General features: G+C 70.1%; 216 protein-coding genes, 6 tRNA genes and 1 pseudogene (2 of these 223 cut by a window edge). 94 read left to right on the top strand and 129 right to left on the bottom strand.

All coding sequences use genetic code 11. The annotated features are described in order from the left end of the window. From Q7X29_RS10110 to Q7X29_RS10095, 4 genes are all read right to left on the bottom strand, one after another. On the bottom strand, positions 1-658 hold the 5' portion of the coding sequence (locus Q7X29_RS10110) for an aquaporin (RefSeq protein WP_218721358.1). The gene continues 119 nt to the left of window position 1, outside the view; the window shows 658 of its 777 coding nt (coding positions 1-658); its start codon is at positions 656-658; its stop codon lies off the left edge, out of view. A 68-nt stretch (positions 659-726) separates the two neighbouring features. Continuing rightward, positions 727-1,569, bottom strand: a complete 843-nt coding sequence (locus tag Q7X29_RS10105) for a transglutaminase family protein (protein ID WP_218721359.1) — start codon at positions 1,567-1,569, stop codon at positions 727-729. Then, positions 1,566-2,543, bottom strand: coding sequence for an alpha-E domain-containing protein (locus tag Q7X29_RS10100; protein WP_218721360.1), 978 nt, complete (start codon positions 2,541-2,543; stop codon positions 1,566-1,568). The genes Q7X29_RS10105 and Q7X29_RS10100 overlap by 4 nt, the downstream gene beginning before the upstream one ends. A 5-nt stretch (positions 2,544-2,548) precedes the next feature. Next, positions 2,549-4,084, bottom strand: coding sequence for a circularly permuted type 2 ATP-grasp protein (locus tag Q7X29_RS10095; RefSeq protein ID WP_255588616.1), 1,536 nt, complete (start codon positions 4,082-4,084; stop codon positions 2,549-2,551). Between the two features lie 396 nt (positions 4,085-4,480). Here Q7X29_RS10095 and rpsT point away from each other — a divergent pair, with 396 nt between their 5' ends. After that, complete coding sequence (gene rpsT, locus Q7X29_RS10090; protein WP_019045815.1) at positions 4,481-4,741, top strand: 30S ribosomal protein S20; 261 nt, start codon at positions 4,481-4,483, stop codon at positions 4,739-4,741. Between the two features lie 97 nt (positions 4,742-4,838). After that, the gene (locus tag Q7X29_RS10085; protein WP_218721361.1) at positions 4,839-5,081 is read left to right on the top strand and encodes a hypothetical protein; all 243 of its coding nucleotides are present in this window, start codon (positions 4,839-4,841) and stop codon (positions 5,079-5,081) included. Here Q7X29_RS10085 and Q7X29_RS10080 read toward each other — a convergent pair whose 3' ends face one another. From Q7X29_RS10080 to Q7X29_RS10060, 5 genes are all read right to left on the bottom strand, one after another. Beyond that, positions 5,082-6,374: an LCP family protein gene (locus tag Q7X29_RS10080; protein WP_316573890.1), complete on the bottom strand. Its 1,293-nt coding sequence runs from the start codon at positions 6,372-6,374 to the stop codon at positions 5,082-5,084. It lies immediately after the preceding gene. Positions 6,375-6,455: 81 nt separating this feature from the next. After that, positions 6,456-6,866 carry a bleomycin resistance protein gene (locus Q7X29_RS10075; protein WP_316573889.1) on the bottom strand — a complete coding sequence of 137 codons (411 nt, stop codon included), beginning with the start codon at positions 6,864-6,866 and terminating at the stop codon, positions 6,456-6,458. A gap of 16 nt (positions 6,867-6,882) precedes the next feature. Beyond that, positions 6,883-7,854 (bottom strand): DNA polymerase III subunit delta, encoded by a 972-nt coding sequence (gene holA / locus Q7X29_RS10070; protein WP_218721364.1) that lies wholly within the window; start codon positions 7,852-7,854, stop codon positions 6,883-6,885. Positions 7,855-7,951: 97 nt separating this feature from the next. Continuing rightward, positions 7,952-10,726, bottom strand: a complete 2,775-nt coding sequence (locus Q7X29_RS10065) for a ComEC/Rec2 family competence protein (RefSeq protein ID WP_316573888.1) — start codon at positions 10,724-10,726, stop codon at positions 7,952-7,954. Positions 10,727-11,033: 307 nt separating this feature from the next. After that, positions 11,034-11,993, bottom strand: a complete 960-nt coding sequence (locus Q7X29_RS10060) for a ComEA family DNA-binding protein (protein ID WP_316573887.1) — start codon at positions 11,991-11,993, stop codon at positions 11,034-11,036. A gap of 179 nt (positions 11,994-12,172) precedes the next feature. Between Q7X29_RS10060 and Q7X29_RS10055 the strand changes: the two genes are divergently transcribed. Continuing rightward, positions 12,173-13,135, top strand: coding sequence for a DUF2332 domain-containing protein (locus Q7X29_RS10055; protein WP_316573886.1), 963 nt, complete (start codon positions 12,173-12,175; stop codon positions 13,133-13,135). Between the two features lie 11 nt (positions 13,136-13,146). Here Q7X29_RS10055 and lexA read toward each other — a convergent pair whose 3' ends face one another. From lexA to Q7X29_RS10000, 11 genes are all read right to left on the bottom strand, one after another. Then, positions 13,147-13,797, bottom strand: a complete 651-nt coding sequence (lexA, locus tag Q7X29_RS10050; protein ID WP_218721442.1) for a transcriptional repressor LexA — start codon at positions 13,795-13,797, stop codon at positions 13,147-13,149. An 81-nt stretch (positions 13,798-13,878) separates the two neighbouring features. Continuing rightward, positions 13,879-14,721: a DegV family protein gene (locus Q7X29_RS10045; protein WP_316573885.1), complete on the bottom strand. Its 843-nt coding sequence runs from the start codon at positions 14,719-14,721 to the stop codon at positions 13,879-13,881. Between the two features lie 3 nt (positions 14,722-14,724). Beyond that, complete coding sequence (gene octT / locus Q7X29_RS10040; protein ID WP_316573884.1) at positions 14,725-16,188, bottom strand: diglucosylglycerate octanoyltransferase; 1,464 nt, start codon at positions 16,186-16,188, stop codon at positions 14,725-14,727. Continuing rightward, a complete protein-coding gene (locus Q7X29_RS10035; protein WP_218721444.1) occupies positions 16,178-16,837 on the bottom strand; it encodes a histidine phosphatase family protein in 660 nt (219 codons plus the stop codon). The genes octT and Q7X29_RS10035 overlap by 11 nt, the downstream gene beginning before the upstream one ends. Next, entirely contained in the window at positions 16,834-17,247 is a 414-nt protein-coding gene (gene rsfS, locus Q7X29_RS10030; RefSeq protein ID WP_316573883.1) for a ribosome silencing factor, read from the bottom strand. Before rsfS ends, Q7X29_RS10035 begins: the two co-directional genes overlap by 4 nt. A 28-nt stretch (positions 17,248-17,275) precedes the next feature. Then, positions 17,276-17,917, bottom strand: coding sequence for a nicotinate-nucleotide adenylyltransferase (gene nadD, locus Q7X29_RS10025; protein ID WP_218721446.1), 642 nt, complete (start codon positions 17,915-17,917; stop codon positions 17,276-17,278). A gap of 11 nt (positions 17,918-17,928) precedes the next feature. Continuing rightward, positions 17,929-18,918: a hypothetical protein gene (locus tag Q7X29_RS10020; RefSeq protein WP_316573882.1), complete on the bottom strand. Its 990-nt coding sequence runs from the start codon at positions 18,916-18,918 to the stop codon at positions 17,929-17,931. A 152-nt stretch (positions 18,919-19,070) separates the two neighbouring features. Continuing rightward, on the bottom strand, positions 19,071-19,412 hold the full coding sequence (locus Q7X29_RS10015) for an MmcQ/YjbR family DNA-binding protein (RefSeq protein WP_218721448.1): 342 nt from the start codon (positions 19,410-19,412) through the stop codon (positions 19,071-19,073). Positions 19,413-19,423: 11 nt separating this feature from the next. Beyond that, positions 19,424-20,815 (bottom strand): vWA domain-containing protein, encoded by a 1,392-nt coding sequence (locus Q7X29_RS10010; RefSeq protein ID WP_316573881.1) that lies wholly within the window; start codon positions 20,813-20,815, stop codon positions 19,424-19,426. Position 20,816: 1 nt separating this feature from the next. Beyond that, the gene (locus tag Q7X29_RS10005) at positions 20,817-21,695 is read right to left on the bottom strand and encodes an AAA family ATPase (protein WP_218721450.1); all 879 of its coding nucleotides are present in this window, start codon (positions 21,693-21,695) and stop codon (positions 20,817-20,819) included. Next, positions 21,692-22,957: a glutamate-5-semialdehyde dehydrogenase gene (locus Q7X29_RS10000; protein WP_218721451.1), complete on the bottom strand. Its 1,266-nt coding sequence runs from the start codon at positions 22,955-22,957 to the stop codon at positions 21,692-21,694. The genes Q7X29_RS10005 and Q7X29_RS10000 overlap by 4 nt, the downstream gene beginning before the upstream one ends. 193 nt (positions 22,958-23,150) lie before the next feature. On the opposite strand from Q7X29_RS10000, the gene Q7X29_RS09995 reads away from it, so the two are divergent. Both Q7X29_RS09995 and Q7X29_RS09990 read left to right on the top strand, forming a co-directional pair. Beyond that, on the top strand, positions 23,151-24,026 hold the full coding sequence (locus Q7X29_RS09995; protein ID WP_316573880.1) for a ribokinase: 876 nt from the start codon (positions 23,151-23,153) through the stop codon (positions 24,024-24,026). A 99-nt stretch (positions 24,027-24,125) separates the two neighbouring features. Continuing rightward, entirely contained in the window at positions 24,126-25,337 is a 1,212-nt protein-coding gene (locus Q7X29_RS09990; RefSeq protein ID WP_218721453.1) for an RtcB family protein, read from the top strand. A gap of 1 nt (position 25,338) precedes the next feature. On the opposite strand, the gene Q7X29_RS09985 is transcribed toward Q7X29_RS09990, so the two are convergent. Next, a complete protein-coding gene (locus tag Q7X29_RS09985) occupies positions 25,339-25,821 on the bottom strand; it encodes a hypothetical protein (RefSeq protein ID WP_218721454.1) in 483 nt (160 codons plus the stop codon). 276 nt (positions 25,822-26,097) lie between these two features. Between Q7X29_RS09985 and Q7X29_RS09980 the strand changes: the two genes are divergently transcribed. The 7 genes from Q7X29_RS09980 (at position 26,098) to Q7X29_RS09950 (ending at position 34,846) form a co-directional block, all read left to right on the top strand. After that, positions 26,098-28,218: a RecQ family ATP-dependent DNA helicase gene (locus Q7X29_RS09980; protein WP_316573879.1), complete on the top strand. Its 2,121-nt coding sequence runs from the start codon at positions 26,098-26,100 to the stop codon at positions 28,216-28,218. A 106-nt stretch (positions 28,219-28,324) separates the two neighbouring features. Then, complete coding sequence (locus tag Q7X29_RS09975; RefSeq protein ID WP_316573878.1) at positions 28,325-29,428, top strand: methyltransferase; 1,104 nt, start codon at positions 28,325-28,327, stop codon at positions 29,426-29,428. Positions 29,429-29,492: 64 nt separating this feature from the next. Continuing rightward, entirely contained in the window at positions 29,493-29,882 is a 390-nt protein-coding gene (locus Q7X29_RS09970; protein ID WP_255588603.1) for a hypothetical protein, read from the top strand. Positions 29,883-30,097: 215 nt separating this feature from the next. Then, complete coding sequence (locus tag Q7X29_RS09965; RefSeq protein WP_316573877.1) at positions 30,098-30,556, top strand: EXLDI protein; 459 nt, start codon at positions 30,098-30,100, stop codon at positions 30,554-30,556. A gap of 28 nt (positions 30,557-30,584) precedes the next feature. Continuing rightward, positions 30,585-32,753 (top strand): MMPL family transporter, encoded by a 2,169-nt coding sequence (locus Q7X29_RS09960; protein WP_316573876.1) that lies wholly within the window; start codon positions 30,585-30,587, stop codon positions 32,751-32,753. 63 nt (positions 32,754-32,816) lie between these two features. Beyond that, the gene (gene ligD / locus Q7X29_RS09955; protein WP_218721457.1) at positions 32,817-33,776 is read left to right on the top strand and encodes a non-homologous end-joining DNA ligase; all 960 of its coding nucleotides are present in this window, start codon (positions 32,817-32,819) and stop codon (positions 33,774-33,776) included. Between the two features lie 119 nt (positions 33,777-33,895). After that, positions 33,896-34,846 (top strand): D-isomer specific 2-hydroxyacid dehydrogenase family protein, encoded by a 951-nt coding sequence (locus Q7X29_RS09950; protein WP_218721458.1) that lies wholly within the window; start codon positions 33,896-33,898, stop codon positions 34,844-34,846. Here the strand turns inward: Q7X29_RS09950 and Q7X29_RS09945 are convergent. Genes Q7X29_RS09945 through Q7X29_RS09935 form a run of 3 tightly spaced genes read right to left on the bottom strand, consistent with a single transcriptional unit; the run spans position 34,840 to position 38,722 of the window. Continuing rightward, positions 34,840-37,581: an ATP-binding protein gene (locus Q7X29_RS09945; protein WP_316573875.1), complete on the bottom strand. Its 2,742-nt coding sequence runs from the start codon at positions 37,579-37,581 to the stop codon at positions 34,840-34,842. The two genes, Q7X29_RS09950 and Q7X29_RS09945, sit on opposite strands and share 7 nt — an antisense overlap. 53 nt (positions 37,582-37,634) lie before the next feature. Then, positions 37,635-38,432, bottom strand: a complete 798-nt coding sequence (locus Q7X29_RS09940; protein WP_316573874.1) for a DUF5602 domain-containing protein — start codon at positions 38,430-38,432, stop codon at positions 37,635-37,637. Between the two features lie 5 nt (positions 38,433-38,437). Continuing rightward, positions 38,438-38,722 carry a hypothetical protein gene (locus tag Q7X29_RS09935; RefSeq protein WP_316573873.1) on the bottom strand — a complete coding sequence of 95 codons (285 nt, stop codon included), beginning with the start codon at positions 38,720-38,722 and terminating at the stop codon, positions 38,438-38,440. Between the two features lie 183 nt (positions 38,723-38,905). Between Q7X29_RS09935 and Q7X29_RS09930 the strand changes: the two genes are divergently transcribed. From Q7X29_RS09930 to Q7X29_RS09920, 3 genes are read left to right on the top strand one after another with little or no spacing between them, the layout of a single operon-like run. Then, positions 38,906-39,640: an ESX secretion-associated protein EspG gene (locus tag Q7X29_RS09930; RefSeq protein ID WP_316573872.1), complete on the top strand. Its 735-nt coding sequence runs from the start codon at positions 38,906-38,908 to the stop codon at positions 39,638-39,640. Between the two features lie 36 nt (positions 39,641-39,676). Further along, positions 39,677-40,048, top strand: coding sequence for a hypothetical protein (locus tag Q7X29_RS09925; RefSeq protein ID WP_218721463.1), 372 nt, complete (start codon positions 39,677-39,679; stop codon positions 40,046-40,048). Continuing rightward, positions 40,048-41,493, top strand: a complete 1,446-nt coding sequence (locus Q7X29_RS09920) for a hypothetical protein (protein ID WP_316573871.1) — start codon at positions 40,048-40,050, stop codon at positions 41,491-41,493. Before Q7X29_RS09925 ends, Q7X29_RS09920 begins: the two co-directional genes overlap by 1 nt. Positions 41,494-41,822: 329 nt before the next feature. Here Q7X29_RS09920 and proB read toward each other — a convergent pair whose 3' ends face one another. From proB to Q7X29_RS09875, 9 genes are all read right to left on the bottom strand, one after another. Then, positions 41,823-42,938, bottom strand: coding sequence for a glutamate 5-kinase (gene proB, locus Q7X29_RS09915; protein ID WP_449411940.1), 1,116 nt, complete (start codon positions 42,936-42,938; stop codon positions 41,823-41,825). A gap of 129 nt (positions 42,939-43,067) precedes the next feature. Beyond that, complete coding sequence (gene obgE / locus Q7X29_RS09910) at positions 43,068-44,522, bottom strand: GTPase ObgE (RefSeq protein WP_218721465.1); 1,455 nt, start codon at positions 44,520-44,522, stop codon at positions 43,068-43,070. Positions 44,523-44,643: 121 nt separating this feature from the next. Then, complete coding sequence (rpmA, locus tag Q7X29_RS09905; protein WP_067486232.1) at positions 44,644-44,910, bottom strand: 50S ribosomal protein L27; 267 nt, start codon at positions 44,908-44,910, stop codon at positions 44,644-44,646. A gap of 22 nt (positions 44,911-44,932) precedes the next feature. Beyond that, on the bottom strand, positions 44,933-45,244 hold the full coding sequence (rplU, locus tag Q7X29_RS09900; protein WP_110039506.1) for a 50S ribosomal protein L21: 312 nt from the start codon (positions 45,242-45,244) through the stop codon (positions 44,933-44,935). A 265-nt stretch (positions 45,245-45,509) separates the two neighbouring features. Beyond that, positions 45,510-48,659, bottom strand: a complete 3,150-nt coding sequence (locus tag Q7X29_RS09895) for a translation initiation factor IF-2 N-terminal domain-containing protein (protein WP_316573870.1) — start codon at positions 48,657-48,659, stop codon at positions 45,510-45,512. 566 nt (positions 48,660-49,225) lie between these two features. Then, positions 49,226-49,642 carry a nucleoside-diphosphate kinase gene (ndk, locus tag Q7X29_RS09890; RefSeq protein ID WP_218721467.1) on the bottom strand — a complete coding sequence of 139 codons (417 nt, stop codon included), beginning with the start codon at positions 49,640-49,642 and terminating at the stop codon, positions 49,226-49,228. 9 nt (positions 49,643-49,651) lie between these two features. Continuing rightward, a complete protein-coding gene (locus Q7X29_RS09885) occupies positions 49,652-50,089 on the bottom strand; it encodes a DUF4233 domain-containing protein (RefSeq protein ID WP_218721468.1) in 438 nt (145 codons plus the stop codon). Then, positions 50,086-51,546, bottom strand: coding sequence for a bifunctional tetrahydrofolate synthase/dihydrofolate synthase (gene folC, locus Q7X29_RS09880; RefSeq protein WP_449411939.1), 1,461 nt, complete (start codon positions 51,544-51,546; stop codon positions 50,086-50,088). The genes Q7X29_RS09885 and folC overlap by 4 nt, the downstream gene beginning before the upstream one ends. Beyond that, a complete protein-coding gene (locus tag Q7X29_RS09875; RefSeq protein WP_218721469.1) occupies positions 51,543-54,221 on the bottom strand; it encodes a valine--tRNA ligase in 2,679 nt (892 codons plus the stop codon). Before Q7X29_RS09875 ends, folC begins: the two co-directional genes overlap by 4 nt. 311 nt (positions 54,222-54,532) lie before the next feature. On the opposite strand from Q7X29_RS09875, the gene Q7X29_RS09870 reads away from it, so the two are divergent. After that, entirely contained in the window at positions 54,533-55,234 is a 702-nt protein-coding gene (locus tag Q7X29_RS09870; protein WP_308248662.1) for an AAA family ATPase, read from the top strand. Positions 55,235-55,411: 177 nt separating this feature from the next. Here Q7X29_RS09870 and Q7X29_RS09865 read toward each other — a convergent pair whose 3' ends face one another. Both Q7X29_RS09865 and Q7X29_RS09860 read right to left on the bottom strand, forming a co-directional pair. After that, positions 55,412-56,362, bottom strand: a complete 951-nt coding sequence (locus Q7X29_RS09865) for a YegS/Rv2252/BmrU family lipid kinase (RefSeq protein ID WP_316573869.1) — start codon at positions 56,360-56,362, stop codon at positions 55,412-55,414. A 55-nt stretch (positions 56,363-56,417) separates the two neighbouring features. Then, positions 56,418-58,046: an FAD-binding oxidoreductase gene (locus Q7X29_RS09860; protein WP_218721470.1), complete on the bottom strand. Its 1,629-nt coding sequence runs from the start codon at positions 58,044-58,046 to the stop codon at positions 56,418-56,420. 193 nt (positions 58,047-58,239) lie between these two features. Here Q7X29_RS09860 and Q7X29_RS09855 point away from each other — a divergent pair, with 193 nt between their 5' ends. Together Q7X29_RS09855 and Q7X29_RS09850 are read left to right on the top strand one after the other, a co-directional pair. Continuing rightward, on the top strand, positions 58,240-58,860 hold the full coding sequence (locus tag Q7X29_RS09855) for a TetR/AcrR family transcriptional regulator (protein WP_316573868.1): 621 nt from the start codon (positions 58,240-58,242) through the stop codon (positions 58,858-58,860). Next, on the top strand, positions 58,850-60,397 hold the full coding sequence (locus Q7X29_RS09850) for a glycerol-3-phosphate dehydrogenase/oxidase (RefSeq protein WP_316573867.1): 1,548 nt from the start codon (positions 58,850-58,852) through the stop codon (positions 60,395-60,397). The genes Q7X29_RS09855 and Q7X29_RS09850 overlap by 11 nt, the downstream gene beginning before the upstream one ends. 43 nt (positions 60,398-60,440) lie before the next feature. On the opposite strand, the gene Q7X29_RS09845 is transcribed toward Q7X29_RS09850, so the two are convergent. Next, entirely contained in the window at positions 60,441-61,016 is a 576-nt protein-coding gene (locus tag Q7X29_RS09845; protein ID WP_218721473.1) for a GNAT family N-acetyltransferase, read from the bottom strand. Then, positions 61,013-61,690, bottom strand: a complete 678-nt coding sequence (locus Q7X29_RS09840) for a TetR/AcrR family transcriptional regulator (RefSeq protein WP_316573866.1) — start codon at positions 61,688-61,690, stop codon at positions 61,013-61,015. The genes Q7X29_RS09845 and Q7X29_RS09840 overlap by 4 nt, the downstream gene beginning before the upstream one ends. A gap of 278 nt (positions 61,691-61,968) precedes the next feature. Here Q7X29_RS09840 and Q7X29_RS09835 point away from each other — a divergent pair, with 278 nt between their 5' ends. Continuing rightward, positions 61,969-63,165 (top strand): FHA domain-containing protein, encoded by a 1,197-nt coding sequence (locus Q7X29_RS09835; RefSeq protein WP_218721475.1) that lies wholly within the window; start codon positions 61,969-61,971, stop codon positions 63,163-63,165. Positions 63,166-63,244: 79 nt separating this feature from the next. On the opposite strand, the gene mihF is transcribed toward Q7X29_RS09835, so the two are convergent. Next, positions 63,245-63,559 carry an integration host factor, actinobacterial type gene (gene mihF / locus Q7X29_RS09830; RefSeq protein ID WP_019045768.1) on the bottom strand — a complete coding sequence of 105 codons (315 nt, stop codon included), beginning with the start codon at positions 63,557-63,559 and terminating at the stop codon, positions 63,245-63,247. A gap of 179 nt (positions 63,560-63,738) precedes the next feature. On the opposite strand from mihF, the gene Q7X29_RS09825 reads away from it, so the two are divergent. After that, positions 63,739-64,353 carry a dihydrofolate reductase family protein gene (locus Q7X29_RS09825; protein WP_316573865.1) on the top strand — a complete coding sequence of 205 codons (615 nt, stop codon included), beginning with the start codon at positions 63,739-63,741 and terminating at the stop codon, positions 64,351-64,353. Positions 64,354-64,641: 288 nt separating this feature from the next. Next, a complete protein-coding gene (locus Q7X29_RS09820; protein ID WP_218721477.1) occupies positions 64,642-65,451 on the top strand; it encodes a hypothetical protein in 810 nt (269 codons plus the stop codon). A 69-nt stretch (positions 65,452-65,520) separates the two neighbouring features. Here the strand turns inward: Q7X29_RS09820 and clpX are convergent, their stop codons facing one another. From clpX to Q7X29_RS09795, 5 genes are all read right to left on the bottom strand, one after another. Beyond that, entirely contained in the window at positions 65,521-66,801 is a 1,281-nt protein-coding gene (gene clpX / locus Q7X29_RS09815; protein WP_218721478.1) for an ATP-dependent Clp protease ATP-binding subunit ClpX, read from the bottom strand. Positions 66,802-67,041: 240 nt separating this feature from the next. After that, entirely contained in the window at positions 67,042-67,707 is a 666-nt protein-coding gene (locus tag Q7X29_RS09810; protein WP_218721479.1) for an ATP-dependent Clp protease proteolytic subunit, read from the bottom strand. Between the two features lie 42 nt (positions 67,708-67,749). After that, the gene (locus Q7X29_RS09805; RefSeq protein ID WP_030202569.1) at positions 67,750-68,325 is read right to left on the bottom strand and encodes an ATP-dependent Clp protease proteolytic subunit; all 576 of its coding nucleotides are present in this window, start codon (positions 68,323-68,325) and stop codon (positions 67,750-67,752) included. 187 nt (positions 68,326-68,512) lie between these two features. Further along, positions 68,513-69,877 (bottom strand): trigger factor, encoded by a 1,365-nt coding sequence (tig, locus tag Q7X29_RS09800; RefSeq protein ID WP_218721480.1) that lies wholly within the window; start codon positions 69,875-69,877, stop codon positions 68,513-68,515. A 137-nt stretch (positions 69,878-70,014) separates the two neighbouring features. Next, entirely contained in the window at positions 70,015-70,566 is a 552-nt protein-coding gene (locus tag Q7X29_RS09795; protein ID WP_316573864.1) for an FKBP-type peptidyl-prolyl cis-trans isomerase, read from the bottom strand. Positions 70,567-70,749: 183 nt separating this feature from the next. On the opposite strand from Q7X29_RS09795, the gene Q7X29_RS09790 reads away from it, so the two are divergent. Together Q7X29_RS09790 and Q7X29_RS09785 are read left to right on the top strand one after the other, a co-directional pair. After that, positions 70,750-73,224 carry a phosphoketolase family protein gene (locus tag Q7X29_RS09790; protein ID WP_316573863.1) on the top strand — a complete coding sequence of 825 codons (2,475 nt, stop codon included), beginning with the start codon at positions 70,750-70,752 and terminating at the stop codon, positions 73,222-73,224. Between the two features lie 42 nt (positions 73,225-73,266). Further along, positions 73,267-74,067: a metallophosphoesterase gene (locus Q7X29_RS09785; RefSeq protein ID WP_308248664.1), complete on the top strand. Its 801-nt coding sequence runs from the start codon at positions 73,267-73,269 to the stop codon at positions 74,065-74,067. Here the strand turns inward: Q7X29_RS09785 and Q7X29_RS09780 are convergent. Then, a complete protein-coding gene (locus Q7X29_RS09780; protein ID WP_218721484.1) occupies positions 74,064-74,468 on the bottom strand; it encodes a DUF1801 domain-containing protein in 405 nt (134 codons plus the stop codon). The two genes, Q7X29_RS09785 and Q7X29_RS09780, sit on opposite strands and share 4 nt — an antisense overlap. A gap of 160 nt (positions 74,469-74,628) precedes the next feature. Between Q7X29_RS09780 and Q7X29_RS09775 the strand changes: the two genes are divergently transcribed. Then, positions 74,629-74,991: a hypothetical protein gene (locus tag Q7X29_RS09775; RefSeq protein WP_218721485.1), complete on the top strand. Its 363-nt coding sequence runs from the start codon at positions 74,629-74,631 to the stop codon at positions 74,989-74,991. Positions 74,992-74,995: 4 nt separating this feature from the next. Here the strand turns inward: Q7X29_RS09775 and Q7X29_RS09770 are convergent, their stop codons facing one another. The 4 genes from Q7X29_RS09770 to Q7X29_RS09755 all read right to left on the bottom strand — a co-directional run bounded on the left by Q7X29_RS09770 (position 74,996) and on the right by Q7X29_RS09755 (position 77,396). After that, on the bottom strand, positions 74,996-76,288 hold the full coding sequence (locus Q7X29_RS09770; protein ID WP_316573862.1) for a GDSL-type esterase/lipase family protein: 1,293 nt from the start codon (positions 76,286-76,288) through the stop codon (positions 74,996-74,998). A gap of 113 nt (positions 76,289-76,401) precedes the next feature. After that, positions 76,402-77,160: a 3-oxoacyl-ACP reductase FabG gene (fabG, locus tag Q7X29_RS09765; protein ID WP_218721487.1), complete on the bottom strand. Its 759-nt coding sequence runs from the start codon at positions 77,158-77,160 to the stop codon at positions 76,402-76,404. A 47-nt stretch (positions 77,161-77,207) separates the two neighbouring features. After that, positions 77,208-77,284: transfer RNA gene (locus Q7X29_RS09760), tRNA-Pro, on the bottom strand. A gap of 41 nt (positions 77,285-77,325) precedes the next feature. Continuing rightward, positions 77,326-77,396: transfer RNA gene (locus Q7X29_RS09755), tRNA-Gly, on the bottom strand. 698 nt (positions 77,397-78,094) lie between these two features. On the opposite strand from Q7X29_RS09755, the gene Q7X29_RS09750 reads away from it, so the two are divergent. Further along, positions 78,095-79,051 carry a GGDEF domain-containing protein gene (locus tag Q7X29_RS09750; protein WP_110039617.1) on the top strand — a complete coding sequence of 319 codons (957 nt, stop codon included), beginning with the start codon at positions 78,095-78,097 and terminating at the stop codon, positions 79,049-79,051. Between the two features lie 57 nt (positions 79,052-79,108). Here the strand turns inward: Q7X29_RS09750 and Q7X29_RS09745 are convergent, their stop codons facing one another. Next, positions 79,109-80,326 (bottom strand): MFS transporter, encoded by a 1,218-nt coding sequence (locus Q7X29_RS09745; protein ID WP_316573861.1) that lies wholly within the window; start codon positions 80,324-80,326, stop codon positions 79,109-79,111. A 92-nt stretch (positions 80,327-80,418) separates the two neighbouring features. Here Q7X29_RS09745 and Q7X29_RS09740 point away from each other — a divergent pair, with 92 nt between their 5' ends. Then, positions 80,419-81,051 (top strand): helix-turn-helix domain-containing protein, encoded by a 633-nt coding sequence (locus Q7X29_RS09740; RefSeq protein ID WP_316573860.1) that lies wholly within the window; start codon positions 80,419-80,421, stop codon positions 81,049-81,051. On the opposite strand, the gene Q7X29_RS09735 is transcribed toward Q7X29_RS09740, so the two are convergent. Both Q7X29_RS09735 and Q7X29_RS09730 read right to left on the bottom strand, forming a co-directional pair. After that, positions 81,002-81,805 carry an Fpg/Nei family DNA glycosylase gene (locus tag Q7X29_RS09735; RefSeq protein WP_218721490.1) on the bottom strand — a complete coding sequence of 268 codons (804 nt, stop codon included), beginning with the start codon at positions 81,803-81,805 and terminating at the stop codon, positions 81,002-81,004. The two genes, Q7X29_RS09740 and Q7X29_RS09735, sit on opposite strands and share 50 nt — an antisense overlap. Positions 81,806-81,855: 50 nt before the next feature. Further along, positions 81,856-82,329, bottom strand: coding sequence for a ribose-5-phosphate isomerase (locus tag Q7X29_RS09730; RefSeq protein ID WP_019045753.1), 474 nt, complete (start codon positions 82,327-82,329; stop codon positions 81,856-81,858). 36 nt (positions 82,330-82,365) lie between these two features. Here Q7X29_RS09730 and Q7X29_RS09725 point away from each other — a divergent pair, with 36 nt between their 5' ends. Further along, a complete protein-coding gene (locus Q7X29_RS09725) occupies positions 82,366-83,595 on the top strand; it encodes a M48 family metallopeptidase (RefSeq protein ID WP_316573859.1) in 1,230 nt (409 codons plus the stop codon). 46 nt (positions 83,596-83,641) lie between these two features. Here the strand turns inward: Q7X29_RS09725 and Q7X29_RS09720 are convergent, their stop codons facing one another. Then, on the bottom strand, positions 83,642-84,286 hold the full coding sequence (locus Q7X29_RS09720) for a mycothiol-dependent nitroreductase Rv2466c family protein (protein WP_316573858.1): 645 nt from the start codon (positions 84,284-84,286) through the stop codon (positions 83,642-83,644). A 144-nt stretch (positions 84,287-84,430) separates the two neighbouring features. Here Q7X29_RS09720 and Q7X29_RS09715 point away from each other — a divergent pair, with 144 nt between their 5' ends. The 3 genes from Q7X29_RS09715 to Q7X29_RS09705 all read left to right on the top strand — a co-directional run bounded on the left by Q7X29_RS09715 (position 84,431) and on the right by Q7X29_RS09705 (position 87,400). After that, entirely contained in the window at positions 84,431-85,651 is a 1,221-nt protein-coding gene (locus tag Q7X29_RS09715) for an NAD(P)/FAD-dependent oxidoreductase (protein ID WP_316573857.1), read from the top strand. 106 nt (positions 85,652-85,757) lie between these two features. After that, entirely contained in the window at positions 85,758-86,153 is a 396-nt protein-coding gene (locus Q7X29_RS09710) for a YciI family protein (protein ID WP_218721493.1), read from the top strand. Then, on the top strand, positions 86,150-87,400 hold the full coding sequence (locus tag Q7X29_RS09705; protein WP_218721494.1) for an RNA polymerase sigma factor: 1,251 nt from the start codon (positions 86,150-86,152) through the stop codon (positions 87,398-87,400). Before Q7X29_RS09710 ends, Q7X29_RS09705 begins: the two co-directional genes overlap by 4 nt. 67 nt (positions 87,401-87,467) lie before the next feature. Here the strand turns inward: Q7X29_RS09705 and Q7X29_RS09700 are convergent, their stop codons facing one another. Then, the gene (locus tag Q7X29_RS09700; protein WP_316573856.1) at positions 87,468-87,881 is read right to left on the bottom strand and encodes a MarR family transcriptional regulator; all 414 of its coding nucleotides are present in this window, start codon (positions 87,879-87,881) and stop codon (positions 87,468-87,470) included. A 72-nt stretch (positions 87,882-87,953) separates the two neighbouring features. Between Q7X29_RS09700 and Q7X29_RS09695 the strand changes: the two genes are divergently transcribed. The 3 genes from Q7X29_RS09695 to Q7X29_RS09685 are packed head-to-tail and all read left to right on the top strand — an operon-like array spanning position 87,954 to position 89,343. After that, positions 87,954-88,364, top strand: a complete 411-nt coding sequence (locus tag Q7X29_RS09695; RefSeq protein WP_316573855.1) for a MarR family winged helix-turn-helix transcriptional regulator — start codon at positions 87,954-87,956, stop codon at positions 88,362-88,364. A gap of 25 nt (positions 88,365-88,389) precedes the next feature. Continuing rightward, positions 88,390-88,866, top strand: coding sequence for an NUDIX domain-containing protein (locus Q7X29_RS09690; RefSeq protein WP_308248665.1), 477 nt, complete (start codon positions 88,390-88,392; stop codon positions 88,864-88,866). A gap of 45 nt (positions 88,867-88,911) precedes the next feature. Beyond that, the gene (locus Q7X29_RS09685; protein ID WP_218721498.1) at positions 88,912-89,343 is read left to right on the top strand and encodes a nitroreductase family deazaflavin-dependent oxidoreductase; all 432 of its coding nucleotides are present in this window, start codon (positions 88,912-88,914) and stop codon (positions 89,341-89,343) included. On the opposite strand, the gene Q7X29_RS09680 is transcribed toward Q7X29_RS09685, so the two are convergent. Further along, positions 89,344-90,291: an AraC family transcriptional regulator gene (locus Q7X29_RS09680; protein ID WP_316573854.1), complete on the bottom strand. Its 948-nt coding sequence runs from the start codon at positions 90,289-90,291 to the stop codon at positions 89,344-89,346. 125 nt (positions 90,292-90,416) lie between these two features. Here Q7X29_RS09680 and Q7X29_RS09675 point away from each other — a divergent pair, with 125 nt between their 5' ends. Further along, positions 90,417-91,148 (top strand): NAD(P)H-dependent oxidoreductase, encoded by a 732-nt coding sequence (locus Q7X29_RS09675; protein WP_316573853.1) that lies wholly within the window; start codon positions 90,417-90,419, stop codon positions 91,146-91,148. Between the two features lie 70 nt (positions 91,149-91,218). Here the strand turns inward: Q7X29_RS09675 and Q7X29_RS09670 are convergent, their stop codons facing one another. Then, positions 91,219-92,112 (bottom strand): NAD(P)-dependent oxidoreductase, encoded by an 894-nt coding sequence (locus Q7X29_RS09670; RefSeq protein WP_316573852.1) that lies wholly within the window; start codon positions 92,110-92,112, stop codon positions 91,219-91,221. 50 nt (positions 92,113-92,162) lie between these two features. Here Q7X29_RS09670 and Q7X29_RS09665 point away from each other — a divergent pair, with 50 nt between their 5' ends. Further along, complete coding sequence (locus Q7X29_RS09665) at positions 92,163-92,519, top strand: winged helix-turn-helix transcriptional regulator (protein ID WP_218721501.1); 357 nt, start codon at positions 92,163-92,165, stop codon at positions 92,517-92,519. A gap of 62 nt (positions 92,520-92,581) precedes the next feature. Here Q7X29_RS09665 and Q7X29_RS09660 read toward each other — a convergent pair whose 3' ends face one another. Both Q7X29_RS09660 and Q7X29_RS09655 read right to left on the bottom strand, forming a co-directional pair. Next, positions 92,582-93,451 carry a phosphoribosylaminoimidazolesuccinocarboxamide synthase gene (locus Q7X29_RS09660; RefSeq protein ID WP_218721502.1) on the bottom strand — a complete coding sequence of 290 codons (870 nt, stop codon included), beginning with the start codon at positions 93,449-93,451 and terminating at the stop codon, positions 92,582-92,584. A 207-nt stretch (positions 93,452-93,658) separates the two neighbouring features. Next, a complete protein-coding gene (locus Q7X29_RS09655) occupies positions 93,659-94,615 on the bottom strand; it encodes a GlxA family transcriptional regulator (protein ID WP_316573851.1) in 957 nt (318 codons plus the stop codon). 70 nt (positions 94,616-94,685) lie between these two features. Between Q7X29_RS09655 and Q7X29_RS09650 the strand changes: the two genes are divergently transcribed. The 5 genes from Q7X29_RS09650 (at position 94,686) to Q7X29_RS09630 (ending at position 100,383) form a co-directional block, all read left to right on the top strand. Beyond that, a complete protein-coding gene (locus Q7X29_RS09650) occupies positions 94,686-95,633 on the top strand; it encodes an NADP-dependent oxidoreductase (protein ID WP_316573850.1) in 948 nt (315 codons plus the stop codon). A 179-nt stretch (positions 95,634-95,812) separates the two neighbouring features. Further along, positions 95,813-98,404 carry an aminopeptidase N gene (gene pepN / locus Q7X29_RS09645; protein WP_316573849.1) on the top strand — a complete coding sequence of 864 codons (2,592 nt, stop codon included), beginning with the start codon at positions 95,813-95,815 and terminating at the stop codon, positions 98,402-98,404. Between the two features lie 181 nt (positions 98,405-98,585). Then, the gene (locus tag Q7X29_RS09640) at positions 98,586-99,041 is read left to right on the top strand and encodes an SRPBCC family protein (RefSeq protein ID WP_316573848.1); all 456 of its coding nucleotides are present in this window, start codon (positions 98,586-98,588) and stop codon (positions 99,039-99,041) included. Positions 99,042-99,161: 120 nt separating this feature from the next. After that, positions 99,162-99,767, top strand: coding sequence for a ClpP family protease (locus Q7X29_RS09635; protein ID WP_316573847.1), 606 nt, complete (start codon positions 99,162-99,164; stop codon positions 99,765-99,767). Between the two features lie 25 nt (positions 99,768-99,792). Continuing rightward, a complete protein-coding gene (locus tag Q7X29_RS09630; RefSeq protein WP_218721508.1) occupies positions 99,793-100,383 on the top strand; it encodes a ClpP family protease in 591 nt (196 codons plus the stop codon). Between the two features lie 85 nt (positions 100,384-100,468). Here the strand turns inward: Q7X29_RS09630 and Q7X29_RS09625 are convergent, their stop codons facing one another. Genes Q7X29_RS09625 through Q7X29_RS09615 form a run of 3 tightly spaced genes read right to left on the bottom strand, consistent with a single transcriptional unit; the run spans position 100,469 to position 103,730 of the window. Beyond that, positions 100,469-101,305: an SDR family oxidoreductase gene (locus tag Q7X29_RS09625; RefSeq protein ID WP_218721509.1), complete on the bottom strand. Its 837-nt coding sequence runs from the start codon at positions 101,303-101,305 to the stop codon at positions 100,469-100,471. Further along, complete coding sequence (locus Q7X29_RS09620) at positions 101,302-102,780, bottom strand: flavin-containing monooxygenase (RefSeq protein WP_316573846.1); 1,479 nt, start codon at positions 102,778-102,780, stop codon at positions 101,302-101,304. Before Q7X29_RS09620 ends, Q7X29_RS09625 begins: the two co-directional genes overlap by 4 nt. Beyond that, the gene (locus Q7X29_RS09615) at positions 102,777-103,730 is read right to left on the bottom strand and encodes a patatin-like phospholipase family protein (RefSeq protein ID WP_218721511.1); all 954 of its coding nucleotides are present in this window, start codon (positions 103,728-103,730) and stop codon (positions 102,777-102,779) included. The genes Q7X29_RS09620 and Q7X29_RS09615 overlap by 4 nt, the downstream gene beginning before the upstream one ends. A 60-nt stretch (positions 103,731-103,790) precedes the next feature. Between Q7X29_RS09615 and Q7X29_RS09610 the strand changes: the two genes are divergently transcribed. After that, positions 103,791-104,393: a TetR/AcrR family transcriptional regulator gene (locus Q7X29_RS09610; RefSeq protein WP_316573845.1), complete on the top strand. Its 603-nt coding sequence runs from the start codon at positions 103,791-103,793 to the stop codon at positions 104,391-104,393. Positions 104,394-104,402: 9 nt separating this feature from the next. On the opposite strand, the gene Q7X29_RS09605 is transcribed toward Q7X29_RS09610, so the two are convergent. From Q7X29_RS09605 to Q7X29_RS09575, 6 genes are all read right to left on the bottom strand, one after another. Continuing rightward, entirely contained in the window at positions 104,403-104,807 is a 405-nt protein-coding gene (locus Q7X29_RS09605; RefSeq protein WP_218721512.1) for a helix-turn-helix domain-containing protein, read from the bottom strand. 58 nt (positions 104,808-104,865) lie between these two features. Next, complete coding sequence (locus Q7X29_RS09600; protein WP_316573844.1) at positions 104,866-106,074, bottom strand: alpha/beta hydrolase family protein; 1,209 nt, start codon at positions 106,072-106,074, stop codon at positions 104,866-104,868. A gap of 106 nt (positions 106,075-106,180) precedes the next feature. After that, positions 106,181-107,047 (bottom strand): alpha/beta fold hydrolase, encoded by an 867-nt coding sequence (locus tag Q7X29_RS09595; protein ID WP_316573843.1) that lies wholly within the window; start codon positions 107,045-107,047, stop codon positions 106,181-106,183. 439 nt (positions 107,048-107,486) lie between these two features. Further along, the gene (locus Q7X29_RS09585) at positions 107,487-108,632 is read right to left on the bottom strand and encodes an MFS transporter (protein ID WP_316573842.1); all 1,146 of its coding nucleotides are present in this window, start codon (positions 108,630-108,632) and stop codon (positions 107,487-107,489) included. A gap of 5 nt (positions 108,633-108,637) precedes the next feature. Continuing rightward, a complete protein-coding gene (locus Q7X29_RS09580) occupies positions 108,638-109,255 on the bottom strand; it encodes a pyridoxamine 5'-phosphate oxidase family protein (RefSeq protein ID WP_316573841.1) in 618 nt (205 codons plus the stop codon). A 2-nt stretch (positions 109,256-109,257) separates the two neighbouring features. Beyond that, positions 109,258-109,827, bottom strand: coding sequence for an NADPH-dependent FMN reductase (locus Q7X29_RS09575; RefSeq protein ID WP_218721517.1), 570 nt, complete (start codon positions 109,825-109,827; stop codon positions 109,258-109,260). 278 nt (positions 109,828-110,105) lie between these two features. Here Q7X29_RS09575 and Q7X29_RS09570 point away from each other — a divergent pair, with 278 nt between their 5' ends. Then, positions 110,106-111,140, top strand: a complete 1,035-nt coding sequence (locus Q7X29_RS09570) for a helix-turn-helix domain-containing protein (protein ID WP_316573840.1) — start codon at positions 110,106-110,108, stop codon at positions 111,138-111,140. A 24-nt stretch (positions 111,141-111,164) separates the two neighbouring features. Here the strand turns inward: Q7X29_RS09570 and Q7X29_RS09565 are convergent, their stop codons facing one another. The 4 genes from Q7X29_RS09565 to Q7X29_RS09550 all read right to left on the bottom strand — a co-directional run bounded on the left by Q7X29_RS09565 (position 111,165) and on the right by Q7X29_RS09550 (position 114,156). Further along, positions 111,165-111,629 (bottom strand): DUF5130 domain-containing protein, encoded by a 465-nt coding sequence (locus Q7X29_RS09565; protein WP_316573839.1) that lies wholly within the window; start codon positions 111,627-111,629, stop codon positions 111,165-111,167. Next, on the bottom strand, positions 111,616-111,894 hold the full coding sequence (gene ctaJ, locus Q7X29_RS09560; protein WP_218721519.1) for an aa3-type cytochrome oxidase subunit CtaJ: 279 nt from the start codon (positions 111,892-111,894) through the stop codon (positions 111,616-111,618). The genes Q7X29_RS09565 and ctaJ overlap by 14 nt, the downstream gene beginning before the upstream one ends. 70 nt (positions 111,895-111,964) lie before the next feature. Further along, entirely contained in the window at positions 111,965-113,566 is a 1,602-nt protein-coding gene (locus Q7X29_RS09555) for a glycoside hydrolase family 13 protein (RefSeq protein WP_308248670.1), read from the bottom strand. 176 nt (positions 113,567-113,742) lie between these two features. After that, on the bottom strand, positions 113,743-114,156 hold the full coding sequence (locus Q7X29_RS09550; RefSeq protein ID WP_316573838.1) for a globin: 414 nt from the start codon (positions 114,154-114,156) through the stop codon (positions 113,743-113,745). A gap of 186 nt (positions 114,157-114,342) precedes the next feature. Here Q7X29_RS09550 and Q7X29_RS09545 point away from each other — a divergent pair, with 186 nt between their 5' ends. Then, positions 114,343-115,056, top strand: coding sequence for an HNH endonuclease (locus Q7X29_RS09545; protein ID WP_255588610.1), 714 nt, complete (start codon positions 114,343-114,345; stop codon positions 115,054-115,056). Position 115,057: 1 nt separating this feature from the next. On the opposite strand, the gene Q7X29_RS09540 is transcribed toward Q7X29_RS09545, so the two are convergent. Continuing rightward, positions 115,058-115,627, bottom strand: a complete 570-nt coding sequence (locus Q7X29_RS09540) for a helix-turn-helix domain-containing protein (protein WP_218721521.1) — start codon at positions 115,625-115,627, stop codon at positions 115,058-115,060. Between the two features lie 67 nt (positions 115,628-115,694). Between Q7X29_RS09540 and Q7X29_RS09535 the strand changes: the two genes are divergently transcribed. From Q7X29_RS09535 to Q7X29_RS09525, 3 genes are all read left to right on the top strand, one after another. After that, entirely contained in the window at positions 115,695-116,393 is a 699-nt protein-coding gene (locus tag Q7X29_RS09535; RefSeq protein ID WP_218721522.1) for an AzlC family ABC transporter permease, read from the top strand. Between the two features lie 151 nt (positions 116,394-116,544). Continuing rightward, positions 116,545-116,865: an AzlD domain-containing protein gene (locus tag Q7X29_RS09530; protein WP_316573837.1), complete on the top strand. Its 321-nt coding sequence runs from the start codon at positions 116,545-116,547 to the stop codon at positions 116,863-116,865. Between the two features lie 229 nt (positions 116,866-117,094). Beyond that, positions 117,095-117,604 carry a DinB family protein gene (locus Q7X29_RS09525; protein WP_308248672.1) on the top strand — a complete coding sequence of 170 codons (510 nt, stop codon included), beginning with the start codon at positions 117,095-117,097 and terminating at the stop codon, positions 117,602-117,604. 15 nt (positions 117,605-117,619) lie between these two features. Here Q7X29_RS09525 and Q7X29_RS09520 read toward each other — a convergent pair whose 3' ends face one another. The 7 genes from Q7X29_RS09520 to Q7X29_RS09490 all read right to left on the bottom strand — a co-directional run bounded on the left by Q7X29_RS09520 (position 117,620) and on the right by Q7X29_RS09490 (position 129,258). After that, positions 117,620-118,291, bottom strand: coding sequence for a hypothetical protein (locus tag Q7X29_RS09520; protein ID WP_218721523.1), 672 nt, complete (start codon positions 118,289-118,291; stop codon positions 117,620-117,622). Positions 118,292-118,296: 5 nt separating this feature from the next. Beyond that, positions 118,297-118,722, bottom strand: coding sequence for an acyl-CoA thioesterase (locus tag Q7X29_RS09515; RefSeq protein WP_342800792.1), 426 nt, complete (start codon positions 118,720-118,722; stop codon positions 118,297-118,299). 41 nt (positions 118,723-118,763) lie between these two features. Then, positions 118,764-123,644 (bottom strand): NAD-glutamate dehydrogenase, encoded by a 4,881-nt coding sequence (locus tag Q7X29_RS09510; protein ID WP_316573836.1) that lies wholly within the window; start codon positions 123,642-123,644, stop codon positions 118,764-118,766. Between the two features lie 248 nt (positions 123,645-123,892). Next, positions 123,893-125,569, bottom strand: a complete 1,677-nt coding sequence (gene ettA, locus Q7X29_RS09505; protein ID WP_218721526.1) for an energy-dependent translational throttle protein EttA — start codon at positions 125,567-125,569, stop codon at positions 123,893-123,895. Positions 125,570-125,638: 69 nt separating this feature from the next. Next, the gene (locus tag Q7X29_RS09500; protein WP_316573835.1) at positions 125,639-126,016 is read right to left on the bottom strand and encodes a single stranded DNA-binding domain-containing protein; all 378 of its coding nucleotides are present in this window, start codon (positions 126,014-126,016) and stop codon (positions 125,639-125,641) included. Positions 126,017-126,217: 201 nt separating this feature from the next. After that, entirely contained in the window at positions 126,218-127,174 is a 957-nt protein-coding gene (locus Q7X29_RS09495; protein WP_218721527.1) for a serine/threonine dehydratase, read from the bottom strand. Between the two features lie 17 nt (positions 127,175-127,191). Continuing rightward, complete coding sequence (locus tag Q7X29_RS09490) at positions 127,192-129,258, bottom strand: cytochrome c oxidase assembly protein (protein WP_218721528.1); 2,067 nt, start codon at positions 129,256-129,258, stop codon at positions 127,192-127,194. 138 nt (positions 129,259-129,396) lie between these two features. Here Q7X29_RS09490 and Q7X29_RS09485 point away from each other — a divergent pair. From Q7X29_RS09485 to Q7X29_RS09475, 3 genes are all read left to right on the top strand, one after another. Continuing rightward, positions 129,397-129,470, top strand: a tRNA-Arg gene (locus tag Q7X29_RS09485). A 219-nt stretch (positions 129,471-129,689) separates the two neighbouring features. Next, positions 129,690-130,181: a DinB family protein gene (locus tag Q7X29_RS09480; RefSeq protein WP_316573834.1), complete on the top strand. Its 492-nt coding sequence runs from the start codon at positions 129,690-129,692 to the stop codon at positions 130,179-130,181. A 54-nt stretch (positions 130,182-130,235) separates the two neighbouring features. Then, entirely contained in the window at positions 130,236-130,448 is a 213-nt protein-coding gene (locus tag Q7X29_RS09475; protein WP_218720840.1) for a hypothetical protein, read from the top strand. A 61-nt stretch (positions 130,449-130,509) separates the two neighbouring features. On the opposite strand, the gene Q7X29_RS09470 is transcribed toward Q7X29_RS09475, so the two are convergent. Next, positions 130,510-130,689 (bottom strand): hypothetical protein, encoded by a 180-nt coding sequence (locus Q7X29_RS09470; protein WP_218720841.1) that lies wholly within the window; start codon positions 130,687-130,689, stop codon positions 130,510-130,512. A gap of 90 nt (positions 130,690-130,779) precedes the next feature. Beyond that, the gene (locus Q7X29_RS09465; RefSeq protein WP_218720842.1) at positions 130,780-131,124 is read right to left on the bottom strand and encodes a hypothetical protein; all 345 of its coding nucleotides are present in this window, start codon (positions 131,122-131,124) and stop codon (positions 130,780-130,782) included. 438 nt (positions 131,125-131,562) lie between these two features. Here Q7X29_RS09465 and Q7X29_RS09460 point away from each other — a divergent pair, with 438 nt between their 5' ends. From Q7X29_RS09460 to Q7X29_RS09445, 4 genes are all read left to right on the top strand, one after another. Further along, on the top strand, positions 131,563-132,933 hold the full coding sequence (locus Q7X29_RS09460; protein WP_218720843.1) for an ATP-binding protein: 1,371 nt from the start codon (positions 131,563-131,565) through the stop codon (positions 132,931-132,933). A 62-nt stretch (positions 132,934-132,995) separates the two neighbouring features. Beyond that, a complete protein-coding gene (locus tag Q7X29_RS09455; protein ID WP_316573833.1) occupies positions 132,996-133,871 on the top strand; it encodes an ABC transporter permease in 876 nt (291 codons plus the stop codon). Then, entirely contained in the window at positions 133,864-134,697 is an 834-nt protein-coding gene (locus tag Q7X29_RS09450) for an ABC transporter permease (RefSeq protein ID WP_218720845.1), read from the top strand. Before Q7X29_RS09455 ends, Q7X29_RS09450 begins: the two co-directional genes overlap by 8 nt. 2 nt (positions 134,698-134,699) lie before the next feature. After that, positions 134,700-135,692 (top strand): ABC transporter ATP-binding protein, encoded by a 993-nt coding sequence (locus Q7X29_RS09445; RefSeq protein ID WP_218720846.1) that lies wholly within the window; start codon positions 134,700-134,702, stop codon positions 135,690-135,692. A gap of 1 nt (position 135,693) precedes the next feature. On the opposite strand, the gene Q7X29_RS09440 is transcribed toward Q7X29_RS09445, so the two are convergent. Next, a complete protein-coding gene (locus Q7X29_RS09440; protein WP_308248619.1) occupies positions 135,694-136,002 on the bottom strand; it encodes a hypothetical protein in 309 nt (102 codons plus the stop codon). Positions 136,003-136,392: 390 nt separating this feature from the next. On the opposite strand from Q7X29_RS09440, the gene Q7X29_RS09435 reads away from it, so the two are divergent. Continuing rightward, on the top strand, positions 136,393-136,899 hold the full coding sequence (locus Q7X29_RS09435) for a DUF4254 domain-containing protein (protein WP_308248620.1): 507 nt from the start codon (positions 136,393-136,395) through the stop codon (positions 136,897-136,899). A 3-nt stretch (positions 136,900-136,902) separates the two neighbouring features. Here Q7X29_RS09435 and Q7X29_RS09430 read toward each other — a convergent pair whose 3' ends face one another. From Q7X29_RS09430 to Q7X29_RS09420, 3 genes are read right to left on the bottom strand one after another with little or no spacing between them, the layout of a single operon-like run. After that, a complete protein-coding gene (locus Q7X29_RS09430) occupies positions 136,903-137,178 on the bottom strand; it encodes a hypothetical protein (protein WP_394358671.1) in 276 nt (91 codons plus the stop codon). A 42-nt stretch (positions 137,179-137,220) separates the two neighbouring features. Next, a complete protein-coding gene (locus Q7X29_RS09425; protein ID WP_218720849.1) occupies positions 137,221-138,369 on the bottom strand; it encodes a fatty acid desaturase family protein in 1,149 nt (382 codons plus the stop codon). Positions 138,370-138,403: 34 nt separating this feature from the next. Further along, positions 138,404-139,495: a ferredoxin reductase gene (locus Q7X29_RS09420; RefSeq protein WP_316573831.1), complete on the bottom strand. Its 1,092-nt coding sequence runs from the start codon at positions 139,493-139,495 to the stop codon at positions 138,404-138,406. A gap of 143 nt (positions 139,496-139,638) precedes the next feature. Between Q7X29_RS09420 and Q7X29_RS09415 the strand changes: the two genes are divergently transcribed. After that, the gene (locus tag Q7X29_RS09415) at positions 139,639-140,286 is read left to right on the top strand and encodes a TetR family transcriptional regulator (protein WP_218720851.1); all 648 of its coding nucleotides are present in this window, start codon (positions 139,639-139,641) and stop codon (positions 140,284-140,286) included. A 125-nt stretch (positions 140,287-140,411) separates the two neighbouring features. Here the strand turns inward: Q7X29_RS09415 and Q7X29_RS09410 are convergent, their stop codons facing one another. Further along, on the bottom strand, positions 140,412-141,746 hold the full coding sequence (locus Q7X29_RS09410) for an MFS transporter (protein WP_316573830.1): 1,335 nt from the start codon (positions 141,744-141,746) through the stop codon (positions 140,412-140,414). A gap of 115 nt (positions 141,747-141,861) precedes the next feature. Here Q7X29_RS09410 and Q7X29_RS09405 point away from each other — a divergent pair, with 115 nt between their 5' ends. Beyond that, positions 141,862-142,416, top strand: a complete 555-nt coding sequence (locus Q7X29_RS09405; protein WP_218720853.1) for a PadR family transcriptional regulator — start codon at positions 141,862-141,864, stop codon at positions 142,414-142,416. Further along, positions 142,413-144,443 carry an NADPH-dependent 2,4-dienoyl-CoA reductase gene (locus tag Q7X29_RS09400; RefSeq protein ID WP_316573829.1) on the top strand — a complete coding sequence of 677 codons (2,031 nt, stop codon included), beginning with the start codon at positions 142,413-142,415 and terminating at the stop codon, positions 144,441-144,443. Before Q7X29_RS09405 ends, Q7X29_RS09400 begins: the two co-directional genes overlap by 4 nt. 137 nt (positions 144,444-144,580) lie before the next feature. Here Q7X29_RS09400 and Q7X29_RS09395 read toward each other — a convergent pair whose 3' ends face one another. Beyond that, positions 144,581-145,804, bottom strand: a complete 1,224-nt coding sequence (locus tag Q7X29_RS09395) for a phosphotransferase enzyme family protein (RefSeq protein WP_316573828.1) — start codon at positions 145,802-145,804, stop codon at positions 144,581-144,583. A 198-nt stretch (positions 145,805-146,002) separates the two neighbouring features. Between Q7X29_RS09395 and cmrA the strand changes: the two genes are divergently transcribed. The 3 genes from cmrA (at position 146,003) to Q7X29_RS09380 (ending at position 148,726) form a co-directional block, all read left to right on the top strand. Continuing rightward, positions 146,003-146,806 (top strand): mycolate reductase, encoded by an 804-nt coding sequence (gene cmrA / locus Q7X29_RS09390; protein ID WP_218720856.1) that lies wholly within the window; start codon positions 146,003-146,005, stop codon positions 146,804-146,806. A gap of 152 nt (positions 146,807-146,958) precedes the next feature. Continuing rightward, entirely contained in the window at positions 146,959-148,260 is a 1,302-nt protein-coding gene (locus tag Q7X29_RS09385) for a diaminopimelate decarboxylase family protein (RefSeq protein WP_316573827.1), read from the top strand. Positions 148,261-148,393: 133 nt separating this feature from the next. Then, positions 148,394-148,726, top strand: a complete 333-nt coding sequence (locus Q7X29_RS09380) for a hypothetical protein (RefSeq protein ID WP_316573826.1) — start codon at positions 148,394-148,396, stop codon at positions 148,724-148,726. Positions 148,727-148,790: 64 nt separating this feature from the next. On the opposite strand, the gene Q7X29_RS09375 is transcribed toward Q7X29_RS09380, so the two are convergent. Then, positions 148,791-150,446, bottom strand: a complete 1,656-nt coding sequence (locus Q7X29_RS09375) for a helicase HerA-like domain-containing protein (RefSeq protein WP_316573825.1) — start codon at positions 150,444-150,446, stop codon at positions 148,791-148,793. A gap of 101 nt (positions 150,447-150,547) precedes the next feature. Here Q7X29_RS09375 and orn point away from each other — a divergent pair, with 101 nt between their 5' ends. The 3 genes from orn to Q7X29_RS09360 all read left to right on the top strand — a co-directional run bounded on the left by orn (position 150,548) and on the right by Q7X29_RS09360 (position 152,747). Next, on the top strand, positions 150,548-151,186 hold the full coding sequence (orn, locus tag Q7X29_RS09370; protein WP_218720860.1) for an oligoribonuclease: 639 nt from the start codon (positions 150,548-150,550) through the stop codon (positions 151,184-151,186). A 55-nt stretch (positions 151,187-151,241) separates the two neighbouring features. After that, a tRNA-His gene (locus Q7X29_RS09365) sits at positions 151,242-151,314 on the top strand. Between the two features lie 122 nt (positions 151,315-151,436). Further along, the gene (locus Q7X29_RS09360) at positions 151,437-152,747 is read left to right on the top strand and encodes an FAD-binding oxidoreductase (RefSeq protein WP_316573824.1); all 1,311 of its coding nucleotides are present in this window, start codon (positions 151,437-151,439) and stop codon (positions 152,745-152,747) included. A 2-nt stretch (positions 152,748-152,749) separates the two neighbouring features. Here the strand turns inward: Q7X29_RS09360 and Q7X29_RS09355 are convergent, their stop codons facing one another. Next, positions 152,750-153,277, bottom strand: a complete 528-nt coding sequence (locus tag Q7X29_RS09355) for a CGNR zinc finger domain-containing protein (RefSeq protein ID WP_218720862.1) — start codon at positions 153,275-153,277, stop codon at positions 152,750-152,752. Positions 153,278-153,302: 25 nt separating this feature from the next. On the opposite strand from Q7X29_RS09355, the gene Q7X29_RS09350 reads away from it, so the two are divergent. Together Q7X29_RS09350 and Q7X29_RS09345 are read left to right on the top strand one after the other, a co-directional pair. Next, on the top strand, positions 153,303-153,479 hold the full coding sequence (locus Q7X29_RS09350; RefSeq protein WP_218720863.1) for a hypothetical protein: 177 nt from the start codon (positions 153,303-153,305) through the stop codon (positions 153,477-153,479). Between the two features lie 107 nt (positions 153,480-153,586). After that, the gene (locus Q7X29_RS09345) at positions 153,587-153,940 is read left to right on the top strand and encodes a hypothetical protein (RefSeq protein WP_218720864.1); all 354 of its coding nucleotides are present in this window, start codon (positions 153,587-153,589) and stop codon (positions 153,938-153,940) included. Between the two features lie 64 nt (positions 153,941-154,004). On the opposite strand, the gene Q7X29_RS09340 is transcribed toward Q7X29_RS09345, so the two are convergent. After that, complete coding sequence (locus tag Q7X29_RS09340; RefSeq protein ID WP_218720865.1) at positions 154,005-155,213, bottom strand: L,D-transpeptidase; 1,209 nt, start codon at positions 155,211-155,213, stop codon at positions 154,005-154,007. A 353-nt stretch (positions 155,214-155,566) separates the two neighbouring features. Between Q7X29_RS09340 and Q7X29_RS09335 the strand changes: the two genes are divergently transcribed. The 3 genes from Q7X29_RS09335 to Q7X29_RS09325 all read left to right on the top strand — a co-directional run bounded on the left by Q7X29_RS09335 (position 155,567) and on the right by Q7X29_RS09325 (position 157,313). After that, positions 155,567-155,639: transfer RNA gene (locus tag Q7X29_RS09335), tRNA-Lys, on the top strand. A 623-nt stretch (positions 155,640-156,262) separates the two neighbouring features. Further along, complete coding sequence (locus tag Q7X29_RS09330; protein WP_218720866.1) at positions 156,263-156,892, top strand: transglycosylase SLT domain-containing protein; 630 nt, start codon at positions 156,263-156,265, stop codon at positions 156,890-156,892. A gap of 76 nt (positions 156,893-156,968) precedes the next feature. After that, on the top strand, positions 156,969-157,313 hold the full coding sequence (locus Q7X29_RS09325; protein WP_218720867.1) for a hypothetical protein: 345 nt from the start codon (positions 156,969-156,971) through the stop codon (positions 157,311-157,313). Positions 157,314-157,322: 9 nt separating this feature from the next. On the opposite strand, the gene Q7X29_RS09320 is transcribed toward Q7X29_RS09325, so the two are convergent. Next, positions 157,323-157,943 carry a LysE/ArgO family amino acid transporter gene (locus tag Q7X29_RS09320; RefSeq protein WP_316573823.1) on the bottom strand — a complete coding sequence of 207 codons (621 nt, stop codon included), beginning with the start codon at positions 157,941-157,943 and terminating at the stop codon, positions 157,323-157,325. A gap of 72 nt (positions 157,944-158,015) precedes the next feature. Between Q7X29_RS09320 and Q7X29_RS09315 the strand changes: the two genes are divergently transcribed. After that, positions 158,016-158,915 (top strand): LysR family transcriptional regulator ArgP, encoded by a 900-nt coding sequence (locus Q7X29_RS09315; RefSeq protein ID WP_218720868.1) that lies wholly within the window; start codon positions 158,016-158,018, stop codon positions 158,913-158,915. Positions 158,916-158,939: 24 nt separating this feature from the next. Here Q7X29_RS09315 and Q7X29_RS09310 read toward each other — a convergent pair whose 3' ends face one another. Both Q7X29_RS09310 and Q7X29_RS09305 read right to left on the bottom strand, forming a co-directional pair. Continuing rightward, positions 158,940-159,284: a zinc ribbon domain-containing protein YjdM gene (locus tag Q7X29_RS09310; protein ID WP_316573822.1), complete on the bottom strand. Its 345-nt coding sequence runs from the start codon at positions 159,282-159,284 to the stop codon at positions 158,940-158,942. Between the two features lie 19 nt (positions 159,285-159,303). Then, complete coding sequence (locus Q7X29_RS09305; RefSeq protein ID WP_316573821.1) at positions 159,304-160,107, bottom strand: alpha/beta fold hydrolase; 804 nt, start codon at positions 160,105-160,107, stop codon at positions 159,304-159,306. Between the two features lie 101 nt (positions 160,108-160,208). Here Q7X29_RS09305 and Q7X29_RS09300 point away from each other — a divergent pair, with 101 nt between their 5' ends. The 3 genes from Q7X29_RS09300 to Q7X29_RS09290 all read left to right on the top strand — a co-directional run bounded on the left by Q7X29_RS09300 (position 160,209) and on the right by Q7X29_RS09290 (position 164,068). Beyond that, positions 160,209-160,520, top strand: coding sequence for an ArsR/SmtB family transcription factor (locus tag Q7X29_RS09300; RefSeq protein WP_218720894.1), 312 nt, complete (start codon positions 160,209-160,211; stop codon positions 160,518-160,520). A gap of 108 nt (positions 160,521-160,628) precedes the next feature. Beyond that, the gene (locus Q7X29_RS09295; protein WP_316574027.1) at positions 160,629-162,431 is read left to right on the top strand and encodes a phosphoenolpyruvate carboxykinase (GTP); all 1,803 of its coding nucleotides are present in this window, start codon (positions 160,629-160,631) and stop codon (positions 162,429-162,431) included. A gap of 2 nt (positions 162,432-162,433) precedes the next feature. After that, on the top strand, positions 162,434-164,068 hold the full coding sequence (locus Q7X29_RS09290; protein ID WP_218720871.1) for a SulP family inorganic anion transporter: 1,635 nt from the start codon (positions 162,434-162,436) through the stop codon (positions 164,066-164,068). Between the two features lie 55 nt (positions 164,069-164,123). Here Q7X29_RS09290 and Q7X29_RS09285 read toward each other — a convergent pair whose 3' ends face one another. Beyond that, positions 164,124-165,104, bottom strand: a complete 981-nt coding sequence (locus Q7X29_RS09285; protein WP_316573820.1) for a GlxA family transcriptional regulator — start codon at positions 165,102-165,104, stop codon at positions 164,124-164,126. 51 nt (positions 165,105-165,155) lie between these two features. Between Q7X29_RS09285 and Q7X29_RS09280 the strand changes: the two genes are divergently transcribed. Further along, positions 165,156-165,542 carry a cupin domain-containing protein gene (locus tag Q7X29_RS09280; RefSeq protein WP_218720873.1) on the top strand — a complete coding sequence of 129 codons (387 nt, stop codon included), beginning with the start codon at positions 165,156-165,158 and terminating at the stop codon, positions 165,540-165,542. Positions 165,543-165,562: 20 nt separating this feature from the next. Here the strand turns inward: Q7X29_RS09280 and Q7X29_RS09275 are convergent, their stop codons facing one another. Both Q7X29_RS09275 and Q7X29_RS09270 read right to left on the bottom strand, forming a co-directional pair. Continuing rightward, complete coding sequence (locus Q7X29_RS09275) at positions 165,563-166,363, bottom strand: hypothetical protein (protein WP_316573819.1); 801 nt, start codon at positions 166,361-166,363, stop codon at positions 165,563-165,565. A gap of 63 nt (positions 166,364-166,426) precedes the next feature. Next, positions 166,427-166,891: a MarR family winged helix-turn-helix transcriptional regulator gene (locus tag Q7X29_RS09270; RefSeq protein ID WP_308248623.1), complete on the bottom strand. Its 465-nt coding sequence runs from the start codon at positions 166,889-166,891 to the stop codon at positions 166,427-166,429. 68 nt (positions 166,892-166,959) lie between these two features. Between Q7X29_RS09270 and Q7X29_RS09265 the strand changes: the two genes are divergently transcribed. Both Q7X29_RS09265 and Q7X29_RS09260 read left to right on the top strand, forming a co-directional pair. Further along, positions 166,960-167,937, top strand: coding sequence for a pirin family protein (locus Q7X29_RS09265; protein WP_316573818.1), 978 nt, complete (start codon positions 166,960-166,962; stop codon positions 167,935-167,937). Positions 167,938-168,072: 135 nt separating this feature from the next. After that, entirely contained in the window at positions 168,073-168,369 is a 297-nt protein-coding gene (locus Q7X29_RS09260) for an excalibur calcium-binding domain-containing protein (RefSeq protein ID WP_218720877.1), read from the top strand. A 98-nt stretch (positions 168,370-168,467) separates the two neighbouring features. Here the strand turns inward: Q7X29_RS09260 and Q7X29_RS09255 are convergent, their stop codons facing one another. Continuing rightward, positions 168,468-168,740 (bottom strand): DUF3618 domain-containing protein, encoded by a 273-nt coding sequence (locus Q7X29_RS09255; protein ID WP_218720878.1) that lies wholly within the window; start codon positions 168,738-168,740, stop codon positions 168,468-168,470. 34 nt (positions 168,741-168,774) lie between these two features. Between Q7X29_RS09255 and bcp the strand changes: the two genes are divergently transcribed. Beyond that, positions 168,775-169,248 carry a thioredoxin-dependent thiol peroxidase gene (bcp, locus tag Q7X29_RS09250; protein ID WP_218720879.1) on the top strand — a complete coding sequence of 158 codons (474 nt, stop codon included), beginning with the start codon at positions 168,775-168,777 and terminating at the stop codon, positions 169,246-169,248. Here bcp and Q7X29_RS09245 read toward each other — a convergent pair whose 3' ends face one another. Continuing rightward, a complete protein-coding gene (locus Q7X29_RS09245) occupies positions 169,249-169,965 on the bottom strand; it encodes a TetR/AcrR family transcriptional regulator (RefSeq protein ID WP_255588449.1) in 717 nt (238 codons plus the stop codon). It lies immediately after the preceding gene. A 115-nt stretch (positions 169,966-170,080) separates the two neighbouring features. On the opposite strand from Q7X29_RS09245, the gene Q7X29_RS09240 reads away from it, so the two are divergent. Together Q7X29_RS09240 and Q7X29_RS09235 are read left to right on the top strand one after the other, a co-directional pair. Beyond that, positions 170,081-171,040: an ATP-binding cassette domain-containing protein gene (locus Q7X29_RS09240; protein WP_316573817.1), complete on the top strand. Its 960-nt coding sequence runs from the start codon at positions 170,081-170,083 to the stop codon at positions 171,038-171,040. Between the two features lie 23 nt (positions 171,041-171,063). After that, a complete protein-coding gene (locus Q7X29_RS09235) occupies positions 171,064-171,852 on the top strand; it encodes an ABC transporter permease (RefSeq protein ID WP_316573816.1) in 789 nt (262 codons plus the stop codon). Between the two features lie 64 nt (positions 171,853-171,916). Here Q7X29_RS09235 and Q7X29_RS09230 read toward each other — a convergent pair whose 3' ends face one another. Next, positions 171,917-173,152: a hypothetical protein gene (locus Q7X29_RS09230; RefSeq protein ID WP_316573815.1), complete on the bottom strand. Its 1,236-nt coding sequence runs from the start codon at positions 173,150-173,152 to the stop codon at positions 171,917-171,919. A gap of 313 nt (positions 173,153-173,465) precedes the next feature. Between Q7X29_RS09230 and Q7X29_RS09225 the strand changes: the two genes are divergently transcribed. Next, positions 173,466-174,104, top strand: a complete 639-nt coding sequence (locus Q7X29_RS09225; protein WP_255588466.1) for a TetR/AcrR family transcriptional regulator — start codon at positions 173,466-173,468, stop codon at positions 174,102-174,104. Positions 174,105-174,215: 111 nt separating this feature from the next. On the opposite strand, the gene acpS is transcribed toward Q7X29_RS09225, so the two are convergent. Then, positions 174,216-174,644 carry a holo-ACP synthase AcpS gene (gene acpS / locus Q7X29_RS09220; protein ID WP_218720884.1) on the bottom strand — a complete coding sequence of 143 codons (429 nt, stop codon included), beginning with the start codon at positions 174,642-174,644 and terminating at the stop codon, positions 174,216-174,218. A gap of 11 nt (positions 174,645-174,655) precedes the next feature. After that, positions 174,656-183,994 (bottom strand): polyketide synthase, encoded by a 9,339-nt coding sequence (locus tag Q7X29_RS09215; protein ID WP_316573814.1) that lies wholly within the window; start codon positions 183,992-183,994, stop codon positions 174,656-174,658. 372 nt (positions 183,995-184,366) lie between these two features. On the opposite strand from Q7X29_RS09215, the gene Q7X29_RS09210 reads away from it, so the two are divergent. Continuing rightward, positions 184,367-184,448 (top strand) — tRNA-Leu (locus Q7X29_RS09210). Positions 184,449-184,915: 467 nt separating this feature from the next. On the opposite strand, the gene Q7X29_RS09205 is transcribed toward Q7X29_RS09210, so the two are convergent. Further along, positions 184,916-185,476 carry a hypothetical protein gene (locus tag Q7X29_RS09205; protein ID WP_316573813.1) on the bottom strand — a complete coding sequence of 187 codons (561 nt, stop codon included), beginning with the start codon at positions 185,474-185,476 and terminating at the stop codon, positions 184,916-184,918. Between the two features lie 226 nt (positions 185,477-185,702). Beyond that, positions 185,703-186,119, bottom strand: a complete 417-nt coding sequence (locus Q7X29_RS09200; RefSeq protein ID WP_218717920.1) for a nuclear transport factor 2 family protein — start codon at positions 186,117-186,119, stop codon at positions 185,703-185,705. 119 nt (positions 186,120-186,238) lie between these two features. Here Q7X29_RS09200 and Q7X29_RS09195 point away from each other — a divergent pair, with 119 nt between their 5' ends. Then, positions 186,239-186,829, top strand: a complete 591-nt coding sequence (locus Q7X29_RS09195) for a PadR family transcriptional regulator (RefSeq protein ID WP_218717921.1) — start codon at positions 186,239-186,241, stop codon at positions 186,827-186,829. Positions 186,830-186,964: 135 nt separating this feature from the next. After that, entirely contained in the window at positions 186,965-188,146 is a 1,182-nt protein-coding gene (locus Q7X29_RS09190) for a lipase family protein (RefSeq protein WP_316573812.1), read from the top strand. 19 nt (positions 188,147-188,165) lie between these two features. Here the strand turns inward: Q7X29_RS09190 and Q7X29_RS09185 are convergent, their stop codons facing one another. From Q7X29_RS09185 to Q7X29_RS09135, 11 genes are all read right to left on the bottom strand, one after another. Continuing rightward, a complete protein-coding gene (locus Q7X29_RS09185; RefSeq protein WP_218717923.1) occupies positions 188,166-188,366 on the bottom strand; it encodes a hypothetical protein in 201 nt (66 codons plus the stop codon). A 10-nt stretch (positions 188,367-188,376) separates the two neighbouring features. Further along, positions 188,377-188,928 (bottom strand): SRPBCC family protein, encoded by a 552-nt coding sequence (locus Q7X29_RS09180; RefSeq protein ID WP_316573811.1) that lies wholly within the window; start codon positions 188,926-188,928, stop codon positions 188,377-188,379. An 83-nt stretch (positions 188,929-189,011) separates the two neighbouring features. Beyond that, positions 189,012-189,596, bottom strand: a complete 585-nt coding sequence (locus tag Q7X29_RS09175) for a YfgM family protein (RefSeq protein ID WP_218717925.1) — start codon at positions 189,594-189,596, stop codon at positions 189,012-189,014. A 24-nt stretch (positions 189,597-189,620) separates the two neighbouring features. Next, positions 189,621-190,895: an MlaD family protein gene (locus Q7X29_RS09170; RefSeq protein ID WP_316573810.1), complete on the bottom strand. Its 1,275-nt coding sequence runs from the start codon at positions 190,893-190,895 to the stop codon at positions 189,621-189,623. Next, a complete protein-coding gene (locus tag Q7X29_RS09165) occupies positions 190,892-191,974 on the bottom strand; it encodes an MCE family protein (protein WP_218717927.1) in 1,083 nt (360 codons plus the stop codon). The genes Q7X29_RS09170 and Q7X29_RS09165 overlap by 4 nt, the downstream gene beginning before the upstream one ends. Next, the gene (locus Q7X29_RS09160; RefSeq protein WP_316573809.1) at positions 191,971-193,065 is read right to left on the bottom strand and encodes an MCE family protein; all 1,095 of its coding nucleotides are present in this window, start codon (positions 193,063-193,065) and stop codon (positions 191,971-191,973) included. Before Q7X29_RS09160 ends, Q7X29_RS09165 begins: the two co-directional genes overlap by 4 nt. Continuing rightward, positions 193,065-194,129, bottom strand: a complete 1,065-nt coding sequence (locus Q7X29_RS09155) for an MCE family protein (protein WP_316573808.1) — start codon at positions 194,127-194,129, stop codon at positions 193,065-193,067. Before Q7X29_RS09155 ends, Q7X29_RS09160 begins: the two co-directional genes overlap by 1 nt. Beyond that, a complete protein-coding gene (locus Q7X29_RS09150; RefSeq protein ID WP_218717929.1) occupies positions 194,129-195,154 on the bottom strand; it encodes an MCE family protein in 1,026 nt (341 codons plus the stop codon). The genes Q7X29_RS09155 and Q7X29_RS09150 overlap by 1 nt, the downstream gene beginning before the upstream one ends. 1 nt (position 195,155) lies before the next feature. After that, positions 195,156-196,553 (bottom strand): MlaD family protein, encoded by a 1,398-nt coding sequence (locus Q7X29_RS09145; protein WP_316573807.1) that lies wholly within the window; start codon positions 196,551-196,553, stop codon positions 195,156-195,158. 9 nt (positions 196,554-196,562) lie between these two features. After that, positions 196,563-197,426, bottom strand: a complete 864-nt coding sequence (locus Q7X29_RS09140; protein WP_316573806.1) for an ABC transporter permease — start codon at positions 197,424-197,426, stop codon at positions 196,563-196,565. Between the two features lies 1 nt (position 197,427). Continuing rightward, positions 197,428-198,234: an MlaE family ABC transporter permease gene (locus Q7X29_RS09135; protein ID WP_308248448.1), complete on the bottom strand. Its 807-nt coding sequence runs from the start codon at positions 198,232-198,234 to the stop codon at positions 197,428-197,430. A gap of 202 nt (positions 198,235-198,436) precedes the next feature. Between Q7X29_RS09135 and Q7X29_RS09130 the strand changes: the two genes are divergently transcribed. Then, complete coding sequence (locus Q7X29_RS09130) at positions 198,437-199,204, top strand: TetR/AcrR family transcriptional regulator (RefSeq protein ID WP_218717932.1); 768 nt, start codon at positions 198,437-198,439, stop codon at positions 199,202-199,204. Here the strand turns inward: Q7X29_RS09130 and Q7X29_RS09125 are convergent. Together Q7X29_RS09125 and Q7X29_RS09120 are read right to left on the bottom strand one after the other, a co-directional pair. Continuing rightward, positions 199,196-199,411: a hypothetical protein gene (locus Q7X29_RS09125; RefSeq protein WP_218717933.1), complete on the bottom strand. Its 216-nt coding sequence runs from the start codon at positions 199,409-199,411 to the stop codon at positions 199,196-199,198. The genes Q7X29_RS09130 and Q7X29_RS09125 overlap by 9 nt on opposite strands. Positions 199,412-199,422: 11 nt before the next feature. Further along, complete coding sequence (locus Q7X29_RS09120; RefSeq protein WP_316573805.1) at positions 199,423-200,505, bottom strand: oxygenase MpaB family protein; 1,083 nt, start codon at positions 200,503-200,505, stop codon at positions 199,423-199,425. 367 nt (positions 200,506-200,872) lie between these two features. Here Q7X29_RS09120 and Q7X29_RS09115 point away from each other — a divergent pair, with 367 nt between their 5' ends. Both Q7X29_RS09115 and Q7X29_RS09110 read left to right on the top strand, forming a co-directional pair. Beyond that, positions 200,873-201,430 (top strand): DUF1684 domain-containing protein, encoded by a 558-nt coding sequence (locus Q7X29_RS09115; protein WP_316573804.1) that lies wholly within the window; start codon positions 200,873-200,875, stop codon positions 201,428-201,430. Next, positions 201,427-202,449 (top strand): LLM class flavin-dependent oxidoreductase, encoded by a 1,023-nt coding sequence (locus tag Q7X29_RS09110; RefSeq protein ID WP_316573803.1) that lies wholly within the window; start codon positions 201,427-201,429, stop codon positions 202,447-202,449. Before Q7X29_RS09115 ends, Q7X29_RS09110 begins: the two co-directional genes overlap by 4 nt. Here Q7X29_RS09110 and Q7X29_RS09105 read toward each other — a convergent pair whose 3' ends face one another. From Q7X29_RS09105 to Q7X29_RS09095, 3 genes are all read right to left on the bottom strand, one after another. Next, positions 202,450-202,767, bottom strand: a complete 318-nt coding sequence (locus Q7X29_RS09105) for a GYD domain-containing protein (protein ID WP_218717937.1) — start codon at positions 202,765-202,767, stop codon at positions 202,450-202,452. A gap of 584 nt (positions 202,768-203,351) precedes the next feature. Beyond that, on the bottom strand, positions 203,352-204,575 hold the full coding sequence (locus tag Q7X29_RS09100) for an MFS transporter (RefSeq protein ID WP_316573802.1): 1,224 nt from the start codon (positions 204,573-204,575) through the stop codon (positions 203,352-203,354). An 18-nt stretch (positions 204,576-204,593) separates the two neighbouring features. Continuing rightward, a complete protein-coding gene (locus tag Q7X29_RS09095) occupies positions 204,594-205,916 on the bottom strand; it encodes an FAD-dependent oxidoreductase (protein WP_316573801.1) in 1,323 nt (440 codons plus the stop codon). A 101-nt stretch (positions 205,917-206,017) separates the two neighbouring features. On the opposite strand from Q7X29_RS09095, the gene Q7X29_RS09090 reads away from it, so the two are divergent. After that, positions 206,018-206,917, top strand: a complete 900-nt coding sequence (locus tag Q7X29_RS09090) for a helix-turn-helix domain-containing GNAT family N-acetyltransferase (protein ID WP_316573800.1) — start codon at positions 206,018-206,020, stop codon at positions 206,915-206,917. Positions 206,918-207,122: 205 nt separating this feature from the next. Here the strand turns inward: Q7X29_RS09090 and Q7X29_RS09080 are convergent. After that, positions 207,123-208,586 (bottom strand): annotated as a pseudogene (locus Q7X29_RS09080) (aminotransferase class I/II-fold pyridoxal phosphate-dependent enzyme). A 23-nt stretch (positions 208,587-208,609) separates the two neighbouring features. Further along, positions 208,610-210,796 carry a catalase gene (locus tag Q7X29_RS09075; protein ID WP_394358675.1) on the bottom strand — a complete coding sequence of 729 codons (2,187 nt, stop codon included), beginning with the start codon at positions 210,794-210,796 and terminating at the stop codon, positions 208,610-208,612. 273 nt (positions 210,797-211,069) lie between these two features. Here Q7X29_RS09075 and Q7X29_RS09070 point away from each other — a divergent pair, with 273 nt between their 5' ends. Then, positions 211,070-211,693 (top strand): hypothetical protein, encoded by a 624-nt coding sequence (locus Q7X29_RS09070; RefSeq protein WP_316573798.1) that lies wholly within the window; start codon positions 211,070-211,072, stop codon positions 211,691-211,693. A gap of 38 nt (positions 211,694-211,731) precedes the next feature. On the opposite strand, the gene fadD11 is transcribed toward Q7X29_RS09070, so the two are convergent. From fadD11 to Q7X29_RS09035, 7 genes are read right to left on the bottom strand one after another with little or no spacing between them, the layout of a single operon-like run. Then, the gene (fadD11, locus tag Q7X29_RS09065) at positions 211,732-213,531 is read right to left on the bottom strand and encodes a fatty acid--CoA ligase FadD11 (protein WP_316573797.1); all 1,800 of its coding nucleotides are present in this window, start codon (positions 213,529-213,531) and stop codon (positions 211,732-211,734) included. Positions 213,532-213,547: 16 nt separating this feature from the next. Beyond that, positions 213,548-214,480, bottom strand: coding sequence for an alpha/beta hydrolase (locus Q7X29_RS09060; protein ID WP_316573796.1), 933 nt, complete (start codon positions 214,478-214,480; stop codon positions 213,548-213,550). After that, positions 214,477-215,358 carry a short-chain dehydrogenase/reductase gene (locus Q7X29_RS09055; RefSeq protein ID WP_316573795.1) on the bottom strand — a complete coding sequence of 294 codons (882 nt, stop codon included), beginning with the start codon at positions 215,356-215,358 and terminating at the stop codon, positions 214,477-214,479. Before Q7X29_RS09055 ends, Q7X29_RS09060 begins: the two co-directional genes overlap by 4 nt. Continuing rightward, positions 215,358-216,818: a flavin-containing monooxygenase gene (locus Q7X29_RS09050; protein ID WP_316573794.1), complete on the bottom strand. Its 1,461-nt coding sequence runs from the start codon at positions 216,816-216,818 to the stop codon at positions 215,358-215,360. Before Q7X29_RS09050 ends, Q7X29_RS09055 begins: the two co-directional genes overlap by 1 nt. Positions 216,819-216,821: 3 nt before the next feature. Then, positions 216,822-218,342 carry an aldehyde dehydrogenase family protein gene (locus Q7X29_RS09045; protein WP_316573793.1) on the bottom strand — a complete coding sequence of 507 codons (1,521 nt, stop codon included), beginning with the start codon at positions 218,340-218,342 and terminating at the stop codon, positions 216,822-216,824. A 27-nt stretch (positions 218,343-218,369) separates the two neighbouring features. After that, complete coding sequence (locus Q7X29_RS09040; protein ID WP_316573792.1) at positions 218,370-219,428, bottom strand: PDR/VanB family oxidoreductase; 1,059 nt, start codon at positions 219,426-219,428, stop codon at positions 218,370-218,372. A 17-nt stretch (positions 219,429-219,445) separates the two neighbouring features. Then, a complete protein-coding gene (locus tag Q7X29_RS09035) occupies positions 219,446-220,339 on the bottom strand; it encodes a metal-dependent hydrolase (protein ID WP_316573791.1) in 894 nt (297 codons plus the stop codon). Between the two features lie 97 nt (positions 220,340-220,436). Here Q7X29_RS09035 and Q7X29_RS09030 point away from each other — a divergent pair, with 97 nt between their 5' ends. Further along, positions 220,437-221,051, top strand: a complete 615-nt coding sequence (locus Q7X29_RS09030; protein ID WP_218717950.1) for a TetR/AcrR family transcriptional regulator — start codon at positions 220,437-220,439, stop codon at positions 221,049-221,051. A gap of 39 nt (positions 221,052-221,090) precedes the next feature. On the opposite strand, the gene Q7X29_RS09025 is transcribed toward Q7X29_RS09030, so the two are convergent. Continuing rightward, positions 221,091-221,552: a VOC family protein gene (locus Q7X29_RS09025; RefSeq protein WP_218717951.1), complete on the bottom strand. Its 462-nt coding sequence runs from the start codon at positions 221,550-221,552 to the stop codon at positions 221,091-221,093. A 93-nt stretch (positions 221,553-221,645) separates the two neighbouring features. On the opposite strand from Q7X29_RS09025, the gene Q7X29_RS09020 reads away from it, so the two are divergent. The 3 genes from Q7X29_RS09020 to Q7X29_RS09010 are packed head-to-tail and all read left to right on the top strand — an operon-like array spanning position 221,646 to position 224,312. Then, the gene (locus Q7X29_RS09020; RefSeq protein WP_316573790.1) at positions 221,646-222,620 is read left to right on the top strand and encodes a helix-turn-helix transcriptional regulator; all 975 of its coding nucleotides are present in this window, start codon (positions 221,646-221,648) and stop codon (positions 222,618-222,620) included. Between the two features lie 34 nt (positions 222,621-222,654). Then, positions 222,655-223,542, top strand: a complete 888-nt coding sequence (locus tag Q7X29_RS09015; protein WP_316573789.1) for an alpha/beta fold hydrolase — start codon at positions 222,655-222,657, stop codon at positions 223,540-223,542. 14 nt (positions 223,543-223,556) lie between these two features. After that, positions 223,557-224,312 carry a MerR family transcriptional regulator gene (locus Q7X29_RS09010; protein WP_316573788.1) on the top strand — a complete coding sequence of 252 codons (756 nt, stop codon included), beginning with the start codon at positions 223,557-223,559 and terminating at the stop codon, positions 224,310-224,312. 22 nt (positions 224,313-224,334) lie between these two features. Here the strand turns inward: Q7X29_RS09010 and Q7X29_RS09005 are convergent, their stop codons facing one another. After that, on the bottom strand, positions 224,335-224,844 hold the full coding sequence (locus Q7X29_RS09005) for a universal stress protein (protein ID WP_316573787.1): 510 nt from the start codon (positions 224,842-224,844) through the stop codon (positions 224,335-224,337). Between the two features lie 157 nt (positions 224,845-225,001). On the opposite strand from Q7X29_RS09005, the gene Q7X29_RS09000 reads away from it, so the two are divergent. The 3 genes from Q7X29_RS09000 to Q7X29_RS08990 all read left to right on the top strand — a co-directional run. Beyond that, on the top strand, positions 225,002-225,571 hold the full coding sequence (locus tag Q7X29_RS09000) for a TetR/AcrR family transcriptional regulator (RefSeq protein WP_316573786.1): 570 nt from the start codon (positions 225,002-225,004) through the stop codon (positions 225,569-225,571). A gap of 72 nt (positions 225,572-225,643) precedes the next feature. Continuing rightward, positions 225,644-226,666 carry a medium chain dehydrogenase/reductase family protein gene (locus Q7X29_RS08995; RefSeq protein WP_316573785.1) on the top strand — a complete coding sequence of 341 codons (1,023 nt, stop codon included), beginning with the start codon at positions 225,644-225,646 and terminating at the stop codon, positions 226,664-226,666. Between the two features lie 130 nt (positions 226,667-226,796). Beyond that, positions 226,797-227,066 carry the 5' portion of an ABC transporter permease gene (locus Q7X29_RS08990; protein WP_316573784.1) on the top strand. Its footprint extends 231 nt past the window's final position, so the window shows 270 of its 501 coding nt (coding positions 1-270); its start codon is at positions 226,797-226,799; its stop codon lies off the right edge, out of view.

Raw genomic sequence — 227,066 nt, 5'->3', positions numbered from 1 at the left:
AGGGCGCCACGCCGAGACTGCGCGCCGGGTTGACCGAGGTGCCGTCGACCGGGATCGAGATCAGGTGGATCACCGCGAGGGTGACACCGATGGACAGACCGGCCAGCGGCACATCGGAGATCTGATCGGTCGAGGCGAGGACCACGAACACCAGCAGCGCGGTGAGCATCACCTCGATGATGATCATCGCCGCCATCCCGTACCCGTTCTGCACCACGACCTCGCCCAGCGGCCCGGTCACCGCGGACGGACTGTGTGCGCCCCAGCCGTTGGCGCCGAGCCCGTCGACCGCCCGATCGTAGGACGGCAGGTTCTTGGCCAGCGCGAACAGCACGAGACCGGCCAGGAATCCACCGATCAGCTGGGCGATCCAATAGCCCGCGGCCGACGCGGCCGTCAGCCTGCCGAGCAGGAGTTGACCGAGGGTGACCGCGGGATTGACGTGACAACCCGAGATCGGTCCGATCGCGTAGACGAGGAACATCAGCGACAGACCGAAGGCGAGCGCGATACCGAGCGCGCCTACTCGTTCACCGGCCAGGACCGCGGTGCCCACACCACCGATCACGAGTATGAAGGTGCCCAGACCCTCGGCCACCCATTTCTTGACTTCGGGGACGACTTCGGGTTCGACCAGTTCCTGTGCAGTGGGAGACATCTGCCACCACCTCTCCGAGAGGACTTGTCCCCGCGGCAAGGCGGGGTTCCGCACGAGCGAACTGGACATTACGCGAGGCGGGTCACCTCTACAACGACCTCGAGGTCCGTCGAGCCGCCGCCGGAGAAGACACCTTTCAGCGGAGGCACATCGGCGTAATCGCGCCCGACCCCGACCGAGACGTGCTGCTCGTTGACGGCGAGGTTGTTCGTCGGGTCGTAGCCCCACCACTGCCCGGTCCAGGCCTCCACCCAGGCGTGCGACTGGCCTGCCACGGTCTCGCCGATCTCGGCGCCCGGCTTCGGATGCAGGTAGCCGGAGACGTACCGGCTGGGAATTCCCATGCTGCGCAGCAACACCAGGGTCAGGTGGGCGTAGTCCTGGCAGACACCGCGCCGCTCGGCGAAGGCCTGCAACGCCGAGGTGTGCACCGAGGTGGTGCCCGCGATGTAGTCCATCTCCTTGTGCACCCATTCGGCCGCGCGCACCACCGCCTTGGCCGGTTCCTCGCCCCGGGACAGCTGCCTGGCCACCGTCGCGAGCTTGCGATCGCGCGGCACATAGGAGGTGGGACTGAGCATTTCGTCGAAGCGGTCGACGATCGGACCGCTGCGCAGGTCGTCCCAGCTCAGTTCCTCGGTCGGTTCCGCGAACGGCTCGGTCTCCACCACCGAGGACCCGGTCACCTCGAGTTCGGTGTGCGGTGCGTGCAGGTCGAACGCGGTGACCGCGGTGCCCCAGTAGTCGGTGTAGCGATACGACCTGGTGGCCGGCACGGTTTCGACGCGATTGAGGATCACGTTCTGCCTGCTGTCGGCGCGCGGCGTCAGCCTGGCCTCGTTGAACGAGCGCGTCACGGGCGCGTCGTAGACATATCCGGTGGTGTGCACCACCCTGATCCGCCAGCTCACAGTTCTCCCTCCACCTGCACGCGGCCGTCGGAACTGCTGCGCACATCGGTCCACGCCACCCAGGGGGCGGCGTGGAAGTACTGGCGTGACACGGCCTCGCTGACCTCGCGGCACGATTTCTGCAGCGCGAGCAGTCTGCTCTGCAAGTCCTCCAGCAGCACCCCCGGCGGCAGGAATTCGAGTTCGCTGCGCGCCCGGCCGAGCACCCGCTGGGCCTCGTGACGCGCGCCGACGCGACTGCCGGGCCGCTGGTCGAGTTCGGTCAGGCAGGCCTCGGCGACGCGCAGCGTGTGGAACACCGAGCGCGGGAAGAGCCGGTCGATGAGGATGAACTCGGCGACCCTGGCCGCGTCGAGCGCGCCGCGGTGGGTGCGCAGATAGGTGTCGTGGGCGCCCGCCGAGCGCAGCACCGTCACCCAGGCCGGCGAGGAGGTGCGGTCGCCCGCGCGCGAGAGCAGCAGCCGCACCATCATGTCCACGCGTTCGATGGAGCGGCCGAGCAGCAGGAAACGGTAGCCGTCGTCGCGCGAGAGCGTCGAGTCGGTCAGTCCGGTGAACATCGCCGCGCGGTCCTTGATGTAGGAGAAGAACTCGTGCGGGCCGAGGCCGCGCGCCGCCTTCTCCGCCGTCGCCAGCCCGTTGTAGGTGGCATTGAGGCACTCCCACATCTCGCTGGAGGTGACTTCGCGTGCGCCGCGGGCGTTCTCGCGGGCCTTGCCGATGGAGTCGCTGATCGAGACGCCGTGGTCGTGGCTGAACGCGACCAGGTCGGTCACCGACCACACGTCCAGGCGCAGCCCCTCCGGCGGCTCGATGCCGAGCACCTTGAGCAGGACCCGGGAGGTGCGGTCGGCGTCGACGGTGGCGTCTTCGAGCAGTTGATGCACGGCGACGTCGAGGATGCGCGCGGTGTCGTCGGCGCGCTCGACATATCGGCCGATCCAGTAGAGGGATTCGGCGTTGCGAGCAAGCATGTGTGTCAGTCCCCGATCAGCCGCTGCGTCTGTTGTTGTTGCTGCTGTTGCTGATTGGCCTGCGGCGCGCTGAGTTCGCGACCGATTTCGAAGGAGTCTGCCTGCGGCGGATCGCTCACCAGTTCCGGACCGGCCAGTTCCCGGTCGACGAGGCCGGAGCGACCGGCCAGCACCCAGGTGTCCTTGCTGCCGCCGCCCTGGCTCGAGTTGACCACCAGCGAGCCCTCCGGCAACGCGACCCTGGTCAGCCCACCGGGCAGCACCCAGATGTCCTCGCCGTCGTTCACCGCGAACGGGCGCAGGTCGACGTGCCGGGGCGCGAGATCGTTGCCGATCTTGGTCGGCACGGTCGACAGCTGCACCACCGGCTGGGCGATCCAGCCGCGCGGATCGGCCTTGACCTTGCGCTTGACCGCCTCCAGCTCGCGCGGGGACGCGTCGGGCCCGATGACGATGCCGTAGCCGCCGGACCCCTCGACCGGCTTCACCACGAGCTCGCCGACCCGGTCGAGCACCTCCTCGCGTTCGTCGTCGAGCCAGCAGCGGAAGGTGTCGACGTTGGGCAGGATCGGCTTCTCGCCGAGGTAGTACTCGATGATCGTGGGCACATAGGTGTAGATGAGTTTGTCGTCACCGACGCCGTTGCCGACCGCGCTGGAGATCACCACGTTGCCCGCGCGGGCGGCGTTGAGCACGCCGGCCACGCCGAGCACCGAGTCGGGGCGGAAGTGCATGGGGTCGAGGAAGGTGTCGTCGATGCGCCGGTAGATCACGTCGACCTGGCGCTCGCCCGCGGTCGTGCGCATGTAGACGACATTGTCGCGGCAGAACAGGTCACGCCCCTCGACCAGCTCGACGCCCATCTGCCTGGCCAGCAGCGAATGCTCGAAGTAGGCGGAGTTGTGCACACCCGGGGTGAGCACGACGACGGTCGGGTCGGCCTCGTTGGGCGCCGCGGAGGCCCGCAGCGCCCGGAGTAGGTGCGTGGGATAGTCGCCGACCGCGCGCACCCGGTGCGAGGAGAACAGGTCGGGGAAGACCCGGGCCATCGTGCGCCGGTTCTCCATCACATAGGACACCCCCGACGGCGAGCGCAGGTTGTCCTCGAGCACCCGGAAGTCGCCGCGTTCGTCGCGTACCAGGTCGATGCCCGAGACATGGATGCGCACCCCGTTCGGCGGGACCAGGCCCGCGGCCTCGCGGTGGAAGTGCTCACACGAGGTGACCAGCCGCTTGGGGATCACCTGATCGCGCAGGATGTTCTGCTCGCCGTAGACGTCGGCCAGGAACAGCTCCAGCGCGGTGACCCGCTGTTTGATGCCCCGCTCGAGCTTGGCCCACTCGGCGGCGGCGATCACCCGCGGCACCAGATCCAGCGGGAACGGCCGTTCCTGCCCCGACAGGGAGAACGTGATGCCCTGATCGATGAATGCCCGGTCCAGCGCGTCGGAGCGTTTGGCCAGGTCGTCTACGTCGTTGGCGGCCATCGCGGCGTGAATGCCTTTATACGGCGCCCGCACTCGTCCCGCCGCGTCGAACATCTCGTCGAACGCGTCGGCGAAGCGGCCCGGGCCGTACCCCTCGAACAAACCGGCGTGCGCGTTCACCGGATGCCCGTTCGTTCTCACCAACGCCGGTGATGCAGATCGAGCCGTACCCGGCGCTGTGGTGGAGGTCATGAGAAAAACTGTGCATCACCCGGCAGCAGGGTCGTGTGAGACACAGGTAAATTTCTTGCATCACCTGAAATGGATGAAATCAGCGGAGCCGGGGGCCGGTCGATCGGAGCCCGATTTCGCCGGGCGGTGCCGAGCTGGTAACCTCGATCTTCGGCGCGGTGTTACCCGTAGTTCAGCACCATCTGCTGCATCGTGGGCGCGCGCCCGACGAGCTTTCGAGACATACCACCCAGCGACAGGAAACCAGAGGATACAGGCGTGGCCAACATCAAGTCCCAGATGAAGCGGATCCGTACCAACGAGGCGGCGCGCAAGCGCAACCAGTCGGTCAAGTCCGCGCTGCGCACCGCGATCCGCAACTTCCGTGAAGCTGCCGCCAGCGGTGACAAGGAAAAGGCTGCCGAGCAGCTGCAGTTCGCGAGCCGCAAGCTCGACAAGGCCGCTTCCAAGGGCGTCATCCACGCCAACCAGGCGGCCAACAAGAAGTCCGCGCTCGCGCTGGCTCTGAACAAGATCTGATCGGAGCGGGTCCACCCGCTCAGCAATACTTCGCAAGACGCAGCCGCCGTGGCCTCGATGACCACGGCGGCTTTTGTCGTCGGCTACCATTCCGCGCATGCTGACGGTGTACGCGAATCAGACGGTGGTACGAGGCGACGACCTGGCCGAGGTGATCCGCGCCGCGGAGATCCTGGGCATCGGACTCAAGATCGAGAATGTGATGGTCCCGGACGAGGACGGCGGCTTCGCGGCCGCCTGGATCGTCACCCGCGAGGACGAGGTCCCGCTCTACGAGGAGTGGGAAGGCCGCTACGAGGATCTCGAGGACGACGAGGAGCTCGCCGTCGTCGGCGACTGATCAGTTCACACAGGGGATCCGCCCCGAGGTGATGTCGCTGCGGACCGGCTTGCCCGCGTCGGGGGTGTCCGTCACCGGCGTGGTCGCGCTGGTCTGCCAGGCACCGGTGGACGTCTCGCCCGGCCAGGCGGCGGGCGGTTCGGTCCGCGCCGTTGTTCGCCGGGTCGTCGTCGACGCGGGTGCCGGCATCCCGAACGCGGCCGCGATCTCGCGGCGGATCGCCGCTCGGTCCACGATGTTCACGTCCTGCCCGTTGATCACGTCGTAGCGCAGGATCGGCAGGGTGCGGAATTCGACCTGCGGGTCTTTCGCGCTGCCGAGGGTGCGCACGAACTCGGTCATGTTCCAGCCGTCCGACAGGACGATATTGCGGTGCGCCACCTCCATCAACGCCGACAGTTTGCCGGGGTCGGTCAGGGTGCCCGCACTACGCAGCTGCCCGGCGACCGAGGTCAGAAACGCTTGCTGGCGGTGGGTGCGGTCCAGATCGCCGTTCTCCAGCCCGTGCCGCTGCCGCACGAAGGCCAGCGCCTGGGCCGGATCGAGATGCTGGCGGCCGGCCGGGAAGTTCGCGCCGGAGAACTCGAGGTCCTGCACCGGATGGTTCAGGCACACCTCCACCCCGCCCAGCGTGGCGGCGAGATCGTAGAAACCAGCGAGGGTGATCTCGGCGAACCGGTCGATCGGCACTCCGGTCAGATCACGCACCGCCCGCACGATCGAGGCCCGCCCCGCCTCCCTGCCCGCCTGTTCGAGCCGGCGCTGATCGGTGACCCCGCGTGCGATCAGCTGATCCTGCACCGCGGCCTTCTTCAACCCGTACGCCTCCTTGATCTTGGCGTGGGTGTAGCCCGGGATGCCACTGACCGGCACGTAGTCGTCACGCGGAATCGACACCGCGACGATCTTGTCCAGCGCGGCCGGAATATGCACCAGGATCAGCGTATTGGCGTTGTAGCCGCCCTCGTCCCCGTCGCCGGCGTGCAGCTGATCCAGGATTTCCGTCGGCAGCTCGTTCCCGTTCTGATCGCGCCGGGTGTCGAGCCCGATCAGCAGGATGTTCAGATCCCCGCCGAGCGAGTGCGGCGCGTCGTCCTCGATGGCCTGCGAGCGCAGGAACCCGGCGTCGAAACTGCCTGCCGTCGACCACCCGTACGCGGTGACAGCCACCACCAGCGCCGACATCCCGGCGGCGAACCCCTTCCCGAATGCCCTGGCCCACCGGCCCGCCGAACCACGAGCGCGTCGACTGCTCCCGCGCTCCCCGGTCCGGCTGACAGTCGGCTCGTCCATGTCATGATCAACTGTGCCAGCCGTGAGGCCGGACCGACATCGCGATTCGGTCCCGATTCCACCGCGACCAGGCGTGTCGGCTCAGCGACTGCGCGTACCGAGGTTCTGGGAAATCCGCAGAAGGTACCCGTCCGGGTCCTGCACGGCGAACTGGCGCACGCCCACGACGTCGGTTGCCCGCGCGTACCAGCGGTCCTCCAGCGGGAGGAACAGTTCCCGCCCGGTCGCGGTGATCACCGCATGGAGCTCGACGACATCGTCCACGTCGATGGTGAAGTTGATGCCGCGACCGTACGGATATTCGAGCGGCGCGTGCGGGTAGAGCCGCTCGTGGTCCGTCGGCTGTTCGAGCATGAGGTCGATACCGTCGCGTTCGAGATAAGCGAACCGTTCCGCGGGGCGCTCGTAGCGGATCCGGAACCCGAGTAGACCGTAGAACTCGAGGCTGGCCCGGAGGTCGGCACAGATGAGCTCGGGGATCAGGCGCACCACGTCGTCGCCCGTCGACTCAGCCCGCGGCGCGCAGGTCGAGGATGCGGGAAAGGGCGTGTTCCACGGCGTAGGTGGCGTCGGCGGCGCCACCCTTGACGTCGGCGTTGAGGGTGGCGACCACCTGGAGGGCGGTGCCGATGGTGGCCGGGGTCCAGCCACGGGCCTGGGCCTGCGCCTTCTTGACCTTCCACGGGGGCATGCCGAGCTGCTGGGCGAGTTTGAACGGGTCGCCCCGGCCCGCGGAGCCGACGCGGGCGATGGTGTGCACGGAATCGGCGAGGGCGTCGGCCAGCAGCACGTGCGGGACACCGCGGTCGGTGGCCCAGCGCAGGGCCTCCATCGCCGCCGGGCGGTCGCCCGCGACGGCGAGCTCCGCGACATCGAACCCGGTCACCTCGGCGCGGCCGGAGTAGTAGCGGCGGACCGCGTTCACATCGACCTTGCCGCCGGTGTCGGCGACCAGCTGTGAGCAGGCCGCGGCCAGCTCACGCAGCTCCGAGCCGACGGACTCGATCAGCACCTGGACCACGTCCGGCGCCACCCGCACCCCGAGAGCGCGGAACTCCGCGCGCACGAACTCCGCCCGCTCGCCGGCCTTGGTGAGCTTGGCGCACTCGTGCACCACCGCGCCCTGCTTCTGCAGCGCGGGCACCAGTGCTTTGGCGCGGCCGCCGCCCGAATGCAGCACCATCAGCACCACGCCCGCCGGCGGGTCGGCCGCCGCGTCGGTGATCACCGCCACCGCGTCCTTGCCCGCCTCCGCGGCCGACTCGAGCACGATCACCCGGTCCTCGGCGAACAGCGACGGACTCAACAGCTCGGCCAGTTCGGCGGTACTCGCGTCACCGGCGCGCAGCCGATCCACCGGCACCGAGTCCGGATCGGGCGCCTCGGCCCGCACCTGGCCGGTCACCTGCGCCACGGCGCGTTCGACCAGCAGCTCCTCGTCACCGAGAACCAGATGTACCGCGGCAGGGCGTTCGCTCACCAGGCGATCCTACGTTCGGGCACCGACAGCGAGCCGGTCGCGGTCGTTCGACGTGGTCGGGCGCCGCGGGGTCTCCCGGCCGCCCGCTGCCGGCGGTTCACGGAGGGGCTGGAGTCCGCCGACGGGATGTCGTTGTGCGCGGTTCGACGGCGGTGCCCGACACGATCACGTCGCCGTCGTGATCGGTCCGGGCGATCGTGACGCCGAGGGTGTCCAACGCGGTGATGATCGTGGGGTGCGGGTGGCCGAACGAGTTGTCCGTCCCGGCGCTGATCAAGGCCAGGCGCGGGTGGACCGCGCGCAGGAACTCCGGTGTGGTGGTGCGGGACCCATGATGTGGGACCTTGAGAATGTCGGCGCGGATGTCGCTGTCACGCGACACCCGAGATTGCGCGGTCGCTTCGATATCGCCGGTGAACAGAATCGTGCCCACGGCGGTGCGCGCCCGCAACACCAGCGACCGATCGTTGGCTTCGTCCAGGTCCAGCGACGACGCTTCCCGCCCCGGCGCGAGCACCGTCAATTCGACTGCCCCGAACGTCAGTACCTGCCCCGCGCGCAATTCCATCAGCGGGATCCCGGCGGCCTCGGCGAGCTCGACGACTCGCTCGATCCCGTCGGTCGGATTGGACGAATTCTGCTGCGCCACAACATCCTGGCGAGAGACGGACGGTAGCCCGGCCGAGTGTCCGCCGTTCGGATCGCGCTGGTTGGTGGAGCTCTCGGCGCCGAGGGAGTGCTCGGCCCCAGCAGACTGCTCGTCGCCAGCGGGATGCCCACCGCTCGTGGAGGGCGCGCCGCTAGTGGTGTGTCCACTGGTGGAGGGCGGGCCGCCGGTGGAGAGAAGTTCACCGGGTGCGGTGGCTATGGCGGCGGTGGTGCGGCCGCGGAGTGCGCCGGCCAGGCCGTCGATGTGGTCGGCGTGTGGGTGGGTGAGGATCAGGAGGGGGATGTGGGTGATGCGCAGGCGGTCGAGGCAGCGGCGGATCGGGCGGGGGTCCGGGCCGGTATCGATCACGATCGCGGCGTTGGGGGCGACGGAGAGGGCGAGGCCATCGCCCTGGCCTACATCGCACATCGCCAGTGCCCAGCCGGTCGGCGGCCATCCCGGCTGCCATAGGCGCACTGGGACAAGCACTATCGCGACGCCCAAGGCGGCGACGGCGAGCAATCGGCGAGCCTTCGACCATCGCAGAGCTGCCACGAGGACGACGACGATCGCCGCTGTGACCAGTCCCCCGGTCACGCCGGACGGCACCGAGATCGTGGCACCGGGCACGGCGGCGGTCCGGTCGGCTACCGCCAGCAGCCACCACAGCGGTGGGCGCGCGCACCACAGCACCCACACCGCCGCTTCACCCCAGAGACAGGCGACGGCCGCACCCACCGCACCGATCACGGTGATCACCCCGACCACCGGCGCGACAAGCGCATTCGCCACGATCGCGACCACGCTCACCCGTCCCGACAGTGCGACCATCAGCGGGAGGGTGACGACGAACGCCCCTGCCGACACCGCGACGATCTCGGCGGGTACGCGCCACCACCCGTGCGCCCGCAACCAATCCGCCCAGCTCGGCGCGAGCAGGATCAGGCCGGCGGTCGCGAGCACCGACAACGCGAACCCCGCGCTCACCGCCAACTGCGGTGCCACAACGAGCAGTCCGATCACCGCGGCACCCAGCGCGGGCAGCGCTTGTTTGCGGCGGCCGGTGAGCAACGCGAGTACCGTCACCGACCCCATGCCCGCGGCCCGCAGCACGCTGGGGTCGGGCCGCGCGAGAACGACGAACACCACCACCGTCACCGCGGCGGCAGCGGCACTCGTTCGCGGACCCGCGGTCAGCAATCTCGCCAACCCGAGCAGCGCGGCGAGCAGGATGGTGAAGTTCGCTCCGCTCACCACGCAAAGATGTTGCAGGCCTGCGATTTCGAAGTTGTCCCTGACCTCGTCGGATAGCGCGGCGGTATCGCCGACGACGAGCGCGGGCAGCAATCCGGCCGCAGCGGGTGACAACGCTCTGGCCGAGGCCGTCGCCAGATCTGCCCGCACGCCCCCGGCCATTCGCTGCCACCACGGGGGTGTCCCGACACGTTCCGCCTCGGCGACGGGGTGCAGCGCGGCCACTGTCAGATCCGATCGGTTCGGTTCGGCGACCTTCGCCCGAAACCGGATCACCTGGCCGGGAGACAGGTCCGCCCAGCCCTCCCCCGGCGCAAGGATGACGACCGCCCCGCCGACCCGAGTGGCGGTCGACCCGCGTTCCCCGCCGGCTCGATTGGTCGTAGAACCGAAGTCTCCGTCGGCCCGAGTACTCGTAGAACCGGACACTCCGTCGGCCCCAGCGCTCGCAGACCCCGGCACCCCGCCGACCCCCGCGCTCGTCGAGCCGAGCTTCCCGTCACTCTGGGGTGGCGTACCGCCTCCGTACTCATGCAGCTCCGCACGGACGATCCACCGCCGTTGTCCACCGAACCCGCCCGCCCGCATCGGTTTCGGATCGTCGGTGACCACTGCCAGCACCGTCACCGTCCGCCCGAACGATTCCCGGAGCGGGTGTGTCTGCACATGGTGCGCACGCCACGCGCCTGCGGCCCCGAAACCGGCGGTCACCAGCATCACCGCCAACCCGGCGATCGCGACGACTCGCCATCGTTCACGCTCGTGCGCGATCGCCCACAGCAACACCACCCACAATCCGATTGCGACGACCACCGCACCGACCGCCAGCACCAGGCCGACGAACCACCCCAGCGACACCGCCACGATCGTCGCGCCCCAACATCCCAGCGCCGCCGGTACCAGGCGCATGTCCAGCACCTGCCGTTCCGGCTCCTCCGTTCCCGCCTCCTGCTGAGCCGCCGTACTCATTCCGGTCCCGGGCACCGCACCGGCGAATCCGGACAGACCCCACCCCGCCCGAGCACCGACGACATCCCGAAACACCCGAATTCCATACTGCTGTGGGCGTGTTCGACGCGGTCCGCGCAGCAGGTCGAGAACCCGCCGCTCACCGCGGGATTCGCGGGCAGGGGCGATTCGTTGGCGCCGTACTCCGCACCATCGCTCGCCCCGGCCGTATCTTCGCCCGAGACCGCCGGTGCCGCACCGATTCGGGCCGCGACTTTCGCCTGGCAGGGACCATCACCGGTCGCACCGGACGGCTGGACCGATTCGGTCATGTCGTCACCAAATCACGGAGGCGGGCCAGGCGGGCGGGGCCGATGCCGTCGACTTCGCCGAGTTGGGCGATATCGGTGAATCGGCCATTGGTGGTGCGCCAGGCGAGGATGGCTTGGGCGGTGACCGGGCCGACGCCGGGGAGCGCGTCCAGTTCGGCTTCCGTCGCGGTGTTCAGGTTGATACGCGCTCTGGTGTTCTGGGCGTTAATATTCGGGGCCGGCGGGCCGGAGGTGTTCTGTCCTGTCGTGGGTGCGCGGTCGGCGGCGCCGATCATCGCGCTGCCAAGGAGTGGGGGTCCCGATTGTGGGCCAGTCGTGCCGACGACGACCTGGTCGCCGTCGGTGAGGCGCTGGGCCAGGTTCAGCCCGGCGAGGTCGGCACCGTCGGTCGCACCGCCTGCCCGTTCGATGGCGTCGGCGACACGGGCGCCACCGGGCAGGTGGTGCAGGCCCGGTCGTTCGACCAGACCCACCACGCTGACAACGACTTCCGCTGGCGGGCTCGGCATGGTGCCGGCGACCGCGGCCATGCCGGCGCTCGGTTCCGCGGGGGCGCCCGCGCTCTCCGCGCGGACGACCGGTACCGGTGGCAACGCCTGTGGCGTCGGCTGATCGCGCAGGACCAGCACGCCGGTGCAGACCACCGCTGCCAGACCCACCAGGCCCAAGACCACAGCACCCCGGCGGCCGGGATCGACCCGCGTCTGCCGGAACCGGTCCGGGACGAACCGGCGCAGGCCACCGGAGTCGGCGCCGTCGTCGAGCCAGCCCGGCGAACGCACCTCCCCCGTCGAAGGGAGATCCTCCTCGGCCCACCGCCCTTCGGTGCCGGTGCCGCCGCGCGGGCGTGCCGTGTCGGGCTCGTCGCGCAGCGCCCCTCGGGTCCCGGGTTTGTCGCGCAACGCCAGCCCGCCCAGCCGTTGCCGTACCCGCTCGTGTTCGTCGTGTCGTGACATGGCAGCGACGCTACGAGCCGGCGAGCCCGCGAAACCGGCGCCGACCTGGGTCTCGAGCGAAGCTGTGGACAACCTCGAGCCTGTGGACAACTCGCGGTTTCTCGGTCGTCGAGACCGGGATGCACGCTGCCCGAGCGAATACGGTGCGGACATGGCCGAGACCACGTACGGATGGATCCATGGACCTGGCACAACGTTTCCGCGACTTCGCGCAGCGCGAGGTGAGCGGCAATTCTCCGCTGTACCACCGGCGTGCGATCGACATCGCCGACGATCCACCGGTGCTCGCGCTGATCGCCGAACTGCCGACGGACAAACAGCAGCCCAACCTGGTGCTGGCGGCGGCGCGGGTCAACGGCGCGATCGCGGTGCCGTACCGCGATTTCCGTGCGCAGCTGATCGCACGCTGGCCATCGATCGCGGCGACCGCACTCGCTCGCCGTACCCAGACCAACGAAGCGGGTCGTGCGGCAACCTTGCTGCCGGTCCTCGCTCGGCTGCCGGGACCGTTGTCGCTCATCGAAGTGGGCGCATCGGCGGGACTGTGTCTCTACCCGGACCGTTTCAGCTATCGCTACGGCGGGCGCGCCCTGGATCCGGCGGACGGTCCGTCGTCAGTGGTCCTGCGGTGCACCGTAACCGGGCCCGCGCCGATTCCGGATCGGTTGCCCGAGGTGGTCCATCGCACCGGGGTCGACCTGAACCCCTTGAACGCGGCGGACCGGCAGGATCGGCAGTGGCTGGAAGCCCTCGTCTGGCCGGGGCAGGACCAGCGGCTCACCAGGCTGCGCAATGCCTGCGCGATCGCCGCCGCGAATCCACCGCTGCTGGTGCCGGGAGATCTGAACGAACAGGTCGCCGAGCTGGTCCACACGGCGCCCAGCGACAGCACGGTGGTCGTGTTCCACAGCGCTGTGCTCACCTACCTGTCGGCGCTGACGCGCGCGGAGTTCGTCGCGTCGGTGCGTGCTCTGCCCTGCCATTGGGTGTCCCAGGAGGGCACCGGGGTGGTCGCCGAGTTCACCAACCTACTGCCCGAACGGGATTCGAACACAGCGCGGATGGTGCTGGCGGTCGACGGCGAGCCGGTAGCCTACGCCGGGCCGCACGGTCAGTCACTGGACTGGTTCGGCCCGGCGTAGCAGGGGCGGCCTCAGACGCGGCGCATCACCGACACCACCCGGCCCAGGATCACGGCCTCGTCGCCGTCGATGACCGAGTAGGCGGGATTGCGGGGTTCGAGCAGGACATGGCCGTTGCGCCGGCGGTACACCTTGACGGTGGCTTCCTCGCCGATCATGGCGGCGACGATGTCGCCGTTGTTCGCCTCCCGCTGGCTGCGCACAACAACCAGATCACCGTCGCAGATCGCGGCGTCGATCATGGAGTCACCGCGCACCCGGAGTCCGAAAACCTCACCACGACCGACGAGTTCACGCGGCAGCGTCAGCACGTCGTCGGCGTGCTGTTCGGCCAGGATCGGCGTGCCCGCGGCGATGTCGCCGACCACCGGCACGCTCACCGAGGCGCTGGAGCCGGCGGCCGGGGTGTCACGCAGGAACAGTCGCACATCGGTCTGGCGCGCCATCCCGGTGCCGCGGCGCAGGAAACCGTCTTCCTCCAGCGCCTTCAGATGCTGGGAGACCGTAGAGGTGGAGCGCAGGCCGACGGCGTCGGCGATCTCCCTCGCGCTCGGCGCGTAGCCGTGCGCGAGCACCGAATCCCGGATCACGGCGAGGATGTGTTGCCTGCGGGGCGGCAGGTGCGCGGTGTCGGGGAAGTCGAAGTCGTCGTATCCGGTCACCGGGGCATCGTAGAGGCCCACCGTGCCGGAGCGTCGGCGCAGCCTCCCGGCGTGCCCTGCCGCACCGGAAATCGGCGCCGGTCAGGAACACCCGCCGGGCACGACGAGCACACCGAGCGCGCCGACGCCGAGATGGACTCCGAGGGTGGGGCCGAACTCGCCGACGTACAGCTCCTCGACCTCCGGGACCTGTTCGCGCAGCTGGGCCGCGATCGTCTCGGCGGCATCGGCGGCGCCCAGGTGCTGGACCGCCAGGGCCGCGCCATCGCGCCCGGCCGCCTCCACGGCGGCCGCGACCAGCTTGGCGTAGGCGCGCGAGCGCGTGCGCACCTTCTCGCGCAATTCCAGCTTGCCCTCGACCAGCTGCAGCAACGGCTTCGTCACCAGTTCGCTGCCGAAGAACGCGGCGGCGCTGCTGAGCCTGCCGCCCTTGCGCAGCTGCTCGGTCCGATTGACCAGGATGAACGTGCGGGCGCGGGCGGCGGCCGTCACGGCGCGTTCGTAGACCGCGTCCAGCGCTTCGCCCGCCCGCGCGCGACGGGCGGCCGCGAGCACGGGCAGGCCGGTCGCCAAGCCCGCCCCCAGCGAATCCACCAGGCGCACTCGGTCTTCGGCACCCATGTCGCGAACGGCCTGCCGGCCGGACTCCCACGTCGCCGACAAGGTGCGCGACAGGTGCACGGCGACGACACCGTCGCCGTCACTGCGGCTCAATGCCCGCTCGTAGACTTCGCGCAGCTCGCCCGGCGAGGCAGCCGAGGTGGTGACCGAGTCCGTCGAGTAATCGATCTCGACGGGGTCGACGCCCTCCCGGATCTCCCGGTCGCCGACGAGCACGTGCAACGGGACCACTTCGATACCGAGCTCGCCGACGACGTCGGCCGACAGCCCGGCCGCCGAATCGGTGACCACGACAACGGTCACGGACTACCGGACCTCCTGCAGAGTCTTGGTCATCGCCGTCGCCACCGCCGCGTGCCCGGCCCAGCCCCAGTGGATGCCGTCCGGGTTCGCCGCACCCGACTCGATGTCGTCGCGCACGGCCTCGCCGAGGTCGACCAGCGGCACCGAGCTGCGGCCCGACCACGCCTGCAGTGCCTTGACCGCGCGCGCCCGGCCCCGGTGCACCCGCCCGTAGGCATCGCACTTGTGCACCGACGGCAGCACCGCGACCACGGGCAGCTCGGGACGCAGATGATGCAGCGCCTCCCGCGACTGCTCGAGGTAGTCGACACTCACCTTCGGCGGAAGCGCCACGGGCCGACCGAGTTTCGACAGCTTGGGCTGCAGCCAGTTGTACGAGGCGCGCACGCCACGACGCAGCTTGGGCGGACGGATATAGCGGATCAGCTCGCGCAGCGCGGTCGGCAGCGGCGAGGGCAATGTGTCCATGCCACCGACAGCGAACACGACAGCACCCGCCCGGGGCACGGCGGCCCACACCCGTGGGTCGCCGATCAGCGCCCAGTAGGCATCGCGGCAGGTCCAGCCGATCCGCGCGATCAGCTCGACATCCCAATCCAGTTCGGCGGCCACCATATTCGGCCAGATCCGGGGATCGTCGGCAGGCAGGCCGCCCTTGGGACCGTAGTAGGCGAGCGAGTCGGCGATCACCAGCAGGACGGGGCGCGGCGAGGCGGACTCCACCGGCCGGGGCGCGGTGGCTTCCTCGACTAGCACGACCTCCGCGGCCGCCTCGACGAGCGATTCGCTCTGCGCGACAGCGGTCTCCACGACCGGCGCGGAGACCTCGGTAACCGCGACGGACTCGGCGGCCACCGCGACGGACTCGTCCGTCGCGACCGCGTCCGCCCCCGGCTCGTCGCCCGGCGACGTGTCGGCCGACGTAGCGTCGGAACCATCAGCCGCACTTGCCGACTGGAGGTCCTGCGCCACGGCGGGTTCGGCCACCGAGGCGGTCATCGCCACGGCATCCTCGGCGTCCGCGCCCACCTCGGTGACGACCGCCGACTCGGCGGTATCCGGCTGCGCGACAGCCGGTTCGGCCTCGGTCCGGGCGACGGAATCCTCGACCGCGGCCTCGGTGACAGCGGTGCCCGCTGTGGCAGGCTCGCCGTCGCCGTCGGCGTCCGCCTCGTCGGACGAGCCGGTCGACGCGTCAGCTGTCGCGGCGTCGGCCTGCTCGGACTCGGCGACGACCGCCGCGGGCGGCGGGCCGAACAGCGCATCGGGTAGCGAGCGCTCGCTGCGCGCGGTGACCTGCTTGAAGAGTTCGTCCGGTACCGAACGGATGGGCTCCTCACGCTCGGGGCGTGCGGGCTCAGCGGGTGGCGGGCCGAACAGCGCGTCCGGCAATTGCCGTCCGGGCTTGGCCGTCACCTGCTGGAACAGTTCGTCCGGTACCGATCGGACGGGCTCTTCAGAGGACATCGGGAGCTACCTTCGCCGCTGCGTTCCAAACATCGAGGCGCCAGCCGGGTCGGTCGATGTCGGGCCCGTGGCTGGACAGCTGCACCCAGCTCGTATTGGCCAGCCCACCGAGGGCAGGCCAGTTCTCCGGAGGCAGTTCCAGCAACGCGGCCGTGAGGGCAGCGATCAGCCCGCCGTGCGCCACCAGGATGATAGTCCGGCCGGGCCAATCCTGTCGCTCGTTGTACAGTTCGCGCACCACGGGCAGCGCACGCGCGCCCACTTCGAGTTTGCTCTCGCCACCGGGCGGTGTGTAGGTGGCGTCGAGACGCCACTGCACGCGCGCGCCGGGGTAGTCGGCGTCGACCTCGAGGTGGGTCAGCCCCTCCCAGTCACCCAGGTGGGTCTCACGCAGCCGCTGATCGGTGACGACCGGCAGATTGCTGATGTCGCCGAGCGCCTGCGCGGTTTCCTTGGCGCGGCGCAGATCGGAGGCATGGACCGCGATCGCGTTGCGGGACACCAGTTCCCGCGCCGCCTCTTTGGCCTGCTGCCTGCCGAGGTCGGTGAGATCGGTATCGATCTGGCCCTGCATCCGGTCGGCGGCGTTCCACTCGGTCTGCCCGTGCCGCAGCAGGATCAGCGTGCGCACATGGGCGTACTTGCTCACTCGGTGTCGCCCTCTACCTGTGCGTCGTCGGCGGCGGGTGTCGCCGGGGTGGCGATGCCCTCGACGGCCACGGTCGGGCAGTCACGCCACAACCGCTCCAGCGCATAGAAATTGCGCTCGTCGTTGTGCTGGATGTGCACGACGATGTCGACGTAGTCGAGCAGCGCCCAGCGGCCCTCGCGGGTGCCCTCGCGGCGGACCGGCTTGTGGCCGGCCTCGCGCAGCTTCTCCTCGACGTTGTCGACGATCGCGTTGACCTGGCGCTCGTTGGGCGCCGAGGCGATCACGAAGCAGTCGGTGATCACCAGCTGCTCGGAGACGTCGAGGACGACGACGTCGGTGGCGAGCTTGTCGTCGGCCGCGAGTGCGGCGACCTTGGCCATTTCGACCGCTTCGGCAGTGGCAGTCACGACTGCACCTCGCTCGTGTGGCTCAACGTCAGCTACCTTCCGTTCCTGCGGGCACATACAGGTGCCGCTTCGATATGTACTGCACCACGCCATCGGGGACGAGGTACCAGACCGGCCGACCCTCCGCGGCGCGGCGGCGGCACTCACTCGACGAGATGGCCAGCGCGGGGATCTCGATCATCGTGACGGCATCGGCGGGCAGGTCCCGCAGATGCTCCTCGAGATGGTCGGTGTTCAGCTCGTACCCCGGACGGCTCACCCCGACGAACTTCGCCAGTTCGAACAGTTCGGTCCAATCCTGCCATGTCAGGATGTTGGCCAGCGCGTCCGCACCGGTGATGAAGTACAGCTCGGCGTCGGGATGGGCGTTCTGCATCTCGCGCAGGGTGTCCACCGTGTAGGTGACCTTGTTGCGTTCGATGTCGGCCCGGCTGACCGAGAACCTCGGGTTGGACGCGGTGGCGATGACGGTCATCAGGTAGCGGTCCTCGGCGGGACTGACCTGCTTGTTCACCTTCTGCCACGGCTGGCCGGTGGGGACGAAGATGACCTCGTCGAGCTCGAACCGGTTCGCGACCTCGCTGGCCGCGACCAGGTGACCGTGGTGAATCGGATCGAACGTGCCGCCCATGACGCCGAGCTTGCGGCGCGGCCGAGCTGTCTCGTGCATGAGGTCCGAGCTTAACGGGACTGCCACCACTCGACCGGACCGGACCGTCCCCGAGCGGCCGGACGGTCGTTCGGGCCCGACGCCTGCGCGCACATCTGGGCGAATTGGGCGCGGGTGCGATCGAGCTCGTCGGCGATGTGCGCGGCAGGTTCGGCGGTGAGCCGCTGATTCAGTTCGGCCATCAGCACGTCGATGGTGACCCACCACGGACCGCGCATCCGGCCCGCGGGACCCCGCAGTTGCAGCCAGGCCGCCGCGCGCAGACAGCGCGCTCGCGGCACGATCTTGTCCAGCTCACCCCACAGGCCCGCGGCACGCAGGTAGCCGCCCAGCGCCGCCGATTCCTGCCCGCAGCACTCGCGGGCGACGGCCGCCGACCAGACCAGGTCGGCGTGCCTGCGGCGGTGGGTGGGCGCGTTCGCGAGCAGCCGGGCGGCCTCGGTGAACTGCCAGGCGGCCTGCCGGTAGCGGCCGAGCCGCAGCAGCGACTCGGCGAACTCGGCGCGGACCAGGGCCAGCTCACCGGGCGGATAGGCGATGGCACCGGTGAGCAGGGGCCGGTCGAAGGCCGTGACCGCCTCGGCGTGCCTGCCCGCCCTGGCCCAGGCCCGGCCCGCGACTACCCACAGGTGCGCCGCGTCGGCCGGCGAGATCGGGTGCCAGCACGCGGCGGCGGCCGCCGCCGCCCTGGCCAGGTCGCGATCCCGGCGTGGCTGAGCCGCGATGGCGGTGACCAGGCGGGTACGCAGCTCGGCCAGCTCGCGCCCGTCCAGTTCGCCACAGCCCACGACCAGGGCGCGGCGCAACTGATCCTCCGCGGCGGCGGGCGCGTCTGCCAGCCGGGTCGCCGCGAGATCGGCAAGCCGCCGCGCCGCCCGTGCCCCCGCGCCCGGGCGCAGGTGCTCGGGGCGCACGATCTCGCCGGACGGGACCGTGCTGTCGGGTGCCGCGCACGGCGACGGAACGGCTCCGGCACCGGGGTTCGCGAGCGGATCGGTCACCGGGTCGACCGCGCCCGCCGTGCCACCACTCGTACCACCGTGTCGGCCGACGCCCGTCGACCGAACCGCTCGTCGTCGCGCGACGCCCCTGCCAGCATGGCGGTGATCTTGGTGGATGGCGCCTGTAAGCGGCTTAACGTCCGCTGAAACGATCAGACCGTGGGGCGCTTGGACTTCGGCAGTTTGGCCACGATCGCGTCGTAGGAGGCGTCGATCAGCTCACGCAGTTCGTCGGGCGGGACGGCGCCGCCCACGGTGACGCTGTTCCAGCCGTAGCGGCCGATGTAGGCCGAGGCGGTGACATCGTCGGGATAGACGTGCACCAGTTCGTCGGCTTCGGCGCGGTCACGGCCGCACTTGAGGCCGATCGAGTCGCCGCCGCCGAGGAAGGCGAAGATCTTGTCGCCGACCTTGGCGACGACGTCACCCTCCCACGGTTCGTCCTGCCAGGCACCGGGTTTGGCCAGGCAGTAGGCCAGCAGATCCTCGCTCATCACCAGTTCCTTCACACGGGCAACAACCGGGAGACCACATCGGTCAGCTGCCGGGCCGACCGGCATTCGTGCATCTCGATCACCTCGCCGTAGTCGCGGGCCGCCGAATCACCGGTGCCCCACAGGTTCCGCGGCTCCGGGTTCAGCCAGTGCGCGTGCCGGGCGGTGTCGACGAGCTGACGCAGGACGTCGAGCTTCGGATTGCGGTAGTTGGTGCGGCCGTCGCCGAGCACCAGCAGCGAGCTGCGGCTGGTGACGGCGTCACCGAAGTTGTCGGCGAAGGTGGTCAGCGCCTGGCCGTAGTCGGAGTGTCCGTCGGCGTCGATGATCCGCGACTCGGTGAAGATCCTGGTGAGCACGTTGTCGAGGCCGGCGTACGGGTCGAAGAAGCCGGTGACCTCGTCGGTGCGGTCGACGAAGGCGAAGATCCTGACCCGGGAGAACTGTTCGCGCAGCGCGCTCACCAGCAGCATGGTGAAGTTGCTGAAGCCGGCCACCGAGCCCGAGATGTCGCACAGCAGCACCAGTTCCGGGCGGCCGGGCCGTGGCTTGCGATTCACCAGATCGATCGGCACACCACCGGTCGACATCGACGCCCGTAGGGTTTTGCGCAGGTCGATCTCGCCACGGCGGGCCTTCTTGCGCCGCACGGCCAAGCGCGACGCCAGGATTCGGGCCAGCCGCTGGCTGCCGCGACGGAGTTCGACGAGTTCGCGTTCGGAGGCACGCAGGAAGTCGGCGTCCTCGGCTTGGCGGGCCACACCGTAGGTAGCGACACGGTCGCGCCCGATCTGTTCGGCGACGCGACGGTTGGTCTCGGCTTCCACGCTCGCCCGGAAGCCGGCGATCCGTTCCCGGACGATCCGCTGGGCCACCTCGGTGTCGCGCTCGCTCGCGTCCGGCGGCAGCGCGAGCCCCGCCAGCACCCGCGACAGCAAGGTCTGCGGCGCAAGGTCTTTCATCGCCTGATAGGCCGAGAACGACGGTCCGCGCGCGGACTGGTACTGGCCGAGCTGTTCGACGACCTGTCCGGCCAGCAACTCCAGCTGCCGACCCCCGTCCTCCGCGGCGAGCAGCTCGGCGAGCTGCTCGCGCAGGGCAGGCAGGTCGATCTGGCCGTCGGGTGTGCGGGGCAGGTCCCGTGTCTCGGCGGTGCGCTCCCCCACCGCGACCGGGAACCACAGGTCGAACAGCCCGTCGAAGGTGGCGCGATGGGTGGGGCGGCGCAACAACGCGCACGCCAGCCCCTCCCGCACGGACTCGCGATCGAGCAGATCGAGCACGGTGAGCACCCGGCCCGCGTCGACGGTCTCCGACGGCCCGACCGGCACACCGCGGGCCCGCAATGCCGCGACGAACCCGGCCACGTGCCCGCCGAGTCCGTGCGGGGCAGGCGCAGTCATCTCAGGCCAGCTTCAGCTCGGCCAGCGCGCGCTGGTGGTCGCTGCGGTGCTTGAGCACCACGCCGAGGGTGGCGCGCACGGTGGCGTCGTCGAGGTCTGCCGCGCCCAGGGCCAGCAGGGTCTGGCCCCAGTCGATCGATTCGGCCACCGACGGCAGCTTCTTGAGCTGCATCCCGCGCAGCACGTGCACGATCCGGACCAGCTGCTCGGCGACCGACTCCGCCAGCTCGGGCACCCGGCTGGCCAGGATCCGACGCTCCAGGTCTTCATCGGGGAAGTCCAGGTGCAGATACAGACAGCGGCGCTTGAGCGCCTCCGACAGCTCGCGGGTGGCGTTCGAGGTGAGCACCACGAACGGCTTCCGGGTGGCGGTGATGGTGCCCAGTTCCGGCACGGTCACCGCGAAATCGCTGAGCACCTCGAGCAGCAGGCCCTCGATCTCGACGTCGGCCTTGTCGGTCTCGTCGATCAGCAGCACCGTCGGCTCGCTGCGCCGGATGGCGGTGAGCAGCGGGCGCGAGAGCAGGAATTCCTCGGTGAAGACGTCGGCTTTGGTTTCGGCCCAGTCGTTCTCGCTCGACGCCTGGATCCGCAGGATCTGCTTGGCGTGGTTCCACTCGTAGAGCGCGCGGGCCTCGTCGACACCCTCGTAGCACTGCAGCCGGACCAGTTCGGCGCCGGCGACCTGGGCCACCGCGCGCGACAGCTCGGTCTTGCCGACACCGGCCGGGCCCTCGATGAGCAGCGGCTTACCCAGCCGGTCGGCCAGGAAGACCGAGGTGGCGGTGGCCTTGTCGGCCAGGTAGCCGGTCTCGGCCAGGCGGGTGATGACGTCGTCGACCGAGGTGAAGATCGGTTCCTGTACAAGCGTCACGATCACACCGGCCGAGTCTGGCCGTCGCCCCACACGATCCACTTCGTGGAGGTGAGTTCGGGCAGTGCCATCGGGCCGCGGGCGTGCAGCTTCTGGGTGGAGATGCCGATCTCGGCGCCGAACCCGAACTGCTCGCCGTCGGTGAACGCGGTGGACGCGTTCACCATCACCGCGGCGGCGTCGACGCGGGTGGTGAACTCCCGCGCGGCGGCCAGATCGGCGGTGACGATGGCCTCGGTGTGGCCGGTGCCCCAGGTGTTGATGTGGTCGACGGCGGCATCGAGATCGTCGACGACCTTCAGCGCGATATCCAGCGTGAGGTACTCCTCACCCCAGTCGGCATCCGTGGCGGGCACCTGGCCGGGCAGATCGCCGTGAATGGTCACTCCGGCATCCTCGAGCGCCTTGCTCAGCCGGGGCAGCGCCGTCTCGGCGACCGCCGCGTCGATGAGGACGGTCTCGGCGGCGTTGCAGACGCTGGGACGGCGGGTCTTGGCGTTGAGCAGGATGGCCTCGGCCATGTCCAGATCGGCGGCGGAGTGCACGTAGACGTGGCAGTTGCCGGTGCCGGTCTCGATGGTCGGCACCTGCGCGTCGCGCACCACCGCGTTGATCAGGCCGGCGCCACCGCGCGGGATGACCACGTCGACCAGGCCGCGCGCCTGGATCAGGTGGGTGACGCTGGAACGGTCGTGGCTGGGCAACAGCTGGACCGCATCGGCCGGGACGCCCTGGGCGACAAGCGCTTCGCGCAGCACCTCGACGAGCGCGGCATTGGAGTTCGCGGCCGAGGAGGAGCCGCGCAGCAGTGCGGCGTTGCCCGACTTGAGTGCCAGGCCGAACGCGTCGACGGTGACATTGGGGCGCGCCTCGTAGACCATGCCGACCACGCCGAGCGGCACCCGGGTCTGGCGGATCTCGAGGCCGTTGGGCAGCGTGGAACCGCGCACGACGACGCCCACCGGATCGGGCAGCCCGGCCACCTGGCGCAGGCCGGAGGCGATGCCGTCGATGCGGGCCTTGGTCAGCCGCAGGCGGTCGAGCAGGTTCTCCTCGGTGCCCGCGGCCTGCGCGGTCGCGATGTCGGCGGCGTTGGCCGCCAGCACGCGGTCGGCGGCGGCGAGCAGGGCGTCGGCCGCCGCGTGCAGGGCCTCGTTCTTCTGCGCCGTGGTCAGCTGAGCCAGCACACGGGACGCGACGCGAGCCCTGCGGGCGGCGTCGTGCACCGCTGCGCGGATGTCGAGCTCGGGGGTCACTTCTACCGTCATGGGTATCAGCGTACGCAGGCCGCCGGTCCGCCTCGACGCCACCCGGACCCCGGAATACGCCTCCTACCGGCGGCGAGACCGAGTTGTCCACAGGTTTTGGCGGCGGGGGGACTTGTCCACAGGTCACCGGTCGATCGGCGCGCGAGCCGCCCGAAACCCGCGCCGACGGTGCCCGCACCGCTAGATTCGTCGGATGCACCGCTGCGCCGCACCCACCGTCGTCGTGCTGGGCAGCGTCAACATGGATCTGGTCACGACCACGCCGCAGCGCCCCGCACCAGGCGAGACCGTCCTCGGGTCCGGCTTCGCGACAGTGCCGGGCGGCAAGGGCGCGAATCAAGCCATCGCGGCGGCCAGATCAGGCGCGCGGGTGCGCTTCCTCGGCGCGACAGGAGACGACGCGTTCGGCGCCACGCTGCGATCGACGCTGTCCGACGCCGGTGTCGACACCACCCTGCTACGCACTGTCGACGGGTCGAGCGGGGTGGCCACGATCGTGGTCGACGAGTCCGGCGAGAACAGCATCATCGTGGTCGCGGGCGCGAACGGGCGGGTGACCGACTTGACCGCGGACGAGCTCGCGGCGATCGCGGACGCCGACATTCTGCTGTGCCAGCTGGAGATTCCCCTCGCCACCGTGGCCGCGGCCGCCCGGCACGCGCACGCCGCGGACACGGTCGTCGTGCTCAATCCCTCGCCGGTACAGCTGCTGCCCGCCGCACTATGGGCCGACGTCGACCTGGCGATCGTGAATTCGCTCGAGTCCGAACGATATTCGGCCGACCTCGACCGGATTCCGCACGTGGTCCGCACGCTCGGCGGCGACGGTGCGCTGTATCGATCAGCCGAGGGCCCCCAGTTCGCGGTCGCCGGACGCACCGTCGACGTCGTCGACACCACCGGCGCCGGCGACGCCTTCACCGGCGCCCTCGTCGCCACCTGGCCGAAGGGCCCGCGAGCGGCAGTGACCTGGGCCAATGCCGCCGGCGCAGTGGCGACCACCAGGCTCGGCGCCAGCTCGTCGATTCCGGACCGCGCCCGGATCGAACACGCGCTCGCGACGGACTGACCCGCTCGCTCCCCGGCACCGCCTGAGCGCCCGATATTCAGGTGCGATGCCGCCGCCGCGGTCCTACCGTTGGTAGTACACCGAGGAGAGGACCGAACCATGTTTCCCGTCGAGCTGCGCGGTACCAGGGCGCAGACGCTCATGTGGGCCAACGAGCACGAGATCGAGCAGTCGGCGCTGCGCCAGCTCCGCAATATCGCCGAGCTGGAGTGGGTGTACGGACTGCGCGTGATGCCGGATGTGCACCTGGGCAAAGGCGCGACGGTGGGATCGGTCATCGCCATGCGGGACGCGGTCGCGCCCGCCGCGGTGGGTGTCGATATCGGGTGCGGGATGGAGAGCGTCAAGACCGGGCTGACCGCCGCGGATCTGCCCGATGATCTGCGTTCCCTGCGATCGCGGATCGAGCGGGCGGTGCCGGTGGGGTTCAACGCGCACAAGGAGGCGGTGAACGTCGCTGCGCTGCATGCCGGTTCGCACGGACAGTCGGCACGGACGAAGGGCTGGGACCGGTTCTGGCGCGAGTTCGGTGATCTGCACCCAGGGGTGTCGTCGCTGGAGTCCAAGGCGCACAAGCAGATCGGCTCGCTCGGCGGCGGCAATCACTTCATCGAGGTCTGCCTCGATCAGGACGACGCCGTGTGGATTCTGCTGCACTCCGGGTCGCGCAATATCGGCAAGGAGCTGGCCGAACGGCACATGGCGGTGGCGCGGGCGCTGCCGCACAATCAGTCGCTGCCGGATCGGGATCTGGCGGTGTTCCTGGCCGGGACGCCGGAGATGGCCGCGTACCGGCGCGACCTGACCTGGGCGCAGGAGTACGCCGCGCGCAACCGCGCGGTGATGCTGTCGCTGGTGTGCCGGGCGGTGCGCGACGAATTCGCCGATCGCGAGGTGCGGTTCGACGAGCCGATCTCCTGCCACCACAACTATGTGGCCGAGGAGGTCATCGACGGTGTGCCGATGCTGGTGACCCGGAAGGGCGCGGTGCGGGCGGGCGCGGGTGACCTGGCGTTGATCCCCGGATCGATGGGGACGCGGTCGTATGTGGTGCGGGGCAAGGGGAATCCGGCCTCGTTCCAGTCGGCCTCGCACGGCGCGGGACGGCGGTTGAGCCGGACCGCGGCCAAGAAGCAGTTCACGGTCGCCGATCTGGTCGCTCAGACCGAGGGCGTGGAATCGCGCAAGGACGCGGGCGTGGTCGACGAGATCCCGGCCGCGTATAAGGACATCGACGAGGTGATCGCGGCGCAGGCCGACCTGGTCGACGTGGTGGCGACGCTGCGTCAGGTCCTCTGCGTGAAGGGCTGAGTCATCGTCGGCGCAGGGTGCCCGCCACCCCCGCGCCGACGAGCAGCAGCCCGAGGACGAAGGTGAAGCCGCTGGTGATCCACGCGTTGAGCGCGATGTGCAGCTCGTCGGTCATCAGCGGCAGATCCCCCACCATCCGCCAGGTGCTCTCCGGCGAGACGAAGTAGACCAGGCCCGGCAGCACGCCCCACACCAGCCCGGCCAGGATCGTCGCGATCGGCGTGAACCCGGCCAGCGCGCTGACCAGCAACAACAGCAGTGCGCCCCCGATGATCTGCAGGGTCGAGCCGAACCGGTCGGCGGCATCGCCCAGGATCACCCACCGGCTGGTGTCCAGCGCACCGTGCGCCGCCAAGGTCATCCCGAGCGGGGTGACGATCAGCGCGAGGAACGCGCCCGCCACGGTGCGCGACGCCCCCGAATTCGTCCGGAACTGCGACCCGGGCGGCGTCCAGCCCGTAGGCGGATCGAATCTGTTCGCCATGCAGCCCTCCGGCAGAGTCCGGTGTCGCGCCCTATTCTCCTCCCTCAGCGGGCATTTCGCCGAAGGAACGCGATACCCCTCACCAGTCCCGTGGTCGCGCCGACTGATCGCGCACGGGCATGGGTGACTCCCCGGGGACGGGCGCGCCGAGCCACCGCCCCTCCGATGGCCGCCCGGACACCGCCCGACGCACCTGGCTCCGGCCGGAAACGCGGAGCGGCGGAAAGCTCGTACTGCCGATCGTGTCTGTCGGTGGGGTCGGGCAGCATGGTGCCCATGACCTCAGCGACCGGCAACGACGTGCTCGACCTGACGGCTCCCGACCTGCGCGAACGCGCGGAGGAGTTGTTGCGGGAGCTCGCCGGGCCGCAGGCGCGGTTACGGGAGGACCAGTGGGTCGCGATCGAGGCGCTGGTGGTGCAGCGGCGCCGGTCGCTGGTGGTGCAACGGACCGGCTGGGGCAAGTCGGCGGTGTATTTCATCGCGGCGAAGCTGTTGCGGCGGGCGGGGCGGGGGSCGACGGTGATCGTGTCGCCGCTGCTGGCGTTGATGCGCAATCAGGTGGCCGCCGCGGAGCGGGCCGGGGTGGTGGCCGACACGATCAACTCGGGCAATGTCACCGAGTGGGACGAGATCCATCAGCGGGTGGCCGACGGCGCGGTCGACGTGCTGCTGGTGAGCCCGGAGCGGTTGAACAATCCGGACTTTCGCGATCAGGTGCTGCCCCGGCTGGCCGCCGACGCGGGGCTGGTCGTGATCGATGAGGCGCACTGTGTCTCGGACTGGGGCCACGACTTCCGGCCCGACTACCGCCGCATCCGGACGCTGATCGCCGATCTCGGCTCGGATGTGCCGGTCCTGGCGACCACCGCGACGGCCAACGATCGCGTGGTCACCGACGTGGCGGGCCAGATCGGCACCGACACCCTGGTGCTGCGGGGCACGCTGGACCGCGAGTCGCTGCACCTGTCGGTGGTGCGCTTCGACGACGCGGTGCAGCGCACGGCCTGGCTGGGCGCCCAACTGGACCGGCTGCCCGGCTCGGGCATCATCTACTGCCTCACGGTCGCCGCCGCGCACGACCTGGCCGACGTGCTGAATTCGCACGGTCACACCGTCGCCGCCTATACCGGCCAGACCGACCCGGCCGAACGCGAGGTGCTCGAGGGCGCGCTGCTGAACAACGAGGTGAAGGCACTGATCGCGACGTCGGCGTTGGGCATGGGCTTCGACAAGCCCGATCTCGGCTTCGTGGTGCACGTGGGCGCGCCGTCCTCCCCGATCGCCTATTACCAGCAGGTCGGGCGTGCGGGGCGTGGCACCGATCGCGCCGAGGTGGTGTTGCTGCCGGGCGCGGAGGACGCGCGGATCTGGAGCTACTTCGCCTCGGTGGCGTTCCCGCGCGAGCACATCGTGCGCGCGGTACTGGCCGCCCTGGACACCGATCGGCCGATGTCGACGGTGGCGCTGGAACCGCTGGTCGAGCTGAACCGGTCGCGCCTGGAGATGGTGCTGAAGGTGCTCGACGTGGACGGCGCGGTCCGGCGGGTACGCGGCGGCTGGCTGTCCACCGGCGAGCCGTGGACCTATGACACCGAGCGCTACGAACGCCTGGCCGCCGCCCGCGACACCGAGCAGCAGGCGATGATCGACTACCAGGCGACCACCGCCTGCCGGATGACCTTCCTGCGCCGTCAGCTCGACGATCCCGGCTTGGCCGCCCTCGACGCCGCGACCCCCGATTGCGGACGCTGTGACAACTGCACCGGCGCCCGCCCCGACACCACCGTCGACGCGGCCGCTGTCGCCGCCACCAGGGCCAGGCTGGACCGGCCCGGGCTCGATCTGGCACCGCGCAAGCAGTGGCCGACCGGCATGGCGAAACTGGGAATCCCGTTGTCGGGCAAGATCACCGGTGCCGACACCGGCCGGGTGCTGGGCAGGCTCACCGACCTCGGCTGGGGTCAGCGGCTGCGCGCGCTGCTCGACGGACCCGATGCCCCGGTGCCCGACGCCGTCTTCGACGCGTGCATCGCCGTCCTGCGCGACTGGAACTGGGCCACCCGGCCGACCTCGGTGCTGGCGCTGGAATCGCCGCGCTATCCGCAGCTCACCACGAGTCTGGCCGCGCGGCTCGCGCAGGTCGGCAGGCTCGACAACCTCGGCACCTTGCCCACGAGGCCGGATCGGCCGCCGGTGTCGGCGGCGAATTCCGCGCACCGGGTAGCGGGGCTGTTCGACTCGTGGGAGGTCCCCGATCTGTCCGGCGTCGACGGCCCGATCCTGCTGGTGGACACTCTCACCGACACCGGTTGGACCATGACCGTCGCCGCCCACGCCCTGCGCACCAGCGGCGCGGACGCGGTCCTGCCGTTCGCCCTGGCCACGCCGACCTGAGCCACCTCGGCACCCGATCGGCCGGGCGCGCAATCCCTGTCCCTGGTCACCCCGGCTCCCGTAAGCTCTGTCCGTACGTGCAGGTCAACCGGCCGACGATGGGGTCATGATGGCGTCCACAGCACCGAAGAAGCTCCCTCCGCTGCCCGTGATCCGCGCGATCGATCGGTTGCGGGACGCGCTCGGCGCGCTGCAACGGAAACTGGTTCCCGGCCACATCGCCCTGCTGGAGTTCCAGGTCGCCGGCTTTCTGTCCCAGGCCATCAGCGCCGCCGCCGAACTCGGGATCGCCGACGAACTGGCCCGGGGCCCGCGCACGGCGGCCGAGCTGGCGCGCGCGGTCGAGGCCGACGAAGACGGGCTGCGCAGGCTGATGCGGCTGCTGGTGAGTTACGACCTCTTCGCCCAGCGGCGCGACGGCACCTACGCGCTGACCCGGATCGGCGACGCGCTGCGCAGCGACGCCGAGGTGACGCTGCGTGATCTGTCGCGGTTCTTCGGCTCGCCGTACCACCGCAACCACTGGTCTCATCTCACCGACGCGGTGCGCAGCGGCGAAGCCGTCGGTCGGGCCTTGGACGGAGCGAGCTTCTTCGAGTACGCGGCGGTGAACCGCGAGGTCGGCGAGTTGTTCGACAACGCCATGACCAGCGTGAGCACGTTGGCGATCGAGCCCCTGCTCGCCGCCTACGACTTCAGCCGGTTCGGCACCCTCGTCGATGTGGGCGGCGGGCGCGGCAGTCTGCTCATCGAGCTCCTCGGCCGGTATCCGGCGGCTCGGGGCATCGTGTTCGATCTGCCGAATGTGGTCGAGGACCTTGCCGCCGACCTCGCGGCCGCGGGGCTGGGGCAGCGCTGCGCGGTCGAGAGCGGCTCGTTCTTCGCGGAGGTCCCGCAGGGCGGCGACGTCTACCTGCTCAAACACATCGTGCACGACTGGTCCGACGCCCAGGCCGAGCAGATCCTGCGCACCGTGCGCGCCGCCATGCGTCCGACCTCGACATTGCTGCTGCTCGAGCTGGTGCTGCCCGAGCATCGGCGGCCGCACCCGGGGAAATTCATCGACCTGGAGATGCTGGTGAACACCGAGGGCGGCCACGAACGCACCGAGGCCGAGTTCCGCGCGCTGCTGGCGCGCAGCGGCTTCACCCTGGAGCGAACAGTCCAGACGGCGGCGCCGGACTGCGTGCTGGAGGCCCGTCCCCGGTGACTGGCGGGTCGACACGCCGCCGCCGATTGTGTGTGCGACCCGCCACGAGTGCTTCAATGCGGCTATGACCAGGACCTCATTTGCTCGATCCCTGATGGCCGTCGCCGCGGGCTGTGCGGCCGGATTCACCCTCTTGACCGTTCCCGCCCAGGCGTCGAACGAGAACCCCCTCGACTGCTCCGGTGTGCCGGGCGCGCAGGCCGCGGCCGACCGGGAGAGCGCGCAGCGCGGCATCGCGATCACCCCGCTGTGCTTCAGCGGTGGCCTCTACAGCGGCATCCACGCGGGCATTCCGCTGGCCGTGCTGAACCCGCTGACCATGCCGGGCACCGCGAGCGTGTGCGTCGACGAGCGCGGAACCGTCGAGGCCGCAGCCAAATTCGAATGGACCGACCGGGTCCACGTGATGCCGATGTGCATCCAGAACCGGGCGTTCGGCGTGTACGAGCTGTAGTTCCGAGCCGCCGATCCGCGGTCCGCACGGGGTCGATCCGTGCGGACTTTTTTTGACCCTTGCGATATACGTATACATCTACTTATAGTGAGTCGGGCGGGACACACAGCCGCCGCACAACTGCACACAGACCAGCGACGACGAGCCGGAACAGGGGCTCGCCGCTCGAATACCCATGCCCATATGCGCATGCACATATTGAAATGGAGCGACCGATGACCACCGAGACGCACCCGACGCCCGCCACCGTCGACACCACCAAGCCCGACACCACCAAGCCCGACGCCACCGCACCCGACGCCGACGGATTCGGCCCGATCACCGTCAAGGTCGGCCCCGGGGGCGGCCGCTTCCAGCGCTTCACCGGGCGCAAGGTCGGCGAGTCGCGGCAGGTGAGCAAGAAGAGCGTCGACACCATTCGCGTGTACCTCACCCGCAAGGGCAACTACGTGGTGCACACCCAGACCTCCGAGTGGGCGGACTATGCGCTCGCCGAGCACTGGACCAAGGACTGGAAGGACTGGCGCTCGATGATCGGCGAGCAGAACTGGGGCGATTTCACCGTCGAGGTCGTCGACTCGCTCGACGCGCTGCGCGCGCTGGTGCCGCCGAAGGTCCACGAGACGATCGCCGACCGCGCGCGGCATCCGCGGACCCAAGACCTCGACGTCTGACCCACCTGGCCCGGAAAGGACCTCCATCATGTTCGCCAGACTGGGGCGCGTCGTCGTCCACCATCCGTGGAAAGTGATCGGGTTGTGGGTGATCGCGATCGTCGCCGTGCTGTCCACGGCACCCGCGCTCACCGCGACGACCGACCAATCCGCCTTCCTGCCCTCGCATTACGAGTCGATCCAGGCGATGAAGCTGCAGGAACAGGCCTTCCCGCAGAATGCCGCACCGGCCGCGCTGATCGTGGCGGTCCGCGCGGACGGCGGCCCGCTGACCGAGACCGACTCGGCCACGATCGCCGCCGCGGCCGGCGCGCTCACAGCCCGCGACATCAAGGGCGTCACCGGCCTCCAGGTGACACCGCCCTCGGAGAATCGCCTGGTCCAGGTCATCGCGGTGCGGATGACCAAGCTGACCGACGCGGCGGACAAGACCCAGGGCGAGGCGGTGAAGAGTCTGCGCGAGCACCTGAAGGAGCAGGTCGAGGGCACCGGTCTCAAGGCGGGCATCACCGGCACGGCGGCGCAGACTCTGGACCAGACCGAGCAGGGTGAGAAGGGCATGGCGATCATCGGCATCGCCACGATCGTGCTGATCCTGGTGTTGCTGCTGATCATCTTCCGCAGTCCGGTCATCGCGCTGCTGCCGGTGGTCACCATCGGCGCCATCTCGAGCACGGTCGGTGGCCTGATCGCCATGGCGGCCGAGGCCTTCGACCTCGAGATCGATACCTCGGTGAACTCGATCCTGCTGGTGGTGCTGTTCGGTGTGGGCACCGACTACATCCTGTTCCTGATGTTCCGGTACCGGGAACGGCTGCGGGCGGGCGACGATCCGAAGACCGCCATGGTCAATGCCGTCGCGCGGGTCGGCGAGGCCATCACGTCGGCGGCGGCCGCGGTGATCATCGCGTTCATGGCGCTGACCCTGTCGAGCCTCGGGATGTTCCGGGCGCTGGGACCGGCACTGGCGATCGCGGTAGCGGTAGCGCTGCTGGCCGGGCTCACGCTGGTGCCCGCGATCGTCTCGCTGTTGGGCACCAAGGTGTTCTGGCCGTCGAAGGCCTGGCAAGTGGAGCCCAAGGGCGCCCGGTTCGGCGCGATCGGCGCGGCGATGGGCAGGCGGCCCGGCGTATTCGCCGTCGCCTCCGGCGGTGTGCTGGTGGTGCTGGGCGTGTTCGCCTTCGGTTTCAATCCGACCTTCGATCTGAGCTCGGGCTCGACCACCGATGCCTCGGAGTCGGTGACGTTCACCACCGAGCTGCTCGAGGGCATGCCGGCCGGAGCCACCCAGCCCTCGGAGGTGCTGTTGCAGTCGGCCGCGCCGCTGGCCGAGGACCAGCTCGCGAGTTACCGCACGGCGCTGACCGGGGTCGACGGCGTCGGTCAAGTCGGCGCACCGCAGCTGTCGGCGGACGGCACGATCGCGAACTTCCAGGTGACGCTGGCGAACGCGCCGGAATCCGATGCCGCGCTCGACACGGTGGCCGGGCCGCTGCGCGAGGTCGCCCACCAGGCGGCACCGGCGGGCGCCACGGCGGCGGTCGGCGGCATGACGGCGGTGTTCGTCGACTTCGAGGACGCGATGAACCACGACTACCGGATCGTGTTCCCGGTGGCCGCCGTCCTGATCATGCTGGTGCTGGCGTTGCTGCTGCGCAGCCTCGTCGCCCCCTGGTACCTGATGGCCTCGGTGTTTCTCGGCTTCGCCGCGACGCTGGGCGCGACGGTGCTGGTGTTCCAGCGGATCCAGGGCGAGCACGGGCTGATCTTCACGCTGCCGGTGATCATGTACCTGTTCGTGGTGGCCCTGGGCACCGACTACAACATCCTGATGGTCGCCCGGCTGCGGGAGGAATCCCGCGAGGGCCACACGCCCCGCGAGGCGGCGGCGCTGGCGGTGCGCCACACCGGGCCGACGGTGGCCGCGGCGGGCCTCATCCTGGCGGGCACCTTCGCCTCGATGATGCTGGCGGGCAACAGCTCCCTGTCGCAGATGGGCTTCGCCATCTCGGTGGGCATCGCGATCGCGGCCTTCGTCATGGCGCTGTTCTTCACCCCGGCGGTCACCGCGCTGCTGGGCCGCCGGGCCTGGTGGCCGGGCCACGGCGGCGACAGCGACGAGGAGCGCTCACCCCGCTGGGCCGAGTACTCCTACGCCGAGAGCTACTACACGCCACCGGCGCGTCAGCGCCCCTGACACGCCAGGCGCCGCAGGTCCGCTCCCCCTCGGGAGCGGGCCTGCTCGTCTATCGTTGCGCGTGTGGCCAAGTCTGCGACACCGGCGGTCGAGCTACCGGTGGGTGAGCACACGGTGCGGGTCAGCAATCCGGACCGGGTGTACTTCCCCGAGCTCGGCGCCACCAAGCTCGACCTGGCGCGGTACTACCTGAGCGTGGGTGACGGCATCGTCAACGCGCTGCGGGACCGGCCGTGCATGCTGCACCGGTTCCCCAAGGGTCTGCCCGGCGGGAAGGTGCATCAGAAGCGGCTGCCCGGCGGCGCGCCGGACTGGATCTCGACGGTGCGGGTGTACTTCCCGCGCTACGGCAGGCACGCCGACGAACTCTGCGTCCACGCGCTCGCCGACGTGATCTGGGCGGTGCAGATGTCCACGGTGGAGTTCCATCCCTGGAACTCGCGGGCGAGCGACACCGAGTCCCCCGACGAGTGGCGCATCGACCTCGATCCCATGCCGGACTGCCCGTGGTCGCGGGTGCAGCGGGTCGCCGGGGTGGTGCACGAGGTGCTCGACGAGCTGGGGGCGGTCGGCTGGCCCAAGACCTCCGGCGGCTCGGGGCTGCACGTCTACGTGCGGATCGCGCCCGAGCACGGATTCAAGCAGGTGCGCCGGGCCGCCCTGGCCTTCGCCCAGGAGGTGCAGCGGCGCGCGCCCGCCGACGTGACGACCGCCTGGTGGCGCAAGGACCGTGATCCGGCCCAGCTGTTCGTCGACTACAACCAGAACGCGCGCGATCACACCATCGCCGCCGCGTACTCGGTGCGCGGTGTGCCCGCGGCGACGGTGTCGACCCCGGTGCGCTGGAGCGAGATCGGCGACATCCACCCGCGCGATTTCACCATCGCGACCGTTCCGGCCCGCTATGCCGAGCTCGGTGACATCCAGGCCGAGATGGACGACGCGGTCTTCGACATCACCCCGCTGCTCGACCTGGCCGACCGGCACGGCGTCGACGAGCCCGTCGACCTCGACGAACCGTGACCGTGCCCCGGTGATCCGGCGAACCCGGGGCGGGGCGGCACCGTCGCGCCGGAGAGGGAAGAATCGGATTCCGACACAGCCCGGCCGCACCGTGCGGTCGACCACTCCAGGAGGTCTCCGTGCAGGAATCCGCGACCACGATCGCGCTCGGCCCGGACCCGCAGGCATCCCGACTGCTCGAGAAAGCGGTCGTGGGGGCGGGCGCCCAGGTCGGCGAGCTCGCCGACGCGGAGGCACTGATCTGGACCGGCAAGCCCACTGACTTCCCGGCGACGCTGCCGCCCGCGGTGCGCTGGGTCCAGCTGCCCGCGGCGGGGATCGAGGACTACTTCGACGCCGATGTCTTCGCCACGCACCCCGACGTGCTGTTCACCTCGGCGGCGGGCGCGTTCTCGCACAGTGTCGCCGAGCACGCGCTGATGCTGCTGCTAGCCGGGGTCCGCTACCTGCCCGAGCACCTGCGGGCGACCTCGTGGCAGCAGCGCGAGTTCTTCCCGCACGTCGGCTCGTTGCGCGGGAAGACCGTGACCATCGTGGGCGCGGGCGGGATCGGGCGGGCGCTGATCCCGATGCTGGTGCCGCTGGGCGCGCACGTGATCGCGGTGAACCGCTCCGGCACGCCGGTGACGGGCACGGGCATTCCCGACGGGATGGAGACGCTGCCCGCCGATCAGCTGGGCCGGGTGTGGTCGCATACCGACCACGTGGTGATCGCGGCGCCGGCGACCGCGCAGACCCGGCACCTGGTCGGCGCCGACGAACTGGCCAGGCTCAAGCCCTCGTCGTGGGTGATCAATGTGGCGCGCGGCAGCCTGGTCGACACCGACGCGCTGGTCGACGCGCTGACCCGCGGGGTGATCGGGGGCGCGGGCCTGGATGTCACCGAGCCCGAGCCGCTGCCGGACGGGCATCCGCTGTGGACGTTGCCGAACGCGATCATCACCCCGCACGATTCGAATCCGCCGCAGCTGCGCCTGGCGGCGTTCGCCGATCATGTCGCCGCGAATGTCGCCCGGTTCGTCGCGGGCGCGCCGCTGCTGGCGATCGTCGAACCGCGACGCGGCTATTGAGCGATCCGGCCGCGTGACACCCAGGCCGCGATCTGGCTGCGCTTGGCGAAGCCGAGTTTGGTGAGAATGTGCTGGACGTGGTTCTGCGCGGTGCGTTCCGACAGCACCAGCGCGGCGGCGATCTCGCGATTGGTGAGGCCGCGGGCCACCAGGTCGGCGACCTCGCGTTCCCGCGGAGTCAGGGTGGCGCACGCGTTCTCGTGGGCGGTGAGCACACGCAGCCGCTCGATCCAGGGCTCCATGCCGAGCGATACGGCTACCGGCAGGGCGGCCACCGCGAGCGCGACCGCGTCGGCGGTGGCGCCGCGGGCGAACAGTAGTTCGGCGCGTTCGCAGTCGGCTTCGACGGCGAATCCGGGCGCGCCCATCGTCCGCGCGGTGTGCCCCGCCGAGCGCAGGTCGGCGCACGCCGTGTCCGGGTCATCCAGGGCGGCAGCGAATTTCCCCAGCCACAGGGTGGTCGGGCCGAGATAGTGGGCGTTCCCGCCACCGCCGGTGATGTGCCCGTCGCGATAGCGCGTCAGCCGCGCACGAAAGTAGGCGACATCGTCGCGCAGGCCGAGCGCGGCGGCCACCGCGCCGCCGACGGCGAGCACATTGAGCAGGAAATACGGTGGCACCGGCCACTTCTCGGGTCGGCCGAGGCCGCGATAGAGCGGTTCGGCTTCGGCGATCAGGCCGCTGTCGACCAGCGGGAAGGCGGTACCGAGGGCGGCGAACAGCAGGTTGCGGACCTCGCCGCGCATCGGGGCGTGGGGCAGGACCAAGGCGTGCGGGTCGTGACCGGTGTGATGGCCGACGACGGCGCGCAGCGCCCGGAACGCGCCCTCCCCGGCGGGATGGCCCAGCGTGCTCGCCAGGGTGTGGGCCCGGGCCGCTCGATCGAGCGCGTGCGCGAATTCACCGCGGGCCTGCGCCAGCGCCGCTTCGGCGACCAGCAGATGCCACCTCGACATGGGACCGCCGGTGTGCTCGGCGCACCAGGTCAGACAGGACAGCTCCCCGGTGATCTCGCCCAGATCGCCCCGCTCCCACAGCGCGTCGAGGCGCCACAACCTGCCCCACATCTCCACGGCCGGATCGCGCGCGAGTTCCCCCGCCGCGATCATGCGGGCAGCCAGGACGCCGTGTTCGTCCCGATGGTCGGGACCGCTGCAGGCGAGCTGACGCGCCCGCAGCGCCGCCGCGAGAACGGCGGGATCGTCACCGCGATCGGCCGAGACCAGGGCGGCCCTGCTGGATTCGTCCACGCCGTCGAGCCTGCCGAGGTAGATCGCGGTCTCGGTGGCACGGGCCAGCAGGCGCGCGCGCAGGGGCTCGGGCAGGTCGTCGGCGGCGAGTGCCTCGGCGCAGGCGTCGGCGATGTCGCGATCCCAGCCGCGATCCCCGATCGGTTCGAGCACCAGCGCGGCTTCGGCCTGCAACGCCGGTTCCCCGGCCTTGCGGGCCAGCGCCTCCGCGGCCGCGCAATCGGCGCGGGCGGCGATCAGGTCACCGGCCCGGACCGCGGCGAGGGCACGCTGGAGCACCAGCCTGCCCCGGTCGACCGGATCGAGCGCGGCGGCATGGGCCAGGGCCAGCCCGTACAGCCGCACCGCCTCCTCGAAGGCCAGCTCACGCAAGGCCACCTCCGCCGCGCGCCGCGCCCAGCGGACGGCGGGCTCGTGCGCCCCGGCCACCGCCGCGTTGGCCCAGTGCCAGGCCAGTGCGGCCGAATTCGCCTCGACCGCATCGGGATACAGCGCCTCGATCGCCAGCGCCGCACGTTGATGCAACACCACCCGCTGCTGTAGGGACAGCCCGTCGAGCAGGGTCGCGCGCACCAGCGCGTGCGCGAACCGCACCGTGCCCGGTTCCGCGGCGGTCGCCAGCAGGCCCGCCTCGATCGCCTCGTCGACGGCGGCGAGGCAGTCCACCGCCGGACGGGCGACCAGCCGGGCGGCGACCGCGATCGAGAACTGCTCGCCCAGGATCGACGCCGCCCGCAGCAGCTCCTGCGCCCGGTTCGACCGCGGCGCCATCCGGCCGCGCACCACCTCACGCAGACTCGTCGGCAGGCGCAGCGCGCCGTCGGTGGAACCGCGCATCGAACGACCCAGCTCGCGCAGGTAGAAGGGGTTGCCGCCGGTCATGTCGAAGGCTTCGCCTGCCAGCTCGTCGGGTAGCTCGCGGCCGGCCTCCAGCCGCAGGCAGCGCGCCGAATCGGCCGGCGAGAGCCCGCGCAACAGCAGCGACGCGGTCACCGGTTCACGCAACAGCTCCGGTTTGATCGCGGGCCAGCCGCCGTCGGTCGCGCCGGTGCGTTCGGTGGCGCACACCATGATCCGGCGCTCGCGTAGCGCCCGCACCACGTAGAGCAGCGCCTGCAGCGACGGTTCGTCGGCCCAGTGGATGTCGTCGATCACCAGCAGCACGCCGGTGTCGGTGCCGTCGAGACCGGCGGCGAAGCCCTCGAACAGCGCGATCCGGTCGGCGCCGGGCACGGGCGTCCCGGTGCCGAGGGCCTGGCGCCACAACCAGAAGGGCGGAGTGTCGGGGAGTTCGAGGGCGCGCGCCCACAGGGTGCGCACCCCGCGATCGCGGGCGCGTCCGGCCAGTTCGGCGACCAACCGGGTCTTGCCGACACCCGCCTCCCCCGAGCAGATCACCAGGTGGGGCGCGCCGTGGACCGCGTCGTCGAGCCGGGCCAGCAGATCGGCCAGTTCTGCCTCGCGTCCGATGAGCTCGGTGATCACGCCGCACCTCCGAGTATCAGAGCATACTCGCAGGTGAGGGCCCTACAGAAGGGTCAGGAGGCGGTGCGCTCGGTGAGCCCACCGACCGTGACGACGTACTCCTTGGCCTTGTCGTCGTAGCTGATCGAATAGGTAGTCGGGTACCGGGTGGAGCGCTGGTAGGCCTGCGGCTGCGGAATGTCCCCGGTGAACGACGGCTTGGTGAGCAGCCACTCTCTGGTGAACATGGGCTCGGTGAAGATGTACTGGCCGTCCCACGCGCCGTTGATCAGGGTCTGGGTGAACTCGCCCGGCGCGACCGGCTTGCTCATGTCGACCCAGTGCACGCCCATCGCCGGCACCGCCTGCACCTCGATCGGTTCGGGCAGCGTGCTGCTGTCGGCCGGCATGTACTTCGAGTCCGGGCTGTGCGCCGCCTTCGTCAGGAACTCCGGATCCTGCGGGTCGATCGCGGCCACCGCGGCGGCGTCGACGAAATAGAAGTGGGCGTCGAAGTGCGGCTTGTCGAACATGCCGATCGGCGGGTGGCCGTGCGGCACCCAGTCGAAGGTGAGGTGGTTGATCACCGTGCCCGACGCTTCCTCGGGCAGGGCCAGCGGCGGGCTGGCCGGTGGCGGACCTTCCGGCATGGCGGCGGGCATCGGCAGGCCCTCCAGCGCCGCCTCCTGGATCCGCAGGCCGACCTCGGTCGGGGTGCCGGAACCGTCGGTGGTCACGAAGGTGCGGATCTGGCCGTTGCCCAGCGCGCGTTCGTCGCCGTAGTAGGTCTTGTCGGCATCGTCGCCGCAGGCCGCGGCGGTGGCCAGGACGAGCAGGGCCGCCAGCGCGGCGGTGAGGCTTCGCGTGCGCATCTCACTCACCCCTGGGCCACGGTCTCGACGGCGGCCTCGAAGGCGCGCACCCGGGCATCGGGACCGGGACGGATGCCGACCCGGTCGAGGGCGGGGAAGAGCCGCTCGGCGGCGAACCGGTCGGCGGCGTCGGCCGACTCCCAGATGTCGACGACGGTCAGCGCGCCGTCGCATTCGCCGACGAAGTGCCACCGATTGCCCGCGACCGGTTCCGGTCCGAGCGCCTCGTGCACCGTCCGGTACTGCGCGAGACCCACCCCGGGGCTCTCGGTGATGTGGACGTAGGTCATGGCTCCTCCATTCGACGGATCTGTCCCGAAGGTAGGAGCCCCAGTGGCGAGAAGCGTCCGCCGAAATACTCATCTGGCTACTCAGAGCACCGAAGTTTCCATTCGGACGGATGAACGATGCGCCGGAATCGGACACGACGGTTAGGCTGTCCTCGTCCTGGTTCGGTAAGGATGGGATCGGCAATGGGATGGACCTTCAGCGCTGACGAATTCGCGCACGTGTGGCGGGAATCCGGTCAGGACCGAATGCCCTTCCCGATCCGGGTGCTCGAATCACCGCGCACCGAGGACGAGGCCGCCCGGTTACGCGCCGACCTCGACCATCGACTACCCGGCGGCGGCGACCCCGACCTCGCCGCCTGCCTGCGGATCATCGCCGCACCACACGCCAGGATCGTGCTCGTCGGCGGCGCGCACACCCCCGGCAGCGAGATCCGGCTGCTCGCCTGCGCGGTCTACGACCATGCCGTGCTCGTCGTCCAGGAACCGGGTTCCCGACCCGATTTCGGTGGTCGCGTGCGGGTTTCGATCGGGCACACCGCCGGGATCGGCGCTCGCGTCGCCGCCTGCCTGCCCGATACCCCGCCCGGCCGCGAACCCGCGCGCGAGGCCGCCGCCGACGCCGTTCGCGACGAGGAGACCGTGGTCGCCGCGCATCCCGCCGTCCCCCGGATCCAGCGCCTGCTGCGGCGTCCGCACACCGCCGAGGGACACATCCGCATCGAAACCGGGCTCGACCGCGCCGCGCCGACCCCGCCGGTGCACTACAGCTGGATCGATGTGGCCGGGGACGGGCGCTACCTGCTGCGCGCGGGAGAAACGGTGCACGTCGTGCCCGCCGCGAGCGGTCAGCTGGCCGCCCAGCTCCAGCGCAGGCTGGCTCCTGCGCACAGTTCCACCACCCGAAGGTCCGGCTAGCCTGGACGCCGACGCACGATCTGGAGGGGAGACGCGATGACGATCGAGAGCAGCAGAGCCGAGATCTCCCGGTTCCGCAGCGCCGCCGCGGCGGGCACCGTGAAGTTCGATCCCGATGCCGCGCGCCGCTGCGCCGACCTCTACGAACAGCAGGCCGACCGGCTCGCCCAGCTCCGTCAGCGCCTCGAATACGCCGGTGCGGCGGGCGGATTCGGTGGTTTCGTCTCCGCGCAGCAGTTGCAGGCCGGGTTCGCCCACAAGGCCCGCGACGCCGCCGAACTGCTCGACCACTACATCGAGGCCGCCTACCGGATGAAGGAGGCCTTCCTGCTCAGCGCCGGTCTGCTCGACGAGGCCGACGCGGCCGCGGCCACCGCGCTGCGCGCGGTCGACCCGAGGCGGCGCTGATGGGCGGCACCGACCCCACCTACATCAGTGCGATGGAGCATTTCGAGTCCATGCCGCACGAGCAGATCTACACCCGAACCCAGCAGATCGATGCGGGCGAGATCCTCGACAGCTCGCTCGCCTGGCTGGAGAGTGCCGCCGCACTGACCACGACCATGCCGCTGACCAGGTCCAACGTCGACCGCGTCCTCGACGAGACCGGGTGGGAGGGTGCCGCCGCCGACGCCGCTTTCGCCAGCACCCGCGCCTTCGCCGACTCGATCGGCGAGCTCGCGGCGGTCTTCGGCGAGGTCGGCGCCCGCCTCGGTGGGGTCGCGGCGGCCGCGGAGGCGGTGAAGCTCGCGGTCGTCGCGCCCGGCGGTTCCGGGCCGATCGGCACCATCGCGCGGTTGCTCGAAGCCGCCCATGTCATCGACGCGCAGATGGCGGCGGAAGCGTTGCGCCAGGAGGCCGTGCTGGCGATGAACATGATCTACAAGCCCGCGTATTCGCTGGCCGGGACCGGTGTGCCCGCCTTGCCCGCGCCGCCGGGATCGGAGTCGTCCAGCGGGCAGGGACGCGACGGGTCGTCCCCGGAGCTCCCGCAACCCGCCGCACCACAAGGTGATTCGCCCAAGAACGGTTCGACGCCAGATACCGGCACGACCGACCCGGGCTCCGGGAACGGGGCAGGCTCGGCGCCGAGCCAGGACCCGGCCCCGACTACCGAATCTCCACAGCCGGAAACCACTCCCGTGCCGTCGAGCGAGACACCCGCTCCCCCGACTTCGGGCAGCCCCGCCCCGACGGAAGAATCCGAGCGACCGGCACCGCCGACGACCGATCAACCGGCGCCTTCCGCACCGACCTCGGAACATCCTGTGCCGCAACCAGAACCCTCCACCCCTGCACCGCAGACCTCCACGTCGGAACAGCCCGCCCCCCAACCGGAGCCCGCACCACCGACCCCCGAACCCGCGCCGACATCCGAACACCCCGCACCGCAGCCTCCGGCGCCCACGACCGAACAGCCCGCGCCCCAACCTTCCGCCCCCACCTCGGAACAGCCCGCGCCCCAACCGGAACCCGCGGCCCCCGCACCCGAGCCAGCGCCGCAAGCGCCGGCGCCCACCTCGGAACACCCCGCACCCCAACCGGAGACCGCAGCCCCCGCACCAGCGCCGCAGCCACCCGCGCCGACTTCGGAACGGCCGCAACCGGAGTCACCCGCGCCGCCGAGCCCCGCGCCGGAAGTGCCGGTACCGCAGCAGGTTCCGCAGGCGCCGGAGCCGCACGCGGGTATCGGGGTGCCGCCGGTACCCGGTGGGCCGGTCGATCCGGGTGGGCAGCCGGGGGTGACCGGGCCGATCCCGGAGACAGCCGGCCCACAGCCGCAGCCCGTGACGCCGCCGCCCGCACCACCGCTGGATCTGGATCAGCCGGGCGTCATTCCGCCGCGACGGTAGTCGCGGCGGCGTGGCCGCCGATGCCACCGCACAGCCACGATCGCGACGGGGCGGGACCGGGGCCGCTCGGTGCCACCCGCCTCCGTGACCCGCGAGTGAGCCTTCCCGGCTGTTCCCCGCACCTGGGTCGGGTCGGGCTGCTCGCCCACGCCGGGCAGTGCGGGAGGACGAGTTCGGCCCGAAGGGGGTCCGGTAACTCGCCCGCTACGGACGAACCGCCGCGTCGTCGTGGAGCGCGGCGGCTGGTAGCGGGTGCGAACCCGGAGCGCCTCGACCTCGGGTCGCGAAAGGTCTACCCGTGGCGGTGTTTCCGGTGCCGGCGTCCGGGATCAGACCTTGACCAGGTCGTCGGCGTGGATGACCGGGCGCTGCATGGTGTCGGGGAGTTCGGTGGTGGAGCGGCCGAGCATGGTGGTCAGTTCGGTGCTGTCGTATTCGACGACGCCGCGGGCGACCACCCGGTTGTCGGGGCTGACCAGGTCGACGACATCGCCGCCGAAGAAGCGGCCGCGGACGCCGGTGATGCCCGCCGCGAGCAGGGAGCGGCGCTCGGCGACGGCTTCGACGGCGCCCGCGTCGATGAGGACCGAGCCACGGGTATCGGCGGCGTGCCGGACCCAGAACTTGCGGCCGGACAGGCGGACCGGGCGGGCGGCGAAGGCGGTGCCGACGGTGCCGTCGGCCAGCGCGGTCGCGGCGTCGGCGGCCGAGGCGAGCAGGACGGGGATGCCCGCGTCGGCGGCGAGGCGGGCGGCGGACAGCTTGGAGGCCATGCCGCCGGTGCCGAGCGCGCCCCCGCTGCCGGCGATCACGCCGTCGAGGTCGGCGCTGCTGCGCACCTCGGGGATGAAGTTCGCGGCGCCCTTGCGCGGGTCACCGTCGTAGAGGCCGGACACATCCGAGAGCAGGATCAGCGCGTCGGCGCCGACCAGGTGCGCCACCAGGGCGGCGAGGCGGTCGTTGTCGCCGAAGCGGATCTCCTCCGTGGCGACGGTGTCGTTCTCGTTGACCACGGCGATCGCGCCGAGCGCGCGTAGTCGGTCCAGGGTGCGCTGGGCATTGCGGTGGTGCTCGCGGCGGGCGAAGTCGTCGGCGGAGAGCAGCACCTGGCCGACGGTGCGGTCGTAGCGGGCGAACGAGGTGCCCCAGGCGTGCGCGAGGGCCAGCTGGCCCACACTCGCCGCGGCCTGCTTGGTGGCCAGGTCCTTGGGCCTGCGCGACAGGCCAAGCGGCGCGATGCCCGCGCCGATCGCACCGGAGGACACCACGACCACGTCCGAACCGGCCCGCATCCGCGCCTCCACGGCGTCGGCCAGCCGATCGAGCCGGTCGGTGTCCAGACCGCCCTCGAGGCTGGTCAGCGCCGACGAACCGATCTTCACCACCACCGCGCGCGCCGACACGATGGCCTGGCGCGCCGCACTCAGCTCCGAACTCACCTGCATAGCCTTACTCCCTGCACCGCGATCACCGTCGTCGACGGTCCCAGCTCATGCCGGTGACCCACCGCAGTATGCCGATCGAACGACCGTGTCCGACACCGGTTTTCGACCGGCGCCGACACGGCCGGACCCCTACTTCCCGTCTTCGTCGAGCAAGCCACGACGCGCACGCGAGGCGAGCTTGCGCTCCGCCGCGCCGATGCGGTCGTTGTTCTCCAGCCGGATGTCGGTACCGCGGCCGGTCGGCACGATGTCGACACCGGCGGATACCTGCGGCTCCCACTCGAACGACACATCGCCGATCGTCACCGAACACCCCGGCTCAGCACCCTGCTTGACCAGCTCGGCCTCGACGCCGAGGCGGGCCAGCCGGTCGGCCAGATAGCCGACGGCTTCGTCGTTGTCGAACTGGGTCTGGCGCACCCAGCGCTCCGGCCGGGTACCGCGCACGATGAAGCCACCCGGCTCCTGCGGATCCGCGATCACGCTGAACCCGGACTCGTCGGTCGCGATCGGACGGATCACCGTGCGCTTCGGCGCGGCCTTCGGGTGATCTTCGCGATACTGGCGGACCATATCGGCCAGCGCGAAGGTCAGCGGACGCAGGCCGGCGCGGCTCACCGCGGAGATCTCGAACACCGGCCAGCCGCGTTCGGTGAACTCCGGCGTCACCATCTCGGCCAGTTCGGCGGCGTCGGGAACGTCGGTCTTGTTCAGGATGACCACGCGGGGCCGGTCGGCCAGGTCGCCGAGGCTCGCGTCACCGGCCAGGGCCGGTTTGTACGCGGCCAGTTCGGCCTCGAGCGCGTCGACGTCGGAGACCGGGTCGCGGCCCGGTTCCAGGGTCGCGCAGTCGACGACGTGGGCCAGCACCGCGCAGCGCTCCAGATGGCGCAGAAAGTCCAGGCCGAGGCCACGACCGTCGCTGGCGCCGGGAATCAGACCCGGCACGTCGGCGACGGTGAAGGTGGTGTCGCCGCTGGCGACCACGCCCAGGTTCGGGACCAGCGTGGTGAACGGGTAGTCGGCGATCTTGGGCTTGGCGGCCGAGAGCACCGAGACCAGCGAGGACTTGCCCGCCGACGGGAACCCGACCAGGCCGACGTCGGCGACCGACTTCAGCTCCAGGACCAGGTCGAGCTCTTCGCCCTCTTCCCCGAGCAGCGCGAAACCGGGCGCCTTGCGTGCCTTGGACGCCAGCGAGGCGTTGCCGAGACCGCCGCGGCCGCCCTTGGCGACCACGAACTTGTTGCCGACGCCGACCAGGTCGACGACGACCTCGCCGTCGGCATCGACGACCACGGTGCCGTCGGGCACCTTGAGCACCAGGTCGGTGCCCATCTTGCCGTCGCGGTTGCCGCCCTCGCCGGGCTTGCCGTTGCCGGCCTTGGCGTGCGGATGGAAATGGAAGTCGAGCAGGGTGTGGACGTTCGGGTCGACCTCGAGGATCACATCCCCGCCGTTGCCGCCGTTGCCACCGTCGGGACCACCGAGCGGCTTGAACTTCTCACGATGCACCGAGGCGCAACCGTGTCCACCTCTACCGGCACGAACATGCAGCACGACGCGGTCGATGAATTTGGACATGGGTTGATCCTCCTCCTTCTGACTGGTCGATTGCGGTAAGGGTGAGCGAACACGACGGAGCGGGTCAGGGAAACAACCCTGACCCGCTCCGGTGTCCGTGGGGAGCTGACGCTCCAGGCGGTCAGGCCTGGACCGGCTCCGGGACGACGATGTTGACGGTCTTGCGGCCACGCTTGGTGCCGAACTCGACCGCGCCCGCCGCGAGGGCGAACAGGGTGTCGTCGCCGCCACGACCGACGTTCACGCCGGGGTGGAAGTGGGTTCCGCGCTGACGGACGAGGATCTCGCCCGCGCTGACCTTCTGGCCACCGAAGCGCTTCACGCCGAGGCGCTGGGCGTTCGAATCACGACCGTTCCGGGAGCTGGATGCACCCTTCTTATGTGCCATTGCTTCGTCTCCTCGGGATGTCTTACTTGATGCCGGTGACCTTGATGACCGTCAGCGGCTGACGGTGACCCTGGCGCTTGTGGTAGCCGGTCTTGTTCTTGAACTTGTGGATCCGGATCTTCGGGCCCTTGGTCTGATCGACGACCTCGGCGGCCACGGAGATCTTGGCCAGCTTGTCGGCGTCGGTGGTCAGATCGGCGCCGTCGACGACGAGAACCGGGGTCAGGGCCACGGCGGTGCCGGGCTCACCCTCGATCTTCTCGACCTTCACCAGGTCACCGACCGCGACCTTGTACTGCTTTCCGCCGGTCTTGACGATTGCGTACGCTGCCATCGGTCGGCTTCCTCCACTCACGTTGGTCGTGCTCGTTTCACGTCACAGCTGCGCGACGCGTGTTCTTGACTGGGGCTCATTCCCGCGAACGGGGAGAGCAACGGTCACTTGCCTGCGGAATCACCCTGCCGTTCGGCTAGGTGCCCAATCGCGGGGCAGCGACCGACCTAGGTTACCAGACCGGTATCCACTCCCCCAATTCGGCCGGTCAGGGCCGAATCGAGGGCCTGCGCGCGAGGAGTGCTCCCCGCGCGCAGGCGGCCTCCTAGTTCGATTCGGGCGCGGGTGCGCCCGCCGGCCTGCCCACCGCGCGACGGCGCGGCTTGCGGGCCGGGACGACGACCGGCTCGGCGGCGAAGTCCACGACGGCCGCGGCGGGGGGCTGCTCGCTCGTCGACAGGACGAACACCGCGCCCGCGCTGTCGGGGGCGGGTGCCGCCGTCGAGCGGGCCACGCGGCGCCTGCGCGGTGCGCGAGCAGCGGGCTCCTCCACGACCGGCTCGGGTTCGGGCTCGGCCTGTTCGGGCTCCGGCTCGACGGCGGTCTCCACCACGACGGGCTCCGGCTCGGCAACAGGCTCGGCGACCGGGGCCGCCTCCTCGTCCGCCGCGACGGGCTCGGCCGGGATGACCCCGGTGAGCGCGGGACTGTCGGCCGCCGACTCGGCCTGAGCGGCAGCGCCCCGGCTCGACCGGCGTGACCGGGACCGCGACCGCGACCGGGTCGGCTCGGCGGGCGCCTCCGCGGGGGCCGCGGTCTCGGCCACGACCTCCTCGACGGGCTCGCCGTCCTCACCGTGGTGGGCGGCCATCGCGAGCGCGACCGGGTGGGCCCGCTTGACCGCGATGTCCTCCTCACCGTGCTCGGCGGCGGGCGCGGTGCCGTTGGTCGCCGGAGCGGCCGCGGCGGCGGGCTTGTCCTGGGTCTTGTCCTTGCCGCGACGACGACGCGACGAGCCTTCCTTGGCCCGGTTGCCCGAGTCGTCGGCACCGGACCCGGCGTCGACCGGATAGGAGTGCACGAGGATGCCGCGCCCGTGGCAGTGCTCACAGGTCGTCGAGAACGCCTCGACCAGTCCGGTGCCCAGCTTCTTGCGGGTCATCTGGACCAGGCCGAGCGAGGTCACCTCCGACACCTGGTGCCGGGTGCGATCGCGGCCCAGCGCCTCGGTGAGCCGGCGCAGCACCAGGTCACGGTTGGATTCGAGCACCATGTCGATGAAGTCGACGACGATCATGCCGCCGATGTCGCGCAGCCGCATCTGGCGCACGATCTCCTCGGCCGCCTCCAAGTTGTTCTTGGTGACCGTCTCCTCCAGGTTCGACGAACCCGACCCGGTGAACTTGCCGGTGTTGACGTCGACGACCGTCATCGCCTCGGTGCGGTCGATCACCAGCGTGCCGCCCGAGGGCAGCCACACCTTGCGATCGAGCGCCTTGGCCAGCTGCTCGTCGATGCGGAAGGCGTCGAACACGTCGACACCGTTGTTCTCGTGCCGGTTCACCCGCGGCAGCAGGTCCGGCGCGACGGTGCGCACGTAGGTCTCGACCGTGCTCCAGGCCCGCTCGCCCTCGATGACCAGCTTGGCGAAGTCCTCGTTGAACAGATCGCGGATGACCTTGACCAGCATGTCGGGCTCTTCGTAGAGAGCCTTGGGCGCGTTGGACTCCTTGGCGGCGGCCTCTTCGATGGTGCGCCAGGTGGCCTGCAGCCGCTCGACGTCGCGAGCCAGCTCGGGCTCGCTGACACCCTCGGACGCGGTGCGGATAATCACACCGGCGTCGGCGGGCACGATCTCGCGCAGGATCTCCTTGAGGCGCTTGCGCTCGGTGTCGGGCAGCTTGCGGCTGATCCCGGTGGAGGTGCCGCCCGGCACGTACACCAGGAAGCGGCCCGCGAGCGAGATCTGGGTGGTCAGACGGGCGCCCTTGTGACCCACCGGGTCCTTGGACACCTGCACCAGCACCTGATCGCCGGGCTTGAGCGCCTGCTCGATCTTGCGCTCCTTGCCGCCCAGACCGGCGGCGTCCCAGTTCACCTCACCGGCGTAGAGCACGCCGTTGCGGCCGCGGCCGATGTCGATGAACGCGGCCTCCATGCTCGGCAGCACGTTCTGCACCTTGCCGAGGTAGACATTGCCCACCATCGACGCCTGGCCGGAACTGGTCACGAAGTGCTCGACCAGGATGTTGTCCTCGAGCACCGCCACCTGGGTGGTGATCTGGTGACCCGGCGCGTGCTCGGCGGCGTCGAACGACTTCTCCCGCACGACCATCACCCGGTCGACCGCCTCGCGGCGGGCCAGGAACTCCGACTCGGTCAGGATCGGCGGACGACGGCGACCGGCCTCGCGGCCGTCGCGGCGGCGCTGACGCTTGGCCTCGAGCCGGGTGGATCCGGAGATGCCCTGCACCTCGTCGGACGCGGCCCGGCCACGGCTCTTGTTGCGCGGCTCGCGCTCGTGCACGACGGTGTTCGGCGGATCGTCCTCCGACGACGCGTCGGCATCGCCGCCCTCCCCGCCGACCTTGCGGCGGCGACGACGGCGGCGGCGCCGGCTCGCGCCCTCGGGCTGGGTGTCGTCTTCGTCGTCGGAGTCGGCGTCGGTGTCCTCGGCCTGCTGCTCGGCTTCGTCGGTGGCGGCCTCGGACGACGCGGCGGGCTCGTCGTCGGTGTCGTGCTCGGCGCCCTCGGTGTCGGTGTCGTCGCCGTCGGCGGACTGCTCGCCCCGGCCACGGCCGCGACCACGACGGCCCCGGCGACGGCGGCGCGGCTGCCCGTCGGCGTCGTGGTCGCCGGTGTCCCCGGCGGCGTCGGACTCGTCCTCGACCGGCTCGGCCTCGGCCTCGATCTCCTCGACCGGCTCCTCGGTCCGCTTGACGGTCCGCTCGGCGCGGCGGCGCTTGCGCGCCTCCTCGGCGGCGGTGGCGTCCGGCGGCAGGAACAGCGGCGCGGTGAAGGCGGGCGCCTCGAAGCTGACCGGCTCGACCACCGCCGGTTCCTCGACCGGGCGGTGGGTGAACAGACCGGTGTGCGCGTCGTCGGCCATGGCGGCGAAGACTTCGTCGGTCCGCGCGACCTCGGGTGCCGAGAACATCGGCGCGGGCGCGGTGGTCGTGTCGGCCGGCTGCTCGGCGACGGGGGCGGTCGACGGCGGGGTCGCCGTCGCGGGGGTGGATGCCGAGGATTCGCCGGTATCGGCGTCAGCGGCGGCGATCGCGTCGCGCACGGTCTCGGCGACCGCGCGATCCACATTCGATTGGACGCTGCGCGCCTCGGCCCCCAGTTCGGCCAGTTTGGCCAGGATGCGTTTGCTGGTCACTCCCAACCGCTTGGCCAGTGCATGAACTCGAATTCGCTCCGGCAATTGATCGGCATCCTGTTGTGTTGTGTCCAGCGGCTCTGTATCGGCCACGAAGTCTCCTCGGGCCCCCGGGCGCGTCCTTCCCCGGTACGGGAGTGACGCGGCCGACGCGGGGGCATCGTCCGTGCACCTCGTACCCGATGGTACGAGGGTCATCTGGTCTCGCCCCGCGTGTCCGGTCGCACCTCGATCGATCTTCTGGCGGGCCAACCGGTCACGCGGCGCCTGGCTGTGCGGCGTGACTCCGCGTTCCGAGCGCTCATCCAGCGTGCCTGCGCGGGCAACCCCAGCAACAGGGTCGTCCGTGGCAGCGATGATCGGCATCCAACCGCGGTGTCATCCGGTCATGTCCGTCACCGCCGTCGCGTACCTGCGCGACAGGCTGTCACCAACCGCCCTGTTCGAGCATCGGTGACGAACACATCCATAGTCAGTATCCCATACGGTTCGCGCGGGGATCGCCATCGGCGCAACTCCCGCGAACCTCGGCCGCTCGAGCTCGTCGCGTCCACACCGGACGCGACGAGCGAGTACAGCGCGTTCAGGCAGCATCCAAAACTGCCTGACCGGGCGCCCTGCGTGGTTACGCTGCGCTACCGCCTCCGGGCGCTGACCGTTCAGGCAGGGAATTCGGGGAACCAGAGCGCGATCTCGCGCTTGGCGGACTCGGGCGAGTCGGAACCGTGAACGAGGTTGAACTGGGTCTCCAGGCCGAAGTCGCCACGGATGGTGCCCGGGGTGGCCTTCTCGACCGGATCGGTGCCGCCGGCGAGCTGACGGAAGGCCGCGATCGCGCGCGGACCGGACAAGACGGCCGCGACGACGGGGCCCGAGGTGATGAACTCGATCAGCGAGCCGAAGAAGGGGCGCTCGGCGTGCTCGGCGTAGTGCTCCTCGGCGAGCTCGGTCGACACGTTCTTCAGCTCCAGCGCCTCGAGGGTCAGGCCCTTGCGCTCGATACGGGCCAGCACCTCGCCGACGAGGCCACGGGAGACGCCGTCCGGCTTGATGAGTACCAAAGTCTGCTCAGTCACGGCGTCACTCTAACCGGCGTCGCCGCCCGGAGCCGAACTCGTGTCAGTTCGGCCACCCATTCGTTGACTGGGCAGTAGCCCCGCGTCCATCCGGCGCTGCACGTCCGAGCGCAGCACGAGGATGAACGCCCACACCGCGACGAACACCAGCCCGATGATCCCGATCGACAGGTGGATGAACGTGCCCGCCAGCAGCAGCACCTGCAGGCCGAGGTTGAACGGGATCGCCCACGGCTTCCGCTGCACGCCCGCGCCGAGGATCATCAGCAGCGCGAGCGCCACCAGGTAGGTGCCGGAGAACCAGGTGACCCCGCCGCCGACGTCGGCGACCACCGGCAGCGCCAGCAGCACCACGATGGCCTCGAGGACCAGGGTGCCCGCCATCACCCCGCGCAGACCCTTCCACGGGTCGGTGGCCGGGGGTGGAACCTCACTCGTGCTGCTCATGCCGGAGCCTTTCCGAACAGGGCGCGCGCGGCGCCCGCGGTCACCACCGAGCCCGTGACGACAACGCCTGCGCCCGAGATCACGTCACCGTCGTCGCCGGCCTGCTCGGCCAGGGCGATCGCCGACTCCAGCGCGTCGGGCAGGGTCTCGGCGGTGATCACCCGCTCGTCGCCGAACCGCTGCACGGCCAGGTCGGCGAGCGCGTCGACGTCCATCGCCCGTGGCGAACCGTTGCTGGTGACCACGATCTCGTCGAAGACCGGTTCCAGCGCGTCGAGGATGCCCGCCGCGTCCTTGTCCGCGAGCACGGCGACGACGCCGACCAGCTTGCGGAAGTCGAACTCGGTGGTGAGGGTGTTCGCCAGCGCCGTCGCCCCCGCCGGATTGTGCGCCGCGTCGACGAAGATGGTCGGCGCGTTGCGCATCCGCTCCATCCGGCCCGGGCTGGCCGCGCTCGCGAAGCCCGCGCGCACGGCCTCGATGTCGAGCTGCCGATCCGCGCCCGCGCCGAAGAACGCCTCCACCGCGGCCAGCGCGAGCGAGGCGTTGCGGGCCTGGTGCTCGCCGTGCAGCGGCAGGAAGATCTCGTCGTAGACGCCACCGAGCCCCTGCAGCGTCAGCAGCTGGCCGCCGACCGCGACGGCCCGCTCCAGCACCCGGAACTCCGCGCCCTCGCGGGCGACCGCGGCGTCGGCCTCGACGGCGCGACGCAGCAGCACGTCCATCACCTCGGGCTCCTGCTCGGCGATCACCGCGACGGTGTCGACCGGGATCAGCGCCTCGGGGGCGCGCTTGATGATCCCGGCCTTCTCCCCCGCGATCGAGGCGAGGTCGGGGCCGAGGTACTCGGTGTGGTCCAGGCCGATCGGGGTGATCACCGCGACCTGCCCGTCGATCACATTGGTGGCGTCCCAGGTACCGCCCATGCCGGTCTCCACGACGGCCACGTCGACCGGCGCCTCGGCGAAGGCGGCGAAGGCCATGCCGGTGAGCACCTCGAACTTGCTCATCGCCGGGCCGCCGGCCGCCTCGGACTGCTGGTCGATCATCGCGATGTAGGGCTCGAGCTCGCGGAAGGTCTCCACGTACCGGGCGGGGCTGATCGGCGCGTTGTCGACGCTGATCCGCTCGGTCGCCAGTTGCAGGTGCGGGCTGGTGATCCGGCCGGTGCGCCGGTGCAGCGCGGTGAGCAGGGCATCGATCATCCGGGTCACCGAGGTCTTGCCGTTGGTGCCCGCGACGTGGATCGCCGGATAGTTGCGCTGCGGGTTGCCCAGCAGATCCATCAGCGTGCTGATCCTGGTCAGCGACGGCTCGATCTTGGTCTCGGGCCAGCGCTTGTCCAGCTCGGCCTCGACCAGCGCCATCTCGGCCAGGTCGACGGGCGACGGTCCGGCGCCGAGCGGAGCCCGGCGGTGGTCGTCGGCCTCGTACTGCGGCTCCGGCTCGTCGTTCACTTGCCGCTCAGCTCCGCCAGCCGGGCACCGATGCGCGCGACTTCGGCCGCGGCCACATCCCGACGCCCGGTGATCTTGTCGACGACCTGCTGCGGCGCCTTGGCCAGGAATGCCTCGTTGCCGAGCTTGGCCGTGGTGGTGTCGAGGTCCTTCTGCGCGACCGCGAGGTCCTTCTCCAGCCTGCGGCGCTCGGCGTCGAGGTCGATCGCGCCGGAGGTGTCGAGCTGCACGGTGACCGTCGCGCCGGACAGGCGGACCTGCACCTCGGCGGTGGTGGCGAAATCGTCACCGGGCTCGGTCAGCCGGGCCAGGTTGGCCACCGAGCCGGTGAACTCACCGAGCCCGGCCTCGGCGAGGCCCACCAGCGTGGCCTTCACCTTCTGCTTGTCGGCCAGGCCCTGGTCGCTGCGGAAGCGGCGGATCTCGGTGATCAGGCGCTGCGCGTCGGCGACCCGCTGCGCGGCCACGGTGTCGGTGGCCACGCCGCCGGCAGTCGGCCACGGGGCGACGACCACCGATTCGCCGCCGGTCAGCGCCTTCCACAGGGTCTCGGTGACGAACGGGATCACCGGGTGCAGCAGACGCAGCACCGCGTCGAGCACCGTGCCGAGCACCACCGCGGTGCTCTCGGCGCGGGCGTCGGACTCGGCGAACTGGACCTTGGACAGTTCCAGGTACCAGTCGCACAGCTCGTCCCAGGCGAAGTGGTACAGCGCCTCGCAGGCCTTGCCGAACTCGTAGGCGTCGAAGGCGGCGTCCACTTCAGCGCGCACCTCGTCGAGCCGGTCGACGATCCAGCGGTCGGTGTCGGTCAGCGTCTCGCGCGGCGGCAGCTCACCCGAGCGAGCGCCGTTCATCAGCGCGAATTTGGTGGCGTTGAACAGCTTGGTGACGAAGCTGCGCGAGGCCAGCGCGTGCGGTTCGCCGACCGAGAGGTCACCGCCCGGCTGGGCGCCACGGGCCAGGGTGAAGCGCAACGCGTCGGCGCCGTAGGAGTTGATCCAGTCCAGCGGGTCGATGCCGTTGCCGCGCGACTTCGACATCTTCTTGCCGTGCTGGTCGCGGATCAGGCCGTGCAGGAAGACGTCCTCGAACGGCACCTGCTTCTGCCCGCCCTTGCCGACGGTGAGCGCCGGGTCGTCGCTGACGAACATGCCGAACATCATCATCCGGGCCACCCAGAAGAACAGGATGTCGTAGCCGGTGACGAGCACGCTGGTCGGATAGAACTTCGCCAGCTCCGGGGTGGCCTCGGGCCAGCCCATCGTGGAGAACGGCCACAGGCCCGAGGAGAACCAGGTGTCGAGCACGTCGGGGTCCTGCACCCAGCCCTCGGGCGCTTCCTCATCGGGTCCGAGGCAGACGATCTCGCCTTCGGGGCCGTACCAGATCGGAATGCGATGGCCCCACCACAGCTGCCGCGAGATGCACCAGTCGTGCATGTTGTCGACCCAATCGAACCAGCGCGGTTCCTGGCTGGCGGGGTGGATCTTCACGTCGCCGTCGCGGACGGCGTCGCCCGCGGCCTTGGCCAGCGACTCGACCTTGACCCACCACTGCATGGACAGGCGCGGCTCGATCGGCTCGCCGGAACGCTCGGAGTGGCCGACGCTGTGCACGTAGGGCCGCTTCTCGGCGACCACGCGCCCCTCGGCGGCCAGGCGCTCGCGCACCTTCACGCGGGCCTCGAAGCGGTCCATGCCGTCGAATTCGGTTCCGGTGCCGGTGATCCGGCCGCCCTCGTCCATGATCGTCGGCATCGGCAGGTTGTGCCGCAGGCCCATCTCGAAGTCGTTGGGGTCGTGCGCGGGGGTGATCTTCACCGCGCCGGTGCCGAACTCCGGGTCGACGTAGTCGTCGGCGATGATCGGGATCTGGCTGCCGGTGATCGGGTGGTAGACGGTGGTGCCGATCATCGCGGCGTAGCGCGGATCGTCGGGGTGCACGGCCACGGCGGTGTCACCGAGCATCGTCTCGACCCGGGTGGTGGCCACCACGACGTGCGGTTCGTTGTCGTCGAGCGAGCCGTAGCGCAGCGAGACGAGCTCGCCCTCGACGTCCTTGTAGTCCACCTCGAGATCGGAGATGCCGGTCTTCAGCACCGGCGACCAGTTCACCAGGCGCTCGGCCCGGTAGATCAGCCCCGCGTCGTACATGCGCTTGAAGATGGTGCGGACGGCGCGCGAGAGGCCCTCGTCCATGGTGAACCGGTCGCGGCTCCAGTCGACGCCGTCGCCGAGCGCGCGCATCTGCCACTGGATCGCGCCGCCGGACTCGCGCTTCCAGTCCCACACCTTGTCGATGAACAGCTCGCGGCCGAAGTCCTCTTTGGTCTTGCCGTCGGCGGCGAGCTGCTTCTCCACCACGGTCTGGGTCGCGATGCCCGCGTGGTCCATGCCGGGCAGCCACAGCACCTCGTAGCCCTGCATCCGCTTGCGGCGGGTGAGGGTGTCCATGAGGGTGTGGTCGAGGGCGTGGCCCATGTGCAGGGTGCCGGTGACGTTCGGCGGTGGCAGCACGATCGAGTAGGCGGGCTTGCCGCTGGTCGCGTCGGCGCCGAAGTATCCGGCGGCTACCCAGCCCTCGTACAGGTCGGCCTCTACCTCGCCGGGGTTCCAGCTCTTGGGCAGGGCATCGGCACGATTACGCGAGTTGTCTGGGGCTGCGCTGGTCACCCACCAATCCTAAGGGGCCCCGGCAAAGCTATTGACGCCCCCCGCCACAGCGCGGCACCGCCGAAAAAACAGAGACGGAATCTTCGGTGGATGAGGGACACCGAAGACTCCGTCTACCCCTGTGATACTACCGGCGATTCGGCGTGGCCAGGGGAATCCATAGGCAATTCTCAGTTTCTGGTTGCCGCGCGAGTAACTCTTGTTCCCAGGACCCAACGACACGCGGAAGTCGTTGTGAGCCAAGCTGCTTTGGCGAAGATCGGGGAAATCCCCGATTGCCGAATTGTCCGTTTTACCGGAGTCTGGAGAGGGTGACGCCCCCGCTCGATTCCGCCGCATCTCCCCCGCCCCGCGCCGCGCGCATCCGGACCGTCCGTCCGACCGCGCTGCTCGACCTCCGCGCGGGCGAGGTCGACGAGCTCCAGTACCCCGCTGCCAGCGTCTTGGTCTTCGCCGGTGTGCCCGGCGCGGGCAAATCCACTGCGCTACACCGGTTCTTCGCCGCCGGACCAGAGGCCGAGCAGCCGGTGCGCGCGGCCTCGGGCGCGCTGGTGCTCGATTCCCAGCACACCCGCAACCGGCTCCGGCACCGGCTCGGTCTGCTGCCCTACCCGCTGTGGCGGCCGCTGGTGCACCTCGCGCACTACCGCGCCATTCGCCGCGCGCTGCGCACCGCCGACGGGCCGGTGGCCATCCACGACTGCGCCACCTTCGGCTGGAGCCGCAGGCTGATCGCGCGCTGGGCCCGCGAGGAGCACCGGGAACTGCACATGGTGCTGATCGATGTGCCCGCGACGCAGGCCAGACACGGGCAGATCACCCGGGGCAGACGGGTCAACGGGGTGGCGTTCACCGCGCACTGCCGCCGGTGGGAGCAGCTGATGAGCGCCCTCGGCGCGCGCGGCGACGGCCCGCTCCGCCCGGTCTCGGAACCGCTGGAGTCGGCGTCGGTGGTGATCGTCGACCGCCCGGCCCTCAGCGCGGTCACCCGCGTCACCTTCGACGCCGCCTGAGCCGCCATCCGCCGCCTGTGCCGAGTTGCCGGCCGTCGCCCTGGCGCGCGTCGAGCACCGGTGCGAACAACCCGATCACCCGCGGTCCGGCACGCGCGACGGCGCAGCCCGACCGCGGGTACGCGGCAGACCACGCTGTCAGCACGCGTCCGGGGCAGCAGGGCGGGCCGCGCCTGCCTAGGGAACCAGGACCGTCAGCGCGCCCGGCATCGCCTGCACGGTGACCGGCAGCATCCCGGCCGGCTCACCGTCGGCCGTGGCGTAGCCGCCGTCGGCGCTGACGGTGATTCGGCGCGCGCGGTAGCGCTTGGTCGACGGATGATCGATGCGCTTGCCCGCCGACAGCGCGGGTAGCAGCCGCGCCATCTCGAGCCGGGAGACGGCGCCGACCACCGTGATGTCGAGGTAGCCGTCGTCGGCGAGTGCGTCCGGGCACACCAGCATGCCGCCGCCGTAGGTGCGGGTGTTGCCGATCGGGGCCATCACCGCATCGGTGTGCACGACCGTGTGCTCGCCCTCGGGATTGTCGAGCGCGCCGGGCGCCAGCCCCGACAGCTCGATCGTGAACGGCAGCGTGTAGCCGCGCATCAGCTCGGCCACCGCGGCCACGGTGTAGCGCAGCGGGCCGCGCGGGTAGCGCATCTTGTTGGCGCGCAGGGTGACCCGTGCGTCGAATCCGGTGCCGACGACGGTGGCGAACCAGGTGGGCGTCGCGTACGTCGACTCGATCCGGCCGAGGTCGAGGTGTCGGACCCGGCCGCGCAGCACGATGTCGATGGCCGCCGCCGGATCACCGGTGGGGATACCGAGTTCCCTGGCCAGGTCGTTGCCGGTGCCCGCCGGCACCAGACCCAGTGGCACCGTACTGTGCGCGACCGCGGCCAGCAGCACGTTCATCAGCCCGTCGCCGCCGACGCAGATCACCGCGTCGGGCCTGCGCAGCTCGCTGGTGACGGCCGCTCTGACCTGCTCGACCGATTCGGCCGCGCTGGGCGCCCGCACCTCGGCCACCTCGACGCCCTGGGTCAGCAGCCGCTCCAGCACCGCTTCGGCGACGCCGTCGCCCCGCCCCGCCCCCGAGTACGGGTTCGTGACGACGAGGACCCGCCGCACCGTGAGTTCGCTCACGACTCCACCTCTCGCGAACGCGCGCTGCGCCTACGGTTCACTCGCCAAAGCTCCCTCACGGCACCAGCTTCCCAGGATTGAGCACCCCGGCGGGGTCGAGTTCGCGTTTCACCGCGCGCAGCACGCGAACGCCGAGCTCGCCGACCTCGGACTGCATCCACGGACGGTGATCGGCGCCGACGGCGTGGTGGTGGGTGATGGTGCCGCCCGCGGCGATGATCGCGTCACCGACGGCCGACTTGGCGATCCGCCACTGCGCGATCGGGTCGTCGAGCTGCTTGGCGACGATGGTGAAGTACAGCGAGGCGCCGGTCGGGTAGGTGTGCGAGATGTGGCACATCACCAGGGCGGGGGTGCCCTGCGCGCCGAGCGAGTCCATCAGCGCGCCGGTCACCTTGGTCTTCAGGTTCGACAGGTTGGCCCAGGTGGTCGCGGTCTCCAGGGTCTCGCACAGCACGCCGACGTCGAGCAGCGCGTCGCGCAGGTACGGCGCGGCGAAGCGGCCGTGCTCCCACTGCTGGGCGGGCGCCTCGCCGAGCGCGGTGCCTCCGGCGGCGGCGAGCAGTCCGCTCGCCTCCAGCGCACGAGCCGCGACATGCGCTTCGGTGCCCTCGTAGGTGGTGATGGCCAGGCAGCCCGCGACGGACGCGCCGCCGACGTCACCGGAGCGGGCCAGGTTCAGCCCCGTCTCGGCCTCGTCGGACAGCCGCAGCACGGTCGGCGCGGCGCCGGTCTGCACCAGGGCGCGCAGCGCGGCCGCGCCGGTGGCGAAGTCGGGGAACGACCAGGCCTGATAGGCCGTGGTCTCGGGCACCGGGTGCACGCGCAGCGTGACCGAGGTGATGATGCCGAGGGTGCCCTCGGAGCCGACGAACAGCTCCCGCAGATCCGGCCCGGCCGCCGACGCGGGCGCGCGCCCGAGCTCGACGGTGCCCTGCGGGGTGGCGACGACAAGGCGCTCGACCATGTCGTCGAAGCGGCCGTAGCCCGCCGACGCCTGACCGGACGACCTGGTCGCGGCGAACCCGCCGATGGTGGCGAATTCGAAGCTCTGCGGGAAATGCCCCAGCGACAGTCCGTGCGCGCTCAGCAGCTTCTCGGCCTGCGGGCCGGTGACGCCGGCGCCGAGGGTCGCGAGCCCGCTGACCGGGTCGACGCCGGTGAGGGTGTCGAGCCTGCGCAGATCCAGCGCGATGACGGTGGCGAACTGCCCGCGGACCGGGTCGACGCCGCCGACCACGCTGGTGCCGCCACCGAAGGGAACGACCGCGACGCCGTGCTCGGAGCAGTAGGCCAGCAGCGCGAGGACCTGCGCGTGATCGGCGGGGAAGACGATCGCGTCCGGCGCGTCCTGGGGTTCGGCGGCCCGGCGACGGAGCAGGTCGGGGGTGCTCTTGCCGCCGGCGTGACGCAGCCGGACGACATTCTCGGTGCTGAGATTTTCGTCACCGACGATGGCGGCGATCCCGGCCCGGTCGGTGTCGGTGAGGGTGGTGGGGCGCAGCGGCACGTCGCCCTCGTCGCGACGCGCCACCGGCTCGCCCGAGATGCCGAAAACCTGCGCGAGCAGGCCACGGATCTGCGCCGACAGGGGCTGGTGTCCAGCGGGGACACCCCAGGCGTCCCACACCATACGCGGCGGCAGGGTGGCGGCACCGGGATTTTCGGGTTGCGTCTCGACCATGCGTTACATTCTGACATATAGTGTCAAGCAGTAACCAGTACGATATGTCCTCGAGTCGACATCCGATCGCTGTCGGATGTCACTGCCCCGCCTTCACGACACCGACCCCGCTGGTCCGCTCGATACCCTTGGGCGTTCCAGCTCGACCACGGCGCCGCTTCCGGCGCCGCCGAACACACCGGGGTGAAGCACGATGATCGACATCGCGACCAACGCGGACGAGCAACTCTCGCCCACCGACGTGGCGATCCTCGATGCCACGCGCGCCTGCGTCGTCGATTTCGGTGTCCGTCGCACCACGCTCACCGAGGTGGCGCGCCGCGCCGGGGTGAGCAGGCCGACGGTGTACCGGCGCTGGCCCGACACCGGGTCGCTGATCGCCGAGCTCCTGGTCCGTGAGTTACGCACGATCGTCGGCGAGACCATGCCCGAGATCGGCCTCGGCCGGGATCGGCTGGTGCGCGGCATCGTCGCCGGTGCGGCCGCGATCCGGGCGAACGCGGTGTTCGCCAAGATCTTCCGGACCGACACCGACCTCATGCTCACCTACGTGTTCGGCAGGCTGGGGCGCAACCAGCGCACGCTGATCGAGCTGTTCGCGACCGCGATCCGGCTCGGCCACGACGACGGCTCGATCCGGGCCGGCGACGCCGAGCAGATGGCGACCATGCTGCTGCTCATCACCCAGTCCGCGGTGCAGTCCGCGGGCACGGTGGAACCGCTGCTGGCCGGTGCGCAGTTCGACGCGGAGCTGTCGAGGGCGATCGAGGGTTACCTGCTCCCTCCTCGCGACAAGGACTGTGATGACTCCTGATTCGACGGCCGCTCTGCACGCGACCCGCCGCACCGCCGACCTGACCGCGCTCGGCGATCGACCCGAGGTCGACGTGCTGGTGATCGGCGGCGGCGTCACCGGCGCCGGCGTCGCCCTCGACGCCGCCTCCCGCGGACTGCGCACGCTGCTGGTCGAGCGCACCGACTTCGCGTTCGGCACCAGCCGCTGGAGTTCGAAGCTGGTGCACGGCGGCCTGCGCTACCTGGCGAGCGGGCGGGTCGGCATCGCGCACGAGAGCGCGGTCGAGCGCGGTGTCATGCTGCGTACCACCGCCCCGCACCTGGTGCGCCCGCTCCCCCAGCTGGTGCCGCTGCTGCCCGGCATCACGTTCTCCCAGAGTGCGCTCATCCGCGCGGGTTTCGCCGCCGGTGACGCGCTGCGCGTCGCCGCCCATACCTCCGCCGCCACCCTGCCCCGCTCCCGCCGCGTCGCCGCCGCAGAGGCACTGCGACTGGCCCCGACCGTGCGCCGCGAGGGACTACGTGGCGGGCTACAGGCGTGGGACGGCCAGCTCGTCGACGACGCGCGACTGGTCGTCGCCCTGGCCCGCACCGCGGCCGCCCACGGCGCGACCGTGCTCACCCGGCTGGAAGCCGTGACCGCGACCGGGGATTCGGTCCGGCTGCGCGACACGATCACCGGCGAGACGCTCACCGTGCGGGCCCGCGCGGTGATCAACGCGACCGGGGTGTGGGCGGGCGAGGTCGACCACAGCATCAAACTGCGGCCCAGCCGCGGCACCCACCTGGTGTTCGACGCCGCCGCGTTCGGCGGCCTGAGCGCCGCGCTGACGGTGCCGGTCCCGGGCAGCATCAGCCGTTTCGTCTTCGCGCTGCCCGCCGCGCACGGGCGCGTCTACCTGGGCCTCACCGACGAGGAGGCGCCCGGCCCGATCCCCGACGAGCCGCAGCCCACCGAGTCCGAGATCGACTTCCTGCTCGACACCATCAACACCGCGCTGCGGGAACCGTTGACCCGCGCCGACATCCGTGGCCGCTTCGCCGGGCTGCGCCCGCTGCTCGAGACCGCCGACGACAGCACCGCCGACATCTCCCGCGAGCACGCGGTCCTCACCTCTCCCGACGGCCTGATCACCGTCGTCGGCGGCAAACTCACCACCTACCGGCAGATGGCGCAGGACGCCGTCGACGCCGCCGTCGCCTGTGCCGGGCTGGCCGCGTCACCGTGCCGCACCACCGGGCTCCCGCTGGTCGGTGCGGTCGCGGGCGCGGCCCGCGACCGCATCGACGCGCCCCCGGTCCTCATCGAGCGCTACGGCAGCGAGGCGAGCCGCATCGTCTCGGCCTGGCTGTCCGACCCGTCGCTGCGCGCACCGGTCGCACCCGGAATCGACGTCACCGCCGCCGAATTCGACTTCGCCATCAGCCACGAGGGCGCGCTCACCGTCGACGACCTGCTCGACCGCCGCACCCGCATCGGCCTGGTCCCCGACGACCGTGCCGCCGCGACCCCGGCAGCGGAAGCCGCTTTCGCCAGGGCCGTCGTCGGCAGCTGACCGCGACACCCTGCGCGGCTTCGCGCGGCGGTCCGGGCGAGCGTCAGCCGTAGGTCCAGGTGGCCAGGTCGGCGCGCATGCAGGCGCGGGGCCATTCGTCGAGGCCGTGGGCGATCTCGGCGGCGCGGATGGCTCGTAGCTCCGGGGTCTCGTCGGCGGGCGGGATGTAGGAGAAGCCGAGCCGCTCGTAGTACGGGCCGTTCCACGGGACGTGGGTGAACGTGGTGAGGGTGATCTCGTGCAGCCCACGGTCTTTCGCCCAGCGGACGGCGTGGTCGATCAGGCGTTTGCCGATGCGCAGCCCGGCGTGGGCCGGGTCCACCGAGACCTGGTCCACGTGCGGCTCGCCGTCGACCATGCCGAGCACCAGGTAGCCGATGGCGCGGCCGGTCTCGTCGGGCCAGACCCAGGCGCGTCCGGCGGTGATGTATTCGCGCAGGGTGTCGGCGTGCGGCGGGTCGTCGTCGGCGACCGCGGTCATGCCCACCGCGGCGAACGGGGCGCCCGCGCGCCGCTCGATCTCCTGCAGCACCGGGATCTCGGCTTCGGTCGCGGGCCGGATGGGTCCGCCGCCCGCCTGCGCTCGCGCGGCGATCCCCGGCTGGTCGACGCCGGTCATCGCGCGTCCACCGGGGTGGCGAGGATGCCGTTGAGCATGGCGCGCAAGGCCCACCGGCCACGGGCGTCGCCGTCACCGGCGAGCATCTGCTCGCGCAGCGCGACGATGGTCGGGTAGCGCTCGGCGGGCAGCTCGGCGAAGCGCCTGCCGATCTCGGCGAGGTACTCCGATTCGGTGCCGCCCTGGGTGTTGTAGGCCGCCTGCTCGGCGGCCTCGGCGGTGATGTGCAGGTGGATCAGGTCGACGGCCCAGGTGGCGGTCGCCGGATCGAGGCCGCCTTCGCGCAGCAGGGCGAGCAGCTGTTCGATCAGACCGAGCGCGTGCTCGGTGGTGGGGATCCGGCCGAACGCGACCAGCGCCAGCCCCTCGTGCCTGCCGAGCACCTCGACGGCGGACGCGACGACGGCGGTCAGGCGCTGCCGCCAGTCGCCCTCGGTGGGCGCGGTCACGGTGGACAGGACGTGGTCGAGCATGCCGGTCATCAGGTCGTCGCGATTGGCGACGTAGACGTAGAGCGAGGCGGCGCCGGTGTCGAGCTCCTGGGCGACCCGGCGCATGGTGAGCGCGGCCAGGCCGTCGGTGTCGAGGATGCGCAAACCGGTCTCGATGACGACCTCACGGCTCAACGGGGCTTTCGCCGGTCGGGCCCGGCGGCTGACGGGTGCGGCATTCATGCGCCGATCATACGCGGGCCACGAACGACGTTTGACACGAACATTGTTCGTAATCGCGCACCGTTGGCCGCCCAGACGGCTTCGACAGCCTCGCCCGGTGATCACGACACGACCGAAATCCGCTGCGCCAGTGGTGCACCGGTGCCCGAAACGCCCGTCCACCACCTGCCGGAACACCAGGTGAGGGCCTGCTCGCGCGCTGTTCGGGCACACAACCCTCAACCGCATCCGGCGAGTCGATCTATGCTGGCAAAGGCCAGTCCGACAAGGAGGCATTGATGCGCGCGCATTCGTCTACCGTGGCCATCGTGCCCGGTACCGGGATCGTCGCCCGATTCGGCGACGTCGTCATGTATCTCGCGGGCGAAACCCCGTCCACCGACCGACTACTCGGCGCGGTCGAAACCGTCGCCATGAGCACCGCGGCCTCGGCGCCCGGCGCCGCACTGGCCCAGCGACTGGCCGGTGTCGTCTTCGGCGGCGCGTCCGCCCCGCCGCCGTTCGGCGTCCTCGCCCCGACCGCCGACGGGATGCTGATCCTGTTGCGCGGCGCGGTGATCGCCGAGATCTCCGGCGCCGAAGGCAACCGCCGCCTGGCCGGCGACCGCGCCTTCACCTGGGTCGACGAGATCATCCGCGAACCCGTCCGCCGGATCGCGGTCGGCGCCGAGATGGCCGACCCGACCAGCGCCAATCCCCGCACCGACCTGCGGGCGGGCATCGTCACCGGCAACGGATTCGTGCTCACTCTCGGCCGACGCCGCAATCCGGCACCGCGCCGGATCGAGTCCGTCGACGAGCCGCCACCGACCGAGGCCACCGGATTCCGCGCCCTGCGCACGCACTCGGATCGCACCGAGAACGGCGAGGCCAGGCCGGCGACCGCGGGTTTCGCCACCCCCAGCGCCGAGTCCGGGTTCCCGGGCCCGGCAACCGGTTTCGTGGCCGCCACCGAGACGAGCGGTCCCGACGGCGAAACCGTGAGCACCGGCTCGCGTCCGGTGACCGCCGACGGCGAGACCGTCAGCACCGGTCCGCGCAATTCCCCCGCCGCCAACGCCCCGCTGGCGTGGTCGCAGGCTTTGGACGCGGCGAAGCGGGCCGAGCCCGTCGCGCTGAGCAAGTCCGGGCCGCACCCCACCAGCTCGCGCGGCGCCCTCGTCACCGAGGACGGACTGAGTTACCCCCTGGATCGGCCTTATGTCCTGGGCCGTAATCCCTCGGGCGACGAATCGGTGCGGGCCGCCGCCGCCACTCCCATTCTGATCGAACGCGACCGGCTCGTGTCCCGGGTCCATGCCTTCGTCGCCCCCGACCGTGGCAAGGTGTTCGTCCGGGAAGCCCCCGCCACCTCCGGTACGTTCTTCGCCGCCCCCGACTCCGAACGCTGGTCGCGCGTCGGCACCCTGCCCATCGAGCTGCAGCCGGGCTGGCGCCTGCGGATCAACGATTTCCTGCTGACCTACTGCGTCTGAGAAAGCTCATGCGGCCGAACTGTCCCGACGCCCGTGGCGTGCACGCTGTGCGTCCACGGGCGCCGGTTCGCGATTCGGCTCAGGCCTCGAGGGCGTCGAGCAGCGCCGCGCGCTGGCGAGCGCCGAGGCCGCCGATGCGGCGATCCTCCGGAATCTCGGCCTGATCCATCAGCTTGGCCGCCTTCACCGGGCCGACACCCGGCAGCGCCTTGATCACCGCAGCGACCTTGGTCTTCTTGACCAGGTCGTCGCTGTCGGCCTTCTTGAGCAGATCGGCGACGGTGACCTTGCCCTCCTTCACCTTGCCGATCAGTTCCGAGCGCGCCTTGCGCACGGCAGCCGCTTTGGCCAACGCCTCGGTGCGCTGTTCGGCGGTCATCGTAGGCAGTGCCATGTCTCCTCCGCTTCCACTCGTCACTCGAACATCTGATTGACGGACCGAGTAAACAGCAACCGAACGGCAGCACCAGTCCGACACACCGCGAGGATACGCCGATGAGTTTTGCGTGCTGGGCCCGTCGTAATGGGTGAACGACCTGCAAGACGGACGAAACGGACGAAAGGACGGTCGCCATGGAGCTCTCCCTGACCCAGTTCCTCACCATCGATGGTGTCTACCAAGCGCCGGGCGGGCCGGAGGAGGATACCGTCGACGGCTTCACCCACGGCGGCTGGTCGGCCCCGTTCGCCGACGACGACTTCGGCGTCTTCATGGACTCGGTCTTCGACCGGGTCGACGCGTTCCTGCTGGGCAGGCGCACCTACGACATCTTCGCGGCCTACTGGCCGAAGATCGACGACCCGGACAACCCGGTGGCCACCAAGCTCAACGCCCTGCCGAAATACGTCGCCACGACCACCCGCACCGAGGCGGACTGGGCGGGCACCGAGTTGCTGCACGGCGACATCGTGGCCGCGGTGACGGCGCTCAAGGATCGCCCCGGCCGGGAATTGCAGATGCACGGCAGCGGCGTACTCGCCCAGACCCTGCTCGCGGCCGGTCTCGTCGACACGATGAACCTGCTGACCTTCCCGGTGGTGCTCGGCAGCGGCAAGAGACTGTTCACCGAGACGGTGCGCCCCACCGGGTTCGCCCTCACCGACTCGCGCACCACGTCCACCGGCGTGCTCATCGCGAGCTACCGCGCCGACGGGGCCCCGAAGTACGGCGACTTCTCCGCCGGATGATCCACGTAACACCGCGCCCAGCTGCGACGAAACATCAGCAGAAGCACAAAACGGGACCAAGGTTCAACGGCGAACCACGGAGGATCAACGAAGCTCCTCGACCCGGGCGCGACCGGTCACCGGTCGTCACCGTCTCCCCGTGCGAGTGCGGTAACAGCTACACAGTTGTGCGCCAGACGTTTCCGGCATCGGCGGGTCGGCGAGAAATGCGGCCCGCGGTTGTGCTCTCCCCCGCTCTATGCGCAAGAATGACGCGACCCGGCGAACCCTTTGCTTACTGGAGTTGCGATGCGCGAGGAACACCCGCTCGATGACGAGGTCGTTGCGTTGCCTGTCCGGGTCGAACGGGCCAGGCGGCGCATCGCCTACCAGTCCGATCCGGCCCTGACCGACGCCCTGTCCGAGGACGAGCTCCGCGCCGAGCGCGAGCTGGCCGAGAAGATCCGCACCTACGAGCGCGACCAGCGCTGGAAGCAGATCAAGGCCGCCTCCACCCACGCCGACCGGCTGCGCGAGACCACCGCCGAGATGGAGCGGGCCGAGATGGCGGACGTGATGCTGGCCCGCAAGGCCATCGCCGCCCAGCGCCGCGAATCCAACCCGCGTGCCCGGCTGGCCTCGCTCTACCAGCACCGCACCTGGTCGTTGCGCGCGTTGGCCGGCGTGGTCATCGCCGGCATGCTGTGGTCGGCGGTGAACGTCCAGCACAACATCGCCCCCGGCGGGCCGAGCGACCCGCTCTACTGGGCCAGCTTCGGCCTGGAGGCCATGATCAGCGTCTGCCTGGTCATCATCATGATCGGCACGACCCGCGTCGCCGAGTGGGGCGTGATGGGCAACCGGACCCAGGTCCTGGTCGCCGAGCTGTTCCTGCTCTCGCTCACCATCGCCCTCAACACCTACCCCCACCTGAGCGCCAAGCACTGGTACGACGCCGCCGTGCATGCCGTGGCCCCCGTCATGATCGGCGTGGCCCTGATGATCCACAACGCCGCCAGCGCTCGCTACAGCACCGCCATCGCTCGCGCCTCCGCCGAAATACCCACCGACGACGCCGAGGACCTCCTCTCCGCGGCCCCCGCCTTCCGCGAGAGCTAGTCACCACACGAGAGCGGGCCCGTACTCCTCACCGGAGTACGGGCCCGCTCTCGTGTGCCTGTGTGGGCGCTACGCCGACTTCTCGCGGCGCTCGGTGCGCTGGGTCTTGCGGGGGACGATCGTCGGAAGGACGTTCTCGGTGACGGTGTCGGCGTTGACGACCACCTTGGCGACGTCGTCGCGGCCCGGGATGTCGTACATCACCGGGAGCAGGACTTCCTCCATGATGGCGCGCAGACCACGAGCGCCGGTGCCACGCAGAATCGCCTGGTCGGCGACCGCTTCGAGGGCGTCGGTGGTGAACTCCAGGTCGACGCCATCCATCTCGAAGAGGCGCACATACTGCTTGACCAGCGCGTTCTTCGGCTCCGAGAGGATCTTGACCAGCGATTCCTTGTCCAGGTTGGTCACCGAGGCGACGACCGGCAGGCGGCCGATGAACTCGGGGATCAGACCGAACTTGATCAGGTCCTCGGGCATCACGTCGGCGAAGTGGTCGTCGGTGTCGACCTCGGCCTTGGAACGGACCTCGGCGCCGAAGCCGATGCCACGGTGGCCGGTGCGGTCGGAGATGATCTTCTCCAGGCCCGCGAACGCGCCCGCCACGATGAACAGCACGTTGGTGGTGTCGATCTGGATGAACTCCTGGTGCGGGTGCTTGCGACCGCCCTGCGGCGGCACACTCGCCTGGGTGCCCTCCAGGATCTTCAGCAGCGCCTGCTGCACACCCTCGCCGGACACATCGCGGGTGATCGACGGGTTCTCGCTCTTGCGGGCGATCTTGTCGACCTCGTCGATGTAGATGATGCCGGTCTCGGCGCGCTTGACGTCGTAGTCGGCGGCCTGGATCAGCTTCAGCAGGATGTTCTCGACATCCTCGCCCACGTAGCCCGCCTCGGTGAGCGCGGTGGCGTCGGCGATGGCGAACGGCACGTTCAGCATCTTCGCCAGCGTCTGCGCGAGGTAGGTCTTACCGCAGCCGGTGGGGCCGAGCATCAGAATGTTCGACTTGGCCAGCTCGACGGTCTCGCCGCGGCTGTCGCGGCCCTTGTCGCCGGCCTGAATGCGCTTGTAGTGGTTGTAGACCGCCACCGCGAGCGTGCGCTTGGCCGTGTCCTGGCCGATGACGTAGTTCTCCAGGAAATCCCGGATCTCCGAGGGCTTGGGCAGCTCGTCGAGCTTGACCTCGCTCGACTCGGCCAGCTCTTCTTCGATGATCTCGTTGCAGAGGTCGATGCACTCGTCGCAGATATAGACCCCGGGGCCCGCAATGAGCTTCTTGACCTGCTTCTGGCTCTTTCCGCAGAACGAGCACTTGAGCAGATCGCCGCCGTCTCCGATGCGCGCCATCTCGTAGGTCCCTACTTCCTTGTCCGAGTGCGACCGTCGTCCCCCGATTGGGCCGGAAATACGTTTCGGTGCCGTCAATCAGAGCAATGGTCCCTGAGTCGACCGTACCTGGTGTGCGCGAGAGAGGTCGACAACTCGCGCATGTTTCTGTGAAGCGTTGTGCGGGTTCTCACCATTGTGAGGCCCACGGTCGAAAAATGGTGGGCCCGCCGCCCAGATCGGGCGACGGGCCCGGGCGTGTCACTTCTGCCCGCTGAGCTTCCGGTAGTCGAAGACCTGGTCGACGATGCCGTATTCCTTGGCTTCCTCGGCGGTCAGGATCTTGTCGCGGTCGGTGTCCTTGCGGACCTGCTCCTCGGACTTGCCGGTGTGGCGCGAGATGGTGACTTCCATCAGGCGCCGCATGCGCTCGATCTCGGCCGCGGCGATCTCGAGGTCGGACACCTGGCCCTGCACGCCGCCCGAGGACGGCTGGTGGATCAGGATGCGCGCGTTGGGCAGCGCGGCGCGCTTGCCGGGGGCACCGGCGGCCAGCAGCACCGCAGCGGCCGAGGCGGCCTGACCCAGGCAGACCGTCACCACGTCGGGGCGGACGTACTGCATGGTGTCGTAGATCGCCATCAGCGCGGTGAACGAGCCGCCGGGCGAGTTGATGTACATGGTGATGTCGCGGTCGGGGTCCTGGGACTCCAGCACCAGCAGCTGCGCCATGATGTCGTTCGCCGACACGTCGTCGACCTGGTTGCCCAGGAAGATGATGCGCTCTTCGAAGAGCTTGTTGTACGGGTCCGACGTCTTGACACCGAACGAGGTCTGCTCGGTGAACTGCGGCAGGATGTAGCGCGCCTGCGGGAGGCCCGCAGCGGAGCCGCCATGTCCGGCGCGCGGGTCGAAGAGGTTGGCCATCTTTATCTCCAAGCTTGTCTCGAGTGAGGGGGGACGGCGGCGTTACTTCGCCTGGTTCGCGTGGGTGACCACGTGGTCGATGAAGCCGTATTCGAGGGCTTCCTTCGCCGTGAACCAGCGGTCGCGGTCCGCGTCCTCGGTCACCTGCTCCACCGACTTGCCGGTGTGCAGCGACTGCAGCTCGTTGAGCTCGCGCTTGGTGTGGGCGAACTGCTCGGCCATGATCGCGATGTCGGCCGCCGAACCACCGATGCCTGCCGACGGCTGGTGCATCATGATCCGGGTGTGCGGCAGCGCGAAACGCTTGCCCTTGGTGCCCGCGGTCAGCAGGAACTGCCCCATCGACGCGGCCAGACCCATCGCGACGGTCTTGATGTCGCACTCGGCGAACTGCATCGTGTCGTAGATGGCCATACCCGCGGTGACCGAGCCACCCGGGGAGTTGATGTAGAGCGAGATGTCCTTGGTCGGGTCCTCGGCCGAGAGCAGCAGGATCTGCGCGCACAGCTTGTTCGCGATGTCATCGTCGACCTGGGTGCCGAGGAAGATGATGCGCTCGCGCAGCAGCCGCTCGTACACCGAATCACTGAGGTTGAGACCAGCAGTAGCGGCTGTCATGACCCCTGCCTGGTTGATTGTCACGGATACCTGCCTTCTCTTCTCACCGATTGCTACGGCCATACGGTTCGTCGTCACAAACAGTAACGAAGCAGGGCGGCACCGAACTCCCGGTACCGCCCTTCTTCGCTCACAGCGCAATCCAAGCACCCTCGGTGGGGTACCGGTCACACCGGCATCACAAAACTTATTCGGCGGCGGCCTCGACCTGCTCGGTCTCGGCGGAATCCGCAGGGTCACCGAACATTTCGGTGGTGTCGACCACGTTGCCCTCGGAGTCGGTGACCTTCACCTGGCCGACGACACCGGCCAGCGCCTTGCCGCGACGGACGTCGGCGAACACCGCGCCGAGCTGACCGGCCTGCTGCACCTGCTGGATGAACTGCTCCGGCGACATGCCGTAACGCTGGGCCTGGAACAGGATTCGCTCGGTCAGCTCCTGCTGGCCGACCTGGGTGTTCTCGGCCTCGGCGATGGCATCGAGCAGCAGCTGGGTCTTGACCGACTTCTCGGCGGCTTCCTGGGTGTCCTTGTCGAACTCCTCGCGAGAGGAGCCCTGCGCCTCGAGCGCCTCGGCCAGCTTGGCCTCGTCGTGGTCGAAGCCGTGGACGGCGTCGTGCAGCACCGCGTCGACCTCGGCCTTGACGACGGCCTCGGGCAGCGGAACCTCGACGGTCTCGAGCAGGGTGTCGAGCACCTTGTCGCGGATCTGACCGGCCTGCTCGACCTTCTTGACGCGCTCGACGCGGCCCTTCAGGTCTTCCTTGAGCTCGTCGATGGTGTCGAACTCGCTGGCCAGCTGGGCGAACTCGTCGTCGGCCTCGGGCAGCTCGCGCTCCTTCACCGACTGCACGGTGACGGTGATGACGGCTTCCTTACCGGCGTGCTCGCCGGCGACCAGGGTGGAGGTGAACTCCTTCGACTCGCCGGCCGACAGACCGGTGATCGCCTCGTCGAGGCCCTCGATCAGCTGACCCGAACCGACCTCGTGCGACAGACCGGTGGTGGCCGCCTCCGGGACGTCCTCGCCGTCGACGGTGGCCGACAGGTCGATCGAGACGAAGTCGCCGTCCTGCACGGCGCGCTCGACACCGGTCAGGGTGCCGAAGCGCTGACGCAGCGAGGTGAGCTGCTGCTCGATGTCGGCGTCCTCGATGGTGAACGCGTCGACGGTGACCTCGAGGCCCGAGTAGTCCGGCAGCGCGATCTCGGGGCGCACGTCGACCTCGGCGGTGAACGCCAGCTCTTCGCCGTCCTCGATCTTGGTGATCTCGATCTCGGGCTGGCCGATGACCTTGACCTCGGCGGACTGCACGGCCTCGGCGTAGCGACCCGGCAGCGCGTCGTTGACGACCTGCTCCAGCACGGCGCCACGGCCGACGCGGGTCTCGATCAGCTTGGCCGGAGCCTTGCCCGGACGGAAGCCGGGGATGCGGACCTGCTGGGCCAGCGCCTTGTACGCCTTGTCGAAGTCGGGCTTCAGCTCCTCGAAGGGCACCTCGACGTTGATCCGGACCCGGGTCGGGCTCAGCTGCTCGACGGTGCTCTTCACGGACATGCTCCTTGGTTCGTAGTTCAGTGGTGTCCCCGCATGGGACGTCGCACCCTGACCGGGTGCGGCGCACGCATCCCGACCAGGGTAGTTGACCGCCTTCGCGGTCGTGCAATCGGCGGTTGTTTGGGCGGCGGCTAGCGGCCGACCTGCACCGCGTCGGTGACGAAGACCAGGGTCTCGTTCGGCGCGACGCCGTTGCCGCCCGCGCCGTAGCCGAGGTTCGGCGGCACGATCAGCAGCCGGCGCGCGCCCTGCTGCACACCGAGCAGGCCCTGGTCCCAGCCCTCGATGACCTGGCCGGCGCCGAGGGTCAGCTGGAACGGCTTGCCGCGCTTGAACGAGCTGTCCAGGGTCTGCTTGTCCGACCAGGTGACCAGCGCGTAGTTCATGGTCAGCGGCTGACCCGCGACCGCGCCGGGACCGTTGCCCGCGACCAGGTCCTTGACGATCAGCGTCGTGGGCGGGTCACAGGAGTCGGGGATGGTGATCTCCGGCGCGTCGCCGTAGCCACCGCTGACCTCGATGTCGTCGGCGGTGCATTCGCGGCCCTTGCTCGCCGTGGACTGGCCGGCGGGGGTGCTGCTGCTCGGCGAGCTCGCCGAATCCGAGTCCGAGCCGCAGGCCGCTGTCGCGATCGCGGCGGCCGCGACGAGTCCGATGCCGATGATCCTGCCGAGAGAATGCATGGCCCGCACAGTAATAGACCGCGTGTACGGCGCCGGGTACCGGCACGGCGGTAGGCTCGGCGGTGCGTTCTCCACCGGTGTCGCCGAGTACCCGATCGGTGCCCCGGGCAGGTCCCGTCGGCGCGGACGGCGCCGCAGCTCACCGACTACGCCGCAGCTCACCGACTACGAGGAGAGTCCGCGATGACCCGGACCAGCGATCTCGATGCCGATACCGCCGCCGACGACGTGGGCGGCGGGGACGGCGAGACCATCGCCCCGCAGCCCTATGTCCTCACCGATGCCCCCGGCCCGCTCTCGCGCGACGAACTCGTCGCCGTCGACACCTGGTGGCGGGCGTCGAACTATCTCGCGGTCGGCCAGATCTATCTGATGAACAATCCGCTGCTGCGCGAACCTCTGCGCGCGGACGACATCAAACCGCGCCTGCTCGGCCACTTCGGCACCGTGCCCGGCCTGAATCTGGTGTGGGCGCACGCGAACCGGGTGATCCGCGCGCGCGGACTGAACGCGGTGTATGTGGCCGGTCCCGGCCACGGCGGCCCCGGCCCGAACGCCTGCGCCTGGCTGGAAGGCGCCTACGCCGAGCTCTACCCCGACATCGCCCGCGACGGCCACGGCATGCGCAGGCTGCTCCACCAGTTCTCCTTCCCCGGCGGCGTGCCCAGCCACTGCGCGCCGGAGACCCCCGGCTCGTTCCACGAGGGCGGCGAACTCGGCTACAGCCTGCTGCACGCGTACGGCGCCGCGCTCGACCATCCCGAGCTGACCGTGTTCTGCGTGATCGGCGACGGCGAGGCCGAGACCGGCCCGCTGGCGGGCAGCTGGCACGCGAACAAATTCCTCAACGCGGGCCGCGACGGCGCGGTGGTGCCGATCCTGGCGCTCAACGAGTACAAGATCGCCAATCCGACCATCTTCGCCCGCATCCCCACCGACGAGCTGATCTCGCTGCTGCGCGGCTACGGCTACGAACCGCTGATCGTCTCGGGCGACGATCCCGCCCCGGTGCACCAGGCACTGGCCGCCGCGATGGACACCTGCCTGGATCGCATCGCCGGATTCCAGCGCGCGGCCCGCGAGGACAGCGACACCACCCGGCCGCGCTGGCCGATGATCGTGCTGCACACCCCGAAGGGCTGGACCTGCCCGCCGGTCGTCGACGGTAAGCAGGTCGAGGGCACCTTCCGCGCGCACCAGGTGCCCTTGCCCGCCGCCCGCACCGACCCGCGGCACCGGCACGTGCTGGAGCAGTGGCTGCGCTCGTACCGGCCCGAGGAACTGTTCGACGAGCACGGCGCCCCGGTCCCCGCCGTACTCGCCCAGATCCCCGAGCGGCCGATGAGCCTGAACCCGGTCGCCAACGGCGGACTGCTCGTGCGCGACCTGGACCTGCCGGACTGGCGCGACTACGGCGTCGCCGTCGAGCAGCCGGGCTCGGGCCCGCACGAGGCGACCCGGGTGCTGGGCGGCTGGCTGCGTGATGTCACCGTGCGCAATCCGCACAATTTCCTCACCCTCGCCCCCGACGAACTGGTCAGCAACCGGCTGCAGGACATTCTCGAGGTGACCGGGCGGGACTGGCAGGCCGAGGTGGGCCGCTGGGACGTCGACCTGTCCCCGACCGGCCGTGCCGTGGAGGTGCTCTCCGAGCACATGTGCCAGGGCCTGCTGGAGGGTTACCTGCTGACCGGCCGCCACGGGGTGTTCACCTGCTACGAGGCGTTCATCCACATCGTCGACGCCATGTTCAACCAGCACGCCAAGTGGCTCGACGCCAGTCTGGCGGTGCCGTGGCGGCGCAAGATCCCCAGCCTGAACTACTTGCTCACCTCGCACGTGTGGCGCCAGGATCACAACGGATTCACCCACCAGGACCCGGGTTTCCTCGATGTCGTGGCGAACAAGAGTCCCGAGATCGTGCGGGTGTATCTGCCGCCGGACGCGAACACGCTGCTGTCCACCTATGACCACTGCCTGCGCTCGCGGCACTACGCCAATGTCGTCGTCGCGGGCAAACAGCCGGGGCCGGACTGGCTTTCGGTGTCGGAGGCCGCGCTGCACTGTGCCCGTGGGGTCGGCATCTGGGAGTGGGCCTGCCATAACGACGAACCCGGCACCACCCCCGACGTGGTGCTCGGCTGCGCCGGCGACATCCCCACCCTGGAGATCCTCGCCGCCGCGGCGATTCTTCGCGATCGCCTCCCCGACCTGCGGATCCGGGTGGTCAACGTCGTCGACCTGATGCGGCTGCTGCCCGCCGACGAGCATCCGCACGGCCTGCCCGACGCCGAGTTCGACGCGCTGTTCACCACCGACCGGCCGGTGATCTTCGCCTTCCACGGTTACCCCTGGCTGGTTCACCGCCTCACCTACCGCCGCACCAACCACGCCGAACTGCACGTGCGCGGATACAAGGAGAAGGGCACCACCACCACGCCTTTCGACATGGTGATGCTCAACGACCTCGACCGCTTCCACCTCGTGCTCGACGTGATCGATCGGGTGCCGGGCCTGCGCGGGCGGGCCGCCGGGCTGCGCCAGGAGATGGTCGACGCCCGGCTGATCGCGCGCCGCTGGACCAGGGAGCACGGCGAGGACATCCCGGTCGTCGCGAACTGGGTCTGGCCCGAGGCCGCGGTCCCCACTGTGACGTAACGCGGTTGCGGCGCGGGGCTGGGCTGCACGACGATGGAGTCGATGACCGAGCCCCGCCGCCCCGACACCCTCCCTCGCGATCGTCGCGACCTCACCGGACCCTTCGACGTGATCGGCGATGTCCACGGTTGCCGCGGCGAGCTGGAAACGCTGCTGGGCGAACTCGGCTACACGATCGAGCGCGACGAGCGCGGCCGGGCCGTCGGCGCCGCGCATCCGCGGGCGCGCACGGTGGTCTTCGTCGGCGATCTCGTCGATCGCGGTCCCGACACTCCCGGCGTCTTGCGCCTGGCGATGGGCATGGTCGCCGCGCGCACCGCGCTGTGCGTCACCGGCAACCACGAGTACAAACTGATGCGCGCGCTCGACGGCCGCAATGTCCGCGTCGCCCACGGACTCGAACTGTCCCTGGCCCAGCTGGCCGACGAGGACGCCGAATTCCGCACCGCCGCACACACGTTCCTGCGCGAGCTGCCCAGCCACTATCTGCTCGACCGCGGCAGGCTGGTCGTCGCCCATGCCGGCCTCCCGGAGAGCCTGCACGGCAGCACCTCCGGGCGCGCCCGCTCCTTCGCGCTCTACGGCTCGCCCACCGGCGACTTCGACGAGCACGGCCTGCCCATCCGCTACGACTGGGCCCAGGACTACCGCGGCGCCGCGACCGTCCTCTACGGCCACACCCCCGTCACCACCCTGACCTGGGTCAACAACACCCTCTGCCTGGACACCGGCGCCGTCTTCGGCGGCACCCTGTCCGCCCTGCGCTACCCCGAACTGACCACGATCTCCGTTCCCGCCGAGAAGATCTGGAGCGAGCGGGCCGGCATCACCCCCGGCAGCTAGGCCTCGCCGCGGTCCTGTTTGATCTTGCGCCAGCCGCCGGCGCGGTTGTCGGCGATGATCTGTTTCAGCATCTTGCCCAGGGCGCGTTCGTTGAGGGTCTGGCCCTCGTAGACGGCGACGGTGCGGGCGGTCTTGTTGTCGTGCCCGCCGGTGATGATGTTGTCCGGGTCGGGGACGATGGCCCCGTCGTAGAGGAAGATGTTGACGTGCGTCTTGGCGGCCAGCAGGGCGCAGACATTGCCGTCGAGCACGAAGTAGGGCCGCACGCGGCGCTTCACGGTCTCGACGACCTCGGGGTCCACGGCGTGGACGAGATCGCGCACCTGGCGGCAGATCGCCTGCTGCCAGGTCGGGAGCGCGTCGATGTAGGCGTCGACGCGAGGATCGGCGACGTAACTCACCGATCGATGGTGGCACATCGGCGGGCCGGGGTCCGGGCAGCGCGCCCGGGAGGATCGTCGCCGAATCGTCAACTCGACATCCCGGGCGAGCGGGCCGCCACCCGGCGAAACCGGCTTACCATCGCAGCGGACGACCCGACTCATCGATGAGGAGAGGTTCATGCGCCGAACGTTGCTCGCCCTGTCCGTACTCTGTCCGCTGGTCGGGGCGGGGCCGGTCGCCGCCGATCCGGCGCCGCCGGGCACCGCCGGGACGCTCACCGTGCTGGCCTTCACCGGCCGCGACCCGATCCCCGTCAACCGCGCCGAGATCACGGTGACCCGCTGCGGCGAGAGTCCGGTCGTCACGACCCTGACCAGCGGCGCCGACGGCCGCGCCACCGCGGCGCTGCCCGACGGCTGCTACGAGGCGAAGGTGATCACCGTGCCCGGCGGGTGCGCGCTCGCCGACACCGCGCCGGTGCGGCTGCAGGTCGCCGCGGGCACGCAGGTGAGCACCGAATTCCGGTTCCGCTGCGCCTGAGGCGTCAGCCGCAGCTCGGGGTGAACCGGTCGAGGTCGATCGCCTCGGCCATCGCCCGATAGCCCGCGGCGTTGGGGTGCAGGTTGTCCGGGCCGGCGTAGCGGGGATCGAGGACGTCCGGGTTCGCCGGATCACGCAGCGCCGCATCGAAATCCACCACGCTGTCGGACAGTCGCTGGGTGCGGATCCACGCGTTGATCCGCTGCCGCACCGGATTCGCGTACGGCAGGGTGATCATCCCGTCGAGCAGCGCGTTGCTCGTCGGCAGGATTGTGCCCAGGTGCACGCGCAGTCCGGCGGCGTGCAGTCGCTGGATCAGGCCGGTGTATCCGGCAACGACCTCGTCGTAGCCGGCGCCGATCGGGATACCCAGATCGTTGATGCCCTCGAGCACGATGACATCACCGACCCCGGCCTTGTCGATGACGTCGGCCTGTAGCCTGGCGCCCGCGTTCGGTCCGAACTGCGGGATGAATCCGTCGCGGGTGACCCGGTTCCCCGAGATCCCCGCGTTGAGCACGCTGAACGGCTTGCCCGCGGCGTCGAGTCGGCGCTGCAGGAAATCCGGATAGCGCACGTTCTGATCGATCACGCCGCCGTCCTGCGGCGTGCCGAGGAACGTGGCCGACACATAGCCGTCGGTGATCGAGTCGCCGAAGGCCACGATGGCCGACACCTCCCCCGGCGCCCGCACGTCGAGTCCCGACACGAACGGCACGGCGGTGGTACTCAGCGGCAGCTGCGCGCCGGCCGGGTCGGCGGTGCGGTCACCGGCGAACGGGAGGCTGTAATAACTGGTGGCGTTGCCGTTGAAGTGCTCGGTCGGCAGCACCGCGAGCCCGGGCGCGTGCACGCTCACCGCCAGCGCCGCGAACGCCTCGAAGTCGAGCTGGACCGGATCGCTCACCACGTCGCTCCACGGCGGGATGCGCACGGCTCGGGCGCCGCCGAAAGTCACCTCGCGCACGGAGTCGGGCCGGACCGCCGCGCCCACGGTCCGGTGCGCCACGGTCACGTGGCCGATGTCCATCGCGATCGGCCGGGTGCGATTGGTCAGGTGCACGCGCAACTCCGAGCCGCCCCGATGCGGGGTGATCACCACGCGATAGGTCTGATCCGAGATCGACAGCTGGGGAACCAGCGACGGGTCGGCCGCGCTGAGCGAATCGGACGGCGCCGCCATCCAGCTGCCCACCCAGGTGGACTCGGCGCAGGTCATCGGTGCCGCACCGGCGATCCCGGTCGACATCGATCCGGCCAGTACCATCGCGGCCCCGAAAACCGCCCACTTCCCCACGCCGCACAGCCTCCAGCAGTCACCACCCGACCGTTATCGGGGGTAACAGTAAAAGCGCCGGTGGACCGGCGGCGGGAAATCGCGAAACTTTCTCGCGCCCACCGGCCTTCGCGTCAGTCCTTCGGTCCACCCGCGACGTAGATGACCTGGCCGGACACGAAGCCCGCGCCCTCGCTCACGAAGAACGACGCCGTGTTGGCGATGTCGGCGGGCGTGCCGACCCGGTTGACCGGGATCTGCGCCGCGGCGGCCTGCTTGAACGCCTCGAAGTCGACGCCGACCCGAGCCGCGGTCGCGGCGGTCATCTCGGTTTCGATGAAGCCGGGCGCGATCGCGTTGGCGGTGACGCCGAACTTGCCCAGCTCGAAGGCGAGGGTCTTGGTGAACCCCTGCATGCCCGCCTTGGCGGCGGAGTAGTTGGCCTGGCCGCGATTGCCGAGCGCGGAGGTGCTCGACAGGTTCACGATGCGGCCGAACTTCGCGTCCACCATGTACTTCTGCACGGCCCTGGTCATCAGGAAGGCACCGCGCAGGTGCACGTTCATGACCGTGTCCCAGTCGTCCACCGACATCTTGAACAGCAGGTTGTCACGCAGCACGCCGGCATTGTTGATCAGCACGGTCGGCGCGCCGAGCTCGGTGGCGATCCGCTCGACCGCGGCGGCGACGGCCGCTTCGTCGGCCACGTCGGCGCCGACGGCGAGCGCGCTGCCCCCGGCCGCCTCGATGGCGGCGACGGTGTCCGCGCAGGCGGCGGCGTCGAGATCGAGCACGGCGACGGCGAATCCGTCGGCGGCGAGTTTGCCGGCGACGGCGGCGCCGATGCCCCGCGCGGCACCGGTGACGATCGCGACCCTGCGTTCCGTGGACATGTGCACTCCTACCGCGCTAGCACAACCGTGAGCTGGGCGAATGGTGATGGTCGGGGTGACAGGATTTGAACCTGCGACCCTCCGCTCCCAAAGCGGATGCGCTACCAAGCTGCGCTACACCCCGAGACCTCGGGGCTGCGACGCCGTCGAGGGAATTCATGTTTGAGCGGGTGACGGGAATCGAACCCGCACCATCAGCTTGGAAGGCTGAGGTTCTACCATTGAACTACACCCGCAGGCATACGACATCGATGGGATCGCCACGATGTCGTGTGCGCCACGACTGTACCGAATCCCGCGCGAGAAATGCCAATCCGCCCCCCGGCGAGCACGGCGACGCGCCCCGCCCCGCGGTGACGACTCCGCCGGCGCCGATGCCCGATTAGGGCCTAATGACCCTATCCACGCGAACCCCCTCCCGGCCACGATGGTGGATGCGCGCCCATGGGGACCGGCGCCTGCTCCACCGGGGGAATAAATAGGAGAATTTTCCTTAAAAACCTGGCACGTGGGCGGCGAGTAGGCCACCATGAAATGGCGCGTGACGGGCTCCTTGTCGGGGGGAGTCGTGGTCACTCGGCCACCTCGTCACGACTCGCCCTTGGGCCAGGAGGAACCTCATGACATGGCAACGACCGCCACCTCGAGATGGGCTCTACGCTGCAGGTTTCGGTCTTCCCAAAGTTTTTTCGGGAAGTGTGTAACGCCGGAGCGCCTGCAGCGATGTCATAGCCGATCGCCATTCGCGAGAGACCTGCAACGCGTTCTACGACGCGACCTTTCGGTCTCGGGTGGCTTGCTAGGATCCTTTTTGCCGGACGGGGGTATCTGGAAAGGGGGCGGTGAGCGTGTGCCGAACTCGGTGGACTCAACCGCGTAGCAGTGCGAACGATCGAGGTGGCGAGCTCGTCGCCACCTACCGCCGGTGATGTCGATGACTGTCCACATCGAGCCACCGGTCGCCGCGATGGCCCGCGCCTGGGCCCGCGCGGTATGCGCCGAACCGGGATCGTCCACGGCGCCGCACCAGTTGGAGCCGGTGCTCGTCGAGATCGTCGAGCGGCTGCTGCATCTTGCGCGGACCGAACCGTTCCCGGTGCCACAGGCGCGGATGCTCGGCGCCCGGCTGGCCGAGGCGCCCTTCGAACGAACCAGGATGCTGGCGCACGCCACCCGCTGGCTGCTCGGCTTCCCTTCCGGCGTGCCCGGCTCGCTGGTGGCCACCCGCTGGCCGCTGGTCGCCAGTCAGGCCATCGACAGTTACGCGCAGGCGTTGCAGGAACGGGCGCTCGCGCAACAGGAACAGAACATCTCGGCGAAAGTGTCGCTGCGCGTACAGGAGATCGCCGCGCTGCAGCACCGCTTGCGCCACGAAGCAACCCACGACGCGCTGACCGATCTGGCCAACCGCACGTTGCTGCAGGAACGGGTGCGGGCCTTCGCGGCCGACCCGACCCGCGGCGTCGGTGTGCTGGTGGTCGACCTGGACCGGTTCAAGCAGATCAACGACGGCTACGGACACGCGATCGGCGACGAGGTCTTGGTCGAACTGGCCAACCGGTTGCGCGAGGTGTGCCCGCCCGACACGGTGATCTGCCGGTACGGCGGTGACGAGTTCGTCGTCGCCGCCAACCCGCGGCGCGACACCCTCGGCGAACTGGCGCACCGCGTGGTGGCGGCGCTGCGCGACCCGGTGTGGTCGAGCGCGGGGCCGGTACCGGTCTCGGCGAGCGTGGGCACGGCGTTCTGCGCGCCGGGAAAGACGTGCGATTTCACCGATCTGCTGCGTCGCGCCGACCGCGCGATGTATTCGGCGAAATCCGCGGGCGGGCGGCGTTTCGCGCTCGCCGAATCGGGCGACCCGGAACTGGGAACCGCGGTCGCGGGCTGAGTCGGATCGCGAAGCCTGCACTTCGCGTTCCGGCTCAACCCCTTTCGATGACAGTAGTCAGGCAGTGCGCTCGGATCCGGCTCGATGCGTCGCGTCGAGCCGGATCAGCGGCAGCGCCGCGACCGCGAGCACCGCGCCGATCAGGCTGACCGAGGTGAGACCGCCGCCGTGCGTGAGAGCGGCGGCGGCCAGCACCGGCGTGCCGCTGATCCCCAGCTGGAACGCCGACACCGTGGTGGCCCCGGCGAGCGTGGGGGCCGCGGCCGCGATGGTGAACACCCGGCGGTAGAGCGCGGGATTGAGGACGAACGCCGCGACGCCGAGCGCGAAGACCGCCGGCACCACCACCCACGCCCGGTCCATCGCCGCCGCGAGCACCACCGACAGCAGTCCGATGGCGATCGTCCCGGCCAGCAGCGCGGTATGCGGTCGCCGGTCGGCGATCCGGCCGCCGATGGACAGGCCGACGAACGCGCCGATGCCGAACAGCGCGAGGACGGCCGGGATCCACACGGCCGCGATGCCGGTGACCTCCCCCAGCAGCGCCGCCAGATAGTTGAACGTGATCATGTAGGCCGCGGTGCTCAGGATGGTGATCGCGTAGATCCCCCACAGCGCGGGCGTTCGCATCACCGCGAGCTCACGGCGCACCTGCGGCCCGGCCCCGGACTCCGTTGCGCCCGTGGGTATTCCGAGCAGGCAGCCGAGCAGTCCCGCGAGGGTCAACAGCACGACGGCGACGAATCCGCCGCGCCAGCCGAGGACCTGGCTCAGCAGCGTCCCCAGCGGACCGCCGACCACCATGGCCACACTGAGCCCGCTCACCACGACCCCGGACGCGCGCCCGACGCGGTCCGGGGTCACCAGCCGGACCGCCGTCACCGACGCGACCGCGAAGAATCCCGCGTAGGCGACGCCGGCGACCACCCGCGAGATCAGCAGCACCCGATAGTCACCGACCAGCCCGATCGCGATACTCGCGGCGAACACCGCTTGGGTCACCAATAGTGCCGACCGTCGCGGCAGGCGCAGGCCGAGCACCGCGCACGGCGGTCCACCGAAGACCACGCCGAGCGCGAACGCGGTGATGAGCAGGCCCGCGGACGCGAGCGGCACCCCCAGATCGAGGGCGACGTCGGGAAGCACCCCCGCGAGCAGGAACTCCGCGCTGCCCATCGCGAACAGGCTGAACCCCAGCAGATATACCCCCGTCGGCAGCCGGTCGCTCGTCTGCGAAGCCGGGGCCGTCGTGCCCGTTTCCTTTGTCGAATCCATCTCGGATCACCTCCGCGACGAGCATCGCGACGTTCTTGCTCTCTCAGCAAAGAACCTTGCCGTTTTCGGGACGGATGGATTCCACTGGGTGGATGGAGGATCAGCCGACCGTCGGCGCGGTGATCGAGCAGATCGGGCCGCGATTGCGCCGGGCCAGGGACAAGCGCGATGTCAGCCTGGCCGCGCTCGCCCGCGCCACCGGCGTCTCGACGAGCACGCTGTCACGGCTGGAATCGGGGCAGCGCAAGCCGAGTCTCGAACTGCTGCTGCCGATTACGACGGCGCTGGGCATCGGCCTCGACGAGATCGTCGCGGCGCCACGCGTCGTCGATCCCCGGGTGGCGCCGGAGTCCACCGACAACGGCGGCCGGACGCTGATCCCGCTGTCCCGTCATCCCGGAAAGCCACGGGCCTACAAGATGGTCATCCCCGCCCGCGACGCCGAACCGTTCCCGCGCGCCCACGACGGCCACGAGTGGCTGTACGTACTGCGTGGACGGCTGCGGGTCCGGCTCGGTGACCACGATTTCGTCATGGGCGCGGGTGAGGCGGCCGAGTTCGACTGCCGGATCCCGCACTGGTTCGGCGCGGCCGGCCGCGGCAGTGTCGAGATCCTGAGTCTGTTCGGCGCGCACGGCGAGCGCATCCACGTCAGAGCGAGTACCCCCGGCGGGCTCAGCGCGGTTGGCAGGTCGGGCACCAGAAGAGGTTTCGCCCGTCCATGACGCCGTGCGCGATCGGGGTCGCGCACACCCGGCAGGGCTCGCCCTGGCGGCGGTAGACGTAGGTGCGCGGCCGGTCCTGGGCGTAGGACGGTGCGCCCGTGTCGTGTTCGGGCCGCACGACGTGCATGCGGCCGGTGGCCACACCGACCGGCATCAGCGCGACGAGGTCGGCCCACAGCGCGTCCCATTCGGCGGCGCTCACCGAGGTGCCGGGGCGGAACGGCGAGATGCCGTGCCGGAAGAGCACTTCCGCGCGGTAGACGTTGCCGACGCCGGCGATCAGCGCCTGATCCATCAGCAGCGCGCCGATCGCCCGGCGGGAGCGGCGGATCCGCGCGCCCGCGCGTTCGTGGTCGGCGTCGGGCCGCAGCGGATCGGCGCCGAGGCGGGCGGTCAGTGCGTCGACCTCGGGCGGCAACAGCACCTCGCAGGCGGTCGGCCCGCGCAGGTCGGTGCCGAAATCGGTGGCGGCGCCGAGCATCCGCATCCGCACCTGACCGACCGGTGCCGCCATCGGCAGCTCGGCCTCGCTGAAGGTGCCGTACAACCCGAGGTGCACGTGCACCGTAAGCCCGGACGCGTAGTGGTGCAGCAGGTGCTTGCCGACCGCCTCGGCCGACTCGAGCACCTGCCCGTCCACCATCGCCGCGCCCTCGGCGAAGCGCCCCTGCGGGCTCGAAACCCGCACGGCGCCACCGGCGAACCGTTCTTGATGCAGGCGGGCGATGCGATGAAGGGTGTGCCCCTCAGGCAAGAAACACACCTTCCTCGATCTCGATCAACTCACGGTCGGGCGGGTGGCCCTCAGTACGCGGGGACCGCGGGGGCTTCGCCGGACTTCTCGTAGTCGGCGAGGATGTCGATGCGGCGCTGGTGGCGCGGCTCTTCCGACCACGCCTGGGCGAGGAACGCGTCGACGATGGCCAGCGCCTCGGCGGTGGTGTGCATGCGGCCGCCGATGCCGATCAGCTGGGCGTTGTTGTGTTCGCGGGCCAGCTTGGCGGTCTCGACGCTCCAGGCCAGGGCGCAGCGGGCGCCGGGGACCTTGTTGGCGGCGATCTGCTCGCCGTTGCCGCTGCCACCGAAGACCAGGCCGAGCGAGCCCGGATCGGCGACAGTGCGGCGGGCCGCCTCGATGCAGAAGGCGGGGTAGTCGTCGAGGGCGTCGTACTCGAGAGCACCACAGTCGACGACGTCGTGTCCGGCCTCCTGCAGATGGGCCTTGACGTGATTCTTCAGTTCGAAACCGGCATGGTCGGCACCCAGGTAAACGCGCATGGCTGCGATTGTGTCAGGCCCGCTTAGAGTCGTTTCATGCACCCGCACGAACCGCTTCAGCCGCCTTCGGCAGGTCCCCCACCGGGGCATTCCGGCCCACCCGCCGAGTCGGCACCGTCGCTCGACAAGACCACCGGCGACACCCCCGTTCCACCCCCGCACCCCGGCTCCGCGTCGTCTCCGTGGGCCCAGCCAGTCCCGCCGACCAGCGGTTTCCCGGCCCAACCGTACGCGCCCGCGCCCCAGTACCCCGGCCCGTATCCCCCGGTGCCGCAGGCCGGTTACCACCCGCCCGGCGGTCCGCCGATCCCGCCGCGGCATCAGCCGCGCGGGCTGTCTCCATACGGGATGCCGGCCCGGCATTCGTGGGAGATCCCGCTGCTGGTGGTCGTCATCATGTTCACGACGGTGGCGTATCTGCTCGTGGCGCTGATCCTGTTGGTCGAGTTCTTCGCCGAGCCGGTGCTCGACGACAAGGGACAGCCGGTCGACAGCGGTTCGATCCTGACCAGTCCGTATGTGCTGCTGCTGGTGTTCGCGCCGGTGCTGCTGTGGATGGGTCGTGGTCTCAACTACGCGACCCAGCGGATCAACGGCGTGAAGATGTCGCCGACGCAGTTCCCCGAGGGCTACCGGATGGTGCAGGAGGCGGCCGCGCGGTTCGGCATGAGCAAGGTGCCCGACGCCTATGTCGTGCTCGGCAACGGCCAGATCAACGCGTTCGCCTCCGGACACGGGTTCCGCCGGTTCGTCGTGGTCTACAGCGACCTGTTCGAAATCGGCGGCACCGCCCGCGATCCCGACGCACTGGCCTTCATCATCGGCCACGAGGTGGGCCATATCGCCGCGGGGCACGTGTCGTATTGGCGCCAGCTCGGCATGTTCGTCGCGCCGTGGCTGCCGATCCTGGGGTCCTCGCTGATCCGGGCCCAGGAGTACACCGCGGACAACCACGGATTCTGTAATCGGTATCAGGGCGCGCCCGGCGCGATGGGGACGCTGGCCGCGGGCAAGTACCTCAACGCGCAGGTCGGTTTCGACGAGATGGCCGATCGGGCCGCGATCGAGAAGGGCGGGTTCGTCTGGCTGATCAACGCCATGTCCAGCCATCCGGTCCTCACCTGGCGGATGTGGGCACTGCGCGACCGCAGCAGGCACGGTCCGATGTTCCTGCGCCCGAGCGCGCCCCATCCCGGCGCGATCCCACCGCCGGGCGGCTATCCACCGATCACCGTGCCGCGCGCGCTCCCGCCGAAGCCGGTGTGACCACGGCGGGGTGCCGGACCGAGGAGTCCGGCACCCCGTTCGTCGCTCAGTCGAAGACCGGGTCCTCGGTCCGCGTGCGCTTGAGCTCGAAGAAGTGCGGGTACGAGGCCAGCGCGACCACGCCGTCCCACACCCGGCCCGCGTCCTCGCCGCGCGGAATGCGCGAGAGCACGGGACCGAAGAACGCCACGCCGTTGACGTGGATGGTCGGGGTACCCACATCGGGGCCGACCTTGTCCATGCCCGCGTGGTGACTCGCGCGCAGCGCCTCGTCGAAGTCGGTGCTGGTCGCGGCCTCGGCGAGCTCGGCGGGGAGATCCAGCTCGGCCAGCGCGTCGGCGACGACCGCGGCCAGGCTCTCGGCGACGGAGTCGCGCTGGTACTCGTCCTTGCGCTCGTGGATGCGGGTGCCCAGCGCGGTGTAGAGCGGCAACAGGATCTCGTCGCCGGACTTCTCGGCGGCGGCGACGGCGACCCGGACCGGTCCCCAGCCCGCGGCCATCAGGTCGACGTAGCGCTCGGGCAGGTCGTCCTTGCCCTCGTTGAGCACCGACAGACTCATCACGTGGAAGCGCGCCTCGATGTCGCGCACCTTCTCCACTTCGAGGATCCAGCGGGACGTGATCCAGCACCAGGGGCACAACGGATCGAACCAGAAATCGACGACGTCCTTCGTGGCCTGATCGCTCACGATTTTCCTCTCGGGTCAGCTCGGCGGGGCGACGCGCCCACCGGTTGGTGCAACCCCGCGACGACCGGAATCGTTCCCGTGCGCCATCGCGCGCACTAGGCTCGAGGCGAGGGAGTCCGGTCGTCCGCGAGAAGGAGTCCGTTCATGAGCTCGAATCAGCATTTCGTCGTCATCGGCGGCGGACTCGGTGCAGCCAAGCTGGCCGAGGCTCTGCGCGCCAACGACTTCGACGGCCGGGTCACCGTGCTCGCCGCCGAGGAGGAGCTGCCCTACGAGCGGCCCCCACTGTCCAAACAGCATCTGGCCGGCACCCAGCAGCTGCCCGATTTCACCGTCGACCAGGGATCCTGGTACCGCGATCACCACATCGACCTGCGGCTGGGCACCACCGCGACGGCCTTCGATCCGGCCGCCCACACTGTGACGCTGCCCGACGGCTCCACGTTGACCTACGACAAGCTGGCGCTGGCCACCGGCTCACGTCCACGCATGCTGCCCATCCCCGGTGCCGCCGCGCCGAATGTGTACACGCTGCGCACGATCGGGGATTCGGAGGTGATCGCCGAGCTGCTGCGCTCGCACCGCAAACTGGTGATCATCGGCGCGGGGTGGATCGGGCTCGAGGTCGCCGCCCAGGCGCGCGCCAGGCAGGTCGACGTCACCGTGCTCGAGTCGGCCGAGTTGCCGCTGGTCGGCGTGCTCGGTCCGGAGATGGGCGCGTTCTACGCCGAGCTGCATCGCTCGCACGGGGTCGACCTGCGGACCGGTACCACCGTCGAGATGATCCTGACCGAGGACGGCGTGGCGACCGGCGTGCAGCTCGGTGACGGCACCGTGGTGCCCGCCGAGGCGGTGCTGGTCGCGGTGGGCGCGGCACCCAATATCGAGGGCGCCCTGGCGGCGGGGCTCGCGACGAACGGCGGTGTGGTGGTCGACGCGGCGCTGCGCACCAGCGACCCGGACGTGGTCGCCGTCGGCGACATCGCCGAGCAGCAGCATCCGGTGCTGAACCGGCCCGTCCGGGTGGAGCACTGGGCCACCGCGCTCAATCAGCCCGCCGTGGCGGCGCTGACCATGCTGGGCAAGCCCGCTTCCTATGACCGGCTCCCGTACTTCTTCAGCGATCAGTACGACGTCGGCATGGAGTACACCGGCTATGTCGGCCGCGATGACGACGTGCGCGTGGTGGTGCGCGGGGACCAGGCCGAACGCGAGTTCGTGACGTTCTGGCTGGACCCGCAGAACCGGGTCGTGGCGGGCATGAATGTCAACGTCTGGGACGTGACCGAGCGAATCAAGCAGCTGATCCTGGCGGGCGAGCCGGTCGATCCGGAGCGGCTGGCCGACCCCGACATTCCACTGTGATCCAGTTCACATCACAGGCCGGAGCCGACGTGTCGAACAGCGCGCGCCGGCTCCGACCATGTCTCGAGCGCGCCCGCCGGGCGCCCGCGACCCCAGGAGCTATGCGATGAAGTACATGCTGGTCAAGACCTACGCCGACGCCGCCTACTGCAGCACCCCGCTGCCCGAGTGGGCGCCCGAGGACATCGCCGCCCACATCGATTTCCAGCGGGCGCTGGGCGAACAGCTCGCCGCCGCGGGCGAACTCGTCGAGGCCCAGGGCTTGGCCGGACCGGATCAGGCACTGATCGTGGTCTCCGACGGCCGCTCGGCGCCGGTGGTCACCGACGGCCCGTTCCCCGAGACCAAGGAGTTCCTGGCCGGCTACTGGGTCGTCGACGTCGACTCGCGCGAGCGCGCGATCGAGATCGCCGCGCAGGCCTCGGCCGCGCCCGGGCCCGGCGGCAAGCCGATCGGCGAGTACATCGAGGTGCGCCAGGTCATGAGCGCGCCCGCGGAGTGAGCACGACGCCCCGCATCGAGGACCTGCTGCGCGAACTCGCCCCGCAGGTCCTCGGTGTTCTCGTCCGCCGGTTCGGCGATTTCGACCTGGCCGAGGATGCCGTGCAGGACGCGCTGCTGGCCGCGGCGACCCAATGGCGGACCGAGGGACTACCGGAGCATCCGCGCGGCTGGCTGATCCAGGTCGCCCAGCGCCGGATGGCCGACGCGGTACGCGCCGAGGTCGCGCGGCGGCGCAGGGAGACCACGGTGTTCGTGCGCGAGGTGCCGGTCGAGGCGAGCGGCCGCGACGACACCCTCGACATGTACTTCCTGTGCTGCCACCCCGATCTGCCGCCCGCCGGCGCGATCGCGCTGACCTTGCGCGCCGTCGGCGGCCTGAGCACCGCCGAGATCGCCGCCGCCTTCCTGGTCCCGGAAGCGACCATGGCGCAACGCATCTCCCGCGCGAAGAAGCGCCTGGCCGAATCGGAGCGTCCGTTCGCCGACGGCGCGCAGGACAGCGCGCGGCTGAGCGCGGTGCTGCAGGTGCTGTACGTGATCTTCACCGAGGGTCACACCAGCAGCGCGGGCGCGGGGCTGCGCCGCGGCGACCTCTCCGCCGAGGCGATCCGGCTGACCCGCGCGCTGCGGGCCCTGCTGCCCGAGAACACCGAGGTCACCGGCCTGCTCGCCTTGATGCTGCTCACCGATGCCCGCCGGGCCACGCGCTCGGGTCCGCACGGCGAACTGGTCCCGCTGCACGAGCAGGATCGCACCCGCTGGGATCGCGCCCAGATCACCGAGGGCCTGCGCCTGCTCACCGCGACGATGTCCACCGGGCTCACCGGGAACTACCAACTCCAGGCCGCGGTCGCGGGCCTGCACGCCCAGGCCGCGCGCGTCCAGGACACCGACTGGGCCCGGATCCTGGTGCTCTACACCATGATCGAACGGGCGAACCCGAATCCGATGGTCACCCTGAACCGGGCGGTGGCGACCGCCATGGTGCACGGCCCGGCCGCCGGGCTCGCGGTCGCCGACACGGTGGCCGAGCCGCTGGCCCGCTCCCACCGGCTCGCCGCGGTACGCGGGCACCTGCACGAGATGGCGGGCGAGGACGCCGCCGCCGTCGCGCAGTATCAGCTGGCCGCGAAGCAGACGGCGAGCGTGCCGGAGCGCGACTACCTGCTGTTGCGCGCCGCCCGCGTGCGGTCGGGCGCGGCGGGCTCGCCGCAGCGGCCTGCAGAAACCACGCCCGCCCACTGAGCGTCGGCCCGGGCGGGGAAGCCCGGCGGGCTCGCGCCGAGATCCGGCCTCGCTTGGCCGTGGTCGGCTAGCCCGACTGCTCGAGGTTGGCGATCATGTGCGCGAGAGTGTCGGTGAACGCGGCGAATTCGGCCGCGGTGATCCCCTCGGCCAGTTGTCCACGGATGGCGCCCACCGACCGGGCGGCGGACTCGTGCGCCGCCCGACCGACGTCGGTGGCCGCCCACCGACCGCTGTCCGCGCGGGCGATCCAGCCCCGCGCGGCCAGTGCGGTGGTGACATCGGTGATCGACTCGTCGGCGGAGTCCCAGAACGGACGCAACGCGTCGACCGGATCGGCGCCGGGGTCCCGGACGATCGTGGTGAGCGTCTGCCATTCCCGACGCGACATCCCGACACTGTCCACCGCCCGAACGAAGGTCGCTTCGATGAGTCGGTCCAGGCGTTTGACCTGATAGCCGATCAATCTGCGCTCGGTCATCGTCCACCTTTCATGTCTATCAACAATTACATGTCCTATGGCATGTATATGTTCAAAAGGTAGCATGAGCCCGTGGACGAGGTCGAGCGGATCGAACGGGCGATGATCACCATCCGGCGGCGGCAGACCCGGCGCACCCTGGCGGCGGACGCGCCGAGCGGCCAAGCCTTCGACGTGCTCGATGTCGTCGAGGACGCGACCGCCCCGACGGTGTCCACGGTGGCCGCAGCCCTGGCCGTCGACCAGCCCCGCGCCAGCAAGCTCGTCGCGGCCGCCGTGACCGCGGGCTACCTGCGCCGCGCCGCCGACCAGTCCGACGGCAGACGCTCACTGCTGGTGCTCACCGAGCAGGGCCGGGACCTGCTCGACCGCGCGCACGAGCACCGCCGCGGCGCCTTCGACCGCGCGATGACCGGCTGGCCGGATGCCGACCGCGCCGAGTTCGCCCGCCTGCTCGGCCGGTTCGTCGACGGCCTCGACTGACCGCGCGGATGGCAGACTCTGGTTCGTGACGGAGGTATTCAGCGCGGGCGTCCTGGTCTATCGGCACGGCGCGGACGGGATCGAGGTGCTGCTCGGACACCTGGGCGGCCCGCTGTGGGCGAAGAAGGACGCCTCGGCGTGGTCGATCCCCAAGGGCGAGTACGTCCCCGAGGAGGAATCGGCGCGCGTGGCCGCGGCCAGGGAGTTCACCGAGGAGCTCGGCCTGCCGGTGCCCGAAGGCGAATGGACCGCGCTCGGCGAGGTGCGATACGGCAGCGGGAACCGGCGCAAGACCGTCACCGCGTGGGCCGTCGAGGGCGATCTGGATCCGGCCGACGTGGTCCCGGGAACGTTCGAGATGGAGTGGCCGCCGCGCTCGGGCCGCCGCGCCGAGTTCCCCGAGATCGACCGGGCGGCTTGGTTCGATCCGGCCACCGCGCTGGACAAACTCGGAAAAGGTCAGCGCCCCTTCCTCACCCGGCTGACCGAGCTGATCGGCTGACCTCGCGTGCCCCGGGCGTTCACGGACGCGGAGTAGATTGCGGTCATGCCCAGCGACCTGCAGCTGAAGATCATGAACGCCGGTCACCGCGCCCTGCTCACGCTCACCGGCGGCCGGGTCGGCAACCGCATCTTCGGGATGCCGTCCCTCGAGCTGACCACGATCGGCCGCAAATCCGGCACGCCGCGCAAGGTGATGCTGACCGCGCCGGTCGTCGACGGTGACACCATCGTCGTGGTCGCCTCCCGCGGCGGCGATCCGACCCACCCGGCCTGGTATCTCAACCTGCGCGACAACCCCGACGTCGAGGTGTCGCTGCAGACCGGCCCGACCCGCCCGATGACGGCCCACATCGCCACCCCCGAAGAACGGGCGACACTGTGGCCCCGGGTCGTCGCGGGCTACCGGGGCTACGGCGACTACCAGACCAAGACCGACCGGGAGATCCCGCTGGTCCTGCTGACCCCGCGCACCTGATCAGACCAGGGCGGCCCGGAACTCCGTCGGGCTGCTGCCGCGCGAGCGCTTGAACGCGGCGCTGAACCCGAAGGCGTCGGAGTAGCCGACACTGGTCGCCACCTGAGCGACGCTGCGCGCGGGATCGGCGAGCAGTTCCTCGGCCTCGGCCATCCGCCATTCGGTCAGATAGGTCAGCGGCGGTTCGCCGATCACCTCGGTGAACCGCTTGGCGAACAACGCCCGTGACACCGCGGCCTCGGCGGCCAGGCTCGCGACCGTCCAGCGCTGGAACGGTTTGGCGTGGATGGCTTCCAGTGCCGGACCGACCACCGGGTCGGCCATCCCGCGATACCAGGCGGGCGCGCAGTGCTGCTGTTCGGCGAGCCAGGTGCGCAGGTTGCAGACCAGCGCCCAGTCCAGCAGGCGGTCCATCATGGCCTGCGAGCCCGCGCTGTGCCGGACGGCCTCGGCGGCGGAATCCTCGAGCCAGGCGCACACATCACTGTCGGCGGCGACCACCATCACCGGCGGCAGGGCGCGCAACAGCCGCTCGTGTCGCCTGCCCGAGGCGCGATAGGCTCCCACGATCATCGAGGTCTCCTCCGGGGCACCGGTTTCGCCGACCTCCTCGATCAATTCCGGTGTGGCACAGCTCAGATCGGCCGGACCGAAGCCGTTCGGCACGAAGCAGGACAGTTCGTATTCCACCGGTGCGCGATCGTCGGGGGTGTCGATGTCGATGAGCCGGAACGGTTCTGCGGCCTGCACCACCGCCGTGTCGCCCGCGACGAGGCGGGTGCGCGAACCGTCGGCGAGCACCAGGGTGCCGCCACCGCGCAGGACGCACACCATGATCAGCGGCGCCCGGTCGGCGAAGTGGATCGTCCACGGCGCGCGCAGGACGGCATGGGCCAGGACCGAGCCGTCGGCACGGATGCCACTCAGCAGTGAACTCAACGGGTCCATGCCACCAGCGTAGACGAACTCCTATCAACCCGAGATGATCACCCATAGATCGTCCACGCGAATCGCGGTTGACTCGAAGACACGGGGCGCACCGCCCCACACCACGATCGAACAGGGAGCCCACCGTGTCGCAGTCGCCCATCACCACCGTGCCGACCGGCCCGACCACCACCGGGTCGCAGCAGTCCGAATCGGACACTCGCACAGCGCTTGTCGTGCTCGCCCACCACCGCGCCGACTCGCTGTCGGCCCATATCGCGCGCCGCGCGGCCGACCGGCTCACCGCCGCCGGGTACACGATCGACTTCCTGGATCTGCACGCCGAGAACTTCGACCCGCGAATGACCGTGGCAGACCAGCCCGACTGGGGCGACCGCGACAAGCGGTACTCCCCCGGGACCGAGGCGCACATGCGGCGGCTACTGACCGCCGAGGTGGTGGTCGTGGTGTTCCCGGTCTACTGGCAGAGCGTGCCCGCGACGCTCAAGGGCTGGATCGACAGCGTCTGGAACTACGGATTCGCCTACGGCCGCAGCAAGCCGCGCCTGGCGGGCAAGCGCATCCTGTGGCTGGGCCTGGCGGGTGCGACCGCGGGCGACGAGATCCTGCCCGGCATGCAGCAGTTGCTGGAAGCCCAGCTCAGCGCGGGTCTGGCCTACTACAGCGGTTTCGCCGACTCTCGCGTCGGCCTGCTTCCCGACGCCGAGGATCAGCCGCAGAGCCTGGACGCCGAAGGCAACCTGATCATCGGCGAGGCGATCAGCGGCGATGCCCGCATCGCGCACTACGCCGCGTTCGAGGCGACCGCCGAGGGCTTCGTCGACGATTTCCTGGCCGCGCAGCTGGTGAACGCCTGAGGACCGGCGATCGCGCGGTGACCGGCCCGGTCACCGCGCGATCGCGCCCGACGGCGGTCTCCCACGGCGGCTAGATGCCGGGAAGTGCGCGCAGCAGGACACCGAAGAGTTCGGTGGGCGTGCCGGATTCGGCGGCCGCCTTGTCGATGGTGCCGAGTGCGCCCGCGGTGAATTCGGCGCTCTGCTCCGGGACGTAGTTCTCCGGGTCGTCGATGCCGGGGGCGTACTGCGCGAGCATGGTCGTCATCGCCTGCAGGAACGGCGCCATCAGCGTGGCCAGGTGCGCCGCGGTGCCACCGGTGGTGCGTACCATCTTGCCGCCCTGCTGGAAGCCGGCGAACATCGAGTACATGCCGCCCAGGATCGCCAGGTCGTACATCGCCGCGGCGCCGAAATCCGCGCCGACGAACTCGGCGCGGCCGAACAGCTCCAGCACGGCGCGGAACCGCTCGAAGGCCGTGGTCGCGCCGCTGTAGAGCACGAACGCCGCCGGTCCGCCGATCATCGACGGCACGGCCATGATGCCGCCGTCGATCAGGTCGACTTCGTTGGCCAGCGCCCACGCGCCCAGCGACCGTGCCTGCTCCGGCGTGGTGGTGGTCAGGTTCACCACGGTGCGACCGCGCAGTCGCGCCGCGGCGGGCTCGACGTGTTCACGCACCGCCGGGTCGTCGAGCACGCACAGGATCACCAGATCGGCCGCCGCCATCGCCTCGGCGGAGGTCGCCGCGAGCACCGCGCCCTCGGCCACCAGCGCCTCGGCCCGCGCCGCGGTGCGGTTCCACACCGTCACCTGGTGGCCGCCGGCGAGCAGCGCCCGCGCCAGCGCCGTGCCCATCGCGCCGAGACCGAGCACCGAAACCCGCTGTGCCGTCGCCGAGTTGGTCATGTTTCCCCTTGGTTCGGAGTTCTGGTTGCCGGTCGGCAACGCACTCCTAGATTCGCCGGTAGCGCTACACTGCACAAGTACCGACTATCAAGTCCAATACTCACCAAAAAGTAAGTAAGGCGAGCATGAAGCAGCGAGAGCGTCCGTATTCCTGCGGTATCGATGCCGCGCTCGATGTCGTCGGCGGCAAGTGGAAGGCGCTGATCCTGTGGGCGTTGTCCACCGGCACCCAGCGTTTCGGCGACCTGAAGCGACTGGTCCCCGGGGTGACCGAGAAGATGCTGATCCAGCAGCTGCGCGAACTCGAGCACGACGGCATCGTCCACCGCGAGGTCTACGCGCAGGTGCCACCGAAAGTGGAGTACTCCCTCACCGAGCTCGGGGTCTCACTCAATGCGGCGCTGGTGACGCTCGGCGCGTGGGGCACCGAGCATATGGACCACATCTGCGAGGTCAAAGGCGTTCTCGCGCCGGTGCACTGACGCCCCACGATCGCGAAGAGAGGGGGCGCGACGCCCGTTCACCGACGGGCGTCGCGGAAACCTCAGGACTGGATGCCACCCCAGGTCTTGCCGGTGATGCGCTCGTAGGCCTCTTCGTACTTGCGCCGGGTCGCCTCGACCACGTCGGCGGGGATCTCCGGGCCCGGGTACTCCTTGTTCCAGCCCGTGGAGGTCGACCAGTCGCGCACGAACTGCTTGTCGAAGGAGCGCTGGGCGCGGCCCGGCTCCCACTCGTCGGCGGGCCAGAAACGCGAGGAGTCGGAGGTGAGCACCTCGTCGCCGAGGGTGAGAACGTCACCGTCCCAGCCGAATTCGACCTTGGTGTCGGCGACGATCACACCCGCCTTCGCCGCGTGCTCGGCACCGCGCGAGTAGATCTCGAGGGTGAGATCGCGCAGCCGCTCGGCCACCTCGCGACCCTCCTGGTTCACCACGTCGGCGAAGCTGATCGCCTCGTCGTGCCCCTCGGCGGCCTTGGTGGAGGGGGTGAAGATCGGCTCGGGCAGCTTGTCGCCGTCCCGCAGCCCCGGCGGCAGCGCGATACCGGACACGGTGCCCGACTGCTGGTATTCCTTGAGTCCCGACCCGGTCAGGTACCCGCGCGCGATGCACTCGACCTGGACCATCTTCAGCGGCTTGACCCGGATACCGCGCCCGGCGAACTCGGCGGGCACGTCGGTGGCCGAGACCACGTGGTTGGGAATGCCGGTGAAGTACTCGAACCACCAGTTCGACAGCTGCGTCAGCAGCGCGCCCTTCTCCGGAATCGGCGTCGGCAGCACGACGTCGTAGACCGAGACGCGGTCCGACGCGACGAGCAGCAGGGTGTCGCCGTCCTCGTAGAGGTCACGAACTTTCCCGGCGTGCACATGCTTCAACGTCGAGCCTCCGAATCCTGGGTGGGCGTACATCCTCGGTATGCAAGGACTGTACCGGCCACCCCCGGCACCGAATCCGACCTGGTCACCACGACGCGAGGGCGGTCACATTCCGATGCGGCGCGCTCTCGCCCAGGCCGCGACGGCGGTGGCCGACGTGTGCCCAGCCTGGCCGTAGCCGCGCCGCGATGACGGTCGCCGGTGCGCAGCCGGACCAGCCGCGGTCGGCGGGGTTGCCGCTCAGGCGGTCGCGCGCTCGCCATCGGCGACGCGGAACGTGCGGCGGTAGGCCAGCGGGGCGACGCCGACGGCGACCTGGAAGTGCTGGCGGAGCGAGGTGCCCGTCGCGAAGCCGACGCGGCTCGCGATCTGCTCGACCGACAGATCGCTGGCCTCGAGCAGGAGCCTGGCCCTGGCGACGCGTTGCTGGGTGAGCCAGCGACCCGGACTCGTCCCCACTTCATCGACGAAGCGGCGCGCGAAGGTGCGCTGACTCATTCGCGCGTGCCCGGCCAGTTCCGCCATGGTCAGCGGAAGCTCGAGGTGTTCGAGCGCCCAGTGCCTGGTCGCGGCGGTGCTGGCCATCGCGGGATCGGGGACGGGCTGGTCGATGTACTGCGCCTGACCGCCTTCGCGCCACGGCGGCACCACACAGCGGCGCGCCACGTGGTTGGCCACCGCGCTGCCGTGGTCGGCCCGCACGATGTGCAGGCACAGGTCGACGCCGGAGGCCGCGCCCGCCGAGGTCAGGACGTCGCCGTCGTCGACGAACAGCACGTCCGGGTCGAGCCGGACCCGGGGGAAGTGCCTGCGGAACGAGTCGGCCATGCGCCAGTGCGTGGTCGCGGGCCGCCCGTCCAGCAAACCCGCCGCCGCCAGGACGAACGCTCCGGTGCAGATCGACACGATCCGGGTGCCGGGCCGGATCCGCGCCAGCGCGCCCAGGGTCACCTCGCCGAGCCCGTGCAACGCCTCGGTGATGTCGGAGGCCGGAATCACCACCGTGTCGGCGGTCGCCAGCAGCTCGGGCCCGTGCTCGACGGCGATCCGGAAGTCGGCGCAGGTCCGCACCGGCCGCCCGTCGGCCGAGCAGGTGAGTACCTCGTAGCGGTCGTCGAGGGTGCCGAAGATCCGCTGGGGCGTACCGAGTTCGAACGGGTAGACGCCGTCGAGCGCCAGGACCACCACGCGATGCATGGCACGATTCTATCGGAGGATGACAATCTGGCCATTTTCTCGCCGGGTCGCACCCGGCACCGTTGACCCCATGACCGACACCATGCGCGCCATCAGCCAGGACTCCCTCGGCGGACCCGAGGTCCTGCACGAGGTCGAACTCCCCCGCCCCCTCCCCGGTCCGAGCCAGCTGCTCGTCCGGGTGCACGCGGCCGGCCTCAACCCGACCGACTGGAAACATCGCGCGATCCCCGGATTGTTCCTGCCCGCACCGCCGTTCGTCCTCGGCTGGGACGTCTCCGGTGTCGTCGAGGCGGTCGGCTTCGGCGTCACCCTGTTCGAGCCCGGCGACGAGGTGTTCGGGATGCTGCCCTATCCGCACGGGCACGGTTCGCTGGCCGAGTACGTCGTCGGGCCCGCGCGCGCCTTCGCCCGCAAGCCCGCGGGGGTCGACCACATCGTGGCCGGGGCGACCCCACTGGCCGCGCTCACCGCCTGGCAGGCGCTGGTCGACACCGCGAATCTCGAGGCGGGCCAGCGGGTGCTGATCCACGCGGCCGCGGGCGGGGTCGGCCACCTCGCGGTGCAGATCGCGAAGTCGCGGGGCGCGTATGTCATCGGGACGGCGAGCGCGCCCAAGCACGAGCACCTGCGCGCGCTGGGCGCCGACGAACTGATCGACTACCGGGAGGTCGATTTCGCGCAGGTCGTGCGCGACGTCGATGTGGTGCTCGACACGCTCGGCGAGGAGAACTCCCACCGGTCGCTGCCCACGCTGCGACCCGGCGGCCTGCTCGTCACCATCCGGGCCGGCGCCCAGGACGACCTGCGGGCCGCGGCCGCCGAGCGGGGCGTCCGGTTCGCCGCGCTGCTCGTGGAGGCCGATCACGCGGGCATGAACGCGGTCGCCGACCTGCTCGCCGCCGGCACCATCCGCCCGACCATCGCCGGGGTGTTCCCGCGGGCCGAGGCGGCGAAGGCGCACGCGATCGGCGAGACGGATCGGACGCTCGGGAAACTCGTCGTCACGATGCGCTGACCGGGCCCGCGCCGCCACCGGTGCGTGGCGGCGCCGCCGGTGCGCGCGGGCGGCGCCGCATCGGCGGGAAACTCGTGAGCGACGCCGCACGGCAAGTGGCATTGTGGACGCTGATGTGCGCACCGGTGCGAACCGGAACGCGCGAGAAGTGCCGTGTTCGTCGACGACGAAGGAGATCTATGTCCGCCCCGAATCTCACCCGCGACCAGGCGGTCGAGCGCGCCGCGACGGTGGCCGTGCAGAACTATCGGATCGAACTCGACCTCACCGACCAGCCGCGCAGCGCGGGTTCGGAAGTGTCGGACACCTTCGGTTCGAAGACCACCGTCACCTTCACCGCCACCCCCGGCGCGAGCACCTTCATCGACCTGGTGGCCGCGCGGGTGCGCTCGGCCGTCCTCAACGGCACCCCGCTCGATGTGAGCGACTACGACGAGTCGACCGGCATCGCGCTGCCCGAGCTGGCCGCGACCAACGAACTCGTCGTCGAGGCCGACTGCGAGTACTCGCACACCGGCGAGGGCCTGCACCGCTTCGTCGATCCGGCCGACGACAACGTCTACCTGTACTCGCAGTTCGAGACCGCCGACGCCAAGCGGATGTTCGCCTGCTTCGACCAGCCCGACCTCAAGGCCACCTTCGACATCGTCGCCACCGCGCCCGGTGACTGGAAGGTCGTCTCCAACGGCGCCACCGCCGAGGAGCACAAGGTCGGCGCGGTCGTGCGGCACACCTTCGTGACCACCCCGAAGATGAGCACCTACCTGGTCGCCATGATCGCCGGCCCGTACGCGCGGTGGACCGACACCTACACCGACAGCCACGGCGAGATCCCGCTCGGCCTGTTCTGCCGCGCCTCGCTGGCCGAGCACATGGACGCCGAGCGCCTGTTCACCGAGACCAAGCAGGGTTTCGCCTTCTACCACGACAACTTCGGCGTGCCGTACGCCTTCGGCAAGTACGACCAGCTGTTCGTGCCGGAGTTCAACGCGGGCGCGATGGAGAACGCGGGCGCGGTCACCTTCCTCGAGGACTACGTCTTCCGGTCCAAGGTCACGCGCGCGTCCTACGAGCGCCGCGCCGAGACGGTGCTGCACGAGATGGCGCACATGTGGTTCGGTGACCTGGTCACCATGAAGTGGTGGGACGACCTGTGGCTCAACGAGTCTTTCGCCACCTTCGCCTCGGTGTTGTGCCAGGCCGAGGCCACCGAATACACCAGCGCCTGGACCACGTTCGCGAATGTGGAGAAGTCCTGGGCCTATCGCCAGGACCAGCTGCCCTCGACCCACCCGATCGCCGCCGACATCCCCGACCTGCATGCGGTGGAGGTCAACTTCGACGGCATCACCTACGCCAAGGGCGCTTCGGTGCTCAAGCAGCTCGTCGCCTATGTCGGCCTGCAGCCGTTCCTGGCCGGTCTGCGTGACTACTTCGCCGAACATGCCTACGGCAACGCCACTTTCGACGATCTGCTGGCCGCGCTGGAGAAGGCGTCGGGCCGTGACCTGTCGAGCTGGGGCGCGCAGTGGCTCAAGACCACCGGCCTCAACATCCTGCGTCCCGACTTCCTCGTCGCGCCGGACGGCACGTTCTCGAGCTTCGCCGTGGTGCAGGAGGGCGCCGAGCCCGGCGCCGGCGAGCACCGCGTGCACCGGATCGCGGTCGGCGTCTACGACGATGTCGACGGCAAGCTGGTGCGCACCCACCGCGCCGAGCTCGACCTCGACGCGACCGGACGCACCGAGGTACCCGAGCTGGTGGGCGTGGCGCGCGGAAAACTGGTGCTGGTCAACGACGACGACCTCACCTACTGCTCGCTGCGTCTGGATCCCGATTCGCTCGACGTGGTCGTGCAGCGCATCGGGGACATCGCCGACTCGCTGCCGCGCACGCTGGCCTGGTCGGCGGCCTGGGAGATGACCCGTCAGGCCGAGATGAAGGCCCGCGACTTCGTCGCGCTGGTGCAGCGCGGGATCGGCGCGGAGTCCGAGATCGGCGTGGTGCAGCGCCTGCTCATGCAGGCCGCCACCGCCCTCTCCAGCTACGCCGAACCGGGATGGGCCGACCAGGAGGGTTGGCCCGGCTTCGCCGACCGGCTGCTCGAGCTGGCCGGTGCCGCCGAGGCGGGCTCGGATCACCAGCTGGCCTTCGTCAACGCGCTCACCGCGGCCGAGCTCGCACCGCGCCACACCGAGGTGCTGGCCCAGTTGCTCGACGGTGATCCGGCCGCGGCCGGTCTGGCGGGGCTGACCGTCGACACGGATCTGCGCTGGCGCATCGTCACCGCCCTGGCGGCGGCGGGCCGGATCGACGCCGACGGGATCGACGCGCCGACCATCGACGCCGAGCTGGCGGGCGATCCGACCGCGGCGGGCAAGCGCCAGGCCGCGGCGGCGGCCACCGCGCGCCCGATCGCCGAGGTGAAGGCGCAGGCCTGGAACACCGTGATGGGTGACGATTCGGTGCCCAACATCACCGCCCGCGCCATCGTCGGCGGCTTCGCGCCCGCCGGTCAGGGCGCATTGCTCGCGCCGTATGTGGACAAGTACTTCGCCGAGATCCCGGCGGTGTGGGAGCGCCGGTCGAGCGAGGTCGCCCAGACCGTCGTCGTCGGCCTGTACCCGCACTGGGCGATCAGCGAGGACGCGGTCGCCAAGGCCGACGAGTTCCTGGCGGGCGATCACCCGCCCGCCCTGTACCGCCTGGTGTCCGAGGGCCGGGCCGGCATCGAACGTTCGCTGCGCGCCAGGGAGTTCGACGCCAAGTAAGCCGGACCACCCGATGGCCCCGATCCCCCGCGGCGGATCGGGGCCATCGGCCGTTCTGCCCGCCGCCTCACGTCCCGTTGCGCTTGTGCGGCGCAGCGATTTTCGGCCACCCCGCTCTACTACGTGAAGTAGTATTCAATTCGGGGGAATTCCTCCCTGTCGACCTCGAGGGAGAAGCGGGATGGAAACTGTCGTCGTCGAACGCGTGATCGCGGCACCGATCGAGCAGGTCTTCGACTGGTGCGCCGACACCACCAATTATGAGCGCTCGCGCTGGGTGCTCCGCGACAAGCTCATCACTCCGGGGCAGGGCGCGCCCTACGGTGTCGGAGCGATCCGCCGGCACACCTGGCTGATCGGCCACTTCCACGAGCGGATCACCCGTTACGACGCACCGCGCTCGTTCGACTACGTGGTCGATCGGAGCTTCCCGCCCGCGCGACACGAGGGCGGTACCCTGACCTTCACCGCCACACCCGGCGGCACGCGGGTCGTCTGGACCACGACCTCGGAGGTCAGCGTCCCGCTGCTGGGCGGACCGGTGACCCGCCTCCTCGCCAAGCCGCTCATCGGCCGGGTCTTCGGGCAGATCCTCGACACCTGTGCCGAGGAACTCGCCGCGACACCCGCGGGCTGACTCACCGGGACGGACCGAGGCGGCGTGCGCCGATCCCGTGGATTCGCTCGCTGCTGTGAGCAGATCCGCTGGGGGCAGCAAAAGGCGCGAAACACGGTGCGGGCGAGGCACCGTGGGGACATGGCACACGACGACAAGACCCCGATGTTCAGCTGGCGGGCGCGCGAACACCTGTTCGGGCGCCGAATCCTGGTACTGGACGGCGCGCTCGACGACGACAACGGCACCCTGCTGATCACCCAGCTCCTCACCCTGGCCGCGCAGGGCCCCGAGGCGCCGATCTCGCTGTGGATCCACTCCCCCGGCGGCTCGGTGCCCTCGATGCTCGCCATCCGCGACGTGATGCGGCTGGTCCCGTGCGAGGTCTCCACCCTCGCCCTCGGCTTGGCGTGCAGCGCCGGGCAGTTCCTGCTGTCCTCCGGCGCGCCCGGCCGCCGGTTCGCGCTACCGCACGCCCGCATCCTCATGCACCAGGGCTCGGCCGGAATCGGCGGCAGCGCCGTCGAAGTCGAGGTGCAGGCCGACGATCTGCGCTACACCGTCGACACCGTGCTCGGCCTGATCGCCGCCGACACCGGCCAGCCCTTCGATCGCGTCTACGAGGACTCCCTGCACGACCGCTGGTTCACCGCCACCCAGGCGAAGGAATACGGCTTCATCGACCACATCGTCGAATCCTTCGACCAGGTCATCCCCAACCGTCACCGCATCGGCATCACCGCGTGAGACACGCTCTCGCAGAGGAGAACCCATGACCAGCTATACGATTCCCAATGTCGTGTCCCAGCATCGCGGCGGCGAGCGGATCACCGATATCTACTCGCACCTGCTCAGCGAGCGGATCGTCTATCTGGGCACACCCATCGATTCCGGGGTCGCCAACGCGCTCATCGCCCAGCTGCTGCACCTGGAATCCGACAGCCCCGGCCAGCCGATCAGCCTGTACATCAACTGCGAGGGCGGCGATCTGTCCGCCATGCTCGCCGTCTACGACACGATGAGTTTCATCAAGGCGCCCGTGCACACCACCTGTGTCGGCCAGGCCATCGCGGTCGGCGCGGTATTGCTGGCGGGGGGCGCGGCGGGGCATCGCGCGATGCTGCCGCACACCCGGATCGTGTTGCACCAGCCCGCGACTCGCGGTCAGGGCACCATTCCGGATCTGATCCTGCAGGCCGACGAGATCGTCCGGATGCGCGCGGCGATCGAGGCGATCCTGTCCAAGCACACCGGGCAGACCCCGGAGACCCTGCGGCGCGACACCGACCGCGACCGCGTGTTCACCGCCGCGACCGCGCTCGAGTACGGCCTGGTCGACCGCGTACTGCACGAGCGGGAGTGATCGCCGGGCTGTGCGCGCCCGCGGGATCGGCCCAGCCGACCCCCGCGGGATGCGGTGCGAGCACAGCCGGCGATTCAGCAGCGGCTCACTGCTTTTCGATGCGATCCAGGTAGGCCCGGCGCACCCGGTCGTCGACCCGGGTGATCGCGGCGTCGTCGTTGGCGGCCTTGCGCAGGACCCGCATCACCGGCTCGGGCACCAGCCCGGCGACATCGGCCGCCAGCCCCACATACGACGGCACCGCGGTCTCGGCGGCCCTGGTCCGCACGCTGCGGACCACGGCGGCGGCGATGTCCTCGGGGTCGACGGCGGGCAGGATGCCGTAGTCGATGCCGGAGCTGAGTTCGGTGCGCACCGCCGAGGGCAGCACCGCGCTCACGCTCACGCCGGTGGAATCCATCTCCAGCCGGGTCGCCGCGGTCAGCCCCACCACGGCGTACTTGCTGGCGTTGTACACGGCCAGGCCCTTGATCGGGAACTTGCCCGCCAGCGAAGCGACGTTCACGACGTGGCCGTAGCCGCGCGCCACCATTCCGGGCAGGGCCAGCCGCATCCCGTGGATGACGCCGTAGACGTTGACCTCCATGGTGAGCTGGTCGATCCGGTCGGACTGGTCCAGAAAGGCGCCGTTGGGCATCACGCCGGCATTGTTCACCAGGACGTCGAGCGGTCCGCCGCGCCACTTCTCGGCGGCGGCGAGGAAGGCCGCGTACGAGGCCTTGTCGGTGACGTCGAGGACATGGCCCAGCGCACGATCGCCGAGGCCCTCGGCAGCCTGCACCGCCAGCGCCTCGTCGAGGTCACCGAGCGCGACATAGGCGCCCTTGGCGGCGAAGGCCGCGGCGGTGGCCAGACCGATGCCGCGCGCGGCGCCGGTGATGGCGACCAGCGCGCCGTTCAGATCGATCCGTGGGTAGCTCATGCCGGTACCGCCATCTCGTCGTCGTGGGTGATGCTGAAATCGTCGGGGTCGAAGGCGCTGACCCGGCGGGTCAGTTCGCCGGTGGACCAGGGCCAGCTGAAACTGTTGCGGCCGTTGGCATCCAGGTAGTAGCTCTGGCAGCCACCCGCGTTGTAGACGGTGCCGGTCAGCGCCGCCTGCACCTGCTCGACGTAGCGGGCCTGCACCTCGGGACGCACGTCCAGGACCGCCCAGCCGCGGCGCCGGGCGCTCGCGATCGCCGAGACCAGGAAGTCGACCTGGGCCTCCAGGATCGCGAAGGCCGAGGAATGGCCGGTGCCCAGACTCGGGCCGAGCACGGTGAACGCGTTGGGGAAGCCGGTGGTGACCGTGCCGAGGTAGGCCTCGGGCGAGCCCTGCCAGTGCTCGGCCATGGTGCGGCCGTCGGCGCCGCGCACGATGTCGGCCAGCGGGGTGTCGAGGATGTGGAAGCCGGTGCCGAGGATGACGGCGTCGACCTCGGCGGTGCTGCCGTCGGCGCCGTGCACGGTGCTGCCGCGGAACTCGGCGACGGCGGTGGCGTGCACGTCGACGTTGTCCTTGGTCAGCGACTGGAGGTAGCTGTTGGAGAACAGGATTCGCTTACAGCCGAGCAGGTAGTCGGGGGTGAGCTTGGCGCGCAGCCGCGGGTCACGCACCACCGCGCGCAGATACGCCGAGCCGACCTTCTGCACGGTCTGCATCAGCGGCCGCGGGTTGCGGAACGCCACGCCGAGGGCTTCCATCAGCCCGTACTCGACCGAACGCAAGGCCTTGTGCGCGAACGGCAAGCGCCGCATCACCCGCTTCTCGATGGCGGGCACCGGGTGGTCCAGCTTGGGCAGCACCCACTGCGCGGTGCGCTGGAACAGGTGCAGCTCGGCGACGTCGGGCTGGATGGCGGGCACGAACTGCACCGCCGAGGCGCCGGTCCCCACCACCGCGACGCGCTTGCCACGCAGGTCGTAGTCGTGGTTCCAGCGCGCGGAGTGGAACACCTCGCCGGGGAACTCGGCCAGGCCGGGGATCTCGGGAACGCGCGGCTCGTTCCACGGCCCGGCGGCCGAGACGACGAAGCGGGCGGTCAGCTCGCCGGTGCTGGTGTCCAGGCGCCACCGGCGGTCGGTGTCATCCCAGCTGGCGCCGAGCACTTCCACCCCGAAGCGGGTACGGGCGGGCAAGCCGTTGTCGCGGGCCACCCCGTCGACGTAGGCGAGGATCTCGGGCTGGGTCGCGAACAGCCGCGACCATTCGCTGTTGGGCGCGAAGGAGAACGAGTACAGGCCCGAGGGCACGTCGCAGGCGCAGCCCGGATAGGTGTTGGCGCGCCAGGTGCCGCCGAAGGTCTCGGCCTTCTCGAGGATGACGACATCCTCCACGCCCGCCTCGGCGAGCTTGACGGCGGCGCAGATGCCCGAGATGCCCGCACCGATCACGACCACTTCGTGGTGACTCATACGATTTCTCCTTCGACGACAGCGGTCCGGATCGCCTCGGCGACCCGGGCGGGGACGGCTCGGCGGGCGGCGGCCAGGGTGGCCGGGCGCCGGGCGGAGTCCATGAAGTTCGGGCCCATGGCCGCGAGTTCGGCGGGACCGGGTTCGACCCGGATCACCCGGGTGCCCGCAGCGCGCAACAGTGCCACCTCGCGGTCGAGGCCGCGGGTCATCTGAGCGCGCAGGAGGCGCTCGACGCGGCTCAGGCCGGTCGCGGACGCACCGCCCTCGGTGGTCATCGGCGCGACGACCACTACCTCGTCGAGGTCGAGGGGGGCCAGCAGATCGGCCGACACCGAGGACACCGCGCCGCCGTCGACGAAGGCGCGCCCGCGCACCGGCACCGGCGGGAACCAGCCGGGGATGGCCCAGGAGGCGGCGATGGCCGTGCCGAGGTCGACGGTCGGCGCGCTCGGGGATCCGAAGGCGACCCGCTCGCCCGTGCGGGGGTCGGCGGCGACCAGCCAGGTCGCCGGGTGGTCGACCCAGCCGCCGCGGGGGGTCAGCGCCCGGCCGAACGCGCGCAGCCAGTCGGCGTCGCCACGCCCCTTCGGCAGCAGTCCGGCCAGCGCGGTGTACACCGAGCCGCTGCGCATACCGGCGCCGACCAGCCCGAGGCCGGGCAGTCCGAGGGCGGGTACCGGCGGCGTCATGCCGGGATCCACGGCCACGTGGTCGGCGAGGACCGGATCCGCGCCGGGCGCGCCGTCGAGAGCGGCGAGCAGATCGCCGGGGGTCCGGCCGGAGCCGAGCGCGGCGACGATCTCCGCGCCCGCGGAGGTGCCGATCAGTACGTCGGCGGTGCGGACATCCCAGCCGAGCGCCTGTTCGACGGCGTCGAGGGCGACCGCGGTCCAGGCGAAACCGAGGATGCCGCCGCATCCGATGGCGAGGCCACGTCGTGTAGTCATAACTCGGATACTAACGGTATTCGAATTCCAGCGGTACCCCAGATTTGCTAGACTGGGTCCGTGGCCGCCCGGATGACGCGTAAGGAATCGCACGCACAGACCCGTGAACGACTGGTCGAGACCGCCAAGCGGCTGTTCCTCGCCGACGGCTACAACGTGACCTCCCTCGAGAAGGTGGCCGCCGAGGCCGGCTTCTCCAAGGGCGCCGTCTACTCGAACTTCGCCACCAAGCACGAACTCGGCCTGGCCGTGATCGACGTCGTGCACGTCGAGCGCGCGGAATCCCTCGCCTCGGCGGTGCTGACCGGCGATTCCATGGCGGAGCGGATCGAACGCTTCGCGCGCTGGGCCGACGAGAACATCGGTGATGTCGGCTGGACCGCGCTCGAAGTCGAATTCGCCACCAGCACCCGGCACATGCCCGAGGTGCGCACCGAACTGGCCGAGCGCAGGCGGTCGATGACCGCGGTGCTCGGCTCACTGATCCAGGTCCAGGCCGACGAGATGGGCTTCGAGCTGCCCATTTCGGCCGACGATGCCGCCGTGCAGCTGCTCTCGCTGGGTATCGGTCTCGGCGTGCAGCGCGCGATCGATCCCGAGATGCCGGTCAGCGCGCTGGTCGACCTGCTGCGCGGCCTGCTCGCATCCGTCCTGACGGCGTAACCGTCCGGCTCAGGCCGCCAGCAGGACGGCGTTGGGGGCGAACGAGTTCTGCGCGGACGCGGGCCGAACGGGCGTGGCGATGCTGCGGTCGCCGCCGACCACCACGGCCCGGGCCGGGACCCGGCCGCGCATGGCTTCGGCCACCTGGCCGACCAGCTCGCTCAGCGAGGTGCCGAGCGCGCCGGCCAGCGCCGCGATCATCTCACTGGAGGGTTCCTTGCGGCCGCGCTCGACCTCCGACAGGTACTGCGGCGAGATGCCCGCGCGCCCCGCGGTGTCGACCAGCGTCGAGCGCTGCTCGAGCCGCAGGCTCCGCAACCGCTCACCGAGGGCTTCGCGCCACAACGGTTCGGGGCGCGGCCGCCCTTCGCCGCGTCCGCCCGGAATCACCCGCAACCCGTTGTGTTCGCCCATACGTCGAGCGTAGGGACGCCGGTCCCGACACACCCGGTTCTTCTGCTGTGGGCGTAACTCAGCGGGTGATGCCGAAGCGGGTGTCCACCCAGCCGAGCGCGTCGGCGAACCCGGCGGCGACGATGCCGCTGTGGTCGACGTCGTCGTACTTGCGGTAGTCGACGGACTGGCCGTTGAGCTGCTGTTCGGCCACCATCGCGTCGGTCGACTTCAGCGGCACCGTCAGGTCGGAGCGTCCCTGCAGGACCAGCACCGGTGCCGCGAACCGCAATCCGCTGGGATCGTTGTCGTCGAGGACTCGCAGCAGGCCGGACGGATCGCCGTCCTCGGTGAACACGTCCTTCGCCGAGAGCCCACCCCACCTGCTCCGATCCCGCAGTCCCGCGGTGCATTCGGAGTCCGCGAGCGGCAGCAACGAGACCGCGCGGCCGGTGAGGAACCGGCCGGGATCGACATCGGTGACGGTCTGCGCGCCACGCACCAGCAGGGGCACATACAGCGAGATGTCACCGGTGCCGAGCTTGCCCAGCGGATTCGACACCGCCCACTTCGCCATCCTGACCTGTTCGCCGAGATGGGAGGCGGGGGCCAGCGCGACCGCGCCGAGCAGTGGCGCGCCCGGCGCCCACGCCCCGGCCGCGCTCGCGGCGAACAAGGCGGCGTGCCCGCCCTGCGAATGCCCCATCGCCACCCAGCGCGCGCCCACGGTCTTGTCGACTTCTCGTGCGGCCGTGGCGATATCGCTCATCGCCCGCTGTTCGGTCTCGCCGATCAGATAGCCGTGGTCGCCCGGCGTGCCCAGGCCCTGATAATCGGTCCTGGCCACGGCGTAGCCCTTGGCGACCCAGCGCGCCTGTTCGTCCTTGCCCGGCGAGGAGCCCTCGGCGCGCGAGGGCGCGCATACATCGGCGACCCCGTTGGTGCCCGGCGCCCAGGACAGCAGCGGCCAGCCGCCCGCGGGCGGTGTCCCCTCCGGCACGGCGAGCGTGCCCGAGACCGCCACGGGCTTGCCCTGCGCGTCGACCGATCGATACAGCACCAGGAAGTTCCTGGCTCCCGGCACCGCCTGCGAACCGGTGACGGGCTGGGTCCGGATCACCGAGCCGTGCGGTCCCGGAATCGATTCCGCCGGTGGCGAATAGAAGTCGGACCGGGGAGTGCCCGCGACCTCGGTCACGCTCGCCGTGTCCTGCCCACAGGCCGCCGCCGTCACGGCCAGACAGGCCACCGCGGCGGCCGTGATCACCCGAGCGATTCCTGTCCGCATGTTCCCCCCACGTGCCACCGAACGGCCGCCACGCGCGGCCGGTAAACCGCCGATCAGGGTACTCGATGCCGCGGGGACGGCCGGGAGGCCCGGCCGTCCCCCGGACTCAGCGCAGCACCCGGCCGAGGAAGTCGCGGATCAGCGCCGCGATCTCCGGTCCGTGCGACTCCAGCGCGAAATGACCGGCGTCGAGCAGGTGCAGTTCCGCGTCGGGCAGATCGCGCAGGTAGGCACGGGCACCGTCGGCGCCGAAGATCTCGTCGTGCTCACCCCAGGCGATCAGCGTCGGCGGCTGATGCTCGGCGAAGTATTTCTGGAACGCGGGGTAGCCGTCGAGGTTGTTCTTGTAGTCGAAGAACAGTTGCAGCTGGATCTCCTTGTTGCCGGGGCGATCCAGGTAGGCCTGGTCGAGGGTCCACGTGTCCGGGCTGACCAACGCCAGCCGATCGGCCGGAACACCGTGTGTGTACTGCCATTTGGTGGCGTCGAGCTCGAGCAGCTTGCGCACCTCGGGTTCGTGGGTGACGCGGTCGTTCGCGTGCGCGAACAGCACCTCCCAGAACGGCGTGAAGCCCTCCATGTAGGCGTTGCCGCTCTGGGTGATGATGGCGGTGATCCGCTCCGGGTGGCGCGAGGCGATGCGCAGGCCGATGGGGGCGCCGTAGTCCTGGATGTAGATCGCGAAGCGCTCGATACCGAGGGTGTCGAGCAATTCCAGGGTGATGTCGGTCAGCGAGTCGAAGGTGTAGTCGAAGTCCTCGACGCTCGGGGCGCCCGACTGGCCGAACCCGAGATGGTCGGGCGCGATCACGTAGTAGTCGTCGGCGAGAGCCGGGATCAGGTTGCGGAACATGGCCGAGCTGCTCGGGAAGCCGTGCAGCAGTACCAGAGTGGGGTTTTCCGGGTTGCCCGCCGCGCGATAGAAGACGGTCTGCCCCTGGATCTGGACGGTGTTGTGGCTGATCTGGCTCATGCTGGATCTCTCTTTCTCGATGGGTGTGATTACTCGGACCAGGTGGAGTTCTGGACGGCCTCGACGAAGTCGCCGCGCCGGAAGCCGGGGACGCAATGTGCCGGCACGTCGGCTTTCACGTTGCCGAAGGTGGTGTCGGGGCGGTCGCGGATGCCTCGGTGAAGGCGGCGAGGATCTGTCGGCGCCGTCGATCTCGAAACGCTGGTTGCCGGAGCGGTAGCGCCGGGTCAGGCCCAGGTCGTGGAACATGGCGCAGACGTAGCGGATCTCGGGGTCGTAGCTCGGGCCGGACGCCGCCCCGCGCAGCGCGCCGAAGTAGTAGACGCGGCGGGAGTTGGTGGTAGATCAGCGGACTCGCCGCGGCGCGGACCAGCTCGGTGGCCTCGGCCACCAGCGCCGAATCCGGGATCGCCGGAAGCTCGGTCATCGGGTGTTCCTTTCAGACGGTGACCGGTTCGCGGTGGCGGACCGGAGTGATCAGTGCGGCGGCGGCGACGGTGAACACCAGGCCGAGCGCGAAATAGCCGCGGTAACTGTCGGTGAGGGCGTGCACGACGGTGGCCACGCCGAGGCCGGCGGCGGCGGCCAGCTGGTGGATCACCCAGGCGGGGGCGAGCGTGCGGCCCATCCGCGCCGGGTCGAGGCCGCGCGACAGGATGGCCATGGTCAGTGGGATGACCGGGAACGAGGCGATGCCGAACAGCACGGCCACCACGATCAGCACCTGGGGTCCGGGCACGAACAGAGCGGGCAGCAGGGCGGCCAGGCGTACCGAATACAGCACCCGGAGCAGCGATTCCGGCGGGTAGCGGCGCAAAAGTCGCACCATCGCCGCCGAGGTGAGCCCGGCCGCCAGGGCGGCCAGCGCCACCAGCCTGCCCGCACCCGCCACCGACCAGCCCTGCTCCACGGCGTGTTTGGGCAGCATCAGCACCACCACGTACAGGGTCGCCGCGTGTAAACCGAACGACACCAGCACTTTCCATCGATCGGCCAGCGACTCCCCCGCACCCGCGCTGGTCGCCGCCCGCTGATCCGTGGGCAGCAGCACCCACAGCGCGGCGGTGGCGGCCAGCCCGATCGCGCCCAGCAGCGCGAAGGTGGCGCGCACCCCGATCGGCTCGAACAGCGCCGTGGCCGCCCATGGCGTGATCAGCTGTCCCAGGTTGATGCCGATCGCGGCCCGCGCCATGGCGGGTCCGGCCTGCGGGCCGTGCGCGCGGCCGAGCAGCGTCGTCACGGTCAGCGTCGACGACGACGCGAAGCCGAGTCCACCCAGCACCATGTACGCCGCGACGAACTGCCAGGTCTCGGTGACGGTGGCCAGCACCAGATAGCTGCTCGAGATCAGGGTGAGCCCGCCGATCAGCACGAGCTTGGGCCCGAACAGATCCAGCAGCCTGCCGATGCCCTGCTGCGCCAGCCCGGTGACCGTGGTGCCCAGCGCGGCGGCGACGGCCAGTGCCGTCGCCGAGACGCCGTAGGCCGCGGCCGTCGGGGCGAAGAACACGCCCATCGTGAAGTTCAGCCCGAACGACACGGTCATCGCCGCGAGTCCGGCCCAGGCGAGATGTTCACGTCGCATGTCGGTCACCTCCTTTCCGTGTGTAGCCGGGCGATCTCGCCCTCGAGTTCGGCGATCCGATCGCGCAGGACCTGCATCGCCTCGGCGACCGCCGCGCGGGGATACAGCGGCGGAATGTGCTGACGGCAGTTCCAGTCGAACGCCTCGATGTCGATCAACACCGCGCGCTCGAGCTGCGCGCGATACCCCTCGACCGCCAGCGAGGCGACCAGGTCCGGATCGTCGGCGGCTTCGACCACTCGCGCCCGGCCGAAGATCTTCATCCGCGCCTGCGCGGCGTAGTCCATGAGGAACAGCGAGACCCGGTCGTCGTGGTCGAGATTGCCGCGGCTGATGTATTGCTTGTTGCCGCGGAAGTCGGCGAAACCCAACGTGCGATCACCGAGCACCTTCAGCAATCCCGGTGCGCCACCGCGATGCTGGATGTACGGCCAGCCGGTCTCACCGACCGTGGCCAGGTAGAAGCTGTCCCGCTCGCCGATGAACCAGGCCTCGTCGGGCCCGATCCGGTCGGCGACCTCGGGCACCTGCGCCATCCGCTCGTAGCTGCGCAGACTGCCGTGCGCGCGCTGGTGCTCGCGCACCAGCGGAGTGAACGCGACCTGCGCGTAGTGCCCGGTCACGACTACCCCTTCGCCCGTTCGATCTTCCCGGCGAGCGCGGCGAGCAGGCTCTGGAGCAGGTCGATGGTGGTCTCGTCGACCAGGTTGCCCGCGTCGTCGAACCGCTCGTGCGACCGGAAGGCGATCACCTCCGGCTTGACCACCACATCGCTCTCGGTCCAGACGAAGACCTGCCGCAACGCCAGTTGCGCTCGGACCGAACCGAATTGGGTGGGCGCGGCGCCCATGATCGCGACCGGCTTGCGCAGCAGCGGCAGCCCTTCGGTCCTGGTCCAGTCGGTGCTGACCCAGTCGATGGCGTTCTTGAGCACACCGGGGATCGAGTAGTTGAACTCCGGCGTCGCGATCAGCACGCCGTCGGCGGCGGCGATGCGGCGGCGCAGGTCGGCCACCGCGGCGGGTCGCTGGTCGGGCGTATCCAGATCCTGGTCGTAGGGCGGGATCGCCCGGAGCCCGTCGTAGATCTCGATGTCGAGGCCGGCGCCGAATTTCTGGGCGGCGCGCAGCAGGGCGGTGTTGTGCGAGTCGGCGCGCAGGCTGCCCGACAGCGCGAGGACGGTGTGGTTGGTCATGGGCTCGCTCTTCTGGGTCGTGCGGATGGGATCCGTTGTTATAACCAGTCATCGATACTTTAAAGGTTAGTTCGGGCCTCGTTGATTCCCGGTTCGGGAAAAAATCTCGGATTCAACGACGGAGCGCCTTCGTGGCGTACTCAGAACCTATGGCGCGGGCGCGGTATCGACGGCGGACCACCGGCGCCGCGCGGCGGACATTCCACGCCAGATCGTCCAGCTGGAAGGGTTCGCACTTCGGTTGCCCGCGAACGGTTGTCGTCGACTAACATCCGCTGGTGATCGACAGCACCATCCCGGTACGCACCGCCCGGCTGATCCGGGCGACCGCCCGGGGTGTCGGGGTCACCGAGGCCGAGCTGCGTCATCTGCCCGGCCCCGACCCCGCGGACATCGCCGATGGCCTGGCCCGCATTCCCACCGAGTCGACCTGGCGCATCTGGGAACTCACCGAGGCGATCGGCGGTCCCGGTGCCGGACTCCGGGCGGGAGCCGCGGCCGATCGTGGGCAGTTGCTCGAGTGGGACTACCTGTTCACCAGCGCACCCACCCTGGCCGAGAGCGTCCGCATCGCGTTCGACCTGCGCGCCCTGGTGACCGATCCGGGTGTCGGCTGGTCCGTGCGCGAGGACGGCCGCCTGCTGGTCCTGCGGTTCGACGCGATCGAGCCCGACCCGCTACTGGCCCCGGTCGAGGACTTCATCCTCTCCACCGTGCTGCGGCGAATGCGCGAGGCCACCCGGACGGCGATCACGCCGGTCCACGTCGCGCTCCGCAGGCGCGCACCCGCCACCCGGCAGCACCTCGTCGATCTCTTCGGCACCCAACGCATCGATTTCGGCGCCCCGCACGCCCAGCTGACCTTCCTCGACGTCGCCGACCTGCCCACCGGCACCGATCCGCAGCTGGGCGCCCTGGTCCGGCACCACGCCGAGCTCGCCCTCGCCGGCTCCTGCCCCGTCCCCACCGATCAGGAGGCGCTGCGCGCCGCGATCCTCGACGAACTCGCCACGGGCGAGCTCACCCTTCCCGCCGTCGCCGCTCGTTTCGCCGCCAGTCCGCGCACCTTCCAGCGCCGCCTCGCCGCGGCGGGCACCACCTGGCGCGACGAAGTCGACGCCGCCCGCCGCGACCGTGCCGAACGTCTGCTGCGCGAGTCCGACCTCCCCGTCCAATCCATCGCCGCCCGCCTGGGCTACACCGATGCTCGCGCCCTGCGCCGTTCCTTCCACCGCTGGACCGGCCACAGCCCCGATGCCTTCCGCCGGGCGGCCGGCCCCGCAAACACGAACGGCGCGTTCACCCTCGGGTGAACGCGCCGGTCGGCGGGAAACGAACTAGCGGCCGATGGCCGCGGCCATCACGCGGACGGCGGAGATCAGGCCGTCGATCAGGTTGCCCTGACGGAACGACGCCAGCGCGGCGGTGACGCCCAGCTGGCAGATGCGATCGTTGGCGCGCTCGGCGACGTGCGCACCGGAGCGCACCTCGATGGCGCCCTGGTTCGGCGAGACCGCGATGAGCACCGAGTCGGCCGCCTCGGGGGTGTTCGGCAGGACCGCGTCGGCGCCGGCCGCCGGGTCGTTGCCGAGATCGCCGAGGTAGATGTTGAAGCGGACCTTGGTCGCGCGGGTCGCCTCGGTGAGGGCGTTGTCGAGCATGACGCGCTCACGGTCGGTGAAAGGCACCTCGTCGAAGACGGTGCCCGGCTCGTGCACGCCCGAGACGCGACCGCTGCTGGTCAGTGCGAATCCGTGCGGCAGGTCGGCCTCGACCACCGCGGGCCACTTAGAACTTGCCACTTGCCCGGCCTCCGATCAGCTCCGCGTTCGCGGCTTCGAGAGCCGCATGGCTGCCATGCGACTCGGCGGTGTGGTGACCCGCCGCGGCGGTCACCTCGTCGGTAGCACTCCACAGCACCGGCGAGTGGGTCCACTTCTGCCCGAGCGCGAAGTGGGCCGGCTTCTCACCGGGGAATGGCTTACCGAGATAGGACAAACCCGCGATCGCGAAGTAGATCGCGGCCGGGATGCCGACGAAGATCAGCACTGTCTCGAGAATGCTCACGGTCCAACGGTAGACGATGCTCTGTAGTAGTTCATCCTCCGGCACTCCCGAAACCGCGTGTCCACCCTCCTCAGACCAGCCAGGCCGCCGCGTTCGCGGGCAGCCGGTCGTCGGCGACGGGGGCGCTGGCCAGCAGCACCTCCCCCGGCGGCAGCTGGATCGGCCCGTCGGAGGCGTTGAGGACACAGATCAGTCCACCCGGCCTGCGGAAAGCCAGGCATCCGTCCGGGCTGCCGTACCACTCGATCCGGTCACCCGCGAATTCCGGCCGTGTGCCACGCAGATCGATCGCCAGCCGGTACAGCGACAGCGTCGAATGCAGGGTCTCCAGTTGGGCTTCCACCGTGCGGTCGGCCCAGTCGGCCGGGATCGGCAGCCACGGCGTGCCCGTGGTGAAGCCGAACGGGGTGGTCGAGCCCTCCCACGGGATCGGCACCCGGCAGCCGTCGCGCCCGCGTTCGGTGTGGCCCGAGCGCTCCCACACCGGGTCCCGCAACGCGTCCTCGGGCAGATCGTCGACGTTGGGCAGGCCGAGTTCGGCGCCGTTGTAGACGAACACCGCCCCGGGCAGCGCCAGCTCGACCATCGTCATCGCCCGCGCCCGCGCGACCCCGATCCGGCCGCCGCCGTAGCGGGTGACCTCGCGTTCGATGTCATGGTTGGACAGCGTCCAGGTCGGCGGGGCGCCGACACCGCTCACCGCGTCGAGGGAGTGCGTGATCGCCTCGCGCACACCCTCGGCGGTGTAGGGGGTCTCGGCCAGGCGGAAGTTGAACGCCAGGTGCAGTTCGTCCGGACGCACGTACTCGCCGAAGCGGGTGTTGTCGTCGACCCACACCTCGCCGATCGACACCGCGTGCGGGTAGTCGTCGAGGACCGCGCGGATGCGGCGGTGGATGGCGTGCACGCCCGGGTTGTTGAAGCGGGGATCGTCGTCGTCGTGGACCAGCATCTTGGTCTCGACCTTCGCCATGTCGGGCAGGCCGTCGGGCTTGGCCATCCCGTGCGCGACATCGATCCGGAAGCCGTCGACCCCGCGGTCGAGCCAGAACCGCAGCGTCTTCTCGAAATCGGCGGCGACCTCGGGATTCTCCCAGTTCAGGTCCGGCTGTTCCGGCGCGAAGATGTGCAGGTACCACTGGCCCGGGGTGCCGTCGGGCTCGGTGACCCTGGTCCAGGCCGGGCCGCCGAAGATGCTCGGCCAGTTGTTCGGCGGCTCGGCCCCGTCGGGGCCGCGGCCGTCCCGGAACAGATAGCGGGCCCGCTCGGGGCTGCCCGGCGCGGCCTCCAGGGCCGCGGTGAACCACGGGTGCTCGACGCTGGTGTGATTGGGCACCAGGTCCATCGTCACCTTGATCTCGCGGTCGTGTGCCTCGGCGATCAGCTCGTCGAACGCGGCCAGCCCGCCGAAGAGCGGGTCGATGTCGCGCGGGTCGGCCACGTCGTATCCGCCGTCGGCCTGCGGCGAACGCATCACCGGACAGATCCACAGCGCGTCGACGCCCAGTAACTCCAGGTAGCCCATCTTCTCGCGAACGCCGCCCAGATCGCCGACACCGTCACCGTCGGAGTCGGCGAACGAACGTGGGTAGACCTGATAGAACACGGCGGTTGTCCACCACGGAGCGGTGCTGTTTTCCCCCGGCACCGGCGAGGCAGGTGTCTGTGTCACAACCGCAATATTGCCAAAGATTGCCCGGGATATTCCTACGGCGCGAGACTTTCTTCGAATCTGGCAAATCGCCAGCGTTCGCCACGCCGGAGCGAAACATCGGGGTAAACCTCGGCATCGACCCGAAACCGCGGCGCCACCTGCCGGTCATCAGCGAACGCGGGGCACCCTTCCCCTCACCCGGGCGCGTTCTGCAGCGAGGCGGCCGCCATCTGGAAGTAGTCCATCAGCTGCTTGCGGTGCGCGTCGTCCAGGATCGATGGCTCGATCTCCCCGACCGCGATCGTCATGCACCGCAGCCACGCGTCACGCTCGAGCGGGCCGACGACGAACGGGTTGTGCCGCATCCGCAGCCGCGGGTGCCCACGCTCGTCGGAATAGGTCCGCGGCCCGCCCCAGTACTGCTCGAGGAACATCCGCAGCCGACGCTCGGCGGGGCCCAGATCCTCCTCCGGATACAGTGGGCGCAGGATCTCATCGGCAGCGACCTCGCGATAGAACACGGACACGATGCGGCGGAACGTCTCGGCGCCACCCACCGCTTCGTAGAACGAGGTCGTTGTCTGCTCACCTGAAGTCACGGCGTCCATTGTGCCCCGATGACCGGGCACGCGACGCGGCGGCAGCCGCGCATCACGAACGCGTGGCCCTTCAACCACAGTTCACCCGAAAGTTTGAAAAATAGCCGTGCAATACCGGCGGAACCATGGTCAACTGGGGGGCAGTATCGGCCCCAGATACCACATGATCCTGCCAATCATGAAATTGAGGTCAAGATGAAGCAGCGACCAGGCGCCCGGTCACACGAGGCGCGCGCGCACCGACAACTCCAGCCCGCCGACGTCCACAATCGTGGCTCGGGGGCTATCCCGCTGCATATCTTGTCCGATCACCATCCGGGCGCACACGGTCATCACGACCTGCCGCATCACCCCGCGCCATTGCATCTTGCCGGAGACCACGACGCCGCCGCGTGGCGCAAACGCCGGGTCCTCCTCCTCAACGCCACCTACGAACCGCTCACCGCGCTGTCCGCGCGCCGTGCCGTCGTCCTGCTGATCTGCGCCAAAGCCGACGCGGTCCACGACAACCCCGAAGCCCCGGTCCTGCACTCGGCAGGCGCCGAAGTGGCGATTCCCTCCGTCATCCGGCTGCGCACCTACGTGCGCGTGCCCTACCGCGCCCGGGTGCCGATGACCCGCGCCGCGCTCATGCACCGCGACCGCTATCGCTGCGGCTACTGCGGCGGCAAGGCCGAGACCATCGACCACGTGATCCCGCGCAGCCGCGGCGGTGAGCACTCGTGGGAGAACTGCGTCGCCAGCTGCGCCCCCTGCAATCACCGCAAGGCCGACAAGATGCTCACCGAGCTCGGCTGGACGCTGCGCCACCCCCTGGTCTCCCCCAAGGGACCGCACTGGCGGCTGCTGTCCACCACCGCCGACCTGGATCCGATCTGGTTGCAGTATCTCGGCGAAGGAGCCGCCTGAGTCAGGGGCTCTCGATGACCATCGAGGCCCAGGTCCCCGGTTCCAGCGCCTCGAAGATGTGCGGAAGATCGCCCAGGTAGCGGACGTAATCGCCGGGGCCGATCTCGATGGGCTCGTCCGCCGGGCCGACCAGCGCGCGCCCGGCGGCCAGCACCACGTGCTCGACCACGCCCGGGTTGTGCGGATCGGAGCGGCGGGTATGGCCGGGTTCGGCCGCGATCCGGTAGACATCGCAGCGCGTGTGTGACTGTCCCGCTGCGAGCAAGGTCACTCGATAGTCCGCGTCGGCCGATGGCACCGGCGCGCCCTCGTCGGCGCGGATCACCTGGACATTGGGCCGGGGCGGGTCGAGCAGCCGCGAGAACGGCATCTCCAGCGCGACGCACAGCGCCCACAGGGTTTCCAGACTGGGATTGCCGGTGCCCGATTCCAGTTGCGACAGTGTCGATTTCGCGACGCCGGCCCGGCTCGCGACCTCGGTCAGCGACAAACCAGCGCGCGCACGTTCGCGGCGCAGCGATGCCGCGATCACCGCTTGGGGTGGTCCGGTCACCGGGTCCTGCCGGTCCATCAACGCCTCCTGGGAGCTGGCGATTTCGCGTTGACTTTACCCACCTGTCGCGTTCAATATGAGAAACATGCGTTCGATATGGCGAACACTCGATCGGCGAACCGTCACCGCCGTGGCCGCGGCCTGCCTGGCCGTCGGCCTCTTCGGCGTGTCCTACGGCGCATCGACGATCGCGGCCGGGTTCCCGGTCTGGATGCCGATCGTGATGGCGGTGACGGTGCTGGCCGGCGGGTCCGAGCTGCTGTTCTTCGGCATCGTCGCGGCGGGCGGTAGCCCGCTCGCCGCCGTCGTCGCCGGACTGCTGCTCAATGCCCGGCACCTGCCCTACGGCCTGTCGGCGCCGGAGGTCTTCGGCCACGGCTGGAAGCGGGTGCTCGGCATCCACGTGCTCAACGACGAGTCGGTGGCGTTCGCGACCGCGCCCGGCGACCAGGAGCGCAAGCGCGCCGCCTACTGGGCCTGCGGCATCGGCGTCGCCCTGAGCTGGCCGCTGGGCGCGACCCTCGGCGCCGCCCTGGGTTCGCTCGTCCCCGACACCTCGGCTCTCGGTCTCGACGCGGTGTTCCCGGTGATCCTGCTCGCGCTCATCCTGCCCGCCCTGCGCGACCGCGCCACCCTGCGCCCGGTCCTGGTCGGCGCCGCACTCGCGGTCGCGGCCGCCCCGTTCGTCCCGGCGGGCCTGCCGGTGCTGATCGCCCTGCTCGGCTTGGTGTTCGCGCTGCGGCCACCGGAGCAGACCGAGAGCCCGGCGGCGCAGCCATGCTGACCTCGGCCGTTCGGCCCGGGCACGCCGGTGCGCGGTTGATACCCGCCCGGTCGATCCCCGCGCGTCCTGGCCGCGCGCTCGGATCGCCGAGGGTCGTGTCGACCTGTGCGACCGGCCGGACTCGGCCCGTCTCCCAGCGGTGGTGCCCGTCGTGAACACCCCCTACCTGCTGCCCGCGATGCTCACGCTCGCCGCGGGCACCTACGCGCTGCGGTGGACCGGACCGGCGCTTCGGCATCGACTTCGCCTGTCGCCCAGGATGATCCATCTTCTCGATACCGGCGCGCTGATTCTGCTCGCGGCACTGGTCGCGACCGCCACCCTCCCGACCGGGTCCGGCGAACTCGGCATCGCCCTGCCCGCCGGAGTGACGGTCGGGGGCCTCCTCGCGTGGCGCCGTGCGCCGCTGCTCGTCACCGTGCTCGTCGCGGCGGCGACAACCGCCCTCCTCCGACTGGCCGGCGTGCACTGACGCGGCGCCGTCACCCTGTGCTCGACGACCGTGACGCGGCGACTCGCGAGCGTCCACCGACCTGGTCGTCGCACTGCCGTCGGGTCATGGTCGGCGCGGGCCTCGCGCCGCTGCTGGTCACCGTCCCCGAGATTACGGACACGCGCACGTCGACCATCCTGTTCCGGCGCCGCGCGCACGACCTCGTTGTCGCCGGGAGATGTCCGACCCCACTGGCACCATGTCGCCCGTGACCACGAGCGAACGACCGATGCCGCCCCTGAACGCCGACGAGCGCGCGACCACGGAGGCGTGGCTCGACTTCTACCGCGCGACGCTGGCGCTCAAGTGCCAGGGCCTCGACGACGCCCAGTTGCGCACCGCCGCCGCGCCATCCGCGCTGACCCTGCTCGGCCTGCTCCAGCACATGGCCGAGGTCGAACGTAACTGGTTCCGCCGAGTCCTCGCCGAGGAGCCCGCGCCGCCGATCTACGACCCGCACGCCGATACCGCGGGACACGACGGTGGTTTCGAGCTCACCGACGACTCGTCCTACGACAAGGCCGTCGCGGTCTGGCAAGACGAGATCGCCCATGCCCGCCGCAATTGCGCCGCTCGCGAGCTGGACGACACCAGCCCGTTCCTGGACAGCCGGGTGAGCCTGCGCTGGATCTACACCCACATGATCGCCGAGTACGCCCGCCACTGCGGCCACGCCGATCTGCTGCGCGAGCGCATCGACGGAGCCACGGGCGTCTGAGCCCGGCGCACGACCTCAGCTGGGCGACAGCGGGATCCCCCCACCCAGGCGACGCGCGACGGAGCCGTAACGGGCGTCGAGGCGCAGCCAGGTGCGGGTGGCGCGGACGCGGACCAGTTCGGTGGGCTGGATGCGGCGCGATTCGGTCTTCTCCCCCGCGTGCGGGATGAAGTCCATGGCGGTGAGGGCGAAGACGACCCGCATCGGGACCTCGACCGCGAGGTCGTCGGCGCCGGTGACGGTGAGCACCGACTGGTCCAGCAACGAAGCGGGCGGGCCGTGGGCCCCGCCGTGCTCGCGGGCCAGATCGGCACCGCGCTCGGCCAGCTCGACCAGTGCCCGAGCCGGGACGTCATCGACGTGGGTGAAACCGTCGGCGGGTGGCAGCGCACCGCGCCAGGCCGAGTCCATCGAGTAGCCGAGGTCGATCGGGTGACCGGTGCGCAGACCCGCCAGCACCGTATCGGCGCCGACGGTGACATCGTCGACACCGAGTTCGGCGGTGACCGTGCGCACCGCGAGGGTCTCGAAACCTGTTGCGACCCACGCGGAGACGAGACTGGAACCCCGCCGCCGCAACCGGACCACCGCGGCCGGGTCGAGCCGGATCGCGCGGCTGAGGAAGGTGGCCAGGTTCTCGCGTTCGGCCGGGTCGGGAGCGTGCAGCACCCGCTGTTCGGAGCTCACGGAGGTCAGGCCCGCCACAGGGCCAGGTAGTCGCGTTCGGTGTCGCTGAGCCTGCGCAACCGCTGGGTCTCGATGTCGAACGCGGCGAGCTGGGTGGTGGCGGTGACCGCCGGCGGCGAATCGGGGGCGGCGCCGTTGGCACGCACCTCGTAGCCGATCGTGAAATCGACCGCCCGCAACTGCTTGACCCACATGGCGATGTCGAGCGGGGTGTCCTCGTGCCGCAGCTGGCCCCGGTACTTCACGTGCAGGTCGACCAGCACACAACCCTGCCGCCCCATCGACGCCGTCGGCTTGTCGTCGTCGAACAGCCACGGAATCCTGGCCTCTTCCAGCAGCGTCACCATCCGCGCGTGGTTGACGTGCTGGAACACGTCCATGTCCGACCAGCGGATCTCGACCTTGGCGTGAAAGCGCCGGGGCAACACCAGGTTCGTCTCCGGCGCGGCCGTGGCTGTGTTCGGCGAGCTCGTCACCGTGGTACCTCCGATTGGGCGCCCACCCCGCTCACCATGCTCCGCACCTGTCGCGCGGCGACCGACAGTGTGGCGAGGTCGTGGGTCCCGGACTCGAACAATTCCGACAGTGCCGCGCGCGCACGACCCAGCCGGGACTGGTTCTTCGACTCCCAGTATGCAATTTTCTCGTCGGCCGTCTCCTCCGGGTCACCCGCGGAGAGCACATCGAGGGTGAGCGAGCGCAGCGAACCGTACATGTCGTCGCGCAACGCGAGCCGGGCCAGCGCGTGCCAGCGATCGCCGCGTTCGAGGTGACTCACCGCCTCGAGCAGCCAATCGATCTTGAGATGCTCGTTGAGCGCGTAGTACAGCGCACCGACCTCGGTGCCGTCCCGGTCGGCGATGTCGGCGATGTCGACGATGTCGAGCAGTGGGTACAGGCTCAGCAGCCCGAACACCTCGGTCGCCAGCTCGGTCGGCGCGCCACGGGCGATCAGCTCGGCCGCGCCCTGGGTGAGCGAGGTGACGTGGTGCCCGCGCAGCCAGCCCGGCACCTGCGGCGCCAGCTCCTGCACCCGCCGGTGGTATCGGTTGATCTCGGCACCCACCGCGATCGGCTGCGGCCGGTTGCTGAGCAGCCAGCGCGAGGCCCGGTCCAGCGTCCGCTTGGACTCCAGCTCCAGCAGATCGCACACACCCGCGGGCGCGTCGGCGCCGCGGATACGCGCCCACACGTCGTGCAGTTCGAAGATCTCGGTGGCCGCGGCGAACGCGCGAACGGTGTCGGAAGTGCTGGCCCCGACTTCCTCGTTGAGCCGGTGCGCGTAGGTGATGCCCGCGTAGTCGACGACTTCGTTGACGATCATCGTGGTGACGATCTCGCGCCGCAGCCGGTGCTTCTTGATCGCGGCGCCGAACCGCTCACGCAGCGGCGTCGGGAAGTACTGCGGCAGCCTGCGCGCGAAGTAGACGCTGTCGGGCAGATCGGTGTCGAGCAGATCGGCCTTGAGCCCGAGCTTGACGTGCGCGAGCAGATTGGCCAGTTCGGGCGAGGTGAGCCCGCGGCCCTCCTCGTCACGCCGCTTCAGTTCGGCCTCGCTCGGCAACGCCTCGAGCTCACGGTCCAGGCCGCGACGCTGCTCGAGATCGTCGATGACACGGCCGTGCACGCTGACCATCTGCGGCGCGTCGGTGCGCGCGATGCCGATCAGCACGTTCTGATCGACGTTGTCCTGCAACACCATCCGCGCGACCTCGTCGGTCATCGAGGCCAGCAGCGGGTTGCGGTCGGCCTGCGCCAGGTCGCCCGAGCTCACCACGCCGTCGAGCAGGACCTTGATGTTGACCTCGTGGTCGGAGCAGTCCACGCCCGCGGAGTTGTCCAGGGCGTCGGTGTTCATCTTGCCGCCGCCCCGGCAGAACTCGATCCGGCCCAGCGCGGTGGCGCCGAGGTTGCCGCCCTCACCGATCACCTTGACCCGCAACTGATTACCGTCGACCCGAACCGCGTCGTTGGACTTGTCGCCCACCTCGGCGTTGGCTTCGGTGCTGGCCTTGACATAGGTGCCGATGCCGCCGTTCCACAACAGCTGCACCGGCGCGAGCAGGATCGCCCGCACCAGTTCCGGCGGCGTGAGCGCCTGCACCGAGTCGGGCAGCCCCAGCGCGAGCCGGGCCTGCGGCGAGATCGGCACCGACTTCACGGTCCGCTCGAACACGCCGCCGCCCGCGCTGATCAGCGAGCGGTCGTAGTCGGCCCACGAGGACCGCGGCAGCGCGAACAGCCGCTCGCGCTCGACGTACGAGGTGGCCGCGTCGGGGTTCGGGTCCAGGAAGATGTGGCGGTGGTCGAACGCGGCGACCAGCCGGATGTGGCGCGAGAGCAGCATGCCGTTGCCGAACACGTCACCGCTCATGTCGCCCACGCCGACGACCGTGAAGTCCTGGCTCTGGGTGTCGATGCCCATCTCGCGGAAGTGCCGCTTGACCGCTTCCCACGCGCCCTTGGCGGTGATGCCCATGGCCTTGTGGTCGTAGCCGGCCGAGCCGCCGGAGGCGAAGGCGTCACCGAGCCAGAAGCCGTAGCGGGTCGCCACGTCGTTGGCGATGTCGGAGAAGCTGGCGGTGCCCTTGTCGGCGGCGACGACCAGATAGGTGTCGTCGGCGTCGCGGCGGACCACCCGGGCGGGCGGCAGCACCGCGCCGGTGGCCAGATCGACATTGTCGGTCACGTCGAGCAGGCCGGAGATGAAGGTGCGGTAGCAGGCGACGCCCTCGGCGATGCTCGCCTGACGATCGGCGGCGGGGTCACCGGTGGGCGCGGGCGGATTCTTCACCACGAAGCCGCCCTTCGCGCCGACCGGCACGATCACCGCGTTCTTCACCGCCTGCGCCTTCACCAGACCCAGGATCTCGGTGCGGAAGTCCTCGAGCCGGTCCGACCAGCGCAGACCGCCGCGCGCCACCGAGCCGAACCGCAGATGCACGCCCTCGACGCGCGGCGAGTAGACGAAGATCTCGAATTGCGGTCGCGGCTTGGGCAATTCGGCGATCTCGCGCGGTTCCACCTTGAACGAGAAGTAGTCGCGGGGGTGACCTTCGGCGTCGACGACGTAGTAGTTGGTGCGCAGGGTCGCCTTGATCAGGCCGAGGATGGCGCGCAGAATGCGGTCGGCGTCCATGCTGACCACTTCGTCGATGCCCGCCCTGACCTTCGTCTCCAGCTCGGCGGCGGTCTCGGCCGACACGGTGTCGGGATCGAAGCGGGCGGCGAACAGGTCGACGAACGCCCGCGCGACCTCGGGATGGGCCAGCAGCACGCGCGCGATGTTGACCTGGCTGTACGGGAAACCGGCCTGCTGCAGGTACTTCGCGTACGCGCGCAGGATCGCCACCGACCGCCACGGCAGACCGGCCCGCAGCACCAGCTCGTTGAGGCCGTCCGCCTCGGCTCGGCCGTCCCAGACCGCCTCGAAGGCGTCGGTGAACCGAGAGTGCAGCTCGTCCTCGTGGGTGGCCTGCTCGAGCAGTTCGGCGTCGAGATCGCCGCCGAGCGCGTTGCGCAGCAGCTCGGGACGCGCCTGCAGCCCGAAGTCGTAGATCCAGCGCTCGGCACCGCACTCCAGCTGCAGCTGGTAGGGCCGCTCGTCGACCACCTCGACGCCGAGGCTCTGCAACACCGGCAGGACCTGGCTCAGCGAGACAGCCGCCCCGGCGATGTAGAGGCTGAAGCGCCACGACCCCGGCGCGGCCTCCGGCTTGCGGTACAGGTGCTGGCCGATGCCGCCCTCGGTGAGCCGTTCCAGCCTGCCGATGTCGGCCAGCGCGCGGACCGGGCCGAAATCCTCCTTGTAGCTTTCCGGGAAGGCCTCCGAATATCGCTTCACCACACCGGGGTCCAGGACGGTGGAGGTGGCGACCTCGTCGTCGATCCGATCGTCCCAGGTGTGGCTGGCCGCGTTCAGCAGCGTCTGCAGGCGCAGCCGATTGTCCTCGGAGGTGTCCGGCGCCGTGGTGGCCTCGGCGGGCAGCATCACGGTGAAATAGACACTGGCGAGCTCGCTTTCGCTCACCCGCGCCGAGTAGTCGATGTCGGCGCCGCCGAGCTCGCGGACCAGGATCTCCTGCATCTGCAGGCGCACCGCGGTGGTGTAGCGATCGCGCGGCAGGTACACCATGCAGGCCACGAACCGTCCGTACCGGTCGCTGCGCAGGAACAGGCGCACCTGCCTGCGCAGGCCCACCCCGAGCACCGCCACCGCGGTGCGGCGCATCGCCTCGGTGTCGGCCGAGAACAGCTCGGTGCGCGGGAACGACTCGATCACCTCGAGCATCGCCTGCCCGGAGAACGAGTCCTTGTCGAATCCGGCCGCCTCGATGGCGGTGCGCACCCTGGTGTTGATGACCGGGATGTCGAGGACGTTCTCGTGCACCGCGCTGACGGTGAACACGCCGATGAACAGATGGACGCCGACGACGGCGCCCGCGTCGTCCACGTCGGCGACGCCGACGAAGTACGGGTACACCGAGCGGTGCACGGTCGCGCGGACCAGGCCCTGGGTGAGCATCAGCAGCGGGCGGTCGCCGCCGTTGATCGGCACCTGGAAGTCGGTGCCGATGTCGGCACGCAGCACGCCGAGGCTCGCGCCGGCCACCGGGGTGGACACGGTGTGGCCGAGTTCGGTGTCGCGGTGATAGCGCGCATAACCGAGCAGGGTGAAGTTGCCGCGCGACAGCCAGCGCAGCAGCTCCGCGCACTCGGCCAGATCGGTGGCGGGGAACGGGGCCGAGCCCGCGGCCGCGGTCCGATCGAGCTGGTCGGCCAGGGAGCTCTGCACCCTGGTCATCGCCTCGGTGTCGTCGATCACCTGACGGACGTCGGCGATCACGGTGGGCAGGGTGCGCTCGATGTGATCGAGCTGGGCCCGCCCGGTCGATGGATGCAGCTGCAGATGCATCCACGACTCCGGCTTGCCGGTCGCGCCGTTGCCGTCCACCTCGTGCGGTGCCGCACTGATCAGGACGCCGTGCGCGTCGCGGGTGACCTCGAAGATCGGGTGGATGACCTCGGTGACGCTCACCTGCATCCGGCTCAGCGCCGCGGTGATCGACTCGACCAGCAGGGGCATGTCGTCGGTGACCAGCTGCGCCGCCGCGCCCATGCCCGACCCGTCGTCGGGATGGTAGACCCGCACCAGCGCCGTGTCCGCGGGACGTTCGGCGGCCAATTCCATGTGGCGACGGAAGATCTGGTTGATGCCGGTGACCGGGAAGTCCGCGTCGCCGGCGTCCACGTGTCGGAAGTACGCCCCTTCGAGTGTCGCGAGATCACCGCGCAAGCTCTGCGGTATTCCCGCGGCCCACGCCGCGCTCGACATTTCCGACGAGACCGTCATCGTTTCGCCCACTCCCATGGATTCGGTTCGCTTCGATTCCGCAACTCAGGTGACGCAAATTCGAGACTAGTCGGGGCTCCATGGACACGCGGAGGGAATTTGCGCTTGCCGCGCCGGTAACTTGGCCAACGTTCGGTGAACGCCGCGGAAGGCGCCGCTGCCAGTCGTTTTCGCGCGTTGACGCCGACGGCCCGGCGAGCCGATCATCGTGGATCGTTCCGCCGGGCCGTCGCAGCAAACCCTCGGGATCAGTCCCGGGTGAGCTTGCGGTGGGTCACGCGGTGCGGGCGCGCCGCTTCGGCACCGAGGCGCTCGACCTTGTTCGCCTCGTAGGCCTCGAAGTTGCCCTCGAACCAGAACCACTTGGCGTCGTTGTCGCTGTCGCCCTCCCACGCGAGGATGTGGGTGCAGGTGCGGTCCAGGAACCAGCGGTCGTGGGAGATCACGACGGCGCAGCCGGGGAACTGCTCGAGCGCGTTCTCCAGCGAGCTGAGGGTTTCGACGTCGAGGTCGTTGGTCGGCTCGTCGAGCAGGATCAGGTTGCCGCCCTGTTTGAGGGTCAGTGCGAGGTTCAGGCGGTTGCGCTCACCACCGGAGAGCACCCCGGCCGGCTTCTGCTGGTCCGGGCCCTTGAAGCCGAACGCGCTGACGTAGGCGCGCGAAGGCATCTCCTGGTTGCCGACCTCGATGAAGTCGAGCCCGTCGGAGACGACCTGCCAGACGTTCTTGTTCGGGTCGATGCCCGCGCGGTTCTGGTCGACGTAGCTGAGCTTGACGGTCTCGCCGACCTTCACCTCGCCGCTGTCCGGCGCCTCCAGTCCGACGATGGTCTTGAACAGCGTGGTCTTACCGACACCGTTGGGGCCGATCACGCCGACGATGCCGTTGCGCGGCAGCGTGAAGGACAGGTCCTTGATCAGCTGACGATCGCCGAAGCCCTTGTCCAGGTGCGAGACGTTGACCACGATGTCGCCCAGGCGCGGACCCGCGGGGATCTGGATCTCCTCGAAGTCCAACTTGCGGTGCTTCTCGGCTTCCGCGGCCATCTCCTCGTAGCGACCGAGGCGGGCCTTGTTCTTGGCCTGCCGGGCCTTGGCGCCGGAGCGCACCCAGGCCAGCTCCTCCTTGAGGCGCTTCTGCAGCTTCTGGTCCTTTTTGCCCTGGACCTCGAGCCGCTGGGCCTTCTTCTCCAGGTAGGTGGAGTAGTTGCCCTCGTACGGGTAGGCGCGGCCGCGGTCGAGCTCGAGGATCCACTCGGCGACGTTGTCGAGGAAGTACCGGTCGTGGGTGACGGCCAGCACGGCGCCCGGGTAGGCGGCCAGGTGCTGCTCGAGCCACAGCACGCTCTCGGCGTCGAGGTGGTTGGTCGGCTCGTCGAGCAGCAGCAGGTCGGGCTTGCTCAGCAGCAGCTTGCACAGCGCGACCCGGCGGCGCTCACCACCGGAGAGGTTGGTGACCGGCTCGTCCGGCGGCGGGCAGCGCAGCGCGTCCATGGCCTGCTCGAGCTGGGAATCCACATCCCACGCGTCGGCGTGGTCGAGGAACTCCTGCAGCTTGCCCATCTCGTCCATGAGCTCGTCGGAGTAGTCGGTGGCCATCAGTTCGGCGATCTCGTTGAAGCGATCCAGCTTCACCTTGACCTCGCCGAGACCCTCCTCCACGTTGCCGCGGACGGTCTTCTCCTCGTTGAGCGGCGGCTCCTGCATGAGGATGCCCACGGTGGCGCCGGGCGCGAGGAACGCCTCGCCGTTGTTCGGCCGGTCCAGCCCCGCCATGATCTTCAGCACGGACGACTTACCCGCGCCGTTCGGGCCGACCACACCGATCTTGGCGCCGGGCAGGAAGTTCAGCGTCACGTCGTCGAGAATGACCTTGTCGCCGTGCGCCTTGCGAACCTTGATCATCTGGTAAATGAACTCAGCCATATATGGAAGCCTATCGGTGCGGGTAACGGGGGTGAGATGCGGAGCGGGCCGGTGCCGCGGATGCGACCCTCAGGCGTCGACCCGCTCGGGCGTACCGGAGATCGGCACCGCAACCGGCGATCGCGCCGGGAGGGAATCCGCCGCGGTCGTAGAGGCTACGGCAGTCGGTACCGTCGGCGCATACTCGGCCGCGTCCTGCGCGGGGATCGGTGGTACAGCGCCGCGCCGGTCCGAAATATTCCGCACGGTGTGCGACGCGGAGCGTGCCGCATCGGATCGCCGCACCACCGACGCGCTGCACCGTCCCAGATCAGGGCCGACCGCGACCGCGCGCATCTCCAGATCCCGACGCTCGGTGCCGTCCTTGCCGCGATACGTGCCGTTGTCCACCCATCCCCCGGCCGCGGCGTCGAACCGGCGCGCATTACTCGCCATTCGGAAGGTCACCACCTGTTCGCCGTTGGCGAGTCACGCCGGACCGGATGGGTCACCACTGTGCCGATCACCGTCGCCTGTGCCTCGTACATCGAATCCGCCCCCGCTCGGTCGCTGTTGTGCTGACTTCCCCAGGATGGACTCACCGTCGGCCGAACGGTCGGACGCGGACGCAACTGGGGACAACCTCGACGGTTGTGGAGATCTCCTGTGTCAGAGCACCGGGAGTTCGGTGTTCGCCCCGCACAGGACGACGATCGGACGCACGCCCGGGTCCGGTCGATAGACGCCGCTCTGCACCGCGGCCAGCGCGGCGGCGCCCTCCAGCTCGACGACGACGCGGAATTCGCGCCACAGGTACTCCCTGGCCGCGGTGATCGCGTCGTCGGCGACCGACAGGGCGGGCATGCGGTGCCTGCGCGCGATGTCGAAGGCGATCTCGCCCACCCTGGTCGCGCACAGCAACTCGGTGGCCCTGGACTGCGCGTCGATGTCGACCGGCCTGCCCGCGGCCAACGCGGCCGACAGCGCAGGCGTGTGCTCGGACTCGACGCCGACGATCTGCCTGCGTCTGCCCAGCGCGGCACCGAGGCCGGCGATCAGCCCGCCGCCACCGATCGCGGCCAGCACCGGCGGCCGCCCGCGCACCTGTTCTTCCAGTTCGAGGCCGATCACCCCGGCTCCCGCCACGACGGCGGGCATGTCGTAGGCGTGCAGGTGTTGCGCACCGCGTTCGGCGGCCAATGTCACGGCCCGCAGCTGCGCTTCGGCGTAGCTCGTGCCGTGCCAGAGCACCTCGGCGCCGTGCGCCCACATCGCGGCGACCTTGGTGTGCGGCGCCGACTCCGGCACCACCACCGTGCAGGCCTTGCCCAGCTGCGCGGCGGCCAGCGCGACCGCGATCCCGGCATTGCCGCCGGAGGCGACGACGACATGATCGACATCCTTGCCCGCGGCCAGCAGCGCGTTGAGCGCGCCACGCACCTTGAAGGTGCCACCGTGCTGGAGGAATTCCAGTTTCAGCGAGACCGGCACGGGGCCGTCGGGGCCGTCGACGGTGGTATGGAACACCGGGGTCTTGCGCACCCGGCCCGACAGCCTGCGTCGCGCCGCCCGCACCTCCGTGCGCAGCACACGATGCGGTTCGGTGCGATGTATCGACCCACTCATGGGCGCACCGCATCCACTCACTGACGCACCTCGCCGTCGCGACGCGCCAGCTCGGCGTACATCGCGTTGTAGGCGGTGAGCTCGGCGTCGTTGTCGCGGTCGGCGGCGCGGTCGGTGCGCTTGGCCAGCCGCTGATCGCTGCGCGACCACTGGATCAGCAGCGCCAGCATCACCACGACCAGCGGCACCTCACCACTGGCCCAGGCGAAACTGCCGCCGTTGCGCTGATCGGCGAGCAGGTCGATGTTCCAGCCGAGGCCGAGGGTGCGGTAGAACCAGCCGCCGAGCACGGTGTTCATGCTCATCAGCGCGATGCCGAAGAACGCGTGGAACGGCAGCGTGCCGAACACCATCGCGAGCTTGGTCAGCGGCGCCACCTCGCGCGGCTTGGGATCGATGCCGATCACCACCCAGTAGAACAGGTAGCCGCTGAGCAGGAAGTGCGCGTTCATCATCAGGTGCGCGGCGTGCGAGTCGACGTAGGTGTCGAAGATCCCGCCCAGGTACAGCGCGTAGAACCCGGCGACGAAGATGATCGACGCCACGACCGGCTGGGTCAGGAACCGCGAGACCGGGTTGTGCACGGCGGCCAGGATCCACTCGCGCGGACCCGGCACGCCCTCGCGCCCGGCGGGCGGCAGCGCGCGCAACGCCAGCGTCACCGCGCCACCGAGGGCGAGCAGGATCGGCGCCAGCATCGACAACGCCATGTGCGCGCCCATGTGCACGCTGAACATCGCCGGCGCGTACCGGCCGACACCCGAGGACGTGGCCAGCAGCAGCACCAGACAGCCGCTGCACCAGGCGATGGTCCGCCCGACCGGCCAGGCGTCGCCGCGCTTGCGCAGGCGATACACGCCGAGCAGGTAGAGCGCGGCGAGCACGATCGCGAGGGTCCCGAAGATCAGGTCGAAGCGCCAGTCGAACAGCAGTCTGCCCACGGTCGGCGGCCCGGCCAGGGTGTAGCCGAGCTCGACCTCCACCGGCGTCGGGATCGAGGTGGGCGGCGGAGGCGGGGTGCGCCCGAGGCCGACAGCCAGGCCGATGGTGGCCGCGAAGATCAGCATCTCCACCCCGGCGAAGCGGATCAGCGCCCGGCGGTCGCGCGGATCGGCGGCGAGCGCGGGCAGCGCGGCCCGGCGCTGCAGGTAGCCGAGCACACCGAGGACGAGCAGCGCCGCCGCCTTGGCCAGCACCAGCTTGCCGTAGGTCGTGCCGAACAGCTCCGACGCGGGCAGCCGGACCCAGGCGTTGACCACGCCGCTGAGGCCGATCACCACGAACGCGATGGTCGCGGCGACCGAGAACCGCCGGGCAGCGACATCGGTCCCCGCGCCTCCGCGCAGCGCGTGCGCGAGCACCGCGATCAGACCGCCGACCCAGACCGCGGCCGCCACCATGTGCAGGATCAGCGAGTTGGTGGCCACATCGTGGGCACCGCCGGAGGACGAGTGCCCGGTCAGCGCGAGCGGCATCATGGTGATCAGCGAGCCGGCCAGCAGCAGCGGCGTCCAGCCCCAGCGCAGCGCCAGGCGACACCCGATGGCGACGATCAGCGCGAACAGCGTCGTGGTGCGCCAGGCACCGGCGACCTCGACCTGGGCGATCACCGGCCACAGCACCTCGGGCCGCCAGATGTCACCGACCGGCTGCCCGGTCGTATCCGAGACGGTCAGTGGCACCAGCAGCGCCGCGCAGCCCGCCCAGACCAGCGCGGCGTCGGCGGCCCGGCGCACCGCGCGGTAGCCGCCGGCCTCGAGTAGTCCGCTGTCGCGGGGCGGCAGCAGGAACGCGGCGAACAACAGCGAGCCGACGGTCATCGCGGCGGCCAGATCGGCCACCGCCCGCAGCGCGGGCAAGCCATATGTTGTCAACGGCCCCGGATCGGGTATACCCAGCAGACTGAGGGCCTGCGCCGCCGACAACCCGACCACGATCGCCGCGACGACCGCGGCCATCGCCCCGGCGACGACGCTCAGCACCCCGAACGTCGCGCTGTTGCCTGTCGGCGCAGCCCGACCCGCTTCCACCGGTGGCGCGCCGTCCACGGCGGGTCCAGCGGAGGGGTGCTGCGATAACGACATGACAACGAGGGTAGTTCGACCTGCCCCGGGCCGACCCGATGGGGCATCGCTGCCGACGACCCCAGCACTCCTGCTGGTCGGTCGCTATACTTTTCGCGCTGGACACCGGCGCCGAGTTCGGCCAAGGTGGATGCCACTGCCTCCGTAGCTCAGTTGGATAGAGCAAGGGCCTTCTAATCCCTAGGTCGCAGGTTCGATTCCTGCCGGGGGCGCAGATCGGCCCTGACCTGCATGTATTCCAGGTCAGGGCCGCACATGGCCCAGGGCGCCATCCGCGCCGGGCAGGGATTCCCGCGTCCAGCGGATCACCATCCTTCTTTCTTCCCCATTCCGGCTGTTCAGCCGATCCCCCACACCGTTCGTCGTGCCACCGCGCGCTCTTCACGACCGACGCGGATCCCGAATACCCACCCCGAAGGGAGCGAAATCTCATGAGCACCAACGGAATTACCGCCGGTACCGAGCGCGCGATCATCGAGGACCTGCTCGACCGCAATCGCGCCGCGCTCATCGCGACCGCGCGCGGTCTGTCCGAGGCCGATGCCCGCCGGCGACTCGTGACCTCGCTGACGACGCCTATCTCGTTGATCAAGCACGCGGCCGCGGCCGAGCGGATCTGGTTCCAGCGGTTCTGGGCGGGACTGGACGAAGCCGACTGCGACGGGTACTCGCGCCGTGACGAGGGCACCTTCACGGTGGGCGAGGACGAGTCGCTGGCCGAGGTCATCGCCGAGTTCGAGCGGGCGAGCGGGCGGTCACGGGAGATCGCATCCGGCTTCGACCTCGACGACACGAAGGTGAATCCTCGCGAGGGCGAGGTGAGCATGCGGTGGACGCTATTGGCGATGATCCAGGAGTTCGCCCGGCACGCGGGTCACGGCGATATTCTGCGTGAGCAGATCGACGCGTCGCCGAACGCGTGAACGCGGGCACCCGCCACGGTCGCGCCGACGCTCTCGATGTGGATAATCGAACGTATGTGCGAATCCATCCGGCCCTATCTGCGTGCCGGCGTATGGACCGAACCGTCGCCGCGCTTCTGCCCGAACGGGCACCGGCTCGGGGCCGGGCGCGCGCTGGTCGTCGCGATGCCGTGCCGACGGATCGGCGGCCATCACCGGGTCCACACCTGCCTGGCGTGCGGCGCCGTCACCTACAGCCCGCCCGCCCACAACGACTGCGAGCACTGAGCTGTCCACGTGCCGGTGGGCCGCCCCTGAGCCACCGGGGCGACCCAGTCCGCACGCGGTCTCAGTGCGAGTAGTCCCGGAACGTCATGACGCCGCCGACCACGACGATGATCGCCGTGAGGACGTAGACCGTGACGCGTATCCACGTCGGACCGTAGTAACTGACCGCCATCGACGCACCGAGCGCCGCGAGAATCATCACCACCCCGTAGAACGGCGTGCGCTGCTCCCTGTCAACCATTCCTCCAGTGTCCGCCGACGACGCGGCGGTGCCAATGCCCTCAACAGGGCGAACAGCCGACCGCCCGGTCACCGGGGCCGACGGGCACGATCAGCGCGCACCGCCGACGGCGACGCCGGGCGCGGGCAACCGCATCCGCTCGACCGTGGGGACGGGGAACCACCGGTCGGCAGCGGCCGAGGCCGACGCGGGCCTGCGCAGATGGACGCGCCGCCATGCCCGCGCGAACAGCGCCATCGCGGCGGCGAGGGTCACCACCACCGCGCCGATCGCCAGCCCGAGCGACACCGTCACGGCCGTGCCCTCGCGCCCCGCACCGCTGCGATAGATCAGCACCGCCGCCGCCACCGGCCCGGCCATTCCCCCCGCGGCGGCGCTGAGCAGCAACGCGCCGGTGACCAGCTCGACCACCCGCAGCGGCCGCCGCGTCCGCACCCGTACGGCCCGGTGGCTTCCTCCCAGCGAACCCCATGATCTCCCGACCAACGCCACAGCCAGCCCCTTCCGCTCCTCTGCCCACACCTGCATATGAACCGGACACTGCACGGTATACCGCTGCTCGGACGCACAACGAAATCGACACCGAACAGTTGCCGAGTCGGACATCAGCAACCATGCAGCGATTCAGCGGGCGCGCCGGCGGACCGGCATCGAGACGGCCTCGGTACCTCGCCCACGCCGGTGCGATGACAGCGACACGCCCGGGTACGGGTACCCTTCCCCCTCATGTGGATCATTCTCGCCATTTCCGTGGTCAGCTCCGTGATCATTGCGATCCTGTTCGCCACCGGCTTCCCGGAGCACTGACTCGACGGGATAGCCGTCCCTTAGCTATCCGGCCTCGTTCGTGGAATGTGGTGAGAAGATGGCTGGGTGCCGAACAGTAGCCAGCCCAGTGCGCGGTCCGACGACGGCCGCTCGTTCGTAGTCGCCGACGCCACCGACAGCGCGCTGGTCGCCGGTTCGCTGGCCGTGATCGTCGCGGCCGAGCGCCGACAGCTCGTCCTCGTCGAGGAGCGGTCGGAGACGACCCCGGTTCGGCTGCGTGGCCGGCTGATCGGCGAGCTCAACGACGACGGCATCGACGTGCGCGCGGGCTACGCGTTCACCGACGGCACGGTCGAACTGGTCGACGCCGAGACCGTCCAGACACTGCACGACACGACCGGCGCGCTGCTCGATGTCGGGGTGAACCTCACCCCGCCGGGCGGTCCGGCCCGGCTGCTGCCCAAGCGATTCAACCGGCACACCTTCTGGTGCGGGCAGAGCGGATCCGGCAAGACCTACGCGCTCGGGGTCGTGCTCGAGCAGGTCATCGCGCACACCGCGTTGCCGGTGGTGATCTTCGACCCCAATTCCGATTTCGTCCGGCTCGGCGAGGTCTCCCCCGGCGCCACCGGCCCCACCGCGGACGCGTTGCGCGAACGCGACATCCGGGTGCTGCGCCCGCATTCCGCGCAGCCGCTGCGGGCTCGGTTCACCGCGCTGCCGCTGAGTTCCAAGGCCGCGATCCTGCGGATCGATCCGATCGCCGACCGCGAGGAATTCAACGAGCTGATCCACCTCGCCGACGAGCTCGCCGCCGCCGAACTCGATGTCACCCTGCCCACCCTGCGCAAGTCGGCATCGACGGCTCAGCGGCGGCTGGCGATGCGCATCGAGAACCTGGGGCTGCACGAGTGGGAGGTGTGGGCCCGCGCCGACCGCGCGGTCACCGAGGTCGTCGACGAACGGCCCGACGCGACCGTCCTCGACCTGGGCGGATTCTCCACCGCCGCACAGCAACTCGTGGTCGCGCTGGCCCTGCTCGACGACCTGTGGGCGCGCCGCGAAGAGCGGCGCCCGATCCTGCTCGTCATCGACGAGGCGCACAATCTGGCCTCGCCCCGCCAGGATTCACCGATCGCGATCGCGGTGCGCGAGCGACTGATCCAGATCGCCGCCGAGGGACGTAAATTCGGGCTGTGGCTGCTGTTGTCGACGCAGCGTCCGTCGAAGGTCCACCCCGGCATCATCTCCCAGTGCGACAATCTCGCGCTGATGAAGATGACTTCCCCGGTCGACCTCGCCGAGCTCGGCACCTACTTCGGCTACGCGCCGTCGGCCCTGCTCGACCGCTCCCCGTGGTTCCGCCAGGGCGAGGCCCTGTTCGCGGGCGGTTTCGTCCCGGCGCCCGCGCTGGTGAAGGTGAACACGCGGCTCACCCCCGAGGGCGGCAGCGACGTCGGGGTGCCACTGCGCTGAGCAGTGACGATCGCGGGCGTTTTCGTCCGGATCACGGTGGGGCCGCCTAGAGTTGACTGATTGTGCGGGGCGATGCGGAGGGGGACGGCCGAGTTGCCCTCGCGATGCGCCGTTGCGTGTTCCGTCGCCGCACGCCGAGCACGTTCGGGGTGTATTGGAAGCTGGCGCGGGCCGGGTTCAAGCGCCAGGCCCAATACAAACTGGCGATGTTCGCCGGGCTGTTCACCAACTGCGTGTTCGGTTTCGTCCGGGCGGCGGTGATGGTGGCCGCCGTCCGCGCGGCGGGCGATTTCGGCGGCTACGACGAGGGCACCATCGGCGCCTACGTGTGGCTGTCGCAGGCCCTGCTCGGCGCGACGCAGTTCATGGGACCACCGATCGACCTGGTGGACCGGATCAAGTCCGGTGACGTCGCGATCGATTTCCTGCGCCCGGTCGACGTCCAGCTGAGCTATCTGGCCACCGACATGGGCCGGGCCGCCTGCACGTTCCTGCCGCGCGGGGTGCCGAGCATCGTCATCGGCGCCGCGACCTTCGGGCTGTCGATGCCGACGACGCCGGTGGCCTACCTGCTCGGCCTGATCAGCGTGCTACTGGCGGTGGCACTGTCGTTCCTGTGTCTGTTCGCGGTCGCGCTGATCGGTTTCTGGGTGGTGGAGATCCGCGGCATCCGGGTGCTGTATCAGATCGTCGGTACTTTCCTGGCCGGGCTCTTCGTCCCGGTCCACATGTTTCCCGACTGGTTGCGGACGATCGCGCTGGCTACCCCGTTTCCCTCCATCCTCCAGTCACCGATCGATACGCTGTCCGGGCGGGTCGCCGGGATGGACGCCTTGCTCACCGTTGCGGCGCAAGGCTTCTGGGTGCTGGTGATCGGACTGCTCGGCAGGGTGTTGCTGCGTGCGGGACAACGCAGGTTGGAGGTACAGGGTGGCTGAACCGGATTCCGCGCGCATCGTGGCCGGGACCTGGTTCACCCCCTATCTCGCAGTATTGCGTTCGCGTGTGAAAGCACAGCAGGTGTACCGGCTCTCGTTCGCCACCGAGGTGTTCAGCGCCTTCCTGATCGGCCTGGTCGAGTTCGCCGAGGTGTGGGTCATCTTCCACAACGTCGGCACGCTCGGCGGCCTGGACACCAACGCGGCGCTGCTGCTGTTCGGGCTGTCCAACACCTCGTTCGCGCTGGCCCAGGTGCTGGTCGGGCATCTGGACTCGCTGCCCGCGATGATCAGGATGGGCACTCTGGACGCCTATCACCTGCGCCCGCAACCGCTGCTGCTGCAATTGATCACCAGCGACATCTCACTGCGCAGGCTCGCGCGCGCCGCTGTCGCGGTGATCGTGCTCGGGGTGGGGTTGTGGCGCAACGAAATCGACTGGGGCATCGCCCCGGTTACCTTGATCGTGATCACCCTGATCAGTGGAATTGCCCTGTTCTGTGGCCTTTTCGTATGCGCAGCGGGACTACAGTTCTTCCTGATAGACGGCGCCGAGCTCACCAACAGCTTCACCTACGGCGGATCCTTCGCCGCGATGCAGCCCGCTTCGGTGTTCCCCGCGCCGCTGAAGCTGTTGTTCGGGTTCGCGATTCCCGTCGCGTTCACCGCCTACGTGCCGACGATAGCGCTGCTGGGTCTCCCCGGACCGCCGCTGTTGCCCGCGTGGTCGGCCTGGTTGACACCGGTGGCGGCGGCATGGGTGTGGTTACTGGCCTTCGCAGCGTGGCGGATCGGAACGAGGCACTATCAGGGAGGAGGGGGATAACGATGGACGAGCACAGCTCGGCGGAGCCGATCATCGACATCGACGACCTCACCCGGCAGTTCACGGTCTACCGCAAGAACGGCAGCCGCTGGCGCAGACACCGGGACACCATCACCGCGGTCGACCGGATGAGCTTCCGGATCGAACGCGGTTCCGCGGTCGGCTACATCGGCGCCAACGGCGCGGGCAAGTCGACGACGATCAAGATGCTCACCGGCATCCTGGTACCGACCACCGGCAGCGTGCGCACCTGCGGCCTGGAACCGGTGCGCCAGCGCAGGGAACTGGCCGCGCGGATCGGCGTCGTGTTCGGGCAGCGCTCGCAGCTGTGGTGGGATCTGCCGCTGCACGAGTCGTTCTCGATCCTGGCGGCCATCCATCGCCTCGATCCCGACATCGCCGACAAGCGCACCCACGAACTGGTCGAGCAGCTCGAGATGGCCGACACCCTCGACACGCCGGTGCGCCAGCTCTCGCTCGGCCAGCGCATGCGCGCGGAAGTGGCCGCCGCGCTGCTGCATTCGCCGGAACTGGTGATCCTGGACGAGCCGACGATCGGCCTGGACGTGCTGTCCAAGCAGCGACTACGCGAGTTCCTGCGGGCCGAGCGGATCGAACGCGGCACCACGCTGCTGCTCACCACGCACGACATGGGCGATATCGAGCGGCTCTGCGACCGCGTCCTGGTGGTCGATCACGGCAGGCTGGTGTACGACGGTTCACTGGCCGGGCTCGGCGCCACCGTCGGCGCGCGCCGGGTGCTGGTGGTCGACTTGGCCGCGCCCACGCCGGATCTCGACGATCTGCCGTGCGGCGCCCAACTGCTGTCCAGCGAGGCGGGCGGCATGCGCCAGCGGCTGGCCTTCGACGCCGAGCACACCACGGCGGCGGCTTTACTGGCCGCGGTGTCGGACCGGGCGCAGGTGCGCGACTTATCGATCGAGGAGCCGGGCATCGAGGACGTGGTGCGCCGGATCTACGAGTCGGCGCGCTGAGTCAGCTCGGCGCGTTCGGCGTGCCGGAGTACAGGCTGACCTCGCCGTTCTCCCCGAGGAAGGCGTTGACCAGCATGATCCGCTGCGCCAGGAGATCGTCGGGCTCGGGCGCGCTGGTGGTGATCGAGATCTGCGGTATCGCAGCCCAGTTCACCACGTAGCGCTCGGGTGGGCCGTCGTCGTCGGACAGGCGCGCGAGCCGGAACACCGAGACGGCGCGGCGCTCCATGAGGTCGCGCACGACGTCGGCGATTCGCTGCGGGTCTTCCAGCGCGAACAGGAACCCGAAGGTCAGTTCGGGTGAGGACACATAGGCCGGCACATTTATCGAGGTTAGTGCATGCGGTGCCGTCCGCGGCGGGTACCGCCGATCCGATTGCCGGAAATGTGCGGATGAGTAACACAGGAGAAGTCGCGTGGTGACCCCGCCGTAACGGTGCATAACAATTTCCGCAGACCAGGCGATTTGTACACCATACTATTGCGCGGTCGCGCCGAATCGCGCTTTCCTGGTGTTGTCCCGATTTTCCCCGGGTCGTCTTCCTCGCCGCAGCGTCGCGGATATTCGTCGACGCCCGGGCGGGGCTACGCCGGTGCCGGGGAGTGCACCTCCCCCGAATCCTCCCCGGCTCTGGCGTATCCAAGCATGAATTCAGCGTATTCAGGGGCGTGCACCATGCCGTTCGATCCCGGTCATCGTGTGGATGCCACGCAATTCCCGCCACCCTCGGCGCTGTTGCGGGCCTTCCTGGAACCCCCCGGCTCCGACCCGATGCGGCACCGCGTCCTCGACGCGGCCACTCGGCTGGCTCGCTGCCACGACCGCAGACACCAGGCGATCGAGGCGGCTCGCGCGCCGGAGGCCACCAGCGGCCGGATCGCGGCCTGCGGCAAATTGATCGATCAGATCGACGGCGACCGCGCCACCCTCATCGCCCGCATCGACGACTGGGTCGCGGCCAATGTGGCGCACCGGGCGGGCGCCTCGCTGCACACCGAGACCCTCGGCGCGGTGATCGACCGGATGGCAGCGAAATGGATCGCCGCCCAGCGGGCGCTGGGCGGCGATCCGATCGAGAAGACGACCCAGCGGCAGTGGGAGGCGCGCACCCATCTGCACTGGTGCCGGCTGGCCGAATTGACCGACGGCTACCGGGATCTGATCACCGATGTCACCGAACACCGCAGGCGGTTGCCGGTGTGGTGACGATCAGGCTTTGTCGCCGGGAACCGGCTCGGTGACCTCGACCTCGACCTCGACGGGTTCGGTGACGCCGCCGTCGGTGGTCACGTCGGCCTCGACGAACTCCGGATAGGCCCGCTCGGCGTCGAGTCGCTGCTCGGCGTCGCGGCGGGCCGCCGCGGCGGCCTCGTTCATCTCGATCGCGTCGGTGATGAACTCACCGATCTCGCGCGCGACCTCGGCGACCGCCCCGGTGATCAGCGTGGCGATATTGCCGACATGCCGGGCACCGGAGGACGTCAATTCCTGGACAAGATCTTTGTTGCTTTCGAATTTGCCGACCATTTACACGCCCACTTCGGTTGCCTTCCGATTACGCACAACGATAACACCGGGCGTCGGCGTCCTCTTGACCAAGCGATCCGGCAACGCCAGCAGGAAGATCTTGGCCCAGACCGAGCCGATCTGCTTGGAGAAGCGGCCGGTGTTGTAGGGCAGGCCGTACTTCTCGGCCAGCGCCTTCACCTCGGGCGCCATTTCCGGGTACCGGTTGGCCGGGATGTCCGGGAACAGGTGGTGCTCGATCTGGTGCGACAGGTTGCCCGACATGATGTGGAACAGCTTGGAGCCCTTGATATTGGCCGAGCCGAGCATCTGCCGGACGTACCATTCACCGCGGGTCTCGACCTCGGTCTCCTCCTTGGTGAACGTCTGCACGCCCGCCGGGAAGTGACCGCAGAAGATGATCGAGAAGGTCCACAGGTTGCGCACCAGGTTGGCCGCGGCGTTGCCGGCCAGGGTGTGCAGGAACAGCGGGCCGGTCAGCGCGGGGAAGACCACATAGTCCTTGAGGACCTGCTTGCTCGCCTTCTTGCCCTGCCCCTTGAGCAGCGGCTTCAGGTCGGACCACTTGCGCTTGCCCTTGATGATGTTGTCGGCCTCGAGGTCGTGCACCATCACGCCCCACTCGAACAGCACCATCAGCAGGAAGGCGTAGATCGGGTTGCCCAGGTAGTAGGGGTTCCACTTCTGGCCCTCGTCGATGCGCAGGATGCCGTACCCGATGTCGCGGTCCATGTCGTGGACGTTGGTGTAGGTGTGGTGCATGTAGTTGTGCGAGTGCTTCCACTGGTCGGCCGGGCAGACCGTGTCCCAGTCGAATTCGCGGGAGTTGATGCCGCGCTCACGCATCCAGTCGTACTGACCGTGCATGACGTTGTGGCCGATCTCCATGTTGTCGAGGATCTTCGACACACCGAGCGCCGCCACGCCCGCCAGCCAGAACGGCGGCAGGAAGCCCAGGTACATCAGCCCGCGGCCGGCGATCTCGAAGCCGCGCTGGGTCTTGATGATCTTGTAGATGTAGTCGCGGTCGCGTTCGCCGAGATCGGCTTCGACGCGGGCGCGCAGGTCGTCGAGCGCCTGGCCGAGTTCCTCGACCTGCTCCGGGGTCAGGATGACCGGGCCGTCTTTGCCTTCGGTGAGGATCGTCATGGCTGTATCTCCCCTTGGTTGATTTCTCGGTGATCTAGAGAGCGATGTCGACGTCGCCGACGGCCGTGTTCACGCAGATCTGGATCTGCTTGTCGGGATCGGCGTCGAGCTCGCCGGTGCGCAGGTTGCGGGTGCAACCGGAGACCTTGGTGGCGGTGCAGGAGAAGCAGATCCCCATGCGGCAGCCGTATTCCGGGGTCAGTCCGGCCGATTCGGCCTGCTCGAGCAGCGATGCTCCGGTGTTGTCGGCAGCGACGTCGCTGCTGGAGAAGGTGATGGTGCCGGTGGCCTCGGCCGGGTCGGCCGGGACGGTGGTGAGGGTGAACTCCTCGCTGTGCACCCGATCGGCGAGACCCTCGGCCTCGAAGATCGTCTGCACGGCCCGCATCAGCGGCGGCGGACCACAGACGAAGGTCTGCGCGTCGGCGAACCAGGGCGCGACGCGCTCGAGCTCGTCGTAGTCGAAGAACCCACTGCCGGTGGAGGTTTCCCCATCGATGACAGTGCCGGGCTCGACCGGGTAGCGGTACTCGACCCGGAAGTTGGGACGGCGGTTGGCGATCGCGGTCAGCTCGGCCCGGTGCGGCACCATCTCGGGCTGACGCGCGTAGTGCAGGAAGGTGACTTCACCGGTGAAGCCCTCCGCATCGAGCGTACGCAACATCGACAGCACCGGGGTGATGCCGCTGCCGCCGCTGACCAGCAGCACCCGGTCCGGGCGCTGTTCGGGCAGGGCGAAGACGCCGGCGGCGGGCGCCAGGTCGACGACCATGCCGGGCTCGGCGTGGTCGTGCAGGTAGTTCGAGACCAGCCCGCCCGGGTGCGCCTTCACCGTCAGCTGGAGGAAGCGGTCGCCGCGGCTCTCCGGATCGATCGGCGAGTAGCAGCGGGTGTGCCGCACGCCGTTGATCGAGACGCCGATCTGCACGTACTGACCGGCGCTGTGGCCACGCCACTGCCGGGAGGCGCGCAGGGTGAGCGTCACCGAGCCCGGCACCGCACGCGAGACGTGGGTGATCTCGGCGCGCAGTTCCCGTGCGGTGAGCGCGGGAGAGACGAGCTCCAGGTACCGGTCCAGCGGATGCGGCGTCGTCAACGTCTGCACCAGGTCGATCAGTCCCACCATGCGTCTTACCCCTCTGCGGAAGTCCTTCGGCATGCGATTCACATTTCAGTGCACGCCTGTACACTCACTAGTGTGCCGGATGGACCCAGCCCGCTGTCAACCGGCAAAGATGTGAGGCGGGCAACATATCCAGGGAAGCGACTATGGTGAACGGATGTATGCTCACCGATGTGACTGAGCAGGCAGGAACCCGCAACGAGCGCAAGGCGCACACCCGTGCGGCCCTCCTCGAAGGCACCCTGACGCTGGCCGCCGACCGCGGATTCGCGGCATTGAGCCTGCGGGAGATCGCCCGCTCGGCCGGCATCGTGCCGACCGCGTTCTATCGCCATTTCGCCTCGCTCGACGATCTCGGCGCCACGCTGGTCGACGAGGGCGTGACGGCGCTGCGCCTGGCATTGCGCGAGGTCAGACGCAAGCCGGACGCACACCTGGCCGACACCGTGCGGTTCGTGTTCGAGCAGGTGGGGGCCAAGCGCGCCCTGTTCGGCTTCCTCATCCGCGAACGCCACGGCGGGCCTGCCCCGCTGCGCCAGGCCATCGCGATGGAGATGCAGCTGATCGTGCGCGAGATCGTGGCCGATCTGTCCCGGCTGCGCGCGCTGGACAACTGGAGCACCACCGAGCTCGAGATCGCGGCGGACCTATTGGTCACCACGGTCACCGACGGCATCGCCGCCTATGTCGCGGCGACACCGCGCGAGGAGTCGGCGGTGGTCGAGCGCACCGTCATGCAGATGCGCCTGATCGCGCTGGGCATCGGCGGCTGGGTTCCCAAACCCGCTGACTGAGGGATGTTTCCGGTGCTGTGGCCGCATGCGGTCCATGGTGTAACACACCCCACATGCCGCACAGCCGGAATTTCAGAGTACGGGCGTACACACAATGGGGGCCGCCCCGATCTGGTGAACAACCACTAGGTTGCGGCCACCGCGGACGCGGGCGCGCGCACCGGCAGCAACACGAGCAGTCCGGCCGCCAGGACGACGAGCAGGCCGGCGATCCCGGCTCGGTCGCTGTGGAACACCGAGACGAACACCCCGAACAGCGCCGGCGCGAGGAACGAGACCGCCCGCCCGGTCGTGGTGTACAGCCCGAACATCTGACCCTCGCGCCCCGGCGGCGCCAGGCGCGCCAGGAACGAACGCGCCGAGGCCTGCGCGGGCCCGACGAACACGGTGAGCGCGAGCCCGAAGATCCAGAACATCAGCGAGCCCGAGACCACCAGCAGCACCAGCCCGCACGCGAGCATGCCGATCAGCGAGGCCACGATGACCCGCTTGGGCCCGAGCGAGTCGTCGAACCGGCCCGCCGCGATCGCCGCGGCACCCGCAACGACATTGGCGGCGATGCCGAACAGCAGCACGTCGGCGTCGGCGAAGCCGTACACCTGCACCGCGAGCACCGCGCCGAAGGTGAACACCCCGGCCAGCCCGTCCCGGAAGACGGCGCTGGCGAGCAGGAACCACACCGTGTGCCGGTCCTGGGCCCACAGTTCGCGCACATCACGCCACAGCACCCGGTAGGAACCGAGGACCCCGGCCCGCGCCGCGCCGGGGTCGGCGGTGGTGCGCGGCAGTTCGGGCACCGCGAACAGCACCGGCAGCGCGAAGACGGTGAACCAGACCGCCGCCAGCACGATGGCCAGGCGCACGTTGAGGCCCTGATCAGTGGGCATCCCGAGCACGCCGCGGGTGTCGCCGTCGCCGGCCAGGAAGCCCACGTAGCAGATCAGCAGCAGCACGATGCCGCCGAAATAGCCCATCGCCCAACCGAATCCGGACACCCGCCCGACCGTGGCCGGGGTCGAGACCTGCCGCATCATGGCGTTGTAGGGCACGCCGGCCAGCTCGAACACGGCCGAGGCGAAGGCCAGCAGCGCCAGTCCGAGCCACAGATCGTGGTAGTCGTCGTGAACGAAGAACATCAGCGACATCGCGCCGACGGTGAGCGCCGTGAGGGTCGCCAGGGCCCGCTTGCGTGAGCCGACCGCGTCGAAGTACTGCCCGCAGACCGGCGCCGTCAGCGCGACGACCAGCCCCGCCGCCGCGAGCGCCCAGCCCAGCCAGGCACTGGCCGGGGTGTCGCCGGGCAGGTCGTCGCCGACCTTGTCGGTGAGATACACCGAGAACACGAAGGTCAGCGTGACGGCCTGGAACGCCGAGGACCCCCAGTCCCACAATCCCCACGCCACTACCTGCCCGCGTCCGGCCGCCTCGCCGACGGTCTCGGCCGCGTTCACCTCGGTCATGGCCGAAGCGTAATGGGGATCGCGACTCCCGGCAGGGCACATCGGCGTTTCGGCACGCCGTCATTTCATATGAACCTGGTTGCATAGTACCGAGCGTTCCGGATACCCTCGTCGCATGGCACTGGAGCACGCGCTGCTGGTCTCGCTCAGCGAACGGGCCGGCTCGGGCTACGAGCTCGCCCGCCGATTCGACAAGTCGATCGGCTACTTCTGGAGCGCTACCCACCAGCAGATCTACCGGGTGCTCAAGCGTATGGAGGATTCCGGCTGGGTGACCGTGGAATCGGTCGCTCAGCAGGGAAAACCCGACAAGAAGGTGTATTCGGTCGCCCCTGCGGGCCACACCGAACTCGCCCGCTGGATCGCCGAACCCACCGAGTACAGCCCGTCCCACGACGAACTCGGTGTGAAGATCCGCGGCGCCGCGCACGGCGACATCGACGCCGTGCTGGGCGAGGTGGCCCGCCACCGCGCCCAGCACGCGCAGCGACTCGACGAGTACCGCCTCAGCGAAAAGAAATTCTTCCCGGCGCCGGACCAGCTCTCCGGCACCGCTCTGCACCAGTATCTGGTGCTGCGCGCGGGCATCCGCGCGGAGTCCGGCTACGTCGAATGGTGCGACGAAGTACTGCAGGCCCTGCGACCCCGAAAAGGTGACGACCTTCCATGACCGCCTATCCCCACCTGTTCGAGCCACTCGACCTCGGCCACACCACCCTGCGCAATCGGGTGGTCATGGGCTCCATGCACACCGGCCTGGAGGACCGGGCCTGGGACACCAACAAGCTGGCCGCCTACTTCGCCGAGCGCGCCCGCGGCGGTGTCGGCCTGATCATCACCGGCGGCTACGCCCCCAACCGCACCGGCTGGCTCGCGCCGTTCGGCGGCAAGCTGACCACCAAGTCCGAGGCCTACCGCCACCGCCGGATCACCAAGGCGGTGCATGCCGAGGGCGGCAAGATCGCCATCCAGATCCTGCACGCGGGTCGCTATTCCTACATGCCGACCAGCGTGTCGGCCTCGGCGGTGAAGTCGGCGATCAACCCGTTCAAGCCGCGCGCGCTCTCGGCCAAGGGCATCGAGAACACCATCGACGACTACGCCCGCTGCGCCGAACTGGCCAAGTTCGCCGGCTACGACGGCTGCGAGATCATGGGCGGTGAGGGCTATTTCATCAACCAGTTCCTCGCACCGCGGGTGAACAAGCGCACCGACAAGTGGGGCGGCACCGCCGAGAACCGGCGCAGGCTGCCGGTGGAGATCGCCAAGCGCATCCGCGCCGCCGTCGGCCGCGACTTCATCATCGTGTTCCGGCTGTCGATGGCCGAGCTGGTGGAGAAGGGCCAGACCTTCGACGAGATCATCGCCCTGGCACAGGAATTGGAGGCCGCGGGCGTCGATATCCTCAACACCGACATCGGCTGGCACGAGGCGCGGGTGCCCACCATCGTCACCTCGGTGCCGCGCGCGGCGTTCGTGGAGTTCACCGCCAAGGTCGCCCGCCGGGTGAACATCCCGGTCTGCGCGTCGAACCGGATCAACATGCCCGAGATCGCCGAGGAGATCCTCACCCGCGGCGACGCGGCGCTGATCTCGCTGGCCCGGCCGCTGCTGGCCGATGCCGAATGGGCCAACAAGGCCCAGGGCGACCGCGCCGACGAGATCAACACCTGCATCGCCTGCAACCAGGCCTGCCTCGACCACGCCTTCGGCAACAAGAAGGTGTCGTGCCTGGTCAACCCGCGTGCCGGCAACGAGACCACGCTGCAGCTGCTGCCGACCCGGCGCGCCAAGCGGTTCGCGGTGGTCGGCGCCGGTCCGGCCGGGCTCTCGGCCGCGGTGAGCCTGGCCGAGCGCGGCCATCACGTCGACCTGTTCGAGGCCGACGACAAGATCGGCGGCCAGTTCGACATCGCCCGCCGCATCCCCGGCAAGGAGGAGTTCGACGAGTCGATCCGCTACTTCCGCCGCAAGATCGAGCTCACCGGCGTCACCCTGCACCTGCAGAAGCGGGTCACCGCCGACGAGCTGATCGCGGGCGAGTACGACTCGGTGGTGCTGGCCACGGGCGTGCGCCCGCGCATCCCCGACATCCCCGGCATCGATCACCCGATGGTGCTGTCCTACGCCGAGCTGGTGAAGGAGGCGAAGCCGGTCGGCAAGAAGGTCGCGGTGATCGGCGCGGGCGGCATCGGCTACGACGTGAGCGAATTCCTCACCGTCGAAGGGCATCCCACGCTCAAGCTCGACGAGTGGAAGGAGGAGTGGGGTGTGGACTCCGAGGACGAGCAGGTCCGCGGTCAGCTCAAGCAGCCCAAGCCCTCCCCCGCCGCCCGCGACGTGGTGCTGTTGCAGCGCAAGTCGACCCCGTTCGGCAAGGACCTCGGCAAGACCTCCGGCTGGGTGCACCGTGCGGCGCTCAAGGCCAAGGGCGTCGAGCAGCTCGGCGGCGTGAACTACGAGCGTATCGACGATCAGGGCCTGCACATCAGCTTCGGTGAGAAGCACGAGAAGCCGCGGGTGCTCGAAGTCGACAACGTGATCGTCTGCGCCGGTCAGGAATCGGTGCGCGAGCTGGAAGAGCCGCTGCGCGCGGCCGGTGTCGACCTGCACCTGATCGGCGGCGCCGAACTGGCCGCCGAGCTCGACGCCAAGCGGGCCATCGCCCAGGGCACCCGCCTGGCGGCGCGCCTGTAATCCCCCGACCCGGTCGTCCGACGCGAGGGACGATCGTCGCACCGCCCCGTCCACCGAACTCGCATCCGGTGGGCGGGGCGGTGCTCTGCGCGGGCCCGGACGACGCCGTGGCGCCCTCGCCCGGCGGGGACGATCGGCTACCCGGCCGCCAGGTCACGAACCAGAGCACAGAGATCCCGTCCGGCGGCTGTCCGGAACCAGGACAGATGGCCGAGCAACCAATCCTGGTAGGCGATCTCGGCATTGCGCGGTTCATCGGCGACCGTGAGGAAGTAGTCGATCTCGGAGAGCTCGTAGCCGAGGTGGACCACCGGGAGGAGCTCGGCGAGCACGGCTTGTTCGGCGGGCGCGAGCGGACGCTCGGAGCGATAGCCGTCGATCAGCGCGCGCACCTGGTCCGCACGAACGTGGGCCGCTCCACCGTCGCGCAGCGAAACCCATTCCACCGCAGCGCGTTCGATCGCGGTGGCGAGGTCGAAGACGGCGGTGGTGCGATCGGCTAGGCCGAAGTCGAACACCGAGGTCACCTCGCCGCCGTCCCAGAGCAGGTTGGTGGCGTGCCAGTCGCCGTGCGTCCACAGCGGGCGCACCCCGGCGAGATCGACTCGTAGATAAGGTATTTCGGTGCGCCAGTCACGGTCGGCGAGGAACCGCGCGACCGCGGGGCGGCGGGCGATATGCCATTCGACGGCGCGCACGACGTCTTCGCCGTGGAGACTCGCCACGAGCGGGCGCGCCGGTCGGGCGGGGGCGTCGAAACCCGCTGCGGCCAGGTGCATTCGGGCCAGCATCGCGCCGGCGGCCGTCGCATCGCCGGGCGCGCGGTACGGGGTCCAGGAGAAGTCGGTGCGATACCGGTCCTCCCCCACTCCGGCCCGGTGGACTTCGTAGACGAAGCCGGGCCCGCGGCGCACCGAGGCGGCCACGCGCGATTCGGCAGCGGGCCGGGCCTGCCTTTTCCGTGGTCGTCCACCGGCTCCGGGCGCGATGTCGTCCGGGTGGGGATCGGGCGCAGATTCGGCCGCTCGCACACCGACGGACCGGATGCCCGGGGTTGCCCGCACGTCGGGCACCGGAATGCCCGCGGCGCGCAAGTGCGCCATGAACCGGTGTTCCTCGGCCAGCGCGGCCAGGTCACGAAGGTTCAGCGGCAGGCGCTTCACGACGACCCGCGCACCGTCGCGCAACCGCACGCCCACCGTCGACGACAGCGGACGCGCACTGTGCCACTCGATCCCGGCGGGCTCGGGTCCGCCCCAGGTCGCGGCGACCGCCCGGCTGACCTCGTCCTCGGTCAGCGGCGGCCAGGTCGGCGCGGCGGTCGGCTCGTCGCCCATCCCGAACACCCGCGGTCCGGTCACGACAGGCACGCCCGGGTCGGTCGGGCTTGGTCGGCGGAGCGGGCGCGCGGCGGCTCGGTGACTCGCGGGGGCGCTTCCCGATCGGCCCGGCGGTTCGGTGATTCGGTCGTCATCGCGGAGATCAGCCTAGGGCCAGCGCGCGCCCGCGCGGTCGACGTGGCCGCCGCCCGGCCGAGCCCGATCCCCTAAGCTCCCCGTGTGAGCTTGCCCTCCCCCACTGCAGACAATCGTGCCGTCGTCACCGGCGCGTCCTCCGGAATCGGCACCGCGTTGGCCGCCGAGCTGGCCGGGCGCGGCTACTCGTTGATCCTGGTCGCGCGGCGCGGTGAGATCCTCACCGAGCTGGCCCAGCGGCTGACGCTGGCGCACGGGATCACCGCCGAGGTGCGCGCGGTCGACCTCGCCGATCGGACGCAGCGGGCGAGCCTGGTCGACGAACTGGCCGTGCGCGACATCGCGATCCTGTGCAACAACGCCGGCATCGCCACCTTCGGACCGGTCGCCGAGCTGGACTTCGCCTACGAGCGGGCGCAGATGGAACTCAACGCGACCGCCGTGCACGATCTGACCCTGGCCGTGCTGCCGGGCATGATCGAGCGCAAGGCCGGCGGCATCCTGATCAGCGGCTCGGCCGCGGGCAATATGCCGATCCCGAACAACGCCACCTACGCCGCGTCCAAGGCGTTCGCCAACACCTTCTCCGAGTCGCTGCGCGGCGAGCTCAAGGGCACCGGCGTGAACGTCACCCTGCTGGCGCCCGGCCCGGTGCGCACCGAGACCCCGGCCCCCGAGGACGCCTCGATCGTGGACAAGATGGTCCCCGACTTCCTCTGGGTCTCCTCCGAGTACACCGCCAAGGTGTCCATCGACGCGCTGGCCCGCAACAAGATGCGCATCGTGCCCGGCCTGATCAGCAAGGGCATGAGCGTCGCGGGCAACTACGGTCCCCGCGCCGTGACCGCCCCGATCGCGGGCGCCTTCTACAAGAAGCTGGGCAGCTGATCGTCCCCTGACGGGTTGTGCGTCAGCAACCCGTCAGGAAGCGGCGCCGGGTGGTCAAGGACCCGTCAACATCGAGTTCAGCGGCCCACCAACGGCGTAGTCCTGGAATCGGCCCCGCCATCGGAACGCGGGGGCGTCCCCAGGAGACCACCGTGACGTTGCTCGAGATCTTCCCCTCGTTGCGCGCGACCACCGTGCCGCGGCTCGACCCCGCGGTCTGGCCGGCCGACACGCACTACGACCAGGACGGCCGGATCACCCTCGGCGCGGTCGCCCTCGCCGATATCGCCGACGAGTTCGGCACCCCCGCGCACGTGGTCGACGAAGCCGAGGTGCGCGAACGCTGCCGCGCCTACCGCAAACACTTCCCCGACGCCGAGATCGTCTACGCGGGCACCGCGCTCATGGTCGGCGCGGTGGCGCGCTGGGTCGTCGAGGAGGGCCTGTCGGTGCAGGTCGGGTCCGCCGGTGAGTTGTCGGTCGCGCTGGCCGCCGGGATCGAGCCGCGCCGGATCGTGCTGCACGGCAACGGCAAGACCTTCGACGAACTGAAGACCGCCGTCGGCTGCGGCGTCGGTCGCATCGTCGTCGGCTCGCTCACCGAGATCACGCTGCTGGCCGCGCTGGCCACCGCCCCCCAGCAGGTTCTGCTGCGCGTCGCCACCGGTATCGATGTGCCCGGCAGTCCGGAATTCGGGTTCCCGCTCGGTAGCACTTCGCTCGAGACCGCGGTCGCCAGGGTCGCGGCCCAACCGCATCTGCGGCTCATCGGCCTGCACTGCCACCTCGGCGCGCAGATCCACAATCCGGACCACTACGGCGAGGCGATCCGCCGCATGATCGGCGAGCTGGCCTGGATCGACGCCGAGTACGGCATGGTGCTGACCCACCTCGACATCGGCGGCGGGCATGCGGTGGCCTACCGCAGCGGCGACGCCGAGCTGAACCTGCGCGAGCTCGCCGACATCCTCGACGACGCGCTGGACGCCGCCTGCGCGCGCCACCGGTTTCCGCGGCCCGCGATCACCATGGAGCCCGGCCGCGCGATCGTCGCGCGGGCCGGCGTCACGCTGTATCGGGTGCTGTCGGTCACCGAGACCGCCGAGGGCGGGCATCGGGTGATCGTCGACGGCGGCGGCTGTGGCGGGCAGGGCCGTGGCCACGGTGGGGCGCTGGTGGTCAACCGTCACCCCACCGGCGCGCAGATGACCGCATCGGTCGCGGGCAGGCACAGCGAGACCGGTGAACTCCTCGCCACCGAGGTGCGGCTGCCCGCCGACCTGCGGCCGGGCGAAGTGCTCGCACTGCCGTGCACCGGGGCTTATCACCACGGGCTGGCCTCGACCTACAGCACCGTCGGCAGGCCGCCGATCATCGCAGTCGCCGCAGGGCGGACCACGCAGCTGCTGCGCCGCGAGACCACCGCCGACCTGCTGATGCGCGAACTCGGCTGACGCCTCGCGCCGGGCGCCGTCCGGGCTGGTGGCGACGCCCGCCCCACGCCTAGGATCAGACATGTCGGGGAAATCGAACAAAACCGACCCACGGTGTGCTCGTCCGGTGACCAGTGCACCGGAAGAGGCAGCCATGAAGACCGACACGAAACATCAGCCAGGCATTCGCCGACTGTTCCTTGGTCTCGCGGTAGCAGGTGCGACCCTCACCTTTGCGCCGGCGGTGGCGGCACCCGTCATCGCCGCACCCGCCACCACCGCAGGCGTGGCGCTGACCGAGTATCCGCGCTGCGACGACTGGAACAACCGCCACGGGGACTACTGCGACCGCGACCGCGGCCACCGCTGTGACAACGACTGGTACGGCCGCAACCACTGGAACGACCGCAATTGGGACTACTGCGACCGCGGTCGCGGTGGCGGCCACAACAATGGGTTCCCCTGGGGATGGTTCGGCAGCAGCTGAGCCGCATCGCTCCCACATCGCACGGCCGGAACCGACTGCCGACCGTGCGATAGCCGGCGCTCCGCTACCGGCGCCGGGTACCGAAGATACTGCGGCTGATCTCCCGACCAGCCGCGCTGGCCGCTGACCGCAGGAAACTCTTCACCGCCGGATTCTTCATGATCCGCTCGGCCGCCGAATCCTCCTCCGGCCGCGCCCGTCCCGGCGCCTGCGGCGCGGGCGGGGCCGGATCGGCGGCGGCCACGCTGGCCAGCAGCATCTCGTAGGCCGATTCACGGTCGATGCTCTGTCCGTACTTGCCCTGCAGGGGACTCGACAGCGCCTTGGACTTGATCGTCTCGTCACCGATGGTGTCCATCAGCGAGCGCGGCGGCACGATCTTGGTCCAGGCCACCGGGGTCGGCGCGCCCTTCTCCGAGAGCACGGTGACCACGGCCTCACCGGTGCCCAGCGAGGTCAGCGCCTCCTCCAGGTCGTACACCGTCGACTTGGGGTAGGTGCGCACCGTCTTCGACAGCGCTTTCTGATCGTCGGGGGTGAACGCGCGCAGCGCGTGCTGGACCCGCGCGCCGAGCTGGGACAGCACCGGATTCGGGATGTCGGTGGGCAGCTGGGTGCAGAAGAACACCCCGACGCCCTTGGACCGGATCAGCTTCACCGTCTGCTCCACCTGCTGCAGGAACGCCTTGGACGCCTCGGCGAACAGCAGGTGCGCCTCGTCGAAGATGAAGACCAGCTTGGGCTTGTCGACGTCACCCACCTCGGGCAGCGTCTGGAACAGATCGGCGAGCACCCACATCAGAAAGGTGGAGAACAGCACCGGTCGCGCCGCCTGCTGACCGAGTTCGAACAGCGTGATCACGCCCTGCCCGCCCGCGGTGCGCAGCAGATCGGCGGGATCGAGTTCGGGCTCGCCGAAGAACGTGTCGCCGCCCTCGGCTTCCAGATTCACCAGCGACCGCAGGATCACCCCCGCCGTCTGCGCCGAGACACCGCCGATGCCCTTGAGGTCGTCCTTGCCCTCGGGACTGGTCAGATGGGTGATCACCGCGCGCAGGTCCTTCAGATCCAGCAGCGCCAGGCCGCGCTGGTCGGCCCAGTGGAAGATCAGGCCGAGCGTGGATTCCTGGGTGTCGTTGAGACCGAGCACCTTGCTGAGCAGGATCGGGCCGAACGAGGAGATGGTCGCCCGGATCGGCACGCCGATGCCCCCGGTGCCGAGCGAGACGAACTCGGTGGGAAACCCGCTCGGCGCCCAGTCGGCGGCACCGGTTTCGGCGGCCCGCGCCTTGATCTTGTCGTTGTCCTGGCCCGGTTCGCTCAGCCCCGACAGGTCGCCCTTGACGTCGGCCATCACCACGGGAACGCCCGCCCGGGACAGCTGTTCGGCGATGCCTTGCAGCGTCTTGGTCTTACCGGTGCCGGTGGCGCCGGCGACCAGGCCGTGGCGGTTCATCATCCGCAGCGGAATGCGCACGCGCGCAGCGGGATCGGTCACACCGTCGACCATCACCGTACCGAGCTCGAGCGCGGGTCCGTCGAAGGCGTAACCCGCCGCGATCTGCGCCGCCGCGCCGGACGCCGCCTGCGCCGGTTCGGCACTGGACGCGGCGGCTTCCCGCTCGGCGGCCTCCGCGGCCGCGGCCGCCTCCGCGGCGACCCGCGCCGCCTCCTCGGCCGCCTTGCGTGCCGCTGCCGCCTTTTCCTGGGGGGTGGTCATTCGCGCGTCCTCCGTTTGGTCACAACTGCCGTACGCAAGAAATGCTCGAAACGTCTGCGGGGAATTCCAAGCAAACTGTATCGCCCGTTAGGGTGGCTCAGGTGTCAGACAAACTCTTGGTCTGGATGGATTGCGAGATGACGGGGCTCCGTCTCGACAGCGACAAGCTGATCGAGATCGCCGCGCTCGTGACCGACAGCGACCTGAACATTCTCGGTGACGGTGTCGACATCGTCATCCACGCCGACGACGCCGCGCTGGCCTGCATGCCACCGGTCGTCGCCGAGATGCACGCGAAATCCGGTCTCACCGAAGAGGTTCGGCGCTCGACCGTGACCCTCGAGCAGGCCCAGGCCGAGGTACTCGACTACATCCGCCAGTACGCGCCCACCGCGCGCACGGTGCCGCTGTGCGGCAACTCGATCGCCACCGACCGTGGCTTCATCGCGCGCGACATGCCCGAACTCGACGAGCACCTGCACTACCGGATGGTCGACGTGAGCTCGATCAAGGAACTGTGCCGCCGCTGGTACCCGCGTATCTACTTCGGGCAGCCGGAGAAGGGTCTGGCACACCGCGCCCTGGCCGACATCAAGGAATCCATCCGCGAGCTCGAGTACTACCGCCGCACCGCGTTCGTGCCGCTGCCCGGCCCGTCCACCACCGAGATCGCGGCCGTCGCCGAAGCGGTCACCGAGGCCATCGATGTCACCGGATCAAGCCCCCGACCAGCGGATTAGGGCCTGACGCCCGAAACACGCTAGTATCTACGGCGCCGGTGATTCACCGGTGATGGTGAGTGTAGTTCAGTTGGTAGAGCACCAGGTTGTGATCCTGGCTGTCGCGGGTTCGAGTCCCGTCACTCACCCCGAGATGGAAAGCCCGGTCCGCGAGGACCGGGCTTTCCGCGTTTTCCGGTATCCCCTGTCACAGTCCCCGCCGCACCGTCGTCGTCTCGGTGGACCACCGAGAGAACTGAGGAATTCGACCATGGGAATCGACGAACTGCGCGGCACCGTCCGGGGCGCCGTGCTGCTGCCGGGTGACGCGGGCTTCGAGCAGGCCGCCCGGCCGTGGAACGTGGCGGTGACCCAATCGGTCGGCGCCGTCGTCGCGGCCACCGACGCCGAGGACATCGCCGCCACGGTCGGCTGGGCCCGGCGCGCGGGCCGCACGGTGGTGACCCAGCCGACCGGCCACGGTGCCACCGGCGACATCGACGACGCCGTCCTCCTGCGCACCGGCGCGCTCGACGACATCGCGATCGACCCGGTGCGGCGACGGGCCCGGGTCGGGTGCGGCGCCCAGTGGGGCCGCGTGCAGGCCGCCGCGGCGGCGCACGGGCTGTCGGGCCTGGCGGGCAGCAATCCCGTCGTCGGCGTGACGGGGTACACCCTGGGCGGCGGGTTCGGCTGGCTGGCCCGTGCGCACGGCTGGGCGTCGAACGCGGTCCGCGCGTTCGACATCGTCGACGCCGAGGGCGTGCGCGGCCTGGTCGACGCCGAATCCGACCCCGACCTGTTCTGGGCGCTGCGCGGCGGCGGTGGCGACTTCGCGATCGTCACCGCGCTCGAGTTCGATCTCGTCGAGCTGCCCCGGCTCTACGGCGGCCGGGTGAGCTGGTCGGCCGAGCGCACCCACGAGGCGTTCGCGCTGTTCACCGCGCTCACCACCGACGCGCCCCCGGAACTGTCGGTGTGGCTGCAGCGCTGTCAACTGCCGGGCGCGGCGCCCACGGTCGCCATCGACTTCGCCTACCTCGGCGAGCCTGCCGACGGCCGCGCGCTGACTCGCGGCCTCGACGCGCTGCCGGGCGCGCTCGCCGACACCAGGGCGGCGATGACGGCCGACCAGCTCGGCACCATCACCGCCGAGCCGACCGATCCGAGCCCCTCGCTCTCGCGGGGCGAACTGCTCACCGATCTCGGCGACGCGGTGGTGAAGACCCTCGTCGACGCACCGGTGGCGCCCCTGCTCAATATCCAGATCCGCGGCCTCGGCGGAGCACTCGCCGAGGCCGCTCCGCACGACGGCGCGCGCGGACCGGTCACCGAGCCGTACGCGCTCTATCTCCTCGGGCTGGGCCTGCCGCACCTGGTCGACGACGTCACCGCCGGGTTCGCCGCGATCCTCGACCAGCTCGGCCCGCACCGCACCGGCGCCAAGCCCTACACCTTCCTCGCGCCCGGCGAGTCGGCGAGCGCGGCGTTCGACGAGGCGACGCTGGCCCGGCTGCGCCGGATCAAGCGCGACCGTGACCCGCATCAGGTGCTGCGGGCCAATTTCCCGGTCCTGGCGTGACGCTAGCGGGCGGCGGCGCGGCTCGCCCGGTGCCTGCGGACCGCCGAGCGGTTCGCGCATGCCGGGCTGCAGAAGCGCTGCCGTCCGTTGCGTGAGGTGTCGGCGTACACGCGCGCGCAGTCCTGCGCGGCGCAGCCGCCGAGGCGGTCCATGCCGAGCCCGGTCAGATGCAGCGCGGTGCCGACGGTGATGAGCGCCGCGATCTGCCGGTCGGTGGCGACGCCGGGGTCGCGGAAATGCAGGTGCCAGCCGTCGCCGGCGTGGTCGGTCAGCCGGGGCGCGGCGGCGTACTCGCCCAGCAAGGTGTTCAGCAGCGCGGCGCGGTCGGCGGGATCGACGCACTCGACCACGCGGCGCCAGCGCGTCAGAAACGCCGTCACGGACGTCAGATCGGCGTCGGTGGGCGGCGTGGACAGCACCAGTCCGGCCGCCGCGCAGCGTCGCCCCAGTTCGGCCGCGCTGTCACACGGCCGGTTGAGCAGGTCGACCCCGAGCTGCACCGGCTCTCGTCCGTAATGGTTGTAATGCACAATGCCATTACATCAGACTCGAAGCATGACCAGCCATCCCACCCACACCTGGCGGATCGAGTCCTGCCACCGCACCAGCGAGGGTCTCGTCGCCTATCAGCGGTGCCGCTGCGGCGCGCGCCGGGTCGTCGTCGGCGATCCCGGCGTCAGCATCTCCGGCGAACTGCGCGGCAACGACGACGGGCTCGCAGCGACCGCCTAGCGACTCCGGGCAGCGCCATGACGAACATCACGTTTGCCCGCTACACTCTGGACCACTGCCCAGATGTGGGGCATCTCTCGTCAGCGTTCGACCGGAAAGACCACTTGATGAAGCGTTCCACCGTCGTCGCGGCCTTCGCGGCCGCCACCGCGCTCGGCCCGATCGCGGGGACCGCGGCGGCCGAGTCGCCCGGCCTGCCCCTGTCCCCGTATGTCGCCGCCGCGCCGACGGCCACCGGCGATTTCGGCCTGCCCAGCGACAAGCCCGAGTCGGGGTCGGCGCAGAGCGGCTCCACCACCGGCGTCGAGACCACCGGCTCTTCCGGCACCGGCTCGGCCGGCCTGCCCAACCTCGACCGGCTGCTGTTCGGCGGCCGCATCCTCTGCGGAGCGCTCGGCAGCGCGCTGGCCGTCGCCGGCGAGGCGATGATGGACTGCGCCGACCTGCCGACACCCGCCTGAACCACCCCGTTCACGCACGAAGGGCCACCGGAAACCTCCGGTGGCCCTTCGCTTTTCGCGCGGATCAGGCGACGTCGGCGTTGCCCGCCTTCCATTCCGGCCACGGGATGTTCCAGTCCCCGAGACCGTCGACACCGGACAGGGTGCCGCCGACGGTGTTCTTCACGATGGTGATGTCACCACGCTTGGCGTTCTCGTACACCCAGCGGGCGTTGGCCGGGCTGAGGTTCAGGCAGCCGTGGCTGGCGTTGGAGTAGCCCTGCTGCCCCACCGACCACGGCGCGGAGTGGAAGAAGATGCCGCTGTAGGAGATTCGCGTCGCGTAGTCGACCGGGGTGCGGTAGCCGTCCGGCGAGTTCACCGAGACGCCGTAGGTCGAGGAGTCCATGATGATCTTCTCGTGCCGGTCGCTGACGATGTAGATGCCGTTGTCGGTGGGCGTGGAGTCCTTACCCATCGAGGTCGGCATGGTCATGATCACCTGACCGTTGCGTTCCACCGTCACCTGGTGGGTGTTGTCGTCGGCGGTGAAGATCTGCGCGTCGCCCACGGTGAAGAACGAGTGGATGTTGTCCTGGCCGTACAGCCCCTTGCCGAGGTCCTTGCCGTAGACGTTCACATCGATCGTCACCTTGGTGCCCGGTGCCCAGAAATGCTCTGGGCGCCAGCGCACTTCGCGGTTGTTCACCCAGTAGAAGGCGCCCTCGACCGCGGGCTCGGTGGTGATCTTGATGGCGTCCTGCGCGGCCCGGCGATCGGGGATGTTCTCGTCGAACTGGATGGCCACCGGCTGACCGATGCCGACCACCTCGCCCTCGCCGGGGAGCAGGTACGGCTTGGTCTGGCTGTTCGGCGAGCTCGTGGTGAAGCTGAGCGTCGTCGAGTTCACGCCGCCCAGACCCATCGCGGAGGCCGTCAGCTTGTAGGTCTTGCCGTAGCCGAGCACCTCACTGGTCGCCCAGGAACGGCCGTCGGCGGCCAGCTGGCCCGCGACCGGGCGCCCCTCCTTGTTCGTGAGCGTGACCTCGGTGAACTTGCCGTCCTCGACCTGGAAGGCCATCGGCATACCGGGCGAGACGCCGACCTGCCCGTCCTTGATCGTGGACACCAGCTTCGGCTTGATGAGTTCGGTGATCGGGTTGCGGTCGATCGCCACCTCGACCCCCGCGCCCTCAGCCGCCGAGCAAGCGGACGCGCCGAGCGCGAAGACCGCCAGCAACGCCACCGGAACGATCGTCCGCAGCGACCGATGTCGCCCCCGAGTCTTACCCATGTCAACCCCGTTTCCGTACCGACGCAATAACTGTGTGCGCCGCAGATCCCATCGACGCCTATCGCTCGTGCCATCCGCGTCGACGGGGGCGGTCGAGATCGTCGTCCCGCCATTCTGCCAGCCCGCCCGGTCGCCACCAACGGGAAAGCCCCCGCGACACGACCAAGTCACAATCGTTAGATACGCCGCGGGGCCTCCGCCGTTAACAACCCGAAGAGTGCCGCATTGTTGCTGGTCAGAGCCCGATTTCACTTTCCGGCCCGAAGCCTGTTAATGTTTGTTCCGCACCGGAGAGCGGGGCTGAGGGAGACACCGAGAGGTTCTCCCCCAGAGTCGCGGTCCGAGCAAACCAAGCGCCATTAGCTCAATTGGCAGAGCAGCTGACTCTTAATCAGCGGGTTCGGGGTTCGAGTCCCTGATGGCGCACAACAGACCGCATCCCGGCAGTTACCGAAACTGCCGGGATGCGGTCTTTCTACCTCCGGTCGTCTGTCCGGTAACGGTCACGAGGTCGTTATCGAACCGCCATGGACAGCAGCCCATCACATCACAGCAGTCACGATCCGGACAGGCTGGAGCTGCGCAAACGCTCGCCAAACCCGATTTCCGCAAACTTTTTCTGTGACGCGCGGCACATCTTTCGAGGCGGCAAACTCCCTGCGTAGATAACGATTCCGCAACTGCGCAGGGAACCGACCAAGATCGGCAGCGTTTGCCGTTCAGGTCTCGTTCACCTTCTGTTAACCCACCGTGACCATTCTGCAATCAGGTCACAAACAGACCTGCGGTTTGGTTAGCCCCGGAGTATCCAACTTCGAAGAGCACGAGAACCGAACAGCGCGTGGTCTCCCCGCAGCCAGCTGTGGAGCACCGTGCGACGCGCGGACCGCCATCGAGCGTCCGACCTCCTGACAGCGTCGCACATTCCCATACGGACAGAAACAACACATCGCCTGACCGGCGTGCGCCGCTGCGTGCGCTGCGCGATCCACCGCGCCTCCCCACCGGGGCCTGCGGTCGCCAGACAGAGATGAAGGAACAGAACAGCAATGCTCAACAAAGACAAGCTCAGCACCGTTATCGGCCGTCGTTCGCGCCGTGAGGCGTTCACCGTGGCGGTCGCCGCGGTCGGTCTGGTCGCCGTAGCCGCGTCCTCCGCCGTCTCCTTCGCCGACGACAGCGTTCCCGAGCGTGCTGCCATGGTCGTCGAGCAGGCGGAGAGCATCCCCGCCGTCGGCGCCGCCCCCGCCATCCAGGCGATCCCCGCCCCGGCCCCCGCGCCGGAGGCCGCCCCGGCCCCCGCGCCCGCTCCCGAGGCCGCCCCGGCCCCGATGCCCGAGCCGGCTCCCCCCGTGTACCCGGACAACCTGGACGGCTGGATCCGCCAGGCCCTCGACATCATGGCCGCCAAGGGCATCCCCGGCACCTACGAGGGCATCCACCGCAACATCATGCGCGAGTCGACCGGTAACCCCCAGGCGATCAACCTGTGGGACTCCAACGCCGCGATGGGCATCCCTTCCAAGGGCCTGCTCCAGGTGATCGACCCGACCTTCGCCGCGTACCACGTCGAGGGCACCCCCTTCGACGTCTGGAACCCGGTGTCCAACATCGTGGCGGCCTGCAACTACGCGGCGCACCGCTACGGCTCGATGGACAACGTCAACAGCGCCTACTGAGCCACCTGACGGATCAACGCCCGTGCCCCGGTCATCGCCCGACCGGAGCGCGGGCGTTCGTCGTAGAATCGCCCCCGTGCCAGACAGCGCCGATCAGGCACCCGATCACGCGCATTCCGACGCGGCCACCGCGAGCCGCGTCGCCAAGGCCCGCAGGCTGGCCGCCTACCTCTGGGACCGCGATATCCGCGGTGCCGAGCTGCTCGCCCTGCCCGCGGCCACCCTGCGCAAGCTGGCCAGGGCCGCCGACACCAATCCGCCGAGCACCGGCGAGACCTGGCAGGTGGTCGCCGACCTGCTCGAGCAGAAGGACGCGTGGGCGGCCCGCAATCCCGGGCACGCCGCCGCGGTCCGCGCCAACGCCGACGAGAAGCTGCTGTGGGTGAAGCCGCCCGTCACCCCGTGGACGACGGGGTCCTGAGCCGCGCCGTCAGGACACGACGAGACCGATCGCGAGCGCGACCATGATCACCGCGATCACCGAATCGAGCACCCGCCACGCGATCGGCCGCGCGAACAGCGGCCCGAGGCGGCGCGCGCCGTATCCCAGCGCCAGGAACCAGCCGATGCTGGCGAGCATCGCTCCCCCGGCCAGGAACCAGCGGTCCGGGCTCGCGTAGGTGCTCGCGAAGGAGCCGAGCAGCACCACGGTGTCCAGGTACACGTGCGGGTTGAGCCAGGTCAGAGCCAGACAGGTGAGGACCGAGGCACCCACGGCCACCGAGGCGCCCGCCGCGTCGGCGATCAGCGCCGACGAACTCAGCGCCCGCCGCGCCGCCAGCACCGCGTAGCCGAACAGGAACGCCGCCCCCGCGTACCTGGCCACCGTGAGCACCGCCGGCACCGCCTCGACGACGGTCCCGAAGCCCGCGACCCCGGCCGCGATCAGGACGATGTCGGACACGGCGCAGACCGCGATCACCGGCAGCACATGCTGCCCGCGCACGCCCTGGCGCAGCACGAACGCGTTCTGCGCGCCGATCGCCACGATGAGGGAGAGCCCGAAGCCCAATCCGGAGAGGGCGGCCAGTGCCGCGGAGGATGCCGTCACGTCGTTCGACGTTAAGAGGGCATCAATTTTCAGGCCAGCTAATGATTCTTCACTACCATTAGAATTTCTTACATGGATCTGCAGCTGGACCAGTTGCGCGCGCTCGACGCGGTGCTCACCGAGGGCACCTTCGAGGCGGCGGCGCGGCGGTTGACCGTCACCCCGTCGGCGATCAGCCAGCGGATCAAGGCGCTCGAGGAAGCCGCGGGCCGCATCCTGGTGCAGCGCTCGAAACCGGTGCGCGCCACCGAATCCGGGCTCGCGGTGCTGCGCTTGGCCCGGCAGGTGGAACTGCTCGCCGCCGACACCGCCCGCGAGCTCGGCGACGTCGACCGGCCCGCCGGGCGGCCGGCGCGGATCCCGATCGCCGTCAACGCCGATTCGCTGGAGACCTGGGTGATGCCCGCCCTGGCGAGGGTGGGCGACCAGATCTGCTTCGAACTGCATCGCGAGGACGAGGAACACACCACGCGACTGCTGCGCGACGGCACCGTGATGGCGGCGATCACCTCGACCGCGACGCCCGTCCAGGGCTGCAAGGTCGTCGCGCTCGGCGCCATGCGCTACCAGTCGCTGGCGACGCCGGATTTCGTCGCGGACTGGTTCCCCGACGGCGCGCGCCCCGGCTCGTACGCGCACGTGCCGATGATCCAGTTCGACCGCAAGGACGATCTCCAGTTCCGCCACGTCGGCCGCCGGTCGACCCTGCCGATCGACCCGCCGATGCATTTCGTGCCGTCGTCGAACGCCTTCGGCGACGCGGTGCGCCTGGGCATGGGCTGGGGCATGCTGCCCGACCTGCAGACCGAAAAGGAGAGGGCCGAGGGCACACTCGTCAATATCGACGGCCGTGCCCACATCGACGTCCCGCTCTACTGGCAGCAGTGGAAGCTCGACTCCCCCGCGCTGGGCAAGACCGCGGCGGCCATCGTGGCGGCCGCCGCGGACAAGCTGATCCAGCCGGTGCGGTGATCTCGAACCGTCACGTGGCCCTCGTCAGACCTTCTTCACCACACTGGACTTCAACTGCATCGGTCCGATGCCGTCTACCTTGCAGTCGATGTCGTGATCACCGACGCCCTGCACCAGGCGGATGTTGCGCACCTTGGTGCCCGCCTTGATGCCGGTCGGACTGCCTTTGACCTTGAGGGTCTTGACCACCGTCACGGTGTCGCCGTCGGCGAGCACATTGCCGACGGCGTCGCGGATCACCTCGGCACCGGCGTCGTCGGCACCGGCGGGCGACCACTCGTTGGCACACTCCGGGCACACCAGCAGGGCGCCGAGCTCGTAGGTGTATTCGCAGGAACAGGCGGGACAGGGCGGCAGCGAATCGCTCATCGGTATTCCTTCGGGGAGATCAAGCGGCGGAGAGGAATTCGACGAGGACCCGGTTGATCTCGTCGGGCTGTTCGAGGTAGCCGTAGTGCCCGCACCGTTCGATCTCGGCATAGCGGGCGCCGGGGATAGCCTCGGCGACCTCGCGGCAGAACCGCGCGGGCACCATCTGGTCGTCGGCGAATCCGACGACCAGGCTGGGCACGGTGATCCCCCGGTAGGCTTCGCGGCGGTCCTGGGAGCGGTCCATCCCCAGCTGGGCGCGGGTGCCGGGAGTGCCCTTGCCCGAGGTGAATTCGAAGATGTCGAGCCACTCCTGCGCCTTGGCCGGGTCGGCCAGGGTGTGCGGGGACAGGTTCAGCATCGCCTTGACCGCGGCCGCGTACTCCGGGGGCAGCGCGATCCCCTTGTCGAACAACGCCTGTTCGCCGCGGTTGAGGGTGCTCGACACCGGGTGCGGCCGCGCGGTGGCCGCGAACATGACGGCCTTGCCCAGCAGGTCGGGACGGGCCAGCGCGAGCTCGGCCACCACCCGCGACCCCATCGACGTCCCGACCACGTGCGCGGGTGCGCCCAGGTGCTCGATCAGCGCGGCGGTATCGCCGACCAGATCGGCCATGGTGATCCCCGCCGCCGACTCCGAGGACGGCGCGATCCCCCGATTGTCGACCGTGACGACCCGAAAGCCTGCCCCGACCAGGGCGGGCACCTGATACGTTCGCCAGACCCGGCCGGGGCTGCCGCTGCCCATCACGAGCAGGACCAGCGGCCCGGACCCGGTGACGTCGTAGTTGAGCTGGATGCCGTTGAGCGAGGCGAGGGGCATATTTCTCCTGTTAGCCTGTTTGCTAAAGTTAGAAAACACCATACCGCCACGGCAGGACGGGGTTCACCACGGTGCCAGGATTGAGCAGGCCGCTGTACCAGATGAAGGCCGACTTCTTCAAAACCCTCGGCCATCCGGTCCGTATCCGGGTGCTGGAGTTGCTCAGCGAGCGCGAACACGCGGTCTCGGAGATGCTGCCCGAGGTCGGCGTCGAGGCGGCGAACCTGTCTCAGCAGCTGGCCATCCTGCGCCGGGCCGGCCTGGTGACCGCGCGACGCGAGGGACTGTCGGTGACCTACGAACTCACCTCGCCGCGCGTGAAGGAGCTGCTGATCGTGGCTCGCGCGATCCTGACCGGCGTAGTCGCCGGGCAGGCGGAACTCCTCGAGAACCCCGAGTCCACCGTAGCCTGACCCACCCGCTCCCCACCGGGCCACCTTCACCCACTGATTGCACATTTTCTAAATTAGACACCTAGCAAGTTGACAAGGAGAACACCCGTGACCGCGAGCTCCGCGCCGATGACGGTTCCCACCGACCACCCGGCCATCCTGCGCTGGGTCGACGAGATCGCCGACCTGACCACGCCCGACCGCGTGGTCTGGTGCGACGGGTCCCGCGACGAATGGGATCGGCTGACCGACGAACTCGTCGAGAAGGGCACCTTCGTCCGGCTCACCGGCAAGCCCAACTCCTTCTGGTGCGTCTCCGACCCGGACGACGTCGCCCGTGTCGAGGACCGCACCTTCATCTGCTCCGCCGACCCCGCTGACGCCGGCCCGACCAACAACTGGGTCGATCCCGTCGACATGCGCACCGTCATGACCGAGCACTACCGCGGCGCGATGACAGGTCGCACGATGTATGTCATCGGCTTCTGCATGGGCCCGCTCGACGCCGCCGAACCGAAGTTCGGTGTGCAGATCACCGACTCACCGTATGTGGCGGTGTCGATGCAGATCATGACCCGCTCGGGCACGCCGGTCTGGGAAAAACTCACCGGCGACACCGACTTCGTCCAGTGCCTGCATTCGGTCGGAGCGCCGCTCGGTGCGGGCCAGGCCGACGTGCCGTGGCCGTGCGACAGCACCAAATACATCGCGCACTTCCCCGAATCGCGCACCATCTGGAGCTACGGCTCCGGCTACGGCGGCAACGCGCTGCTGGGCAAGAAGTGCTTCGCGCTGCGGATCGCCTCGGTCATCGGGCGCGACGAGGGCTGGCTGGCCGAGCACATGCTCATCCTCAAACTCACCTCACCGCAGGGCCGCACGCACTATGTGGCCGCGGCGTTCCCGTCCTCCTGCGGCAAGACCAATCTGGCGATGCTGGAACCCGCGCTACCCGGCTGGCAGGCCGAGACCATCGGTGACGACATCGCCTGGATGCGCTTCGGCGCCGACGGCAGGCTGTACGCGGTCAACCCGGAGGCCGGGTTCTTCGGCGTCGCGCCCGGCACCGGCGCGCGCACCAATCCCAACGCGATCGCCACCATCGACCGCGGCAACTCCCTCTTCACCAACACCGCGCTCACCGATCAGGGCGACGTGTGGTGGGAAGGACTGACGAAGCAGCCGCCCGCCCACCTCACCGACTGGCGCGGCAGCGACTGGACGCCCGAATCCGGAACCCCTGCCGCGCACCCGAATTCGCGCTACTGCACCCCGATCGAGCAGTGCCCGTCGGTGGCGCCGGAGTGGAACGACCCGACCGGCGTGCCGATCTCGGCGATCTTCTTCGGCGGTCGCCGCGCGAGCACCGTGCCGCTGATCGCCGAGACCTTCGACTGGGCGCACGGCGTGTTCACCGCGTCGGTGCTGTCCTCGGAGACCACTGCGGCGGCCACCGGGGCGGTCGGCCTCGTCCGCCGCGATCCGATGGCGATGCTGCCGTTCCTCGGCTATCACGTGGGCGACTACTTCGCGCACTGGCTGCGGCTCGGCGCCGCGGCCGACGCCGCCAAGCTGCCGAAGATCTTCCAGGTCAACTGGTTCCGGCGTGATGCCGACGGGACCTTCCTGTGGCCCGGCTTCGGCGACAACGTGCGCGTGCTGAAGTGGGCGCTGGAACGCCTCGACGGCACCGCCGACGCGCAGTGGACGCCGATCGGCTACGTGCCGACCGCCGACGCGCTGGACCTGTCCGGGCTCGACGAGGCCGACCGCGCGCTGGTCGAGAAGGCGCTGGTCGTCGACGCCGCGGAGTGGGTCACCGAGACCCGGTCCATCGACGAATGGTTCGCCCGCATCGGCGGCAACCGGTTACCCGACGAACTGCGCGAGCAGCTGGCGGCACTGAAGTTGCGCCTGCTCGGCAACCGCTGACCATGCGGGCACTGCTGCCGACCTGGTCGGAGTGGAAGCCCGCCTTCCTGGCGCCGGGCACGGATCTGATGGCGGGGCTGATCGTGGCGCTGGTGGCTCTGCCGCTGGCGCTGGGATTCGGCATCAGTTCCGGGCTCGGCGCCGCCGCCGGCCTGGCGACGGCGATCGTGGCCGGCGCGCTGGCCGCCGTCTTCGGCGGCTCGCGCTTCCAGGTGTCGGGGCCGACCGGTGCGATGACCGTGGTGCTGGTGCCGATCGTGCACGAGCACGGCGCGTCCGGGGTGCTGACCGTCGGGCTGATGGCGGGTGTGCTGCTGGTGGCACTGGCCTTCGCCGGTGTCGGCCGCGCGGTGCGGTTCATGCCGGCTCCGGTGATCGAGGGTTTCACCGCGGGCATCGCGGTGGTGATCGCGCTGCAACAGTTTCCGGGCGCGCTGGGGGTGTCCGGAGCCGAGGGCGAGAAGGTCTGGCAGTCGGCCATCGACGCCGTGCGACGGTTCGTCGAGCACCCGAACGCGACCGCGCCGGTGACGGCGCTGGTGGTGGCGGTCGTGATCCTGATCGGCGGGCGGTTTCTGCCCAAGCTGCCGTTCGCGCTGGTCGCCGTCGCGGTGGCGACGGTCGTCGGTACCGTGTTCGACCTGGATCTGGCCCGGATCGGGGCGATCCCGGCCGGGCTGCCCGCACCCTCGCTGAGTTTTGTGCACGCCGACGAACTGACCACGCTGCTGTTGCCCGCGCTCGCCGTCGCCACGCTGGCCGCGCTCGAATCCCTGCTGTCGGCCACCGCGGCCGATGCCATGGCCGTCGGGACCCGCCACGACCCGGACCGGGAACTGTTCGGCCAGGGACTGGCGAATATCGCCGCGCCGCTGTTCGGCGGCGTGCCCGCGACCGGTGCGATCGCCCGCACCGCGGTCAACGTGCGCTCGGGGGCGCGCACCCGGCTGGCGGCGCTGACGCACGCGGCGATCCTGGCGGGCATCGTCTACCTGGCGGCCGGGCTCGTCGCCGACATCCCGATCGCGGCGCTGGCCGGGGTGCTGCTGGCGACGACCGTGCGGATGGTGGAGACCGCGTCGCTGGCCGCGATCGCGCGCGCCTCGCGGGGCGACGCGATCGTGATGCTGGTGACCTTCCTCGTCACCGTGGCGTTCGACCTGGTCACGGCAGTGGTGATCGGTATCGGTTTCGCGCTCGTGCTCGCGGTGCGCGCGGTGGCCCGCGAGGCGAGCCTGCACCAGGTCCCACTGGACGACAGCGATCACCTCGGCGAGGAACACGACCTGCTGCGCGACCACATCGTCGCCTACCGCATCGAGGGCCCGCTGTTCTTCGCCGCCGCCCACCGCTTCCTGCTGGAGCTGTCCGAAGTCGCCGACGTGCGGGTCGTGATCCTGCGGATGTCGCGCGTCACCGCCCTCGACACCACCGGCGCCCTGGTCTTGGCCGACGCCGTCACCAAACTCCAGCACCGCCACATCACCGTCCTGATGTCCGGTCTGCGCGAAGACCACCGCACCCGCCTGGCGGCCATGGACGCCCTCCCGGCCGGCGGCGACGACGCCGTCTTCCCCGACACCGGGACCGCCATCACCTACGCCCGCCGCTTCCTGCCCACCCACCGAACCCCGTGAGCGTCCACCGCGCCGACCGGCGCTGAACCGGCTGTGCCGCCGGGCGACCCGCGAATCACGCGGAACGGGTGCGGAACTGTGCGCGGTACGCGGTCGGGGTGAGGCCGGTGGCGGCGGCGAGGTGGGTGCGCAGGTTCACCGCGGTGCCGAGGCCGCTCGCGGTGGCGACCTGTTCGACGGTGAGGTCGCTCGCTTCGAGGAGGCGCCGCGCGTGGTCGAGGCGGCGGGCGGTGAGCCAGGACAACGGGGTACAGCCGAGTTCGGCGCGGAAGCGCCGGTGCAGGGTGGCCACGCTCACGCACGCGTGGGCCGCGAGATCGGTGACCGTGATCGGTTCGGTCGCATGATGTTCGGCCCACTCCACCGTCGAAGCCAGGGACGGGCCGGGGTCGCGCGGCACCGGACGGTCGATGAACTGACGCTGGCCGCCGCGGCGGTGCGCGGCGAAGACCAGGCGGCGCGCGACCGCGGTCGCGATCGCGGTCCCGTGATCACGACCGACCAGATACAGCGCCAGGTCCAGGGCCGCCGCGCTGCCGGCCGAGGTGAGGACGTCGCCGTCGTCGATGAACAGCACGGCGTCGTCGACCTCGGTGTCGGGGAAACGACGCCGGAACTCGGCGGCCCACTGCCAATGCAGGGTGACGGTGCGCCCGGCCAGTACTCCGGCCTCGGCGAGGGTGAACGCCCCGCTGCACATGCCGACCAGCCGGGCGCCCCTGGCATGCGCGCGAGCGATCGCCGCGAGTACGGCCGGGTCCCGCGGTGTGCCGGTGTCCGGGCGGTTCGGGACGATCACGGTGTCGGCGGCGTCGAGCAGGGACAGCTCGGCCAGACCGGTCATGGTGAAGAAGTTCTGCCGCATCGGCACCTCGCGCCCGTGCGCGCAGAGCCGGAAGTCGTAGAGCAGACCACCGATCTCGGGGCGGTCGATGCCGAAGACCTCGGTCATACAGGCGAGTTCGAACGGGTTGGACCCCTCGTCGACGAGCGCCGCGATCCGGTGCAGACCCGGGTGCGAGAAATCTTGCGACATGCGTCATTCATCGCACTGTTCGGCGCGGTACCGCAACCGCGACCATGAGGCATGACCGATCGACCGATGAATATCGACGCCGCGCTCGCCACCTTCGACGCCCTGTGGAGCCCCCGTATCCTGGCCCGGGTCAACGACTGGGATGTGCGCCTGGCCAAGGTGCGCGGCGAGCACCTCTGGCACGCCCACCACGACACCGACGAGTTCTTCCTCGTCCTCGACGGCACCCTCGACATCGACCTGCGCGGGCCGGACCGGCGAGTCACCCTGCACCGCAACGACACCTACGTCGTGCCGCGCGGGGTCGACCACCGCCCCTCGTCCGTGGCGGGCGCGACCCTGCTCCTGTTCGAGCCCGCGGGGACCCTGAGCACCGGCGACCACACAGGCGAGATCCCCGACCACATCACCGCCACCACCGGGACCGCGCTGAGCTGAACCGCGGGCCGCCGACGTGGTCAGCCCGCGGTGGCGGCGAAGTACGCGGTCCGCACGGCGACCTGCGGCGGGGGCGGGAAGTCGGGGTTGCCCGAACCGAGCGGGCCGACCCGCACCGTCCAGGTGCTCGACGACGTGTCGACCGCGGTGCGCGCGTTCGCGGGCTGGAGCACCACGTCGTGGCCACCGTCGCAGGAGTACGCGCCGACCAGGCCGTCGGAGCGACCGCCCCAGGCGCCGCCGACGCGGATGCGGCAGTGCCTGCCGTCGGCCAGTTCCAGCGCCCACGGTTCGGGCGATTCGGTGCGGCCGACCGCGCCGAGCTGCGGCGTCACCGTGTAGCGGCGCAGCGTGCGCTGCCAGGGGTCACTCGCGCAGAGCAGGGTGGTGTTGCCGGGCGGAGCCCAGCAGACATCGGCCGAGTCGGCGGCGGCGCCGCAGCCGGAGTAGATACCCGGGGTGTTCCCCGAGCGGCTCGGTTCGGCGTATCGGCAGTCCAGCGTGCCGTACGGATCGGGGCTGACGACGGTGAAACCGTCAGCGGGCTGACCGGCGGCGGTGACCGCGACGACCGAGACGACACCGGTCGCCGCGCTGGTCGGAGTGGATGTGACCGGGCTCGCGGTAGTCGGCGGTCCGGGGCCGGTCGTCGCGCCCGGCGTCACCGGCTCGGTGGTCTGGCCCGGCGTCACGCCGGACGTGGCCGGTTGCCCGGTGACCTGGGTCGGAGTCGGGATGGCGATCTCCGACGACGAACACCCGGCGAGGACGATGGTCAGCGCCGCGCCCAGCGCACCGGCGACCCCTGCTCGAACAGTCATAGCCACCCCTGAGTTCGACGAACCCGACCTTCGAGTTGTCCATCGACCGGGCGCGCGAATTCGTTAACCGGGCAAGGCTGTTCGGGCGTCGCTCGCCCCGACCACCTTCGCCGAGAGCGAGCGGAGCGCGTCGCTCTCGCCCTCGCTGAGCCGGTCGACGAACACCTCGCGCACCAGCTCGACGTGCTCGGGCGCGGCCCGGCCGAGCACCGCGCGCCCCTCCTCGGTCAGCGAGACGACGATCCCGCGCGCGTCGTCCTCGGCGGGCCTGCGGTCGACGAGCCCGCGCGCCGCCATCCGCGCCAGCTGCTTGGACAGCCGGGACTTGTCCCAGCACACCTCGCCCGCGAGTTCCTTGGCCCGCATGCAGCCGTTCGGCGTGGCCGACAGCGGCACCATCAGCTCGTAGTCGGCCATCGACAGCCCGTGCTCGGCCAGGCCGGCCGCGATCGCCGCGTCCAAGCGCTGACGCATGCGGATGTAGGCCTGCCAGGTCTGCTGCTCTTCCTCGGTCAACCATCGAGTCACGGGAATGATCCTAGAACCCATTTGGTTGACATGGAAACAAAGCACGTATGGACCAGGAGGCGCATCCCATGCCCGCAATCACCGTCGACGACATCATGGTGCTGCCCCGGCTGCCCCGACCCGATGTCACCGAGACCCAGCGACCCGTCCGCCAGATCGTCACCGCCGCGCGTCAGCGCGAAGGCGCGGGCTTCGAGGTGACCCGCCCCTTCCCCAGCGTCGACCTGCGCTCGGCCGACCCGTTCATCCTGCTCGACCAGATGGGCCCCGTCGCCTACGAGCCCTACGAGGCCAAGGGCGCGCCCTGGCATCCGCATCGCGGCTTCGAGACCGTCACCTACATGCTCGACGGCACCATGGTCCACCACGATTCGCAGGGCGGCGGCGGCGTCATCAGCGAAGGCGACACGCAGTGGATGACCGCGGGCTCGGGCATGCTGCACGACGAACTGCCCGAGGAGAAGCTCGTCATCTCCGGCGGCACCTTCCACGGTATCCAGCTGTGGGTGAACCTGCCGCGGGCGAACAAGTTCGCCACCCCGCGCTACCAGGACCTGCGCGCGGGTGAGCTGACCCTGGTCAGCTCGCACGACGGCGGCGCGCTCGTGCGCGTCATCGCCGGTGACCTCGCCGGCTTCGCCGGTCCCGGCTCCACCTACACCCCCATCGCCTACGCGCACGCCTCGCTGGTACCCGGCGCCCAGCTCGAGACGCCGTGGCCCAAGGACTACACCGCGCTGGCCTACGTGCTGTCCGGCAGCGGCACCGTCGGCGTCGAGCACAGGCCGATCGGCGCCGGTCAGCTCGTGATCTTCGGCAAGGGCGACGCCATCACCCTGACCGCCGATCGCACCCAGCACAGCAGCACCGGCGATCTCGAGGTCCTGCTGCTCGGCGGAAGGCCGTTGCGCGAACCGGTGATCCAGTACGGGCCGTTCGTCATGAACACCAGGGAGGAGATCATCGAGGCCATGGAGGATTTCCAGGCAGGCCGGATGGGCACCGTGCCCGCCGAGCACCTGACCGGACGACGTCTGGGCGAGTAGGCGGTCCCGGCGGCAGACGATCCGCAGACGCCACGCGGTTGACAACCGGACGCCCCGTCACGAAGGTTGACGGGGCCGCCCGGGGTGCGAAGTGTCCGGGCCCACAACCGAACCGCAGCAGACATCGAGGAATTCATGAACGTTCGCCGGCTCACCGTGAGCCTCGCCGCCGCAGGTCTGACCCTGCTCGCCGTCCCCGCCGCCCACGCCGATGTGGTGTCGGGTTCCGCGGGCACCGGCTCCTCCAGCTTCGACTCGCTCCTCGGCGCGACCGGCTCGGCCAACCTGGTCCAGTCCGGCTCGGCCGGTGGCGCCTTCCGTAGCTGCGACGACGCGATCGCCGCCGGTCGCGCCCCGCTGTTCCGCGGCGAAGCGGGCTACTCCCCCCACCTCGACCCCGACGGTGACGGGCTGGCCTGCCCCACGCAGTAGTCTCGGCGGCTGGCGCCGCGTGGTGGGGCTGTTGCCTCACAGAAGAAACCCCCGATGTGGCCGGTGCCGCATCGGGGGTTTCTGTGTTCAACGCTTACTCAGCGGCGAAAGATCTTGACCAGCAGCAAGCCTGCCACCAGGGCACCTGCGCCGATCAGCGTGTATTTGACCTTCGGCTCGTTCAACTTGGCGACCACGATCGCCTTGGTGTCGTCCGCGATCCGCTGCGGATCGGCGCGCACCGCCAGTTCGTCGAGCGTCGTCGCCAACCGGGCGCGCGCGATCTCGATCTCGCGCTCGATCCGGTCGGTGTCGTCCTTGGCCACCGTCACCTCCAATATTGTCTGCTGCTCGCCGACGAGTCTATCCATGCGTTCGTCGCACCCGGTCGGTTACCGTGCGGTGGTGACCGACAACCATCGCCTCTCCCCCGGAGACACCGCCCCCGATTTCACGCTGCCCGACGCCGACGGCACGGACGTGTCGCTGTCGGACTACCGCGGCCGCAAGGTGATCGTCTACTTCTACCCGGCCGCCAGCACACCCGGCTGCACCAAGCAGGCCTGCGATTTCCGCGACAACCTGGCCGAGCTCGGCGGCGCGGGCATCGACGTCATCGGCATCTCGCCGGACAAGCCCGCCAAGCTGGCCAAGTTCCGCGACGCCGAGGGCCTGACCTTCCCACTGCTGTCGGACCCCGAGCGCGACGTGCTGAAGGAGTGGGGCGCGTTCGGCGAGAAGATGATGTACGGCAAGACCGTCACCGGCGTCATCCGCTCGACCTTCCTGGTCGACGAAAAGGGCAAGATCGAACTCGCCCAGTACAACGTCCGCGCCACCGGCCACGTCGCCAAGCTGCGCCGCGACCTGTCGGTGTAGCTAGTCACCGAAGGTGCCGATGAACACCTCGTAGCCGTCGAGCAGGCGGGCCAGCCCGAACTCGAAATCGGCTTTGCTCCAGTCGATATCGTCGTCGTCGAAGGCGGAGGCGGACAGCGCGGCGGTCACCGAGGGAAAGCGCTGGGGGTCGAGCACCCGCGCCAGTACCGAGGCGAAGTCGCCGTCCTCCTCCGTCTGCAGGTCGCGCACGGCCCGCCGCTTGCCCACCACGAACATCGACAGGTTCATCACCAGCTGGAGCTTGACCGGCTCGGGCACCGCCGTCTCGCTCAGCAGCCGCAGACCGGCGTCGAGCCAGGCCATGTTGTTGGGCCCCAGCGGTGGCCGGTTCAGCGGGATGTCCACCCACCACGGATGCGTGCCGATCCGCTCGAACTCCGCGCTCGCCCATTGCTCGAGCCCGGCCCGCCACGGCGTGCCTGCCGCGATGACCGGCGGCGCGCCGACCACCCGGTCCAGCAGCAGGTCCTCCAGCGTGTTCTTGCTGTCGACATAGCGATACAGCGACATGGCCGTGAAGCCGAGCTGCTTGGCGACCCGGCCCATCGACAGCGCCGCGTACCCCTCCGCGTCGGCCACCGCGACGGCGGCGTCCAGGATCTGGTCGAGGGTCAGCGTGCGCCGGGGGCCGCGCGTACCGGGCTGCTCCAGCCCCCACATCAGCTCGACCGCCTTCGGTAGCGCCGCGTCCGTCATCCGCTCTTCCTCCTCCGCTCGCGTCGACTCTAGCGGTGCCGCTCTTGCGCTCAATAACTGCTTACTCTATAAACTATGTTTATCACATAAACAGTTTCTCGATCGGAGAGAACTCATGACGCTCGACCCATCGCCCGCCGTCGCGGTTCACGGGCTGCGCAAGACCTTCGGTGCCCAGGCCGTGCTCGACGACCTCGATCTCGAGGTGGCACCCGGTACCGTTTTCGCGCTGCTCGGACCCAACGGGGCGGGCAAGACGACCCTGGTCCGCATCCTGGCCACCCTGATCCGGCCCGAACACGGCGACGTGCGCGTCTTCGGGCACGACGCCGTGCGCGAGGCCGCCACCGTGCGCGGCCTGATCGGCGTCACCGGGCAGTATGCGGCCGTCGACGGCGTGCTCACCGGCGCCGAGAACCTGCGGCTCACCGGCAGGCTGCTGCACCTGGGCACCACCGAGACCCGGCGCCGCGGCGACGAGCTGCTCGACCGCTTCGACCTCGCCGACGCCGCCGACCGGCCGGTCTCGGCCTACTCCGGCGGCATGCGCCGCAGGCTCGACCTCGCCATGAGCCTGATGGGCAGACCGCGCCTGGTCTTCCTGGACGAACCGACCACCGGCCTGGACCCGCGCAGCCGCCGCGACCTCTGGGCCGCGATCCGCGACCTCGCGGCCGAGGGCACCACCGTCTTCCTCACCACGCAGTACCTGGAGGAAGCCGATCAGCTGGCCGACCGGATCGCCGTGCTCGACGGCGGGCACATCGTCGCCGACGGCACACCGGACGCACTCAAACGGCTCGTCCCCGGCGGGCACATCCGGTTCCGCTTCGCCGACCAGCGCCTGCTCGCGGCCGCCGCGCACGCTGTCGGCGACCAGGCGGGCCACCTCGACCCCGAGCAGCTGACTCTCCAGGTGCCTTCGGACGGCAGCGCGGTCGAGATCAAGCGGCTGCTCGACCGTTTCGCCGAGCTCGGCATCGCGATCGACCAGCTCAGCGTGCACACCCCCGACCTCGACGACGTCTTCTTCGCCCTGACCGGTCGCGCCCACCCGGCCGCGTCGGCCGCCTGACCCCCCACGAAACGAGACCCACCATGACCACCGCCTCCCCCACCCTGCGGGCCGTGCACACCGCCCAGGACTCGATCACCATGCTGGACCGCAATATCCGGCACACCGTGCGCTCCCCCGACACCATGATCATGACCATCGCGCTGCCGGTGATGATCCTGCTGATGTTCGTCTACGTCTTCGGCGGCGCGATGGACGCGGGCCCCGGCCCCTACATCGACTACGTGGTGCCCGGAATCATCCTGCTGTGCGCGGGCTTCGGGGCATCGACCACGGCGGTCGCCCTGTCGACCGATCTGGCCGAGGGCATCATCGACCGGTTCCGCACCATGGCCATCGCCCGGTCGGCGGTGCTCACCGGGCACGTGGCCGAGAGCGTGCTCCGCAATCTGCTCACCTCCGCCGTCGTGATCGGGGTGGCGGTGGCGCTCGGTTTCCGGCCGACCACCGATCCGCTGCGCTGGCTCGGCGTCCTCGGTGTGCTGGCGATGTTCGTCTTCGCGCTGTCCTGGCTCGCCGCGGCGCTGGGTCTGCTCGCCCGGAACCCGGAGGCGGCCAACGGCTTCACCTTCTTCTTCATGTTCCTGCCGTACGTGAGCAGCGCGTTCGTCCCGACCGAGACGATGCCGACCTGGCTGCACACCTTCGCCGAGCACCAGCCGGTGACCCCGGTCATCGAGACGATGCGCGGCCTGCTGATGGGCACACCGATCGGCGACAGCGCCCTGGCGGCCGTCCTGTGGTGCGCAGGCATCGCGATCGCCGGGTATCTCGCCGCCGGTGTGCTGTTCCGCCGCCGGACCAGCGACTGACCGACGAGCGAGGGGCCGCGCGAGGTATCGCGCGGCCCCTCTTCTTCGCTGTCCGCCCGGCGACCTAGTCGGCCGAGGCCGAGTGTGGGCCCGCCGGCACCGGAGCCTGCGCGGGCTGCATACCCATCGGGATGCCCGTGCCGGGCAGGCTCGGCGCGGCGGCCGGCGTCTGCGGGACGACCGGCGCGGCGGGTTCCAGCGGCAGCGGTTCGTCCTGCGGCGCATCGCCGTAGAGCTGGGTCGGGTATCCCAGCGGGAACTGCGCCGGGTCGATCAGCTGGGGATTCGGCGACACCGTGTCGTAGGGCGAGCCGCCGGTCGGTTCCCCGGCCGGGCTCACCTGCAGCCCACTGCCGGAATTCACCCCGCCCGAGGTGCCGCTCTGGCCCGAGCCGGTGTCGGCGACGGCACCGGCCTCGGGCACCGGGGAAACGACCGGCGCGACCGGATCCGCACCGGGCTCCGAGGACACCGCGGTGTTGTCCACCGCCTGCGGTCCCCCGTTCATCACCGCGTACGAGCCGCCCGCGACCAGCCCACCGGCCAGCAGACTGGCGGCCGCCGCGACCATCGCGGTGCCCCGCTTGGAATGCGGCGCCGCCGCCACCGGGACGTCGACGGAATCGCCGAGCGCGACCAGCGCGGCACCGGCGGCCGGGGCGAACGGCGCGAGCCGGCACGGCAGCACCGGCACGCCGAACCCGGCGACCGCCTCGCGCACGGCGGGCGCGTCGGCGGTGGAGCCGACCAGCACCACCGCGCCCGGCCGCACCCCGGCCGCCTCGAACTGATCCCAGGCCGCCGTCACCCCGGCGCGCAGGGCGTCGGGCGTGGGCGCGCCGGTCTGCGCGGAGGCGGCGAGCACGCGGTGCCTGCCCGGATCGAGCAGGGTCATCGCCTGGTGACCCGGCACGGCCTCGTAGACCAGCAGATTGTCGAATTCGTCGAGCCAGGTCATCGCGCCCGCGACGAACAGATGCGCCGACTTGGCCGAGACCAGCGAGGCCGTGCGCCACGGCGTCGAGGCGAGCCGGGTGACGATCGCGCGCCGCTCGACGGCATCGCGGTAACTCACTGCCACTCCGGCGATCTCGTACTCGTCGTCGAGTTCGGCGGCCATCGTGTCCAGCGCGGTCTGCACCGCGACGGCGACCTCGGCCTTGCTGTCCCCGCCCGCCCGGACCGTGCGCCGCAGCAGCATCCGGTCGGTGAGGGTCACGCCCGATTCGGCGAAGGCCACCGCGTGCACGGCGCCTCGCTCGGTGCTGACGCCGAGGGTGATCACAGATCCTGCAGCCACAAGTCTTGCCTTCCCTGTGCGAAACGATGCGGGACGGGACCGCACGGGGCCCATCACTTCGCGGTAGGTCGGTTGCGACGAGAGATCGCCGCGAATAAGCGTGCGGATGCACGCACGCTCATCTGATGATTCGTCACCAGCTGTGGCATGGATGGGAGGAATTTCGCCCAGTTGTTGACACGCTGTCGGTAGACGCGTGTCGGGGATGTGTGTATACCGCTAGCCTGGATGGGTGGAAGTACACGCGCAGGCCCGGTCCAAGCAGAGCCGTCCGGACCCTGCGCTCGAATTGCAGGACGACCCGCAAGAGCTCATGCCGCGCAAGCGGCCGACCCAGGAGCGCAGCAAGCGCAAATTCGACGCACTGCTGCAGTCCTCGCGCGAGCTGCTCGTCGAGGTCGGCTTCGAATCGTTCACCTGTGAAGAGGTCGCGCAGCGCGCCGAGGTGCCGATCGGCACCCTGTACCAGTTCTTCGCCAACAAGTACGTGATCGTCTGCGAGCTCAATCGCCAAGACCTGGTTGCGGTTTCCCGCGAGCTCGCCGACTTCCACGGCGAGGTGCCGTCACTGGACTGGCTGCGGCACATGAATCAGTTCGTCGACCACCTGGCCGGTCTGTGGACCACCGATCCCTCGCGGCGCGAGGTGTGGCTGGCCATGCAGTCGACCCCGTCCACCCGGGCGACGGGCGCGCTGCACGAGAAGGAATTCGCCGAGGTGGTCTCGCAGATGCTGCGGCCACTGACGCCGCGCACCCCGCGCGCCCGGCGCACGATGATGGCCGAGGTGCTCGTGCACGTCGTCTACTCGATGCTGAACTTCTCCGTGCAGGACGAGCAGTCCAACGCCGACGCCGTCGCCGAACTCAAGCGCCTGATGGTCGCGTACCTGCTTGTGGCGGAAAAGGAATCACGCCACGACCGCCGCCCCGAGGATTCGGCCGAGAGCTGATCGCGGCGGGCGTCGGCGACCGGGCCGGTGACGAGGCAACTCGCCGGGTCCTGGGATTCCCGGCGAGTTGCCTGTGTACGTGCGAGATCAGCGGTAGCGGTGAGCCCGCGGTCAGTGCCGACCCTCGATGAGGTCGGCGAGTTCGCCCGGGTCTTCCAGCACGACCATGGCCGCCGCCGTGTCGCCGTCGTGGGTCAGCGACAGGTGCACACGGACGCGCGGCAGGAACTCCGCGGCCAGGCCGTGCAACTTGATGCTCGGCCTGCCCCAGGCGTCGTTCACGACCTCGATCAGCGGATACGGGTTGTCCCCGATCTGCGGGCTGCGCGCGAAGCGAGACGATGCCCAAGCCTTGAGCACCGCCTCCTTCGCGGCCCAGCGTGCGGCGAAGCTGCGGGCCGGGTCGGTCTGCTTGCTCTGGCAGTAGCGGCGTTCACCAGCGGTGAAGCTCTCCCTGAGCATCGTCGTCCCCGACCGTTGCAGCTGCTCGGCGAACTCGGAGATGGTCACCAAGTCCAAACCGATTCCGAGAATCGTCACGAAGCGGCAGCCTACGACGCTTCGGTCGACTGCGGGGCGGAACCGATTCGCCCGGTGCCGCAACCCCATCCGTTCGCCTGGTACACACCCTCGCCGTCGAGCCTGGCCTCCGGCGAGAGCAGCATGTCGGCCTCGAGCTGACGGATCTGCTTGGCCGGGGTGCCGTCGGCGCCCAGGCGGCGATCCGCCGGCTTCTCGTACAGCGCGGTGCCACCGCACATCGCCTCGGCGAAGCGCTGCCGGCCGGCGAGCTGACGCGCCTGCGCCCGCTCCTGGTAGTCCGCCCGCGCCGACGGCTCGATCGCGGACAGGAACGCCTGCGGATGAACCACCGCGAGCAGACCCGACACGTGACCGAAGCCGAGCGAGGTCACCAGACCGGCCTTGAGCGCGAACTTGTCGCCGAAGCGCAGCGGCTCGCGCGCCCACACCAGGTGCGGGTAGGCCGCCATCTTCTCGTCGACACAGTCCAGGCTCCGGTTCGGCGGCACCACACCGTTTTCCAGCACCTGGCACAGGCCGATGAGCTGGAAGGCCGCCGCGCCGCCCTTGGCATGGCCGGTGAGGCTCTTCTGCGAGACCACGAACAGCGGGGCGCCGTCGGTGCGACCCAGCGCGCCGGCGAGCCGCTCGTGCAGCTCCGACTCGTTGGGATCGTTGGCGGCGGTGGAGGTGTCGTGCTTGGAGATCACCGCGATGTCGTCCGGGGTGACGCCGAGCTTGCGCAGTTCGGCGGCCAGTCGCGAGCCGCTGCCGCCACGACCGGCACCCAGCGCGCCGAGACCCGGTGCGGGGATGGAGGTGTGCACGCCGTCGGCGAAGGACTGCGCGAAGGCGAGCACGCCGAGCACCGGCAGGCCCATCTCCACGGCCACGTCACCGCGGGCCAGCAGCACGGTGCCGCCACCCTGCGATTCCACGAACCCGCCGCGACGGCGGTCGTTGGCGCGGGAGAAGTACCGGTCGCTGATGCCCTTGGCGCGCATGGCCGCCGAGTCCGCGGTGGCCGACATGTCACCGAAGCCGACGATGCCCTCGATACCGAGATCGTCGTAACCACCGGCGACCACGACCTCGGCCTTGCCGAGCCGGATCTTGTCGACGGCTTCCTCCACCGACACCGCCGCCGTGGCACACGCCGCGACCGGGTGCACCATCGCGCCGTAGCTACCCACATAGGACTGCACCACGTGCGCCAGCGCGACGTTGGGCAGCGCCTCCTGCAGGATGTCGTTCGGGCGCGGCTCGCCGAGCAGGTTGTCGACGTAGAGCGAGCGCATCGAGGACATGCCGCCCATGCCGGTGCCCTGGGTGTTGGCCACCAGGCTCGGGTGCACCCAGCGCATCAGTTCGTCGGGGCTGAAGCCCGCGCCGACGAACGCGTCGACGGTGCAGACGATGTTCCACAGCGCGACCCGGTCGATCGAGGCGGCCATGTCGGCGGAGACGCCCCAGATCGTGGGGTCCCAGCCGGTCGGGATCTGGCCACCGACGACGCGCGAGAGCTTCGCCTTGCGCGGCACCCGGATCTCGGTGCCCGCCTGCCGGGTGACGGTCCAGTCGCCGGAGTCGGCGACCGGGCTGATCACCGTGTGCTCGGGATCGGCGGTGTGGAAGGCGCGCGCCTCGGCCTCGTTGGCGACGGTGAAGCTCAGGTCCTGGTCGAGGAAGACCGAGGTGAGCAGCGGTGCCGCGTTGTCGAGCATCGCGCCGTCGTCCTCGTAGCGGCGCACGCCGCAGCGCTCGACGACGGTGTCGTGGTAGCGCTCGGCCAGCTCCGATTCCGGCACGAAGTCCCCGGATTCGGTGTCGTACCAGCCCGGCTTCGGGTCGTTCTCCCAGCGGATCAGACCGGTGGTCCAGGCCAGCTCGAGCACGCCCGCGGCGGAGAGCCTGTCCTCGACCTCCATCTCGAAGCGGGTGCGCGAGGAGCCGTACGGGCCGAGCTCGGCCGCGCCGACGATGACGACCATGTCGCTCAGGTCGGCGGTCACCTGGCCCCACTCCGGCACCGGCAGTGCCGAACTCAGGGTCGGCGGCGCGGGCAGCGCGGCGATGGTGGCGGCGGTGCTCGCCTCCTCCTCGCTCGCGGCCGCGGCCTCCTGGGCCTGCTTGGCCAGCGCGGGCAGGTCGAGCTTGGCGCGCGCCAGACCACCGGTGAGGTCGATCTGCTGCGGGCCGGTCTCGGTCACCTGACGTGCCCGCGAGGTGCACCACTTGAGCAGCTCGTCGGCCATCTCGGTGGTCGACCAGGTGTGCACGCCTGCCTTCTCGACGGCCTCGACCATCGGGTCGTTGTGGCCCATCAGCCCGGTGCCGCGCACCCAGCCGATCAGCGCGTGCACCATGGTGACGCGCGCGGACCACGACTTCTCGGCGCGCCAGCGGGTGACCACCGCGTCGAGCGCGGCCTTGGACTCGCCGTAGGCGCCGTCGCCGCCGAACAGGCCACGGTTGGGCGAACCCGGCAGAACCACATGCAGTTTCGCGTCGACGTCGTGGTCGGCGCCGAGGGCGGACAGGCCGCCGATCAGCCGCTCGACCGACCAGAGCAGGACCCGCATCTCCATCTCGGCGCGGGCGCCCGCGTCGGCGAGATCACCGGCGACGCGCGGTGCCGCGAACGGCAGCAGCAGCGTCGGGGTCATCGCGTCCTTGACCTTGATCTTGGCGCCACCCGCGTTGTCGACCTGCTCGGTGCCGACCCAGTCGATCAGCGCGTCGAGGTCCTGGTAGGAGGCCATGTTCGCGGGCACGACCCACAGCGCCGCGCCGTGGCGGGCGTTGTCGCGGTACAGCGCGCGGTAGAACCGCAGCCGCGCGTCGTCCAGGCGCGAGGTGGTGACCACCACGGTCGCACCGCCCGAGAGCAGCCTGCCGGTGACCGCGGCCGCGATGGAACCCTTGCTGGCGCCGGTGATCACGGCGACGTCGTCGGACCACAGACCGGGGTCGGTGCTGTCGAGCGCGGCTTCGGCGATCTGCGCGTACACCCCGGCCAGTACCGAGCGGGCCTCGTGCATCGCCCGCTGACGCCACCAGTTGGCCTGCGCGGCAACGGCTTCGCCGGCGCCCACGTAGCCGCCGAGCGGCAGTTCCGCGGTGGCGGCGTCGTCGCCGAGCCACATGGTCGCGAGGTCCTCGCGGGCGGTGGCCCAGCGGTCGTCGATCAGGACGGCCTTGCGGGCGTCGAACGCCGGGGCCACCAGTCGCGGCCAGTCGGTGCCGAGTTCGGCCGAGACCAGGTCGACGAGGGTGTCCTCGGTGACCTCGGGGGCGCTGACCTGCTCGCTGAGACCGAGCTGCTCGAGGATCACCCGGGCCGCGGTGGCGAGCACGCCGTCGCGGCCGGTGATCTGCTCGGTGAACTCGCCCAGTGCCGCCGCGTCGACGGTGCCGCCTGCCGCGCCACCCGCCGAGGGCAGCGAGACCGCGACACCACGTCGCGCCGCCACCGCCTGCACGGCGGCGTCGATGGCCGCGTCGACCGAGGCGGCGTCGGACAGCGCGCCGCCGACGAGCCCGCCGAGGTCGCCACCGCGCACGCTGGCGCCTTCGCGGGTGCCGAGGGAGACCTCGGCGGTGACGTGGCTGGCCCAGCCGTCGCCGAGCTCCCAGGTCTTCTTGACCCGGTCGGCGATGGCGGCGGGCCGCTTGCCGGAGGGGCCGAAGACCTTGCGCAGGTGATCGCCGATGGCGTCGGTGAGCACCGTGCCGAACGGCTTGTAGGTGCGGGCCAGGCGCTCGACGGTGGCGGACAGGGCGCCCATGTCGGCGTCGGCCGCGCCGTCGATGGCGCCGAGCGAGAGCTCGGAGCCGAGGTCGACCAGCAGCTGGTTGCGCCGCGAGGACACACCGTCGCAGAGGCCCTCGATGGTGTCGACCGGGCCGATCTGGTCCAGCCGCAGCTTGGTCCACAGCGCGATGAGCACGCGGGTGGCGTCGGCGGCGGTGAAGGAGATGTCGTCGGGACGCGGGCCACCGGTGGCGACCGGCGCCGCGGCGACCGGTGCGGCCGCGGCGGCGGGAGCGGCCGCGGGCGCCTCGGCCGGGGTCTCCTCGATGTCGTCGACCGGCGCGGGATCGGTGTCGGTGGCGTAGACGACCGCGGCGTCGCGCTCGACGTTGACCACCTCGACCGTCGCCCCGCCGAACGCGGGCAGCTTCAGCGTCTGCGAGGCCAGGTTGGCCACCGTCGGGGTGGCGCCGAGGCCGATCTCGACGAAGCGCTCCACGCCGAGGCCGCCGTGGGCGGCGTCGGTGAACAGCAGGTCCTGGGTCTCGATCCAGCGCACCGGGCTGGCGAACTGCCAGGCCAGCAGCTCGATCAGCACCACGCGGCACAGTTCGGCGTCCCGCTCGGCCCAGCTGTCGAAGTCGGCCAGCACGGCGGCCAGCGGCTCGGACGGCACGAGCTCGGCGATCTCGGTGAGGAACGCGCGGTCCAGCGAGAACGGACGCGGCACCAGGTTCGGGATGTAGCGGCCGACGAGCACCTCCGGGTGCACCTCGGCGGGCAGCAGCTGCTCGAGCTTGTGCCGGAACTCCGGGACGCCGTCGCGCAGCACCGAGGAGTGGAACGGCACGTCGATGCCGGGCACCAGGATGAACGCCCGCTTACCACCGAATTCCTCACGGCGGCGGTCGATCTCGGTCTCGAGCGCCTCGAGTCCGGCGACCGTGCCCGCGATGGCGTACTGCGAGCCGCGCAGGTTCAGGTTGACGACCTCGAGGAACTCCCCGGTGGCCTCGCCGATGCCGTTGACGAAGTCGATGACCTCGGCGTCCGGCAGCCCGATCTGCGACGGGCGGATGGCGGCCATCCGGTAGTCGCTGCGGCCCTGGGCGTCGCGCGGCACCAGCTCGTGCATGGCCGAGCCACGCTGGAACACCACCTCGAGCACGGCCTCCAGCGGCAGCACCCCGGCGACGGCGGCCAGGGCGTTGTACTCACCGACCGAGTGGCCCGCCAGCATCGCGCCCTCGACGAAGGCGCCGGCCTCGCGCAGCTCGGCGACCTGGGCGACGCCGAGGGTCGCCATGGCGACCTGGGTGAACTGGGTCAGGTGCAGCACGCCGTCCGGGTGCCGGTGCTCGACGCCGCGCGCCTTGAGGTAGGTCGGGTTGTCGCGCACCACCGCCAGGATCGAGAAACCGAGGGCTTCGCGGGTGTGCGCGTCGGCGCGCTCCCACACCTGCTTGGCCGCCTTCGAGCGGGTCAGCGCGTCCAGGCCCATCCCCTTGCGCTGGATGCCCTGGCCCGGGAAGGCGTAGACGGTCTTCGGGGCGGCGGTGCGCCCGGTCGCGGTCATGACCAGGTCACCGTCGACGCGGCAGGAGACCTCGATGATCTCGCTGCCCGCGTCCACCGCGATCCGCTCCACCCGCACGTCGACGGTCGCGCCGGGGCGCACCATGCCGAGGAACCGGGTGGTCCAGGCCGTGAGAGTACGTGCGGGAACGGAGCTTTCGGGATCCACGGCGACCACGGCGTGCTGGGCGGCGGCCGAAAGCCACATGCCGTGCACGATCGGGCTGCCCAGCCCGGCCAGCTTGGCCGCGGCGTCGGAGGTGTGGATCGGGTTGTGGTCGCCGGAGACGGTGGCGAACGCGTGCATGGCGCGCGGGGCGGTCATGGACACGTCGCGGCGACGGCGGCGCGGGGTGTCGGTGGCCTCGGCCGAGACCGTACCGGCCGCGCGCGGCGGATCGGTGAGCTCGCCCGCGCCGTTGCGGCCGCGGATCGCGAACCGCTCGACCAGACGGGCCAGCGGGGCAGGCTCGAGGCCCTGATCCAGGATCAGGCCGACGTGCACGGTCACCTCGACGACCCGGCCCATGTCGGTGTCGACGACCGCGCCGCTCTCGGCGCGCACCACGAGAATGCCGGTCTCGGCGGGCAATTCGCTCAGCAGCTGGATCTGGTGATCCAGGTGCACCAGGTCGAGCATGCCCTCGATCACCGAGCCGCCGTTGCCGGTGCGGGCCGCGCCGAGCACCGCGAAGACCGCGGGCCAGCAGGCGCCGACGAGCACGTCGGGCGCGGTGCGGCCGAGGGTGCTCAGGGTGGCGGGCAGGCCGGAACCGGTGACACCGGCGTGGTCGGCGACCAGGTCCGGCATCCAGGCCAGGTTGAGGTGCGCCACACCGGCTTTCACCTCGGGCAGCGACTGGCCGGCGGCCACGCCGAGCAGCGCCGACATGGCGGTCTCGGCGTCGGCCTCGGTGATCACCGGCGCGCCGCCGGAGTAGACGCTCGTCGGCACGGTGATGCGGATCTTCACCGCGTCGCGGCCGAGCAGCGGCACGGCCAGCTCGACGTAGCCGAATTCGGCTTCGGGACCGGAGACCTCGGTCAGCGTCGCGCCGGTGCTCTGGTGCACCGCGACGCCCTGCTCCACGACCCATTCGTTCGGGGCGCCGAGCCGGTGCACCGGGTTGACGGTGGTGCGTCCGGCCCACTGCACGTCGGGAGCCGCGAGCACGGTGTCGAGCGAGCCGGACACCACCCCGGCGACGCGACGCGCGTCGACCGGCGCGGGCACGACGCCGGCGCGGACCAGGCTGTAGGCGGTGTCCTGCTCGAACCGGTCGAGCAGCTCGCCGACCGGCTCGTCGACCCGGGTGATGCCGGCGACGGCGACGGTGCCGGGGATGATGCATACCTGGTCGGCCGAGTAGCGCGGATCATGGGCCTGCCACAGCGAATCCGAGCGCCACCAGCGTCGCACGTCGGCGTCGACGACGGGCACGAAGTTCACCGGCTTGCCCGGGGTCTTGCACAGCGCGACGAAGAACGGCACGTCGGCGGGGTGCAGCACGGTCTCGGCGACCGCGGGGTACTGCTTCTTGAGCGCGCACAGCGCCTGCACCGGGTGTTCGAAGGCCTCGTCGTCGGCGAACAGGGTCTCGATCTCGCCGCTGTCGGCGGGGTGCAGCCGGGCTTCGGTGCGCCGCATCATCTCCGCGAACCGGTCGCGCCAGCTGATGTCGAGCCAGTCCGAGCGGGTGGCGTCGATGATCGCGTCGCCGATGTCGCTGCCGCAGTCGAACGAGATCGGGACCTCGCTCGAGACCGCCAGCGAGACATAGCGTTCCAGCCACTGCTGGTAGGTCATGGTGGCGACGTCACCGAAGTAGGGCTTGGCGGTGGCGTCGAGCGCCGCGATGATCTCGGCGCGACGCGCGGCGACGGCCTCGGCGTCACCGGCGACCTCGTCGAGCAGGCGGCCGGTGCGCGAGGCGGCGTTGTCGATCTCGTGGATGTCGGCGCCGAGCTGGCTGCGGCCCGAGGCCATGCCACCGCTGGCGGTGCCCGCACCGACCCAGTCGGGGGTGCCGGGGGTGTCGACGAGCAGCTGCTTGACCTCGGGGGCGGTGGTCGCCTCCAGGGTGGCCATGGCGGCGGTGCCGACCAGGACGCCGTCCAGCGGCATCACCGGGTAGCCGTGGCCGGTGGCCCAGGTGCCGGTGAGGTAGTCGGTGGCCCGCTCGGGCGTGCCGATGCCACCGCCGACGCAGACCACCACGTTGGCGCGGCTGCGCAGCTCGGCGTAGGTGGCCAGCAGCAGGTCGTCGAGGTCTTCCCAGGAGTGGTGCCCGCCGGCCTTGCCGCCCTCGATGTGCATGATCACCGGGTAGTCCGGCACGGCGTCGGCGATGCGCAGCACCGCGCGGATCTGGGCGACCGTGCCCGGCTTGAAGGCGACGTGGCTGATGCCCGCTTCGGTCAGCTCCTCGATCAGCGCGACGGCTTCCTCGAGCTCGGGGATGCCCGCGGTGACGATGACGCCGTCCAGCGGCGCACCCGCCGCACGCGCCTTCTGCACCAGGCGCTTGCCGCCCAGCTGCAGCTTCCACAGGTACGGGTCGAGGAACAGCGAGTTGAACTGCACCGCGCGGCCCGGCTGCAGCAGCTGGCGCAGCTCGGTCATCCGGTCGGCGAAGATCTGCTCGGTGACCTGACCGCCGCCGGCCAGCTCGGCCCAGTGGCCCGCGTTGGCCGCGGCGGCGACGATCTTGGCATCGACGGTCGTCGGGGTCATGCCGGCCAGCAGGATCGGCGAGCGGCCGGTCAGCTTGGTGAACGCGGTCTCGACGACGATGCGGCCGTTGGGCAGCCGCACCGGCTTCGGCGCGAACGCCGACCACGGGGTGGCGGGCTCGGGCGCGGCGCCCGGGGTGAGCAGGCTGCGCTGGCCCGGACGGGTGGCGGCGGCGATCACGCCGACGCCGGTGCCCTTGAGCGAACCGCCGGTGATGCGCGAGAGCAGGTCGCCGGGGCCCAGGTCCAGGATCCATTCCGCGCCCGCCTCGACGACTTCGTCGACGGTGGCGACCCAGTCGATCGGATCGACCAGCACCTGCTGGGTCAGGGAGGCGGCGAGGTCGGCGTCGAGCTCGCACTGGCGGGCCCAGCCGGTGACCAGGTCGACGGTCTCGGCCAGGGCCGGGTGGTGGAAGGCGACGTCGACGGAGATGTCCTCGAACACGGGCGCGAAGACCGCGCCACCGCGCGACTTGCTCTCCCGCTCGCGGGTCTGCTCGTCGTGCAGCTGGGCGCAGCGCACGCGCACCCGATCGATCTGCGCCGGGGCGCCCGACAGCACGACGCGCCTGCGCCCGTTGCGGATCGACACCACCGCGGCGATCGCGGGGTCGACGCCCTCGGCGACCTCGGCGACGATCGCCCGCAGCTGCTCCGGATCGACATTGGACACCGCGACCATCGGCGAACGCTCGCCGACCGGCATCAGCCCGCGCCTGCGCGCGACCAGCCCGGCCGCGGCACCGATGAACTGGGCGATGGCCAGCAGTTCGGCGTCGCGCTCACCACGGGCCTCGACCGCGGCGGCGGCCAGCAGCCCCTGCGAGTGCCCGACGATCGCGACCGGCGCGTGCTCGGTCGGGTCCAGGCCCTGCAACCGCAGCGCCCTGATGGCCGCGAGCTGGGCCAGCAGCACACCGGGCATCGACACCGCGGCCGAGCGCAGCACCGCGTCGGCGGGCGCCGAGGACGGCTCGTCCGGCTCGTCCAGCTCGCTCTCCAGCATCCAGCCCATCGGGTCGAAGCCGCCGGGACGGACCACCAGCAACTGCGCCGCAACCGGCTCGACCAGTGCTTCGGCCGCGTGCACCAGCGCGGTCAGCTCGGACTCGAGCGCACTGTCGCGACCGATCTCCTCGAGCTCGCGCAGCCACTGCGCACCCTGCCCACCGAACGCCAACGCGTACCCGGCCCCGTCGCGCAGCTGCTCCAGCAGCGCTGCGCGGACACCCGATGCCTGGCCACGACCACCAGCTTTCGCGGTCGACCCCGTGCCCATCTCGGTGCTCTCGTTGATCGTCAAGACGCTCGACTTCCTTCTCCTGGCGCTCCGCCCACCGACGGCACGCACACGTATCCGGCAGCCCCTCGGGCCTGTTGGGAGCCACGATCGCACAAAATCATGAGGAAAGCCTCACGTTTCTCGCCCCCGACGGCAGCTACCGCCGAGTATTTCTGTACGTTCGTGCCAGTTTTTTCTGAAACATGACTCCGCCTCATGTTCAAACCGCAGGTCCAGCCTGTTACTTCACTTCGCAAACATGAGTGGCCCTCATGTTGAGGTATATCGAATCGTTATAATCCCAGGTCGTGTTACCGACGAGTACGCCACGCCGCCGGAACGCTTCGCGAAGCCGGATTTGCCCGGTAGAGTTTGGACGGTCGTACACATCCAGCGCGAGTGGCGAAATTGGCAGACGCGCCAGATTTAGGTTCTGGTGTCCACGGACGTAGGGGTTCAAGTCCCCTCTCGCGCACAGTTTTCCAGCGGTTGCGCTGGTCGTGCCCGGACCCGTGGTCGAGTGCGCTCGCCCACGAGGTCCTCGTCGTCTCAATCCCCCGACCTGCATTGATGCCGCTTTTCCCGGCAGATCCGCCGACCCCGCGAGCCCGGTCAGCCGTGCCCGACGGCTCCAGCGGCCGGGCAAGTCCACGTGATCGAGCCGGCCGTTCCGCCGCCGCCCTCGCTCCAGCAACGGGTTAACGGCCCCTCACCGGGCCGAACGCTCCCGCGAGAGGCACGCTACGGCCACATCTCAGAACTGGGTCATGGGCGAGGATGCGCCCGCGGTTCGGATCAGTTACCGAGTCACAGTCGACGCCGAGTGCGGACACACCCGGACCTGATCCCTCACAAAAGGCGAGACTCCCGGCGCGACCGCGTGTCACCGCAGCAGCACCGGGAGTCCCTCGGCCGGAGGCAGTTACCCGCCGGCTCACCTTCTCAGGGCAGGACCTGCGGAATGGCCTCGGGGTTCACGTGACCCACGACGCCACCGATGATGGCACCGATGGCCGCGTGGGGCAGTACGCCGAGGACGAGGCAGATCGGGTAGCCCACGCCGAGCAGGATCACCGACGGCAGGCAATTGACCAGGGTGGCGAGGGCACCGACACCGGCACCGGCGAGGGCACCGTTGACCACCGGATCGGAGTTCTCGGCCTTCGGGTCGGTCGCGACGTCGTGCAGGCCGGTCTCGACCACATCCGAAACCACGGGAGCGACCACATCCGCGGCGACGGGAACGGCCGCCTCCACAACGGGACTTTCGCCGGAAGGCTCGGCGTCCTGCGCAATCTCGGCGGCCACCGGGGTGGCGGACCCGAACGAGAACGCGGCGATGGCAGTGTCGTAGCCGTCACCCTGGAGCGTCGTCGCGACAGCAGGCTGAGCCCGCTGATCGGCGGAGGCATCCGCCGACGCGACGCCGCTTCCAGCGAAGGTGACCGCCACGATGACCGGCAGTGCACCGAGAAGAATATTGCGAGTTGAGCGCTTGAACATTTAAGTACCCTCTCGACCTTGTGCCCCCGACTGGACCAACCGAATGTCGACCGGGCTATTAGTAATAGCCAAGCAATATTAAAAGCAACTTTTGTGATCTATTTCACATTGACACAGTCGGGCCAATCCATTTCGCACAACACGGGCGAATTCGGAGCATGCCCGCGAACGGAGCCGGAACGGCCGCTCGGCGACCCGACCCGTCCGGAGAAGATGTGCCGGACACTCACTGTGCGGCCTTGCGCTCGAGCGCCTCCCGGGCTTCCCGCTGGATGCGCGGGAACTGCTCGGCCATGCGGGCGGCCAGCGCCTGGGCCGCCGAGAGCGGTCGCACCATCACCGTGAACTCGTCGATGCGGCCGTCGTCGTCGAAGTGCAGGAAGTCGCAGCCCGTCAACTGCAAGCCGTCCACGGTGGCCTCGAACACCAGCGCGTGGTCGGGCCCTTGCGCCGCACCGATCTCGCGCACATAACGGAAGTCCTCGAAGACCCGCAAAACCCCGCGCAGAATCGCCGCCGTCACCGCCTTGCCGGGGTACGGCGCGAAAGCGACCGGGCTGGTGAACACCACATCGTCGGCCAGCAGTTCTTCGACGTTATCCAGATTCTTCGACTCCACCGCGGCCCGAAACCGTTGATGCACCTGTGCCTCCTAGGCAAATAATTGATTAGGTCGAACGAGGCTATCCCCAGCGTGCACCGCTGTCCAGGATGGTGTCACCATTGACCGAATTCACCATTCAGGTCCGGTAGGCTTGCTCGATGGCGTTACGACACGCGGTCTTGGCCGCCCTCCTGGACGGCGAGGCGTCCGGCTACGACCTGGCCAAGCAATTCGACGCGTCGGTCGCGAACTTCTGGATGGCGACCCCGCAGCAGTTGTACAAGGAGCTCGAGCGAATGACGGCCGACGGCCTCATCGCGGCGCGGGTCGTCGAGCAGGAGAAACGCCCGAACAAGCGGCTGCATTCGATCACCGAGTCCGGGCGGGCGGCGCTGCGGGCTTTCATCGCCGATTCGACCAAACCCACCGTCATCCGCGACGAGATGCTGGTCAAGATCCAGGGCATGGACTCCGGCGACGCCCCGGCCGTCGAGGCCGTCCTGGTCGAGCGAATCGGCTGGGCGGAGGCGAAACTCGCCCGCTACGAGCGGTCGCGGACCCGGATGCTCGCCGGCCGCAGCGAACAGGCCTACCTCAGCGAATCCGTCCACATCGGCCCCTACCTGACCCTGCTGCGCGGCATCGCCTTCGAGCAGGAGAACATCCGCTGGGCACAGTTCAGCCTCGACGCCATCCGTCGCCGCCGCACGGCAGCGCTCGATCCGGTCGATCGACTCGTGCCGCCGTGAGCTTTCCCACGGGATCGGGCATCGAATTCCATCGAATGCACTACGCTCGCGGACGCGAACTAGAACAGGTTCCAGGGGTGGGAGCATTCGATGCGGGCAAGGGAAATCACGGCGATACGGGCAGCGGTGGCCGGCATGGCGGTCGCGCTTTCGACGGCGTGCGCGGGGTGGGCCGCGGCAGTGCCACCGCCGCACCAGGATTCGTTCTACGCCGAGCCCGCCGATCTCGCGGACCTCCCCAACGGGACGGTGCTCGCGTCCCGTGTGGTCGAGCCGAAGTCGTTCTTGCTGCCGCTACCCGCGCACGCGTGGCAGGTGCAGTACAAGACGATCGACAACCACGGGGCACCCCGCGCTTTTGTCGCGACAGTGCTTGTGCCGCACGGGGAATGGACCGGCGCCGGACCACGGCCGCTGCTGTCCTATCAGGTCGCCGAGGACGGTGTGGGTGCGCGCTGCGCGCCCTCGTACGCACTGCGTGGTGGGATCGACGGCGTCCCGAGCAACGCCTATACCGAGACCGGCATGATCCGGTTCGCCCTGCAACAAGGGTGGACCCTGGTCGTGCCCGACTATCAGGGGCCCGATTCCGATCTGTTCGGCGCCGAAGGGTATGTCCACGGCGTGCTGGACGGTATCCGAGCGGCCAGAGCGTTCGCGCCCGCGGCGGTCGACCCCGCGGCGCCGATCGGCATGTGGGGCTACTCCGGCGGGGCGCAGGCCACCGCCATCGCCGCGCAGCAGCAGCGCGGCTACGCCCCGGAGCTGCCGGTGACCGGGGTGGCGCTGGGCGGGATCGTCGCCGACCTGGAGGCCACCATGGCCGGGTTCAGCGGTGGCATCGCGGGCGGGGGCGCGGTGGTCGGACTGGTGGGGCTGAACCGGTCCTATCCCGACGCCGATGTGGCCGGATACCTCAATGAAGCCGGTCGCGCGATGATGGCCGCGAGCCGGGCCGATTGCCTGCTCGACGCCGCTGTCGCGTATCCCTTCCTCGACGCGGCGACGCTGGAAGCGTGGCCGGGATCGATCACGGACAACCCCGCGTTGAGCGAGGTGGTGCGACGGGCCAGTCCCCTGTTCCGTCCGGGCGCACCCACCGCGCCGGTGCTGATCTACCACGCGGTCGCCGACGAATTCGCACCTGTCGCCGCGGCGCGCGCGATGGCCGGGAAATACTGCGCCGACGGGATCGCGGTGGAGCTGGTCGAGCATTCGTTCGGCGAGCACGGCACCGAGGCCATGGTGGGACTACCGACGGCCCTGACGTATCTGGCCGACCGATTCGCCGGCAGGCCGGCGGTAAGCACCTGCTGAGCGCGCTCGTGGCCGGCGGTCAGGTCATCGTGGTGCGGGCGCACACACTGCGCCACCCACAGGGCAAGCCGCAGGTGGCGACGACCCTGGTCGCGATGTGGCCGTCGACGAGAGCGCTGACCAGGTGGGCCTGTGCCGGGTAGCCACAGGCGCCGCAGGTGCCGAAGTAGTTGAGAATTTCCTGGCTGACCCCGGCGGCATAGTTCGGAACCGGCTCCACGATGTGTCCTTCAGCGGTAGTAGTTCGCCCATCTCCCGAGCACGACCCGGACGAACGGGCGGAGGAACAACGCGGTCCAGCTCAGCCGCAGGAAGGCGAAGATCGCCGGTCGGCCGGCGATCGTCCACCGCAGCACCGTTGTGCCGTCGGATGTTTCGGTGAGATCGAAATCCATGGTGTAGGACTCGATCAGCAGCGGGATCGAGGTCTTGATCCCGGCCACGCTCAGCCGGGTGTGCGGATCGCGGCGGGTGACCTGCTCGGCGGCGGCGAAGACGATGCCGTCGAGCGTGCGGACGGTGCCCGGACCACGCCGCTGGTCGCGGTAGGTGACCCCCTCGATCATCGGGATCCAGGTGAAGGCGCCGTCCTCGAGCGCGGACCACACCTCCCAGGGCAGGGCGGGGAAGTGCTGCTCGACCGTCATCCGGAAGGTCGGACGCCGGGTCTCGATCAGCAGGATCGCCTGGTCGTCGACCGGCGGGATCTCGGTGCCGAGCAGGCGGGCGGCGCGGCGCTGCGCGACGACGACAGCGGCGAGTCCGGCTCCCGCGGCGACCACGAGAGCGCCGAGCGCGGAGCGCGGAGCCGAGCAGAACGAGCCAAACCATGTGCAGCGCAGTCCTTGTCGCGTAAGTAGAGGTCTCAGGGGTTGGTGCGCAGCAGCGGCGAGGACACCTTGCTCGTCAGCCATCGGTCCCCGGATTTCGTCAGCGACAAGGTGATCGACAGCTGACCGCGCCGGGGCTGCTGCTGTGTTCCGACGCTGGCGATGGACTGGTCGACGACCACGATCGCTTCGGCGGTGTCGGCGTCACTGGTGGCGATCGCGCAATCCACGGTGCCCGCCGTCGACTGCACCTGGCCCTGGATCAGCACCTCGCGCAGGTCGGCGCTGGTGGACTCGAATTCCTGCTTCCACGCACCGGTCGCCCGATCGAGCACGGCGGTGAAGTAGGCGTCGAGGTCGGTGGCGTTGTAGGTCGACAGCACCGAGCCGTACGCGCAGGCGGCGGCCCGTGCGTCGGTGCGGGATCGCTCGAGTTCCCCGGCACGGTGGTTCTGCCAGCCGAAGTAGCCACCGGCGGCGCAGCCCCCGATGCCCAGGGCGATCGCCAGGGCGACCACGATCGCGGTGGTGCGCGGCCGACGGGCCGACGACACTGCCGCGGGGCCGGCCTCCTCCGGCGTCTCCGGCGCGGTGACTGCGGAATCCTCGGTGTCGGTCATGGGGTTCCTCTCGGTAGCAGGGGGTCAGCGGCCGGGCAGCGGCACGGAACGTTCGTCGCCGGTGACGCCCGGCGGCGGTCCGGCGGTGTTGTCGGGGGTCGTGGGCCGTGGCGCGTTGGCCGACCCGCGGATCTGCTGCGCGGGATCGTTGATGACGCAGTAGTTGTAGAGCCGCACGCTGCCGTCGGAGACGGTGGCGGGTGAGACCGGGATGGTGTCGTACTCGCAGAACGGGCGCGGCCAGATGTCCACCATCGTGTGGAAAGCGTTGTCGTGCGCCGGTACTCCGAGCAGCGCGGTGCCCGAGCGCAAGGCGGGGAACAGTGCCGACAGCGCCGGTGTGCGCAGCCGGGCCGCCTGGGTGATCGCGCGGAGGTTGGTCACCAGATTCGTGATCGGGTCGGTGGTCTCGGCGATCACGCCGCCCAGCGTCGCCAGCTGTCCGGGGCCGAGGTCGAGTATCCGCCGCAGTTCCTGGTCGGCGGCGGCGAACTGCCCGAACAGCACGCCCGAACCCTCGACGAGAATGCGCAGGTCCGGCTGGGCGTGCGAGGTCGTCTCCGCGATGACCGACAGCTTCTCGACGAGGTTGCGGGTCTGCGGAAGCAGTTCCGTCATCCCCACCATGGCCTGGCTGATCCCGCTGATCACGGTGCGCAACTGGCCCGGCCCGCCGGCGAGCGCCTTGTCGAGCTCGGCGACGATGACGTTCAATCGCTGTGGATTCAGCCCGCCGATGAAATCGCCGGTGTTGGTGAGGAACTCGTTGATGGTGACCGGCGTGGCGGTCCGGGCGAGCTCGACGACGGCGCCGTCGGCCAGATACGGGGCGTCGTCGGTATCTGGCCGGATATCGAGGTACTGCTCCCCCGCGGCCGACAATCGAGCGACGACCACCGCGCCGCCCGCGGGGACGCGGTAGGCGGCATCGATCTCGGCGACGGCGACGACCCCGGTCTCCGACAGCTCCAGGGACCGCACCGTCCCGACGCGCACCCCCCGGAAGGTGACATCGGAATGCGCGAGCAGGCCACCGGAGCCCGCCAGTTCCACCCGGACGGTGAAGGTGTCACGCAACGGATCGATCCGGATGACGTCGAGCAGCAGGTAGCCGCCGCTGACCAGCAGGGTCGCCACCAGTCCCACGGCCGCGACGCCGTTGACGTGCCGCTTGCCCCAGCTCGCGGCCCGGAGCAGGAATTCGGCGGCGACCTCGAGTGCCACGCCGAGCGCCCAGATGCCGAAGGTGACCACCAGCGCGAGCGTGTATCGGACACTGCCCCGGGGATATTCGGTCATCGCCCACCGCCCTGCAACCGGCCGAGTACCCGCGCGAGGACCTCGGCGAGACTGCCGACGAAGGCGCCGGGGTCCGATCCGTCGGGCAGCCTGCTCCCGTTCGGGTCGGTCAGGGCGCCGACACTGAGGTAGGAGATCGTCGCCGCGACCGCGAGGCTCGTGCCCTCGGTGGTGGCCAGCAGTGCGGGGTGCAACGCGTGCAGCTGGTCCAGCGCGCCCGCCAGGTTGTCGCCCATCTGGGTGAAGCCGGTCATCAGAGCCTGCACGCTGTCGAAGAGGCCGACGAAGTCCGCGCTGCTGGTGGCGGTGAACTCGCCCAGTGCGCCGAGGGTGGTCGAGACCTCGGTGGTGAGATCGGTGATGGCGCGGTTGTTCTCGGTGAGCACCGAGATCAGCGGCGGGAAGGTGTCCGCGGCCTGGCCCAGCTCGGCCCGGCGCTGGTTGAGGGTGGCGCTGAGCGAGTCCAGACCGTGCAGCACGGCGTCGATCTGACCGGTGCGGGCGTTGAGCGCGGTGAGCGTCGCGGTCAGTTCGGTGAGCAGATGCGCGAGCTGGGGCCCGCGGCCGGCGAAGATCGAGTTCGATTCGCTGGTGATCCGGGCCACCTGGCTGAGCGCACCACCGTTGAGCAGCATCGACAGCGACATCATCAGTTCCTCGACCGAGGCGCCCGCCGCAGTGTGGTCCCTGTCGATGACGTCGCCGTCGACCAGCATAGGTGTGCCGGAACGAAGTTCGGGCAGCACGATGGCGACGTAGATGTCGCCGAGCGGTGTCGGTTGCCGCAGCTCGGCGCGTGACCCGCGCGGCAGCCGGACGTCCCCGCGGATCTCGAGCTCGACGGTGGCGACGAAGTCGGTGGTGTCCAGGCCGGTGACGACGCCGATGTCGGTGCCGCCGGTTTTCACGTGCGCGCGATCGGGCAGGTTCAGCGCGTTGTCGAACAGCGCGCGCACGGTGTAGGTGGGGCCGTCGAGGCCGGGCTCGGGCAACGGCATGGAGTCGACGGTGACCGCGCACCCGGCGACCACGCACGCCGCCAGCCCCAGGACTACCGCGCGGGAAAGGTGTCGCCTCATCGGGTCAGTCCCAACAGGGCGGCGAACAGTCCGAAGTCGGGCCCGAAGTCCTGCAGTTTGCCGGTCCGGCAGCCGTCGGCCCGGAGCTCGACTCGCTGGCAGAACAGCGCGAGCAATTCGTTGTCGAGCAGGCTCTTGTCGGTCAGCAGATGAAGGCGGACGGCCCGATTCTCCGGACTCACCGCGTTGCCGAGGTTGTCGAGGAACAGCGGGGCGATATCGACGATCTCGGTGAGCCCGCGAGCGTGATCGCGCATCTGCGCGGTGATCGTGATCAGTCGCAGCAGCGCGTCGGTCAGCGGTTGCTTGTTCTCGCCGACGACGGCGCTGGTGTTGGCGACGAAGTCGTTGATCTGGGTGAGCACGGCCTGCAATCCCGGGGATTGCTCGCGCATCAGGGTGACCAGCTGGGTGAGCCGGGCGCTGAAGTCCCGGACCGTCGCGTCGTTGTCGGCGAGGATCTGGGTGACATCGTTGAGCCGCACGATCGCGTTGGCGATCTGGTCCTTGTTGGCCAGGGTCACTTCGAAGGCGCCGGAGAGGGCGTCCAGGGTCTCCCGGATGCGGTCACCGTTGCCGTCGAGTAGCGGAAACAGCACCCGGCTGGCCATCGGGCCGTCGGAGTTGTTGCCCGCCAGCGCCTTTCCGATGTCGTCGAAGTTGCGCAGAATGCGGTCCAGCTCGACGGGCGTCCGGGTCCGGGCGAAGGGGATGTGGCTGCCGTCGGCCAGAGCGGGGCCGCCGGTGTAGGCGGGGGTGAGTTCGATGTGGCGGTTGGTGATCATCTGTGGCGAGACCAGCGCCGCGATCACATCGGCGGGCAGGTCGACCTCGGGATCGACGACCATGTGCACCTGCACGTACTGCCCTCGCGGGACCAGCTCCGTCACCCGGCCCACGGGCATCCCGAGAACGGAGACTTCGTTGCCGACATACAGGCCGGCGACGTTCTCGAAATCCGCCGTGATGGTCTTCTCCCTGCCCAGCAACCGGTCCGGCAGCGAGGTCAGGCTCTGCGGCAGTGCCGAGCACCCCGACAACAACGCGGCGACAGCGGCCAGCACGGCCAGGCGGACGAATGTCGTGCGCATCAGCGGCACCCTTCCACAGCGTGGACGGCACACAGCCAGTTGTCGGGGAACATCCAGGGCAGATAGATCTCCCCGTACGGGCCGTTGCCGAGGGTGTTGTTGAACTGGCGAAGGGTGACCGGCATGATCTGGAACAGGTTGTCCAGATTGGCCTTGTTGTTCTGCAGCCCCGCCGACATGGTGTTGAGATCGGCGATCAGCGGCGCGAGCTGTCCCCCGTTCTCGATGCCCATCGCCTGCAGGTCCGCGGAGACCGCGGCGATGCTGTCGAGCAGCTGGGTGACCAGGGCTTGCCGTCGGGCGACCGCGTCGCCGATGGCCTGACCACGCGTCAGCAGCAGCAGGACGGCGTTCTGATTGTCGGACACCACGCTCGAGACCTTGTCGATATTGCGCAGCAACTGCTCGACCTCGTCGCGCCGATCGCTGATCACCTGGGCCAGCGAGCCCACCGAATCCAATGCCGCCGCGGTCAATTGCGGTGAGTCACCCATCTGCCGAGCGAGCGCGTCCAGCGACGCCCGCAATGCCACGGGGTCGACGCGTTCGAGGTGCTCGAACGCGTGGGTGTATTTGTCGTCGTTGACGACCTTGGCCAGGTTGTAGGGAACTTCGGTCCGGTTCAACGGGATGCGCTTGCTCTCGGGCGAGGAGGGCGCGCCGGGATCGAGTTCGACGTGCATCCGGCCCAGGATCGTCGACATCTTGATCGCGGCCCTGGCGTCGTCGCCGACCCGGATACCGTTGTCGATCGAGAGCGCGGCCTCGATCCGGTCGCCCGCCAGGCGCGTCGACTTCACGGTGCCGACTTCGATGCCGGCGATATCGACGCTGTCGCCGGTACGCAGCCCGGCGGTCTGGGCGAATTCGGCGTGCACGGTCCGGTTGCCGAGATCGAACTCGGTGAGCGCGCTCGAACCGAACAGCAGTAACACCACCGCCGCCCCGGCACTCAGGCCGAGCCACCAGTGACGATTGCTCGAATAGCTCGGTATCGCCTGCCACAGTCGCCGCGCGATGGGCAGCAGCGTTCCGCGGCGCTGACTCGGTCGGGTGGACGTCATTACCGGCATACCTCCGAATGGGAATTGCCACCGATCTGGTTGAACATCCCGGGCGGCAGCAGCACACCCCACAGCGAGACATCCAGACTGCAGACATAGGAATTGATGTAGGCGCCGTTGCCGCTGATCCGGGCGAGACCGGCCAGCACGAACGGCAATTCGGCCGCGGTGAGGTCCAGCCGAGCGCCGTTGCCGATCAGCAGCCGCACACCCTCGTTCGCGGACTGCTGGGCCTGCGCGAGTCCGGGTCTGATCCGGGCGATGAGATCGGCGAGCTGTCTGGTCGAGCCCGAGGCCTGTTCGACCGCGCCCGCCAGGGTCGTGCCCTGCTCGTAGAGGTCGACGGTCAGCGTGCGGGTCTGGGTGATCAGCGTTTCCAGCTCGCCGCTGCGGTGGGCCAGACCCTCCACCACACCACCGAGATTGGTGATCACCTGGCCGAGGATCTCGTCCCGGTCGCGGAAGGTGGCGGCCAGTTGCGCGGCCTGGGTCACCAGCGCGCTCAGCGAGACGCCGTCGCCCTGGAGGGCTTGGACCAGCGTGTGCGACAACGAGTTGATGTCGTCGGGCTCGAGGGTGGCGAACAGTGGCTCGAAGCCCGCCAGCACCGTGGACACATCGAAGGACGACTCGGTGCGCTCGTAGGGAATGGTGCCCTCCGCGGGCAACCGGTCACCGCCACGATCGCCGGCGGCCAGCGCGACATATCGCTGCCCGATGAGGTTCTGATAGCGGATCAGCGCCTTGGTGGTCGTGGTGAGTTGCTGGCGCGACTGCACGCGCAGCACCACCGAGGCGCGCCGATCGGCGTCGAGTTCGATGGCATCCACCCGGCCCACGCGAATTCCGGCCATGCGGACGTCGTCGCCCACGCGCAAGCCCAGGACATTGCCGAACGTCGCGGTGTAGCGGACGGTGTCGCCGCTGACGCCGCGCTGCAAGGTCGAGAAGATGGTGTAACTGGCCACCAGCGCCACGCCGATGAACAAGGCCAGGATCAGCACCGCGGTGCGGGTTTTCATCATGTCAATTCCCCCGGGGCTGGGCGTTGGCGTAGGTGACGTGCACGGCCCCGTCGGCCAGGACCGGCGCGAGCAGCACCAGTTGCGCGGCGTTCGGCGTTCGCCCGACGAGCGCCTCGATGGCCTCGATGCCGTGCAGGGACGCCGGAGTCGACGCCGGGGCGGCGGCCGGTCCGGGGCCGGCCTCGATCGGTGTCGGGCCGGGAATCGCGGGCAGACCCGGGAGCGCGGGCAGGCCGGGAATCGCCGGGAGACCGGGGACGACGGGCGGCGGGCCCGCCGCTTCCAGCCGGCGCGGCAGCAGCTGCGTCGGAATGTGCTGCTCCGGAGCGGTATACGGCACCGTCGAACCACCACAGCGGGGCCCGGCGAGATCGCCGTAGCGGGGACAGTCCGCGGCGGTGTACTGGGTGAAGGGGGTGAAGCTCACGTCGACGACCCAGCGCATCTGTTTGCCGGGTCCCCAGTTGAAGACCGTCGCCAGATTGCGCAGCGCGACATTGAGGTTGGCGGCCGCGGCCCCGATCGCGCCGGAGTCGGCGGCCAGCGCGCCGAATGTCTCGTGCAACCCGCCGACGAGTTCCGGGCCCGCGCCCGGATTGCGCTCGAACAGGGTGTTGGTGACGCCGACTACGCCACGCGCGGCGGTCAGCAGCGAGATGAGGTTCGCGCGCTTCTCGGTGAGTGTGCGCGCCGCGGTCACCGAGGAGACGAGCGTGTCCACCAGCTGCGGCGCCGACTCGTTGACCGCCGACGCCGCGGCGCCGAGGTCACCGAGCAGATCGCCGATCCCCGGGGTCGCCCGGACCTGCGTGGTCCAGGTGTCGAGCCGTTCGATGGTGGAGCCGGGCATGCGGTAGGTCGGGTCGAGGGCGTCGGCCAGCGTGCCGAGGACGGTCGCCAGCCGAATCGGATCGATGGCGTCGAGGACGGTGCGCAGGGTGGTCAAGGTCGTCTGGAGTTGGGCGCCCACCTCGCTGGTGTCCTGCGCGATGGTGGCGCCGTCGCGCAATCGATCCGGCGAAGCGCCGTTGCCGATGAGTTCGACCGCCGTGACGCCGAAGATGTTGTTCGGCACCACCCTGGCGGTGACCGTGGCGGGAATGCGCTGGGCCATGGCCGGTTCGATGCGCAGCAGCACGTCCTGGCGCTCGCCTCTGGCCGCGATGTCGGTGCGGGCGACCTGGCCGACCAGCACGCCGCGGAAGGTGACGTCGGCGCGCTCGGGCACGCCGTCGCCGGTGCTGGTCATGCGAGCCGTCACTTCGACGGTGTCGAGGAACGCGCCGTTGTAGCGCAGTCCGAGCAGATAGACGACGGTGGCGATGAGCACGGCGATGAGCCCGCCGAGCAGGCCGAGTCGCCGGGCGCTCGGGCCACGGCCGCTGGGGTCGATGATCATGGTCGAGGCCTATCCCGTGATCCTGATGCCCGGGTCGATCCCCCAGATCGACAGGGAGAACAGCAGATTGACGAACACGACCGTGACGATGGTCATGCGGATGGCGCGGCCGGACGCGACGCCGACCCCTTCGGGTCCGCCCGCCGCGGTGTAGCCGTAGTAGCACTGGATGAAGGTCGCCACGGCGGCGAAGACCACGATCTTGAGGATCGAGTAGGCCAGGTCCACCGGGTCGAGGAACTGGTGGAAGTAGTGGTCGTAGGTCCCCAGCGTCGTCCCGCCGAGGAAGGCCACGGTGAATCGTGTCGCGATGTAGGCGATGGCCAGGCCCGCGGTGTAGAGCGGCACGATCGCGACGACGGCCGCCAGCATGCGCGTGGTGATCAGGTAGGGCAGCGGCCTGATGGCGATCGACTCCAGGGCGTCGATCTCCTCGGAGATCCGCATCGAGCCCAGTTGCGCGGTGAATCGGCAGCCGGCCTGGGCGCCGAACGCCAAGGTCGCCAGCAGCGGCGCCAGTTCCCGCGTGGTGGCGAATCCGGAGATCGCGCCGGTGAGCGGACTCATGGTGAGCAGGTTCAGCGCGGTGTGCGATTCCATGCCGACGGTGATCCCGCCGAAACCGCAGAGGATGACCACGACGCCGATCACTCCGCCGCCGACGATCAAGGAGCCGTTGCCGAAGCTCACGTCGGTGATCAGCCGCAGCAATTCCTTGCGATAGTGCTTGAGCACGAAGGGAATCGCCGCGACCGCCTGCAGGAACACCAGTCCCTGATGACCCAGCCGCACCGGAACCCTGGCGGGCACGGTGGCGGCCGCGCGCAGCCGGCGCACCGGACGCAACACCGGTGGCACGTATTCGGAGGCCATCTCAGAGCACCTTCGACGGGAACACGGCGTTGTAGAGCTGGGTGAGGATGATGTTGGCCGCGAACAGCACGATCGCGGAGTTGACGACCGCGGAGTTCACCGCGTCGGCCACGCCCGCCGGTCCGCCCCGGGTGTGCAGTCCGGTATCACAGGCGATGATCGCCGCCAGCGCGCCGAAGACCGTGGCCTTGACCATGGCGACGACCAGATCGGCGGCCACCGCGAACGAGGCGAAGGTGCCGATGTAGGAGCCCGGCGTGCCGTCCTGGATGTAGACGTTGAACACGTAGCCGGTCGCGAAGCCGACGAACACGACCAGCCCGCACAGCAGGGTGCTGACCACGACCGCCGCGGCCAGGCGCGGCGCGACCAGGCGCCGGACCGGATCGACCCCCATCACGGTCATGGCGTCGATCTCCTCCCGGATGGTGCGCGAACCCAGATCCGCGCAGATCGCCGACCCCACCGCGCCGGCGATCATCAGCGAGGTCACCAGCGGTGCGCCCTGGCGGATGATCCCCAGCCCGTTGACCGCGCCGATGAAGGTGGTCGCCCCGACCTGACTGACCAGCGAGCCCACCTGGATCGACACCACCACCGCGATGGGGATGGCGACCAGCAGGGTCGGTGACGCCGACACACTGGCCATGAACGCGCACTGCTTGACGAATTCCGTGGTCGGGAACCGCCGGGTGACCAGGGCGCGGACCAGTTCGGCGAGGGCCCGGCCGGTCATCAGGACCTGACGCCCGGCCGTCTCGACAGCTCGCTGCGGGTGTTCGCGCCAGTAGGTCAGCCCGAAGGCGATGACCTGATCGCGGGCATCACCGCCCCCGGGTGGAGCTGTTGCCCCGGCATGGAATTCACCAGAAATCCTGGTCGACGACTGCTGCACGATGGGTTCACTCTTTTCTACGTATCCGTAGATATTAATTACTACGCTAGAGTAGATATGTGGACACTAACAGCGCCGATGACGCGGCACCAGAGCTTTGGGGGATCATTTCTTGATGAGCATCGAAGAGGACACCGACGGCGTCTGGCGGATCGCCCCACCGCGACCGGCCCGGCCGCGGCGCCGCAACGGCCCCCGACTACCGCCGGAGCAACGCCGTGAGCAACTGCTCGACGCGGCCCTCGCGGTCGCGGGCCGGGACGGGTTGTCCGAGCTCACGATGCAATCGGTGGCCAAGCAAGCCGGTGTCGCCAAACCCGTGCTGTACGCGATCTATCCCACCGCGCCCCAACTGCTCGACGCGCTGCTGCGACGCGAACACACCCGGGGCATCGCGCAGGTCCTCGAGGCACTGCCCGCCGATTTCGACGATTCCGACCCGGACGTGGAGTACGAGCAGGCCGTCATCGCCTTCCTCACCGCGGTCCAGGACGATCCGGTGCGCTGGCGGTTGATCCTCATGCCCGCCGACGGCGCCCCCGCCTCCTATCGCGGCCTGCTCGCCGGCGCCAGGGAGAAGGTCGTCGCGCGCTGCGCCCAACTGCTCGAGACGGGGATCGCGCGGCGAGGTGGCCCCAGGGACGTCGACGTCGAACTGGCCGGCCGAATCATGCTCGGATTCATCGAATCCCTGGGCCGACTGGTGTTGTCGAATCCGGATCTCGCTACGCCCGAAACACTTCGGCCCACGGTGCGGGCGCTGACCCGGACCTTGCCCAAGGACGACAAGGGAACCCGGATCATCCCGGCCGGCGGATCGGTGGTCTCCGCGTGGCAGGCCGGGAACGCGCCGACCCCGCCCGACCAGGCCGCGTCACCGTAGCTCGATATCGGAGATCAGCAGCGGCGGCCAGGCGATGATCTCGCCGATCGCCGAGAACAGCTTGTCGACGCCGTGCAGATCGTCGAGGTGCTCGTGGTGGGCGCCCAGCCAGAACAGCCCGATCAGCAAGTACGGCACACCGAAGGCGATGCCGAGGAAGATGAGCTGGCGCAGGCTGATTCGATAGCCCAGCAGTTCTTTGATCATCACCCCACCTCTCAGGAAATCTCGCCGAGCACGGCCTGGGACTCGATCAGCCCCTGATCGTCCGGGGCTTCCCCGCGACCGAAGACCCGGGCGCGCTGCTTGTCCCGCAGCGCCTGATGGGCGTGGGCGGGAATGTCGTAGCCGTAGCGCTGCTGCGCTTGCCGCGGCGTCATCGTGGTCGCGCTCACGGGCGGAATCTTCAGCAGCACCGGACCGGCCACCGGGACCGACATCGGCGAGATCAGGCGCAGCAGCTGAATCTGCAAGCGCGCGTTGAGACTCACCAGCGTGAAGGCGACGCTCATCGGCGTCGTGACAAGCGCGTCGAGCAGCCTGCCCTTCGGCAATCCGGCCATCTCGCGCATCCATCGCGGCATGGTGGCCAGGGTGCCCCGGCGCAGGAACGCGTACACGATCTTGAACATCGGCCGGAGCAGCAGCGGGATCTCCGGCATCATCACCTCCGCCTGTAGCAGGTGCCGCATCGCCTTGCGAGCGATGTCGGACCCGATCAGCTGTGGACGCATCCGCTCGAAGTACTCGCTGATCCCGGCCCTGGTACGGGGCACGTCCGCCGGGTCGCAGGTCTGGAGTTCGGCCGCCCGCGCGCATTCCGCCCAGTACTGCAGCTCGTCGGCCTCGCTGAGCCGGCCGGGACCGTACTTCTCGTACGCGACGAGGATGGAATGCCAGGCCGTCAGGTGAATCCACAGCTGCGACTGCGGGTCGTTCGCGTCGTAGGACCGCTTGGTGACGGGGTCGACGCCGATCCCCTTGGAGTGGATCTTCACCAGGATGTCGGCCGCGTGCGCGGTCGAGCGGCTGTCGGCGAACATCACCATGGCGAAGTACCGCAGCGTGCGGTCGTAGCGGGTCCGCGGCCGGTCGTAGATCGCGTGGGTGGCGTCGACCGAGGCCACCAGCGCCGGGTCCAGCTCCTCGATCACCACTGCCCGCTGGAAGCCGACCGTCAGGCTGGTCGGGTAACTCCAGACGCGCCACGCGACCGAGTCCGGACCGAAGAAGCCGTAGTCCTCCGCGGGCGTGAGTGGGGGTATCGCCAGCCACTCACGCAAGGAAGCAATTGTTGCCATCGCGGGTTCCAATCCATTTCCTACTCGAGCGTAGAAGTATTACTACGCATGAGTAGGAACGATAGACCCGTGATCGACCCCGAGTCAACGGTTCGAGCCCGACTTGTCGACAATTGACTCAGACAGTCGGTGGCCGGGATGGTTCCGCCCGAATAGCCTGATAAGAGCCAGCATACTTCCGCCTATGTGAGCGCCCCCTCGGAGTCCTCTCCGGCCATCGAGTATTTGGACCCCATTTTCGACTGATTATCTCAGACAGTCGCCAGGTGTGGTCCGATCGGATCGCGCCTCCCCCTGGAGAACCACATTGCGTTCGGGCTGAGTGGAATCCTGTCGATCGGACGACGCGTCGGATTCCATCGATGACATGGCTACACAGGCAGCGCCGGAGCGGTTCGATGACGCGCCCGGCAGTTGGTCGACCGGGGACGACGGGGTGGTGGTCGTGCTCGACGAGGGCGAAGAGCTGAGCGTCGACGGCGAGGTGGTGCGTGGCCGGTCCGCGTTCGCCCCGGACCGCGAGTGGGTGGTGACCGGGAAGTACGTGCGCTTCGACGAACCGCGCCCGACGACGGTCGGCGCGTCGGTGGAGGGGCTCGAGCACGTCTACGACGCACCGGGACAGGTCGAGTTCGAGATCGTCGGTCCGGCGTTGCGGCTGACCGCGTTTCCCGGCAAGAACCCCGAGGATCTGTCGGTGCTGTTCACCGACGAGACCTCCGGGGTGACCACCTACGCGGCGAATCCGGTGGTGGAGGTGCCGATGCCGGCGGCCGACGGGACCGTGGTGCTCGACTTCAACCGCGCGGTGAATCTGCCGTGCGCCTACACCGATCTGGCGACCTGCCCGCTGCCGCCGGCGGCGAACCGGCTGCCGATCGCCGTCGAGGCGGGCGAGCAGATCCCCTTCGAGCGCCGGGGATGAGCTCGCCGCGGATCAGCTCGCTGGCCTTCCTGTCCCCGGGCAACTACCTCGACGACGATCCGTACACCGGTCTCGAGGACACGCTGCGACTGTTCGAGTACGGCGAGCGCCTCGGGTTCGACGGCGCGTGGGTCCGGCAGCGGCATCTCGAGCACGGAGTGGGATCGGCGGCGGTCTTCCTGGCCGCCGCCGCGCAGCGCACCAGCCGGGTGGAGCTGGGCACCGCGGTCATCCCGATCGGGTACGAGAGCCCGTTCCGGCTGGCCGAGGATCTGTCGCTGGCCGATGTGCTGTCCAAGGGCCGCCTACAGCCGGGGTTCAGCGCGGGGACCCCACCGCACGCCGAGCTGCTCGGCGATCTGGTCTTCGACGGCGACTGGCGCACCTTCGACCTGTCCTACGGCCGGGTGGCCCGGCTGGTCGAGAACCTGCGCGGCCACTACCTCGGCGACGCCGACACCGTCATCCACTCGCCGGGCACCATCCAGCGGCCCCGGCTCCAGCCGCACAGTCCCGGCCTCGCCGACCGCGTCTGGTACGGCGGTGGCAGCACCCGGTCGGTGCGCTGGGCGGCGCAGAGCGGGCTGAATCTGCTCAGCGGCAATATCGTCTTCGGTGACCGCAGCGACGACTTCGCGACCGCCCAGCTGGGCCTGATCAGCGATTACCGCGAGCGGATCGATCCGGCGCGACCGGCGCGAGTCGCCGTGGGGCGGGTGCTCGTCCCGTTCGACAGCGCCGATCGCGCGACCCGCGAGCGCTACCGGACCTATGCCGCAAGCCGCCACGAACGCACCCGCGGACCGCAGGGTGAGCGGCGGGTGCTCTATGCCCCCGATGTCGTCGGGACCGCCGAGCAGATCCTCGAGCGGTTGCGGGCCGATCCGGTCCTCGCGCGGACCAGCGAGCTGCGGCTGGAGCTGCCGTACGAGTTCCACCGCGCGGACTACGAGCAGATCCTGCACGACACGGTGACGCTGATCGCGCCCGAACTGGGCTGGAAACCCGCGCTCGGCTGATTACTCCGGCGGCCGGTAGGTGACATCCAGCGCCGCGGCGGCGTCGATCTGCTCGGGAGTGAGCAGGCCGACGGTGTGCGACACGGCCGCGCCCGCGGCCGCCGTGCGCATCGCGAGCGCCGCGGCGGCGACCTCGTCCGGGACGTCACCGATCACGAACAGATCGTCGTCGCCGAACGCGAAATAGCAGGCCTCCACGTGCCCGCCCACGCTCTGGACCATCTCGGTGATGGCCGCCCGGCGAGCGCTACCGCCCTGTGCGAGTAGGCCATTGGCCCCGTCTTGCAGATAGCTGACCCGCCACATGTACTTGGGCATAGCTTCGAGCCTCCTCTGACTGGGACGCGATCTCGGCGTCCACAGCCTAGGGCACTCCCCCGGCGGCGGCGGATGACGCGAAAAGCCGCCGCCGCAATGATGCGTCACCGTGACGGCGGCGATACCCCTCTTGCCTCCCGACAAGAAACTCACCGCGCAGCGCGTCGGCCTGCTGACCGTCGCCGCAGGCATCGCGCATCTCGTACCGGCCGCGCCGCACGCGGCGCGGCCGACCTCGCGCCCGGGGTCGCCTGCGACGGGTTCACCTGCCGCAACGACACCGACGACACCTACCGGGTGCGGTCGAAACGTGGTGTGCGACGCGGCGGTGCCCCGGCAAACGGTCATAGTCACCACCTACGTCGCGCCGCGGGACACCGCGCGGATCAGCGTGGCGTGCCCCGTGGTGTCCCGCCGCCCACCGTGGAGCAGCAGCCCGAGCAGTGCCGATCCGACGGGACCTGGGAACACCGACCGCCGGTGGTCCGCCCCGGCCCGATGGTCGGCACCATCGCGACGGGGGTGATCCATCTGTCGGCCGAAGTCGACAACGGTCCGCGACCGGACAGCGGTTCCAGCGGGGATCAGCCGACCCCGCTCAGGAATCGGCGGGTCCGGGGGACACTGCCGACGGCGATCAGCGCGGCGAGTGCCGCGATCGCGGCGAGGACGAGGTAGGTGCCCGACCAGGTGCCGGTCCAGCTCATCAGGGCGGTTCCGGCGAACGGCGCGGTGGCCATCACGATCACCACGGGAGCCGACAGCAGGCCGTTGAGGCGGCCGTAGTGGGTGGCGCCCCAGCGGTCGGTGATCGCGGTGGCCTGCACCAGGGTCATGATCCCGCGGATCAGGCCCGCGCCGACCGAGACCGCGACCAGCGCGAAGACCGTTGTCACCCAACCCAACAGCGCGGTGGCGAGCGCGGTGACGGCGAACGCGCCGACGATCCGGACGGCCGGGGTGGTGCGGGTCATCAGCGGGAGGTAGCCGAGCCGGCCCAGGACCTGTCCGATACCGCCGAGGCCGAGCGTCAGCGCGGCCGCCGCCGGGGCGAATCCGCGCTCGATGAGCAGCGGGACCAGGTTGAACACGGCGGCGAACGCCGCGAACGCGCCCAGGCTCAGGGCGGTGACCAAGGCCAGGAACGCGGGGCTGCGGGCGATCGCGCGGTGGTCGTCGTCGTGCCGGGTCGCTGGTGCGGGCGCCGGTGGCCAGGCGCCGGTGAGCCCGAACAGATGACCGGGCACGGTGACGACCGTCAGCACCACCGCGAGGACGAGATAGGTGGCACGCCAGTCGGTGCGCTCGACCAGGACGGCGGTCAGTGGCGCGAACACCGTGCTGGCCAGACCGCCCGCCAGCGTCAGGATCATCAGGGCCTTGACGTGCTCGGTCCCGAACCAGCGGGTCAGCGCCGCGAACGCGGGCGGGTACAGCACCGCGCCCATCGCGACCCCGGCCGCGAGCCAGCCGAGGAAGAACACCGGCGGATTCGGGGCCAGGGCGACCACGACCAGCGCGGGCACCGCCAGGACCGATCCCGCGGTCATGACCGACCGTGGCCCGACGCGGTCCAGGACGCGCCCGACCGGGATGCCGGTCAGGGCCGCGGCGAGCTGGCTCAGCGAGAACGCCGCGGTGAGCATCGGCAGCGACCATCCGGTGTCGGCCGAGATCGACACCGACAGCACCGGGAACGCGTAGTAGAGGATGCCCCAGCTGGTGATCTCGGTGAGGCACAACGTGATCAGCACGCGCCGCCGCAGACCGGCACCGGCCGCAGCCGGTCCGGTCCGCGTGGCCGTCACAGTGGACGACACGGGCGGTCAGCGCGAGAGCGACCCGACCGTGAGCGTGAACACTTCGGACGCGGGCGCGCAGCAACCGCCGGAACTCGCGCCGTCGGGGTCGTCGAAGACACCGGCCCCGCCGCACACACCGGTGTCGGGCAGGGTCAGCTCGACACGGGCGGCGGATTCGTGGTCACCGGCGAGTTCGGCGGCGATGGACCGGACCTGCTCGTAGCCGGTCATCGCCAGGAACGTCGGCGCGCGGCCGTAGCTCTTCATGCCCACCAGGTACACCCCGGATTCGGGATGGGTCAGCTCGGCGACGCCGTGCGGGTAGACGGTGCCGCAGGAGTGCACGTTCGGGTCGATCAGCGGCGCCAGCCGGACCGGGGCCTGCAGCACGGGGTCCAGGTCGAGGCGGACCTCCGAGAGCCAGGACAGGTCGGGACGGAAGCCGGTCAGCGCGATCACGGTGTCGACGCCGTCGATCCGGCGGCCGTCGTCGGCGACGAGCGCGGTGCGCCCGTCGGGCCCCGTTTCCACCGCGGCGGTGCGGAATCCGGTCACCACGGTGAGCAGTCCGTCCTCGACGGCCCGCTTGGCGCGCAGGCCGAGCGCGCCCCGGGCGGGCAGCTCGTCGGCCTCGCCGCCGCCGAAGGTGGCCTCGGTCCGACCCCGGCGCAGTACCCAAGTCAGCCGGGTGCCGGGCTCGTTCGCCAGTGGCGCCAAGGCCACGATCGCGGTCAGGGCGGAGTGCCCGCTTCCGGCGATCACGGTGTGCTTGCCGCGATAGCGCGCCCGCTCGGCCTCCACGTCGGGCACCCGGTAGGTGAGGGCGTCGCTGTCGCGCTCGCCCAGGGCGGGAAGTCCTTCTCCGCCGAGCGGATTCGGCGCGGTCCAGGTGCCGGAGGCGTCGATGACCGCGCGGGCGAGGATCCGGTCCTCGGTGCCGTCGGCGCGGCGCAGGTGCACCGACAGCGGTTCGGTGTCGCGACCGGAGTCCACGACCCGGTCGCGGCCGCGGCGGGCGACGCCGACGACCTCGGTGTCGTAGCGCACCGCCTCGCCCAGGGCCTCGGCCAGCGGCTCGAGGTAGGCGTGCGCCCAGTCCTGGCCGGTCGGGTAGTCCTCGTCGGCCGGAGCCACCCAGCCGGTGCCATCGAGGAGACGGCGACCCGCGGGGGCGATCAGCTCTGCCCAGCGGGAGAACAAGCGCACGTGATTCCACTGCGCGACCGCGGCACCGGCGCGGGGACCACGTTCGAACACGATCGGTTCGAGGCCGCGTTCGCGCAGTTCCGCGGCTGCCGCCAGCCCCACCGGGCCGGCTCCGACGACGACAACAGGCAGTTCGGTCATCACAGACTCCATTCATCGACACCCATCGATCTAATGACCAAAACTGTATCGACGAATGTCGATGGATGCAACCATCGATCTACGTCGATATAATCGGAGGCATGACGTCCCTGGACATGCCCTCCGTCCGCGACTCCGCCGCGCCGCGCGTCGACGCCCTGTCGATCGACGACGCGACCACCTACGCCGCCTGGTTCTCCTGCCTGGCCGAACCCACCCGCGTCCGGCTGCTGCACCTGGTCGCCACCCGGCCCGAGGGGATCACCGTCGGCGAGCTGACCGAAGCGCTCGGGATCTCCCAGCCGACCGTCTCCCACCACGTCCGCAAGCTGGCCGACGTCGGGTTCGTCCGGGTGCACAAGCACGGCACATCCACCGTCGTCACCGTCAATCCCGCCTGCTGCACCGGCCTCCCGCACGCCGCCGACGCCGTCATGGGCGTGCTCACCCCGCGTCCGTGCTGCCCGACCGATCTACCCACCGACGTCACCGTGCGCGCGATGACCGACGCCGACTGGGACGTCGTGCTCCGCATCTACGGCGAGGGCATCGCCACCCGCGACGCCACCTTCGCCACCGAGGTTCCGACTCGCGAATACCTCGACGCCACCTGGCTTCCCGCGCACCGCTGGGTCGCCGAGCTCGACGGCGAGGTGGTCGGCTGGGCCGCGCTCGCGCCGGTCTCGAGCCACGGCGGCTTCGCCGGAGTCGCCGAGACCTCCGTCTACGTCGCCGTGGCCGCGCGCGGCCGTGGCGTCGGGAAATCACTGCTGCACCGGCAGGTGATCGCGGCCGACAACGAGGGCCTGTGGATGCTGCAGACGTCGGCCTTCCCGGAGAATCGGGCCGCGATCGCGCTGCATCATTCGGCCGGATTCCGCACGGTCGGGGTGCGCGAACGCATCGCGACCCTCGACGGGGTGTGGCGCGATACCGTCCTGCTCGAGCGCCGCGCCGCCGTGGACGCCGCCGCCGCCTGCGAGCCCGCAGCCTGCCGATAGCCGACGCGAGCACCCGGTCGCGGCAGATCCCAGACGCCACTGCCCTTCCGCGGCGTCGACTAGCGCGCCTGGCAGCTCGACGATTCCGCGGGCAAGGGCGGCGAGGCGGTGTGCCCGATCCGCGACGCCGTCCGCGAGCGGATCGACGCGCTCATCGCGGAGCTGACCGCCGTGGCGTGACCTGCCACCGGCCGCACGGTAGCTCTCAGCCGGCCCGGACCACCCGGATCGTGCGCAGCCGCGGGTCGGCGGCATCGGGCAGGTTCAAGCCCGCCTCGATGCCGGTGCGCAAATAGTCGATGACGGCCTCGCCGAGCCGTTCCCCCGGGACGACGGCGGGAATGCCCGGCGGATACGGGGTGAGCTGCTCGGCCGCGATCCGGCCTACGGCCCGCTCGGCGGGCACGGATTCGGCCGGTGCGAAGAAGGCGTCGCGCGGCAGCATGACCGTCTCCAGCTGCAACTCCTCGGGTGAGGGCAGCCGGATCCGCGGCGGTTCGGGGTGGTTCAGCCCGGCCCGCCACAGGGCGAGCGCGTCGACGAGGGCGTCGACCGTCGCGGCGTCGTCCGCCGAGGACAGCGTCGCCAGGACCCGCCGGTGATCGCTGAGGCCCAGGTCGATCCGGCGATGCTCGCGCAACCAGTCCGCGGCCGCGTAGCCGCTCGCGCCGGTGCCCGCGACGTCGACGAGGACCTACAACAGGTCCAGGTCGTGCGAGGCCTCGACGCCGAGCAGCTCGTCGTGCATGACGGTGAGCCCGCTGATCTCGGCGAGCTCGGCGCGCACCCGGCGGGCCGAGCTCAGGGCCCGGTCGAGCAGGTCGTGGCCGAATTCGACCATCTGCCTTCGCCATCCGTCCAGCGCGGCGTAGATCAGCACATTGGGGCTGGTGGTCATCAGCAGGTCGGCGCAGCCGCGCAGTCGCACCGGGTCGATCAGGTCGCCTTGCAGATGGAACACCGATCCCTGCTCGAATCCCATGCCCATCTTGTGCACACTCACCACGCACACATCGGCGCCGACGTCCATCGCCCACGTGGGGAGGTCCGGATGGAACGGCAGGTGCGCGCCCCAGGCCTCGTCGACGATCAGCGGCTTTCCGCGCGCGTGGCACACCCGGGCGATCCCCCGGATGTCGGCACAGGTGCCGTAGGGGCTGGGACTGACGATCACCGCGCCCGCCGCGTCCGGATGCGCCCGCCAGGCCTGCTCGACCTGCTCGGGCGAGGGCGGATGCGACAGGTGTCGCTCGGCATCCCAGCGCGGGGTGATCCAGTGCGGTTGCACCCCGGAGAAGATCAGCCCGGCGACCACGGATTTGTGGCTGTCTCTGGCCACCAGCAGGCCGCCGTCGTGGCCGCCCGCCACGGCCATCATGGCCGCCTTCACCGACAGCGAACTCCCACAGGTGGAGAAGAAGGCGGCGTCGGCGCCGACCGCGTCGGCCATGAGCTCCTCGGCCTCGGCCAGCACGTGGTGCCTGGCCAGCCGATCGTCGAGCCCCGGGGCGGCGAGGATGTCGCTGTGGAAGGCGTCGACGCCGAGCGCGGCCAGCACCCGGTCGTCCACTCCGCGTCCTTGCCGATGCCCCGGCGGGGTGAATCCGTAGCGGCCCAGCCCGTGGTACTCGGCGACGGCGGCCAGCAGCGGGGCGGTGGTGTGGTCCATCGTGCGCACCTCCTGCGCGGTGGTCAGCGTGGGAATGCCGGCGGATCGATCCGCGTCCACGCTCGGTGTTCGCCCAGGTCGGTCAGCAGTGCCTCGATGGCCGGGACCGCCTCGGCCACGGTCACACCAGGGGCGTCCGGGTCGACGCCGGTGCGCTCCAGGATCGATGCGGCGGTCCCGACGGCGGCGATCGCCTTGCCGTGCCGCCACATCTCCTCGATGAGCAGGCCGACCCGGTCGTCATCGGGGCCCGCCAGCGCGACGACACCGTCGAACTCCACCGATCGCATCGTCGCGAACGTGCGCGCCACCGGCACACCGTCGATCTCGCCGCCGTGCGCGGCGACCACGAACGGCCGGATCCCGGCCTGGGTGAGCGTGGCGCGGACCTCTTCGAGCGCCGCCGCGGAAGCCGTGTCGTCCACCAGCACCGCGACGGTGCGGCCGTCGACCGGGAACGCGCCGCGTCGCTGCGACAGTGCCGGACTCGGGTCGAGCTCGACCCGGTCGTCGACATCCGGCGCCGGAGTGTCGAGCCCGAGCTGCGCGGCGACGTAGCCGCCCAGCTCGTCGTCGACGTCGACCAGCATCTGCAGGCCGCGCCGCTGGATGGCCGTCGACGTGCATTTTCCGAGCTCGAAGGCGAAGGCGTCGGCCAGGTGCTGTTGTTCGCCCGGGGTGAGACTGCGATAGAACATCCGCGGCTGCGAGTAGTGGTCGGCGAAGGAGACCGCCCCGGCGCTCGTCGCCGAGGTCCGCAGCTCGGCGGCCGGCGGCGGGATCGGCGTCGGCGTCTCGGTGTAGGCCCGGTCGGCGAGACTCGCCGCGTACGGACAGCCACCGCCGAGCGAATTCGGTTTGTACGGCGCGATGCCGGGGTGCACGGCGGTCTGGTGCATGCCGTCGCGGAACATGTCGTCGACCGCGGTATGCGGGGTGTTGATCGGCAGCTGGGCGAAATTCGGCCCGCCGAGCCTGCTGATCTGGGTGTCGAGGTAGGAGAACAACCGGCCTTGCAGCAGCGGGTCGTCGGTGACCTCGATGCCGGGCACCAGATGACTGGGGCAGAACGCGACCTGTTCGGTCTCGGCGAAGAAGTTCACCGGATTCGCGGTGAGCCGCAGCGTCCCGATCACCTGCACCGGCGCGAGCTCCTCCGGCACGATCTTGGTCGGGTCCAGCAGATCGATGCCGTCGAAGAGGTGATCGGGGGTGTCGGGGAAGACCTGCACCCCGAAATCCCATTCGGGGGCCGCTCCCGCCGCGATGGCGTCGGCCAGGTCCCGGCGATGGAAGTCGGGATCGAATCCGGCCGTCAGCTGGGTTTCCTCCCACAGCATGGAGTGCACGCCCAGGCGTGGCTTCCAGTGGAACTTCACCAGGCTGGTCGTGCCGTCGGCGGCGACCAGCCGGAAGGTGTGGATTCCGAAGCCCTCCATCATCCGCAGTGAGCGCGGCAGCGCCCGATCGGACATGTTCCAGAAGGTGTGCGCGGTCGCCTCGGTGTGCAGGGTGACGAAATCCCAGAAGGTGTCGTGCGCGGATTGCGCCTGCGGAATCTCCCGGTCCGGCTGGGGTTTTCCGGCGTGGATGACATCGGGAAACTTGATCGCCTCCTGGATGAAGAACACCGGAATGTTGTTGCCGACCAGGTCGTAGACCCCTTCGTCGGTGTAGAACTTCACCGCGAAACCGCGGGTGTCGCGCACGGTATCGGCCGACCCGCGCGAACCGAGCACCGTGGAGAACCGGACGAATACCGGGGTGCGCACGTCGGCGGCGAGGAACCGGGCGCGGGTGAGCGACGCGGCGGCGCCGTTGGCCACGAACACCCCGTGCGCGCCGACACCACGGGCGTGCACGACCCGTTCGGGGATGCGTTCGTGATCGAAGTGGGTGATCTTCTCCCGCAGGTGGATGTCCTGCAGCAACACCGGTCCGCGCGGGCCCGCTTTGAGGGCGTGGTCGGTATCGGCGACGCGCAGGCCCTGAGCGGTGGTCAGGGCGCCGCCGTGCTGGGCGCGCAGGTCGGCGGGGCCGGGGATCGGCACGCCGGTCGGTCCGCGCAGCGCGGGCCCCTCCTGGTCGGCCGCCGGTCCCGGCTCGGTGCAGGGGTGGTCCGGGTCCTCGTCCGGAGGAGTCGCCGGCCGGGTGTACTCGGGAGGAATAGCGGGCCCGGAAGCCCCCTGCTGTGGTCCGGCGTTTCCCATCATCGAAGCCTTCCTGTTGACGAGGACCGTCTCCTGGCGAGCAGCGCGTCAGCGGCGCGGCATCCGCTCGCTCGGCGGCCCGCCGCTGCTTTCCGGTGGTTTCTGACCAGGCCATGCCCGGATCTCCGGCACCGAAACAGCCGCCCGTCGCCGCAGCCCGGTCGGGCCATAGCCGCCGCCCGGGGTGAGAGAAGCGACTCACATCCCGGTAGCGCGCGCTCCGCCGACCGCGATCTGCCCTGTGACGACTGTGGACTCGGGAAGGACATCGAGGTGGCTGGACGGCATCGAGCAGTGAGCAAGCGGGGCACGGCCCTGCGCGGACTTCCCGTGGCGGTGGCGCTGCCCGCGGCGATCGCCTTCGGCATCGGGCCCGGCGCGGCGCAGGCCGCGCAGGTGCAGACTGTCTCGCACACCCCTGATCTGCCGGAATACGCGGCACCGCGGCCCGAGCCGGTCCAAGCCGTGGCCGCCGTCGCGCCCCTCGAAGAACACGCTGTCGCGCAGTCGGTTTCCCCAGTCGGCGACGAACTCGCGCTCGGCGCGAACCAGCGCGACACCGCCGAGTTCGCCACCGCGCACCCGGTCGCCGATACCCGGCCGATCGCCACGGCGGCGCCGATCGCCAGCCCGATCGAGAACGCCACCTTCCTCGGCTCGACGGCCGGTCAGGTGATCGGCGGCATCGCCGGCGCCGGCCTCGGCGCGGCGGGCGGAGCGGCGCTGGCCACCCCGCTGGCGGTCCCCACCGCGGGACTCGGCGTCCCGGTCGGCGCGGTCGCAGGCGGCATCGTCGGTGGGGTGGTCGGCACCTACGCCGGCTATTACGCCGGCGCCTACCTGGGCACGTTGGTCGCCCAGCAGGCGCCCCAGATCATCCCCAACGTGCTGCCCTGACCGTGCGGCGGGCCCGATGCGGGCCCGCCGACGACAGGTCAGGCCGGTTCCAGCACCTCGACGGGCGGGTTGTCGGCGTAGAGTTCGGCGATCTCGGCCGTGTATTTCTCGGCGATCACCTTCCGCTTGAGCTTCATGGTGAGTGTCACCTCGTCGCCACCGGCTTCCCAGAACACCGGCAGGATCCGGAAGCGCTTGACCTGTTCGACCCGCGACAGCGCGGCGTTGCCCGCCGCCACACCCGCGGCGATCTGCGCGCGCACGGCGGGATTCGCGGCCAGTGCCGCGGCCGACGCGTCGGGCAGACCGTGCTGTGCCGCATAGGGTTCGGCGCTCTCGGCGTCGAGGACGATCAGCGCGGTGTTGTAGGGCCTGCCGTCGCCGATCGTGGCCATGGCACCGATCAACGGCGTCGCGGCCTTGATGGCGTGCTCGATCGTCGTCGGCGACATGTTCTTGCCGGAGGCGTTGATGATCAGTTCTTTCTTGCGGTCGACCACCCGCAGGTAGCCGTCGTCGTCGACGGTCACCACGTCACCGGTGCTCAGCCAGCCGTCGGCGTCGACGGCTTCGGCCGTCTTCTCCGGTTCGCCGCGGTAGCCCTTCATCACCAACGGCCCCTTGACGAGCAGTTCCCCGTCCTCGGCGATGCGCGATTCCATGCCGGCCAGCAGTCGCCCGACCGTGCCCAGCCGGGTCTCGCTCGGCGGGCTGACGCTGCAGATGCACGACAGTTCCGACATGCCCCAGATCTCGGAGATCGGCACCCCGAGCCCGGCGAAGAAGCCGAGCGTGCGCGGTGGGATCGGGGCGGCGCCGGACAGCGCGAAGCGCAGGCGATCGAAACCCAGCTTCGCCCGCAGCTTCGAGAGCACCAGTGCGTCGGCCTTGGCCCATTCGGCGGCGACGTCGTCGGGAACCGGCTGCCCGGCCAGCTGGTATTCGCTGCGCTCGGCCCCCACCGCCAGCGCCCACCGCATACCCTGCCTGCGTGTCTCGTCCGGCTCGTTCGCGACGACGAATTCGATGGCGGCCGCCAGCTTTTCCCACACCCGGGGCACCGCACCCCAGATGGTCGGCCGCAGATCCGCCAGCGCGGCCGCGATCAGCTTCGGGTCCGACACCGTGGTGACCTGGGTGCCGAACACCTCCTGGAGGTAGAGCGCGGTGAGCCGGTCGGCGATGTGGGCGCTCGGCATGAACGAGGTGATCGAATCGCCGAACTCGAACCCGAGCACATCGCCGAGACCGTAGGCCTGGAACATCAGGTTCGCGTGCGTCGTCTCGACGCCCTTCGGGTTGCCGGTGGTGCCCGAGGTGTAGATCAGCGTCGCCACATCGGCGGGCTCGACCGCCCGCCAGGACGCGTCGAAGTCGAAATCCACAGCGCCACCGGCGATCATCTCGGCCACCGGCACCGTGCCCTCGACCGGCTCGTCGAGACAGACGAGGTGGTCGAGCGGCACGCCGCTCGCGCGCAGCCGCGAGACGTACTGCGGCTCGCAGATCACCACGCGCGCGCCCGCGTTGCCGAGGACGTGCGCGAGCTGCTCGGCGGAGAGGGTGTTGTAGACCGAGAACGAGGTCGCGCCCACGTGCTGGGCGCCGACTTCGAGCGGATAGAACTCGACGCGATTGCTCATCATCAGCGCGACGGTGTCGCCGCGGCCGATGCCGAGCGCCGCCAGGCCCGCCGCGGCCGCGCGCACGCCGTCGGCGTATTCGCGCCAGGTCAGCGTGTGGGCATTCCCCGGAGTGCGCAACGCGACGGCGTCGGGATCGATGGTGGCGTTGTATTGGAAGGCGGCACAGAGGGTTTCGAAACGTGGTGTCGACATGGAGGTCTTCCGTGGTTCAGACCGCGGTGGCGGTGTCGGGAGCGAGCAGGGAGGTGATGAAGCGGCCCGCGGCGCCGAAGGCGAAACGGGCCTCGGGCGCCAGTGCGGGCATGACCTGGAAGACGTGCATCTGATCGGGCCAGACCTGGAGTTCGCACACCCCGCCGACCTGCCGCAGGCGCTCGGCCAGTTCGATGGCGTCGGTGGCGAAGTACTCCGCCCCACCGGTCTGGATCAGGGTGGGCGGCAGCGTCATGCCCCGCTCCGGCCGCAGTTCGAGATGCTCGCTGGTGAAGTGGGCGAGCGCTTTCGCCGACAGCGTGTACGAGATCACCCCGTCCCGGCTGCGCACACCGGTGCGGGCGATCCGCAGGCCGAGGTCGGCCATCGGCGAGAACAGCACCAGCCCGGCCGGTCCGCGACGTCGCAGGCGGGCGTTGGCGAGGGCGAGATCGGCGGCCAGGAATCCCCCGGCCGAGTCGCCGGCGAGCACGATCCGGTCCGGGGCGAACCCGCGCCGCAGCAGCCACCGATACGCCCGCGCCACATCGAGCTGGGCGCACGGGCTCGGATGCTCCGGCGCCAGGCGATAGTCGACGACGAAGACCCGGGCGCGACTCGTGGTCGACAGGCGCGACGCCACACCGCGATACGCCGCCACCGAGCCCGCGACGAAACCGCCGCCGTGCACGTACAGGATCACCGCGTCGGTGCGGTCGGCCTTGGGCCCGGTGACCAGCTCCCCGCGGACCGGGCCGTCGTCGACGCGCTCCACCGAGGTGCCCGCCAGGCTCGGCCCGACCACCCGCATCGCGGCATCGATCGCCAGCCGGGCCACCGGCAGGGTGGCGGTGTTGACCGGCAGCGCGGCGGCCAACGGCTTGACCGTGCGTTCGGCCAGCAGCCGAGCGGCCCTGGTGCGCAACGATCCCCGCCCCGACGCGGTCATCGGCCGCTCCGCCGCTCGACCCGGTCGAGCAGGTCCTTGACCTTGCCGCTGCCCGCGAGCTGCGCGTCGAGCACCACATTGACCGCGCCGCGCAGCAGCGCGTACGGCTCCCACCCGCTGGGGGCGATGGTCCGGGCCGCGCGGCGGGCGATGCCGTCGGCGATCACGGTGGCCGCGTGTGTCGCGGTGATGCGGACGTTCAGCGGCCACGGCAGCATCTCGTCCAGTTCCCGGCCGAGGTCGTCGCGGTCGAGCATGGCGTGGGTCATCTCGGTCTCGACGACACCGAAGTAGGCGATGCCCGCGCTGGCGCCCGCCGCGGCGAGTTCCACCCGCAGCGCGCGCCCGAACTGCTCGACCGCGGCCTTGCTCATCATGTACGGCGACCCGGCCATGCCCGGCGCGAACGACGCGCACGACGAGACGACGACCACGTGCCCCCGCGCCGCGACGATGTGGTCGAGGGCGGGATGGACCGTGTTGAAACAGCCGTCGAGGTTGATCGCCATCACCCGGTCGAAATCGGCCGGGTCCATCGTGCGCACGGTGGCGGGCGCAGGCGTCACCCCGGCGTTGGCGACGACGACGTCGAGATGGCCGAAGGTGTCCACCGCGAGCCGGGTCGCGGCCACCATCGCCGCGCGGTCACTGACATCGGCCGTGATCGCCAGGGCCCGAGGCCCCAGCTCGCCCGCGGTCACCTCGGCGCCGATCTCATCGATGTCGACCACGACCACGAAGGCACCGCGGGCAGAGAGGATCCTGGCCAGTTCGAGGCCGATTCCCTGCGCGGCGCCCGTGATCAGCACCGTCTTGTCGCGCACGTCGTAGGACCGGCGCGTGAGCAGGCTCAGCGGATGGAGCGCGGTGATGTCCATCAGGCACTCACTTCGTAGGACTCGGCATCGAAAGCGCTGGTCCGCCTGCGGTATTCGAAGCTCCAGTTCGGATAGAGCCCGGCGTTCTGCCCGTCCGGGGTGGTGTAGTAGCTGTCGCAGCCGCCGGTGAGCCACACCGTATCGGCGCTGCGCCGATGCATCTCCTCGACGAACGCGTCCTGGACCTGCTGCCGGACCTCGACCCGGTGTGCTCCCTTGTCGCGCAGGGTCTTCACCGCGTCGACGATGTAGGCGATCTGGGACTCGATCATGAAGATCGCCGACTGGTTGCCCGCCGCGCCGAACGGTCCCAGGGTGAGGAACAAGTTGGGGAACCCGGCGACGGCGGTGCCCAGATAGGTCCGCCGGTGCTTACGCATGACCTCGCCCACGGATACGCCGTCGCCGCCGACGATCCGGTCGTAGGACGAAGGCGCGGGCTCGAATCCGGTGCCGTAGATGATCGTGTCGACCGGGATCTCGACTCCGGCGCGGGTGAGGATGGAGTGCGGGCGCACCTCGGCGATGCCGTCGGTCACCACCTCGACATTGTCCTTGTCGAGGGCGGGCAGGTAGGCGTCGGCGAAGATCGCGCGTTTGCAGCCGATCATGTAGTCCGGCGTCAGCTTCTCGCGCAGTTCCGGATCCCGCACCTGGCGACGCAGCTGCCAGCGGCCGAGCAGCTCATAGGGGTGCCGGAAGCGCTTGTCGACGAAGCCGACCAGCCCGAAGCCCTCGATCGCGGTGTACCAGGCGCCGCGAATGACCTTGCCCGCCAGTGGAATCCGACGCAGGGCGAAGCGCTCCACCGCCAGCGTCGGCCGGTCCATCCGGGGCACGATCCAGGGCGCGGAACGCTGGAAGACGGTGAGCGCGGCCACCTTCGGCTGGATCTCGGGCACGAACTGCACCGCCGAGGCGCCGGTGCCGATCACCGCGACTCGCTCACCGGTGAGATCGTGGTCGTGATCCCAGTGCAGGGAATGGAACGTCGCGCCCGCGAAGGTTTCCACCCCCGGCAGCGTCGGGTACTTGGCTTCGGCGAAGACCCCGGTGGCCGAGATCAGGTAGTCGGTGGTCAGTGCGCCCTGCGAGGTCTCCAGACGCCACAGTGAGCGGGCCTCGTCCCAGCGAGCCTCGAGCAGCTCGGTGTTCAACCGGATATCCCGGACGACATCGAATCTCGTCGCCACCGACCGGATGTAGGCCAGGATCTCCGACTGCTTGCCGTAGGTCCGCGACCAATCGGGATTGGGCGCGAACGAATAGCTGTAGAGCTGCGAGGGCACATCACACGCGCACCCCGGATAGGTGTTGGCCTGCCAGGTTCCGCCCAGATCCGCGGCGCGTTCGAGGACGACGAGGTCGTCGAAGCCGGCCTCGCGCAGCTTGATCGCGAGGCCGATGCCGCCGAATCCGGCACCGATCACGACGATGTGACGGTGTTCGGTTGGTGCCATGGTTTACCGATTCCTTCCGTGCAGCGCAGTGACCAGGCGATCGACGATCGCGTCGGTGGTCTCGCCGCGGGTGAATGTGGTCAGGGCCAACGGCAGGGCGAAACGCTGCCGGGTGGTGGCCTTGGCGTAGGTGAACTCCTTGAGTCCGTCCTCGCCGTGCACGCGACCGAAGCCGGAGTCGCCGACGCCGCCCAGCGGCAGGCGCGCGATGGTGGCATGGGCGACATAGGCGTTGATGGAGGTGCCGCCCGCGCGGATCCGGTCGGCGATGCGCCTGCCGTTGCGGCGCGAGAAGACCGTGCTGCCGAGGCCGTAGGGGCCGGCGTTCACGCGCTCGATCGCCTCGTCCATATCCCGCACCCGCGCGACCGTCAGCGTCGGGCCGAAGGTCTCCTCGGTGACGGCGACCGCGTCCTCGGGGACATCGACCAGGATGGTGGGCTGCACGAACTGCCCGTCGATCGCGTCGGCACCACCCAGCAGGGCGCGTGCCCCGCGAGCCAGCGCGTCCTCGATGTGGTGACGGATGATCGCGATCTGCTTGCCCATCGTGATCGGCCCGATCTTCGCCGCACCCGTGCCCGCGCGCAGCTTCCGCGCGTGGGCGAGGAGCTTCGGGAGGAACTCGTCGTAGACGTCGGTGTGGACGTACACGCGCTCCACGCCGAGGCAGGTCTGGCCCGCGTTGGACATGCCGCCCCACACCGCGGCGTCTGCGGCCGCGTCCAGGTCGGCGTCGGCATCGACGATCAGCGCGTCCTTGCCACCGAGTTCCATCAGCACCGGCGTCAGGGTCTCCGCGCAGGCGGCCATCACCCGCTTGCCGGTGGCGGTGGATCCGGTGAAGCCGATCTTGCCGACCCCGGACCGGCACAGGGCCGCACCGGTGTCCCCCAGGCCCGTGATCACCTGGAACACCGGCTGTTCCGGCACGACGGCCGCGAACCGGCCGGCGAGCCAGTGCCCGACGCCCGGGGTGTACTCACTGGGCTTGAACACCACCGCGTTGCCCGCCGCGAGCGCGAACGACACCGAACCCAGCGGGGTGAACACCGGGTAGTTCCACGGGCCGATCACCCCGACCACCCCGAACGGGCGGTACTCGAGCGTGCATTCCTGATTCACGGCGAGCAGGCCGGGCCGCACCGCGCGCGGGCCGAGCACCCGCCGCGCGTTGCCCGCCGCCCACGCCAGGTGCTCGAGCGCCATCGCGATCTCGAGCCGGGCGTCCGCGAGCGGTTTGCCCATCTCCTGATGGATGAGCTGGGCGAGTTCGGCTCGCCCCCGGGTGATCTCGCCCCGCCAGGCATCCAGTCGGCGGGCTCGCTCGGCGAAGCCGATCCGCGACCACCAGTCCGCGGCCCGGCGGGCGTCGGCGACCGTGGCCGCGACCTCGGCCGGGGTGCGGATCGGATAGCTGCCGACGACGGCGCCGGTCGCGGGTGAGATGACGTCGAAGGTCGCATCATCGCGCGCGGGTTCGGCGGGCGTGGGTGTTGCCGACGGGAGTGTTGTTCGCCCCATGGACGACCTTTCTCGTTCGTGCCCTGCTCAGAGATCGAGGACCAGGGATTCGCCTGCCGCGCGGGAAACGCAGGTCAGCATGTGATCGCCGCGCTCGGCGTCGAGGAGTTTGCGGTCGCGGTGGTCGACCTCGCCGGCCAGGACCGCGACCTTGCAGGTGCCGCAGAACCCCTGCCTGCACGAATACAGCGCGTCCGGCCGCACCCGGGTGATGGCCGCCAGCGCGGTCTCGTCGGCGCCGACCCGGACCGTGCTGCCCGACCGGGCCAGCGTCACCTCGAATTCCCTGCCGTCGATCACCGGCGGCGCGGAGAAACGCTCGGTGTGCAGCGATCCCGTCGGGTTGACGGTGAAGGCGTGCCGGTGCGCGGCGTCGAGGACGGGCGGCGGACCGCAGACATAGATCGCCGCGCCGGGGGCGGCCCGGCCGATCAACGCGCCCACATCCGGGGTGCCGAACTCGTCGTCGGGACGGATGTCGACCCGGCCGCCGAGGACGGCCAGTTCGTCGAGGAACGGCATGGTCGCCCGCGAGCGGCCCAGATAGACCAGCTGCCAGCGCGCCCGCGCGCGAGCCGCCGCCCGGACCATGGGCAGGATCGGGGTGATGCCGATGCCCGCCGCGACGAACAGATACGACGGCGCGGCGATGAAGTCGAACGCGTTGCGCGGACCACGAATTCGCAGCGTGTCGCCCACCGCCAAGCGGTCGTGCACCTCGATCGAGCCGCCCTCGCCGTCGGCGATGCGGCGCACCGCGATCCGGTAGTGGCGGCGATCGTCGGGGTCACCGCACAGGGAGTACTGACGCTGGGCTCCCGAGGGCAGCACGATGTCGAGGTGCGAGCCGGGCCGCCACGGCGGCAGCGGTGCGCCGGTCGGCGAGGTCAGCGTCAGGCTGCGGACATCGACCGCTACCGACTCGATCCCGGCGACGGTCACCGCGATCTCGAAGTCGTCGTGCCGCACCGGATTAGGTCGCGAGATCAGCGAGGCCGCGCGGCCCGCGACGAACAGCTGCCGGTAGCCGTCGGCGACGGCGCCGATCGCCCGCAGGGCGACCGGCGGGGTGTACCGCTCCGCCATCGGAGTCACCGTGGCCGTCACCGCGCGGCCGCGCGGGCGGCGGGCGAATGCGCGAGGTAGCGCAGCGCGCGATCCATCGGCCCCAGCTGGGAGGGATGGAAGCCCGGCCGCAGGTAGCGCGGGATCTCGCTGAGGAACAGGCCGAAATTCGGCACGATGCCGCGCGCGGTCGCCCGGGCCAGCTGCACCGGCCAGAACGGACCCTTGTGCGGCGCGGGGTCCTTGGCGTAGAGGTAGGCCGAGGAGACCAGGAAGGTGGCCAGCAGCGACACACTCGCCGCCACCGCCGTGCGCGCCTTGCGCACGTAGCCGCCGTCGACATACATGTACGCGTCGTAGACCACGCTGCGGTGTTCGACTTCCTCGGCGCCGTGCCAGCGGATCAGATCGAGCATGGTCGGATCCATGCCGAGGTCTTCGAAGGTGTCGTTCTCCAGCAGCCATTCACCGATGACGGCGGTGTAGTGCTCCATCCCGGCGAACAGCGCGAGCCGTTCCTTGAGCCATTCCTCCTTCGCCCGGCCGGTGAGGCCGTGGTCGCCGAGGATGCGATCGACGAACCAGGCGAAGGTCCGCACCATCGAGTCGACGTCGAGGCCAAGGGCCTGAAGGTGATCGCGCGCGTCGGCGTGGCTGCTGGCGTGCATCGTCTCCTGACCGACGAAGCCCTGCACCTCCTCGCGCAGCCGCTGGTCGTCGATGTAGGGCAGCGCCTCGGCCAGCGCTCGAGCCATCGCCCGTTCGCCTTCCGGCAGCACCAGGTGCATGACATTGATGACGTGGGTCGCGAAGACCTCGCCCGGGATGTAGTGCATCGGCACATCACCGAAGTCGAAGTGCACGTCGCGTGCGTGGATCGCGTGCGCTTCCTCGCGGTGATGACGCCTCGTTGCGTCAGCGGAGTGAGCCATGCCTCAACCGTACGATGCAACACAAATGATTGCAATGTTGCAGCAACAAATTGTGTGGATATGTTGCATCGGGCGCCGAGTTGCTACCGTGGTCGACATGACCGCGGCGTCCCCCACCTCGACGAACACCCCGGAAACCGACGATTCCGCCGCGGCGCGCATCCTCGACGCGGCGCTGGTCCAGTTCGAACAGGTGGGCGTCAAGAAGACGACGATCGAGGACATCGCCCGCCAGGCCGGGGTCGACCGGGCGACCGTCTATCGCCGGGTCGGCTCCCGCGACGACGTGGTCACCGCGGTGTTCGCGCGGGAGGTCGCGCGCGTGCTGGCCGATCTGCGGAGCCTGCCGAGCAGGCACGACAACCTCGACGACCTCGTCGCCGACATCCTCGTGACCGTCATCGGCCGGTGGCGCGAGCACCCGCTCGTGCAGCGGCTGCTGGTCCTGGAACCGGACCGGGTGATGCCGCACCTCACCACCGACAGCGCGTCGACCTTCACGATGTCGATCCTGACCACCGAATCGATGCTCCGGGACGCGATCGCCGCCGGGCTGCTGGCCGAGACGCCGGACCTGCTGGCCCGCGCCGAGGTGCTGTGCCGCGTGGTGCACTCGATGATCCTGGCGCCGACCGGCCTGCTCCCGCTGCGCACCGACGACGAACTCGACGCGTTCGCGCGGACCTATCTGGTACCGATCATCAGTCGCTGACCCGCTGCCGGGCCGCGTCGGCCCGGCAGACGGCTCCCGTCAGTCGAGGCAGAATTCATTGCCTTCGGGGTCGGCCATCACGATGAATCCCGCGCTCATCGGCGGCTCGGGCTCGAAGCGGCGCAGGCGGGTCGCGCCCAGCGCGACGAGCCGTTCGCACTCGGCTTCCAGAGCAGCCATCCGCTCGTCGCCCTGTAGCCCCGGCGCCGCGCGCACGTCGAGGTGGACGCGGTTCTTGGCGACCTTGCCCTCGGGCACCCGCTGGAAGAACACTCGCGGGCCGTGTCCGTCCGGGTCCTCGATCGCCGAGCGGGTGTTGCGCTGATCCTCCGGCACGCCGATCCGGGCGAGGAAGTCGTCCCAGGCCGCCAGCGGATCCGCGCCCTCGGGCAACTCGACACCGGGCGGGCCGGGGTGCACATAGCCGAGGACCTCGCGCCAGAAGGTCGACAGCGCCTTCGGGTCGGCGGCGTCGAAGGTGATCTGGAGATGGCGGCTCATCGGGTTGCTCCCTTTCGTTCGGCTGATTCGCTTCGCCTACTCTGACAGCAATAGCGGACAGACCAGGTCCGCTATTGCTGACAGGCTGACGAGATGACGACCGCGGACCACGAACGAGGGCAGACCGAACGGGTACTCACCCTGCTCGGACTGCTTCAGCAACGGCAGGTATGGACCGGCCCCGAGCTGGCCGAACGGCTCGGAATCACCCCGCGCACGGTGCGGCGCGACATCGAGCGGCTGCGCGCGCTCGGTTATCCGGTGCGGGCCGGACACGGGGTCGGCGGCGGGTACCAGCTCGGTCCCGGCCAGGACCTGCCGCCGCTGCTGCTCGACGACCAGGAGGCGATCGCCACCGCCGTCTCCCTGCTGGTCGGCGCGGGCGGGGCGGTCACCGGCGACGGTGCGTTGCGCGCGCTGACCAAGCTCGACCGGGTGCTGCCGACCCGGCTGCGGCACGAGGTGCGCGCGCTGACCGGGTCGGTGGAGTCGTTCGGCACCGGGCACACGCCGGTGGATCCCGACGTGCTGATCACCCTGGCCAGGGCCTGTCGCGACGAGGTCGAGGCGGCGTTCGACTATCCGTCCGCCGGGGCGACGCGGCGCAGGCGGGTCGAACCCTATCGCCTGGTCGCCTCGGATCGGCGCTGGTATCTGTTCGCCTACGACCTCGACCGGGCCGACTGGCGCAGCTTTCGCGTCGACCGGATGGCCGAGGTCGCCGCGCGCACCTGGCGGTTCCGCCCCCGCGCGGCGCCGGACGCGGCGACCTACGTGCAGGAGGGCGTGGCGAGCCGGGTCTACGCCGAGCAGGCACGCTTTCTCGTCCACGCCACCGCCGACACCGTCCGGGCCCAGCTCCCCGGCTCCACCGCCGTGGTCCGCGAGCGCGACCGGGATTCGTGCGAAATCCTCAGTGGTGCTGCCGATCTCGACATCTTGCTGATGCGGATCCTGCTGCTCGGCCACGACTTCGAGGTGCTGGAACCCCTGGATCTGGCGGCGCGCTGTCACACACTGGCGGACCGGCTGCGCGCGGCGGGCACCCCGATCCCGGAGCGGGGTTGACCTTGACCCTGCGTCAGGGTTGGAGAGTGGGCGCATGACGAACTTCCGCACCTCCCCGCAGCACCGCGTCCCGCCGGTCGGCGCGTTCCAGGAGATCGACGGCCGCCGCCTCTTCGTGCTCCGCTCGGGCAGCGGCGGGCCCGCGGTCGTGTTCCTGCCGGGAGCGAGTGCCGTCGGCCTGGACTACTTCGGTGTCCAGCAACAGGTTTCGCGGTTCACCACCGCCGTCGTGTACGACCGCGGCGGCACCGGCTACAGCGACGCGCTGCCGCTCCCGCGCACGGCGGGCGCGGTCGCCACGGAACTGCGGGAGCTGTTGCGCGCCCAGGGCATTCCCGGCCCGTATGTGCTCGCCGCCCACTCCCTCGGCGGGTTCTACGCGCATCGGTTCGCACAGTTGCACCCGGGCGAGGTGGCGGGGCTGGTCTGGCTCGATGCCCTCCACCGCGACTGGGACCAGTACGTGCCCAGCGGCGCGCGCCTGGCCGCGACCGAGCGACTCGGTCCCGATCTCGCCGAGCTCGCCGAGCTGCGCCCGGCCATGCGCGCCATGCGCGCCGAACTGCTCACGGACTTTCCGGCCGAGATCCGGGACGCGCTGCTCGACGCCAAGGGCAGCGACGCGTGGCTGCGCACCGGCATGACCGAACGCCGCACCCTGGTTCCGCTCGCCGCCGAATTGCGGGACGGGCCCGGCCTTCCGGACGTGCCGGTGATCGCCCTGACCGTGGTTCCCGGCGACCCGGCCGAGCGGGAACTCGAGGACGCCAAGACGCGGATGGACGCGGCGCTGGTCGGCGCGGTCGCGCACGGCGAGCAACGCCTGCTCACCGACACGTTCCACCATCGGCTCTGCTTCGATCGCCCGGACGCCGTGGTCCAGGCGATCCGGGACGTCGTCGACCGGGCGGCGCGCCCCTAGACTCGGCGCCGACGATGTTCGACGACCCGAGGGGAACGGTGCTCACGATCGGCCAGCTCGCGACGACGGCCGGGGTGACCGTGCGCGCCGTGCGCCACTACCACCACGTCGGCCTGCTGCCCGAGCCCGACCGCGATGCCTCCGGGTATCGCCGCTACAGCGCACAGGCGGCGGTGGATCTCATCCGGATCAGGACCCTGGCCGATGCCGGGGTGCCGCTGGCCCGCATCGACGCGCTGCTGCACGCCCAGCCGACCGAGTTCGCCGCCGCCGTCACCGCCATCGACGCCGAGCTCCAGCGCAAGATCGACCAGCTCACCGACTACCGCCGCCGGATCGCCGCGCTCGACAGCGGCGAGAGTCTGGTCCTGCCCGCCGAGGTGGTCACCCTGCTGAACCGGATGCGCGCACTCGGCATCAGCGAACGGCGGGTGCGGCTCGAACGCGACTCCTGGATCCTGTTGCAGGCCATCGACCCCCGCGTCCTCCCCCAGCGCGTGCGCGAGAAGAACACCGACCTCGACGACCCGGAGACGACGCGGATGTTGCTGGCCTGCGACCGATCCGTCGACTGGGACCCCCGCGATCCGCGCCTGGACCAGCTCATCGACGACCTGGACGCCTGGGAGATCGCCCACGCCGGTGACACCGCCCGCCCGGCGAACCACCTCATCACCACCCACATCGCCGGCGCCTCCCCGGCCTGGCGGCGCATCGTCGAAACCCTCGCCGACCGCGCCGAGCGACGCCGAGGCACCCACGACGGCTGAGCCACCCGGCCGGAGTCCGACTTCAGTCGCCGGGTCCCGCCGGGACCAGCAGCACCGGGCGGTGCGCGTGGTGGACGAGGTGGGCCGAGACCGACTCCCCGAGCAGGCGTTCGAGGAGGGATCGCAGGCCGGGCCGGGGTGCGCCGATCACGATCATCGACGCGTCGTAGGTCTCGGCGAGGGCGTCCAGCACGCGCGCGGGATTGCCGCGGCGCGCGTAATAGGTCCAGTTGCCGGGCCATTCGGCGAGCCGGGCGCAGGCGGCGGCGCGTTCGCGGTCGACCATGGCGGCGACCGTGTCCTCCCACTCCGCCGCGTCGGGGTCGTCGGGCAGATCGTCGGCGTCGATGACGTGGACGACGTGCAGATGGGCGTCGAGCCGGGCGGCCAGGCCGATCGCGACGCCCAGCGCGACCTCGCCGGCCCGGTGCCGGTCGTAGCCGACCACCAGATGTGTGGAAGCCACCGAGGCGCCCGGTGGACCGTCGACGCGCAGCACTTCGCCACGATTCCCCGCTCGCCGTTCGGTCATCGATCCTCCAGAGATATCCGGTCGGGCCCGCCTGGGCGGGCACCCGTTACCCCGTACTCCCATCATGCGCCCTGCGGTCGACGACCGAAGCAGGCGACGGACGTCGTCACCACGTCGGGATTGACGCCCCGAAAAGAGTGAGTGTACAGTCACTCACATGAACAAGAGCGGAGCCACCCTCTCCAAGTCGGACGTGCGGCGCGATGCCGTGGTCGATGCCGCGATCGTCGAGTTCGCCAGGACCGGGTATCACGGCACGCCGATCAGCACGGTGGCCGCGACGGCTCAGATCTCGCCCGCGTATGTCTTCAAGCTGTTCCCCGGCAAGGTCGCCCTGTTCGTCGCGGCGCTCGAGCGGTGCTTCGACCGGATCGTGGCGGCCATGTCCGGCGGCGCGGCGAGGTCCACCGGCGAGAGTCCCGAACAGATCCTCTACGACATGGGCGGCGCCTACGCCGAGCTCATCGGCGACAAGAGCCTGCTGATGCTGCAGGTCCACGCCCAATCCGTGGCGGACGTGCCGGAGATCGGCGCGGCACTGCGCGACGGATTGGCCCGGGTGACCGAGCTCGCCAAGCAGCGCTCGGGCGCGGCCGACGAATACGTCCAGCGCTTCATCGCCTTCGGCCAGCTCTGCCATCTGATCACCACCCTCGGGCTCGACGGCGACAACAGCGCCTGGGCACAGATCGTCACCGCGGGCATCCGCCACCCCAAACCCCGCTGAACCCCGATGCCCCTCGCGGGGCATTTTTTCGACCCAACGAGTGATTGACCAGTCACACACTAGGAGTATCGCATGTCCATCACCGCCACCGAGATCGTCCTACCCGGCCGCGTCGAACCCGAGGGCCTGCTGATCACCCAGCGCGAACTGCCCGCGCCGTCCGCCGGGCAGGCCCTCGTCCGGGTCGAGGCCAGCGGAGTGTCCTTCGCCGAACAGCAGATGCGGCGCGGCAAGTACTACGACCAGCCGCCTTTCCCGTTCGTGCCGGGCTACGACCTGGTCGGGACAGTCATCGCGGTCGGGACCGACGTCGACCCGGCGCTGATCGGCACGCGGGTCGCCGCGCTCACCAAGATCGGCGGCTGGGCCAGTCACACCGTGCTCGACGCGGCCGACCTGGTGCCGGTGCCCGCCGCGCTCGATGCCGCCGAGGCGGAGACCTTCGTCGTCAACGGAATCACCGCCTGGCAGATGCTCTTCCGGACCGCCCGCGTCCGCGCGGGACAGACGATCCTGGTGCACGGCGCCAACGGCGGGGTCGGTTCGACGCTGGTGCAGTTGGCCCGCGCCAACGGAATTCAGGTCATCGGGACGGCCTCGGCCCGCCACGCCGAGGCCGTGCGCGCGCTCGGCGCGACCTGGGTGGACTACCGCGGCGACGTGGCGCAGCGGGTTCGGGCGCTCGCGCCCGGCGGGGTGGACGCCGTGTTCGACCATGTCGGCGGCCCCGGGATCGCCGACTCGTTCGCGCTGCTCGCGCCGCACGGCACGCTGGTCTCCTACGGCACCGCGGCCACCAAGAACGACGAGGGCGATTCCCGGCTGCCCGTGCTGAAGCTGTTCGCGCGACTGATGCTGTGGAACGTGTTGCCCAACAAGCGCAATGCGCACTTCTTCGATCTGTGGGCGGGCAAGCGCCGCCAGGCCGCCTTCCGCGCCCGCGTCACCGAGGACCTGGGCCAGGTCTTCGCACTCGCCGCCCGTGGCGACCTGCGCGCCCAAGTCGCCGCGCGCATCCCGCTCACCGAGGCCGCCCGTGCCATGACGCTCGCCGAGTCCCGCACGGTCGTCGGCAAAGTCGTCGTCGTCGCCTGATCCGTTCCGCCCACACCCAGGAGATCCGTGATGTCCCAGCTCATCTCGCCTACCGCCCCCCCCCCGACCGTCCACCCTGCGTGTCCTGCTCGACAACCGGCCGTCCTACCTGAGTTTCGGGCTGGCCTGGTTGCTCGGGCACGGCGCCTACGCCCTGTCCCACGGCGCCGATCCGCTGGTGCGGCTGCCCGCGGCGGCGCCGAGCGCGCTGCTGATCGCGGGGCTGCTGATCGCGATGGTGATCACCAGCGTCGTCACCATGCGGGCCCAGCGCGGCGTCACGGGGGCCGACGCGGTCGTCGGCCAGCTGCTCGCGGCGTCGTGGCTGGTCGGGTTCGGCGCGCTGTTCTTCGTCATCACCGCGCTGAGTTCGGCACTGGCCCGAGACGATCTGAAGATG

It is taken from the genome of Nocardia canadensis (genome assembly GCF_032656385.1).
Classification (GTDB): Bacteria; Actinomycetota; Actinomycetes; order Mycobacteriales; family Mycobacteriaceae; genus Nocardia; species Nocardia canadensis.
The sequence above is the reverse complement of the archived record's forward strand: the minus strand, read 5'-3'. Positions and strand labels throughout refer to the sequence as shown.

Coding starts and splice junctions, on each gene's coding strand:
- Q7X29_RS10100 (WP_218721360.1), bottom strand. CDS start 2,543: ATGCTTGCTCGCAACGCCGAATCCCTCTACTGGATCGGCCGATATGTC.
- Q7X29_RS10095 (WP_255588616.1), bottom strand. CDS start 4,084: ATGTTCGACGCGGCGGGACGAGTGCGGGCGCCGTATAAAGGCATTCAC.
- Q7X29_RS10085 (WP_218721361.1), top strand. CDS start 4,839: ATGCTGACGGTGTACGCGAATCAGACGGTGGTACGAGGCGACGACCTG.
- Q7X29_RS10080 (WP_316573890.1), bottom strand. CDS start 6,374: ATGGACGAGCCGACTGTCAGCCGGACCGGGGAGCGCGGGAGCAGTCGA.
- Q7X29_RS10065 (WP_316573888.1), bottom strand. CDS start 10,726: ATGAGTACGGCGGCTCAGCAGGAGGCGGGAACGGAGGAGCCGGAACGG.
- Q7X29_RS10060 (WP_316573887.1), bottom strand. CDS start 11,993: ATGTCACGACACGACGAACACGAGCGGGTACGGCAACGGCTGGGCGGG.
- Q7X29_RS10055 (WP_316573886.1), top strand. CDS start 12,173: ATGGACCTGGCACAACGTTTCCGCGACTTCGCGCAGCGCGAGGTGAGC.
- octT (WP_316573884.1), bottom strand. CDS start 16,188: ATGTCCTCTGAAGAGCCCGTCCGATCGGTACCGGACGAACTGTTCCAG.
- nadD (WP_218721446.1), bottom strand. CDS start 17,917: ATGCACGAGACAGCTCGGCCGCGCCGCAAGCTCGGCGTCATGGGCGGC.
- Q7X29_RS10015 (WP_218721448.1), bottom strand. CDS start 19,412: ATGAGCGAGGATCTGCTGGCCTACTGCCTGGCCAAACCCGGTGCCTGG.
- Q7X29_RS10010 (WP_316573881.1), bottom strand. CDS start 20,815: ATGACTGCGCCTGCCCCGCACGGACTCGGCGGGCACGTGGCCGGGTTC.
- Q7X29_RS10000 (WP_218721451.1), bottom strand. CDS start 22,957: ATGACGGTAGAAGTGACCCCCGAGCTCGACATCCGCGCAGCGGTGCAC.
- Q7X29_RS09995 (WP_316573880.1), top strand. CDS start 23,151: ATGCACCGCTGCGCCGCACCCACCGTCGTCGTGCTGGGCAGCGTCAAC.
- Q7X29_RS09990 (WP_218721453.1), top strand. CDS start 24,126: ATGTTTCCCGTCGAGCTGCGCGGTACCAGGGCGCAGACGCTCATGTGG.
- Q7X29_RS09985 (WP_218721454.1), bottom strand. CDS start 25,821: ATGGCGAACAGATTCGATCCGCCTACGGGCTGGACGCCGCCCGGGTCG.
- Q7X29_RS09975 (WP_316573878.1), top strand. CDS start 28,325: ATGATGGCGTCCACAGCACCGAAGAAGCTCCCTCCGCTGCCCGTGATC.
- Q7X29_RS09970 (WP_255588603.1), top strand. CDS start 29,493: ATGACCAGGACCTCATTTGCTCGATCCCTGATGGCCGTCGCCGCGGGC.
- Q7X29_RS09965 (WP_316573877.1), top strand. CDS start 30,098: ATGACCACCGAGACGCACCCGACGCCCGCCACCGTCGACACCACCAAG.
- Q7X29_RS09960 (WP_316573876.1), top strand. CDS start 30,585: ATGTTCGCCAGACTGGGGCGCGTCGTCGTCCACCATCCGTGGAAAGTG.
- Q7X29_RS09940 (WP_316573874.1), bottom strand. CDS start 38,432: ATGCGCACGCGAAGCCTCACCGCCGCGCTGGCGGCCCTGCTCGTCCTG.
- Q7X29_RS09935 (WP_316573873.1), bottom strand. CDS start 38,722: ATGACCTACGTCCACATCACCGAGAGCCCCGGGGTGGGTCTCGCGCAG.
- Q7X29_RS09930 (WP_316573872.1), top strand. CDS start 38,906: ATGGGATGGACCTTCAGCGCTGACGAATTCGCGCACGTGTGGCGGGAA.
- Q7X29_RS09925 (WP_218721463.1), top strand. CDS start 39,677: ATGACGATCGAGAGCAGCAGAGCCGAGATCTCCCGGTTCCGCAGCGCC.
- Q7X29_RS09920 (WP_316573871.1), top strand. CDS start 40,048: ATGGGCGGCACCGACCCCACCTACATCAGTGCGATGGAGCATTTCGAG.
- proB (WP_449411940.1), bottom strand. CDS start 42,938: ATGCAGGTGAGTTCGGAGCTGAGTGCGGCGCGCCAGGCCATCGTGTCG.
- obgE (WP_218721465.1), bottom strand. CDS start 44,522: ATGTCCAAATTCATCGACCGCGTCGTGCTGCATGTTCGTGCCGGTAGA.
- rpmA (WP_067486232.1), bottom strand. CDS start 44,910: ATGGCACATAAGAAGGGTGCATCCAGCTCCCGGAACGGTCGTGATTCG.
- rplU (WP_110039506.1), bottom strand. CDS start 45,244: ATGGCAGCGTACGCAATCGTCAAGACCGGCGGAAAGCAGTACAAGGTC.
- Q7X29_RS09885 (WP_218721468.1), bottom strand. CDS start 50,089: ATGAGCAGCACGAGTGAGGTTCCACCCCCGGCCACCGACCCGTGGAAG.
- Q7X29_RS09860 (WP_218721470.1), bottom strand. CDS start 58,046: ATGGTCGAGACGCAACCCGAAAATCCCGGTGCCGCCACCCTGCCGCCG.
- Q7X29_RS09855 (WP_316573868.1), top strand. CDS start 58,240: ATGATCGACATCGCGACCAACGCGGACGAGCAACTCTCGCCCACCGAC.
- Q7X29_RS09850 (WP_316573867.1), top strand. CDS start 58,850: ATGACTCCTGATTCGACGGCCGCTCTGCACGCGACCCGCCGCACCGCC.
- Q7X29_RS09845 (WP_218721473.1), bottom strand. CDS start 61,016: ATGACCGGCGTCGACCAGCCGGGGATCGCCGCGCGAGCGCAGGCGGGC.
- Q7X29_RS09840 (WP_316573866.1), bottom strand. CDS start 61,690: ATGAATGCCGCACCCGTCAGCCGCCGGGCCCGACCGGCGAAAGCCCCG.
- Q7X29_RS09835 (WP_218721475.1), top strand. CDS start 61,969: ATGCGCGCGCATTCGTCTACCGTGGCCATCGTGCCCGGTACCGGGATC.
- mihF (WP_019045768.1), bottom strand. CDS start 63,559: ATGGCACTGCCTACGATGACCGCCGAACAGCGCACCGAGGCGTTGGCC.
- Q7X29_RS09825 (WP_316573865.1), top strand. CDS start 63,739: ATGGAGCTCTCCCTGACCCAGTTCCTCACCATCGATGGTGTCTACCAA.
- Q7X29_RS09820 (WP_218721477.1), top strand. CDS start 64,642: ATGCGCGAGGAACACCCGCTCGATGACGAGGTCGTTGCGTTGCCTGTC.
- clpX (WP_218721478.1), bottom strand. CDS start 66,801: ATGGCGCGCATCGGAGACGGCGGCGATCTGCTCAAGTGCTCGTTCTGC.
- Q7X29_RS09810 (WP_218721479.1), bottom strand. CDS start 67,707: ATGGCCAACCTCTTCGACCCGCGCGCCGGACATGGCGGCTCCGCTGCG.
- Q7X29_RS09805 (WP_030202569.1), bottom strand. CDS start 68,325: ATGACAGCCGCTACTGCTGGTCTCAACCTCAGTGATTCGGTGTACGAG.
- Q7X29_RS09795 (WP_316573864.1), bottom strand. CDS start 70,566: ATGCATTCTCTCGGCAGGATCATCGGCATCGGACTCGTCGCGGCCGCC.
- Q7X29_RS09790 (WP_316573863.1), top strand. CDS start 70,750: ATGACCCGGACCAGCGATCTCGATGCCGATACCGCCGCCGACGACGTG.
- Q7X29_RS09785 (WP_308248664.1), top strand. CDS start 73,267: ATGACCGAGCCCCGCCGCCCCGACACCCTCCCTCGCGATCGTCGCGAC.
- Q7X29_RS09775 (WP_218721485.1), top strand. CDS start 74,629: ATGCGCCGAACGTTGCTCGCCCTGTCCGTACTCTGTCCGCTGGTCGGG.
- fabG (WP_218721487.1), bottom strand. CDS start 77,160: ATGTCCACGGAACGCAGGGTCGCGATCGTCACCGGTGCCGCGCGGGGC.
- Q7X29_RS09750 (WP_110039617.1), top strand. CDS start 78,095: ATGACTGTCCACATCGAGCCACCGGTCGCCGCGATGGCCCGCGCCTGG.
- Q7X29_RS09745 (WP_316573861.1), bottom strand. CDS start 80,326: ATGGATTCGACAAAGGAAACGGGCACGACGGCCCCGGCTTCGCAGACG.
- Q7X29_RS09740 (WP_316573860.1), top strand. CDS start 80,419: ATGGAGGATCAGCCGACCGTCGGCGCGGTGATCGAGCAGATCGGGCCG.
- Q7X29_RS09730 (WP_019045753.1), bottom strand. CDS start 82,329: ATGCGCGTTTACCTGGGTGCCGACCATGCCGGTTTCGAACTGAAGAAT.
- Q7X29_RS09725 (WP_316573859.1), top strand. CDS start 82,366: ATGCACCCGCACGAACCGCTTCAGCCGCCTTCGGCAGGTCCCCCACCG.
- Q7X29_RS09715 (WP_316573857.1), top strand. CDS start 84,431: ATGAGCTCGAATCAGCATTTCGTCGTCATCGGCGGCGGACTCGGTGCA.
- Q7X29_RS09710 (WP_218721493.1), top strand. CDS start 85,758: ATGAAGTACATGCTGGTCAAGACCTACGCCGACGCCGCCTACTGCAGC.
- Q7X29_RS09700 (WP_316573856.1), bottom strand. CDS start 87,881: ATGACCGAGCGCAGATTGATCGGCTATCAGGTCAAACGCCTGGACCGA.
- Q7X29_RS09685 (WP_218721498.1), top strand. CDS start 88,912: ATGCCCAGCGACCTGCAGCTGAAGATCATGAACGCCGGTCACCGCGCC.
- Q7X29_RS09680 (WP_316573854.1), bottom strand. CDS start 90,291: ATGGACCCGTTGAGTTCACTGCTGAGTGGCATCCGTGCCGACGGCTCG.
- Q7X29_RS09665 (WP_218721501.1), top strand. CDS start 92,163: ATGAAGCAGCGAGAGCGTCCGTATTCCTGCGGTATCGATGCCGCGCTC.
- Q7X29_RS09660 (WP_218721502.1), bottom strand. CDS start 93,451: ATGTACGCCCACCCAGGATTCGGAGGCTCGACGTTGAAGCATGTGCAC.
- Q7X29_RS09655 (WP_316573851.1), bottom strand. CDS start 94,615: ATGCATCGCGTGGTGGTCCTGGCGCTCGACGGCGTCTACCCGTTCGAA.
- Q7X29_RS09650 (WP_316573850.1), top strand. CDS start 94,686: ATGACCGACACCATGCGCGCCATCAGCCAGGACTCCCTCGGCGGACCC.
- pepN (WP_316573849.1), top strand. CDS start 95,813: ATGTCCGCCCCGAATCTCACCCGCGACCAGGCGGTCGAGCGCGCCGCG.
- Q7X29_RS09640 (WP_316573848.1), top strand. CDS start 98,586: ATGGAAACTGTCGTCGTCGAACGCGTGATCGCGGCACCGATCGAGCAG.
- Q7X29_RS09635 (WP_316573847.1), top strand. CDS start 99,162: ATGGCACACGACGACAAGACCCCGATGTTCAGCTGGCGGGCGCGCGAA.
- Q7X29_RS09630 (WP_218721508.1), top strand. CDS start 99,793: ATGACCAGCTATACGATTCCCAATGTCGTGTCCCAGCATCGCGGCGGC.
- Q7X29_RS09625 (WP_218721509.1), bottom strand. CDS start 101,305: ATGAGCTACCCACGGATCGATCTGAACGGCGCGCTGGTCGCCATCACC.
- Q7X29_RS09620 (WP_316573846.1), bottom strand. CDS start 102,780: ATGAGTCACCACGAAGTGGTCGTGATCGGTGCGGGCATCTCGGGCATC.
- Q7X29_RS09615 (WP_218721511.1), bottom strand. CDS start 103,730: ATGACTACACGACGTGGCCTCGCCATCGGATGCGGCGGCATCCTCGGT.
- Q7X29_RS09605 (WP_218721512.1), bottom strand. CDS start 104,807: ATGGGCGAACACAACGGGTTGCGGGTGATTCCGGGCGGACGCGGCGAA.
- Q7X29_RS09600 (WP_316573844.1), bottom strand. CDS start 106,074: ATGCGGACAGGAATCGCTCGGGTGATCACGGCCGCCGCGGTGGCCTGT.
- Q7X29_RS09595 (WP_316573843.1), bottom strand. CDS start 107,047: ATGAGCCAGATCAGCCACAACACCGTCCAGATCCAGGGGCAGACCGTC.
- Q7X29_RS09585 (WP_316573842.1), bottom strand. CDS start 108,632: ATGCGACGTGAACATCTCGCCTGGGCCGGACTCGCGGCGATGACCGTG.
- Q7X29_RS09575 (WP_218721517.1), bottom strand. CDS start 109,827: ATGACCAACCACACCGTCCTCGCGCTGTCGGGCAGCCTGCGCGCCGAC.
- Q7X29_RS09550 (WP_316573838.1), bottom strand. CDS start 114,156: ATGGACGCCGTGACTTCAGGTGAGCAGACAACGACCTCGTTCTACGAA.
- Q7X29_RS09545 (WP_255588610.1), top strand. CDS start 114,343: ATGAAGCAGCGACCAGGCGCCCGGTCACACGAGGCGCGCGCGCACCGA.
- Q7X29_RS09540 (WP_218721521.1), bottom strand. CDS start 115,627: ATGGACCGGCAGGACCCGGTGACCGGACCACCCCAAGCGGTGATCGCG.
- Q7X29_RS09535 (WP_218721522.1), top strand. CDS start 115,695: ATGCGTTCGATATGGCGAACACTCGATCGGCGAACCGTCACCGCCGTG.
- Q7X29_RS09510 (WP_316573836.1), bottom strand. CDS start 123,644: ATGACGGTCTCGTCGGAAATGTCGAGCGCGGCGTGGGCCGCGGGAATA.
- ettA (WP_218721526.1), bottom strand. CDS start 125,569: ATGGCTGAGTTCATTTACCAGATGATCAAGGTTCGCAAGGCGCACGGC.
- Q7X29_RS09495 (WP_218721527.1), bottom strand. CDS start 127,174: ATGAGTGGGTCGATACATCGCACCGAACCGCATCGTGTGCTGCGCACG.
- Q7X29_RS09490 (WP_218721528.1), bottom strand. CDS start 129,258: ATGTCGTTATCGCAGCACCCCTCCGCTGGACCCGCCGTGGACGGCGCG.
- Q7X29_RS09480 (WP_316573834.1), top strand. CDS start 129,690: ATGAGCACCAACGGAATTACCGCCGGTACCGAGCGCGCGATCATCGAG.
- Q7X29_RS09475 (WP_218720840.1), top strand. CDS start 130,236: ATGTGCGAATCCATCCGGCCCTATCTGCGTGCCGGCGTATGGACCGAA.
- Q7X29_RS09470 (WP_218720841.1), bottom strand. CDS start 130,689: ATGGTTGACAGGGAGCAGCGCACGCCGTTCTACGGGGTGGTGATGATT.
- Q7X29_RS09445 (WP_218720846.1), top strand. CDS start 134,700: ATGGACGAGCACAGCTCGGCGGAGCCGATCATCGACATCGACGACCTC.
- Q7X29_RS09425 (WP_218720849.1), bottom strand. CDS start 138,369: ATGACGATCCTCACCGAAGGCAAAGACGGCCCGGTCATCCTGACCCCG.
- Q7X29_RS09420 (WP_316573831.1), bottom strand. CDS start 139,495: ATGGTGGGACTGATCGACCTGGTGCAGACGTTGACGACGCCGCATCCG.
- Q7X29_RS09415 (WP_218720851.1), top strand. CDS start 139,639: ATGGTGAACGGATGTATGCTCACCGATGTGACTGAGCAGGCAGGAACC.
- Q7X29_RS09410 (WP_316573830.1), bottom strand. CDS start 141,746: ATGACCGAGGTGAACGCGGCCGAGACCGTCGGCGAGGCGGCCGGACGC.
- Q7X29_RS09405 (WP_218720853.1), top strand. CDS start 141,862: ATGGCACTGGAGCACGCGCTGCTGGTCTCGCTCAGCGAACGGGCCGGC.
- Q7X29_RS09400 (WP_316573829.1), top strand. CDS start 142,413: ATGACCGCCTATCCCCACCTGTTCGAGCCACTCGACCTCGGCCACACC.
- Q7X29_RS09380 (WP_316573826.1), top strand. CDS start 148,394: ATGAAGACCGACACGAAACATCAGCCAGGCATTCGCCGACTGTTCCTT.
- Q7X29_RS09375 (WP_316573825.1), bottom strand. CDS start 150,446: ATGACCACCCCCCAGGAAAAGGCGGCAGCGGCACGCAAGGCGGCCGAG.
- Q7X29_RS09360 (WP_316573824.1), top strand. CDS start 151,437: ATGGGAATCGACGAACTGCGCGGCACCGTCCGGGGCGCCGTGCTGCTG.
- Q7X29_RS09350 (WP_218720863.1), top strand. CDS start 153,303: ATGACCAGCCATCCCACCCACACCTGGCGGATCGAGTCCTGCCACCGC.
- Q7X29_RS09345 (WP_218720864.1), top strand. CDS start 153,587: ATGAAGCGTTCCACCGTCGTCGCGGCCTTCGCGGCCGCCACCGCGCTC.
- Q7X29_RS09340 (WP_218720865.1), bottom strand. CDS start 155,213: ATGGGTAAGACTCGGGGGCGACATCGGTCGCTGCGGACGATCGTTCCG.
- Q7X29_RS09330 (WP_218720866.1), top strand. CDS start 156,263: ATGCTCAACAAAGACAAGCTCAGCACCGTTATCGGCCGTCGTTCGCGC.
- Q7X29_RS09315 (WP_218720868.1), top strand. CDS start 158,016: ATGGATCTGCAGCTGGACCAGTTGCGCGCGCTCGACGCGGTGCTCACC.
- Q7X29_RS09310 (WP_316573822.1), bottom strand. CDS start 159,284: ATGAGCGATTCGCTGCCGCCCTGTCCCGCCTGTTCCTGCGAATACACC.
- Q7X29_RS09305 (WP_316573821.1), bottom strand. CDS start 160,107: ATGCCCCTCGCCTCGCTCAACGGCATCCAGCTCAACTACGACGTCACC.
- Q7X29_RS09300 (WP_218720894.1), top strand. CDS start 160,209: ATGAAGGCCGACTTCTTCAAAACCCTCGGCCATCCGGTCCGTATCCGG.
- Q7X29_RS09295 (WP_316574027.1), top strand. CDS start 160,629: ATGACGGTTCCCACCGACCACCCGGCCATCCTGCGCTGGGTCGACGAG.
- Q7X29_RS09290 (WP_218720871.1), top strand. CDS start 162,434: ATGCGGGCACTGCTGCCGACCTGGTCGGAGTGGAAGCCCGCCTTCCTG.
- Q7X29_RS09285 (WP_316573820.1), bottom strand. CDS start 165,104: ATGTCGCAAGATTTCTCGCACCCGGGTCTGCACCGGATCGCGGCGCTC.
- Q7X29_RS09280 (WP_218720873.1), top strand. CDS start 165,156: ATGACCGATCGACCGATGAATATCGACGCCGCGCTCGCCACCTTCGAC.
- Q7X29_RS09275 (WP_316573819.1), bottom strand. CDS start 166,363: ATGACTGTTCGAGCAGGGGTCGCCGGTGCGCTGGGCGCGGCGCTGACC.
- Q7X29_RS09265 (WP_316573818.1), top strand. CDS start 166,960: ATGCCCGCAATCACCGTCGACGACATCATGGTGCTGCCCCGGCTGCCC.
- Q7X29_RS09260 (WP_218720877.1), top strand. CDS start 168,073: ATGAACGTTCGCCGGCTCACCGTGAGCCTCGCCGCCGCAGGTCTGACC.
- Q7X29_RS09255 (WP_218720878.1), bottom strand. CDS start 168,740: ATGGATAGACTCGTCGGCGAGCAGCAGACAATATTGGAGGTGACGGTG.
- Q7X29_RS09245 (WP_255588449.1), bottom strand. CDS start 169,965: ATGACGGACGCGGCGCTACCGAAGGCGGTCGAGCTGATGTGGGGGCTG.
- Q7X29_RS09240 (WP_316573817.1), top strand. CDS start 170,081: ATGACGCTCGACCCATCGCCCGCCGTCGCGGTTCACGGGCTGCGCAAG.
- Q7X29_RS09235 (WP_316573816.1), top strand. CDS start 171,064: ATGACCACCGCCTCCCCCACCCTGCGGGCCGTGCACACCGCCCAGGAC.
- Q7X29_RS09225 (WP_255588466.1), top strand. CDS start 173,466: ATGCCGCGCAAGCGGCCGACCCAGGAGCGCAGCAAGCGCAAATTCGAC.
- Q7X29_RS09205 (WP_316573813.1), bottom strand. CDS start 185,476: ATGTTCAAGCGCTCAACTCGCAATATTCTTCTCGGTGCACTGCCGGTC.
- Q7X29_RS09195 (WP_218717921.1), top strand. CDS start 186,239: ATGGCGTTACGACACGCGGTCTTGGCCGCCCTCCTGGACGGCGAGGCG.
- Q7X29_RS09190 (WP_316573812.1), top strand. CDS start 186,965: ATGGCGGTCGCGCTTTCGACGGCGTGCGCGGGGTGGGCCGCGGCAGTG.
- Q7X29_RS09175 (WP_218717925.1), bottom strand. CDS start 189,596: ATGACCGACACCGAGGATTCCGCAGTCACCGCGCCGGAGACGCCGGAG.
- Q7X29_RS09170 (WP_316573810.1), bottom strand. CDS start 190,895: ATGACCGAATATCCCCGGGGCAGTGTCCGATACACGCTCGCGCTGGTG.
- Q7X29_RS09165 (WP_218717927.1), bottom strand. CDS start 191,974: ATGAGGCGACACCTTTCCCGCGCGGTAGTCCTGGGGCTGGCGGCGTGC.
- Q7X29_RS09160 (WP_316573809.1), bottom strand. CDS start 193,065: ATGCGCACGACATTCGTCCGCCTGGCCGTGCTGGCCGCTGTCGCCGCG.
- Q7X29_RS09155 (WP_316573808.1), bottom strand. CDS start 194,129: ATGACGTCCACCCGACCGAGTCAGCGCCGCGGAACGCTGCTGCCCATC.
- Q7X29_RS09150 (WP_218717929.1), bottom strand. CDS start 195,154: ATGATGAAAACCCGCACCGCGGTGCTGATCCTGGCCTTGTTCATCGGC.
- Q7X29_RS09145 (WP_316573807.1), bottom strand. CDS start 196,553: ATGATCATCGACCCCAGCGGCCGTGGCCCGAGCGCCCGGCGACTCGGC.
- Q7X29_RS09140 (WP_316573806.1), bottom strand. CDS start 197,426: ATGGCCTCCGAATACGTGCCACCGGTGTTGCGTCCGGTGCGCCGGCTG.
- Q7X29_RS09130 (WP_218717932.1), top strand. CDS start 198,437: ATGAGCATCGAAGAGGACACCGACGGCGTCTGGCGGATCGCCCCACCG.
- Q7X29_RS09125 (WP_218717933.1), bottom strand. CDS start 199,411: ATGATCAAAGAACTGCTGGGCTATCGAATCAGCCTGCGCCAGCTCATC.
- Q7X29_RS09120 (WP_316573805.1), bottom strand. CDS start 200,505: ATGGCAACAATTGCTTCCTTGCGTGAGTGGCTGGCGATACCCCCACTC.
- Q7X29_RS09115 (WP_316573804.1), top strand. CDS start 200,873: ATGGCTACACAGGCAGCGCCGGAGCGGTTCGATGACGCGCCCGGCAGT.
- Q7X29_RS09110 (WP_316573803.1), top strand. CDS start 201,427: ATGAGCTCGCCGCGGATCAGCTCGCTGGCCTTCCTGTCCCCGGGCAAC.
- Q7X29_RS09105 (WP_218717937.1), bottom strand. CDS start 202,767: ATGCCCAAGTACATGTGGCGGGTCAGCTATCTGCAAGACGGGGCCAAT.
- Q7X29_RS09095 (WP_316573801.1), bottom strand. CDS start 205,916: ATGACCGAACTGCCTGTTGTCGTCGTCGGAGCCGGCCCGGTGGGGCTG.
- Q7X29_RS09090 (WP_316573800.1), top strand. CDS start 206,018: ATGACGTCCCTGGACATGCCCTCCGTCCGCGACTCCGCCGCGCCGCGC.
- Q7X29_RS09075 (WP_394358675.1), bottom strand. CDS start 210,796: ATGGGAAACGCCGGACCACAGCAGGGGGCTTCCGGGCCCGCTATTCCT.
- fadD11 (WP_316573797.1), bottom strand. CDS start 213,531: ATGTCGACACCACGTTTCGAAACCCTCTGTGCCGCCTTCCAATACAAC.
- Q7X29_RS09060 (WP_316573796.1), bottom strand. CDS start 214,480: ATGACCGCGTCGGGGCGGGGATCGTTGCGCACCAGGGCCGCTCGGCTG.
- Q7X29_RS09055 (WP_316573795.1), bottom strand. CDS start 215,358: ATGGACATCACCGCGCTCCATCCGCTGAGCCTGCTCACGCGCCGGTCC.
- Q7X29_RS09050 (WP_316573794.1), bottom strand. CDS start 216,818: ATGGCACCAACCGAACACCGTCACATCGTCGTGATCGGTGCCGGATTC.
- Q7X29_RS09045 (WP_316573793.1), bottom strand. CDS start 218,342: ATGGGGCGAACAACACTCCCGTCGGCAACACCCACGCCCGCCGAACCC.
- Q7X29_RS09040 (WP_316573792.1), bottom strand. CDS start 219,428: ATGGCGGAGCGGTACACCCCGCCGGTCGCCCTGCGGGCGATCGGCGCC.
- Q7X29_RS09035 (WP_316573791.1), bottom strand. CDS start 220,339: ATGGCTCACTCCGCTGACGCAACGAGGCGTCATCACCGCGAGGAAGCG.
- Q7X29_RS09030 (WP_218717950.1), top strand. CDS start 220,437: ATGACCGCGGCGTCCCCCACCTCGACGAACACCCCGGAAACCGACGAT.
- Q7X29_RS09025 (WP_218717951.1), bottom strand. CDS start 221,552: ATGAGCCGCCATCTCCAGATCACCTTCGACGCCGCCGACCCGAAGGCG.
- Q7X29_RS09020 (WP_316573790.1), top strand. CDS start 221,646: ATGACGACCGCGGACCACGAACGAGGGCAGACCGAACGGGTACTCACC.
- Q7X29_RS09015 (WP_316573789.1), top strand. CDS start 222,655: ATGACGAACTTCCGCACCTCCCCGCAGCACCGCGTCCCGCCGGTCGGC.
- Q7X29_RS09010 (WP_316573788.1), top strand. CDS start 223,557: ATGTTCGACGACCCGAGGGGAACGGTGCTCACGATCGGCCAGCTCGCG.
- Q7X29_RS09005 (WP_316573787.1), bottom strand. CDS start 224,844: ATGACCGAACGGCGAGCGGGGAATCGTGGCGAAGTGCTGCGCGTCGAC.
- Q7X29_RS09000 (WP_316573786.1), top strand. CDS start 225,002: ATGAACAAGAGCGGAGCCACCCTCTCCAAGTCGGACGTGCGGCGCGAT.
- Q7X29_RS08995 (WP_316573785.1), top strand. CDS start 225,644: ATGTCCATCACCGCCACCGAGATCGTCCTACCCGGCCGCGTCGAACCC.